This is a genomic window from uncultured Pseudosulfitobacter sp. (assembly GCF_963976325.1).
Taxonomy (GTDB): Bacteria; Pseudomonadota; Alphaproteobacteria; order Rhodobacterales; family Rhodobacteraceae; genus Pseudosulfitobacter.
Window position 1 is genome coordinate 1 of sequence record NZ_CAXBJW010000003.1, and the last position, 225,452, is coordinate 225,452.

222 protein-coding genes, 1 tRNA gene and 1 riboswitch (1 of these 224 running past the window's edge) are annotated in these 225,452 nt (G+C 62.2%); of the genes, 107 read left to right on the forward strand and 116 right to left on the reverse strand.

Annotated elements, in window-relative coordinates; all coding sequences use genetic code 11:
• A partial coding sequence (locus AAC077_RS11045) for an acyl-CoA dehydrogenase domain-containing protein (protein WP_339769509.1) occupies positions 1 to 908 on the forward strand: 908 nt, incomplete at its 5' end.
• A 119-nt stretch (positions 909 to 1,027) separates the two neighbouring features.
• Here AAC077_RS11045 and AAC077_RS11050 read toward each other — a convergent pair.
• Positions 1,028 to 1,810, reverse strand: a complete 783-nt coding sequence (locus AAC077_RS11050; RefSeq protein ID WP_339769511.1) for a DUF4394 domain-containing protein — start codon at positions 1,808 to 1,810, stop codon at positions 1,028 to 1,030.
• A gap of 140 nt (positions 1,811 to 1,950) precedes the next feature.
• On the opposite strand from AAC077_RS11050, the gene AAC077_RS11055 reads away from it, so the two are divergent.
• The 3 genes from AAC077_RS11055 to AAC077_RS11065 all read left to right on the forward strand — a co-directional run bounded on the left by AAC077_RS11055 (position 1,951) and on the right by AAC077_RS11065 (position 4,093).
• A complete protein-coding gene (locus AAC077_RS11055; RefSeq protein WP_339769513.1) occupies positions 1,951 to 2,640 on the forward strand; it encodes a sigma-70 family RNA polymerase sigma factor in 690 nt (229 codons plus the stop codon).
• Complete coding sequence (locus tag AAC077_RS11060; RefSeq protein WP_339769515.1) at positions 2,637 to 3,353, forward strand: anti-sigma factor; 717 nt, start codon at positions 2,637 to 2,639, stop codon at positions 3,351 to 3,353. The genes AAC077_RS11055 and AAC077_RS11060 overlap by 4 nt, the downstream gene beginning before the upstream one ends.
• Before the next feature lie 236 nt (positions 3,354 to 3,589).
• Positions 3,590 to 4,093 carry a CHAP domain-containing protein gene (locus tag AAC077_RS11065; protein ID WP_339769517.1) on the forward strand — a complete coding sequence of 168 codons (504 nt, stop codon included), beginning with the start codon at positions 3,590 to 3,592 and terminating at the stop codon, positions 4,091 to 4,093.
• An 81-nt stretch (positions 4,094 to 4,174) separates the two neighbouring features.
• Here the strand turns inward: AAC077_RS11065 and AAC077_RS11070 are convergent, their stop codons facing one another.
• The 8 genes from AAC077_RS11070 to AAC077_RS11105 form a co-directional block, all read right to left on the reverse strand.
• Entirely contained in the window at positions 4,175 to 5,653 is a 1,479-nt protein-coding gene (locus tag AAC077_RS11070) for an NAD-dependent succinate-semialdehyde dehydrogenase (protein WP_339769519.1), read from the reverse strand.
• A 2-nt stretch (positions 5,654 to 5,655) separates the two neighbouring features.
• On the reverse strand, positions 5,656 to 6,702 hold the full coding sequence (locus AAC077_RS11075; RefSeq protein ID WP_339769521.1) for a tartrate dehydrogenase: 1,047 nt from the start codon (positions 6,700 to 6,702) through the stop codon (positions 5,656 to 5,658).
• A gap of 30 nt (positions 6,703 to 6,732) precedes the next feature.
• Entirely contained in the window at positions 6,733 to 8,196 is a 1,464-nt protein-coding gene (locus AAC077_RS11080) for an aldehyde dehydrogenase family protein (RefSeq protein WP_339769523.1), read from the reverse strand.
• Between the two features lie 115 nt (positions 8,197 to 8,311).
• On the reverse strand, positions 8,312 to 9,685 hold the full coding sequence (locus AAC077_RS11085) for an FAD-dependent oxidoreductase (RefSeq protein WP_339769524.1): 1,374 nt from the start codon (positions 9,683 to 9,685) through the stop codon (positions 8,312 to 8,314).
• Positions 9,682 to 9,996, reverse strand: coding sequence for a (2Fe-2S)-binding protein (locus AAC077_RS11090; protein WP_339769526.1), 315 nt, complete (start codon positions 9,994 to 9,996; stop codon positions 9,682 to 9,684). Before AAC077_RS11090 ends, AAC077_RS11085 begins: the two co-directional genes overlap by 4 nt.
• On the reverse strand, positions 9,993 to 11,978 hold the full coding sequence (locus AAC077_RS11095; protein WP_339769527.1) for a hydantoinase B/oxoprolinase family protein: 1,986 nt from the start codon (positions 11,976 to 11,978) through the stop codon (positions 9,993 to 9,995). The genes AAC077_RS11090 and AAC077_RS11095 overlap by 4 nt, the downstream gene beginning before the upstream one ends.
• Positions 11,971 to 14,037, reverse strand: a complete 2,067-nt coding sequence (locus AAC077_RS11100; protein WP_339769529.1) for a hydantoinase/oxoprolinase family protein — start codon at positions 14,035 to 14,037, stop codon at positions 11,971 to 11,973. The genes AAC077_RS11095 and AAC077_RS11100 overlap by 8 nt, the downstream gene beginning before the upstream one ends.
• 99 nt (positions 14,038 to 14,136) lie before the next feature.
• Complete coding sequence (locus tag AAC077_RS11105; RefSeq protein WP_339769531.1) at positions 14,137 to 15,033, reverse strand: LysR family transcriptional regulator; 897 nt, start codon at positions 15,031 to 15,033, stop codon at positions 14,137 to 14,139.
• Between the two features lie 106 nt (positions 15,034 to 15,139).
• Here AAC077_RS11105 and AAC077_RS11110 point away from each other — a divergent pair, with 106 nt between their 5' ends.
• A complete protein-coding gene (locus tag AAC077_RS11110; RefSeq protein ID WP_339769533.1) occupies positions 15,140 to 16,246 on the forward strand; it encodes an FAD-binding oxidoreductase in 1,107 nt (368 codons plus the stop codon).
• 2 nt (positions 16,247 to 16,248) lie between these two features.
• On the opposite strand, the gene AAC077_RS11115 is transcribed toward AAC077_RS11110, so the two are convergent.
• Positions 16,249 to 17,559: an FAD-binding oxidoreductase gene (locus tag AAC077_RS11115; protein WP_339769535.1), complete on the reverse strand. Its 1,311-nt coding sequence runs from the start codon at positions 17,557 to 17,559 to the stop codon at positions 16,249 to 16,251.
• A gap of 175 nt (positions 17,560 to 17,734) precedes the next feature.
• Here AAC077_RS11115 and AAC077_RS11120 point away from each other — a divergent pair, with 175 nt between their 5' ends.
• Positions 17,735 to 18,229: an Lrp/AsnC family transcriptional regulator gene (locus tag AAC077_RS11120; protein WP_339769537.1), complete on the forward strand. Its 495-nt coding sequence runs from the start codon at positions 17,735 to 17,737 to the stop codon at positions 18,227 to 18,229.
• 5 nt (positions 18,230 to 18,234) lie between these two features.
• On the opposite strand, the gene AAC077_RS11125 is transcribed toward AAC077_RS11120, so the two are convergent.
• The 10 genes from AAC077_RS11125 to AAC077_RS11170 form a co-directional block, all read right to left on the reverse strand.
• Positions 18,235 to 19,911 (reverse strand): ABC transporter ATP-binding protein, encoded by a 1,677-nt coding sequence (locus AAC077_RS11125; protein WP_339769539.1) that lies wholly within the window; start codon positions 19,909 to 19,911, stop codon positions 18,235 to 18,237.
• Complete coding sequence (locus tag AAC077_RS11130) at positions 19,911 to 20,774, reverse strand: ABC transporter permease (RefSeq protein WP_339769541.1); 864 nt, start codon at positions 20,772 to 20,774, stop codon at positions 19,911 to 19,913. The genes AAC077_RS11125 and AAC077_RS11130 overlap by 1 nt, the downstream gene beginning before the upstream one ends.
• 2 nt (positions 20,775 to 20,776) lie before the next feature.
• A complete protein-coding gene (locus AAC077_RS11135) occupies positions 20,777 to 21,733 on the reverse strand; it encodes an ABC transporter permease (RefSeq protein WP_339769543.1) in 957 nt (318 codons plus the stop codon).
• Positions 21,734 to 21,811: 78 nt separating this feature from the next.
• A complete protein-coding gene (locus AAC077_RS11140; protein WP_339769545.1) occupies positions 21,812 to 23,422 on the reverse strand; it encodes an ABC transporter substrate-binding protein in 1,611 nt (536 codons plus the stop codon).
• A 68-nt stretch (positions 23,423 to 23,490) separates the two neighbouring features.
• Entirely contained in the window at positions 23,491 to 24,222 is a 732-nt protein-coding gene (locus AAC077_RS11145) for an HAD-IA family hydrolase (protein ID WP_339769547.1), read from the reverse strand.
• Between the two features lie 192 nt (positions 24,223 to 24,414).
• Positions 24,415 to 25,326, reverse strand: a complete 912-nt coding sequence (locus tag AAC077_RS11150; protein ID WP_339769549.1) for a glyoxylate/hydroxypyruvate reductase A — start codon at positions 25,324 to 25,326, stop codon at positions 24,415 to 24,417.
• A complete protein-coding gene (locus AAC077_RS11155; RefSeq protein ID WP_339769551.1) occupies positions 25,326 to 26,699 on the reverse strand; it encodes an aspartate aminotransferase family protein in 1,374 nt (457 codons plus the stop codon). The genes AAC077_RS11150 and AAC077_RS11155 overlap by 1 nt, the downstream gene beginning before the upstream one ends.
• A gap of 17 nt (positions 26,700 to 26,716) precedes the next feature.
• Positions 26,717 to 27,562 carry a GNAT family N-acetyltransferase gene (locus AAC077_RS11160; RefSeq protein ID WP_339769553.1) on the reverse strand — a complete coding sequence of 282 codons (846 nt, stop codon included), beginning with the start codon at positions 27,560 to 27,562 and terminating at the stop codon, positions 26,717 to 26,719.
• A gap of 136 nt (positions 27,563 to 27,698) precedes the next feature.
• Positions 27,699 to 28,817: an acetylornithine deacetylase gene (argE, locus tag AAC077_RS11165; protein WP_339769555.1), complete on the reverse strand. Its 1,119-nt coding sequence runs from the start codon at positions 28,815 to 28,817 to the stop codon at positions 27,699 to 27,701.
• A 9-nt stretch (positions 28,818 to 28,826) separates the two neighbouring features.
• A complete protein-coding gene (locus AAC077_RS11170) occupies positions 28,827 to 29,195 on the reverse strand; it encodes a cupin domain-containing protein (protein WP_339769556.1) in 369 nt (122 codons plus the stop codon).
• A gap of 220 nt (positions 29,196 to 29,415) precedes the next feature.
• On the opposite strand from AAC077_RS11170, the gene AAC077_RS11175 reads away from it, so the two are divergent.
• Together AAC077_RS11175 and AAC077_RS11180 are read left to right on the forward strand one after the other, a co-directional pair.
• Positions 29,416 to 30,081, forward strand: a complete 666-nt coding sequence (locus tag AAC077_RS11175; protein ID WP_339769558.1) for a haloacid dehalogenase type II — start codon at positions 29,416 to 29,418, stop codon at positions 30,079 to 30,081.
• A gap of 16 nt (positions 30,082 to 30,097) precedes the next feature.
• Positions 30,098 to 31,387, forward strand: coding sequence for an FAD-binding oxidoreductase (locus AAC077_RS11180; RefSeq protein ID WP_339769560.1), 1,290 nt, complete (start codon positions 30,098 to 30,100; stop codon positions 31,385 to 31,387).
• Positions 31,388 to 31,430: 43 nt separating this feature from the next.
• On the opposite strand, the gene AAC077_RS11185 is transcribed toward AAC077_RS11180, so the two are convergent.
• Entirely contained in the window at positions 31,431 to 32,411 is a 981-nt protein-coding gene (locus AAC077_RS11185) for a GNAT family N-acetyltransferase (protein ID WP_339769562.1), read from the reverse strand.
• Positions 32,412 to 32,490: 79 nt separating this feature from the next.
• Positions 32,491 to 33,489: a LysR family transcriptional regulator gene (locus AAC077_RS11190; protein WP_339769564.1), complete on the reverse strand. Its 999-nt coding sequence runs from the start codon at positions 33,487 to 33,489 to the stop codon at positions 32,491 to 32,493.
• Positions 33,490 to 33,581: 92 nt separating this feature from the next.
• On the opposite strand from AAC077_RS11190, the gene AAC077_RS11195 reads away from it, so the two are divergent.
• Complete coding sequence (locus tag AAC077_RS11195; protein WP_339769566.1) at positions 33,582 to 35,546, forward strand: FAD-dependent oxidoreductase; 1,965 nt, start codon at positions 33,582 to 33,584, stop codon at positions 35,544 to 35,546.
• 106 nt (positions 35,547 to 35,652) lie between these two features.
• On the opposite strand, the gene AAC077_RS11200 is transcribed toward AAC077_RS11195, so the two are convergent.
• Positions 35,653 to 36,723 (reverse strand): beta-eliminating lyase-related protein, encoded by a 1,071-nt coding sequence (locus AAC077_RS11200; protein ID WP_339769568.1) that lies wholly within the window; start codon positions 36,721 to 36,723, stop codon positions 35,653 to 35,655.
• A 92-nt stretch (positions 36,724 to 36,815) separates the two neighbouring features.
• On the opposite strand from AAC077_RS11200, the gene AAC077_RS11205 reads away from it, so the two are divergent.
• From AAC077_RS11205 to AAC077_RS11220, 4 genes are read left to right on the forward strand one after another with little or no spacing between them, the layout of a single operon-like run.
• Positions 36,816 to 37,454, forward strand: coding sequence for a PAS domain-containing protein (locus tag AAC077_RS11205; protein WP_339769570.1), 639 nt, complete (start codon positions 36,816 to 36,818; stop codon positions 37,452 to 37,454).
• Positions 37,451 to 38,467: a pyridoxal-phosphate dependent enzyme gene (locus AAC077_RS11210; protein WP_339769572.1), complete on the forward strand. Its 1,017-nt coding sequence runs from the start codon at positions 37,451 to 37,453 to the stop codon at positions 38,465 to 38,467. The genes AAC077_RS11205 and AAC077_RS11210 overlap by 4 nt, the downstream gene beginning before the upstream one ends.
• A 24-nt stretch (positions 38,468 to 38,491) precedes the next feature.
• Positions 38,492 to 39,916, forward strand: a complete 1,425-nt coding sequence (locus AAC077_RS11215; RefSeq protein ID WP_339769574.1) for a gamma-aminobutyraldehyde dehydrogenase — start codon at positions 38,492 to 38,494, stop codon at positions 39,914 to 39,916.
• A 1-nt stretch (position 39,917) separates the two neighbouring features.
• On the forward strand, positions 39,918 to 40,952 hold the full coding sequence (locus AAC077_RS11220) for an alpha/beta hydrolase fold domain-containing protein (protein WP_339769576.1): 1,035 nt from the start codon (positions 39,918 to 39,920) through the stop codon (positions 40,950 to 40,952).
• Here AAC077_RS11220 and AAC077_RS11225 read toward each other — a convergent pair.
• Together AAC077_RS11225 and AAC077_RS11230 are read right to left on the reverse strand one after the other, a co-directional pair.
• Positions 40,941 to 42,074: an amidohydrolase gene (locus AAC077_RS11225; protein ID WP_339769578.1), complete on the reverse strand. Its 1,134-nt coding sequence runs from the start codon at positions 42,072 to 42,074 to the stop codon at positions 40,941 to 40,943. The genes AAC077_RS11220 and AAC077_RS11225 overlap by 12 nt on opposite strands.
• A 64-nt stretch (positions 42,075 to 42,138) precedes the next feature.
• Complete coding sequence (locus tag AAC077_RS11230) at positions 42,139 to 42,432, reverse strand: hypothetical protein (RefSeq protein WP_339769580.1); 294 nt, start codon at positions 42,430 to 42,432, stop codon at positions 42,139 to 42,141.
• A gap of 412 nt (positions 42,433 to 42,844) precedes the next feature.
• Between AAC077_RS11230 and AAC077_RS11235 the strand changes: the two genes are divergently transcribed.
• Positions 42,845 to 44,854, forward strand: a complete 2,010-nt coding sequence (locus AAC077_RS11235) for an ATP-binding protein (protein WP_339769582.1) — start codon at positions 42,845 to 42,847, stop codon at positions 44,852 to 44,854.
• Positions 44,855 to 44,933: 79 nt separating this feature from the next.
• Here the strand turns inward: AAC077_RS11235 and AAC077_RS11240 are convergent, their stop codons facing one another.
• The 3 genes from AAC077_RS11240 to AAC077_RS11250 are packed head-to-tail and all read right to left on the reverse strand — an operon-like array spanning position 44,934 to position 47,476.
• Positions 44,934 to 45,680, reverse strand: a complete 747-nt coding sequence (locus AAC077_RS11240) for a glutathione S-transferase family protein (protein WP_339769584.1) — start codon at positions 45,678 to 45,680, stop codon at positions 44,934 to 44,936.
• Positions 45,677 to 46,483 (reverse strand): enoyl-CoA hydratase-related protein, encoded by an 807-nt coding sequence (locus tag AAC077_RS11245; RefSeq protein ID WP_339769586.1) that lies wholly within the window; start codon positions 46,481 to 46,483, stop codon positions 45,677 to 45,679. The genes AAC077_RS11240 and AAC077_RS11245 overlap by 4 nt, the downstream gene beginning before the upstream one ends.
• Positions 46,484 to 46,492: 9 nt before the next feature.
• Positions 46,493 to 47,476, reverse strand: coding sequence for a quinone oxidoreductase (locus AAC077_RS11250; RefSeq protein ID WP_339769588.1), 984 nt, complete (start codon positions 47,474 to 47,476; stop codon positions 46,493 to 46,495).
• Positions 47,477 to 47,611: 135 nt separating this feature from the next.
• Here AAC077_RS11250 and AAC077_RS11255 point away from each other — a divergent pair, with 135 nt between their 5' ends.
• The 7 genes from AAC077_RS11255 to AAC077_RS11285 all read left to right on the forward strand — a co-directional run bounded on the left by AAC077_RS11255 (position 47,612) and on the right by AAC077_RS11285 (position 55,730).
• Complete coding sequence (locus AAC077_RS11255) at positions 47,612 to 48,280, forward strand: GntR family transcriptional regulator (protein ID WP_339769590.1); 669 nt, start codon at positions 47,612 to 47,614, stop codon at positions 48,278 to 48,280.
• 119 nt (positions 48,281 to 48,399) lie between these two features.
• Entirely contained in the window at positions 48,400 to 49,437 is a 1,038-nt protein-coding gene (locus AAC077_RS11260) for an extracellular solute-binding protein (protein ID WP_339769592.1), read from the forward strand.
• A gap of 2 nt (positions 49,438 to 49,439) precedes the next feature.
• Positions 49,440 to 51,158, forward strand: a complete 1,719-nt coding sequence (locus tag AAC077_RS11265; RefSeq protein WP_339769594.1) for an iron ABC transporter permease — start codon at positions 49,440 to 49,442, stop codon at positions 51,156 to 51,158.
• A 1-nt stretch (position 51,159) separates the two neighbouring features.
• On the forward strand, positions 51,160 to 52,230 hold the full coding sequence (locus AAC077_RS11270; RefSeq protein ID WP_339769596.1) for an ABC transporter ATP-binding protein: 1,071 nt from the start codon (positions 51,160 to 51,162) through the stop codon (positions 52,228 to 52,230).
• Entirely contained in the window at positions 52,230 to 53,408 is a 1,179-nt protein-coding gene (locus tag AAC077_RS11275; RefSeq protein WP_339769598.1) for a CaiB/BaiF CoA-transferase family protein, read from the forward strand. The genes AAC077_RS11270 and AAC077_RS11275 overlap by 1 nt, the downstream gene beginning before the upstream one ends.
• Entirely contained in the window at positions 53,405 to 54,226 is an 822-nt protein-coding gene (locus AAC077_RS11280) for an enoyl-CoA hydratase (protein ID WP_339769600.1), read from the forward strand. The genes AAC077_RS11275 and AAC077_RS11280 overlap by 4 nt, the downstream gene beginning before the upstream one ends.
• Before the next feature lie 4 nt (positions 54,227 to 54,230).
• Positions 54,231 to 55,730, forward strand: a complete 1,500-nt coding sequence (locus AAC077_RS11285) for an AMP-binding protein (RefSeq protein WP_339769602.1) — start codon at positions 54,231 to 54,233, stop codon at positions 55,728 to 55,730.
• Positions 55,731 to 55,884: 154 nt separating this feature from the next.
• On the opposite strand, the gene AAC077_RS11290 is transcribed toward AAC077_RS11285, so the two are convergent.
• Together AAC077_RS11290 and ychF are read right to left on the reverse strand one after the other, a co-directional pair.
• Positions 55,885 to 55,974: transfer RNA gene (locus AAC077_RS11290), tRNA-Ser, on the reverse strand.
• 239 nt (positions 55,975 to 56,213) lie between these two features.
• Positions 56,214 to 57,311 (reverse strand): redox-regulated ATPase YchF, encoded by a 1,098-nt coding sequence (gene ychF / locus AAC077_RS11295; RefSeq protein WP_339769604.1) that lies wholly within the window; start codon positions 57,309 to 57,311, stop codon positions 56,214 to 56,216.
• 200 nt (positions 57,312 to 57,511) lie between these two features.
• Between ychF and trpA the strand changes: the two genes are divergently transcribed.
• The 8 genes from trpA to AAC077_RS11335 all read left to right on the forward strand — a co-directional run bounded on the left by trpA (position 57,512) and on the right by AAC077_RS11335 (position 64,608).
• The gene (gene trpA, locus AAC077_RS11300; RefSeq protein WP_339769606.1) at positions 57,512 to 58,303 is read left to right on the forward strand and encodes a tryptophan synthase subunit alpha; all 792 of its coding nucleotides are present in this window, start codon (positions 57,512 to 57,514) and stop codon (positions 58,301 to 58,303) included.
• Positions 58,304 to 58,389: 86 nt separating this feature from the next.
• Positions 58,390 to 59,562 (forward strand): alpha-hydroxy acid oxidase, encoded by a 1,173-nt coding sequence (locus tag AAC077_RS11305; protein ID WP_339769608.1) that lies wholly within the window; start codon positions 58,390 to 58,392, stop codon positions 59,560 to 59,562.
• A gap of 18 nt (positions 59,563 to 59,580) precedes the next feature.
• Entirely contained in the window at positions 59,581 to 60,201 is a 621-nt protein-coding gene (locus AAC077_RS11310; protein ID WP_339769610.1) for a hypothetical protein, read from the forward strand.
• Positions 60,202 to 60,473: 272 nt separating this feature from the next.
• Entirely contained in the window at positions 60,474 to 61,127 is a 654-nt protein-coding gene (locus AAC077_RS11315) for a 50S ribosomal protein L25/general stress protein Ctc (RefSeq protein WP_339769612.1), read from the forward strand.
• A 148-nt stretch (positions 61,128 to 61,275) separates the two neighbouring features.
• Positions 61,276 to 61,971, forward strand: coding sequence for an aminoacyl-tRNA hydrolase (gene pth, locus AAC077_RS11320; RefSeq protein ID WP_339769614.1), 696 nt, complete (start codon positions 61,276 to 61,278; stop codon positions 61,969 to 61,971).
• Entirely contained in the window at positions 61,968 to 63,008 is a 1,041-nt protein-coding gene (locus AAC077_RS11325) for a DUF2332 family protein (protein ID WP_339769616.1), read from the forward strand. The genes pth and AAC077_RS11325 overlap by 4 nt, the downstream gene beginning before the upstream one ends.
• A 57-nt stretch (positions 63,009 to 63,065) precedes the next feature.
• Entirely contained in the window at positions 63,066 to 64,250 is a 1,185-nt protein-coding gene (locus AAC077_RS11330) for a serine hydrolase (RefSeq protein WP_339769618.1), read from the forward strand.
• Complete coding sequence (locus AAC077_RS11335) at positions 64,240 to 64,608, forward strand: DUF2237 domain-containing protein (RefSeq protein WP_339769619.1); 369 nt, start codon at positions 64,240 to 64,242, stop codon at positions 64,606 to 64,608. The genes AAC077_RS11330 and AAC077_RS11335 overlap by 11 nt, the downstream gene beginning before the upstream one ends.
• A gap of 86 nt (positions 64,609 to 64,694) precedes the next feature.
• Here AAC077_RS11335 and trpB read toward each other — a convergent pair whose 3' ends face one another.
• The 10 genes from trpB to aroA all read right to left on the reverse strand — a co-directional run bounded on the left by trpB (position 64,695) and on the right by aroA (position 74,014).
• A complete protein-coding gene (gene trpB / locus AAC077_RS11340; protein WP_339769621.1) occupies positions 64,695 to 65,927 on the reverse strand; it encodes a tryptophan synthase subunit beta in 1,233 nt (410 codons plus the stop codon).
• A gap of 60 nt (positions 65,928 to 65,987) precedes the next feature.
• Positions 65,988 to 67,016 (reverse strand): hypothetical protein, encoded by a 1,029-nt coding sequence (locus tag AAC077_RS11345; protein WP_339769623.1) that lies wholly within the window; start codon positions 67,014 to 67,016, stop codon positions 65,988 to 65,990.
• Between the two features lie 21 nt (positions 67,017 to 67,037).
• A complete protein-coding gene (locus AAC077_RS11350; RefSeq protein ID WP_339769625.1) occupies positions 67,038 to 67,697 on the reverse strand; it encodes a phosphoribosylanthranilate isomerase in 660 nt (219 codons plus the stop codon).
• Positions 67,698 to 67,706: 9 nt separating this feature from the next.
• The gene (locus AAC077_RS11355) at positions 67,707 to 68,057 is read right to left on the reverse strand and encodes a LapA family protein (RefSeq protein WP_339769627.1); all 351 of its coding nucleotides are present in this window, start codon (positions 68,055 to 68,057) and stop codon (positions 67,707 to 67,709) included.
• Positions 68,058 to 68,342, reverse strand: a complete 285-nt coding sequence (gene ihfB, locus AAC077_RS11360; RefSeq protein WP_028958446.1) for an integration host factor subunit beta — start codon at positions 68,340 to 68,342, stop codon at positions 68,058 to 68,060.
• Between the two features lie 289 nt (positions 68,343 to 68,631).
• Entirely contained in the window at positions 68,632 to 70,314 is a 1,683-nt protein-coding gene (rpsA, locus tag AAC077_RS11365) for a 30S ribosomal protein S1 (RefSeq protein ID WP_339769644.1), read from the reverse strand.
• 216 nt (positions 70,315 to 70,530) lie between these two features.
• Positions 70,531 to 71,529 carry an aldo/keto reductase gene (locus AAC077_RS11370; protein WP_339769646.1) on the reverse strand — a complete coding sequence of 333 codons (999 nt, stop codon included), beginning with the start codon at positions 71,527 to 71,529 and terminating at the stop codon, positions 70,531 to 70,533.
• A gap of 4 nt (positions 71,530 to 71,533) precedes the next feature.
• The gene (locus AAC077_RS11375; protein WP_339769648.1) at positions 71,534 to 72,148 is read right to left on the reverse strand and encodes a (d)CMP kinase; all 615 of its coding nucleotides are present in this window, start codon (positions 72,146 to 72,148) and stop codon (positions 71,534 to 71,536) included.
• Positions 72,145 to 72,621, reverse strand: coding sequence for a hypothetical protein (locus tag AAC077_RS11380; protein WP_339769650.1), 477 nt, complete (start codon positions 72,619 to 72,621; stop codon positions 72,145 to 72,147). The genes AAC077_RS11375 and AAC077_RS11380 overlap by 4 nt, the downstream gene beginning before the upstream one ends.
• Positions 72,622 to 72,661: 40 nt before the next feature.
• Positions 72,662 to 74,014, reverse strand: a complete 1,353-nt coding sequence (gene aroA / locus AAC077_RS11385) for a 3-phosphoshikimate 1-carboxyvinyltransferase (RefSeq protein WP_339769652.1) — start codon at positions 74,012 to 74,014, stop codon at positions 72,662 to 72,664.
• 115 nt (positions 74,015 to 74,129) lie between these two features.
• Here aroA and AAC077_RS11390 point away from each other — a divergent pair, with 115 nt between their 5' ends.
• Positions 74,130 to 75,512, forward strand: coding sequence for an NAD-dependent succinate-semialdehyde dehydrogenase (locus tag AAC077_RS11390; protein WP_339769654.1), 1,383 nt, complete (start codon positions 74,130 to 74,132; stop codon positions 75,510 to 75,512).
• Between the two features lie 45 nt (positions 75,513 to 75,557).
• On the opposite strand, the gene AAC077_RS11395 is transcribed toward AAC077_RS11390, so the two are convergent.
• Complete coding sequence (locus AAC077_RS11395) at positions 75,558 to 76,259, reverse strand: tRNA (guanine(46)-N(7))-methyltransferase TrmB (protein ID WP_339769656.1); 702 nt, start codon at positions 76,257 to 76,259, stop codon at positions 75,558 to 75,560.
• Between the two features lie 101 nt (positions 76,260 to 76,360).
• On the opposite strand from AAC077_RS11395, the gene AAC077_RS11400 reads away from it, so the two are divergent.
• The gene (locus tag AAC077_RS11400) at positions 76,361 to 76,675 is read left to right on the forward strand and encodes a putative quinol monooxygenase (protein ID WP_339769658.1); all 315 of its coding nucleotides are present in this window, start codon (positions 76,361 to 76,363) and stop codon (positions 76,673 to 76,675) included.
• A gap of 121 nt (positions 76,676 to 76,796) precedes the next feature.
• Here AAC077_RS11400 and metK read toward each other — a convergent pair whose 3' ends face one another.
• From metK to miaB, 8 genes are all read right to left on the reverse strand, one after another.
• Complete coding sequence (metK, locus tag AAC077_RS11405) at positions 76,797 to 77,978, reverse strand: methionine adenosyltransferase (RefSeq protein WP_339769660.1); 1,182 nt, start codon at positions 77,976 to 77,978, stop codon at positions 76,797 to 76,799.
• A 4-nt stretch (positions 77,979 to 77,982) separates the two neighbouring features.
• Positions 77,983 to 78,030: riboswitch (SAM-SAH riboswitch) on the reverse strand.
• 9 nt (positions 78,031 to 78,039) lie between these two features.
• Complete coding sequence (lnt, locus tag AAC077_RS11410; RefSeq protein WP_339769662.1) at positions 78,040 to 79,533, reverse strand: apolipoprotein N-acyltransferase; 1,494 nt, start codon at positions 79,531 to 79,533, stop codon at positions 78,040 to 78,042.
• Positions 79,530 to 80,453, reverse strand: coding sequence for a hemolysin family protein (locus tag AAC077_RS11415; protein WP_339769664.1), 924 nt, complete (start codon positions 80,451 to 80,453; stop codon positions 79,530 to 79,532). Before AAC077_RS11415 ends, lnt begins: the two co-directional genes overlap by 4 nt.
• A gap of 16 nt (positions 80,454 to 80,469) precedes the next feature.
• Positions 80,470 to 80,967, reverse strand: coding sequence for an rRNA maturation RNase YbeY (gene ybeY / locus AAC077_RS11420; protein WP_339770286.1), 498 nt, complete (start codon positions 80,965 to 80,967; stop codon positions 80,470 to 80,472).
• A gap of 81 nt (positions 80,968 to 81,048) precedes the next feature.
• On the reverse strand, positions 81,049 to 82,068 hold the full coding sequence (locus AAC077_RS11425; protein WP_339769666.1) for a PhoH family protein: 1,020 nt from the start codon (positions 82,066 to 82,068) through the stop codon (positions 81,049 to 81,051).
• A 173-nt stretch (positions 82,069 to 82,241) separates the two neighbouring features.
• Positions 82,242 to 82,520, reverse strand: a complete 279-nt coding sequence (locus tag AAC077_RS11430) for a hypothetical protein (RefSeq protein ID WP_339770288.1) — start codon at positions 82,518 to 82,520, stop codon at positions 82,242 to 82,244.
• 34 nt (positions 82,521 to 82,554) lie between these two features.
• On the reverse strand, positions 82,555 to 83,091 hold the full coding sequence (locus AAC077_RS11435) for an OmpA family protein (protein ID WP_339770290.1): 537 nt from the start codon (positions 83,089 to 83,091) through the stop codon (positions 82,555 to 82,557).
• A 253-nt stretch (positions 83,092 to 83,344) separates the two neighbouring features.
• On the reverse strand, positions 83,345 to 84,682 hold the full coding sequence (gene miaB / locus AAC077_RS11440) for a tRNA (N6-isopentenyl adenosine(37)-C2)-methylthiotransferase MiaB (RefSeq protein ID WP_339769668.1): 1,338 nt from the start codon (positions 84,680 to 84,682) through the stop codon (positions 83,345 to 83,347).
• Between the two features lie 108 nt (positions 84,683 to 84,790).
• On the opposite strand from miaB, the gene AAC077_RS11445 reads away from it, so the two are divergent.
• Positions 84,791 to 85,657 (forward strand): hypothetical protein, encoded by an 867-nt coding sequence (locus tag AAC077_RS11445; protein WP_339769670.1) that lies wholly within the window; start codon positions 84,791 to 84,793, stop codon positions 85,655 to 85,657.
• On the opposite strand, the gene AAC077_RS11450 is transcribed toward AAC077_RS11445, so the two are convergent.
• Positions 85,654 to 86,448 (reverse strand): phytanoyl-CoA dioxygenase family protein, encoded by a 795-nt coding sequence (locus AAC077_RS11450; protein WP_339769672.1) that lies wholly within the window; start codon positions 86,446 to 86,448, stop codon positions 85,654 to 85,656. The genes AAC077_RS11445 and AAC077_RS11450 overlap by 4 nt on opposite strands.
• Before the next feature lie 41 nt (positions 86,449 to 86,489).
• Positions 86,490 to 86,909: an iron response transcriptional regulator IrrA gene (gene irrA, locus AAC077_RS11455; protein ID WP_339769674.1), complete on the reverse strand. Its 420-nt coding sequence runs from the start codon at positions 86,907 to 86,909 to the stop codon at positions 86,490 to 86,492.
• Positions 86,910 to 87,162: 253 nt separating this feature from the next.
• Between irrA and fabA the strand changes: the two genes are divergently transcribed.
• The 3 genes from fabA to AAC077_RS11470 are packed head-to-tail and all read left to right on the forward strand — an operon-like array spanning position 87,163 to position 89,735.
• Positions 87,163 to 87,672, forward strand: coding sequence for a bifunctional 3-hydroxydecanoyl-ACP dehydratase/trans-2-decenoyl-ACP isomerase (gene fabA / locus AAC077_RS11460; protein WP_339769676.1), 510 nt, complete (start codon positions 87,163 to 87,165; stop codon positions 87,670 to 87,672).
• Between the two features lie 33 nt (positions 87,673 to 87,705).
• A complete protein-coding gene (fabB, locus tag AAC077_RS11465) occupies positions 87,706 to 88,935 on the forward strand; it encodes a beta-ketoacyl-ACP synthase I (RefSeq protein ID WP_339769678.1) in 1,230 nt (409 codons plus the stop codon).
• A gap of 8 nt (positions 88,936 to 88,943) precedes the next feature.
• Complete coding sequence (locus tag AAC077_RS11470) at positions 88,944 to 89,735, forward strand: enoyl-ACP reductase (protein WP_339769680.1); 792 nt, start codon at positions 88,944 to 88,946, stop codon at positions 89,733 to 89,735.
• 78 nt (positions 89,736 to 89,813) lie between these two features.
• Here AAC077_RS11470 and AAC077_RS11475 read toward each other — a convergent pair whose 3' ends face one another.
• Together AAC077_RS11475 and AAC077_RS11480 are read right to left on the reverse strand one after the other, a co-directional pair.
• Positions 89,814 to 90,929, reverse strand: coding sequence for a class I SAM-dependent RNA methyltransferase (locus AAC077_RS11475; protein WP_339769682.1), 1,116 nt, complete (start codon positions 90,927 to 90,929; stop codon positions 89,814 to 89,816).
• A gap of 90 nt (positions 90,930 to 91,019) precedes the next feature.
• The gene (locus AAC077_RS11480) at positions 91,020 to 91,448 is read right to left on the reverse strand and encodes a peptidylprolyl isomerase (protein ID WP_339769684.1); all 429 of its coding nucleotides are present in this window, start codon (positions 91,446 to 91,448) and stop codon (positions 91,020 to 91,022) included.
• Positions 91,449 to 91,643: 195 nt separating this feature from the next.
• Between AAC077_RS11480 and AAC077_RS11485 the strand changes: the two genes are divergently transcribed.
• The 9 genes from AAC077_RS11485 (at position 91,644) to AAC077_RS11525 (ending at position 101,179) form a co-directional block, all read left to right on the forward strand.
• A complete protein-coding gene (locus AAC077_RS11485) occupies positions 91,644 to 92,330 on the forward strand; it encodes a haloacid dehalogenase type II (RefSeq protein WP_339769686.1) in 687 nt (228 codons plus the stop codon).
• Position 92,331: 1 nt separating this feature from the next.
• Positions 92,332 to 93,153, forward strand: a complete 822-nt coding sequence (locus AAC077_RS11490; protein ID WP_339769688.1) for an alpha/beta hydrolase — start codon at positions 92,332 to 92,334, stop codon at positions 93,151 to 93,153.
• Positions 93,150 to 94,121 carry a threonine/serine dehydratase gene (locus tag AAC077_RS11495; RefSeq protein ID WP_339769690.1) on the forward strand — a complete coding sequence of 324 codons (972 nt, stop codon included), beginning with the start codon at positions 93,150 to 93,152 and terminating at the stop codon, positions 94,119 to 94,121. Before AAC077_RS11490 ends, AAC077_RS11495 begins: the two co-directional genes overlap by 4 nt.
• On the forward strand, positions 94,118 to 95,323 hold the full coding sequence (locus AAC077_RS11500; RefSeq protein WP_339769692.1) for an endonuclease/exonuclease/phosphatase family protein: 1,206 nt from the start codon (positions 94,118 to 94,120) through the stop codon (positions 95,321 to 95,323). The genes AAC077_RS11495 and AAC077_RS11500 overlap by 4 nt, the downstream gene beginning before the upstream one ends.
• Positions 95,320 to 96,108: a 3-oxoadipate enol-lactonase gene (gene pcaD, locus AAC077_RS11505; RefSeq protein ID WP_339769694.1), complete on the forward strand. Its 789-nt coding sequence runs from the start codon at positions 95,320 to 95,322 to the stop codon at positions 96,106 to 96,108. Before AAC077_RS11500 ends, pcaD begins: the two co-directional genes overlap by 4 nt.
• Position 96,109: 1 nt before the next feature.
• Positions 96,110 to 97,444, forward strand: coding sequence for a lyase family protein (locus tag AAC077_RS11510; RefSeq protein ID WP_339769696.1), 1,335 nt, complete (start codon positions 96,110 to 96,112; stop codon positions 97,442 to 97,444).
• A gap of 7 nt (positions 97,445 to 97,451) precedes the next feature.
• Positions 97,452 to 98,657 (forward strand): TCR/Tet family MFS transporter, encoded by a 1,206-nt coding sequence (locus tag AAC077_RS11515; protein ID WP_339770292.1) that lies wholly within the window; start codon positions 97,452 to 97,454, stop codon positions 98,655 to 98,657.
• Between the two features lie 112 nt (positions 98,658 to 98,769).
• Entirely contained in the window at positions 98,770 to 99,861 is a 1,092-nt protein-coding gene (locus AAC077_RS11520) for a zinc-binding dehydrogenase (RefSeq protein WP_339769698.1), read from the forward strand.
• An 85-nt stretch (positions 99,862 to 99,946) separates the two neighbouring features.
• Positions 99,947 to 101,179 (forward strand): mandelate racemase/muconate lactonizing enzyme family protein, encoded by a 1,233-nt coding sequence (locus AAC077_RS11525; protein ID WP_339769700.1) that lies wholly within the window; start codon positions 99,947 to 99,949, stop codon positions 101,177 to 101,179.
• On the opposite strand, the gene AAC077_RS11530 is transcribed toward AAC077_RS11525, so the two are convergent.
• The 3 genes from AAC077_RS11530 to AAC077_RS11540 form a co-directional block, all read right to left on the reverse strand.
• The gene (locus AAC077_RS11530; RefSeq protein WP_339769702.1) at positions 101,176 to 101,631 is read right to left on the reverse strand and encodes a CIA30 family protein; all 456 of its coding nucleotides are present in this window, start codon (positions 101,629 to 101,631) and stop codon (positions 101,176 to 101,178) included. The two genes, AAC077_RS11525 and AAC077_RS11530, sit on opposite strands and share 4 nt — an antisense overlap.
• Positions 101,628 to 102,662, reverse strand: a complete 1,035-nt coding sequence (locus tag AAC077_RS11535) for a dipeptidase (RefSeq protein ID WP_339769704.1) — start codon at positions 102,660 to 102,662, stop codon at positions 101,628 to 101,630. The genes AAC077_RS11530 and AAC077_RS11535 overlap by 4 nt, the downstream gene beginning before the upstream one ends.
• Before the next feature lie 188 nt (positions 102,663 to 102,850).
• On the reverse strand, positions 102,851 to 104,074 hold the full coding sequence (locus AAC077_RS11540) for an acyl-CoA dehydrogenase (RefSeq protein ID WP_339769706.1): 1,224 nt from the start codon (positions 104,072 to 104,074) through the stop codon (positions 102,851 to 102,853).
• Positions 104,075 to 104,178: 104 nt separating this feature from the next.
• Between AAC077_RS11540 and AAC077_RS11545 the strand changes: the two genes are divergently transcribed.
• Entirely contained in the window at positions 104,179 to 105,084 is a 906-nt protein-coding gene (locus tag AAC077_RS11545) for a LysR substrate-binding domain-containing protein (RefSeq protein WP_339769709.1), read from the forward strand.
• An 86-nt stretch (positions 105,085 to 105,170) separates the two neighbouring features.
• Positions 105,171 to 105,542 (forward strand): hypothetical protein, encoded by a 372-nt coding sequence (locus AAC077_RS11550; RefSeq protein ID WP_339769711.1) that lies wholly within the window; start codon positions 105,171 to 105,173, stop codon positions 105,540 to 105,542.
• 64 nt (positions 105,543 to 105,606) lie between these two features.
• Here the strand turns inward: AAC077_RS11550 and AAC077_RS11555 are convergent, their stop codons facing one another.
• Positions 105,607 to 106,269 (reverse strand): SOS response-associated peptidase, encoded by a 663-nt coding sequence (locus tag AAC077_RS11555; protein WP_339769712.1) that lies wholly within the window; start codon positions 106,267 to 106,269, stop codon positions 105,607 to 105,609.
• Between the two features lie 99 nt (positions 106,270 to 106,368).
• Between AAC077_RS11555 and AAC077_RS11560 the strand changes: the two genes are divergently transcribed.
• Together AAC077_RS11560 and AAC077_RS11565 are read left to right on the forward strand one after the other, a co-directional pair.
• On the forward strand, positions 106,369 to 108,096 hold the full coding sequence (locus AAC077_RS11560; RefSeq protein WP_339769714.1) for a sulfotransferase: 1,728 nt from the start codon (positions 106,369 to 106,371) through the stop codon (positions 108,094 to 108,096).
• Positions 108,097 to 108,211: 115 nt separating this feature from the next.
• Positions 108,212 to 109,480, forward strand: coding sequence for an MFS transporter (locus tag AAC077_RS11565; RefSeq protein WP_339769716.1), 1,269 nt, complete (start codon positions 108,212 to 108,214; stop codon positions 109,478 to 109,480).
• A 65-nt stretch (positions 109,481 to 109,545) separates the two neighbouring features.
• On the opposite strand, the gene AAC077_RS11570 is transcribed toward AAC077_RS11565, so the two are convergent.
• On the reverse strand, positions 109,546 to 111,105 hold the full coding sequence (locus AAC077_RS11570) for a bifunctional metallophosphatase/5'-nucleotidase (RefSeq protein ID WP_339769718.1): 1,560 nt from the start codon (positions 111,103 to 111,105) through the stop codon (positions 109,546 to 109,548).
• 150 nt (positions 111,106 to 111,255) lie between these two features.
• On the opposite strand from AAC077_RS11570, the gene AAC077_RS11575 reads away from it, so the two are divergent.
• Genes AAC077_RS11575 through AAC077_RS11585 form a run of 3 tightly spaced genes read left to right on the forward strand, consistent with a single transcriptional unit; the run spans position 111,256 to position 113,065 of the window.
• Positions 111,256 to 111,594: a DUF952 domain-containing protein gene (locus AAC077_RS11575; protein WP_339769720.1), complete on the forward strand. Its 339-nt coding sequence runs from the start codon at positions 111,256 to 111,258 to the stop codon at positions 111,592 to 111,594.
• Positions 111,591 to 112,025 (forward strand): DUF1330 domain-containing protein, encoded by a 435-nt coding sequence (locus AAC077_RS11580; protein ID WP_339769722.1) that lies wholly within the window; start codon positions 111,591 to 111,593, stop codon positions 112,023 to 112,025. The genes AAC077_RS11575 and AAC077_RS11580 overlap by 4 nt, the downstream gene beginning before the upstream one ends.
• Positions 112,022 to 113,065, forward strand: a complete 1,044-nt coding sequence (locus AAC077_RS11585) for a quinone-dependent dihydroorotate dehydrogenase (protein WP_339769724.1) — start codon at positions 112,022 to 112,024, stop codon at positions 113,063 to 113,065. Before AAC077_RS11580 ends, AAC077_RS11585 begins: the two co-directional genes overlap by 4 nt.
• A gap of 69 nt (positions 113,066 to 113,134) precedes the next feature.
• Here AAC077_RS11585 and AAC077_RS11590 read toward each other — a convergent pair whose 3' ends face one another.
• Genes AAC077_RS11590 through AAC077_RS11600 form a run of 3 tightly spaced genes read right to left on the reverse strand, consistent with a single transcriptional unit; the run spans position 113,135 to position 115,417 of the window.
• The gene (locus AAC077_RS11590; protein ID WP_339769726.1) at positions 113,135 to 114,481 is read right to left on the reverse strand and encodes an MATE family efflux transporter; all 1,347 of its coding nucleotides are present in this window, start codon (positions 114,479 to 114,481) and stop codon (positions 113,135 to 113,137) included.
• Positions 114,474 to 115,016: a PaaI family thioesterase gene (locus AAC077_RS11595; protein WP_339769728.1), complete on the reverse strand. Its 543-nt coding sequence runs from the start codon at positions 115,014 to 115,016 to the stop codon at positions 114,474 to 114,476. The genes AAC077_RS11590 and AAC077_RS11595 overlap by 8 nt, the downstream gene beginning before the upstream one ends.
• The gene (locus AAC077_RS11600; RefSeq protein WP_339769730.1) at positions 115,013 to 115,417 is read right to left on the reverse strand and encodes a PaaI family thioesterase; all 405 of its coding nucleotides are present in this window, start codon (positions 115,415 to 115,417) and stop codon (positions 115,013 to 115,015) included. Before AAC077_RS11600 ends, AAC077_RS11595 begins: the two co-directional genes overlap by 4 nt.
• A 143-nt stretch (positions 115,418 to 115,560) precedes the next feature.
• On the opposite strand from AAC077_RS11600, the gene AAC077_RS11605 reads away from it, so the two are divergent.
• The 8 genes from AAC077_RS11605 (at position 115,561) to AAC077_RS11640 (ending at position 123,966) form a co-directional block, all read left to right on the forward strand.
• Positions 115,561 to 115,956, forward strand: coding sequence for a MerR family DNA-binding transcriptional regulator (locus tag AAC077_RS11605; RefSeq protein WP_339769732.1), 396 nt, complete (start codon positions 115,561 to 115,563; stop codon positions 115,954 to 115,956).
• 211 nt (positions 115,957 to 116,167) lie between these two features.
• Positions 116,168 to 116,569 (forward strand): MerR family DNA-binding transcriptional regulator, encoded by a 402-nt coding sequence (locus tag AAC077_RS11610; RefSeq protein WP_339769734.1) that lies wholly within the window; start codon positions 116,168 to 116,170, stop codon positions 116,567 to 116,569.
• Between the two features lie 20 nt (positions 116,570 to 116,589).
• Positions 116,590 to 118,371 carry an acyl-CoA dehydrogenase C-terminal domain-containing protein gene (locus tag AAC077_RS11615; RefSeq protein ID WP_339769736.1) on the forward strand — a complete coding sequence of 594 codons (1,782 nt, stop codon included), beginning with the start codon at positions 116,590 to 116,592 and terminating at the stop codon, positions 118,369 to 118,371.
• A 51-nt stretch (positions 118,372 to 118,422) separates the two neighbouring features.
• Positions 118,423 to 118,635 (forward strand): hypothetical protein, encoded by a 213-nt coding sequence (locus AAC077_RS11620; protein WP_037924002.1) that lies wholly within the window; start codon positions 118,423 to 118,425, stop codon positions 118,633 to 118,635.
• A 342-nt stretch (positions 118,636 to 118,977) separates the two neighbouring features.
• Positions 118,978 to 119,610 carry a glutathione S-transferase gene (locus AAC077_RS11625; RefSeq protein WP_339769742.1) on the forward strand — a complete coding sequence of 211 codons (633 nt, stop codon included), beginning with the start codon at positions 118,978 to 118,980 and terminating at the stop codon, positions 119,608 to 119,610.
• 28 nt (positions 119,611 to 119,638) lie between these two features.
• Positions 119,639 to 120,850: an acetyl-CoA C-acetyltransferase gene (locus AAC077_RS11630; protein WP_339769744.1), complete on the forward strand. Its 1,212-nt coding sequence runs from the start codon at positions 119,639 to 119,641 to the stop codon at positions 120,848 to 120,850.
• A gap of 3 nt (positions 120,851 to 120,853) precedes the next feature.
• Complete coding sequence (locus AAC077_RS11635) at positions 120,854 to 121,765, forward strand: hypothetical protein (RefSeq protein WP_339769746.1); 912 nt, start codon at positions 120,854 to 120,856, stop codon at positions 121,763 to 121,765.
• On the forward strand, positions 121,762 to 123,966 hold the full coding sequence (locus AAC077_RS11640) for a 3-hydroxyacyl-CoA dehydrogenase NAD-binding domain-containing protein (protein WP_339769748.1): 2,205 nt from the start codon (positions 121,762 to 121,764) through the stop codon (positions 123,964 to 123,966). Before AAC077_RS11635 ends, AAC077_RS11640 begins: the two co-directional genes overlap by 4 nt.
• A gap of 52 nt (positions 123,967 to 124,018) precedes the next feature.
• On the opposite strand, the gene AAC077_RS11645 is transcribed toward AAC077_RS11640, so the two are convergent.
• Complete coding sequence (locus tag AAC077_RS11645) at positions 124,019 to 125,014, reverse strand: SDR family NAD(P)-dependent oxidoreductase (RefSeq protein ID WP_339769750.1); 996 nt, start codon at positions 125,012 to 125,014, stop codon at positions 124,019 to 124,021.
• Positions 125,015 to 125,109: 95 nt separating this feature from the next.
• Between AAC077_RS11645 and AAC077_RS11650 the strand changes: the two genes are divergently transcribed.
• From AAC077_RS11650 to AAC077_RS11660, 3 genes are all read left to right on the forward strand, one after another.
• Entirely contained in the window at positions 125,110 to 125,715 is a 606-nt protein-coding gene (locus AAC077_RS11650; RefSeq protein WP_339769752.1) for a TetR/AcrR family transcriptional regulator, read from the forward strand.
• A 92-nt stretch (positions 125,716 to 125,807) separates the two neighbouring features.
• Positions 125,808 to 126,113, forward strand: coding sequence for a hypothetical protein (locus AAC077_RS11655; protein WP_339769754.1), 306 nt, complete (start codon positions 125,808 to 125,810; stop codon positions 126,111 to 126,113).
• Positions 126,114 to 126,126: 13 nt separating this feature from the next.
• Positions 126,127 to 126,813 carry a YafY family protein gene (locus AAC077_RS11660; RefSeq protein ID WP_339769756.1) on the forward strand — a complete coding sequence of 229 codons (687 nt, stop codon included), beginning with the start codon at positions 126,127 to 126,129 and terminating at the stop codon, positions 126,811 to 126,813.
• A 5-nt stretch (positions 126,814 to 126,818) separates the two neighbouring features.
• Here the strand turns inward: AAC077_RS11660 and AAC077_RS11665 are convergent, their stop codons facing one another.
• The 4 genes from AAC077_RS11665 to AAC077_RS11680 form a co-directional block, all read right to left on the reverse strand.
• Positions 126,819 to 127,757, reverse strand: coding sequence for a fatty acid desaturase (locus tag AAC077_RS11665; protein WP_339769757.1), 939 nt, complete (start codon positions 127,755 to 127,757; stop codon positions 126,819 to 126,821).
• Positions 127,758 to 127,993: 236 nt separating this feature from the next.
• Positions 127,994 to 129,778: an SLC13 family permease gene (locus AAC077_RS11670; protein WP_339769759.1), complete on the reverse strand. Its 1,785-nt coding sequence runs from the start codon at positions 129,776 to 129,778 to the stop codon at positions 127,994 to 127,996.
• Positions 129,779 to 130,086: 308 nt separating this feature from the next.
• On the reverse strand, positions 130,087 to 130,740 hold the full coding sequence (locus tag AAC077_RS11675; protein WP_339769761.1) for a sulfotransferase family 2 domain-containing protein: 654 nt from the start codon (positions 130,738 to 130,740) through the stop codon (positions 130,087 to 130,089).
• Between the two features lie 83 nt (positions 130,741 to 130,823).
• Positions 130,824 to 131,687, reverse strand: coding sequence for a DMT family transporter (locus tag AAC077_RS11680; protein WP_339769763.1), 864 nt, complete (start codon positions 131,685 to 131,687; stop codon positions 130,824 to 130,826).
• 179 nt (positions 131,688 to 131,866) lie between these two features.
• Between AAC077_RS11680 and AAC077_RS11685 the strand changes: the two genes are divergently transcribed.
• Together AAC077_RS11685 and AAC077_RS11690 are read left to right on the forward strand one after the other, a co-directional pair.
• Positions 131,867 to 133,495, forward strand: coding sequence for an AMP-binding protein (locus AAC077_RS11685; RefSeq protein WP_339769765.1), 1,629 nt, complete (start codon positions 131,867 to 131,869; stop codon positions 133,493 to 133,495).
• A 131-nt stretch (positions 133,496 to 133,626) separates the two neighbouring features.
• On the forward strand, positions 133,627 to 134,643 hold the full coding sequence (locus AAC077_RS11690; protein WP_339769767.1) for a hypothetical protein: 1,017 nt from the start codon (positions 133,627 to 133,629) through the stop codon (positions 134,641 to 134,643).
• A gap of 25 nt (positions 134,644 to 134,668) precedes the next feature.
• Here AAC077_RS11690 and AAC077_RS11695 read toward each other — a convergent pair whose 3' ends face one another.
• The 6 genes from AAC077_RS11695 to AAC077_RS11720 form a co-directional block, all read right to left on the reverse strand.
• Positions 134,669 to 136,036, reverse strand: a complete 1,368-nt coding sequence (locus tag AAC077_RS11695) for an SPOR domain-containing protein (RefSeq protein WP_339769769.1) — start codon at positions 136,034 to 136,036, stop codon at positions 134,669 to 134,671.
• Positions 136,037 to 136,133: 97 nt separating this feature from the next.
• The gene (upp, locus tag AAC077_RS11700; protein WP_339769771.1) at positions 136,134 to 136,766 is read right to left on the reverse strand and encodes a uracil phosphoribosyltransferase; all 633 of its coding nucleotides are present in this window, start codon (positions 136,764 to 136,766) and stop codon (positions 136,134 to 136,136) included.
• Positions 136,767 to 136,832: 66 nt separating this feature from the next.
• A complete protein-coding gene (locus tag AAC077_RS11705; RefSeq protein WP_339769773.1) occupies positions 136,833 to 138,011 on the reverse strand; it encodes a phosphopentomutase in 1,179 nt (392 codons plus the stop codon).
• Positions 138,011 to 139,327 (reverse strand): thymidine phosphorylase, encoded by a 1,317-nt coding sequence (locus AAC077_RS11710; protein ID WP_339769775.1) that lies wholly within the window; start codon positions 139,325 to 139,327, stop codon positions 138,011 to 138,013. Before AAC077_RS11710 ends, AAC077_RS11705 begins: the two co-directional genes overlap by 1 nt.
• Entirely contained in the window at positions 139,324 to 139,710 is a 387-nt protein-coding gene (locus AAC077_RS11715; protein WP_339769777.1) for a cytidine deaminase, read from the reverse strand. Before AAC077_RS11715 ends, AAC077_RS11710 begins: the two co-directional genes overlap by 4 nt.
• Positions 139,710 to 140,801 (reverse strand): cupin domain-containing protein, encoded by a 1,092-nt coding sequence (locus tag AAC077_RS11720; protein ID WP_339769779.1) that lies wholly within the window; start codon positions 140,799 to 140,801, stop codon positions 139,710 to 139,712. Before AAC077_RS11720 ends, AAC077_RS11715 begins: the two co-directional genes overlap by 1 nt.
• A gap of 183 nt (positions 140,802 to 140,984) precedes the next feature.
• Between AAC077_RS11720 and AAC077_RS11725 the strand changes: the two genes are divergently transcribed.
• Positions 140,985 to 143,258, forward strand: a complete 2,274-nt coding sequence (locus AAC077_RS11725) for an NADP-dependent malic enzyme (RefSeq protein ID WP_339769781.1) — start codon at positions 140,985 to 140,987, stop codon at positions 143,256 to 143,258.
• A gap of 482 nt (positions 143,259 to 143,740) precedes the next feature.
• Positions 143,741 to 145,633 carry a propionyl-CoA synthetase gene (locus AAC077_RS11730; RefSeq protein ID WP_339769783.1) on the forward strand — a complete coding sequence of 631 codons (1,893 nt, stop codon included), beginning with the start codon at positions 143,741 to 143,743 and terminating at the stop codon, positions 145,631 to 145,633.
• Between the two features lie 76 nt (positions 145,634 to 145,709).
• Here the strand turns inward: AAC077_RS11730 and AAC077_RS11735 are convergent, their stop codons facing one another.
• The 3 genes from AAC077_RS11735 to AAC077_RS11745 all read right to left on the reverse strand — a co-directional run bounded on the left by AAC077_RS11735 (position 145,710) and on the right by AAC077_RS11745 (position 147,940).
• Positions 145,710 to 145,919 (reverse strand): CsbD family protein, encoded by a 210-nt coding sequence (locus tag AAC077_RS11735; protein ID WP_339769785.1) that lies wholly within the window; start codon positions 145,917 to 145,919, stop codon positions 145,710 to 145,712.
• Positions 145,920 to 146,015: 96 nt separating this feature from the next.
• A complete protein-coding gene (locus tag AAC077_RS11740; protein WP_339769787.1) occupies positions 146,016 to 147,050 on the reverse strand; it encodes an endonuclease/exonuclease/phosphatase family protein in 1,035 nt (344 codons plus the stop codon).
• Positions 147,051 to 147,178: 128 nt separating this feature from the next.
• On the reverse strand, positions 147,179 to 147,940 hold the full coding sequence (locus AAC077_RS11745) for an NAD kinase (protein WP_339769789.1): 762 nt from the start codon (positions 147,938 to 147,940) through the stop codon (positions 147,179 to 147,181).
• Between the two features lie 167 nt (positions 147,941 to 148,107).
• On the opposite strand from AAC077_RS11745, the gene glyA reads away from it, so the two are divergent.
• Positions 148,108 to 149,397 (forward strand): serine hydroxymethyltransferase, encoded by a 1,290-nt coding sequence (glyA, locus tag AAC077_RS11750; protein ID WP_339769791.1) that lies wholly within the window; start codon positions 148,108 to 148,110, stop codon positions 149,395 to 149,397.
• Positions 149,398 to 149,536: 139 nt separating this feature from the next.
• The gene (locus AAC077_RS11755) at positions 149,537 to 150,112 is read left to right on the forward strand and encodes a hypothetical protein (RefSeq protein WP_339769793.1); all 576 of its coding nucleotides are present in this window, start codon (positions 149,537 to 149,539) and stop codon (positions 150,110 to 150,112) included.
• Positions 150,113 to 150,131: 19 nt separating this feature from the next.
• Here the strand turns inward: AAC077_RS11755 and AAC077_RS11760 are convergent, their stop codons facing one another.
• Positions 150,132 to 150,506 carry a hypothetical protein gene (locus AAC077_RS11760; protein WP_339769795.1) on the reverse strand — a complete coding sequence of 125 codons (375 nt, stop codon included), beginning with the start codon at positions 150,504 to 150,506 and terminating at the stop codon, positions 150,132 to 150,134.
• A gap of 47 nt (positions 150,507 to 150,553) precedes the next feature.
• Between AAC077_RS11760 and AAC077_RS11765 the strand changes: the two genes are divergently transcribed.
• Complete coding sequence (locus AAC077_RS11765; protein WP_339769797.1) at positions 150,554 to 151,327, forward strand: alpha/beta fold hydrolase; 774 nt, start codon at positions 150,554 to 150,556, stop codon at positions 151,325 to 151,327.
• A gap of 6 nt (positions 151,328 to 151,333) precedes the next feature.
• On the opposite strand, the gene AAC077_RS11770 is transcribed toward AAC077_RS11765, so the two are convergent.
• Complete coding sequence (locus AAC077_RS11770) at positions 151,334 to 151,981, reverse strand: HAD-IA family hydrolase (protein WP_339769799.1); 648 nt, start codon at positions 151,979 to 151,981, stop codon at positions 151,334 to 151,336.
• A 226-nt stretch (positions 151,982 to 152,207) separates the two neighbouring features.
• Between AAC077_RS11770 and carB the strand changes: the two genes are divergently transcribed.
• From carB to AAC077_RS11800, 6 genes are all read left to right on the forward strand, one after another.
• A complete protein-coding gene (gene carB, locus AAC077_RS11775) occupies positions 152,208 to 155,540 on the forward strand; it encodes a carbamoyl-phosphate synthase large subunit (protein ID WP_339769801.1) in 3,333 nt (1,110 codons plus the stop codon).
• Between the two features lie 302 nt (positions 155,541 to 155,842).
• Positions 155,843 to 156,508: a YjbE family putative metal transport protein gene (locus AAC077_RS11780; RefSeq protein ID WP_339769804.1), complete on the forward strand. Its 666-nt coding sequence runs from the start codon at positions 155,843 to 155,845 to the stop codon at positions 156,506 to 156,508.
• 122 nt (positions 156,509 to 156,630) lie between these two features.
• Complete coding sequence (gene hisD / locus AAC077_RS11785; RefSeq protein WP_339769806.1) at positions 156,631 to 157,938, forward strand: histidinol dehydrogenase; 1,308 nt, start codon at positions 156,631 to 156,633, stop codon at positions 157,936 to 157,938.
• Between the two features lie 18 nt (positions 157,939 to 157,956).
• Complete coding sequence (gene comD / locus AAC077_RS11790; RefSeq protein WP_339769808.1) at positions 157,957 to 158,454, forward strand: sulfopyruvate decarboxylase subunit alpha; 498 nt, start codon at positions 157,957 to 157,959, stop codon at positions 158,452 to 158,454.
• Positions 158,454 to 159,008 carry a sulfopyruvate decarboxylase subunit beta gene (gene comE, locus AAC077_RS11795; RefSeq protein WP_339769810.1) on the forward strand — a complete coding sequence of 185 codons (555 nt, stop codon included), beginning with the start codon at positions 158,454 to 158,456 and terminating at the stop codon, positions 159,006 to 159,008. The genes comD and comE overlap by 1 nt, the downstream gene beginning before the upstream one ends.
• An 85-nt stretch (positions 159,009 to 159,093) precedes the next feature.
• Positions 159,094 to 160,218: a beta-ketoacyl-ACP synthase III gene (locus AAC077_RS11800; protein ID WP_339769812.1), complete on the forward strand. Its 1,125-nt coding sequence runs from the start codon at positions 159,094 to 159,096 to the stop codon at positions 160,216 to 160,218.
• A gap of 78 nt (positions 160,219 to 160,296) precedes the next feature.
• On the opposite strand, the gene arsH is transcribed toward AAC077_RS11800, so the two are convergent.
• Positions 160,297 to 161,004, reverse strand: coding sequence for an arsenical resistance protein ArsH (gene arsH / locus AAC077_RS11805; RefSeq protein ID WP_339769814.1), 708 nt, complete (start codon positions 161,002 to 161,004; stop codon positions 160,297 to 160,299).
• Positions 160,997 to 161,455, reverse strand: coding sequence for a hypothetical protein (locus AAC077_RS11810; protein WP_339769816.1), 459 nt, complete (start codon positions 161,453 to 161,455; stop codon positions 160,997 to 160,999). The genes arsH and AAC077_RS11810 overlap by 8 nt, the downstream gene beginning before the upstream one ends.
• Before the next feature lie 342 nt (positions 161,456 to 161,797).
• Between AAC077_RS11810 and AAC077_RS11815 the strand changes: the two genes are divergently transcribed.
• Positions 161,798 to 162,382: a thymidine kinase gene (locus AAC077_RS11815; RefSeq protein ID WP_339769818.1), complete on the forward strand. Its 585-nt coding sequence runs from the start codon at positions 161,798 to 161,800 to the stop codon at positions 162,380 to 162,382.
• 14 nt (positions 162,383 to 162,396) lie between these two features.
• Positions 162,397 to 162,933, forward strand: coding sequence for a putative glycolipid-binding domain-containing protein (locus tag AAC077_RS11820; protein WP_339769820.1), 537 nt, complete (start codon positions 162,397 to 162,399; stop codon positions 162,931 to 162,933).
• Here AAC077_RS11820 and AAC077_RS11825 read toward each other — a convergent pair.
• The 5 genes from AAC077_RS11825 to AAC077_RS11845 all read right to left on the reverse strand — a co-directional run bounded on the left by AAC077_RS11825 (position 162,930) and on the right by AAC077_RS11845 (position 166,177).
• Entirely contained in the window at positions 162,930 to 163,883 is a 954-nt protein-coding gene (locus AAC077_RS11825) for a D-glycerate dehydrogenase (RefSeq protein WP_339769822.1), read from the reverse strand. The two genes, AAC077_RS11820 and AAC077_RS11825, sit on opposite strands and share 4 nt — an antisense overlap.
• A complete protein-coding gene (locus AAC077_RS11830; RefSeq protein ID WP_339769824.1) occupies positions 163,880 to 164,221 on the reverse strand; it encodes a tRNA-binding protein in 342 nt (113 codons plus the stop codon). The genes AAC077_RS11825 and AAC077_RS11830 overlap by 4 nt, the downstream gene beginning before the upstream one ends.
• On the reverse strand, positions 164,214 to 165,026 hold the full coding sequence (gene proC / locus AAC077_RS11835) for a pyrroline-5-carboxylate reductase (protein ID WP_339769826.1): 813 nt from the start codon (positions 165,024 to 165,026) through the stop codon (positions 164,214 to 164,216). The genes AAC077_RS11830 and proC overlap by 8 nt, the downstream gene beginning before the upstream one ends.
• Positions 165,027 to 165,062: 36 nt before the next feature.
• On the reverse strand, positions 165,063 to 165,563 hold the full coding sequence (locus tag AAC077_RS11840) for a YbjN domain-containing protein (protein WP_339769828.1): 501 nt from the start codon (positions 165,561 to 165,563) through the stop codon (positions 165,063 to 165,065).
• Between the two features lie 374 nt (positions 165,564 to 165,937).
• Positions 165,938 to 166,177, reverse strand: coding sequence for an accessory factor UbiK family protein (locus tag AAC077_RS11845; RefSeq protein WP_339769830.1), 240 nt, complete (start codon positions 166,175 to 166,177; stop codon positions 165,938 to 165,940).
• A 96-nt stretch (positions 166,178 to 166,273) separates the two neighbouring features.
• On the opposite strand from AAC077_RS11845, the gene lgt reads away from it, so the two are divergent.
• The 5 genes from lgt (at position 166,274) to AAC077_RS11870 (ending at position 170,331) form a co-directional block, all read left to right on the forward strand.
• The gene (gene lgt / locus AAC077_RS11850) at positions 166,274 to 167,182 is read left to right on the forward strand and encodes a prolipoprotein diacylglyceryl transferase (protein ID WP_339769832.1); all 909 of its coding nucleotides are present in this window, start codon (positions 166,274 to 166,276) and stop codon (positions 167,180 to 167,182) included.
• Positions 167,179 to 168,237, forward strand: a complete 1,059-nt coding sequence (locus AAC077_RS11855; RefSeq protein ID WP_339769834.1) for an SAM-dependent methyltransferase — start codon at positions 167,179 to 167,181, stop codon at positions 168,235 to 168,237. Before lgt ends, AAC077_RS11855 begins: the two co-directional genes overlap by 4 nt.
• The gene (gene pgeF, locus AAC077_RS11860) at positions 168,234 to 168,989 is read left to right on the forward strand and encodes a peptidoglycan editing factor PgeF (protein WP_339769836.1); all 756 of its coding nucleotides are present in this window, start codon (positions 168,234 to 168,236) and stop codon (positions 168,987 to 168,989) included. Before AAC077_RS11855 ends, pgeF begins: the two co-directional genes overlap by 4 nt.
• A 172-nt stretch (positions 168,990 to 169,161) precedes the next feature.
• Positions 169,162 to 169,302 carry a hypothetical protein gene (locus AAC077_RS11865; RefSeq protein ID WP_339769838.1) on the forward strand — a complete coding sequence of 47 codons (141 nt, stop codon included), beginning with the start codon at positions 169,162 to 169,164 and terminating at the stop codon, positions 169,300 to 169,302.
• Between the two features lie 273 nt (positions 169,303 to 169,575).
• Complete coding sequence (locus AAC077_RS11870; protein WP_339769840.1) at positions 169,576 to 170,331, forward strand: Hint domain-containing protein; 756 nt, start codon at positions 169,576 to 169,578, stop codon at positions 170,329 to 170,331.
• A 34-nt stretch (positions 170,332 to 170,365) separates the two neighbouring features.
• Here AAC077_RS11870 and AAC077_RS11875 read toward each other — a convergent pair whose 3' ends face one another.
• Complete coding sequence (locus tag AAC077_RS11875; protein ID WP_339769842.1) at positions 170,366 to 170,866, reverse strand: Lrp/AsnC family transcriptional regulator; 501 nt, start codon at positions 170,864 to 170,866, stop codon at positions 170,366 to 170,368.
• Positions 170,867 to 171,113: 247 nt separating this feature from the next.
• Between AAC077_RS11875 and trxB the strand changes: the two genes are divergently transcribed.
• Entirely contained in the window at positions 171,114 to 172,121 is a 1,008-nt protein-coding gene (gene trxB, locus AAC077_RS11880) for a thioredoxin-disulfide reductase (protein ID WP_339769844.1), read from the forward strand.
• Here trxB and AAC077_RS11885 read toward each other — a convergent pair.
• Positions 172,091 to 174,001 (reverse strand): GSCFA domain-containing protein, encoded by a 1,911-nt coding sequence (locus tag AAC077_RS11885; protein WP_339769846.1) that lies wholly within the window; start codon positions 173,999 to 174,001, stop codon positions 172,091 to 172,093. The two genes, trxB and AAC077_RS11885, sit on opposite strands and share 31 nt — an antisense overlap.
• A 133-nt stretch (positions 174,002 to 174,134) precedes the next feature.
• Here AAC077_RS11885 and AAC077_RS11890 point away from each other — a divergent pair, with 133 nt between their 5' ends.
• From AAC077_RS11890 to AAC077_RS11905, 4 genes are all read left to right on the forward strand, one after another.
• Positions 174,135 to 175,799, forward strand: a complete 1,665-nt coding sequence (locus AAC077_RS11890) for an adenylate/guanylate cyclase domain-containing protein (RefSeq protein WP_339769848.1) — start codon at positions 174,135 to 174,137, stop codon at positions 175,797 to 175,799.
• Between the two features lie 229 nt (positions 175,800 to 176,028).
• Positions 176,029 to 177,747, forward strand: coding sequence for a bifunctional sulfate adenylyltransferase/adenylylsulfate kinase (locus AAC077_RS11895; RefSeq protein ID WP_339769850.1), 1,719 nt, complete (start codon positions 176,029 to 176,031; stop codon positions 177,745 to 177,747).
• 340 nt (positions 177,748 to 178,087) lie between these two features.
• On the forward strand, positions 178,088 to 178,564 hold the full coding sequence (locus AAC077_RS11900; RefSeq protein ID WP_339769852.1) for a hypothetical protein: 477 nt from the start codon (positions 178,088 to 178,090) through the stop codon (positions 178,562 to 178,564).
• A 7-nt stretch (positions 178,565 to 178,571) separates the two neighbouring features.
• The gene (locus AAC077_RS11905) at positions 178,572 to 179,951 is read left to right on the forward strand and encodes an ATP-binding protein (RefSeq protein WP_339769854.1); all 1,380 of its coding nucleotides are present in this window, start codon (positions 178,572 to 178,574) and stop codon (positions 179,949 to 179,951) included.
• A gap of 2 nt (positions 179,952 to 179,953) precedes the next feature.
• Here the strand turns inward: AAC077_RS11905 and AAC077_RS11910 are convergent, their stop codons facing one another.
• Genes AAC077_RS11910 through AAC077_RS11930 form a run of 5 tightly spaced genes read right to left on the reverse strand, consistent with a single transcriptional unit; the run spans position 179,954 to position 183,153 of the window.
• The gene (locus AAC077_RS11910; RefSeq protein WP_339769856.1) at positions 179,954 to 180,799 is read right to left on the reverse strand and encodes a hypothetical protein; all 846 of its coding nucleotides are present in this window, start codon (positions 180,797 to 180,799) and stop codon (positions 179,954 to 179,956) included.
• Entirely contained in the window at positions 180,792 to 181,667 is an 876-nt protein-coding gene (locus AAC077_RS11915; protein WP_339769858.1) for a PhzF family phenazine biosynthesis protein, read from the reverse strand. Before AAC077_RS11915 ends, AAC077_RS11910 begins: the two co-directional genes overlap by 8 nt.
• Positions 181,664 to 182,542, reverse strand: coding sequence for a hypothetical protein (locus tag AAC077_RS11920; protein ID WP_339769860.1), 879 nt, complete (start codon positions 182,540 to 182,542; stop codon positions 181,664 to 181,666). The genes AAC077_RS11915 and AAC077_RS11920 overlap by 4 nt, the downstream gene beginning before the upstream one ends.
• Positions 182,514 to 182,735 carry a DUF1150 family protein gene (locus AAC077_RS11925; protein ID WP_339769862.1) on the reverse strand — a complete coding sequence of 74 codons (222 nt, stop codon included), beginning with the start codon at positions 182,733 to 182,735 and terminating at the stop codon, positions 182,514 to 182,516. Before AAC077_RS11925 ends, AAC077_RS11920 begins: the two co-directional genes overlap by 29 nt.
• 4 nt (positions 182,736 to 182,739) lie before the next feature.
• Positions 182,740 to 183,153, reverse strand: a complete 414-nt coding sequence (locus tag AAC077_RS11930; protein ID WP_339769864.1) for an Hsp20 family protein — start codon at positions 183,151 to 183,153, stop codon at positions 182,740 to 182,742.
• A 242-nt stretch (positions 183,154 to 183,395) separates the two neighbouring features.
• Here AAC077_RS11930 and AAC077_RS11935 point away from each other — a divergent pair, with 242 nt between their 5' ends.
• The 3 genes from AAC077_RS11935 (at position 183,396) to AAC077_RS11945 (ending at position 185,240) form a co-directional block, all read left to right on the forward strand.
• Positions 183,396 to 183,620, forward strand: a complete 225-nt coding sequence (locus AAC077_RS11935) for a DUF465 domain-containing protein (RefSeq protein ID WP_339769865.1) — start codon at positions 183,396 to 183,398, stop codon at positions 183,618 to 183,620.
• A gap of 65 nt (positions 183,621 to 183,685) precedes the next feature.
• Positions 183,686 to 184,180 carry a 5-(carboxyamino)imidazole ribonucleotide mutase gene (gene purE, locus AAC077_RS11940; RefSeq protein WP_339769867.1) on the forward strand — a complete coding sequence of 165 codons (495 nt, stop codon included), beginning with the start codon at positions 183,686 to 183,688 and terminating at the stop codon, positions 184,178 to 184,180.
• Entirely contained in the window at positions 184,173 to 185,240 is a 1,068-nt protein-coding gene (locus tag AAC077_RS11945) for a 5-(carboxyamino)imidazole ribonucleotide synthase (RefSeq protein ID WP_339769869.1), read from the forward strand. The genes purE and AAC077_RS11945 overlap by 8 nt, the downstream gene beginning before the upstream one ends.
• Positions 185,241 to 185,307: 67 nt before the next feature.
• On the opposite strand, the gene AAC077_RS11950 is transcribed toward AAC077_RS11945, so the two are convergent.
• Both AAC077_RS11950 and AAC077_RS11955 read right to left on the reverse strand, forming a co-directional pair.
• Positions 185,308 to 186,447, reverse strand: a complete 1,140-nt coding sequence (locus AAC077_RS11950) for an alpha-D-ribose 1-methylphosphonate 5-triphosphate diphosphatase (protein WP_339769870.1) — start codon at positions 186,445 to 186,447, stop codon at positions 185,308 to 185,310.
• Entirely contained in the window at positions 186,434 to 187,219 is a 786-nt protein-coding gene (locus AAC077_RS11955) for an alpha/beta fold hydrolase (protein ID WP_339769872.1), read from the reverse strand. Before AAC077_RS11955 ends, AAC077_RS11950 begins: the two co-directional genes overlap by 14 nt.
• An 82-nt stretch (positions 187,220 to 187,301) precedes the next feature.
• On the opposite strand from AAC077_RS11955, the gene AAC077_RS11960 reads away from it, so the two are divergent.
• Entirely contained in the window at positions 187,302 to 187,757 is a 456-nt protein-coding gene (locus AAC077_RS11960; RefSeq protein WP_339769874.1) for an NUDIX domain-containing protein, read from the forward strand.
• Here the strand turns inward: AAC077_RS11960 and AAC077_RS11965 are convergent.
• The 4 genes from AAC077_RS11965 to AAC077_RS11980 form a co-directional block, all read right to left on the reverse strand.
• Complete coding sequence (locus AAC077_RS11965; RefSeq protein ID WP_339769876.1) at positions 187,723 to 188,577, reverse strand: DMT family transporter; 855 nt, start codon at positions 188,575 to 188,577, stop codon at positions 187,723 to 187,725. The two genes, AAC077_RS11960 and AAC077_RS11965, sit on opposite strands and share 35 nt — an antisense overlap.
• A 4-nt stretch (positions 188,578 to 188,581) precedes the next feature.
• Positions 188,582 to 189,073: an N-acetyltransferase gene (locus tag AAC077_RS11970; protein WP_339769878.1), complete on the reverse strand. Its 492-nt coding sequence runs from the start codon at positions 189,071 to 189,073 to the stop codon at positions 188,582 to 188,584.
• Positions 189,074 to 189,162: 89 nt separating this feature from the next.
• On the reverse strand, positions 189,163 to 190,809 hold the full coding sequence (gene groL, locus AAC077_RS11975; RefSeq protein WP_339769880.1) for a chaperonin GroEL: 1,647 nt from the start codon (positions 190,807 to 190,809) through the stop codon (positions 189,163 to 189,165).
• 55 nt (positions 190,810 to 190,864) lie between these two features.
• Entirely contained in the window at positions 190,865 to 191,152 is a 288-nt protein-coding gene (locus tag AAC077_RS11980) for a co-chaperone GroES (protein ID WP_028958561.1), read from the reverse strand.
• Between the two features lie 225 nt (positions 191,153 to 191,377).
• On the opposite strand from AAC077_RS11980, the gene AAC077_RS11985 reads away from it, so the two are divergent.
• Entirely contained in the window at positions 191,378 to 192,361 is a 984-nt protein-coding gene (locus tag AAC077_RS11985) for a TraB/GumN family protein (RefSeq protein ID WP_339769884.1), read from the forward strand.
• Here the strand turns inward: AAC077_RS11985 and AAC077_RS11990 are convergent.
• Positions 192,358 to 193,035 (reverse strand): DUF2161 domain-containing phosphodiesterase, encoded by a 678-nt coding sequence (locus tag AAC077_RS11990; RefSeq protein WP_339769886.1) that lies wholly within the window; start codon positions 193,033 to 193,035, stop codon positions 192,358 to 192,360. The genes AAC077_RS11985 and AAC077_RS11990 overlap by 4 nt on opposite strands.
• A gap of 53 nt (positions 193,036 to 193,088) precedes the next feature.
• Here AAC077_RS11990 and AAC077_RS11995 point away from each other — a divergent pair, with 53 nt between their 5' ends.
• The 7 genes from AAC077_RS11995 (at position 193,089) to AAC077_RS12025 (ending at position 198,669) form a co-directional block, all read left to right on the forward strand.
• Entirely contained in the window at positions 193,089 to 193,442 is a 354-nt protein-coding gene (locus AAC077_RS11995) for an MmcQ/YjbR family DNA-binding protein (RefSeq protein ID WP_339769888.1), read from the forward strand.
• A 187-nt stretch (positions 193,443 to 193,629) separates the two neighbouring features.
• Positions 193,630 to 194,550 (forward strand): manganese-dependent inorganic pyrophosphatase, encoded by a 921-nt coding sequence (locus AAC077_RS12000; RefSeq protein WP_339769890.1) that lies wholly within the window; start codon positions 193,630 to 193,632, stop codon positions 194,548 to 194,550.
• 205 nt (positions 194,551 to 194,755) lie between these two features.
• The gene (locus tag AAC077_RS12005) at positions 194,756 to 195,628 is read left to right on the forward strand and encodes a TIGR01459 family HAD-type hydrolase (protein ID WP_339769892.1); all 873 of its coding nucleotides are present in this window, start codon (positions 194,756 to 194,758) and stop codon (positions 195,626 to 195,628) included.
• 88 nt (positions 195,629 to 195,716) lie between these two features.
• Positions 195,717 to 196,160, forward strand: a complete 444-nt coding sequence (locus AAC077_RS12010) for a MaoC family dehydratase (RefSeq protein WP_028958567.1) — start codon at positions 195,717 to 195,719, stop codon at positions 196,158 to 196,160.
• Positions 196,161 to 196,243: 83 nt separating this feature from the next.
• On the forward strand, positions 196,244 to 197,176 hold the full coding sequence (locus tag AAC077_RS12015) for a bifunctional riboflavin kinase/FAD synthetase (RefSeq protein ID WP_339769895.1): 933 nt from the start codon (positions 196,244 to 196,246) through the stop codon (positions 197,174 to 197,176).
• An 11-nt stretch (positions 197,177 to 197,187) separates the two neighbouring features.
• Complete coding sequence (locus tag AAC077_RS12020; protein ID WP_339770294.1) at positions 197,188 to 197,631, forward strand: YcgN family cysteine cluster protein; 444 nt, start codon at positions 197,188 to 197,190, stop codon at positions 197,629 to 197,631.
• Positions 197,632 to 198,669, forward strand: a complete 1,038-nt coding sequence (locus AAC077_RS12025) for a beta-eliminating lyase-related protein (protein ID WP_339769897.1) — start codon at positions 197,632 to 197,634, stop codon at positions 198,667 to 198,669.
• Here the strand turns inward: AAC077_RS12025 and AAC077_RS12030 are convergent.
• Positions 198,666 to 199,448, reverse strand: a complete 783-nt coding sequence (locus tag AAC077_RS12030; protein ID WP_339769899.1) for an alpha/beta hydrolase — start codon at positions 199,446 to 199,448, stop codon at positions 198,666 to 198,668. The genes AAC077_RS12025 and AAC077_RS12030 overlap by 4 nt on opposite strands.
• A gap of 2 nt (positions 199,449 to 199,450) precedes the next feature.
• A complete protein-coding gene (locus tag AAC077_RS12035; RefSeq protein ID WP_339769900.1) occupies positions 199,451 to 200,050 on the reverse strand; it encodes a 2-hydroxychromene-2-carboxylate isomerase in 600 nt (199 codons plus the stop codon).
• Positions 200,051 to 200,155: 105 nt separating this feature from the next.
• On the opposite strand from AAC077_RS12035, the gene AAC077_RS12040 reads away from it, so the two are divergent.
• On the forward strand, positions 200,156 to 201,175 hold the full coding sequence (locus AAC077_RS12040; protein ID WP_339769902.1) for a ribose-phosphate pyrophosphokinase: 1,020 nt from the start codon (positions 200,156 to 200,158) through the stop codon (positions 201,173 to 201,175).
• A 72-nt stretch (positions 201,176 to 201,247) separates the two neighbouring features.
• On the opposite strand, the gene AAC077_RS12045 is transcribed toward AAC077_RS12040, so the two are convergent.
• The 8 genes from AAC077_RS12045 to AAC077_RS12080 form a co-directional block, all read right to left on the reverse strand.
• Positions 201,248 to 201,577: an H-type lectin domain-containing protein gene (locus AAC077_RS12045; RefSeq protein WP_339769904.1), complete on the reverse strand. Its 330-nt coding sequence runs from the start codon at positions 201,575 to 201,577 to the stop codon at positions 201,248 to 201,250.
• A gap of 160 nt (positions 201,578 to 201,737) precedes the next feature.
• On the reverse strand, positions 201,738 to 202,172 hold the full coding sequence (locus tag AAC077_RS12050; protein ID WP_339769906.1) for a F0F1 ATP synthase subunit epsilon: 435 nt from the start codon (positions 202,170 to 202,172) through the stop codon (positions 201,738 to 201,740).
• 68 nt (positions 202,173 to 202,240) lie between these two features.
• Positions 202,241 to 203,665 carry a F0F1 ATP synthase subunit beta gene (gene atpD, locus AAC077_RS12055; RefSeq protein ID WP_339769908.1) on the reverse strand — a complete coding sequence of 475 codons (1,425 nt, stop codon included), beginning with the start codon at positions 203,663 to 203,665 and terminating at the stop codon, positions 202,241 to 202,243.
• Between the two features lie 21 nt (positions 203,666 to 203,686).
• Positions 203,687 to 204,568, reverse strand: coding sequence for a F0F1 ATP synthase subunit gamma (locus AAC077_RS12060; protein ID WP_339769910.1), 882 nt, complete (start codon positions 204,566 to 204,568; stop codon positions 203,687 to 203,689).
• A 14-nt stretch (positions 204,569 to 204,582) separates the two neighbouring features.
• A complete protein-coding gene (gene atpA / locus AAC077_RS12065) occupies positions 204,583 to 206,121 on the reverse strand; it encodes a F0F1 ATP synthase subunit alpha (protein WP_339769912.1) in 1,539 nt (512 codons plus the stop codon).
• On the reverse strand, positions 206,122 to 206,682 hold the full coding sequence (locus tag AAC077_RS12070) for a F0F1 ATP synthase subunit delta (RefSeq protein ID WP_339769914.1): 561 nt from the start codon (positions 206,680 to 206,682) through the stop codon (positions 206,122 to 206,124). It abuts the gene before it with no gap.
• A gap of 387 nt (positions 206,683 to 207,069) precedes the next feature.
• On the reverse strand, positions 207,070 to 207,900 hold the full coding sequence (locus AAC077_RS12075; RefSeq protein ID WP_339769916.1) for a class II aldolase/adducin family protein: 831 nt from the start codon (positions 207,898 to 207,900) through the stop codon (positions 207,070 to 207,072).
• Positions 207,901 to 208,017: 117 nt separating this feature from the next.
• Positions 208,018 to 208,770 (reverse strand): methyltransferase domain-containing protein, encoded by a 753-nt coding sequence (locus AAC077_RS12080; RefSeq protein WP_339769919.1) that lies wholly within the window; start codon positions 208,768 to 208,770, stop codon positions 208,018 to 208,020.
• A gap of 68 nt (positions 208,771 to 208,838) precedes the next feature.
• On the opposite strand from AAC077_RS12080, the gene gloB reads away from it, so the two are divergent.
• The 3 genes from gloB (at position 208,839) to AAC077_RS12095 (ending at position 213,074) form a co-directional block, all read left to right on the forward strand.
• Positions 208,839 to 209,606, forward strand: coding sequence for a hydroxyacylglutathione hydrolase (gloB, locus tag AAC077_RS12085; RefSeq protein ID WP_339769921.1), 768 nt, complete (start codon positions 208,839 to 208,841; stop codon positions 209,604 to 209,606).
• Positions 209,607 to 209,784: 178 nt separating this feature from the next.
• A complete protein-coding gene (clpA, locus tag AAC077_RS12090) occupies positions 209,785 to 212,106 on the forward strand; it encodes an ATP-dependent Clp protease ATP-binding subunit ClpA (protein WP_339769922.1) in 2,322 nt (773 codons plus the stop codon).
• Entirely contained in the window at positions 212,103 to 213,074 is a 972-nt protein-coding gene (locus AAC077_RS12095) for a M23 family metallopeptidase (RefSeq protein ID WP_339769924.1), read from the forward strand. Before clpA ends, AAC077_RS12095 begins: the two co-directional genes overlap by 4 nt.
• A gap of 62 nt (positions 213,075 to 213,136) precedes the next feature.
• Here the strand turns inward: AAC077_RS12095 and AAC077_RS12100 are convergent, their stop codons facing one another.
• The 6 genes from AAC077_RS12100 to hisC form a co-directional block, all read right to left on the reverse strand.
• Positions 213,137 to 215,200, reverse strand: coding sequence for a peptidoglycan -binding protein (locus tag AAC077_RS12100; RefSeq protein ID WP_339769925.1), 2,064 nt, complete (start codon positions 215,198 to 215,200; stop codon positions 213,137 to 213,139).
• Positions 215,200 to 216,414 carry a biopolymer transporter ExbB gene (locus AAC077_RS12105; protein WP_339769926.1) on the reverse strand — a complete coding sequence of 405 codons (1,215 nt, stop codon included), beginning with the start codon at positions 216,412 to 216,414 and terminating at the stop codon, positions 215,200 to 215,202. The genes AAC077_RS12100 and AAC077_RS12105 overlap by 1 nt, the downstream gene beginning before the upstream one ends.
• Before the next feature lie 72 nt (positions 216,415 to 216,486).
• Positions 216,487 to 217,017, reverse strand: coding sequence for a gamma-glutamylcyclotransferase (locus AAC077_RS12110; protein WP_339769927.1), 531 nt, complete (start codon positions 217,015 to 217,017; stop codon positions 216,487 to 216,489).
• A 147-nt stretch (positions 217,018 to 217,164) separates the two neighbouring features.
• Positions 217,165 to 217,977 carry an extensin family protein gene (locus AAC077_RS12115; RefSeq protein WP_339769929.1) on the reverse strand — a complete coding sequence of 271 codons (813 nt, stop codon included), beginning with the start codon at positions 217,975 to 217,977 and terminating at the stop codon, positions 217,165 to 217,167.
• Positions 217,974 to 218,915, reverse strand: a complete 942-nt coding sequence (locus AAC077_RS12120) for a prephenate/arogenate dehydrogenase family protein (RefSeq protein ID WP_339769930.1) — start codon at positions 218,913 to 218,915, stop codon at positions 217,974 to 217,976. Before AAC077_RS12120 ends, AAC077_RS12115 begins: the two co-directional genes overlap by 4 nt.
• On the reverse strand, positions 218,912 to 220,003 hold the full coding sequence (gene hisC / locus AAC077_RS12125; protein ID WP_339769932.1) for a histidinol-phosphate transaminase: 1,092 nt from the start codon (positions 220,001 to 220,003) through the stop codon (positions 218,912 to 218,914). Before hisC ends, AAC077_RS12120 begins: the two co-directional genes overlap by 4 nt.
• 142 nt (positions 220,004 to 220,145) lie before the next feature.
• On the opposite strand from hisC, the gene AAC077_RS12130 reads away from it, so the two are divergent.
• Both AAC077_RS12130 and AAC077_RS12135 read left to right on the forward strand, forming a co-directional pair.
• Positions 220,146 to 221,378: a putative DNA modification/repair radical SAM protein gene (locus AAC077_RS12130; RefSeq protein WP_339769934.1), complete on the forward strand. Its 1,233-nt coding sequence runs from the start codon at positions 220,146 to 220,148 to the stop codon at positions 221,376 to 221,378.
• A complete protein-coding gene (locus AAC077_RS12135; protein WP_339769936.1) occupies positions 221,378 to 222,811 on the forward strand; it encodes a UdgX family uracil-DNA binding protein in 1,434 nt (477 codons plus the stop codon). Before AAC077_RS12130 ends, AAC077_RS12135 begins: the two co-directional genes overlap by 1 nt.
• Before the next feature lie 66 nt (positions 222,812 to 222,877).
• Here AAC077_RS12135 and rpsD read toward each other — a convergent pair whose 3' ends face one another.
• Positions 222,878 to 223,498 carry a 30S ribosomal protein S4 gene (rpsD, locus tag AAC077_RS12140; protein WP_339769938.1) on the reverse strand — a complete coding sequence of 207 codons (621 nt, stop codon included), beginning with the start codon at positions 223,496 to 223,498 and terminating at the stop codon, positions 222,878 to 222,880.
• A gap of 124 nt (positions 223,499 to 223,622) precedes the next feature.
• Positions 223,623 to 224,243: a DNA-3-methyladenine glycosylase I gene (locus tag AAC077_RS12145; protein ID WP_339769940.1), complete on the reverse strand. Its 621-nt coding sequence runs from the start codon at positions 224,241 to 224,243 to the stop codon at positions 223,623 to 223,625.
• Between the two features lie 102 nt (positions 224,244 to 224,345).
• Between AAC077_RS12145 and AAC077_RS12150 the strand changes: the two genes are divergently transcribed.
• Both AAC077_RS12150 and AAC077_RS12155 read left to right on the forward strand, forming a co-directional pair.
• Positions 224,346 to 225,185 carry an EAL domain-containing protein gene (locus tag AAC077_RS12150; RefSeq protein ID WP_339769942.1) on the forward strand — a complete coding sequence of 280 codons (840 nt, stop codon included), beginning with the start codon at positions 224,346 to 224,348 and terminating at the stop codon, positions 225,183 to 225,185.
• Between the two features lie 147 nt (positions 225,186 to 225,332).
• A protein-coding gene (locus AAC077_RS12155; protein ID WP_339769944.1) for an acetyl-CoA C-acetyltransferase crosses the window boundary here: on the forward strand, positions 225,333 to 225,452 show its 5' portion. Its footprint extends 1,056 nt past the window's final position; 120 of the gene's 1,176 nt are visible here — the first part of the coding sequence; the start codon lies at positions 225,333 to 225,335; the stop codon falls past the right edge of the window.

The window sequence follows — 225,452 nt, forward strand, 5'->3', positions numbered from 1 at the left end:
TCACGGTCGAGGGGGCCAATATCGTCACCCGCAACCTGATCATCTTTGGCCAGGGCGCGATCCGGGCCCATCCACATCTGCTGGATGAAATGCAGGCCTTGCAGGAACCGGACCGCGAGAAATCACTGACCGATTTCGACAAGCACTTTTGGAAGCATGTGGGCCATTCGACGCGCACCTTCTTTCGTGCGTGGTGGTCGGGCTGGACCGGGCGCGGGTCGGTGCCGGACAATGCGGGCGACATTGCGCCGCTTTATGCACGCCTGTCGCGCTGGTCTGCGGCCTTTGCCGTGACGGCGGATATGGCGTTCCTGACGCTGGGCGGAGAGCTGAAACGCAAGGAAATGATCTCGGCGCGCCTGGGCGATGCGCTGTCTGAAATGTTCCTGGTGTCGGCGGCCCTGAAACGCTGGGAAGACGACGGACGGCACGCCGGGGATTTGCCGCTGGTGCAATACGCGGCCGAAGTGTCGTTCAACCGCATCGGACGGGCGCTGGACGAAACCATCGCCAATTTCCCCGCCCGCTGGGTGGGCTGGCTGCTGCGTCCGACACTGTTGCCACGGTCGCGGTCGCGCGGGCCGTCGGACAAGCTGGCCGAAAAATGCGCGATGATCCTGTACAGCCCCTCGGCCACCCGCGACCGGCTGGTGGGGGCGCTGCATCCGGGGGAACCCGACAGTGGGCAGGGGTTGCTGGATACGGCTTACCGCATGGTTGTCGACGCGGAACCGCTGACCAAACGGTTGCGCAAGCTCAAGCAATCGCCGGACGCGGCGCTGAAATCCGGTGCGATGACGCAAGGAGAGTTCGAACAGTTGCAACGCGTGAACACCGCCGTGCAAAGGGTTGTTGCCGTTGACGAATTCAGCCCCGAAGAAATTGCGGCGATGTTCCCCGACGCATAGGGTTTTCCAAACGCCCTTGCCGTTCAAGGCACCGTGACCGGCGCGGCCACACAGGCCGCACCGGTCCGATCATCAGATCACGACATTCAGATCACGACCTTCAGGTCACGATGGTCAAATCACATCGCGGGCAGGATCGTGATGTCGCGGATGTCGCCATCGACCCCTTCGACCATGCCGACGCCGGTGGCCGCACCGGTTTCCAGATCAACCGAATACAGCATGTTGCCGTTCACCAGCCAGGCCATGTTCTCCATCGCTTCGTTGGTTTGCACGTCAAAGGCATAGGTGTCTGCGGGCGCGTCGATGCCCAGCTTGCCGATTGCGCCCAATGTGCCGTCGTTGGGCGACACCTGCTGGATCACGGCGACGATGGTCGCGTCGATGTCGAACATCTTGGTCGCTTCGGGTTTGCCGTAGCTGTTGATATAGGCGGCAGCCACGATGGCGGGCTCTTCCCCGACGTGCATGTCGCCTGCCTGCCAGTCAAGGCTGCCATCGACGGTCACGGCACCGGTGTCGACATCCACACGGTGGTTGGTGGTGCCGGTCATAAAGCGCAGCTTGTCTGCGGCGGGGTTGAAATCGACGATCACCGGTGTGTCACCCAGCGGCAGGGCTGTGTCCATCACCGCCATTTCGGTGGCTTCGCCGCTGGCGGTGTCAATGCTGACGATGCGCATGTCAGGGGTCACGCCAACCAGCGTGCCGTTCGAAGGACGCAGGTCAATGCCCAGCAGGCTGTCAACGCCCGACACGTCCATCCTGCCCGAAACGGCCAGCGTTTCCGTGTCGAACATCACCAGCGTCTTGTCACCGACAAGGCCAACGGCGGGGGCCGCAACGGCAGCGGAAAGGGAAAGTCCAAGGGCGGTTGTTGCATATACGGCAGTACGAAGCATGAGAATTTTCCTTTGTTTTCGGTTCAATGCGGCACGGCGCCTTTCGCCGACCATGTCCCGAAGACACAAGGGCCGTGCATTTGGATGCAGGGATTTTGAAAAAAATTGCATCCGTCAGCGCCTGCGCCGTGTCTATCCTTTTGAAAGGCTCACAAATGGTGCATCAGGGGATCAGAACGATGGTGGACGGCACACCCCAAGCAAAGGCCGCGATCTATCTGACATCGGCAAACGCCTTGGGGCTTTGGGGGGCGCAGCGCATGACCGACGAACATATGCCACACGACAGGGCCGCGCGGCTGCGTCAGGCATTGGCAGATTGTGCAGATGGTCGCCAAAGCGGCATAGCGGCGATCCTTGAGATTGAAGGCCCCCAGTTGCTGGGCGTGGCATACCGTATGCTGCAACGCCACGACCTTGCCGAAGAGGCGCTTCAGGATGCGATGGTGCAGGTCTGGCGCAAGGCGGCCACGCAGGATGCCATTGCTGGATCGGCCCGCGGCTGGATCTATGCCATCCTGCGCAACCGCTGTCTGAATATCTTGCGTGACGGCAAAAGGCTGAGCATCATGGCCCCTGCCGATCTGGCGCTGGTTCAAGAGGCCCGCCAGCAGATCGTTCCGGTGGAAGACTGGGAAATGCTGGCGGGCCCGGGAAAGCTGCGCGATTGCCTTGGTGGGCTGGATGCGTCCAGCCGGATGGTCATCCTGCTGGCCTATGTCGCGGGGTTCAGCCACGGCGAAATCGCGGCGCGCCGGAACCTGCCCCTTGGGACGGCCAAGTCCCTGATCCGCCGAGGGCTGAGTGCCTTGAAGGAGTGTCTGTCATGACCGGTCTTTCTGACGATATCCGCGATCTGGCGTCGGACTATGTTCTGGGGCTGATGCCCGAGGGCGAGATGCGCCTGTTTGAAGAACTGATCGCGCGTGACCCTGAACTTTCCCGTCATGTCAGCAGCCTGCGCGACCAGTTGCTGCCGCTGGACCTGTCTGCCGCCCCCCGCGCCCTGCCCGAGGGGCTGGTTGAACGCACGCTGTCGATGCTGCACGCAGACGATGCCCCCGCAACCACGCCAGCGCCCCCCGCCCCGCCGCGCCCTGCAAACATCGCACGCGCGCCGCGTGGACGCATGGCCGGGGTTATCGCGGCGGCCATGATCGGGATTGCCTTCGGCTTTGGGCTAAGCTGGCTGCAACCCCTTTCCGAACCACAGGTCATTGCCGTGCTTCTGGACGATCAGGGCGTTCCGCAGGCCGTTGTCGAGGACTATGGCAACGACACCGCAACGGTGCGTTTCGTGGCCGACATCGACGTGCCCGCAGACAGATCGTTGCAGGTCTGGACGTTGCCAACGCCCGAAATTGGCGCGACATCGCTTGGCGTGCTTGACCGGACCGCCCCGACGCGGCTGACATTCGACCACCTGCCCGAGCCGATGGCACAACAGCTATACGAGGTCACGCTGGAACCGGTCGGCGGATCGCCCACCGGACGCCCCACCGGGCCGATCATCGGCAAGGGGTTTGCAGCACCGCAACTGTAACAATGCGCGTGGGGTTTGCGGGTATCTGTGGCGCCACAGGGCGTGTCGCAGATGACATTATCTTTCGCCATCAACACATTGAGATATAATAAAAATACCAGACCTGCGGGTTTTCGCCTATGCCATTTGCCAGAATCGCAAGCCGCCGGTAATGACTGTTAAAAAAGATGGGCAGTCACAAAATGTTTCAAATCAATAATGCGCGACGGGTTCCTTGCGCCATTCTGGCCTTGGGTATGCTGGTGTCAGCCTGCGCGAAAGAACCACAAGTCACGCACAGCGGGATTGATCAGGACCGCATGACGCTGGCCCTTCTCGAGGTCGACGCGAAACACAAACGCGGCGCGCGTGTGTGGTGCGTGCCCTTCGCCCGCGATCTGAGCGGTATCGAAATTTACGGCAACGCGAACCTGTGGTGGGACAAGGCCAAGGGGCTTTACCCGCGCAGCCAGGCGCCTGTGCCCGGCTCGGTTCTGGCGTTCAAGTCAACCGGACGGAACCCGATGGGGCACGTGGCGGTCGTCTCGCAGGTTCTCTCAGAGCGCACGATTCAGGTCGATCATGCCAATTGGGAAAAGAACATGGTCACCATGAAAATGCTGGCCGTTGACGTGTCGAAAGCGAACGACTGGACCGCCGTGCGCCTGGAAAGCGTTCCGGGCAGCCTGGGATCGACCTACGCGACGCACGGGTTCATCTACCCCGTAAACACCCAAACCCAGATCGCATCCCGCGATTAACGGCCGGGTCTGCGCCAGTCGGTGAAACCTTCACCGACTGGCGCTGCGATCACCGGAACGGGCGATCAGCAGCCAAAGCCGTCAGGCATCCAGCCCGCCGAAATGGAACGCCTTGGTTTCAAGATATTCCTCGATCCCCTCTTGCGCCCCTTCGCGGCCCAGCCCCGACGATTTCACGCCGCCGAACGGCGCCTCGGCATGGCTGACGACACCTGTGTTCAGCCCGACCAGCCCCACTTCCAACGCCTCGCCAAAGCGGAAGGCGCGGGCCATGTTGGTGGTGAAGAAATAGGCCGCCAGACCAAAGGGCGTGCCGTTGGCAATCTCCAGCGCCTCGGCCTCGGTCTCGAACTTGAAGATCGGGGCGACGGGGCCAAAGGTTTCCTCGTCCGCCAGTTGCATGTCGGTCGTGGCACCGGTCAACACCACCGGATCGGCATATTGCGCGCCCAGATCGCGTGCCTGTGTCGCGCGGCTGGCACCCTTGGACAGCGCATCGTCTACATGGGCGTTGATCTTGGCGATGGCTGCGGTGTTGATCATCGGGCCGATCATCGTGCCCTCTGCCGTGCCCGGGCCAACCGTCAGCGCATCCACGCGCTTTGCCAGGGCCGCCACGAACGCGTCATGAATGCCCGACTGCACCAGAATGCGGTTGGCGCATACGCAGGTTTGCCCGCCATTGCGGAACTTTGACATCATCGCGCCCTCGACCGCCGTATCCAGATCGGCGTCATCGAAAACAATGAACGGCGCGTTGCCGCCCAGTTCCAGCGACATTTTCTTCAGCGTCGGCGCGCATTGTTCTGCCAGCAGCGCCCCCACGCGGGTCGATCCGGTGAACGACAGTTTGCGCACCACCGATGATGCGGTCAGCGTCGCGCCGATCACCTCGGGGCGGCCGGTCAGGATGTTCAGCACACCGGCGGGAATGCCAGCGCGTTCGCCCAGCACAGCCAGCGCCAGCGCCGAATAGGGGGTGAAATCAGACGGCTTGATGACCATCGTGCAGCCAGCGGCCAGACCGGGGGCCACCTTGCGGGTGATCATCGCAATGGGAAAGTTCCACGGCGTGATGATCGCACAGACACCCACGGGTTCTTTCATGGCAAACAGCTTTTTGCCCGCGACCGGCGACGGGATGATGTGCCCGTTGATCCGCCGCCCCTCTTCCGCGAACCAGCGCACGAAGGACGCGCCATACATGACCTCGCCCTTGGCCTCGGCCAGCGGCTTGCCTTGTTCCTCGGTCAGGATCAGCGCCAGATCGTCGGCGTGATCCAGCATCAGCTGATACCACTTCATCAGGATATCCGCGCGCTCGATGTGCGTGCGCGCCCGCCAGCCTTTCATCGCCTCTTCGGCGGCGGCGATGGCGGCTGTGGTTTCCTCGGCGGTGCTGTCTGGCATATGCCCCATCACGTCGCCCGTTGCGGGGTTCGTGACCGGCATATCGGCGCGTGCAAACCACGTGCCGTTGATCAGCGCCGCCTCGCGGAACAGATCGGGGTCGGTCAGGCGGCTGCGCAGATCGGCAGTGATGGGATGGTGCAGGGTCATGGTCAAGCCTCCAGCGCGGCGCAAATGGCCGCTGTTATGTCATCGGTTGTGTTCTGGCCCTGACGCGTGCCAATGCCCTTGGCGGTTGCGGCTTCGATCGCGCCCAGCACAGCGGCGGCGGCGTCCGTTTCGCCCAGATGCTCCAGCATCTGCGCGCCGGACCAGATCGCGGCAATCGGGTTGGCGATGTTCTTGCCCGCAATATCGGGGGCCGACCCGTGCACGGGTTCAAACATCGACGGGCCAGAGCGGTCGGGGCAAATGTTGGCCGAAGCGGCAAAGCCCAGGCCGCCCTGAATGGCTGCGCCCAGATCGGTCAGGATGTCGCCGAACAGGTTCGACGCCACGACGACGTCCAGATCTTGCGGGTTCATCACCATCTTGGCCGCCATCGCGTCGATGTGCATGTGGCTGACGGTCACCTCGGGGTATTCGGCGGCCAGTTCGCGCGTGACCTCGTCCCAGAACACCATCGAATATTTCTGTGCGTTCGATTTGGTCACCGACGTCAGATGCTTGCGCCGCGCCTGTGCCTGTTCAAAGCCGAACCGCAGGATGCGTTCGACGCCCACGCGGGTGAAGACGGATGTTTCGACCGCCACTTCGTTCGCCTTGCCCTGATGCACGCGCCCGCCGGCACCGGAATATTCGCCTTCGGTGTTTTCGCGGATGCACAGGATGTCAAATTCGGACGCCTTCAACGGCCCCTCGACACCCGCCAGCAGACGGTGGGGGCGGATGTTGGCGTATTGGTCAAACGCCTTGCGGATCGGCAGCAGCAGCCCGTGCAGCGACACGGAATCCGGCACCGTGTCGGGCCAGCCGACAGCCCCCAGATAGATCGCATCAAAGCCGCGCAGGGTTTCGATCCCGTCTGCGGGCATCATCGCGCCGGTCTTGACGTAATAGTCGCAGGACCACGGAAAGGTCTGCGGATTCAGCGCAAAGCCAAACCGTTTGGCCGCAACGTCCAGCACGGTCATCGCCGCATCGGTCACGTCAACGCCGATGCCATCGCCGGGGATCAGCGCGAGTTTGTAAGTGGTCATGTCAGTCTCCTTCAACGTGCGTGATCGGGGTTACAGGTCGATCAGCACCGATTTCTTGCGCCGGTTGGCGTGATAGGCTTCGCGGCCCAGGTCGTGGCCCAGCCCGCTGGATTTCCAGCCGGTGGTGGGCAGAATGTGATCGCGCGACCGGCCATAGCGGTTGACCCAGACGGTCCCGGCATCAAGCTTGCGCGTCAGGCGCATGGCACGGCTGAGGTCCCGCGTAAACAGGCCCGCGCACAGTCCATAGGTGGCATGATGCGCCAGCGCCATGGCCTCGTCTTCGGACGCGAAGGTCTGGAACGTCGCCACGGGGCCAAAGATTTCCTCGCGCACGGCGGGGTTGGTGCCCTCCACGCCCGTGATCAGCGTGGGCTGGTAATAGCTGCCTTCGTGATCGAACCGCGCAGCGCCGCATAGCATTTCCGCGCCTTGGGACGCCGATGCCTGCACGATGCTGTCGATCCGGCCCAGTTGCGTGTCGGAAATGATCGGGGAAAATCCCGGCTCGGACGCAAATGTGTTGGCGGGGCGATAGCGCGCGAAACGCTCGGTCAGCTTGGCGGCCAGTGCGTCGGCCACCTCGTGCGCCACGATCATGCGCGACCCGGACACACAGGCCTGGCCCGCGTTGGACATGATCCCGCGGTCCAGGCAATCCGCCGCCAGATCCAGATCGGCGTCGGCAAAGACCACCATCGGGCTTTTGCCGCCCAGCTCCAGCGTCATCGGCTTGATGCCGGTGCGCGCGATGTTCTCCATGATCGCGCCGCCCGCGCGGGTCGATCCGGTGAACGACACCTTGTCGATGCCCGCATGTCCGGTGATCGCGGCCCCCGTGGTCGGACCATCGCCCAGCACCACGTTGAAAATGCCCGCAGGGATGCCCGCGCGGATGGCCAGTTCGGCCATGAACAGGGTGGAATAGGGCGTCATCTCGGACGGTTTCAACACCACGGCATTGCCCGCAGCCAAGGCCGGCCCCAGCTTCCAACCGGCCATCGAGATCGGGAAATTCCACGGCGTGATCGCGCCGATCACACCGTAAGGTTCATCCGCGATATAGCCAAAGTGGCTGTCCGACACCGGCGCCAGCGCGCCGCATTCCTTGTCCGCAAGCTCGGCAAAGAAGCGGATTTGTTCAGCCGTCACCACGATGTCGCCTGTCAGCACATGCGCATAGGGACGCGACGAACAGATCGCTTCAAGTGCTGCCAGCGTTTCGGCTTCGGCCTCCATCAGATCGGCCCAGGCGCACAGGGCGCGGGTGCGGTCGCGCGGTTGCATCCCGCCCCAGTTCGACGTCCCAAGCGCGGTGCGGGCGGCCTGAACCGCGCGGTCCACCACATCCGCATCAGCGCAGGGGATTTCACCGATGATTGCACCGGTGGACGGCGACACGACGTTCAGCGCCGCAGCGCCAGCGACATATTCTCCGCCGATAAAATGCGCATTGGGAAGGGTCAGATCGCTGGGATCATAGGCAAAGGACATCGGGCACCTCGTATTGCAAGAATTACGTACAGGATCGCCGGAAATATGTACAAACAGGTGCTGAAAGTGTGGACTGCCCAGCATCATCCGCCATCAGACCGGCGGCGGCAGCAGATTATGTCGCGCGTGGGTCCGCCCCCTTGTCCAGATAGGCGTTGATCGGCGCCGGACGCACCGGTGGTTGCCCGCGCAGCCGTCCGATCTTGTCCACCGGAACACCGGCTTCGGCGGCCAGAACCTCGGCACCGGCAAGCTGGCAATAGCGCCCCTGACATCGCCCCATCCCGACGCGCGACAGGGATTTTGCACGGTTCGCCTCGGGGCCTGACAGCGGCAAGGTCGCGCGCAGGTCGCCGACGCTGATGCCTTCGCAACGGCACAGGACCGTGTCGGCGGGCAGATCGCGGACCATCTGCGCAGGCCACGGGAACGCCCGCTGCATGGCGCTGGCAAAGCGTTGCATCCGGCGTATTTCCTTCAGCTCGCGGCCCGTATCAGGCGCGGGCAAGCCAAGGTCCTGCAAACAGGCGCTGGCGGCGATTTTGCCGGCCAGTTCTGCGCCGTCTGCCCCCAGTATCCGCATCCCGTCGCCTGCCAGATACACACCCGTGGCGGCGCGGCCCATGGTGTCGGTCTGCGGCAGCCATTGGTGAAACACCGTGTCCCAAGCCATTGAAACACCTGCAAGATCGGCAAGATGCGTTTCGGCCCTGAGGTGCCAGCCAAGCCCCACCATATCGCAGGACGTCGCGTGATCGCGCCCATGTGCATCCTGCCAGTGGACCTGCGTCGGCCCTGTGGTGTCCGTCGCGATCCGCGTCAGCGTGACGCCTGCGTGATAGCTGCGCCCCAGCCCCGCGCGCATCACCGCACCACGCAAAGTGACACGCGGACGCGCCAGCGCCATGCCAATGACGCCTGCTGCCTGTGTGGTCAGCGGCGCGGTGTCCAGAACCGCCACGACCTGCGCACCTGCCTTGCGCAGTTGCGATGCAACCAGCGTCAGCAATGGCCCTGATCCGGCCAGCACCATCCGCCGCCCCAGCGCCACGCCCTGCGATTTCAGCGCGATCTGCGTGGCACCCAGTGAATAGACGCCGGCGCTTTGCCAGCCGGGCACGGGCGCCAGCCGGTCGGTGGCGCCGGTTGCAAGGATCAGCTTGTCATAAGCAAGGGTATCCACACCATCCGGCCCAAGCACCTGCGCGCCCTGCGCGCCAAGGGCCACAACAGAACTGCGCGGGTGATAGCTGAGCTGGCCCGCGTCCAGCATTCTGTCGAAACAACGGTGCAAATCCAAGGCCTTGTCCGCCTCTGACCCGTACAGTGTCTGCGGCGGCCGCGTGAATCCTTCGGGCGGGCGGCGATAGATCTGGCCACCGGCCCGCGCCCCTTCGTCCACGACGACGGGATGCAGGCCCGCTGCCACCAACCGCTGCGCCGCGCGGATGCCTGCGGGGCCTGCGCCGACGATCAGCACCCGGCTCATGGCGTATCTCCGGTTGCGGGCCATGCATCCGTCGCGGCGGACCGCAGACGCATGCCCGCTTGCAACACGGTCGAGCATGCCCGCAGGCGCGCGCCGTCCTCCTGCCAAATCCAGCAGTCCTGACAGGCCCCCATCAGGCAAAAGCCGGACCGTTTTTCGGGGCCGAATTCGGCCTGTCGCAGGGCACCGCGCGACATCAGGATCGCGGTCAGAACCGTGTCGCCTTCCAGCGCCGTCAATGCCGCGCCGTCAAAGGTGAACGACACCTTCGGGCGCGCCGTTTCGGCCAGCCGGACAAGCCGTCCTGTCATTCTGCGGCCTCTTTTCGGGGGGCCGCATGGGGCAACGCGGGGAACCGTTCGCAGACCTCGGCAAAGGCTGCGGTGACACCTTCGGGCCCTTTGCGGCCTTTCATCCGGCGGAAAATCTCGGTCTTGGTGAAGAACCGCCAGTGGATCGGCAGGTCGGCCAGGATTTGCGTCAGCAGGTCATAGGCCGCATCGGTCCACTGTGCCTCGTAACCCTCGCGTTCGGGGCCAAAGTGGAAATGCAGGGTGTGGGGCGTCATGGACGCACGCAGGGCCGTGGTTGCGTCTTCGTCCACCACGCCGTCGGTGATGACCACGCCATATTCGCGGCGCGCGGCCTCGACCGAGACATAGCCACCGACGACATCCCGCGCGACCCGCGCGGTGGGGCGCTGCAACGGATCACCGCGCCCGCCACCACCGGCCGAGCGGATTTCAAGCACGTCGCCCGGTTCCAGAATTGCGGTGTCGACATTGCCCAAAGGCCGCGCCTGTGGCGTGCCGGGGTTGATCATCATGTCGGACAGACCTGCGGCATGGCCGCCCAACGTGCCCCAGGGGCGAAAGAACGACCGGTCGCGGTTGCGCGCCGTGATGCGGGTATCGGGGGAAAAGACCCGGAACGCCATTTCGGTCGCCAGCCCCCCGCGCCAGTACCCTGCCCCGCCGCTGTCCTGGGCCAGTCCGTATTTCACGAACTCCACCGGCACTTCGGTCTCGGTGATCTCGATGGGGGTGTTTTTCAGGTAGGCGGCATCTGCGCCCGACCCGTTCGACCCATCACGGTGCGGCATCCCGCCGCCGCCGCCGACGACAGGATTGACCGCCGCGATCACTGTCTTCTGGGTGCGCTCGTCGCGGGTCATCACGTTGACGATACAGTTGTTGCCAGCGGGGGCTGCGGGCATCCGGTCGGGAATGGCCTGACTGAACGCACCAAAGATCACAGACCGCAGCCGCGCGCAGGTCAGCGACCGCATCCCCACGGCCGCCGGTTCAACCGGGTTCAAAACCGTGCCTTCGGGCGCAATGCAGGTGAAGGGCCGCGTCATGCCCGTGTTCAGCAACATGCGCGGGTTCAGCGTGTAAAGGACATAGTAGACCCCCACCAACAGGATGGTGTGGCGCGGGTTGCCGCCCGATGGCACGTTCAGCGACGACGCCAGTTGCGGGTCCGATCCGGTAAAGTCCAGCACGGCACTGTCGCCGGTGATCCGCAAGGTCAGCTTCAGGCGGCAGGGGTTCGCCTCGTCGCTGTCTTCGTCGGCATAGTCGGCAAAGACGTATTCACCGTCGGGTATTGCCCTGAGAATGTCACGCGCCTGCGCCTCGGACTGATCCATCAGCGCGCTGACACCTTGCAAAAAGCCGGCCTTGCCAAAGCGCGAGATCATCGCCTGCACCTTGCGTTCGCCGGTGCTGAGCGCGCCGGCCAGTGCCTTGATGTCGCCGATGTTCAGCGCGGGCTTGCGCACGTTGGTTTCCATGATCCGAAGGATTTGCGGGTCAAAGACCCCCTCGTTCACCAGCTTCATCGGGGGAAAGCGGATGCCTTCCTGATGAATTTCGGTCAGCGAGCGGGACAGCGATGCAGGCACCGCACCGCCCATGTCGGTGTTGTGGATATGCCCGCCCGCAAAGGCCACGATGTCGTCGCCGTCAAAGATCGGGCGCCACAGGTGCGTGTCCGGTGTGTGGGTGGCGACCTGACCGGAATAGGGATCGTTGGTAAAGGCCACGTCGCCCGGGCGGTAATCATCGACCATGGTGATCGCCGATCCGTGGGACAGGCCGGGATACCAGGTGGCCCCCAGATCCATGGGCACGGCAAAGGTGTCACCGATCTTGTCCATCAGCAGCACGGTAAAGTCCTGCGTTTCCTTGACAAAGGCGGAATGCGCGGTGCGGTGCAGGGTGTGGGCCATGTTTTCGGCAGCGGCGCGCGCGTGGTTGGCCAGCACCTGAAGGGTCATTTTATCAGACATCGGATTGCTCCACGAGGCTAAGGTGAATGTTCAGATGGGCGTCGACGTGGGCACGGGCACCCGGCGGGACGGCAAAGGTCGTGTCCTCTTGGGCCACAATCGCGGGGCCGTCGAACACCGCACCGCCGCCCAGTTGGGCACGGTCATAGATCGGCACATCACGCCAGCCGTTGATCCAGACCGGCACATGACGGTCCGCCGTGGCCTGTTCTTGCGTGGCTTGCGACACCGGGAACGTGGGCTTTGGCGCACCCCCGAGTGCGGAAAGGCGCAGGTTGACCAGTTCGACCTTTCCGTCGGGGTCTTCAAAGTCGTAGATGCGTTTGTGCGTTTGGTGAAAGGCCGCCGCGATCTGGTCGGCCGAGCCCAACCAGTCGGGGGACAGCGCCACCTCGATCTCGAAGCTTTGGCCTGCGTAGCGCATGTCTGCGGACAATCGCAGATCGGCGGTGCCCTCAAAACCCTGAGCGTCCAGCCATGCGCGGCCTTCGTCCGCCAGCGCGGCAAAGTCCTGTTCAAGCTGTGGCAGCGCCGCGTCTGTCAGCGGGGCATAGACCGTGCGGATGAAATCGCCGCGCAGGTCGGCCACCAGCCCCCCCAGCGCCGACACCACACCGGGGCGGCGCGGCGCGATCACGCGGGACATGCCCAGTTCCTGGGCCAGAAACGCGCCCAGCATCGGGCCGCCGCCGCCAAAGGGCATCAGGGCAAAGTCCCGCAGGTCGACGCCCGCGCGCGAGCACAGTTTTTCCACCTCGACGAACATTTCGGACACGGCGATGTCGATGATCGCCTGCGCCGTTTCCTCGATGCTGCGGCCCAGTTGGTCGGCCAGCACACCCACGGCCTGACGCGCCAGATCGACGTTCATGCGCAACTGGCCATAGGCCATTTCCGAATGCCCCAGCCAGCCGCACACCGCCAGCGCATCGGTCACCGTTGCATCGGTGCCGCCACGGCCATAGCAGGCCGGACCGGGGTTCGATCCCGCGGATTCAGGGCCGACGCGCAACACGCCAAGAGCGCCCAGCGTGGCAATCGACCCGCCGCCGATGCCGATCGAGCTGACAGAGACCGACGGGATGTGCAGCGGAAATTCTCCGACCTGTTCATCCGTGCCATATTGCACTTCGCCGTCCACGATCAGCGCAAAGTCCGCCGAGGTGCCGCCAATGTCCAGCGTCAGCACCCGCGCTTCGCCCGCCTGGCGTGCCAGCCACGACGCGCCGATCACACCCGAGGCGGTGCCGGACAGCAGCATTGACACGCAGTCGCGCCGCCCCTGCCCCGCGCTCATCAACCCGCCGTTTGAACGTGTCAGCATCGCCTTGGCCGGAACGCCCTGAGCGTCCAGACGGCTTTCCAGCGCGGTCAGATAGCCCGCAACGCGCGGGTGCACATATCCGTTCAGGATCGCGGTCGAGGTGCGTTCATATTCGCGGATCACCGGCCAGACCTCGGACGAGGTGAAAACGAACATCCCGGGTGTGGCGGCTTCGATCATTGCCTTGACCGCCGCCTCTTGGCCGGTGTCGCGCCAACTGTGCAAAAGCGCCACGATAACGCCATCCGCGCCGGCAGCCTGCGCCTGACGCGCGGCGTCTGCGACCGAGGCGGCGTCAGGCGCCAGTGCTTCGGACCCGTCGGCGCGCATCCGCACCGGCACGCCGAACACCATGTCGCGGCCAATCAGCGGATCGGGCCGGTGGCAGAACAGCGAATACATATCCGGCATCCGCAGCCGCGCCAGTTCGATCACGTCTTCGAAACCTGCATTAGTGATCAGCGCCAGTTTGGCCCCCTTGCGCTGGATGATCGTGTTGATCCCGACCGTGGTGCCATGCACGAAACGCGTGACATATGCCGGGTCCAGCCCCTCGCGTTCGGCCAGCAGGCGCAAACCGTCCAACAGTTCGGCCCCCGGATCGTCGGGCGTTGTCAGCACCTTGAGCGACGCGACACGTCCGGAAACCGTTTCAAGCGCGCAGAAATCCATGAAAGTGCCGCCAATATCGACCCCGATCTTCCAGTCGGGTTTGGGCTGTGTTGCGCCATCCATAATAACGTCCTTTCGTCAGGTGCGATGCGTTCGCGTCCAAACCATCAGAAAGTGCGGCAGGGGTCCAAGACCCATGCAGAGGCAGTCCATAAGTCGAACTTATGGCTGCGGGATCAACCGCTCGGCGCAAAGCTTGCGGATCTCGTCGCGCATCCCTTCTTCGGCGCGCGACAGGGTTTTGCCCGCCAGCGTCAGCAGGGACAAAGGCAGCTTTGGACTGTCTTGCAGCGGACGGGTGGTGACACCCTGAAACTGGTGCCACGGCATCAGCGCATCGACCACCGCAACGCCCAGCCCCGCCTGAACAAAGCCCACCGCCGAAATCGACACTTCGATTTCAAGCTGGGCGGAAAAGTCGTGGCCTTTCGCGCGCGCGGCCTTGTCCAGCTCGTCCCGCGGGCGGGTGGGGCTGCGATAGGAAATGACCGTTTCGGCTTGCAGGTCGGCAAAGGACACGGTGTCTTGTGCGGCCAGCGGATGATCATTGGGCAACAGGCAGCAAAAGGTGGTGACGCCCAGATGTTCGACCACGATGTCGGGGGTCATCTGATCGTCCATTGCCATGGCCAACGCCGCGTCGCCCGCGCGCAACAAGGCGATCAGCGACCCGATGGGGGCGACATGGCTGCGCAGCAGAACATCGGGGTATCCGGCACGGTAGCGGGCCAGAATGTCGGGCAAAAGCGACATCGCGGGCGGCACCGACGCCGCGACCCGCACCAGCCCCGCCTGACCCAACCGCAGATCCTGGGTCTTGCGCCGCAACCCCTCGAGACCTGCAAACAGCCGTTCGGCCTCGGCATGGATTTCCAGCGCCTCGGCGGTGGGTCGCAGTCGGCCCTTTTCGCGGTCGAACAGCTTGAACCCCAGCTCGTCCTCGCAATGCAGCAAGATCTGGCTGAGCGCGGGCTGCGATATGTTCAGCGACTGCGCCGCCCCGGTCACCGTTCCCACCCGCATCACGGCGGTGAACACTTCAAGCTGTCGCGCGCGCATGGCACCCCCATAAGTTCGGCTTATGACCTATATCATATCCGGTCTTTGACGCGGTGCCACCCTGTGCGGTCTGATGTTGGCAACAAATCACGCAAGGGGGCAAGCTGTGGATGTGATCGTTTTGGGCGGGGGATTGATGGGCACAAGTGCCGCGTTTTTCCTGGCCCGTCGCGGCATCGCTGTCACGCTGATTGACCCCAACGCCATTGGTGCCGGGGCCACCACCGCGTCCTTTGGCAACATCCGGCGCACGGGGCGTTTTCTGCCGCAAATGCCGCTGGCCCACCGGTCGCGCGCGCTGTGGGCGCAAACCGAAACACTGCTGGGCCGCGATGTCGAATTTCGCGCCACCGGCCATGTGCGCCTGATCTTTGACGAAGAAAGCCGCGCCGACATGCGCCGTTTTGCCGATGCCGCCGCGCCTTGGGGGCTGACGCTGGAAGAGCTGAACGCCACAGAGTTGCGCCGCCGCTTTCCGGGTTTGGGCGCGGATGCCATCGGCGCGTCGTTCTCGCCGCAGGACGGGTCGGCCAACCCGCGACTTGTTGCGCCCGCCTTTGCCGATGCCGCTGCGCGGTTGGGGGTGAATGTTCTGCCCCACACCAAGGTGCAGGCGATCACGGCAACCGATAGCGGCTTTGCCGTGCAGACCAGCCGAGGCACATTGCAAAGCGCGCTGTTGCTGAACTGTGCCGGCGCTTGGGGCAAGGCGATTGCCGCGCAGTTCGGCGAAGACGTGCCGTTGTCCATGCATGGCCCGCAAATGGGCGTGACCGAACCGCTGCCCCACCGCATCCTGCCGGTTGTCGGCATGTGGTCGCAAGAGATTGGCGCCTATCTGCGTCAGGTCGAACGCGGCAATGTTGTCTTTGGCGGCGGCGTTGCCCGCACGCCGGTGAACCCCGACACGGGCCACGCCACGGCCGATCCCGCCCGCCTGGCGCAGCAGTTGCGCACGGTGGTGCGCCTGGTGCCGTCCTTGCGCGATGTTGCGGTGATCCGACAGTGGTCGGGCTGCGAGGGCTACGTGGCCGATGACCTGCCCGTCATGGGGCCGTCGGGCACCACGCCCGGATTGTTCCACGCGTTTGGGTTTTGCGGCCACGGGTTCCAATTGGGCCCCGGCGTGGGTGACGCCATGGCCGAACTGATCGCGACGGGCAGCTGCGATACGCCGCTGGCCCCCTTTGACATCAAACGGTTCGCGGCATGAGGTCAGAATTTCGAAACCTTGCCCCATTGCGACTGGTCAAACCGGTTCAGCTTGTACTGGGCGGTTTCGGTGATCGGCTGGCGGTTCAGCACCAGATCAGCCACCAGATGCCCCACCCCCGGACCGATGCCAAAGCCGTGGCCCGACAGGCCCGCCGCCAGCGTCAGCCCCGGCACGCCGATGTCGGAATCGATCACCGGCACACCGTCGGGGGTGCTGTCGATATAGCCCGCCCAGCTTTGCTGCATCCCGACATCCTTCAACGCGGGCAACAGCGCGCGGGCGCGGCGCAATGCCTCGTCCACGTGTGCCTTGGACGGGCGCGGATCAAGGATGCGGTTGCGTTCCATCGGGGTCTGCTGGTCCAGCGCCCAGATCGCGCGGGTCTCGAACGCCGCCTTCCACGCCTGCAATCCACCCGGCGACAGGGATTTCCAGCGTTTGGCGAACATCGGCAGGAAATGCTTGGCGCCCAGGATCATCCGCAGTGTCGGATCGAAATGGCTGCGCCCGGACACCGCCACGGTGTAGCCGCCGTCATGACGCCGCGTGACCGACGCCGCCGCCGTGTGCAGCGCATCGGGCAAATCCCTGGGCACCGGGTTCAGCGACAGGATCGAGCTGCGGACAGAGGCCTGGGGGAAGAAAATGCCCGACTGGTGCAGGAAGCTGCCCGCCCAAGCGCCGCCCGACAAAACCACCTGGGATGTCTTGATCGTGCCGCGTTCGGTCACAACCCCCGACACCGCGCCTGCGCTGGTTTCAATCCCGCGCGCGGCGCAATTCTGCACCACCGTGGCACCGTGTTTGATTGCCCCTTGGGCGATCAGCGGTGCGGCGCGCGACGGGTCGGCAATGCCGTCTGTCGGGGACCAAACGCCACCAACCCACGACTGGCCTGTCGCGGCCCCGCGCGCGGTCGCCTGGGCGCTGTCCAACATGCGGGTGTCCACACCTTCGCCTTGTGCAAAGCGGCCCCAGTTGGCCCAGCCGTCCAGTTCGGCCTGATCATTGGACAGATACAGCAAACCACAGCGCCGAAAGCCAAGATCGGCGCCGATGTCTTCGGCCATCTGTTCCCACAGCCCCAGGCTTTTGGTCGACAGCGGCAATTCGCGTGCATCGCGGTTTTGCTGACGGCACCAGCCCCAGTTGCGGCTGGACTGTTCCGCGCCCACGCGCCCCTTTTCCAGCAGCACCACACGCAGACCCGCCCGCGACAGCCAATAGGCGGCGCTGACGCCGACAATGCCTGCGCCGATCACCACGCAATCGGCGTGTTCGGGCAAAGTTTCGTGTGTCTCAATCTGCATCAAAGGCGCGGGCATGAAGTTCTCCGATTTGTTGCCAAAACTTACGCCATCCTGTTCAAACACTTGTGCCGGATGTCACCACACAAACAGCATTTCATGTCGAATGCGGTTGACTATAAGGGGTGGCTGACGTTCACAAGGGGACACAAGGCGTGCAGACTCCGAAGGATAGCAAATGACAACCCGTTATAAGCTGGACCGGATTGACCTGAAGATTCTGGCCGAGCTTCAGCGCAATGGACGTATCACCAATGTCGAGCTGGCCGATCTGGTCAGCCTGTCGCCGTCGCCCTGCCTGATGCGCGTCAAAAAGCTGCAAAAGGCCGGGTACATTGTCGGCTATGCCGCGCGGATCGACGTGGCCAAGCTGGGCGATACGCTCACGGTGTTCACCGAATTCACCCTGAGCAACCACCGCCAGATCGACTTTGCCCGTTTTCAGGAGGCACTGGAAAAGGTGCCGTCCTGTGTGGAATGTCATCTGGTATCAGGTGGTTACGACTATCTGGCAAAATTTGTCACGTCGTCTATCGCCGACTATCAGAACGTGATCGAAGCCTTGATCGACCGAAGCGTCGGGATCGACAAGTATTTCAGCTTCGTCGTGATGAAGACGCCGTTTGTCAAAACGCAACTGCCCCTGACCGACCTGTTCGAAGATCGCATCTGACCGCGTTAGCGGTCAGAGAATTGCGCGATCAGTTCGGGGTCTTGTTCCAGCGAAGACAGCCAGCCGGTATCCAGTTGCGGGATCGACGAGATCAGAAGCCGCGAATAGGGGTGCGTGGCGTGCTGGGACATCTGGCTTGCCGGCAATGCTTCGACGACCACGCCCTTGTGCATCACCAGAACGTCATCGCAGATCGCTTCGACCGTCGACAGGTCGTGGCTGATGAACATGTAGCTTAAGCCCAGTTCGCTTTGCAGTTCTTTCAACAACTCAAGGATCGCTGCCGCGACGACGGTATCCAGCGCCGAGGTGATCTCGTCGCACAGGATTAGTTCGGGTTCGGCGGCCAGCGCACGCGCCAGGTTCACACGCTGCTTTTGCCCGCCCGACAGTTCGCCGGGCAAGCGGTGGCGCATGTTCGCGGGCAGATGGACCATGTCCAGCAGTTCGATCACACGCGCATCACGCGCCTTGCCGCGCAGGCCGTGGTAGAACGTCAGCGGGCGGCCGATGATGTTGGCGATGGAATGGCCGGGGTTCAGCGCGGTGTCGGCCAGTTGAAACACGATCTGGGCGCGGCGCAGGTCCTCTTTGGACCGGCTTGCAAGGTCGGGCTTCAATTCGTGACCATCCATCAGAACGCTGCCTTTGTAGGGCGGCAAGATGCCTGCGACCGCGCGGGCCAGAGTGGATTTTCCCGAACCGGATTCGCCAATGACCCCAAGATTGCGGCCCCGTTCCAGCCGGAAATTCACGTTCTCGAGGATCTTGGCTGCGGGCTCGCCGTTGCGGATGGTGCCATAGCCTGCGTACAGGTTCGACACTTCGAGAATGGGCGTCTTTTTGTCCTCTGCCGACACCTTTTGCGGCGTGCGCCCCGCAGGTTCGAACGCGGCCAGAAGCTCTTTGGTATAGGGGTGCTGCGGATCGTTCAGAATTTGCTCTGACGTGCCGACCTCTTGCACTTTGCCGCCGCGCAACACGACGATACGGTCTGCAATCTGCGCCACGACGGCCAGATCGTGGCTGACGTAAACGCCGGCACAGCCGCCGTCGGCCATCGCGGATTTGAACGCGCGCAGCACTTCGATCTGGGTGGTCACGTCCAGCGCCGTGGTCGGTTCGTCAAAGATCACCAGACGTGGATCGCCGATCAACGCCATCGCCGCCGACAGCCTTTGCAACTGGCCGCCCGACACCTGGTGCGGATAGCGGTCCCCGATGGTGTCCGGGTCGGGCAGCGCCAGTGCGCGGAAAAGCGCGATCGCCTTGGTGCGCGCCTGGGCCTTGGGCATCAGGTTGTGGATCGTCGAGATTTCGATCACCTGATCCATGATCCGTTGCGACGGGTTGAATGCCGCCGCAGCCGACTGCGGCACATAGGACACTTCGGTCCCGCGCATTCCGGCGCGCTGGCGGTTGGTCATCGCGGTCACGTCATTTTCGCCAATGCGGATCGTGCCGCCGTTGATCGAACAGCCGGGGCGCGTGTGCCCCATCAGCGACAGCGCAATCGTGGTCTTGCCCGAGCCGGATTCCCCGATCAGCGCCAGTATCTCACCCGGTGCGATGTCGAAATCGACGCCCTTGATGATCTCGACCTTGCGGTTCGCATCGGTGACCGCGCCGATCTTCAGATCGCGGACGCTGACAAGCGGGGTATCGTTGGTTGTCTGGGGCATCATTCGCTCCTGTCGCGGATACGGGTTGGCAGGTTGTCGATGAACATATTCACCGAGATGGTCAGCGACGCGATGGCAACCGACGGGAACAGCACAGCAGGTGCACCAATGCTAAGCCCTTCGATATTCTCGCGCACCAGTGCGCCCCAGTCGGCATTGGGCGGCTGAACGCCCAGGCCCAGGAACGACAGGCCCGACAGCACCAGCACGATAAAGACAAAGCGCAGGCCAAGGTCGGCCAGAACCGGCCCCAGGATGTTGGGGAAAATTTCGCGCAGGATCAGATAGGGGGTTGCTTCGCCGCGCGCGCGGGCGACCGTGACGAAATCCATCGTGTTGACGTTCACCGCCAGCGCCCGCGCAAAGCGGTAGGACCCGGGCATGTAGATCGCGGTCAGGGTCAGGATCAGGATCGGGATCGACGAGCCGACAGCCGCCACAACAACCAGACCGAACAGCAACGACGGAATGCCGTTGAATGCATCCAGAAGCCGCGACAGGATCATGTCGAACCAACCGCCGGCAACAGCCGCGATCATGCCCAGCAGAACACCGATGGTGCACGCCAGTGTCACAGCGGCCAGCGCAATGCCCACGGTATAGCGTGCGCCCATGATGATGCGCGAAAAAATATCGCGGCCCAGATAATCGGTGCCCATCCAGAATTCGGATGTGACCGGGCCGAAATAGTCCCAATCGACAATCTCGCCGGGTGGATGCGGCGCCAGATAAGGGCCAGCAATGGCGACAACGGCCCAGAACACGATGACAGCCAGACCGACACGGCCCACCCAGTTAAAGACGAACGTGGCGCCTTCGGGGGTGGTGTCGTCGGATGTTGCGGAAGACACAGTATCGGTCATGATCAACGAAGCCTCGGGTTCGACAGAATTGCAATCAGGTCGGCCAGCGTGATCAGCGTCAGGTAGCTGACGCAAAAGATCATGGCGCAGGACTGGATCAGCGGCAGGTCGCGGGTGGACACCGCATCGACCATCAGCTTGGCAACTCCGGGATAGTTAAAAATTGTCTCGACGATGATCACACCGCCCACCAGATAGCTCAGCGACAGGGCCACAGCATTGGCGATCGGTCCCAACGCGTTGGGCAGCGCATGGCGCAGCACCATCCGTGGCAGCGACGCGCCCTTGAGCAGCGCCATTTCGACATAGGGTGTGTTGATCGTTTCGATCACGGCGGCGCGCGTCATGCGGATCATCTGCGCCGAAACCACCATCGACAACGAGATCACCGGCATCGCATAGGCCCGCAGCATGGCCGACCAACTGTCCAGATCGACGCCATAGCTCAGCGCGGGCAACCAGCCCAGCCACACGGCAAAGATCAGCACTGCCAGCGTGGCCACCATGAATTCGGGCACCGACACAACAGAGATTGTCAGCAACGACACCACGCGGTCGAAGATCGAACCGCGCCACATGGCGGCGCAAATTCCCAAGGTCAGCGCAATCGGCACCGACACCAGTGTCACGACACCGGCCAGCCGCAGCGAATTCAGCAGACGCCCGCCGATCAGCTCGGCGACTTCCATGTTGTTGACATAGGACGTGCCCATATCGCCCTGGGCCAGACCCAACAGCCAATGCACGAAACGCGACAGCGCCGGTTCGTTCAGCCCCATTGCCTCGCGCAGACCTGCGACAGCTTCGGGTGTGGCCGCCTGACCCAGCAATATCTCGGCCACATCACCGGGCAACATTGCCGTTGCAAAAAACACTGCAAAAGACACGATGATCAACGTCAGAAACGCGATCCCAAGTCTTTGTGTGACGAGGATGTATGGCAAGAGTGATCGGGTCAAAAGGCACCTCGTATCGGTTGAAAAACGTCTGAAGGGCCGCGCGGTGTCCGCGCGACCCCAGTGTACAGTGCTAAGCGATCAGGCGTCCAGCCAGACATACTCGGCAAAGGCATAGCCCATCATTCCGCCCAGCGGGTTGGCTTCGAGGCCGCCCAGCTTGGTGGTGACGGCATCGACGTTCGAGATATACGTCGGAATGATCGTGCCTGCTTCGTTGGCAACCATTTCCTGCATTTCCCAATACATCGCGGTCCGCTTGTCTTCGTCCAATGCGCCGCGCGCTTCGATCATCATCTTGTCGAATTTCTCGGACTTGTAGTGGCTTTCGTTCCACGGTGCCTCGGATGCGTACAGCAGCGAGAACAGGATGTCCGGTGTCGGACGCGGGTTGATGTTGCCGAAGTGGACGGGCGACTTCAGCCAGTAGTTCGACCAGTAGCCATCGGACGGCACGCGGTCGACCTTCAGGTTCATGCCGATTTCCGACCCGGCTTGCTGGACCACAGTCGCCATGTCGACCGAAGACCCGGCTGCATCAGACGCAACCATCGGAATTTCGACACCCAGAAGGCCCGCTTTTTCAAAGTGGAACTTGGCCTTTTCAGGGTCAAAGTCACGCGGTGCCAGGTTGGGGTTGTGATAGCGGTTGGCCGACGACACGGGTTGGTCGTTGCCGATTTCCGCCAGACCACGCAGAACCGATTTCTGGATCGCTTCACGGTTGATCAGCGATTTCATGCCTTCGACGAAATCCATCTGCTCGCCGGGTGCGACGTCCAGACGGATGTTCAGGTTGGTATAGTTACCAGCGGTCGAGATGCTGGTGCGCACCGCATCATTGCCTTCGAGCATCCGCAACGACCGCGGGTTGACCGCCGCCGCAAGCTGGATGTCGCCGGAAAGCAGGGCATTCACGCGTGCGTTGTTGTCGGGGATCGCAAAGAACTCAAAGCTGTCCAGATAGGCGCCCTGGGACTTGAAATAGTTGTCGTTGCGCACACCGATGGACCGCACGCCGGGTTCAAACACTTCGCTTTTGAATGCGCCGGTGCCGTTGGCTGTGGTGAAATCGGTGGTGCCATCTGCCACGATCATGAAGTGGTGCAGCGACAGGATGGTGGGCAAGTCGGCGTTCGGTTCGGCCAGAACGATCTTGACCGTCAGGTCGTCGATCTTGTTGATCTCGACCATCTGCTTGGCCAGCGAGTTCGCCTTGGAGCCGACGGCTGGGTCAAGGTGACGGTTCATCGAGTACACGACGTCATCCGCGCTGAGGGTTTTGCCGTCGTGGAACTGCACACCGGACTTCAGCTTGATTTCCCAGGTCTGAGCATCGTCAGATTCGATGCTCTCGGCCAGCTCCATCTGCACGTTGCCGTCACCGCCCAGGAAGGTCAGGCGGTTGTAGTAGGCGCAGCAGCGGACATAGTCGGTGGACAGTGTCGCCTTGGCGGGGTCCAGCGTGTCGGCGGTGGACGACGACCAGCCTGCGGCTTTCAGCGTGCCACCAGTGACGGGCGTAGCAGCAACAGCAGACGTCGCATGGGTCAGAAGCGTCCCACCGGCGGCCACGGCCACACCTGACGCCATCAGCATTTTCAGCAGCTCGCGGCGCGATGCACCGCGGCGGATCATGTGTTCGACCGCAGCATCATCGCGGCTGGTCCAGTTTGTGGGTGTTTTGGTCATTTCTAATTTCCCTGGTGTTGTTAAAGTTTTAACCCTAGCGATCTTGTCGTCGCCTCAGGCCGCTGAGATCACGCACTGAATGCATCGTCGGCCGCTTGGGCCAGTTCGATCAACGCGTGAAAATGGTAATCCGGTTCGGTAAACTCTTTGGGCGCGATGGTGCCGCCGTATCCGTCCTGGGCATGGCGTCGCTGAATCCAGGCGTTGGTCATGCCCAGCGCGCGCGAGATTCCGATGTCGTGGTACTGGCTTTGCGCCGTGTGCAGAATGTCGTCCTTGCAGCCGCCATCACGCTCGACATGGGCAAATACCTTTTGGAAATAGGCCCGGTCCGGCTTTTCCGTGCCGGTGTCGTCGGTGGTGAAACCGGCCCAGAACGGATTGCCCAATTTGGCGGCATATTTATCAAACGCCCAGCGCCGTGCATTGGTCATCGCAATCAGCTTGTAGCGCGCCTTGAGCCGCGCCATCGCCTCGACGCTGTCGGGAAACGGAACGGCCTCGCCCACGGCGTCGATCATGTACTGGCGGTATTCCGGGGTGTCGGGCAGGCCAAACGCATTTGCAATACGGCCATAGCAGCGGCCCAGGTCATCGGGGAACAGACCCGCGTCAGGTTCGTAGCGTGCGTCGCGGTACACGGCCAGCGCCGCCTCGCCGTTCAGGTCAATGCCCTCTTTCGCTGCGATGTCGGCAAGACCGCCTTTGATCGCCCCTTCAAAGTCGATCAGCGTACCGACCACGTCAAAGCTGACGTAGGCGAATTCAGTCAGGGGTTTCACATCAAGGGTCGTTGTCATCTCTGAATTCCTGTGTGCAAAGACGCGGATCGCGGTCTTCAGGGGCAGCGTTTCTGAACTGTTGTTCAAGTTTTCCATCCTCAGGTTCGCCTGAAACAGGGTCCTAAAAACGCCGAATATGGGCAGGGGCACGGCAGATTATACTGTATTCGGGAAAACAGCGGTATTTCCCAACGATCTGCCATTTTCCCCTTAATACCCGCGATCCTGATCGACCTGACCGGGCAATTCCGCGTTCTCGCGGCTGGCGCGCACCACGTCCAGCGCATGACGTGCGCCCTCTGCGTGGTCCGTGTTTGCGGCGATATGCGGCGTGATAAAAACGCGCGGATCGCGCCACGCCCAATGGCTGTCCGGCAAGGGTTCGGGGTTGGTCACATCCAGCATTGCCGAGGTCAGACGGCCATCCTCCAAAGCCTGCTTCAGCGCGTCCATATCCAGTTGCGCGCCGCGCCCTGCATGAACCAGACACGCCCCGCGAGGCAGCTTGGCGAACAGATCGGTGTTCAGGATGCCGCGTGTTTCGTCCGTCAACGGCAGCAGGCAGATCAGAATGTCGGACTGCGCCAGAAAGTCATCCAGCCCGTCAGAGGCAAAGACCTTGATCCCGTCGACCGGCCGGCCGGATCGCGACCAGCCAACCACATCGAACTCCATGTCCGACAATGTTCGCGCAGCCAACGCGCCAATCCGGCCCGTCCCCATGATACCGACACGGGTGCCACGTGCGCGCGGGACCGCGTGGCCTTTCCATTGCCCGGCGCGGGCTTGTTGCACATAGGTCGGCATCTCGCGGTGCAACATCAGCGTGGCCATCACCACCCAGTCGCGCACCATCTGGTCGATGCCAGGTGCCAGCGCGCGCACCAAAGTCACGCCGTCGGGCATTTTTGGCATGTGGTCCACGCCCGCCCCTGCGCCGATGACGACCTTGAGGTTGGGATAGCGCCCCAGATCTTTTGGCGGCAGCCAGCACATCAGATGTGTGATTGCCGCCGGATCGGTCACCGCGTCCTCGCCCACGACAAACGGCTCACCGGCCTCTTGAAACATCGGCCCCCAGACGGCGGCCCGTTCGGGCGTGGACAGAAACAGCAGCGCCATCAGCGCATCGCCGCGCGAATTTCAGGATCTTCCAGCGTCAGGTCCAACACGGTGCGGGTGCGTTCGACAATCGCGTCGATCTCGCCGTCGGTGCAGCACAGCGGCGGCGCGTAGCCAAAGATGCCCTGGGCGAACGACCGCACGATCAGGCCCTGATCCCATGCGCGGTCGAACAGCCGCGTGGCGGGCTGGACGGCGGCAGGCAACGCGGTTTTCTTGTCCTTGTCGGTCACCAGCTCTACCGCCGCCAGCATGCCGCGTCCGCGCACGTCGCCCACCAACGGGTGATCGCGCAGGCTCTCCAGCCCCGCCATCAGGCGCGCACCGGCCTTGATGCCGTTGTCGAAAAGGCCGCCCTCGTACAGCGCCAGTACCTCAAGCGCGACAGCCGCCGAAACCGGATGGGCGGAGTAGGTAAAGCCGTGGCCCACGGCCTTGGCCCCTGCCCCGTCGGCGATGGTGTCGTAGACATGATCCGACATGAACACGGCCCCCATCGGCACATAGCCCGAGGTCAGACCCTTGGCGCAGGTCATCAGGTCGGGCACGATGCCCTCGTCGGCGCTGGCAAAGATCGGGCCGGTGCGGCCAAAGCCGGTGATGACTTCATCGGCGATGAACAGAATGCCCAGTTCCTTGCAGACATCGCGCATTGCCTTGATCCAGCCCTTTGGCGGGACCAGAACGCCGCCCGACCCCTGGATCGGTTCGACGTAGAATGCGGCGACCTTGTCTTCGCCAATCGCGGCCACTTTGGCGCGCAATTCGGCAACCGACGCGTCGATGACCGTCTGCGGGTCATCCCCCAGCGGGTTGCGATACAGGTAATGCGACGAAATCTTGTGCTGCCACGCATAAGGCACGCCAAAGCCGTCGTGGAACCCCGGCAGCGCCGTCAGGCCCGCGCCCATCGTGGTGGACCCGTGATAGCCCTGTTCGACCGAGATGAACTGATCGCGCTGGGGCTGGCCCTTGGAATGCCAGTAATAGCGGACAAATCGGAACGTGCTGTCGACCGCGTCCGACCCGCCAAGGGTGAAATAGATGTGGTTCAGATCGCCCGGGCTGCGTTCGGCCAATGCTGCGGCCAGACGGATGGGCGCTTCGGACCCCAGATCGAAATAGCCGGTCGCATAAGGCAGGCGACGCATCTGATCGGCGGCGGCCTCGACCACGCTTTCGTGGCCATAGCCTGCGTTCACGCACCACAGGCCCGCAAAACCGTCGATCAACTGGCGGCCTTCGGCGTCGGTGACGGTGGCCCCTTTGGCAGATTGCAGGACGCGCACGCCACGCGCCTCGTGGCCGCGAAACGACGATACGGGGTGAACAAGGTGCTGGCGGTCCAGCTCGACAAGGGAATTGGTCAGCATGTCAGTCTCCGAAAGGATCAGCCCAGTGCCTGCGACACAAGAGCATAGGTGTTGAAATCAGTGGGCGCGGTGGGCTGGGCACAGCAGCGCATGGCGATACCGCCGCCCGCATGGTCCAGTCCAAGGTTCTGCGCGTGGGTGGCAAGCCCGCTTTCTTCGACAAGGTCGACGCGCAGGAACTGGCCCGCGCAACGGTTGGCCGCCTCGGCCATCAGCGCCCGCGCGGTGGCGGCGTCTTTGGCAACGATGGGGCCAACAACCTTGCCGCGTCCAAAGCTGCGGACCATGGCAAAACCGTCTTGGTGCACCAGAACCTCGCCCCCGGCGGCGATGGTCGCAAGCAGCGCGTCCCGCGACAGGCCAGACGCCGCCGTGTCCATCTGCGCCAGCCGCGCGATGTCATCCGCCGTGCCGGTGGTCACGGGCAGTTCGGGCGGTGTTGCGCGCGCTATGCCCTGATGTTGCAGGATGCGCCCCGTGGCCTGAAAGCCCAGCTTTTCATACAGCGGCAAACCATCCGCCGTCGCCACCAGCCGCAGTTCGCGTGTACCGCCAAGGGCAATGACCTGCTCCATCAGCGCACGCCCCAGACCGCGCCCCCGCATGGCGGCATCGACGATAATCATGTTCATCGTCGCCACTGCGCCAAAGCCGGAACACAGCGCCGTGCCCACAACCTGACCGTCCGCAATCGCCACAACGCCCTCTGACACCGACAGCGTCAGCGCCCAGTCCTCGGCGCGGTGCGGCCATTGCACCGCTTGTGACATGCGCAGCCCGTCGGCCAAATGGTCCTGCGTGAAGGGGGCAAAAGTGATGTTTGTCTGGGGCAACGCCGTGCTGGCGGATTTGGCAATGGTCATAGAAAGGTCCGTTTTGTTCAGGCTTAGCCTAGCGGAAGGCGGCTGGCAGTTTCGTCTTGTTCCATTGGGCAGGCAGCAGTTTCGATCACATCCCTGCGGCACCGCCGCAGGATATGCCGCCCTGCCCCCCCCGTGGTCAGGTCGCGAGGGTCCGGCCCAGAGAGAGGATCATATCGACCGCACCCGAAAGCTCGTCCTGCGTCAGGTATTCCTCGGGGCGGTGGGCGCGGGCGATGTCGCCGGGCCCGCAGATGATCGACGGCACGCCCGCCTGTTGGAACAACCCCGCCTCGGTGCCGAAGCTGACAGCGCCCAGGGGCGCATTGCCCGATATGCCCGCGACAAGGTGGGCCAGCGGGTGATCCGCATCCAGCGCCAGCGCCGGATAGGTCGACATCCATTCACCACGCACGCCTTCGCCCAGCGCGTCCAGAACCGGCGCCAGCAGCGTCTGCGGATCAACGCCAGCAATCGCGCGCGCTTCAATTTCGGCCTGCGCAGCCTCGGGGATGATGTTGATCGCCTGCCCGCCCTTGAGCGTGCCGATTTGCAGGCTGGAGTATGGCGGCGCGAAACGCGGGTCTTGCGGGCCGGTTTCCAGCGCCTTGGCCTGCGTCGTGGCCGCCAACAGCGCGGGCAGCAATCCGTGGATCGCGTTTGCCCCCAGATCGGGACGCGAGCTGTGGCCCGCGCGCCCTTCGGACAGCAACCGCAGCGCCGCCTTGCCCTTGTGCGCCAGCACCGGCACCAGCCCCGTCGGTTCACCCACGATACAGCCCAAGGGGGCCGCGCACAGATCGGGCAGTGCCGCCAGCATGTGCGGCACGCCACGGCATCCGGCCTCTTCATCATAGGACATGGCAATGTGCACCGGCGCGGACAGGTTCATCTTTTGCAGCGCAGGCACCGCGGCCAGTGCCGCCGCGACATAGCCTTTCATGTCACAGCACCCGCGCCCGATCAGCCGACCGTCGGCACGCCGCATCACAAAGGGGTCGGCTTGCCATTCAGGTTCCTGCGCGGGCACGACATCGACATGTCCTGACAGGATATAGCCCGGCACCGAGGCATCACCGATGGTCGCAAACAGATTGTACCGGTCACCTTCCGGCCCCTTGAGCAAGGTAAAGGGGACGTCATGCGCGCGAAGGTAATCCGCGACAAACTCCATCAACGCGCCGTTGGGCGTGCCCACGACAGTGGGAAATCCGACCAGACGGTCAAGCAGATCAGCGGGGGACAGGTCCAGTGTCATTGATCAGGCTCAGGATGCGATAACGTAGATCTTGCGCACGGTTTCGATGGTCTTCCACTTGCCGACAAAGCCTGGCTTCATGACAAAACTGTCACCGGCACCAAAGGGAAATGTGTCGCCCCCGTCCTCGATGATCTCGACGCGGCCTGACAGGATATGACAAAACTCGAACGTGTCCCCCTTGATCGAAATGGTCGTGCCGGGCGTTGCTTCCCACACACCGGTTCTGATCTGGCCCCATTTGGCAGCCTCGGCCAATGCTGTGTCCAGCTGCCAGGTTTGAAACGACGGGGTGCCTTCGATCAGGCGTTCGGGGGCGGCAACATCCTTGCGCGGGGCAAAATCCGGAGTGCTGGGAATCGCGACGATATGGGGCATGAACAGGCTTTCTTGATGGGCGCAACGCGCGTGTTTGACAGTGCTGCCCACAGACTGCCACCCCCCGCGCCACCATCGTAACCAAAGATACGCACCCAGCGGCAGGTCGTGCCGCGCGCCGTGCCACATTCGCTATTTCGTGCTTTGAAAACCCCAAACGCGGCAAGCGCTGTGGCGTATTGCGGGTGACTATGGTGCGAACAGAAGCCCGGAGACCGACATGACCTTTCGCCCCAAATTCATCACCTTTGACTGCCACGGCACCATGATTTTCTTTGACATGGCGGGTGCCGCGCGCGCGCACTATGCCGACACCCTGACACCCGAGCAGATGGACAAATTCATCGCTGACTTCTCGGCCTACCGGCTGGACGAGGTGCTGGGCGCCTGGAAGCCTTACGCCGACATCGTGCACAACGCACTGGAACGCACCTGCAAACGCAACGGAGTTGCCTTTGATCCCGCGGTTGCCGCCGAGATTTACACGCGTGTGCCAACATGGGGCCCGCACGCAGATGTGCCCGCCGGACTGGCCAAGATTGCGGACAAGATCCCGCTGGTGGCGCTGACCAATTCGATGAACGACCAGATCCCGCACAACATCGAAAAGCTGGGCGCGCCCATCGCCCATGTCTACACGGCCGAAAGCGCAGGGGCCTACAAGCCGCAGATGCAGGCGTTCGAATATATGTTCGACATGCTGGGCTGCGGTCCCGAGGATGTGCTGCACGTGTCGTCCAGTTTCCGCTATGACCTGATGACGGCGCATGACATCGGCATCAAGAACAAGGTTTGGGTGAACCGTGGCCACGAGCCGGCCAACCCTTACTATGGGTATACAGAAATCGAGGACGCCTCGGGGCTGGCCGCCGTCGTCGGCCTGTAAGGGACCGGAGCATATCATGAAGTACATGTCATACTGGCACGACAGCGCAGCGCCCTTTGGCGCGGCGCAAACCGGCCCGGTCACTGGCCACGTCGATGTGGCCGTGATCGGCGGCGGCTTCACCGGACTGAATGCCGCGCGCAAACTGGCCCGTGAAGGTGTCAGTGTCGCCCTGCTGGAAGCCGATCACATCGGTGCAGGCGGGTCCGGGCGCAATGGCGGCCACCTGAACAATGGCATGGCGCACGGATATGGCGAGGCCAAGGCACACTTTGGCGCGGACCGCGCGCAAAAGCTTTACAAGGCATACGACCGGTCGATCGACATGATCGAGGATGTGATCGCCGAAGAGAACATCGACTGTAACTTCCGCCGCTCGGGCAAGCTGAAACTGGCGTCAAAACCGTCGCATGTCGCCGGTCTGCGCGCCAGTTTCGAACACCTGAACGCCGAGGTCGACCCTGACACGCGCTGGGTCGACAAGGCGGACCTGCCACAGGAAATCGGCTCTGACGCTTTTCATGGCGCGATGATCTACGAGAAATCCGCGATGATGCACATGGGGCGCTATGTGAACGGGCTGGCAGATGCCGCACACCGCCACGGGGCGCTGATCTGGGAGCATGCGCCGGTCACCGACCGCCAACGCAGCGGCCCGCGTTGGGAGCTGACCACGCCCAAGGGCAAGATCACCGCCGACCGCGTCATTGCAGCGACGGGTGCCTATTCGGGGGCCTATGCGAAAAAACCGCTGACCTATTTCCGGCGACGGATCATTTCGGTGGGGTCTTTCATCATTGCCACCCGCCCGCTGACCCCGGACGAGATCGCCGCCACCCTGCCCGGCAACCGCACCTGTGTGACGTCCCTGAACATCGGCAACTATTTCCGCCTGTCGCCCGACAACCGGCTGATCTTTGGCGGTCGCGCGCGGTTTTCGGCGGTGTCGGACCAGCAATCAGATGCCAAGTCCGGCGCGATCCTGCGCCAGTCCATGGCGCAGATTTTCCCGCATCTGGCCGACGTTCAGATCGACTATTGCTGGGGCGGCCTTGTCGGCATGACCAAGGACCGCTTTCCCCGCGCGGGCGAGGCGGACGGAATGATCTATGGCATGGGCTATTCCGGTCATGGCGCGCAGATGTCGACGCTGATCGGTCAGTCACTGGCTGATATGGCAATGGGGCGGCAAGACACCAATCCGCTGGCCGGTCTGGACTGGCCCAGTATCCCGCTGCACAGCGGCAAACCTTGGTTTCTGCCAATGGTGGGGCTGTGGTTCGGCCTGAAGGACCGGCTGTCCTGAGAAACGACGGGGGCGGCAACCGCCCCTGTCTATCCCGCGGTCCCTACCCCAGGGAATGCGACGCCAGACCGTAGGTTTGCGCATTTTCCGTAGCGCGTCGAAAGCCGCCTATGTGCATTTCGGTCACCGTGTCATAGACACCCATTCCCGCAGCGGACAAGAACGCCTTGAAGTGTTCGCTTTGTTGGGGCGTGTCCAGACGGACAAAGCGGCCCTCGCATTGCTGGATCAGCGGGGCACACAGGCACATTGCCATCTGGTCGTCTTCGGCAACCACCGGCCCGATCACGATCCCCTTGCCGAAGGGGCGCATCATGGCAAACCCACATACCGCGCCATCGCGTTCCACCACGACACCGGTCGAAAGGCTGGCCATGGCATCCATAACCTCGGGCCGTTGCGCGCCATAGGCATGGCTGTCCAAGGCGTGAATTGCCGCGCGGTCCGATGCCTTGAGCGGGCGCAGGGACAAACCCGGCGCAAGTTCGGGCATATGGATGGGCCGCGCCACACCTTGTTGCTGCCAGATGGCACCAACGGTTTCGAACCCTGCCGATTCATACAGGGAAAAGCCTGATTTCGTCGCAGAAAGCCGCAGGTCCAGACCTTCGCAATCTTTCAGAATACGCCGCAACAGCCGACGGCCCGCACCCAATGCTTGCAGGCGCGGCGTTGTCACCATCATACCGCACATCGCAAAATCAGACCCCATCGGGAAATACATCGCCGACCCGATGGGGCGGCCGATTTCATCCAGCGCGATATAACCCTGTCCCAACGACAAGAAAGCATCCAGATCATGCGCACGATGCGGCCAGAAAACCGCCACTGTCAGTTCGTGCATCAACGGGCGATCCGCCAGCGTGATGGGGCGGATCGTTGCCTCGTAGGTGTCCAACATCAACCGCGCTTCGTCGGGGGGCATGGATCGGGACATGAACGCCTGATAGCGCGCGGCACTTGTTGCACCGCCCGAAGACCTTTTTGCCACCTGATCGTTCGTGGTACCGCTTTTGGGTTGCATGTCACGCTTCCTGTTGTCGCCTTTGCGGACACGAGGAACATGCTTCGTGTCACTGCCATTATGACCTGAAGTGTATGGTTTATTCTACTGAATACGGGGCTGGATTGACACAATCTGCCGCACGGTCACGCAGGATTTCAGGGCCTGCGCCCAGACGGGCGACCGCATCCAGATCCTCGGCCATGTGGTCGCACAGCCACGCGGCAATCTCGCGCACGATGGGGCGCATCGGCCCGGGGCGCGTTGACATCAGCCGGACCACGCGCCCCGTTTCGATCCAGCGGCCCTGCCATGCGGGCACCAAACGGCCGCTGCGCAAGCTGCCTGCGACCACGTTCAGCCAGCCCAAGGCGACCCCGGTGCCATCCGTCGCCGCCTGAATGATCGCGGCATAGTCGGAAAACCCGTGCCAGACAGCATCTCCGCGCGCCATGGCTCCGGCACCCAGAACCGGGTCCCAGATCGTGCGCGGATGATCCGACAGATGCAAAAACGTATGACCTGCGCCGCGTTGTGCAGGGTCCACAGGCAGCATCCCGCCATGTGAAGCCAGGTAATCGGGGCTGCACACCGGCACGATCACCTCAGGGGCCAGAACGATGTCGTCGGGGCCGGCCTGGGTGATCAGGGTTGCCAGATCCACCTCGCCCGCCACGGACTTGCGCGTGCCCGCCACCAGATCGAACCGCAGCACCGCCTGGGGAAACTGTTCGGACAAGGCCCCCAGCCGCGACACCAGCCAGTTGGTGACAAAGGCGTTGGACAGCGACAGGACCACCTCGCTTTCGCTTGCACCGCCTTGCGCGCGCAGGGTTTCGACGGCCTCGGTGATCCGGCCCAGCCCCTCGGTGGTGGCGGCAAACAGCAGGCGCCCTGCATCGGTCATACGCGCACCGCCCGCGCCGCGCACGAACAGGGGCTGGCCGATGTCCTGCTCAAGCTGCGCAATGTTGCGGCTGATCGAGGGCTGCGAAATGTTGAAATCCTTGGCCGCGCGGGTAAAGCTGCCGTGCCGCGCAACGGTTTCGAACACCAGAAGCGACTTGGGCGACGTGATCAGGCGGGCCAGTTCGGTCATACGCTGAGCGTATAGGTTTTTCCTGTTTTTTCAAGCTTCATGCGATGCGGTCCAGCGGTCATGCTGATGCGTGCCACATCAGGAATCCCGCCATGACCGCGCCCACCTCCAACGACCCGCTTTTGTCCCCTTTCACGTTGGGCAAGCTGCACCTGCGCAACCGCATCGTCAGCACCAGCCACGCGTCGATGAACGACGATGGCGGTATGCCCGGTGATCGCTATCAGGCTTATCACGCGGAAAAGGCGCGCGGCGGGCTGGCCATGACGATGATCGGCGGCAGCGCCATGGTGTCGCGCGATTCAAGCTGGGGCGGCGGCCAACTGGATTTCAGCAGCGACCGCATCATTCCCTATCTGCAAGCCCTGTCGACGCGCGTGCACGATCAGGGTGCCGCGGTGATGACCCAAATCTCGCATCTGGGCCGTCGCGCCAATGCGTTCCACGGCGACTGGACCCCCGTGATCGCCCCCTCGCCCATCCGCGAAGTGCGCAGCCGCGGCTTTCCGCGCGAGATGGACCGTGACGACATCGACCGGGTGATCGCCGATTACGCCAGTGCCGCCAAACGCGCGCAGGATGGCGGGCTGGACGGTGTGGAAACCCTGTGCGGGGGCCACTTGATCGGTCAGTTCATGTCGCCCCTTGCCAACCGGCGCACCGACGCATTTGGCGGATCGCTGGAAAACCGCGCCCGTTTCGGGCTGATGGTGCACGAAGCAATCCGCGACGCTGTGGGGCCGGACTTTGCCGTTGGTATCCGTCTGGTCATCGACGAAGGTACGCCCGGCGGGCTGACCGCCGACGACGGTATCGCGCTGGCGCAGATGTTCGAGCGCGAAGGGCTGCTGGATTTCTTTGACGCGATCTATGGGCGGATGGACAGCGACCTGATCCTGTCCGAGGACAACATGCCCGGCATGTTCCAGCCCGATGCGCCCTATCTGACGTCGGTCGCGCATTTTCGCAAGGAAGTGACCCTGCCGCTGATCCACGCCGGGGGCATCCGCGACACCGCCACCGCCCGCCATGCGATCCGTGAAGGCATTGTCGATCTGGTCGGCATGACCCGCGCCCACCTGACTGATCCGCATCTGGTGCGTCATCTGATGAACGGGACCGAAGACCACATTCGCCCCTGCGTCGGGTCGTCTTATTGCCTGTATAAAAAGGCGACCTGCATTCACAACGCGGCCACCGGCAACGAGCTGAAGATACCGCACAAAGTCACACCGGCAGAAACGCCGGGCCGCGTTGTCGTGGTGGGCGGTGGAATTGCCGGGCTAGAAGCCGCGCGCGTTGCGGCCCTGCGCGGTCACAGCGTTGTCGTGCTGGAAGCGGCGTCGCAACTGGGCGGCCAGTTGCGTCTGGCCGCACGCGCGCCAGAGCGTGCCAACATGATCGGCATCGTCGACTGGCGTGTCGCTGAATTGACGCGGCTTGGGGTCACGGTGCGCACCAATTGCTATGCTGACATGGACGATGTTCTGGCCGAAAAACCCGACACGGTCTTTGTCGCGACAGGTGGCTTGCCCGATCTGGATCAGGTCGAAGGCGCGGAGTTCTGCCAGAATACGTGGGATTTCCTGTCGGGCGCGGTGCCCCCTGCCGCCGAGGTGCTGATCCACGACGGCACGGGCCGCGCGCCGGCGCCCTCTTGTGCGCTGCTGGCTGCCAAATCAGGCAGCAACGTCACCTTTGCCACCAGCGACGGGGTTGTGGGGCAGGAAATGCCCTATCAGGACGGCACAGGATTCAGGAAACGCTTTGCCGAACAGGGCGTGAAGATCCTTGGCGATCTGGACCTGCTGCGCGTCGAAAAGGAAGGCGCGCGGTTGAAGGCGACGTTCGTACACACATTCAGCGGCCACACCCACAGCGTCGAGACGGATCAGATTATCGTCGAACGCGGCACGCAGGCGCTTAGCGAAATATACCACGACCTGAAGGCGCGGGATGAATTCGCAGGCGCGCTGCACCTGATTGGCGATGCGGTGGCATCACGCGACGTGCACGCCGCGATCCGAAATGCCTATACGATTGCAATGCGGGCCTGATGTTTTCAGGCTCAGGCTCAGGCTCAGGCCTTCAATCCTGTTCAGACAGCCCCGCACCCAAAGACCTGGGGTTTCGGACGCCTTGCGGGCGTCGCCACCCAGCGCCCTAGCTGATTGGCCCAACATCAGCCGACAGCTTTGCGACCGCTTCGATCTGGTCGTCCGTCGTTGCAAAAGAGGTCACAAAACGGGCAAGCATTTCGCATTGCGAATCAATGCTGTCCGGCAGGACCGCATCGTCGTACCACGGCGAAAACTGGATACCCGCAGCGGTCAGTTGGGCGCTGACGTCGCGGGGCAACACGGCAAAAACCTCGTTGGCTTGTGGTGGCAGGGCAACCCGCACGCCCTGGATTGCCGACAGAACCGCCGCCAGACGCTGCGCCTGACCGTTCGCGTGGCGCGCAAGGTTCAGCCAATGCCCGTCGTCCAGCCATGCACCAAACTGTGCGCCCAAAAGACGTCCCTTGGACAACAAGTGGCCGCTGCGTTTCACCCGCGCGGCAAAGCCACGGGCAAGGGGTTTGTCGAAAAAGACAACCGCCTCGGCAGCGACAGCGCCGTTCTTGGTTGCCCCCAGACACAACACGTCAACGCCCGCGCGCACCGACACATCCGCCGGATGGCAGCCCAGATGCGCAACCGCATTGGCAAAGCGGGCACCGTCCATGTGAACACGTAACCCCGCGGTGCGGGCGGCATCACACAACGCCTGCACTTCGGAGACGGAATACACCTGGCCGTTCTCGCTGGCTTGCGCGATCGACAACACCTGAGGGCGGATATTGTGCGGGCTGTCGTCGGGCATGGCCCGGATGTGGGCCGCGACAGAAGCTGCATCAAGCCGCGCGACAAACGGCGCGACAGGCACCAGACGCATACCGCCAGTCAGAAACTCGGGCGCGGTCAGTTCATCGCGCAGAATATGCGCCTGATGATGGCACAGGATCGCCCCCCATGGATCACCAAGGGTCGACAAGGCCAAACAGTTCGCCGCAGTCCCCGACGTGACAAAGAACGCAGAAAGGTCGCAGTCAAACACCTCGCGCAGCTTGGTTTCCGCACGTAGTGTGGATGCATCCGCACCGTACGATCCGCCATTCTGGCTGAACTCTTGCACCAGAGCGTCCAGCACGGCGGCCGATGCGCCGGAACGATTGTCGCTGCCAAAACTCATGACGGTCTTCTGCCTCCCTACAGGTACGTTGCCCTGCAAGTATACTAAATGAACAGAGTTGACAATTTGTATAGCAAGGATAGATTGCGAGCATGCGAAAGATATTCAAAAACTACGTTCCCGTCGCCGACAGCCTTGCGGCCCTGCTTAGCCCGCACGCCGAGGTGGTTCTGCACGATCTGGAAACAGACACGGTGGCTTACATCGTCAATCCGATCTCGGGACGTAAGGTGGGCGACCCGTCAGAAACCGCATTGGACGAGAACATCTCGCTTGATGTGGATGTGATGGGGCCCTACCCCAAAGTCAGCCGCGACTTGCACCGGATGAAGTCGACAACAGCCGTGCTGCGCGACGAAAACGGCGCTGCCACGGGGTTGTTTTGCGTCAACCTTGATGTCTCGCGTTTTGATGCGGCAGCCGAGATGTTGCAATCGCTGATCGGGATACCGGAAAAGGCGGGTCAACCGTCGGTGCTGTTCGAAACCGACTGGCGCGAGCAGATCAACACGCGCATCTACGAATTCTTGCGCGAGCGGCGCACCTCGCTCGAGGCGATGACCCGCGACGAGCGCACCGAAATGATTCAGGTGCTGGATGCCGACGGCGCGTTCAGCATTCGCAACTCGCCCACCTATGTTTCGCAACTGCTTGGGATTTCGCGGGCGACGCTGTACAAGGCGATGCGCCCGGCCCGCGACAAGTCCAATGATCTGGGAAGCGGGCTGTGACACCCCGGCTGGTCTGGTCCGACGCGCAAAACGGTTCGGCGCAGAACGCTGCCCGCATCTTGCGCACCGACCATGACCGCGCTGCCAGCTTGCTGCCTGCGGATGTGTGCAACTCGACCACCATCACTGCTACGATCAACGGTGCGGGGCCGCTGTTGCTGAAGCTGGAAAACCTTCTGCCGACCGGATCGTTCAAAGTGCGTGGTGCCATGACGACAGTACAGGGCATTCCCGGTGTTCTGCCGGCGGTGAAGGCCGAGGTTTTCACCGCCTCGTCCGGCAATCACGGGCTGGCTGTCGCCTATGCCGCAGCGCGCTATGGCTTGGCCGCGACCGTGGTGCTGCCCGAAGACGTGTCGCTGTCCAAATACGAAGTGGTGCGCCAGATTGCGACGCGCACGATTGTCCACGGCGCGGATTGTCTGGGCGCCGAGCGTCATGCCGCAAACCTCGCCGCGCGCGACGGGGCCACCTATGTTTCCCCCTACAACCACCTTGGCGTGTTGCTGGGCCATGCCACGATTGCGGCAGAGATCGTCCGCGATCACCCCCATGTCACGGATGTGTTTGTCTCGGTCGGTGGCGGCGGATTGTTTTCGGCGCTGGCCGTGGTGTTGCAGCATTTGCGGCCTGACATCCGGCTGCACGCCTGTTTTCCGCAGAACTCTGCCCCGCTGTACTGGCGCAAGGTGCCCGCCGCCCTGCGCGCCCATGAGCCGACCCTTGCCAGTGCCGTGGCGGGCGACATTGACCCCGACAGTATCACCATACCCTTGTCACTGGACTGTCTGACCAGTGCTGTCACCTGCTCAGAAAACCAAATCGCCACCGCGATGAAGCACCTGATGGCCGACTGCGGACAGCGGGTCGAAGGGGCTGCCGCGCTGGCCGTCGCAGGATGGCAAAAGCTGTCGCAGACCCAGGACATGCCACGCCCGCTTGCCGTGCTGTGCGGCGGAAACATCACCGAAAGCCGCCATGCGCAAGTGTTGGGACAGATCACCACGCCCTAGCTGCCAACCCTTCAGGAGAGTCGAATGGAAACCGCAAACTTTATTGATGGCAGCTTTGCCGCCGGACGTGGCGACGCGATCAAGCTGATCAATCCGCGCACCGGTGCGGGCATTGCAACCGTGCCATCGGCCAGCACCGACCAGATCGACGCGGCTGTGATGGCGGCACGGCGTGCCTTTCCGGCCTGGTCCGAAACGACGCCATCCGAACGCGCCACCGTGCTGCTGCAAATCGCCGACCGGATCGAAGCGGACGGCGACACGCTGGCAGGGCTTGAGGCGCTGAACTGTGGCAAGCCGTTTCATTGTGTGCTGGGAGATGAAATCCCGGCGGCCGCTGATTGCTTCCGGTTTTTCGCGGGGGCCATCCGGTCGATGACAGGCCCGCTGGCGGGCGAATACCTGGCGGGCCACACATCGTTCGTGCGCCGCGATCCGGTGGGTGTGGTTGCGGCAATTGCCCCGTGGAACTATCCGCTGATGATGCTGGCATGGAAGCTGGCGCCAAGCCTTGCGGCAGGCAACACCGTGGTGCTGAAACCTGCCGAACACACGCCGCTGACCGCGTTGCGCTTTGCCACGCTGGTGGCCGACATCCTGCCCAAGGGCGTGCTGAGTATCGTGACCGGTGACGGCCCCGGCGTGGGGGCTGCGCTGATCGGACACCCGCAGGTCGACATGATTTCGCTGACCGGCGACGTGGGCACCGGCAAGGCCGTGCTGAATGCCGCCGCGACCACGATCAAACGCACGCACCTTGAGCTGGGTGGCAAAGCGCCCGTACTGGTCTTTGACGATGCGGATATGGATGCGGCGGTCGATGCAATCCGCAATTTCGGCTTTTACAACGCGGGTCAGGACTGTACCGCAGCCTGCCGCGTCTATGTGCAAAGCGGGATACATGATGCATTCGCGCAAAAGCTGGCGGATGCGGTCAAAACCCTGCGCTATGATTGCGCCGATGATGCAGACAACGAAATTCCGCCGCTGATCACGGCAAAACAACGCGACCGTGTTGACGGATTTGTCCAGCGTGCCCGTGCGCGTGACGGCGTTGACGTGCTGTGCGGTGGCGCAGTGGCCGATGGTGGTGGCAATTACTATCAGCCGACACTGATCGCCAATGTCACCCAAGACGACGAGATCGTGCGCAAGGAAGTGTTTGGCCCGGTGGTCACCATCGTGCGTTTCGATGACGAGGCACAGGCGATGGACTGGGCGAACGACACCGACTACGGCCTTGCCTCGTCGGTCTGGACCCGCGACGTTTCGCGGGCGATGCGGGTGTCGAAAGGGCTGCGGTTCGGCTGCACTTGGGTGAACACCCACTTTATGCTGGTCAACGAAATGCCCCACGGCGGGCTGAAGGCGTCAGGATACGGGCGGGATATGTCCCTGCACGCGCTCGAAGATTACACCGCGATCCGGCACATCATGATTGCGCACTAAAATGCCCTCGCACACTCCGCGGCTTCCAGCCTGGTCCCATGCCCTGCCCCGCTGGCTGGACCTGGGGCGTGAAGAACAACCGCTGGACATTCCGAACACGCCCGCCGCCAGCCTGCTTGAACTGACGGCTAAGCTGGGCCGTTCAGGCCCGCAGGTCGATCCAACCACATTGCCTGCCGCCGAAGGGCGTGCCTTGGCCGCCCAGCGTGCGCAGGTCTGGAACACGGACCTGCCGCCGATGCAGCGCCGCGAATATGTGGTGCCCCCGGCCCGCACCAACGCGGCCCCTTGCCGTGTGGTGGTGGTAACCCCGGAAAATGCCGCGCCGGGCGCGATCCTGATGATCCCCGGGGGTGGCTTTGCCTTTGGTGCGCCAGAAACGGACGAACACGCCGGGCGCTGTCTGGCACAAGCGGCCCGAATGTCCGTCGTCCTGCCCGACTACCGCAAAGCGCCCGAAGACCCGTTTCCCGCAGGGCTGCATGATGTGGCCAGCGTCTATCTGACCCTCGCCCGACACCCCGAAGTCACCGGCTGCACCGCAGGCCCGGTGCTGGTTGGGGGCGATTCAGCCGGGGCCAACCTTGCCATCGCAACCCTGCTGCTGGAACGGCAGACCGCCGCTGCGGGATTGCTGCTGTACTACGGCATGTTCGCGCCGGGCCAGCAACGCGCCTCGCACCTGCGCTTTGCGGATTTTCCCGGCTTCACGTCTGACAAGCTTGGACGTTACACCGATTGGTATCTGCCCGATCCGGCCCGCCGCACGGACCCTCTGGCCGCGCCGTTGCAGGCCGATGATACAGCTTTATCGGCCCTGCCGCCGGTTCACATCCTGGCCGCTGCGCTTGACCCGCTGCTGTCGGACAGTCTGGCACTGTGGCGAAGGCTGGCGGGGCTGGATCATCGTGTGCGACTGGATGTGGCACCGGGGATGCCGCACGGCTTTTTGCAAATGTCGCAACATCTGAAAGACGCGCGACAGGCCCTGACCTTGTGCGGGCATGTCGCGCAGGATCTTGCATCAGCCCTGTGACACCTGCCACGCCAGTGCGGTCCAATAGGCAATGCCGTACGGGATGGCCTTGTCGTTAAAATCATAGGTCGGCGCGTGCAGCGCATCGCCACCTGCGCCTTTTTCGACACCATTTCCGATCAGCATGAACGAGCTGGGCAAGGCCTGTGTCAGATCCGAGAAATCCTCGGCCCCCGTGGTCATCGGCGCTTCGTTCAGATCGCGCCCCAGAGTGCCGACAGCGGTGCGGGCGATCTCGGTGGCCTCGGCATCGGTGACCAGCGGGCGGGCTTCCCATTCCGCGTCCAGCTTGACGTCACAGCCGTTGACCAGCGCAATCCGTGCCGCCAGATCGTTCAGCGCGGTATCAATCAGATCGCAGCTTTCCTGGGTAAAGCAACGCATCGTCCCGGTCGCCTTGACCCGAGCCGGCATCACGTTCGACGCATTCTCGTTCCCACCCTGCACCGACCCCAGTGTAAGCACGATCGGGTCAAGCGGCGAGAAACCGCGCCGGATCACGGTTTGCAATCCGATTGTGAATTCGGCCAGTGCCAGGGTCAGATCGGCGGCCAGATGCGGTCGGGCCCCGCCGTGCCCGCCCGTTCCGGTGAACACCACGGAGAATATCCCCGAGGCCGCCATCATCGGGCCGGTGCGCGTCGCAAAGGTGCCCACGGGCAACCCCGGCGCATTGTGCAGACCAAAGGCCATGCCGCAGGGAAAGCGCGTCAGCAGCCCGTCGTCGATCATGCGCCGTGCGCCGCAATAGCGTTCTTCTGCGGGTTGAAACACGAAATGGATGTCGCGCGTGACTGACGCATCATCCGCCAAAGCCCGCGCAGCCCCTAGCAGCATGGCGGTGTGCCCGTCGTGACCGCAGGCGTGCATAACCCCGGCATTGCGCGAGGCATGCGCCACCCCCGAAGCTTCCTCGATGGCGAGCGCATCCATATCGGCGCGGAACATGACCGCCGGGCGATTTCCACCGCGCCGCAGGGTGCCCACGACCCCATGGCCACCGATGCCACGGGTCACCTCCAACCCGCTTTCTTCCAGATGACGCGCGACAACATCGGCGGTGCGCGCCTCTTCCAGCGACAGTTCGGGGTGAGCATGAAGATCGCGTCGAACCTCTGTCATAGCTGCACACAAGGCTTCGATATCAGGCAACAATGTCATGTCAGTTCCTTTTGATGACGTTCCGTCAGATAAAGTATACATTTTGTATAGGATTTACAGTTAATAAAACAAGGTGCAGCTTTTGCCTTACGCCCGATTTTGTGGACGGCATAAATTCATCAGCGTCCGAAAAGGGGAATGGATGCTCGACACGTTGACGATGTTTGGTTCCGGCCCCGAAGGTTGAGGACCGGCCATGCTGCGCGCCGCGGCAAACACCATGGCTGCGGCTGGGTCTGCGCTGGTCCTTGCGGTAATCCGCGTACGCCAGATCAAGGCGCTGAATTGGCTGGTTATCGGCGATGTCCAGTTGTTTCACAGCACGCCGCTGCGGGGTGCAATTGTCCATCATCTCCTACGGGCTGGCGCATTTCCCCGAGATCACAGGCAGCTTCGACGTGACGCCACCTGCAATACCGGCGCGGCCTCTCATGGTTGCGTGCACTGCTGCGCCGCAAGCCGCTGTGCGGTGTGGCCAAACCACACCCTTTAGCTAACGCATGCGCCGCTGTATCTGGTCACTCAATTTTCTGCCATGGCAGTATTGGTTCAATATGACGTCGACCGCCCCAATTGTGCCAGTTTTCAATATATAGTTGTGTTAGTAAAAGGTTTAGAGCCGCCAGGATGAGTAACCCGACAGCCATAGCGGGAACGCCCTAGAAAGCTCTAGCGAAGGACAGTGTGTGTTAAACAAGTACAAAAGTTACCTGGCTTCAAAAGCCTATATTTTGCTGACCACGCTTGCCCTTGGCAGCGTTGTGGGCATCGGCTATGCCGTGATTACGCTGGACAAGGACAACCATCTGGCAACCGTGCGCCGTGATCTGGAACAGGATCTTTTCACCGCGACAGACCAGATCCAGTTGCGCTTTTTCGAAGCGGTGTTGGTGGCCAAGCACATTGAAAACCTCCTGGTCGCCTCAACAGAGGTGAACGAAGCACAGATTTCCCGCTTTGTGGCGGATCTGCAATTGCACAATCCGGGTGTCCGGGCGGTGGCGCTTGCCCCCGGATTGGTCGTAACCCACAGCTTTCCGATCACTGGCAATCAGAAAACGATTGGCCTGAAATACTGGCAAGTGCCCGAACAGATGGCCAGTGTGGCAAAAGCCTATCGTCGACAAAGCCCGATCGTCGACGGCCCGGTGCCGCTGGTGCAGGGGGGCGCGGGCTATATCCTGCGCTATCCTGTTTTTCTGCCCAACCCATTGACCAACGCGGAGAGTTTCTGGGGTGTCATTTCGATTGTCATCTCGGCGGACGGACTTCTCAGCGCCCAGCGACAGGATTTTGGCGATACCGAGAAGTACAGCTTCAGCCTGCGTGAAATCCAGGCTTCGCCGCCCCGCCCGAACGGTGTGCAAGACGACGCCGGACCGCTGAACGCGCGACCGGTGACGACAGAGTTCAAAATGCTGGACAGCACTTGGCAGGCGACCGTCCGCCCCACGGATGGATGGCCGTCCTATTCTCCGCAGAGCCCCTATCTGCTGGCTTTCGTGCTTGTTCTGGGCGTTATTCTGGTCGGCGTGCTGTACATCATCCGGAATTTCGCGTCGGAAAAGGAAAACGCGCGTGCGCTTCTGGCCGAGTCCATTGGCTGCCTCAACGAAGGCTTCATCGCTTTTGACGATCACGAGCGGTTGATGTTGGTGAACGAAAAATATCTTGAGTATTACCCCGAGATCGGCCCCCTGATCAAACCCGGTATGACCATCAAGGAGTTGCTCGCGCATTCGGTCAACAACCAGTCGGACGCGACCACAATCGAAGACAAAAACACATGGATTGCAGAGCGGCTTGAGCGGTTCAGGAATCCGGGCGTGTCCTTTCTTGAGGTTGCGGCCGACAACCGCTGGCTGAAGGTAACCGAAGCCAAAACACCGCACGGCTATACGGTGGGCATTTCGACAGACGTGACCGCAGAGCAACGCGCCCTGGAAGCAGCCGAGGCCGCCGACCGCGAAAAGACGGAATTCCTAAACAACGTTTCGCACGAACTGCGCACCCCGTTGACCGTAATTTCAGGGCGCGCATCGTTTCTGCGCAACAGTGATAGATTGCCCCAGTCCAAAAGCCTTGCCGCGGCTTTGGAGGCGATCGTTCCCGCCGATGAGACGACGGTCACGGCAGTGGGCAACTTTCAGCGGTTCGTATCGGATCAGGGTGCGGGCATCGAGAATTCCGCAAAGCACATGCTGCGTCTGGTCGAAGATTTGCTGGATTGGACCCGGGTCGCGCGCGGGCGGCTTGAACTGGACCTGGAACGGATCGAGGTCACCAACCTTGGCAGAACCGTCGTCGAGGACTTGCGCCCTGATGCCGAAGCCAAGGGCCTGACATTAACCTATTCCGAAGACGGACCTGCGGAGGCGATGGCCGACACCATCAGGCTGAAACAGATCCTGTACAACCTGATCTCGAACGCCATCAAATTCACCGACACAGGCAACATTCACCTGTCGATCAAGCAGGTGGGCGACCGGATCGTGTTCAGCGTGGCAGACACCGGTTGCGGGATAGCCAAGGACAATCTGGAACGGGTGTTTCAGCGGTTCCAGCAGGTCGACGGGTCGATGTCACGCCAGAACGGCGGACTGGGTCTGGGGCTGGCCATCGCCGAACAACTGGCGGTGTTGCACGGCGGGGCCCTTTCTGTGGAAAGCGAACTGGGCACTGGCAGCACGTTCCGGCTGACGCTGTCGCGCGCAGATGCGGCCCTTCAGCGGACGGGATAACCTGCACCGCAAGCGGCGCCTGCGTCCGGACAATCGCAATACGCCGACACCCTCAATCGTCTGTTTTGCGGCGAATAGCCTATGCAGACGGATCAGGATCAGCGCTTAGAAACGGATCGAACCTGGCCTTGACGTATGCTGGCCTGGATTGCAGCCGCGCCCACCAGTCCGCCACCTTGGGGCGGTTTTCCGGTAGCAGTTCGTCAGGGGCAATCTCTTCACCGATCCGCCGCACAAATGGGGCCACAGCAATGTCCGCCAGCGAAAAGCCCCCTTGGATAAGCCAGCCATCCACCATCATCCCTTCCATCCGGTCAAGCAGTGCAACCAGATTGTCCCGCGCCTGATCCAGCTCTTCCGCGGTGTAAGGTTTACGAGCGACCCTCAGCCATGCCTCGCGCCGCTCGGCGCTGGGGATTTTGTCCAGCAAGGCCTGAAGTTCGCTCTCCGAGAGTTTCGCAGCCCGATCCTGGATCGTGTATCGCCAGTTGAACCGTATCAGGTTTCCGATAAGCCCATCGACATAGCGCACCCAGTTGCGCATTTGCGCAAGGTCGTACGGATCGGTCGGGCACAACTGCGGTTCGGGAAACACAGCTTCGAGGTATTCACATATTGTCCCGCTTTCGTGCAAAGCGCGGCCATCGTGGATCAGCGCAGGAACGACCCCCATGGGGTTCACCTTCAAAAACGCCGGCTGGTGTTGCTCCTGTCGTGACAGGTCGATTTCATGTGCTTCATACTCAAGCCCCTTTTCTTCGAGAAAAAAGCGGACGCGACGTGAGGCGCTGGATTTCCAGGCGTGATACAGGACCAGTCCCATCATGCACCCGTGAATTCAGGTTTACGCTTTTCACGAAACGCATCACGCCCCTCGCGAAAATCGGAACTTTGCTGGCAAAGCATCGAAAGATCGGCAATGGCCTGCATGTCCCGGTCATCGGGATCGCGGGTGATCTGGGCCACCGTTTGTTTCGTCGCACGAATGGACAGCGGCGCGTTTGCGGCGATCCTGCGCGCCATCGTCATCGCCTGATCCCACAGCGCGTCCGGGTCATAAACATGCTCGACCAATCCCCACGCCAAAGCGGTCTGCGCGTCCACCCTGTCGCCTGTGTACAGCAGATATCGGGTGCGCGCGGGGCCGGCGACCTGAACCAGACGGGACAGCCCGTCAAAACCGTAAGAGATGCCAAGCTTTGCCGCCGGAATGCCAAAGCTCGCATCGGTCCCCGCAAGCCTGAAATCGCAGTTCAGCGCCGTCATCAGCCCGCCACCGATGCAATAGCCGCGAATGACCGCAATGGTGGGCAGTGGATAGTCGGCCAGAACTTTCTGCCGTTCCAGAAAACTGCTGCCTTGTCGTTTATCATCATCAAACCCGCCGATGTCTGCGCCGGAAATAAAGGCTTTGCCGCCCGCGCCTGTAAACACCAGCACCCGCGCCCGGTCCTGTGCGGCCTCAAGCGCTTCGACCATCCCACGGGTCGCATGGACATCCAGCGCGTTCATCTTCTTCGGTATCTGCACCGCAAGAACGGCAATGCCGTCGCGCACCGTCAAACCGATGCGACCGTCCGCATATGTGGTGTCAGGTGTCCAGTCAGGTGGGAAATTCTGGTCAGTCATGATCAATCCTTATGGAATAAGTACGATGGGCGCGGTGACGCTGCGGCTTTCAAGCTGGCGGTGTGCCTCTGCGGCCTGATCAAGCGGAAACTGTGCGCCAAGCGGTGTCTGTATTTTCCCGCCTGACAGCACGTCGAACAGCGCCTGCGACGCCAGTGCCGCCTCGTCCGGGTCTGCAATCCAACTGCGCAGGGTCGGGCGGGTTACGATGATGGATTTCGAATGCAGCCGCTGCAAATCGAATTCACCGACATTGCCAGACGCGGTGCCATAGCTGACGACCATGCCACGGGGCCGGACACAGTCCAGCGACTTTAAGAAAGCCATTTTGCCGACGCCGTCATAGATCACGTCCGCGCCTGTGCCGTCCGTTTCGTCCAGCGTGCGCGCGACGAAATCTTCGGATGCGTAGTTAATGACCGCGTCATAACCGTGCGCGCGCGCGATCTCGGCCTTGGCCTCGCTGCTGACGGTTCCGATCATCCGCGCGCCCAACAGACGGCCCCATTCCCCCAGGATCAGCCCCATGCCCCCCGCGGCCGCATGGACCAACGCTGTTGTCCCCGGCCCGACCTTGTAGAGACGCCGCAAAAGGTATTCGGCGGTCAGGCCACGCAACAGATAGCCGCCTGCGACGTCATCCGTCACCGCGTCGGGCAAACTGAAAAGCCTGTTCGCGGCCATGTTCGTAAACGTGGCATAGCTGTTCGGCCCGATATAGCCGACACGCGCGCCAACAGTGTGGCTTGTTACACCTTTGCCGACGGCATCAATGATGCCCACCGCCATGTGCCCCATCGTGATCGGCAGCGCCTTTGCCGAATGCGGCCCCCCGTGATCGCCTTCGCGCTCGTAGATATCGGCGTAGTTGACGCCGATGCAGGTGTTCTTGATGCGCACCTGTCCGGCTTCGGGTTCAGGCAAATCTATCTCGTCCAGCTTCAGAACCTCGGGTCCGCCGTGGCTGTGTATACGTATGGCCTGTGTCTTCATGAGGCTATTCCCTGTGCAAGATATTGAATCAGACGAAGTTTCCTTGGTAATATAGTCACCATACGTACGCGTAAAGATTTATCTTGAATACGTATGGATCATATAAGTATACATTAATGCCAAGAGGAGAATCTTATGGCACGTGCCAGCGATACCGTCAGAGAACTGATCGAAAAGGAAATCAGCCGCGGGAAACTGCGCCCTGGCGACCTGATCGACGAAAAAATGCTCTCTGAAAGATTTCAGGTGTCCCGCACACCCGCCCGCGAAGCCATCATGCAGCTTGCCGCGACGGGTCTTGTGCAGATGCGTCCACGTCACGGCGCGGTTGTCAGTGAACTGAGCGCAGATGAGGCTGTGGCCATGCTGGAAACGCTGGCCTGCCTGGAATCCGAAGCCGCCGCACTGGCCGCGCAGCGCATCCATCACGACGAGCTGGATGCATTGATCGCGGTTCACGCGGAAAGTGAAGCCGCCGCGTACAGCCACGACAGCAAAAGCTACATTGAATGCAACGGACGGTTTCACGGCCTGATCTACAAAGGTGCACGCAACACCTACATCGCGGACCTGATCCGTCAGACGCGCAGCCGCCTTGCCTATTACCATACATCCAGCCTGTACCAGCGGTCGCGCGTCGAGCGGTCGTGGGTCGAGCATGGCCACGTGGTCACGGCCATCGAAAAGGGCGACCCCGTCGCAGCACAGGCCGCGATGCGCGATCACATTCTATCAGGTGGCAGGGTCTATGCAGACCTTGTTGCGACCATGACCCACAAAAAGGAGAGCGAGAACACCGATTAACATCCGGTCAATCGACAACGATCCTTTGTCCGGAAAGATGATTTCAAGACGTGACACGGTCGTGTCGGCCTTTGGGGCTGACCGTGTCGAACAACAACAACCATTCTGGGAGGAATAAGATGTCGATTAACAGAAGAACCTTCGTGGTCACCGGGCTTGCCGCGTCAGCGCTGGCACCAAGGCTGGCCATGGCACAGGACGCAATTCAGGCCCTGTACGAGGCCGCGAAATCCGAAGGCGAGATCACTTGGTACGTGGTGCCGCTGGCCTCGGAAAGTGCCGAAATTGTCGGCCAGAAATTCACCGAGCTTTTCCCCGGCATCAAGGTCAACGTCGTGCGTTCGACGGCGGGTGTGGCGTTCCAGCGGCTTAATCAGGACATCGATTCAGGCGTTGCCAACTGCGATGTGCTGACCACGTCCAGCATTGCCCACGCGATCGACCTGAAATCGCGCGATCTGCTGATGCAATACACGCCGGTCCGCAAGTCCGAGGTCATTCCCGAGTTTCAGAACCTGGACGCCGACGACATGTTCCATGTCACCACAGCTGGTCCCATGTGCATCGTCTACAACACCGACGAGGTGTCCCAAGCAGATGCCCCGAAGAACTGGCCAGACCTGCTGGACCCCAAGTGGAAAGACAAGGTCGCGATCGGGCACCCCGGATTTTCAGGGTATGTCGGCATCTGGGGCGTGAAGATGCAAGAGCTTTACGGTTACGAGTTCTTTGAAAAGATGCTGGACCAGAACCCCTATATCGGCCGGTCGTCGATTGATGTGGTTACCACGACCGTTTCGGGCGAAACCATCGTTGGTGCGGGCCCCGCAGCGTCGTCGCTGTCGGCCTCGTCCAAGGGCAATCCCGTCGCCAACGTTTACCCGACAGACGGGACGGTGATCATCACGTCGCCAAGCGGTATCCTTGCTAATGCCCCCCACCCCAATGCGGCGAAACTGTTCTCGGAATTCCTGCTGGGCACCGAGTTCAACGAAGTCATCGCAGAACAGTTCGGCACTCCGATCCGCGCAGGCATTGCGCTGCAACCGGGTGTCCCCGCGCTGGACGAGATCAAGGTTATCACGGCAACGCCCGACCAGATCGTAAATGACATTCCCGAGCTGGCTGAAAAATTCCGTGACACGTTCGGAATCTGACAGTGACAGATACCGCAAATGTAAATGGTCTGCGCCCATCGGTGCGCAGACCAAAATTCGACTGGTCACTGGTGGTCTTTGGGCTGCTGACGGCCATTCTTGTCGGGCTGGTTGTCTATCCAATGTCCCGCCTTCTGATCGAAAGCTTCAGCGACCCGAAAACGGGTAGCTTCACAATTTCTAATTTTGTCGATGTTGCACGCCGCAGCCGCTATTTGCTGGCCTATTGGCACACCATCCAACTGGCCGTGGTCACCGTGGTCATATCAGTGGCAATGGCCCTGCCCATGGCGTGGGTCGTGTCCCGCACCGACATTCCGGGCCGGTCGCTATTCTATTTTGGCACATTGGGCGCGTTCATCATGCCGCCGTTTCTGGGCGCGATCGGGTGGATCCTGCTGGCCGGTCCCAACGCGGGCTGGATCAACCAGATATGGACGTCACTGACCGGCATCGAAGACCCGCTGGTGAATATCTTCAGCCTTTGGGGGCTGGCCTTTGTCATCGCGCTGAACGTCTTTCCGCTGATCTTCATCTTTGCCACCTCTGCGCTCGATCTTATCTCGTCCGAGATGGAAGAGGCCGCCGCGATCCATGGCGCAGGACCGATGCGGACCACCTGGATCATCACCCTGCCCCTCGCGCTTCCCGCGATCCTGGGGGCGATCATGCTGGTGTTTCTGGAAACGATTGCGCTTTATGGCACGCCCGCGTTGATTGCCATTCCGGCAAGGTTCAACGTGGCGACCACACAGCTTACCACTTTTTTCGAGTATCCGGCAAAGATCGAGCTGGCGATGGCGTTCTCTGTCCCGCTGGTCCTGATCACCGTGGTGTTGCTGGGCGCGCAACGTCTGCTGTTGCGCGGCGGCCACGTGGCGGTCAGCGGCAAGGGGGGCGCGCGCACCGCAATGCGTGTGGGACGCTGGAAATGGCTGTTCCTTGCGCACGGGCTGGCTGTGACGTTGCTTGCTGTCATCTTGCCCGCAGGCATCCTGCTGTCGACGTCTTTCCAGATCGCTTGGGCCAAGGCCCCGACCCTGTCAAACCTGACGCTGGACAACTACAGGGCCATCCTGTTCGAACAGGCCACGGTGCGCGAAGCGATGTTCAACACCGTTTACTTTGCGCTGGCGTCGGCCACGGCCTGTACCGTCCTTGGCTTTCTGACCGCCTATGTGGTGATCCGCAAGCTGATCCCATATTCCTCCGCGCTGGCCTTTCTGGCGGTTGCCCCTGTGGCGGTGCCGGGTATCGTGCTGGCGATCTGCTTCTATGCAGCCTTCGCTGGCCCGCCGTTCTCGTTTTACGGCTCCAGCCTGATCATCATCCTTGCGTTTATCACACGCTTTTTGCCCATCGCCTTTGTGTCCTGCGCTTCAGGCATCCGCAGCCTGAACCCCGAACTGGAAGAAGCGGTTCGGATTCACGGAGGATCGCGGATGCGCGCCATGGTCGAAGTTGTTGCACCGGTGCTCAAGAAATCGCTGATGGGCGTCTGGATTCTGGTCTTTGTCATCTGCTCGCGCGAACTGTCGACCGCGATGTTCCTGACCAGCCACCAGAACCGGGTCATCTCGATCCTGACGCTCGATATGAGCGAACAGGGTGATTACGAAACACTGGCTGCCATGGGCGTGGTGCTGCTTGTCGTCACCTCGACTGTCGTCGCAATCGGCATGCGTTTGCTTGGACGCGACTTCATGCTGAGAAGGAACTGAAATGACCAAACTGATACTAGACGGACTGGTGAAAGATTACGGCGGGTTCCGCGCAGCCGATAATATTTCGCTGACACTCGCAGACGGAGAGTTCCTGTCCCTGCTGGGGCCTTCGGGCTGCGGCAAGACCACGACGTTGCGCATGATCGCCGGGTTCATCACGCCGACCGAAGGACGCATCGAACTGGATGGCCGCGAAATTTCGTCGCCAAGGGGCGTCGTCGCGCCTGAAAACCGCGATATGTCGATGATCTTTCAAAGCTATGCGATCTGGCCCAACATGACAGTCGCACAGAACGTGGGCTTTGGTCTGCGCATGAAAAAGCTGCCCGCCGACCAGATCAAGAAGCGGGTCAGGGAAATCCTTGGCGTCGTGCAGCTTGACCATCTGGCAGAACGCTATCCTTCCGAACTGTCGGGTGGACAGCAACAGCGCGTGGCGCTGGCCCGTGCGGTGGCTGTGCAACCCAAGGTGATGCTGCTGGACGAACCGCTTTCGAACCTCGATGCGAACCTGCGCGAGGAAATGCGCACCGAAATCAAACGGATGCATGTCGAATTTGGCATCACCACCGTTTACGTCACCCATGACCAATCCGAGGCGATGGCCATTTCGGACCGTGTTGCGGTGATCAAGGCAGGGCGCATCGAACAGGTTGACGAACCCTACCGGCTGTATGCACGGCCCCGCACGCGGTTCGCCGCCGAATTCATCGGGCGCACCAACCTGATCGAAGGTCAGGCCAGCGCGGGTGAAATGCACTTCGAAGGGTTTTCTGTCCCTTCGACCGAGGTAAGGGCGGGCAATGTGCTTGCTTCTGTCCGGCCACAGAACCTGAAACTCAGCCTGCGGGGCAACACCAAACCCGAACCGGCCGAGGGGATGTTGCATCTTGCCGCGCACATTGATGAACGGATTTTCCTGGGGGAACGCTGGGATTACGGCCTGTCGCTTGAAGGCCGCAGCATGAGCCTGCGTGCGGCGGCACCAGCCGAGCAGGTTTTCGACATGAACGCACCTGTCTGGATCTCGGTTCAGGAAAGCCGGATCATTCCGGTGGAGGGTGCATGATGGCCAAACACATAACCGGCCCCCTCGACCGTTTCCGCGTTCTGGACCTGACACGTATCCGGTCCGGCCCCACCTGCGTCAAACAGTTTGCCGACTGGGGCGCGGACGTGATCAAGATCGAACCGCCAGACGACGCCAGCGGCTATGCAGATCGCGAAAGTTCGGACTTTCAGAACCTGCATCGCAACAAACGCAGCCTGACGCTGGACCTCAAAAGCGCCGAGGGGCGCGATATTCTGATGCGTCTTGTGGACCAGTCCGATGTGCTGGTCGAAAATTTCCGCCCCGGCGTGAAAAAGCGGCTGGGGCTGGATTGGGACAGTCTGCATGCCCGCAACCCGAAGCTGGTGTTGGGATCGATCTCCGGCTTTGGCCAGACCGGACCCTATGCGGAGCGGCCCGGCTTTGACCAGGTGGCCCAAGGCATGGGCGGCCTGATGTCTGTCACCGGATTGCCGGGCCAAGGCCCCGTGCGCGTCGGCGTTCCCATCGCCGACCTGACCGCCGGCATGTTTTGCGCCACCGGAATCCTGATGGCGCTGCTTGACCGCGAGCGCACCGGCGTGGGGCAATGGGTTCAGTCCAGCCTGCTTCAGGCACAGGTCGCGATGCTGGATTTTCAGGCCGCGCGCTGGCTGATCGACGGTGTGGTCCCCGAACAGGCGGGCAACAACCACCCCACTGCGGTGCCGATGGGTGTCTATCCCACCTCCGACGGCAGTATGAACATCGCTGTGACCGGAAACAGGATGTGGCAGGATTTTTGCACCGTCATTGACCGGCCCGATCTGGTTGACGATCCCCGCTTTGCCACGGCGCGTCTGCGGCTTGAACACCGTGACGCGCTGAACGCGCTGTTGTTCGACATCACCCGCACCCGCACCAGCGCGGACCTGACCGAAGCCCTGATTGCGACGGGCATTCCGTGCGGCCCGATCAACAGGATTGATGCCGTTTTTGCCGATCCGCAGGTCGCCGCACTTGATATGGTTGTCGAAGTAGAGCACCCCCAGCGTGGCATCCAGAAGGTGCTGGGCCAGCCCATCGTTCTGTCCGGTGCCACACCGGTTATGCATTCCGCCACCCCAGACGCAGGCCAGCACAGCGATGCAATACTGCACGAGCTTGGCCTGTCAGACGCCGAAGTCGCCGCGCTGAAAGAAAGGAAAGTCGTATGACCCTTGTCGACCCCATCGCCGAAGCGGACGGCTACACGCCGCAGGTCATTGCACACGTCAAGGACGGCATCGGCTGGATGGTTTTTTCCAATCCGCGCCGCCGCAATGCCGTGACCTTTAACATGTGGCTTCAGATTCCGGGGATTATCAAACAGTTCGAAAAGGACGACAGCGTGCGGGTCGTCGCCCTGCGTGGCGAGGGCACATCGTCGTTCATCTCTGGTGCCGACATCAGCGAGTTTGCAGAAAAGCGTAACACCCCCGAGCAGGTGGCAACCTATGATGCTGCGGGCAAGGACGCCGGCGCCGCGATTGCGGGACTGCTGAAACCCACGGTCGCCGTGATACGCACATGGTGTGTCGGCGGCGGCCTTGGCACCGCCTTGGGCTGTGATTTGCGCATCGCGGCTGAAGACACCCGTTTTGCCATCCCGGCGGCGAAGCTGGGCCTTGGCTATCGCTATGCCGGGATCAAGACGCTGGTCGACATCGTCGGCCCCGCGAACGCGGCCGAGATTTTCTATTCCGCCAGACAATACACCGCGCAAGAGGCGCAGCGTATGGGGCTGATCAATGACATCCTGCCGGTTGAAGGGTTCGACGATGCGGCGGAAAACTATCTTCGCACCATTGCGCAGAACGCTCCGCTGACAATGAAGGCCGTCAAAATGGCCATTCGCGGCGTGCTGGAACAGACCAACCCAGCGGGCTTGGACGACATCGACGCGGCTGTCTCGGCCTGCTTTCAAAGCGACGATTACGCCGAAGGCCGCGCTGCCTTTGCACAAAAGCGCACACCCGTTTTCAAGGGCCGGTAAAGACATGGCGAACCACCTGTACGACGCTGTCTTTGAACCGCACGCGGCATCCCGCACCGCGTTCCTGCATCTTTCGGATGGCACGACCCTATCCCATCAGGACTTTGCGGGCACCACCGCCCGTCTTGCTGCAACCCTTGCCGCCATGGGCGTGGCGCCGGGGGACCGCGTCGCAGCACAGGTGGAAAAGTCGCCAACCGCGCTTGCCCTTTATGCGGCCTGTCTGCACGCAGGCGCGGTTTTCCTGCCGCTTAACACATCCTATACCGATCAAGAGGTGGCGTTCTTCATTCAGGATTGCGCAGCGTCGGTCCTGTTTTGCGATCCCGCGCGGGCGGCGCAGCTTGAAACCGGGGTTGCAGAAACATCCGGGTGTCTGGTGACGATGGCCGCCGACGGCACAGGAAGCTGGCAAACCCGTCACCCATCTGCGCCGCCAGTCAAGGCAGAGCGCAAAGGTGATGATCTGGCCGCGATCTTGTATACGTCTGGCACGACAGGTCGCCCCAAGGGGGCAATGCTAAGTCATGACAACCTATTGTCAAACGCCGCCGCCCTTGTCGATCTGTGGGGTATGACCGCAGCAGACACCCTGCTGCACGCCCTGCCCGTCTATCACAGCCACGGGCTGTTCGTGGCCTGCAATGTCAGTCTTCTGGCGGGCGCGCGCATGGTCTACCTGCCAAAATTCGACCCCGACCAGGTGATTGCTGCCATGCCCGATTGCACCGTGATGATGGGCGTTCCCACGTTCTACACCCGCCTGCTGGCATCATCTGCGTTCACCTCCCAAGCAAGCCAAAACATGCGCCTGTTCATCTCGGGCAGCGCGCCGTTGCTTGCCCACACACATCAGGCGTTTGAGGACCGCACCGGCCACCGTATTCTGGAAAGATACGGGCTGACCGAAACATCCATGAACACATCTAACCCACTCAACGCGCTGCGGAAACCGGGCACCGTTGGTCTGCCGTTGCCCGATGTGGATCTGCGCATCGACCATGCCGAACCGGGCGCTGCGGGAGAGATCCAGGTCAAGGGTCCGAATGTGTTCAAAGGGTATTGGGGACTGATGGAAAAAACCGCCGACGCTTTCACGACAGACGGCTATTTTCGAACCGGTGACTTGGGTGAAATCGACGCCGACGGTTACGTTACCATCGTTGGACGTTCAAAGGACCTGATTATTTCGGGCGGCCTGAATATCTATCCCAAGGAGATCGAAACGATCATAGACGCCCAGCGCGAGGTCGAGGAAAGCGCGGTGATTGGCCTGCCTGACCCAGATTTCGGCGAGCGTGTGGTCGCGGTTGTCGTTGAAACGGCCAAAGACGCGGTCGACCCGATTGCCCTGAAAAATATTCTGGCCCGATCTCTGGCCAAGTACAAATTACCCAAAGAGATTATTACAATCGACACCTTACCGAGAAACGCCATGGGAAAAGTCATGAAAAAGGACCTTCGTGACCTAATTTCCCGCAAGCATCTTGGAATGGAACATTAATCACCGGCGGAACGCGGCTGACCTGCTGCTTGAGAAGCGATTACAGGGACACCCAAAAGAAGCTCGGCAAAGTGACAGGCGGGCAGTATGCCCACATAAACAATAGAAAAAGGCCGCTTAAAGCGGCCCATTCATAACCAACAAAAAGGTATGGTGGCGGAGACGAAGGGATTCGAACCCTCGAGACCCTTCCGGGCCTACTCCCTTAGCAGGGGAGCGCCTTCGACCACTCGGCCACGTCTCCGCCGCCGTGTTTATGGGCTGGAGAACAGGAAAACAACTGCTTTTTTGCGGCTTGGGCCAGCGCGTTCAAATTGGCACATTTTTCATGTTAAACAACGTTCTAATAGGCCTTCACAGGCATCGGGGACGCACATTGCTGCCAGATGCCTGCGCGAAAATTATCCCACGGTCCTGCGCCATTCATGCAAGTCCGCCGAAAAAGCAAAGTCCGTGCCAGCCCCCTGTCGCGGGGATGACGCGTCAGGTGTTGAACAAAAAGTGCAGCACGTCGCCGTCCTTGACGACATAGCCCTTGCCCTCTGCCCGCATCTTGCCGGCCTCTTTCGCCGCCTGTTCGCCGCCCAGTCCGACAAAGTCGTCAAAGGCGATGGTTTCGGCGCGGATAAAGCCTTTTTCGAAATCGCCATGGATCACGCCGGCCGCTTTGGGCGCGGATGTGCCCTGGCGGATGGTCCAGGCGCGGGCCTCTTTCGGGCCGACGGTGAAATAGGTTTCAAGGTGCAGCAACTCGTAGCCTGCGCGGATCAGCCGGTCGAGGCCCGCTTCGCTTAGCCCCATTTCGTCCAGGAACATCTGCGCCTCTTCCAGCTCAAGCTGGCTGATCTCTTCTTCGATCTGGGCCGAGATGATGACGTGCATGTTGCCTTCGGCGGCGGCCATCTCGCCCACGCGTGCGGACAGGGCATTGCCTTCGGCGGCTTCGGATTCGCCGACGTTGCAGACGTAAAGAACCGGCTTGGTGGTCAGTAGTTGCAGCATTTTCCACGCACGCTGGTCGTCTTCGTCAACGTCCACGACGCGGGCCGGTTTGCCCTCTTCCAGAACGGCGAGGGCTGCGCGCATCAGGCGTTCTTGTTGCACCGCTTCCTTGTCACCGCCGCGCACCTTGCGCACGATGTTTTGCAGGCGTTTTTCGATGCTTTCGATGTCGGCCAGCATCAGTTCGGTTTCGATGGTTTCGGCGTCGGCCACCGGGTCCACACGGCCCTCGACGTGGGTCACGTCGCCGTCTTCGAAACAGCGCAGCACGTGGGCGATGGCGTCAACCTCGCGGATGTTGGCCAGAAACTGGTTTCCCAGCCCCTCGCCCTTGGAGGCCCCTTTGACCAGACCGGCGATGTCGACAAAGGTCATGCGCGTGGGAATGATGGATTTCGACTGTGCAATCTCTGCCAGCTTGTCCAGCCGCACATCGGGCACGGCCACTTCGCCGACGTTCGGCTCGATCGTGCAGAAGGGAAAGTTCGCGGCCTGCGCGGCGGCTGTGCGTGTCAGCGCGTTGAACAGGGTCGATTTGCCCACGTTCGGCAGCCCGACGATACCCATTTTGAAACCCATGTTCGTTCTCCGAAATCCACGACAGGCTGCTTCTAGTGGCGCACAGCCCTGCGTGCAAGGCGGTGAATCGGCGGACATTGCGGATATGCAAGGCCTGAAAGCCGCCACCGCCCCGATTTGCCCCCCTGCGCACCCTGCGGTGGATTGATTTCCCCCGCGAGTTTGGGCATTGCGGTAGCGACATAGAAAAAGGCCACCCCATGACCCGCATCGACGCAAAATTCGCTGACCTCAAAGCCGCCGGAAAAAAGGCATTCGTTTCCTATGTGATGGCGGGCGACCCCGATTTCGACACCTCGCTTGAGATCGTCAAGGGATTGCCGGACGCGGGCGTGGATATTATCGAGCTTGGCCTGCCGTTTACCGATCCCATGGCCGACGGCCCGACGATCCAGTTGGCCGGTCAACGCAGCCTGGAAGGCGGGATGACCCTGCAACGCACGCTGGATCTGGCGCGCGCGTTCCGCGAAACCGATGACACAACGCCGATCGTGCTGATGGGCTATTACAACCCGATCTATTCGCGCGGCGTCGATAAATTTCTGGTGGACGCCAAAGCGGCCGGCATTGACGGGCTGATCGTGGTTGACCTGCCCCCCGAAGAAGACAGCGAGCTGTGCATCCCGGCGCAAGCGGCGGGGTTGAACTTTATTCGTCTGGCGACACCGACCACCGACGACAAACGCCTGCCCCGCGTGCTGCAAAACACGTCGGGCTTTGTCTACTACGTGTCGATCACCGGCATCACCGGCTCGGCAGAGGCCGAAGCGACCGATGTCGGCCCCGAGGTTGCGCGGATCAAATCGCAGACCGATCTGCCGATCATCGTCGGGTTTGGCATCAACACTCCTGAGAAAAGCCGCGCCATCGCGTCGGTGGCCGACGGTGCGGTCGTGGGGTCGGCCATTGTGGCAAAGATCGCCAAGGGCGACAGCGTGGCCGACATTCTGGCGTTTGTGAAGTCGCTGGCCGACGGCGCGCACAGCGCTTGATGTGACGGAACTTTGATGCGGGATTGATCCAAAGCGCGTATATCGGTAAAGAAAACTGACCAATACCGTGCTTTGGAGCCCGCACCATGCCCGTCATCACCGAAATTGCCGATCTCAAACGTATTTACGAGCGGCGCGTGCCGCGCATGTTCTATGACTATTGCGAAAGCGGGTCGTGGACCGAACAGACCTTTCGCGACAACTCGTCCGATTTCGATGACATCCGCCTGCGTCAGCGCGTGGCGGTCGATATGTCGGGGCGCAGCACCAAAAGCCAGATGATCGGACAGGACGTTGCCATGCCTGTGGCCCTTGCCCCCGTCGGCATGACCGGGATGCAGCACGCCGATGGCGAGATCAAAGCCGCCCGTGCGGCCGAAGCCTTTGGCGTGCCGTTCACCCTGTCCACCATGTCCATCAACTCGATTGAAGACGTGGCCGAGGCGACGACGGCACCGTTCTGGTTTCAGCTTTATACCATGCGCGACACCGATTATGTCAGCCGCCTGATCCAGCGCGCCAAGGATGCGAAATGTTCGGCGCTGGTGATCACGCTGGACCTGCAAATTCTGGGCCAGCGGCACAAGGATCTGAAAAACGGCCTGTCCGCCCCACCCAAACTGACGCCCAGGACCATCGCCAATCTGGCGACCAAATGGGCCTGGGGCATAGAGATGCTACAGGCCAAGCGGCGCGAGTTCGGCAATATCGTGGGTCATGTCCAAGGTCTGAGCGACACCTCGCAACTGAGCGCCTGGACGGCAGAACAGTTCGATCCGACGCTGGACTGGAACAAGATTGCCAAGCTCAAGGAAGAATGGGGCGGCAAGGTGATCCTCAAGGGGATTCTGGACGCCGAGGACGCCAAGATGGCGCTGAAGGTGGGGGCCGATGCGATTGTCGTCAGCAACCATGGCGGCCGTCAGTTGGACGGCGCACTGTCGTCGATCCGCGCGCTGCCGTCGATATTGGACGCCGTGGGCGATCAGGTCGAGGTGCATCTGGACAGCGGCATCCGGTCGGGTCAGGACGTGCTAAAGGCGCTGGCGATGGGGGCCAAGGGGACGTTCATCGGCCGTGCCTTTATCTACGGACTGGGCGCGATGGGCCAACAAGGTGTCACCAAGGCGCTTGAGGTCATTCACCGCGAGATGGACATTACAATGGCCCTGTGTGGCGAGACAAATGTTGCAAATCTGGGACGGCACAACCTGCTGATCCCCGAAGACTTTGCAGGCCGTTGGCAAGACGGGCACTGACAGGGTAAGGCTGGGGTCATGTTGGTTTTCTCCGATCAGAACCTGGCCTTTCTTGCGGTCCCCAAGACCGGCACGACCGCCTTCGAGATGGCCTTGCGCCCGCGTGCCGACATCATCCTGTCGAAGCGGCGCAAACATCTGACGGCGGCGCGGTTCCACAACAAGGTGGCGCCGTTTCTGGCCGATACTTTCGGTTTGACGGTGGAAACGATGGCGGTCATGCGCGACCCCGTCGAACAAATCCGCAGCTGGTATCGCTATCGCAGCGGCCCGCGCCAAAAGGGCACCAAGGCCAGCACCAACGGATGCAGCTTTGACGACTTCGTGCTGGCCGTGATCTCGGACAACCCGCCGCCCTTCGCGGGCATCGGCAGCCAGTTCAACTTTGTCACCTCGGGCAAGGGCGAGGTGCTGGTGAACCACTTGTTCGCCTATGAACGCCAGCCGGTGTTCCGCGCCTTTCTGACCCAGGCCTTTGGCGAAGAGATCACGCTGAAGCAGAAAAACGTCTCGCCCCCGGCCGAGGCACCGTTGTCGGCGGCGGTCGAGGCCAAGCTGCGCAAGGTGCGGGCGGATGAATTTGCGCTGTACGAACGGATCAAGGCCGCAGGCGGCCATCTGGTCACGCCCGTCGGCTGATCTGTGCGGCAATTGCCGGGGTCTGCGCGAAGCAGGCAGCCCACACGACGCAAATCACCAAGAACCCGGCCATCGGCTTGCGGCTGATCCGATGGCCCTCGAAAACGCCCATGCGCGATGCGGTGCCGGGGCGCGGACACAGGTACAAGTGTCGACGCCGCGTGCTTGCGCAAAATCCCTCTTTTCACGGCAACCGATCCGGTCTATACGCGCGACTTCACGCGGGGTGGCAGCCTTGGAGGCACCCTGCCCTTATGTATTGGAGAATTACTATGGCTGGAGAGATTCCTGATCTCGAAGCTCTGGAACGGACGGGGACAGGCAAGGGCGCCGCTCGTCAGGCACGTCGTGCCGGCATGGTTCCGGGCATTGTTTTTGGTGGCGACGCAGATCCGCTGCCCATCAACATCCCGTTCAACAAACTGCTGAAAATGCTGAAAGCGGGCCGTTTCAAGTCCACGCTGTTCAACATGAAAGTCGAAGGCCATGACGACGTGCGCGTCATCTGCCGCGACGTGCAGCGTCACGTGGTCAAAGACCTGCCCACACACGTCGATTTCATGCGTCTGCGCCGCACCACGAAGATCAACCTGTTCATCCCGGTTGAAGTGGTTGGCGAAGAAACATCGCCCGGCCTGAAGCACGGCGGCGTTCTGACCATGATCCGTCCCGAAGTCGAACTGGTTGTGACCGCGGGCGATATCCCCGATCACGTCACCATCGACGTGTCGGAAATCGAAATTGGTGAAAGCGTCACCATTTCTTCGGTCAAACTGCCCGAAGGCGCGAAGCCCACGATCGACCGTGACTTTGTCATCGCACAAATCTCGGCTCCGTCGGGTCTGGCATCGCAGTCGGACGACGAAGAAGAAGTGGCCGCAGACGAAGTGCCCGCCACCGAAATGGAAGCTGGCGCAGACGAATAAGTCTAAGCTTTCGCAGTCATTTGAAACGGGGTCCTTCGGGGCCCCGTTTTGCGTTTGCCCCCCCTGCGCCCAAGCCGCCAACAGCCTCTGACTGGACCCGCCGCCGCCCTGCGCATATGCTGCGCCGCAACATCCAAAGGAGCCGCTGATGAAACTGATTGTTGGCCTGGGAAACCCCGGCGCAAAATACGCAGGCCACCGCCACAACATTGGCTTCATGTGTCTGGACCGGATCGCGCAGGATCACAGCTTTGGCCCGTGGAAGTCCAAGTTTCAGGGACAGGTGATCGAAGGCCGCTTTGGCAGCGACCGCGTCGTTCTGTTAAAGCCTGAAACGTTCATGAACAATTCGGGCCAGTCGGTGATTGCCGCCGCGCAGTTCTACAAGCTTGAGCCGCAGGACGTGATCGTATTGCATGACGAAATTGACCTGGCCCCCGGCAAGGTGCGCTTCAAACAGGGCGGCGGACACGCGGGCCACAACGGCTTGCGTTCGATCCATGCGCATCTGGGGGCCGACTATGGCCGCGTGCGGTTGGGCGTTGGCCATCCCGGCCACAAGGACCGCGTGCCGGGTTTTGTGTTGCACGACTTTGCCAAGGCCGATCAAGACTGGCTGGACGATGTGCTGCGCGGCGTGTCGGATGGCGCGCAACATCTGGCACAGGGCGATCCGGCAAAGTTCATGAATGCCGTGGCCCTGCGCGTGTCGCCACCCCGCTCGGGCACCGGCGACAAGGGACCAAAGGCTGAAGCCTTGAAACCCGCGCCCAAAGCCACGGCACAGCCGGACCCCGAAGCGCCCCGTTCGGCACTGCAAAAACTTGTTGATCGTTTCAAATGAGCCTCGCGGACGCCTTCCGCAATCAGGCGCAATCCTGTGCACGGCTAGACTCACCATTTATGCAGCGTCTGCTGACGTTTCTGGCAACAGACTGGCCTACCGACAGTGCACTGGCGCGAAAACTGGCCAGCTTTACCGGGAATATCGGCCCCTCGGGGCACTCCCTGCCGTTGCGTGTCGCGGGCGGATTGCACGCGCTGGTGCTGTCGGGACGCAGTCCGGCGCTTGCCGCCTGCTATCCGCCCCGCGCCGCCAACGATACCGCGCTGCGCGACGCCGTGCTGGCCGCCCTGTCAGAGCACGAGGCCTTCCTGCTGGACTGGGTCGACAGCCCGCCGCAAACCAACGAGGTTCGCCGTTCCGCTGCCCTGATCGCGGGGGCACGGGCGGCTTGCCAGCACTTTGACCTGCCCGTGATGCTCAGCGAGCTAGGCGCATCCGGCGGGCTGAACCTGATGTGGGACCACTTTGCACTGGCCATCGGTGACACCACTTTCGGCCCCGCCGACCCTGCGCTCACGCTTTCGCCCGACTGGACCGGCCCGCTGCCCCCTGCCACAACGCCCAGGATTGCCAGCCGCGCAGGCGTGGACCTGAACCCGTTGAACCCGCGCAAGACGGACGACCTGCTGCGTCTGACCGCATACCTGTGGGCCGACCAACCCGAACGTCTGGCCCGCACCCGCGCCGCCGCCGCCGTGTTCGATGCACAGATCACACGCGGCGACGCCATCGACTGGCTGGACCACCGGCTGACCGCGCAGCCCGAGGGGCAAATGCATCTGATCCAGCACACCGTCGCTTGGCAATATTTCCCCGCCGCCGCACAGGCCCGTGGCACTGCACTGATCGAAGCGGCAGGCGCGAACGCTACCCCGACCCGCCCGCTGGCGTGGCTGTCGATGGAAACCGACGGCGATGTGACCGGCGCTGTGGGCGCGGCCCTGACCCTGCGACTGTGGCCCGGCGATCTGCGCCTGACGCTGGGACGTGCCGATTTTCATGGACGTTGGGTCAACTGGACCGGCCCGACATAGGGTTTGCCCCGCCCCGCTTTGCGTGTTTGACTGGACCCAATTGCCAAGGGGACAACCATGCGCACCTTACTGAAATGGGCACTTCGCATCCTGCTGATGGCTGTGCTGGCCGCCGCTGTCATAGGTTTTTGGAAACGCGAGGAAATCACCCGCCTTCTGGCGGTGAACAGCCTGTTTTCCGAAGACAAGATCGTCGCCAATTTCAGCCATATGAACGACGCCTTTCTGTCGCGCGAAATCCCGCGCGGCGACGGGCCGATCTCGCCCCTGCCCTACGGCGCCGAGATGACCCTGCCCACTGGGGCCGACACTTGGATCAAGGACCGTGCGGTCACCTCGCTGCTGGTGCTGAAAGACGGCCAGATCGTTTACGAAGATTACTACCTTGGCACGACCGAGGATGATCTGCGCATCAGCTGGTCCGTCGCCAAAAGCTTCCTATCCGCCCTGATGGGCATATTGGTCGCCGACGGCACCATCGCCTCGCTGGACGATCCGGTTACCAAATACGCGCCGCGGTTGGCGGGCGGTGCCTATGACGGGGCGACCATCCGCAACGTGCTGCAAATGTCCTCGGGCGTGACCTTCGACGAGGATTATCTGGACTATGACAGCGACATCAACCGCATGGGCCGCGTGCTGGCTTTGGGCGGAGAAATGGACGACTTTGCCGCCAGCCTGACCGAAACCTTCACCGCACCCGGGACGCAGATGCAATACACGTCGATCGACACGCATGTGTTGGGGATGGTGATTCGCGGTGCCACGGGGCGCGACATCCCGTCCCTGCTGTCCGACAAGATCATCGCGCCGCTGGGCGTCGAGGCCGCCCCCTATTATGTGACCGACGGCGTCGGCGTGGCCTTTGTGCTGGGCGGCCTGAACCTGCGCACCCGTGACTATGCCCGCTTTGGCCAGATGATCGAACAGGACGGCATGTGGCAAGGCCAGCAGATCGTGCCCGCCGACTGGATTGGCGCCTCGATCCGGCCCACGGCGAAAACCGCAGCGGGCAAGATCGGCTATGGCTATCAATGGTGGGTGCCCATCGGCGCGACACCGGGCCAAGAGGTCACCGGGCGTGGCGTCTATGGCCAGTATCTGTACATCGACAAGGCTGCCGATGTGGTCATCGTCGTCACCGCCGCCGACCGCAAGTTCCGAGACGCGGGCGTGACCGATGCCACCATCGACATGCTGCGCAAGATCACCCGAGCCACGGAGACAACAGATGGAACCTGACGACCCTGTAAACGTACTCGGCCAGCCGCTGACCCCATGCAGCACCGACCCACTGACCGGTTTTTTCCGCGACGGTCATTGCAACACCTGCACTGCCGATCAGGGCAGCCACACGGTCTGCGCGGTGATGACCGCCGAATTCCTCGCCTATTCCAAATACGTCGGCAACGACCTCAGCACGCCGCGCCCCGAGTTCGGCTTTGACGGCCTGCGCCCCGGTGACCGATGGTGCCTGTGCGCCGCCCGTTTCCTGCAAGCCCACGACGAAGGCTGTGCGCCTGATGTGGCCCTCAGCTCCACCCACCAGCGCGCGCTCGACATCGTGTCGCTGGACGTATTAAAGGCCCACGCCTCCTGAAGCGCGGGCCTTCAACTTCATCTTGCCAGATAAACTCCGGGGGAGGCGCACAGCGCCGGGGGCAGCGCCCCCGACCCGCTGTCAGTTCAGCCGAAATTCCCCATCTCGAACCCCAGCGCCTTGGCCACGGTAAAGATGTCCTTGTCGCCGCGCCCGCACATGTTCATGCAGATGATGTGATCCGCAGGCAGCGTCGGCGCCAGCTTCATCACATGGGCCAGCGCGTGGCTGGGCTCAAGCGCGGGAATGATCCCTTCCAGCGTGCAGCACAACTGAAACGCTTCAAGGGCTTCGACATCAGTGATGCTGACATATTTCGCGCGACCGATTTCGTGCAGCCATGCGTGTTCGGGGCCGATGCCGGGGTAATCCAGACCCGCCGAGATCGAGAACCCTTCCAGGATCTGACCGTCGTCGTCCTGCAACAGATAGGTGCGGTTGCCGTGCAGCACGCCGGGACGGCCGCCGGTCAACGAGGCGCAGTGCTCCATCTTGGCATTCACGCCCTTGCCGCCGGCCTCGACGCCGATGATGTTGACCTCTTTGTCGTCCAGAAACGGAAAGAACAGACCCATGGCATTCGACCCGCCACCGATGGCAGCAATCAGCGTGTCGGGCAAACGGCCCTCGGCGGCATCCATCTGCTCGCGCACTTCCTTGCCGATGATCGCCTGAAAATCGCGCACCATCGCAGGGTATGGATGCGGTCCTGCTACCGTGCCGATGCAATAGAACGTATCGCGCACGTTGGTCACCCAGTCGCGCAGCGCGTCGTTCATCGCGTCCTTCAGCGTGCCACGGCCCGAGGTGACGGGGACAACTTCTGCCCCCAGCAGGCGCATACGGAACACGTTCGGCGCCTGACGCTCAACGTCGTGCGCACCCATGTAGACCACGCATTTCAGACCGAACTTTGCACAGACTGTCGCCGTGGCCACACCGTGCTGACCCGCGCCGGTTTCCGCAATGATCCGCGTCTTGCCCATGCGGCGTGCCAGAATGATCTGGCCCAGCACGTTGTTGATCTTGTGCGCGCCGGTGTGGTTCAGCTCGTCGCGCTTCATGTAAACCTTGGCGCCGCCCAGATGCTCGGTCAGCCGTTCCGCGAAATACAGCGGCGACGGGCGGCCCACGTAATGCGTCCACAGGTCGTTCATCTCGGCCCAGAAGCTGTCGTCGGTCTTGGCCTTCTCGTATTCTTCTTCCAGGCTCAGGATCAGCGGCATCAACGTTTCGGACACGAAACGCCCACCGAAGTCGCCAAAGCGGCCCTGTTCGTCGGGGCCGGTCATGAAGGAATTAAAGAGATCGTTCGCCATCGGGCTGCTCCTGTCTGGTGTAGCCTTGGACCTAGCTTTCAGCGCCCTGCGTGTAAAGGACTAGCCGTTTTTCCGGCCACGGATCATACGCATTATTCGCCCCGGAAAACTGCCATGCTGCCCGCCGCGCAGGCGGATCAGCAACCGGTGCCAGCGGTCGTTTTCCAGCATGTTGGGAATGCGCGCAGAAATGGCTTCGACCAGCACCTCCATCTGCGCGGGGGTAAAGGTCAGATCGGTCTGCCCGTCAGCCCCTGCCCCATCTCGCGGCACCTCTAGCGTATACGCTTCGGACGGTGGCAGCAGCGCGTTCACTTCGGCCACGATGGGCGCCTGCCGCGCCACGAAGGCGTCCAGCGCCTGCGCCGATGCCACCGGCCTGTCAGCGCGAATATCGGGCAACGCGTTGCACAGCGCATCCGACACAAAGCGGCTGCTGCGGCGGCCCCAGTGGTGATTGAACATCCGCTGTAGCTCCAGCTCGGACCGTGTGAGCGACCGGTTGACGCGCCCCCCTGCCGCCGGGGTCAGCGTATCGGCGGGCACACCCAAGGCATCGGTCAAGCTGCGCAGGATGTCGCCTGCGTGATTTGAATAGTTTACGACAGTCAGCCCGACGCCTGCCTTTTCCGCGATCTGTATCATCGCACGCACCTTTGCGGGCGTAGGGTAGCCTGCCAGAAAACTGTCAAAGCTGGCAACGGCCCCACCGCGTTTGACCGTTTGACCATAAACGGAACAAGCGTGGTCGTAGGGGTTGCGCACGTACAGGATCACTCGGGTGTCTGCACCAAGGTCCGCAATTTTTGGCAACAGTTCGGGATCGTTCAGAAAAAAGTGGATCAGGCTTTCGTTGGACAAGAGCACGTCATGCTGGTTGCGCTTCAACGCGGCCTTGGCGGTGGCAACCAACGTACGTCCGTTCACGTTGCCTGCGGAGATCTGTCCCGCGCGCGCCTGCGTGAACGAGGCATGTTCAGGATAGACGATGCCTTGCGCCGCCAACGCATCGGTGCTCAGCGCCAGCGCCGATTGCAGGGCGCTGGAACCGGTTTTGCCATGTCCGATGTGCAAAATTAGCCGTGCCAAATCCTGTCCCCTTTCCGGCGGTCAGGTCCGCGCCACAGCACCCTGCGCCGCACGGCAAAAGGCCGCAATCCTTGTAGCATCCTTGACGCCCGGAGCTGATTCGACACCCGACGACACGTCGACCTGCCGCGCCCCGGTCACCCGGATTGCCTCGGCCACGTTGTCCGGCGTCAAACCACCTGCCAGCATCCACGGCACCGGCCAGCGGCGGCCTGCAATCAAGCGCCAGTCAAACGACAACCCGTTGCCGCCAGGCAGTTCTGCCGTGCGTGGCGGTTTGGCGTCCACGAGGATCTGGTCGGCGACAGTCAGGTAAGTGTCCAGCGTTGCCAGATCAGCCGCATCCGCCACGCCCACGGCCTTCATCACCGGCAAGCCATAGCGTGCCTTGACCTCGGTCACCCGCGCGGGGCTTTCGTGGCCGTGCAATTGCAACATATCCAGCGGCACCTGTGCGGTCAGTGCATCCAGAAAGGCGTTGTCGGCATCAACCGTCAGCGCCACCTTGGCCAACCCCACGGGGGCATCGACAGCCAATGCGGCAGCCGCGTCAAACGACAGGTTGCGCGGTGATTTCGCAAAGAACACGAAACCGCCATAGACAGCCCCCGCCGCCGCAGTGGCAGCGACATCGGCCGCCGTTCCCAGCCCGCAGATCTTTACAGCTATGTCAGGTGACATACGATCCGGTCAGCCCGCTTCATCCAGCAGGGCCAGAACCTCGTCCTTGCCTTCGTGCTTCTCGCCTCTCAGGCGTTTGACTTCACGCTCAAGCTTGCGTACTTCGCGCGCCTTGCGCGACGCCTCGGCCCGCACTGCATGTTCACGCATCCATTCCCAGACAAAGCCGACCAGAAGGCCCACGATGATGCCCATGAAAATGACCAGAAACATCGGCAACTGGATTGAAGGGTTCACCGCGAAATAGCCTGCCACCTCGGACGGCAACACTTTCAGCGTCACCACCTCGCGGTTGGCAAGGGCGACGGCAATCAAAGCAATCGCGAAAACCGCGATACAGGCATAACGTATATAGCGCATTCAGTCGTTTCCGTTCAGGCGATCACGAAGCAGCTTGCCGGTCTTGAAGAATGGCACGTGCTTCTCTTCTACATGAACGGTTTCACCCGTCCTTGGGTTCCGTCCGACGCGCGCATCACGCTGTTTGACGGAAAATGCGCCGAAGCCGCGCAGCTCGACCCGGTCGCCACGCGACATGGCCCCCGTGATTTCTTCGAAAATTGTATTCACAATCCGTTCGACATCTCGCTGATACAGGTGTGGATTTTCGTCTGCGATTTTCTGAATAAGTTCAGACCGGATCATATTTGTCCCCCCGGGGCGTTATTCGCGCTTGTCACAAGAGGTGACTATAGGAACAAAAATCCATTGCGGAAACAGGTAGCGCCACCGGCAGGCAAGAATTTGCAGGGCGAAGGCGCTGTTTCGGGTGAGAAAATCGCGTTTTGTCGCCCTTGCCCATCAACAAGGCACAACAGCGCGCAAAACCACTGCGTTGTGACACACAATGATTCGGCCAAGCAAAAGGCCCCGCATCCAAAGATACGGGGCCCTATGTCAGAGTTTATAGCACTTGCCCGAAGGCAGCGCTGGATCAGTCGTCGTCGCCTTTCAGCGCGGCGCCCAGAATGTCGCCCAGCGATGCGCCCGAGTCAGAGGAACCATACTGTTCGACGGCCTCTTTCTCTTCTGCGATCTCGCGTGCCTTGATCGACACACCCAAGCGGCGCGATTTGTTGTCGACGTTGGTGATGCGCACATCAACCTTGTCGCCAACGCTAAAGCGCTCGGGGCGTTGCTCGGCACGGTCACGCGACAGGTCGGAGCGGCGGATGAAGGATTTCATGCCCTCATATTCCACTTCGATGCCGCCTTCTTCGATCGCGGTCACGTTCACGGTCACGATCGAGCCGCGCTTCACGCCGCCAACCGCTTCTGCGAACTTGTCGCCACCGACGCCTTTGATCGAAAGCGAGATACGCTCTTTCTCAACGTCGACTTCGGAGACAACGGCCTGAACCATGTCGCCCTTGCGGTAGTTCTGAATGGCGTCTTCGCCACGCTCGTCCCACGACAGGTCGGACAGGTGAACCATGCCGTCGATGTCGCCGGGCAGACCCACGAACAGACCGAATTCGGTGATGTTCTTGACTTCGCCTTCGACTTCGGTGCCCTCGGGGTGTGTTTCTGCAAACACTTCCCACGGGTTGCGCATGGTCTGTTTCAGACCCAGCGAAACGCGACGCTTGGCGCCGTCGATTTCCAGAACCATGACCTCAACCTCTTGCGAGGTGGACACGATTTTACCGGGGTGCACGTTTTTCTTGGTCCAGGACATTTCGGACACGTGAACCAGACCTTCAACACCGGGCTCCAGCTCAACAAATGCACCGTAGTCGGTGATGTTGGTCACACGGCCGGTGTGTGCCGATTCCAGCGGGTACTTGGCAGCCACCAGATCCCACGGATCTTCTTGCAGTTGCTTCATGCCCAGCGAAATGCGGTGGGTTTCTTTGTTGATCTTGATGACCTGAACGTTGATCGATTCACCGATCGACAGGATTTCCGACGGGTGGTTGACCCGACGCCATGCCATGTCTGTAACGTGCAGCAGGCCGTCAACGCCGCCCAGGTCAACGAATGCACCGTATTCAGTGATGTTCTTGACCACGCCCTCGACGGTCTGACCTTCGGTCAGGTTGCCGATGACTTCGGCGCGCTGTTCGGCACGCGATTCTTCCAGGATGGCGCGACGCGATACAACGATGTTGCCACGACGACGGTCCATTTTCAGGATCTGGAAGGGTTGCTTCAGACCCATCAGCGGGCCCGCGTCACGCACGGGGCGCACGTCAACCTGAGAGCCGGGCAGGAACGCAACAGCGCCGCCCAGATCAACGGTAAAGCCACCTTTGACTCGGCCAAAGATCGCACCTTCGACGCGGGCGTCGTCGGCGTAAGCTTTTTCCAGACGATCCCATGCTTCTTCACGACGGGCCATTTCGCGGCTGATGACGGCTTCGCCACGCGCGTTTTCGACCTGACGCAGGAACACTTCAACCTCGTCGCCGGGGGCGATTTTGGGCTGTTCACCGGGATCTGCGAATTCTTTGATGTCAACGCGGCCTTCCATCTTGTAGCCGACGTCGATGATGGCTTGGCCCGCTTCAATTGCGATGACTTTGCCTTTTACGACAGACCCTTCTTCGGGTGTGTCCATTTCGAAGCTTTCGTTCAGGAGGGCTTCGAATTCCTCCATAGATGTTGATTGAGCCATGTGGTCTCTGGTTTCCTAATCTACGTTTTGTTTTCGGGCCGTGCGGTTGTCTCCGCCGGTCTTGAGGGTTTCGTTGGTCGGGCGAGCGGCAAAACAAAGAGGGCCGGATAGTTCCGACCCTGCTCATCTCGATGCCTTGCGGTGTGTTCACCTTGCTGACAGGCGCGCGTATAGCGGGCTTGGCCCTTGTGCGCAAGGTCCAAGCGCCATCTTACCCTAGCAATAGCGTTCCGGCCCGTTCCACTGATCCGCATTATAGCGGTCGCCGTGGCACCAGCCGACGGGCAGCACCGCGTCGATGCGGGCCAGGTCGTCGGCGGTCAGGGTCAGTTCGGTGCCGCGCACGAGATCGCGCAAGAACGCGGTGTGGCGGGTGCCGGGGATCGGGATGACGTGGTCACCCTGCGCCAGCAGCCATGCAATCGACAAGGCCGCCGTGGGTTCGCCCATATCGGCGGCCAGCGCCTGAAATCCTTTCAGGGTTTCAAGGTTGGCTTCCAGATTTGGCGCCTGAAACCGCGGGTTGGTCCGCAGGAATGGCAGGTCCGCCGCCTTTTGCGCCGTCGGGGGCGTGTCGGTCAGCAGCCCGCGCCCGACGGGCGAAAAGGCCACCAGCGCGGTGCCCAGCTCGGCGCAGGTCTGCACCAGCCCCAGTTCGGGAAAGCGGGTTTGAAGCGAATATTCCGACTGTACCGCATCGACATGAGCGACTGCCGCCGCACGGCGCAGGGACGACGGCGCGATCTCGGAAAAGCCGATGGCCTTGACCTTGCCCTTCTGGCGCAAAGCATCCAGCGTGCCGGTGACCTCCTCGATCGGGATGTCGGCCTGACGGCGGTGGCAGTAATACAGGTCCACATGATCCACACCCAGCCGCTTCAGGCTCTTGTCCAGTTCGGCCTCGAAATGCGCAGGGCTGTTGTCGAAACAGCGGGTGCCGCTGGCGTCTTTCGAGATGGCCGCCTTGGTGGCAATGTGAAACGCATCGCGCGCGCCGGGGTTGTTCGCCAGATAGCTGCCGATAAAGCTTTCTGATTGGCCCATGCCATAGACGTTCGACGTATCAAGATGCGTCACACCCAGATCGCGTGCCAGATCCAGGATCGCATGGCTGCCCGCTTCGGTCGCCTTGCCATAAAAGTCGGCAAAGGACATCGCACCATAGCCAAGGGCGGAAATGTCGGGGCCATTTGCCCCCAGCTTGCGCATCTTCATCAGATCATCCCTTTGCAGCGTTTACGGCAGCGATGGCAGCAGCCACCGCTTCGTCTATGGTCTTGTCCGAGGTGTCGATCAGCACCGCATCGTCCGCAGGGCGCAAGGGTGCCTCGGCGCGGTCCATGTCACGGGCATCGCGCGCTTTGACATCTGCGGTGACCGCATCCAGATCGGCAGGCTGTCCGCGCTGCACCAGCTCGTCATAGCGCCGCTTGGCGCGTACTTCGGCGCTGGCCGTGATGAACAGCTTGGCCTCGGCCTGCGGGCAGATCACCGTGCCGATGTCGCGCCCGTCCAGCACCGCACCCCCGGCCCTGCGGGCAAAAGCACGCTGAAAATCCAGCAATGCGGCACGCACCTCTGCGATGACAGCCACCTGGCTGGCCGCCTGCGCCACGGCCTGCGTGCGCAGGCTGTCGTTGTCCAGATCCGACGCCACCAGCGCACGCGCGGCCGTCACCGCATCCTCGCCCGCCAGCATCCGCGCACCCACCGCGCGATACAGCAGGCCCGTGTCCAGATGCGCCATGTTGAAATGCGCAGCCACAGCTTTCGAGATCGTACCCTTGCCGGCGGCGGCAGGTCCGTCGATGGCAATTGTGAACGGTTCGGTCATAAACTTCCTTCCGATTGCGCGATACGCCCTTGAACATAGATCACCAGCGCCGCGATCAAGCAGGGTGCAAGGGCTGCGTATTTCACCACGGTGGCAAGGCTGGCCGCCGCGACCGCTTGCGCCGTCAGCGCCTGAGGGCCCGTGCGCAACAGACCTGCAACCCGTGCGTTTTCCAGATAATCGGCCCCCAGATAGACCAGCGCCAGCGCGCCCAGCCCGATCTGCACCACCCCGCGACAGCGCGCCCGAAACACCACCAGCAAGACCGCCGTCAGCAGTGCAGGAAACACCGTGTCCAGCATACGCTGCCGTCCCAAGTACACGTCGATCCCGCCGGTATCGCGCAATGCGGCGATGTACCCTTGGGCATAGTCCAGATCATAGCCGAACACCCGCGCATCGAACACCGACCACTCCGGCGCAGGCGTCAGGCTGCGGGTCGTGGTCCAGACCATCGCTGCGAACAGCAACATCGTGGCCCAAAGCAGCGGACCGAACCAACGGGGCAACGGTTCAGGCATTGCTGCGCGAGATTGCGGCACCCAAACCGCCCATCAGCGGCTCGAAGATCGGGAAAGACGTGGCAATCGGCCCGCCATCATCCACCGACACCGGTTTTTGCGTGGCCATGCCCAGCACCAGGAACGACATCGCAATCCGGTGGTCCAGATGGCTGGCACAGGTCGCCCCGCCGGGCACATTGCCGTGACCCAGCCCCGTGACGGTCCACCAATCCGGCCCATCCTCGACAGTGATGCCGTTGGCCTCAAGCCCGACTTTCATCGCGTCGATCCGGTCGCTTTCCTTGACACGCAGTTCCTTGACGCCGGGCATATGCGTCTTGCCGCTGGCAAAGGCAGCAACGACCGACAGAACCGGATATTCGTCAATCATGCTGGCCGCGCGTTCGGCAGGCACCTCGATGCCTTTCAGATCGGGCGAGAACCGAGCCCGCAGATCGGCCACAGGCTCGCCGCCCTCTTCACGCTCGTTTTCATAGGTCAGGTCCGCCCCCATCTCGCGCAATGTGGTGAACAACCCTGCCCGCGTCGGGTTCAGACCGATGTTGGGCACCAGCACGTCCGACCCCGGCACGATCAGCGCCGCACAGACCGGAAAGGCCGCCGAGGACGGATCGCGCGGCACGTCGATGTGCTGGGCCTTCAGTTCCGGCTGACCGGTCAGGGTGATCACGCGGCCTTCGTCGGTGATCTCGGTGGTGATCTCGGCGCCAAAGCCTGCCAGCATCCGCTCGGTATGGTCGCGGGTCGCTTCGGCCTCGATCACCACTGTCTTGCCGGGGGCATTCAGCCCGGCCAGCAGCACCGCCGATTTTACCTGCGCAGACGGCACCGGCACCACGTAGCGCACCGGCACGGGTTCAGCCGCGCCCACGATGGTCATGGGCAGCCGCCCGCCCGACCGGCCAACGGCCTGCGTGCCGAACAGGGCCAGCGGATCGGTCACCCGCGCCATCGGACGGCCGTTCAGGCTGGCATCGCCCGTAAACGTCGCCGAAATCGGCGAGGTCGCCATACACCCCATGATCAGCCGCACCCCGGTGCCCGAGTTGCCGCAGTCAATCACCTGATCCGGCTCGGCAAAACCGCCGACACCGACACCATACACCGACCAACTGCCGCCGCCGTGGTCCGTCACCTCGGCCCCGAAGGCGCGCATCGCGCGGGCCGTGTCCAGCACGTCCTGCCCTTCCAGCAAGCCGGTGATCGTGGTTTCGCCCACGCACATCGCGCCCAGTATCAACGAGCGGTGCGAGATCGACTTGTCGCCCGGCACCTGCGCCGTTCCGGTCAGCGCACCGCAGGCGCGCGAGGTCATGGGGATGGGTGCACCGTGGCTGGACATGGCAATTCCTTGGTCTCTTGTTCGGACCAACTCTTAGCCGCTCGTTTCCGTCACGTCCATGCACGGAACATGCCTCTGCCCGCTGCGTTGAGCCTGCAACGAGAAGGAGACTTTCATGTCCAACACATTCGACACCACCAACCCTGCCACCGGCGCCAAGATTGCCACCCACACCTATCTGGACGACGCGGAACTGGAATCGCGGATCCAGGCCTGCCACGACGCATTCCGCGACTGGCGCCTGAAATCGCACGAAGACCGCGGCAAGGTGATCAAGGCCATCGGTCAAGGCCTGCGCGACCGCAAGGACGAACTGGCAGCGCTGATGACGCAAGAGATGGGCAAGCTGCTGAGCCAGTCCAAGCAGGAAATCGACCTGTGCGCCGCGATCTGTGACTACACCGCTGAAAACGGCCCCAAGGTTCTGGCCACCGAAGACCGTGACATTCAAAGCGGCAGCCGTGGCCGCGTGGTCCATGCGCCCATCGGCATCGTCTATGGTATCCAGCCATGGAATTTTCCTGCCTATCAGGTGGTGCGCTACTCCATCGCCAACCTGATGGCGGGCAACGGCGTGCTGCTGAAACATGCCTCGAACGTCGCGGGCTCGGGTCAGATGCTGGACGAGATTTACGCCGATGCAGGCCTGCCTGCCGGTCTGTTCTCGGCCCTGATCATCAGCCATGACCAGTCCGACGCTGTGATCGAACACGATTTGGTGCGCGGCGTCACCCTGACCGGCAGCCCCGCCGCAGGCCGCGACATCGCGGTCAAAGCCGGCAAGGTGCTGAAGAAAACCGTGCTCGAACTGGGGTCCAACGATGCCTATATCGTGATGTCGGACGCCGACGTTAAGAAGGCGGCGCAAATCTGCGCCACTGGCCGGACCTATAACAACGGAGAAACATGCGTGGCCGCCAAACGCTTTGTGGTGGCGGACGCGGTCTATGATGATTTCCGCGACGCCTTTGTGAAGGCAATGAAGGCCGTGACCCACGGCGACCCCACCGGCAAGGACGCGCAGATCGGCCCGATGGCCCGCAAGGACCTGCGCGACGATCTGCACGAACAGGTCGAGCAATCCGTGGCCAAAGGTGCCGAAATTCTTTGCGGCGGTGAAATGCCCGACGGCGACGGGTTCTTCTACCCCGCGACCGTTCTGGTCAACGTACAGCCGGGCCAGCCTGCCTATGACGACGAACTGTTCGGCCCCGTGGCCGCGCTGATCCGTGCCAAGGACGACGCGGAAGCCATGCGCATCGCCAACGACAGCAAGTTCGGTCTGGGCGGCGGCATCATCTCGGCCGATGTGAAACGCGCGCAGGAACTGGCCGAGGTCGAGTTCGACACAGGCATGGTCTTTATCAACGGCTTTGGCTTGGCGACACCCAACATGCCCTTCGGCGGCGTGAAGGATTCAGGCTATGGCCGCGAGCACGGCGGCTTTGGCATGTTGGAATTCACCAACGCCAAGGCCGTGCTGATCATGGACGAATAACCACCGCTTGAAACGAACTCGGGGGGCGCTTTGGCCCCCCGATCCCTACTCTTTCCGAAACGTCAGATAATGCGGCACGCGTCCCTCGCGCAGTGCCTTTTTCTCGTAGCGGGTCGAAATCCAGTCATCCCACGCCACGCGCCAGTCGTCCGGCCCCTCGGCCAGCCATTCAAACCCGTGCCCCGGCACCTGCTCCAGCGTTTGCCGTACATAGTCGGGAATATCCGTCGCCACGCGAAAGATCGCACCGGGCTTCAGCACCCGCACCAGCGGAGCCAGATGTTCGGGCGTCACGAACCGCCGCCGGTGATGCCGCGATTTGGGCCAAGGGTCGGGGTACAGCAGGAACGCGCGGTCAATCGACGCCTCGGGCAGCACGTCGAACATGTCGCGCACGTCACCCGGATAGACCGCCAGATTGTCCACCTTGGCCTTGCGGATCTTGCCAAGCAGCATCGCCACGCCGTTGATATAAGGCTCGCAGCCGATGATCCCCACGGCGGGGTTCTGCGCGGCCTGATGCACCATATGCTCGCCCCCGCCAAAGCCGATTTCCAGCCAGATAGGTTTGCCCCCGAACAACCCCTGCAAATCCAGCGGCGTGCGGTCGGGGTTCACGTCCCAATCCACCAGCCCCGGCGACAGCGCGGCAAGGTCTTGGTCAAGATAACCTTCTTGGCTGGCCTTCAGGTGCTTGCCCTTGCGGCGGCCATAAAAGTTGCGGTGGGGGCGTTCGGGTGTGCTCATGGCGGCGGTTTAGCGCCAAGTTTCAAAATGCGCAACGCAACGTATCGCTTCCCAGCGCCCCGCAGGCTGATAGCCTTTGCACTCAGAAAGAGGAGATCCCCATGAGCCATGTCCACGTCGTTGCGGTCATCACCGCCAAACCGGGCCAGCGCACCGAACTGCTGGAAAAATTCAACGCCAACGTCCCCGCAGTCCACGCCGAAGACGGCTGCATCAGCTACCGCGCCGTCACCGACACCCCCGATGTCGGCCCCTTCCAGACCCCCATCGGCGACGACACGTTCATGGTCATCGAAGAATGGGCCAGCCTTGATGCGCTGATGGCCCACGCCGTTGCGCCCCACATGAAAGACTATGGCCGCGCGACCAAGGACATGATCGCCGACCGCAAGATCCACGTTCTCAGCCCCAGCTGAACACAAAAGGGCGGCGCCATCACCGGCACCGCCCTTTTCTTTTGGCCCCAAATATCCCGGGGGAGCGCCGAAGGCGCGGGGGGCAGCCCCCCCCTCATAAAAAACCTTGGGCAGCGCTCCCTTAGACCGCCGCTTTCAACGCCTCGACCAGATCGGTCTTTTCCCAGCTAAACCCGCCATCCGCCTCCGGCGCGCGGCCAAAGTGGCCATAGGCCGCCGTGCGCTGGTAGATCGGTTTGTTCAGGCTCAGGTGCTCGCGAATACCGCGCGGGGTCAGATCCATAACCTTGTCGATGGCCGCTTCGATGGCCGCAGGCTTCACCGCCCCGGTGCCAAAGGTGTCGCAATAGATCGACAACGGCTTGCTGACGCCAATGGCATAGCTCAATTGGATCGTGCACTTTTCAGCCAGACCTGCCGCCACGACGTTCTTGGCCAGATAGCGCGCCGCATAGGCTGCCGAGCGGTCCACCTTGGTCGGGTCTTTGCCCGAAAACGCGCCGCCGCCATGCGGGGCCGCACCGCCGTAGGTGTCCACGATTATCTTGCGCCCGGTCAGGCCCGCGTCGCCGTCGGGTCCGCCGATTACGAACTTGCCCGTGGGGTTCACGTGCCATTCGGTGGCATCGGTCAGCCATCCATCGGGCAGCACTTCGGTGATATACGGCTCGACAATGGCGCGGATGTCGGCGCTGGTCAGATCGGGGTCCAGATGCTGTGTCGACAGCACCAGCGACGACACCCCTACCGGTTTGCCATTCTCGTAGCGCACGGACAACTGGCTTTTGGCGTCGGGGCCAAGCGCCGGCTCGGTGCCGTCTTTGCGCACCTCGGCCAGGCGCTTCAGGATCGCGTGGGCATAAAGGATCGGCGCCGGCATCAGCGCGTCGGTCTCGTTGGTGGCAAAGCCGAACATGATCCCCTGATCGCCTGCGCCCTCTTCCTTGTCCGTGGCCGCATTCACCCCTTGGGCAATATGCGCGGACTGTTCGTGCAGCAGGTTGGTGATCTCGCAGGTTTTCCAGTGGAATTTGTCCTGCTCGTATCCGATGTCACGAATACAATCGCGCGCAATATCTTGGATACGCGCCATATAGTCGTGCAGCTTTTCCTGATCCGACAGGCCGATCTCGCCACCGATGATCACGCGGTTGGTGGTGGCAAAAGTCTCGCAGGCGACCCGTGCTTCGGGTTCTTCGGTCAGCAGCGCATCCAGAACGGCGTCGGAAATGCGGTCGCACACCTTATCAGGGTGACCCTCGGAAACGGATTCCGAGGTAAAGATATAGTTCTGTCGGGACATGAAGTGCTCCATTGAAATCATGTGTCACGCCAGGAAGCCGTTGTGACACGTCCCCAACGGTTTAGGTGCGACGGCGTGGACCGTCAATCGAAATGCGGCGTAACAAAAGGATGCCCCATCCAACGAGCAAAACAATAAGCAATGGTAAATCCCCGCTGCGCGCATAAAGCGTCGGAGCCAAAGCCGCAGGCAACGCCGCGTCCACATGGCCCGACACGCCCAGCGGCAGACTGTTCAGCACCTGACCGCGCGGGCCGATCATGGCGGAAATGCCGGTGTTGGCCGCCCGCGCCAGTGGCAGCCCCTGTTCAATCGCACGCATCCGCGCCTGCGCAAGATGCTGTTGCGGGCCTGCGCGTTGCCCGAACCAAGCGTCATTGGTGATCTGGATCAGGAATGCGGGACGCTCAGGTGCAGCGCCCACATCCTGAGCAAAGACCGCCTCGTAGCAAATCAGCGGCAGCGCCTGCCCCAGATCGCCCAGGTCGATCATATGCGGCCCGGGCCCGCGGCCATAGCCGCCCGCCGCCTCGGCCAGACCACGCAGGCCGACCTTGGACGCCAGATCGGTCAGCGGCATGTATTCGCCAAAGGGCACCAGATGGTATTTGTCATAGGTGTCGGTGACCTGCGCGGTGTCGTCCACCACCACCAGCGAATTGTAATACCAGTCGTCATCCCGCCGCTGGATGCCCAGCACAACGGGCGCGCCGCGCGCCGCGATGGCAATTTCGTCAAAGATGGGTTGGGCGTATTCCAGCAGATAGGGCACAGCGGTCTCCGGCCAGACCACCAGATCAGGCTGCGGGTCCGCCGCCGTGGCATTCAGCAACCGGTTCATGAAAACGGGCAGTTTTTCCGGGTCGAACTTTTCTTCTTGCGGCGCATTGGGCTGTACCAGACGCACCATGTGGCCGGTCATCTGCGGCACGGGCAATGACACGGGCCACAGGACGGCAGCCAGCGCCAACGCCGCCGGCGGCAGAACCAGCAGCGGGCGGTCCAACAACCACACCAGCACGGCGGCCCCCGCGCACAGCACCAGCATCAACCCATAGGGACCGACCCACGCCAGCGCCTGTGCGGCAGGCGTATCCAGCAGCCCCTGCGGCAGCATACCCCATGGGAATCCGGTAAACAGATAGCCCCGCGCCAGTTCGGCCAAAGGCCATAGGACTGCAAGGCCCAACACTCCGGCCCGCAGCCGCCGTGCCAGCGAAAACGCAACACCCCAGAAGGCCGCCAACAAGGTCGCCATACCCGCCAGCGCAAAGGGCGCCATCCAGCCGTATCGGGCCGCATCAACCTGAAAAGGCTCCGTAAGCCACGACAATGTCAGCACGAAGTAGGCAAAGCCGATGACAAAGCCCACCAGCCCTGCCCGACCGGCGCGCGCGGCACCTGTGTAAAACACAAAGCTGACAAACAGCCCGAGCATCATCGGCAAAGGCAGATCAACCGGCGCCTGCCCCAGTGCCATGACAGCACCGCAGCCCAGCGCCAGCAAAACCCACTGCCACATCCTGCGCGCCGCAAGCCATGCGGCGATCATCATGCGTCGTCGTCCTGCCCTGGCAAGCGCACCCGCAACCGCTTGATCCGGCGCGGGTCGGCGTCGATCACTTCGAACTCGGGGCCTTCGGGATGGACCACAACCTCGCCGCGCGCGGGCACGCGACCTGCCAGCATAAAGACCAGCCCGCCCAGCGTGTCGATCTCTTCGGCGTCTACGTCCTCGTGGTCGGTCAGCGACTGTCCGATCTCGGTCTCGAAATCTTCCAACGGGGTTTTGGCCAGCGCCAGATAACCGTCACCTGCCGCGTCGAGGTTAAAGAACTGGCCCTCGTCGACGTCATGTTCGTCTTCGATCTCGCCGATGACCTGTTCGATCAGATCCTCGATGGTCACAAGCCCGTCAACGCCGCCGTATTCATCAATCACCAGCGCCATGTGCCGCCGTTCCGTCTGCATTTTGGTCAGCAGCACGCCGATGGTCATCGACGGCGGCACGAACAGCAGCGGGCGAATCATGTCTTCGAGGATGAAATCCTTGCCCCGGTCCCCGTTGAAACCATAGAGCAGCGCCAGATCCTTGAGGTGGGCAAAGCCCGTTGGCGTGTCCAGCGTGCCCTCGAACACGGGCAGACGGGTCATGCCGCTGTCCTTGAACACCTCGACCAGTTCGTCCAGCGAAATGGTGCTGGGCACCGCCACGATGTCGGCCTTGGGGATGGCCACGTCTTCCACGCGCATACGGCGCAGGTTGATCATGCCGTGCCCGTGCCCGCTGCGGCTGGGAGGGGTGTCGGATGCGGTGCCGGTATCACCGTTGTCGCTGTCAGAGGGGCTGAGCGCCTCGAACACACGAGAGAGAAAACCGCCGGATTTCGGCGTGTCGGTCTGCGGGGGTTCTGTGCCTGTCTCAGACTGCGCGCTTTGCGCCGCCTCAGACGATCCGTCGTCGTTATCGCCCATCGGGTCCTTATCCAGTTCAAGCAGAGGGATCTGCCAATTGCGGCGAGTATGGGTCATCAAGACCCAATTTGCCAAGTATTTCGACTTCTAGTCGTTCCATGACCGTGGCATCGCCGTCACGCACATGGTCATATCCTAACAGATGCAGAATGCCATGCACGATCAGGTGGGTGGCGTGATCCGGCAGGGATTTGCCTGCGGCGGCGGCTTCGGCCGCGCAGGTGTCATAGGCGATGGCGATGTCGCCAAGTTCCAGCGTGCCATCAGGATCGGGTTCTGGGGGCAGCGGAATGTCGCCTTCGACCTGCGCCCCGCGTTCGTCTGACGGCCAGCTTAGCACATTTGTCGGAGCGGGCTTGGCGCGAAAATCGGCGTTCAGCTCTGCGATGCGCGCATCGTCACAGGCCAATAGCGCGATTTCCGCCCCCGGTATGTCCAGATGGGCCAGCGTCGCAACCGCCGCGCGATCCGCGATCGTTTGAAGCCCCGCCTGCTCCCAGCGGGGGTCCTCCATGGCAATGTCGATCACGTGGTTCACGTCGCATTCCGGGGGCCAGCCCCCGGACCCCCGGGATATTTACGGCCAAAAGAAGGATCAGCCGTTTTGTGTGTCTGCCTCGTAGGCTTCGATGATCGCCGCCACAAGGGGGTGGCGCACCACGTCTTTCGACGTGAAGTAGCTAAAGCTGATCTTGGGGATGTTCTTGAGCAACCGTTCGGCGTCTTGCAGGCCAGATGGCTGTCCGCGCGGCAGGTCGATCTGGGTGCGGTCGCCGGTGATGACCATACGCGACCCTTCGCCCAGACGGGTCAGGAACATTTTCATCTGCATCGTGGTGGCGTTCTGCGCCTCGTCCAGCACCACAAAGGCGCGGGCCAGTGTGCGGCCGCGCATAAAGGCCAGCGGCGCGATTTCGATCTGTTTCTCTTCGATCAGCTTGGCCAACTGCTTGCCGGGCAGAAAGTCGTTCAGCGCATCGTACAGCGGCTGCATGTAGGGGTCGACCTTGTCCTTCATGTCGCCGGGCAGATAGCCCAGCTTTTCGCCCGCTTCGACCGCCGGGCGGCTCAGGATGATCTTGTCCACATGGCCACCGATGAACATCGACACGCCGACGGCGACGGCCAGATAGGTCTTGCCGGTGCCGGCAGGACCGATGCCAAAGGCCAGTTCGTTGTCGAACAGCGATTGCACATAGGCCTTTTGCGCCTCGGTGCGGGGTTCGACCGGTTTCTTGCGGGTCTTGATTTCAACCTTGTGCCCGACCGGCATTTCCATCTGGTCGCCCTGCATCGGCCGGCGCATGTCTTCGGTGCCACCGCCCATGCGCAGTTCGCGGTCAATGTCGCCGGTTTCAACCTCGCGGCCCGACTCCAGCCGCAGATAAAGCGCGTTCATCACATCAAGCGCGCGGGCACGGGATTCGGCGGGGCCGAGAATGGCCAGATGATTGCCGCGCCGGACGATCTGCACCTCGAGCGCGGATTCGATGGCGGTAATATTGCGATCATAGGGACCACACAGGTCGATCAGCAATCGGTTGTCGGGGAATTCCACCAGCGTTTCGGTTGGCGGGGCGGTGTCGATCGGGGTAAGTGGGGCGCCTGTGGCCAATGCCTGCTCCTGCATCAGAGATCTGATGTAGCGTCGCAAGTTTGTTCGGGCTGCGCAACTGCGACCGTTCGCTTTTTACGTCAATTTACAAGAATTTCACGCCACCGATGGAAAAAGGGCCAGAGCGGTTTGCGCCCTGGCCCTTTGAATTCGATTGCAGGCGGCGCGTCGCCTCAGTTCGGGTCCAGAACGCTGGAGCCGCGCTTGAAATCACCCACGGTATAGGTGGGGTCAGCCACGCCCGAGCAGACCGGTTTGCCGTATTTATCAAGACGTTGGGACAGATAGCCCTCAAGACCGTCGTCGATGATCCAGTGGTCACACCCATTGGGGTCTACCCAGATGCCGGCCTTGAGCTGGCTGAGGTCCTTGCGGTCAAAGCCACGGTCGACGGTTTTGTCAGGTGAATACCCGGTGCCGCAGGCGGCAAGGCCGAAGGCACACAAGCTCAGCGAAAGTGCAATGCGTTTCACGATAATGGTCCCCTCAACGGATACAGATAATTTCGACACGACGGTTCTTGGCCATTCCGGCCGCAGACCCGTTGGATGCAGCGGGCATACGCTCGCCATAGCCACGCACATCGGCGATACGTGCGCCGGTGGACTGCGCAACCGAAGCCACCGCATTGGCGCGGTTCAGCGACAGACGCATGTTATAGGCGTCGGACGCGCGGCTGTCGGTGTGGCCGGTGATGATATAGCTGGTCGCCCCGGTGCTTTGGAAGAACTGGGCCAGACGCTGTTTGCCCGTGGCCGAAATGCGGTAGCTGTCGGTGGCAAAGAACTGATCGGTTTCCATCACGCCACAGACGTTGCCCCGGCGGCAGACCGGAATGCCCTGACGCGACACGTGAGGTGTCATATAGCCCTCGGCGCCATCATCCATGACCCAGTGTTCGCACCCGTCCGGGTCAACCCAGATGGTTGGAATGTACTGGCCGCGGTCCCGGCCACCTTGCGAACTTGTTTGTGCATCGACGTCCGCCGCCGAAACAACAACTGTCGCAAGCGCGACGGCCATTGCAGCAGCCACACGCGTAAATGCGCTGGCAGCTTTGGAAAGTGTGTTACCCACAGCTCTGTCCCTTATCAATTATTCCCCCGCAAAGCCCCGGTAGTGTAAAATTGGCAGCTCGGGCCTTTGCCACTATTGTTTCAGAGTAAGAAAATTTTAACTCTCTGTGAAGCCGCTTTAACCAGATATTGTGGCTATTTTCGCTACACTTACAGGGTAGAGTGACAATTTGGTCGAAAATTGGACACAGCCGCGCAGATCAGTCCAGCAAGACGCCGCCCAGCGAGTTTGTGCCCGATGAGACGATTCTGACCGCACGCACATCGCCCGGGGCGACATCGGTGGCCTCGACATGCACCGCGTGCAGGTAATCCGACTTGCCCACCATCTGCCCCGCCTGACGGCCCGGCTTTTCAAACAGGACATTCAACGTGCGGCCCACCATGGACTGCTGAATCTCGCGTTGGTGACGGGTGATCAGCGCCTGAATGCGTTGCAGGCGTGCGTCGCCTTCGGCGGGGTCAACCTGTGGACGTTCGGCGGCAGGGGTGCCGGGGCGGGTCGAGTATTTGAACGAATAGGTATAGCCGTATTTGACCTCTTCGATCAGATCCAGCGTCGCCTGAAAATCGGCTTCTGTCTCTTCGGGAAAGCCGACGATGAAGTCGCCGGACATGACGATGTCGGGACGCGCGGCGCGAATCCGTTCGATCAGCCGCAGATAGCTGTCGGCAGTGTGGCTGCGGTTCATCCGTTTCAGGATACGGTCGCTGCCCGATTGCACCGGAAGATGCAGGTAAGGCATCAGCTTGGCGCAGGTGCCGTGTGCCTCGATCAGCTCGTCCGTCATGTCGTTGGGGTGGCTGGTGGTGAACCGGATACGCTCCAGCCCGTCGACTTTGTCCAGATCCCAGATCAGCCTGGCCAACGTGTAATCCGACCCGTCCGGCCCTGCCCCGTGATAGGCGTTGACGTTCTGCCCAAGCAGGGTGATTTCGCGCACGCCACGGTCCACCAACGCGCGCGCCTCGTCCAGAATGCGGGCGGCGGGGCGGCTGACCTCGGCACCACGGGTGTAGGGCACCACGCAAAAGGCGCAGAATTTGTCACAGCCTTCCTGCACCGTCAGAAATGCAGTGGGGCCACGCGCCGCCTTGGGACGCGACTTGAGCTGCTCGAACTTGTCCTCTTCGGGAAAGTCCGTATCCAGCGATTTCTCGCCCCGGCGCGCCTTGGCCTCCATTTCGGGCAGGCGGTGATAGCTTTGCGGGCCGACCACCAGATCGACCAGCGGCTGGCGGCGCATGATCTCGGCGCCTTCGGCCTGTGCCACGCAGCCTGCAACGCCGATCATCAGGTCGGGCTTGTCGTCTTTCAGATCGCGATAGCGGCCCAGCTCGGAATAAATCTTTTCCGCTGCTTTCTCGCGGATGTGGCAGGTGTTCAACAGGATCATGTCCGCATCTGCCGCCGTTGCGGTTTCGACATAGCCTTGTCCGCCCAGCGTCTCGGCCATGCGCTCGCTGTCATAAACGTTCATCTGGCAGCCGTAAGTCTTGATAAACAGCTTCTTGGGTGCGGGTTTTGTCTGTGTCATGACGGGCATCCGGGCATCTGGGGTCAGTGCGGGGTGCTATCAGCAAGGCGCGCATCTTGCAATGAGAGCCAGTTTGTCCGACTTTGCACAAAACAGACAGGCCCCGGAATGATTTACCCCTCGCTCGATGACTTTATGAAGGACGCAGGCACGGTTCTGGCCAAAGGTCCGATTGCCTTGATCATGGTCGAAGACGATGTCGAGGTCGCCACGACCCTGCGCCACCACCAGCAGTTGGGCTTTGCCACGGTGCTGGCGTTCATGCCGCAGGAATTCATGCTGCCGCGTGATCTGGACGACGACATCATCCGGATCACCTATGATGTCACCCATGACGGCGCTGTCCAGCGTGCGGTGAACCGGATCAATGACGCGGCCATCGGGAAATGGCTGTTCTATTGCTACAACGCGGAGTACCTGTTCCACCCCTTTTGCGAGACCCGCAGCATTGGCGAAATGCTGGCCTTTCACACCGAGGAACGGCGCAGCGCGATGCTGACCTATGTGATTGATCTGTATGCGGACGATCTGAACACCTATCCCGACGCGGTGTCACTGGATCACGCCTATCTCGACCGCTCGGGCTATTACGCGCTGGCCCGCAAGGACCCGACCACGGGCAACCCGCGCGAACGGCAACTGGATTTCTTCGGCGGCCTGCGCTGGCGCTATGAAGAGCACGTGCCCGCCGCCCGCCGCAAGATCGACCGCATCGCGATATTCCGCGCAGCCCCCAAACTGCGGCTGCGCGACGACCACACGTTCAGCGATCAGGAATACAACACCTTCGCCTGCCCGTGGCACCACAACATCACGGCCGCGATTGCATCATTCCGCACCGCCAAGGCGCTGAAACGCAATCCCGGCAGCACCTTTGATATCCAGACCTTCAAATGGCACAACTCGGCCCCGTTTGAATGGCATTCACGGCAGTTGCTGGATCTGGGGCTGATGGAACCGGGACAGTGGTTTTAGCCGCGCAGCACCGGAAACCAGTCTTCGCGCAGACGTTGCCCCGGCTGCATGTCATGCCCCGGAAACGGCGGCGACGTGGGACCGGGGCGCGCGACATAGCGGGCGTCCTCCCCCACCAGCCGCAGTGAAAACGCGCGGCGGCGGCTGTCGCTGGTGTTGCCGCGTGCGCCATGCAGGGTGCGATAGTGAAACGCCACCGCATCGCCCGGCTGCATCTGGTATTCGACAACGGTCATGCCTTCGGCGTCAGGATCAGGCACCGGCATATAGGGCGCCGGATCAAAAAACGCATCGCCCTTCGCCCAGCGGGTCGGCAGCACGTCCTTTTCCCACAGGTGCGACCCCGCGACGCAGCGCAGGCTGGCGGTCGTCACCGGATCAAGCGGCGACCAGAAGCTGACGACCTGCTGTCCTTCGACAAAATAATAGGGCCCGTCAGAATGCCATGGCGTCGCCATCGACGTTCCCGGCTCTTTCACCAGCACATGATCGTGGAACAGTTGCACACGCTGCGATCCCATCAGGGCGGCGGCCGCTTCGGCGGCGCGCGATGTGCGAATGACCTGTTCGAACTCGGGAATGCGCTGCCAATTGCAGTAATCATCAAAGAACCGCCCGCGCTCGCCGTCGCGCTTGTTCTCGGACGCATAGGGGCCGGGATCGTCCATGTTGCGCGCAACACCAGCGCGCAGAGTTTCGACATGGTCGGCAAACAGGCCGGGCACCAGTACAACGCCGTCGCGGCGATAGGTGTCGATCTGCTCTTGGGTGATGAAAGGAACTTGGGTCATAGGTGCAGCAATCCGGTACTATTCTGCACCTTGGTGCCGCCTTACGGCTTCTTGCGCAACCGAATCACCACGTCGACCGAGGAAATCTCCGCACCCGCAGGGGCGTTCGGCAGCCGCGAAATCACCAGCTCGTCCGACGGCGCATCGCTTAGCCGTGCCTCGTCTTCCCAGAAGAAATGCGGGTGATCGTGGGTGTTGGTGTCGAAATAGCTTTTCGAGCCGTCAACGGTGACCTCTTGCAACAGCCCGGCGTCGCAAAACGTGCGCAGGGTGTTGTACACAGTGGCCAGCGACACCGCCTCGCCCTCGGTCTTGGCGGCCTCGAACAGGCTTTCTGCGGTGACATGGCGGTGCTGGCCGTCGCCAATCAGCAACGCCGCCAACGTCACGCGCTGCCGCGTCGGGCGCAATCCTGCCCCCGCCAGCCAATCGGTTCCGATGTCATGTTGCGACTGCGCCATGCCTGCCCTCAATTCGATACACTTCCTATATAGAGGGCGCATGGGGTGATTTTCAAACGGAAATCGGCACTGCGTGGCCGCACGGCATCACATCGGTCAAGCTGTCGCACCCCTGCGCGCGCCACGACGGCGGCACAACAGCGTCAGGCGCGACCCAAGGGCATGTCCGCCCCACGACGCGGCGCACTTGGCAAAACGGGCGCGTGGGTGCTAGAGGGGTTTAATTGCAAGAATGCGAAGGGAATTCCGAAATATGTCCGACTATCCCACCAGTTTCGACCGCGACGATCTGCTGAAGTGCGCGCGCGGAGAGCTTTTCGGCCCCGGCAACGCGCAGTTGCCCGAACCGCCGATGCTGATGATGGACCGGATCACAGACATTTCGGGCGACCGCGGCTTGCACGAAAAGGGTCACGTTGTCGCAGAATTCGACATCAAGCCCGACCTGTGGTTCTTTGACTGCCACTTTCCCGGCAACCCGATCATGCCCGGCTGCCTGGGTCTGGACGGGCTGTGGCAGTTGACCGGCTTTAACCTTGGCTGGCGCGGCTGGCAGGGGCGCGGCTATGCCCTGGGCGTGGGCGAGGTCAAGCTGACCGGCATGGTCCGCCCCGACCGCAAAGTGCTGACATATTACGTTGATTTCACCAAAGCGATCCAGACGCGCCGCCTGACCATGGGTGTGGCGAACGGACGGGTGGAAGCAGACGGAGAAACCATCTATCAAGTGACTGACATGAAGGTCGCTCTGTCCGAGAGCTGAACCGGAAGGGTCTAAGGTCTGAAGGAGTTTACCATGCGCCGAGTCGTCGTGACAGGGCTGGGGATTGTGTCGTCCATCGGCAACAATGCAAGCGAAGTGCTGGCCGCCCTCAAGGCTGGCAAATCCGGTATCGTGGCATCCGAAGAGATGACCGAACACGGGTTCCGCAGCCGCATCGCAGGGACGTTGAAAATCGACGTCTCCGAAATGATCGACAAACGCACGTTGCGTTTCATGGGCCCCGGGGCGGCATACGCCCATATCGCCATGGCCGAGGCCATTGCCGACGCGGGTCTGACCGAAGATGACATCGTGAACCCGCGCACCGGTCTTGTGGCCGGTTCGGGCGGTCCGTCCACATCCGCGCTGTTTCAGGCGCACCAGACGGTGCTGTCCACGGGTGCTACAAAACGCATCGGCCCCTTTGCGGTGCCCAAATGCATGTCCTCGACGATCAGCGCCAACCTTGCGACGGCCTACAAGATCAAGGGCATCAACTATTCGATCACATCCGCCTGCTCGACCTCGCTGCACTGTATCGGCAATGCGGCCGAACAGATCATGATGGGCAAACAGGACGTGATGTTCGCGGGTGGCGGCGAGGAACTGGACTGGACCCTGTCCTGCCTGTTCGATGCGATGGGCGCGATGTCGTCCAAGTTCAACGACACGCCCGAGAAAGCCTCGCGCGCGTTCGATGCCAACCGCGACGGCTTTGTCATCTCGGGTGGCGGCGGCATGGTGGTGCTGGAAGATCTGGAACATGCGCTGGCGCGCGGTGCCGAGATTTACGCCGAAGTCACAGGCTTTGCCGCCACCTCCGACGGGCACGACATGGTCGCGCCGTCCGGCGAGGGCGGTGAACGCGCGATGCGTCTGGCGCTGCAAACCCTGCCCGAAGGGCGCAAGGTCGGCTATATCAACGCGCACGGCACCTCGACCCCCGTCGGCGACGTGGGCGAAATCGAAGCTGTGCGCCGCGTCTTTGGCACCGGCACCACGCCGCCTGTGTCCTCGACCAAGTCGATGACAGGCCACGCCCAAGGGGCCGCCGGTGCCCTTGAGGCGATCTTTTGCCTGCTGATGCTGAAACATGACTTCATCACCCCCTCGATCAACGTCGAGACGCTGGACGAAAGACTGGACCCCGCCGAAATTGCCACCAAGCTGGTGGAAAACGCAGGGCTGGACTCCGTCATGACAAACTCGTTCGGGTTTGGCGGCACCAACGGGTCGATGATCCTTTCCAAATATAAAGAGTGATTGCAAAAATGTCGGATGTGCTTGCAGGAAAACGCGGCCTGATTATGGGCGTGGCCAATGATCGGTCCATTGCATGGGGCATTGCCAAGGCGATGCACGCCGCCGGTGCCGAACTGGCCTTTACCTATCAGGGCGAGGCATTCGGCAAGCGTCTTGAGCCGCTGGCGGCCTCGGTCGGGTCGGACTTTATGATCGATGTCGACGTGACCGACGACGCCAGCCTGGACGGCGCGTTCGAACAACTGGGCGCACGCTGGCCGACGATTGATTTCGTGGTCCATGCCATCGCGTTTTCGGACAAATCCGAACTGACGGGGCGGTTTTTGAACACCAGCCGCGCCAACTTCAAGAACTCCATGGACATCTCGGCCTATTCCTTCATCGACGTGGCACGCCGCGCGCATCCGCTGATGGTGGAAAACGGCGGCACCCTGCTGACGCTGACCTATCAGGGCAGCAACCGCGTTGTGCCGAATTATAACGTCATGGGCGTGGCCAAGGCCGCACTGGAAAGCGCCACGCGCTATCTGGCCAACGATCTTGGCCCCGAAGGCATCCGCGTCAACGCCATCTCGCCCGGCCCGATGAAGACGCTGGCCGGCGCGGCCATTGGCGGTGCGCGCAAGACCTACAAGCACACCGACCAGAACGCGCCCATGCGCTCGAACGCAACGCTTGAGGCGGTGGGCGGCACGGCGGTCTATCTGGCATCGGACGCGGGCGCTTGCACCACCGGCGAGATCATCCGCGTCGATGGCGGGTTTCACGTGCTGGGCATGCCGCAGCCGGATTATTTGTAAGCATCGGATTGGGTTCGGGGGCTCTGCCCCCGCGCCTTTGGCGCTCCCCCGGGATATTTTTGGCCAAAAGAACTGCGTCTAGCGCAGGGCATCCGTGCGCCAGAGCCAGATTTTCAGACCACCGTGCGCGACGGGGGCCTCTTGGGGTTTCCATGGCAGGCCGCAGGCTTTGGCAAGGCCCGGCTCGGATGTGACGAGGCCGACGCGCCAGCCCTTGAAGCGGGTTTTCAGGGTTTCCCCCAAAGTGCCGTACAGCGGATACAGCAGGTTCTTGTTGCCGATGCGCGCGCCATACGGCGGGTTGACGATGACCAGACCGGGCGGGCCATCGGGCGGTGTAACCTCGCCCGCGCCGTGCACGTTGAACTGACACAAGGGGGCGACCCCTGCCCGTTCGGCGTTTTGGGTGCTCATACGGATGGCACCCTGATCGCGGTCCGATCCGAAGAAACGCGCGGGGCCGGTGATCGCGGGCATGTCCGTGCGCAGGGTGTCAAAGGCGTCCGCGTCGTAAGAGGCCAGCTTTTGAAACGCGAATTCGCGCGAGCGGCCCGGCTGCAACCCGCTGGCGATTTCTGCGGCTTCGATCAGGAAGGTCCCCGACCCGCACATCGGGTCGACCACGGGTTCAACACCATCGTAACCACACTGGCGCAAGAACATCGCCGCCAGATTTTCACGCATCGGCGCCTTGCCCACCGCCTCTTTGTGACCACGCTTGTGCAGCGCCTCGCCCGAGGTATCCAGACTGATGGTCACGGCATTGTCGTCGATACGCACCTTGATGACGATCTCGGCCTCGGGCGACAGGGTCAGCCCGTGGCTGTCGCGCAGGGCGGTTTCGATCCGTTGGGTGGCCGCACCGGCATGGTAAATCTTGGAGCGTTTGCAGGTGACCTGCACGCGCACCGGCACGTCCGCCCGCAGAATGTCACCCCACGGGAATTTGCGCGCACGTTTGTCCAGTTGCGCAAGGTGAAAGGCCATGAAGTGCCCCACACGCACCAGCACGCGCACCGCACCGCGCAGGCACAGGTTCGCCCGCCAGACATCCGGCCAGCCGCCCTGAATGGTGACCCCGCCAACCGAGGCGACAGGTGCATCAAAACCGGCCTCGGCCACTTCTGTGGCCAGGACATGTTCCAGCCCGGGTGGGCAGACGAGGAATATTTCAAAGGGATCAGGGGTGCTCATGGCCTGCGTCATACGCGTAAATCGCGGGCGCGGCCAGACGCTGTGGCAAAGGGATAGCGGAGGGCTGCATCGCCCTCCGCAGGTGTCGTCTTAGTTGACGGAAACCAGCTCGATGTCGAACGTCAGGTCCTTGCCCGCCAGCGGGTGGTTGGCGTCCAGCGTGACGGTGCTTTCGTCCACTTCCACCACGGTCACAGGCAGCGCCTGACCGTCGGGGGTTTGCATTTGCAACTGTGTGCCGGGGTCCAGCGGAATGTCGGCAGGGATGCCTTCGCGCGGGACCGACTGGCGCATTTCAGGGTTCACCGCGCCATAGGCTTCTTCGGCGGCAACCTTGACTTCTTTCTTCTCGCCAACGGCCATGCCCGGCAGTGCGCTGTCCAGACCGGGAATGATCTGGCCGCTGCCGACCTGAAACTCCAGCGGGTCGCGCCCTTGCGAGCTGTCGAAGGTGCTGCCGTCCAGCAGGGTGCCTGTGTAATGAATGCGAACTGTATCGCCCGATTTGACCTGGGTCATGTGACTCTCCGAATTTTAGGGGGGAATTGACAGAGGCCGCGTGTCTGCGCGGGTGCTCCGGGGTTGGCGTTAATTCAACATAGCGCGGGAAAAGTGTAAACCCCGCCCCCCAAGCGCAACATCGCAGATGATTTTGCGTCTTTTCCATCGGGGTGCTGCGTGACAGTCTGCCTGTGCAGTCACCGGAGAACCCACATGCCCGTCACCACCTGCGTTTTCGATGCCTACGGCACGCTATTCGACGTGGCCGCCGCCGCGCGTCTGGCCGCTGAACAGCCGGAATTTCCCGCCCTTGCAAAGGCTTGGCCGCAACTGGCTGAACATTGGCGGGCCAAGCAACTGAACTATTCATGGCTGCGCGCGGTCATGGGCACGCATACCGATTTCTGGACCGTCACACAGGATGCGCTGGACTGGTCGCTGGCAAAGACAGGACTGGACGGCGATCCGGCCCTGCGCCAGCGGTTGCTGGATCTGTACTGGGAATTGCAGGCCTACGCCGAGGTTCCCGCCATGCTGAAGACCCTGAAAGACGCCGGTTTGAACACGGCGATTCTGTCTAACGGATCACCGGCGATGCTGGACGGGGCGGTGCAGTCGGCGGGCATTGGCGACGTATTGGACGATTGCCTATCCGTGGAATCCGTGGGCATTTTCAAACCTGATCCGCGTGTTTACGATCTGGTGGCGGCGCGGTTCGGCTGCGCCAATACTGCCGTGCTGTTCGTGTCCTCGAACGGCTGGGACGCCGCCGCCGCCGCGCACTACGGGTTTCGCACCGCCTGGGTGAACCGTGCAGGCGATCCGGTGGACCGCCTGCCCGCCACGCCCGATACCATCCTGACCGATCTGACGGGCATCCCCGCCCTTGCCGGAGTTTGACATGGCCACATTCACCACATCCGACGGGCTAAGCCTGCACTACACCGACGCAGGCCAAGGCCTGCCTATCCTGTGTCTGTCCGGGCTGGGACGCACCGGCGCCGATTTCCGCTATGTCGCGCCTTATCTGGACGCCTATCGCGTCATCACCATGGACTATCGCGGGCGCGGCGAATCTGATTTTGACAAGGACTGGCGCAACTACACGCTGGCCGTCGAAAGCCGCGACGCGGTCGAGCTGCTGGACCATCTGGGCATCGACAAGGCTGCGATCCTCGGCACCTCGCGCGGGGGGCTGAATGCGATGATGCTGGGACAGATCGTGCCTGAACGTATCCTTGGCGTGGCCTTCAACGATGTCGGCCCCGAGATTGACCCCAATGGCATCAAGGACATCATGGCCTATCTGGGCGTCAAACCCAGCATCCGCACCCACGCCGAAGCGGCGCTGATCCTGCCCAACCTGCTGGGCGGTTTCATCGGCGTGCCTGCCAGCCGCTGGATGGAAGAGGCCGAAACGCATTTTGTCGACGACGGCGCGGGCGGGCTGAACCTGACCTATGACCCGCATCTGCGCGACGCGGTGGCCAATGACACCGAAAGCCCCGATTTCTGGGCCTTTTTCGACGATCTCGCGGGCAAACCGCTGTGCCTGATCCATGCCGCCGGCAGCGACATTCTGAACGACAAAACGGCGCAGGAAATGCGCGCGCGGCGTCCTGACATGATCTATACCAACCTGCCCGATCGCGGGCATATTCCGTTTCTGGACGAACCTGCGGCGGTGACCGCGTTAAAAGACTGGCTGGACCTTATCCAATGAACATCGACATGATCCGCGCCGCCGCTGGCCGGTTGAACGGCCACGCGCGCCGCACGCCACTGCTGAATTCGCCCTTTATCGACCAGATCGCGGGCCGCCGTGTCTGGATCAAACCCGAATGCCTGCAACACACCGGCAGCTTCAAGTTTCGGGGCGCGTGGTCGGCCCTGTCGGCGCTGGATGCGGACACGCGCGCCAAGGGGGTCATCGCCTTTTCATCCGGCAACCACGCGCAGGGCGTCGCCCTTGCAGCATCGCAACACGGGGTGCCGTCGGTCATCATCATGCCATCGGACGCGCCTGCGCTGAAACTGGCGAACACCCGTGCCTTGGGCGCCGAGGTCGTGACCTATGACCGCGCCACCGAAGACCGCGACGCCATCGGTGACCGGCTGGCGGCGGAACGCGGGTTGACGTTGGTCAAACCCTTTGACGAGCCACAGGTGATCGCAGGTCAGGGCACCGTGGGTCTGGAAATTGCCGAGGACGCGAACGCCCAAGGGATCGAAACAGCCGATGTGCTGGTCTGCTGTGGCGGTGGCGGTCTGACCTCGGGGATCGCGCTGGCGCTTGAGGCTGACGCGCCGGGGTTGCGGGTGCGCCCGGCCGAACCCGAAGGGTTTGACGATGTGAAACGGTCGCTGGAAAGCGGCCGGATTGAGCGGAATGCGCAAACTTCGGGCAATATCTGCGATGCCATCATCACCCCCGCCCCCGGCCACATCACCTTTCCGATCCTGCACCGGCTGTGCGGCCCCGGTCTGGCTGTGTCCGAAGACGAGGCATTGCAGGCCGTTGCCCAGGCGTTCCTGCGCCTGAAACTGGTGGCCGAACCCGGCGGCGCGGTGGCGCTGGCCGCTGCATTGTCGCGCCGCGACGAAATCGCGGGCGACGACGTGATTGTGGTTATTTCTGGCGGCAACGTCGATGCGCCGATGTTCGCCCGTGCCCTGGGCACGCTGGCATGACACGGTTCACAATCGCCAGTTTCAATGTCAAAAACCTGATCGGGCCGGACAAGGAATATTACGAATTCCAACGCTACACCCCCGAGGAATACGCGTGGAAACGCGACTGGATGGCCGAACAGTTACAATCGCTGAATGCGGATGTGATCGGCTTTCAGGAGATATTCGAGGAAGAGGCCCTGCGCGATGTGATCACTGCCGCCGATGCCGAAGGACAGGCAGCCAATGCCGCGTCCATCCCCGGCGCGGACAAGCCCTATCGCAAAAAGGCGATCTTTCGCAAACTGGCCTACACGCCTTATGCGGGGGCTGCATTGGCCTTTGCCCCCAACCTGAATGACGGTCCGGCGGGCGAACGCCGCCCCGGCGTTGCCGTGCTGTCGCGTTTAGGCTTCGAAGGCGCGCCCGAGATCATCCAGGAGCTGTCTGAGCCGATCCGCATCCCGCTGCAAAGCCTGGGCGGTGGCGATGACGCGGGCCACTACACGGTCAAACGGCTTAGCCGCCCGATCCTGAAGGTTCGCATTCCCGTCGGCGGGCAGGTCATCACCCTGTTCAACTGCCACCTGAAATCGAAGCTGGGCGAATTCATCACGCCACCGGGGGCCGAATTCGCTCCGGAACAGGACCTTGTGCACTACGACCCCGTGGGCCGCGCCATGGGATCGCTGCGCGCCGCGCTGCGCCGCATGACCGAAGCGTGGGTTTTGCGCCGCGCCATCGTGGCTGAATTGAAAAAGGGCCGACCCGTGATGGTGCTGGGCGATTTCAACGACGGTGAAAATGCGGTCAGTTCCGAAATCATCTCGGGCGAGGTGCCGTTCAAAAACTATTCATGGATGCTGCGCCACGATGCAAAGGGCCCCAATGACCGGTATTCCCACGAAGAAAACCAGATCATCACCGACCAGGTCCAAGCCATGCGCCTGCATTCGGCGGAAAAGCAGTTCGTCAAGAAATCGCTGCGCGACATGGTCTATACCTCTGCCTTTGGCGGCGTGTTTGAAAGCATTGACCAAATCCTGATGTCGCGGCATTTCCTGCCCGACACACCGGACAGCATTGGCGAAATGCAATACTTCAGCGTATTGAACGACCACCTGACCGATGGCAGCCACGCCGAAGCGCCGTATAACAAACTGGCCTCGGACCACGGACAGATCATGGCACATATGGTGCTGGGACAAGGAGACAGACGATGAAACTGGCAGACCTGGGCGACGTGCGCCTGCATTACCGTATCGACGGCCCCAAAGATGGCGCACCCGTGGTATTCGCCAACTCGCTGGGCACCGATCTGCGGCTGTGGGACCCGATCATGCCGCTGCTGCCTGCGGGTCTGCGCGTTCTGCGCTATGACAAGCGCGGGCACGGGCTGTCGTCCTGCCCGCCGTCGCCCTATTCGATGGGATCGCTGGTTTCGGATGCGGAAAAGCTGATGGACATGCACGGGTTCAAGGACGCGCTGTTCGTGGGCCTGTCAATCGGCGGCATGATTGCCCAGGGGCTGGCTGTGAAACGTCTGGATCTGGTGCGCGCGCTGGTATTGTCGAACACCGGGGCCAAGATCGGCAATGCCGATATGTGGGGCGACCGCATCGCCGCCGTGCTGAAAGACGGGATCGAACCCATGGCCGACGCGGTGATGGAACGCTGGTTCGCCGCCGATTTCCGCGCCACGCCCGAGCTTGAGCTGTGGCGCAACATGCTGGTCCGGCAAGAGGTGCAGGGATACGCTGGCTGCTCGTCCGCCATCTCTGGCACCGATTTCTACACCACCACCGCATCGCTGCGTCTGCCGGCCCTTGGCATTGCCGGGTCCGAGGACGGCTCGACCCCGCCCGATCTGGTGCGCGAAACCATTGACCTCATCCCCGGCAGCCAGTTCCAGATTATCCGCCGCACCGGTCACCTGCCTTGCGTTGAAAAGCCTGAAGACTATGCGCAGATCCTGACCAAGTTCATGCGCGACACGGGGCATATCTGAGATGGCGGCCAGTGTTTTCGCAAGCCCGCTGTACGGGCAGTTGTTTGCCACCGGTGAAACCGGGCGTCTGTTCACCGACAGCGCCGAAGTGCGCGCCATGTTGCTGGTCGAAGGGGCCTTGGCCAAGGTTCAGGGCACCTTGGGCGTCATCCCCGAAATCAGCGGCGCCGCAATCCATCGCGCCAGCCTCGAGGTCGCCATCGACCCCGGCGCATTGGGCGTGGCCACGGGGCAGAACGGTGTGCCGGTGCCCGGCCTGGTGGCCGCCTTCCGCACAGCGATGGAGGCCCCCGAGCACGCACAATACGCCCACTGGGGTGCCACCAGTCAGGACATTGCCGACACCGCGCTGATGCTGCGCCTGCGACAGGCGCTGACACTGGCCGAGGCGGACATTCGCACGTTGTTGGGGGCACTGGCGCAGGCGGCCGAGGATCACGCCGCAACACCAATGCCCGCCCGCACCTATGGTCAGGTCGCCACGCCAACAAGCTGGGGCGCGGTTCTGGCACAATGGGGCACGCCGTTGATCGCCGCGCTGGACGACCTGCCCGCCCTGCGCGATGCCAGCCTGTGGGTGTCGCTGTCGGGCGCGGCCGGCACGTCGTCCGCGCTTGGCCCAAAAGCCGCCGAGACCCGCGCGGACCTGGCCAAGGCGCTGGGGCTGAACGACCCCGGTCACAGTTGGCACACCGACCGCAGCCCGGTGTTGCGCATCGCCGACTGGATGGCGCGGGTGACGGCCACGCTGGCCGCGATGGGCGACACGCTGGTGGGTCTGACCATGTCCGGCATCGGCGAGGTCACACTGTCCGGCGCGGGCGGCTCGTCCACCATGCCGCAAAAGCAAAACCCCGTCGGACCGTCGACCTTGGTGGCGCTGAACATCCAGATGGCGGGCCTGCGCGCGTCGCTGCAAGCGGCCGCAGCACACCAGCATCAGCGCGACGGGGCGGCATGGTTCGCCGAATGGATGGTGCTGCCGCAGGTGGTGCTGACCAATGCCTGCGCCCTGCACCACGCAAAAACGTTGGCCCAGGGGATCAACCCTGTGCCCGCACGGATGCACGCGGCCCTCGAAGACGGCCTGGGCCTGATCCATGCCGAGGCGCTCAGCTTTGCGCTGGCTGACCAGATGCCCCGCCCCGAAGCGCAAGCGGCAACCAAGGCCCTGTGCAAAGAGGTGATGGACACCCAGACGCCCCTGCCCGATCTCGCACTGCGACAGTACCCCGATCTGCCGCAAGGGCTGTTTGATGCCGCAACGCAAATGGGCACCGCCGCAAGCGATGCCCGCACCTTTGCCAGCCGCGCCCGCAGCGCCGCCACCGCGTAGCACCGGCGTGAAGCCCGCCGTCGTCTTTTTGCTGTGCACCGTCCTGCTGGATGCGATGGGCATCGGGTTGATCCTGCCGATCATGCCCGATCTGATCCGCAACGTGCAGGGCGGCACGCTGGCGCAGGCGGCGCTGTGGGGCGGCGTGCTGTCCACGTCCTTTGCGGTGATGCAGTTCCTGTTCGGCCCCGTCATCGGCGGGCTGTCCGACCGCTTTGGCCGCCGTCCCGTGCTGCTTTTGTCGCTGGTGGTGATGTGTCTGGATTACATGTTGATGGCCGTGGCGGGCAGCATCTGGCTGCTGCTGGCGGGCCGGATCATCGGCGGGGTCGCGGCCTCGACCCAGTCCACCGCCAATGCCTGCATGGCCGACCTGTCCGCCCCCGAGGACAAAAGCGCCAACTTCGGCCTGATCGGCGCTGCCTTTGGCATCGGGTTCGTGCTGGGGCCGCTGATCGGCGGGCTGCTGGCCGAATACGGCACCCGCGCACCATTCTGGGCTGCGGCGTTTCTGGCGGGGTTGAACGCGATCTTTGGATGGTTCGTCCTGACCGAAACCGTCACCGACCGCATTCGCCGTGCGTTTTCTTGGCGGCGGGCAAACCCGCTGGGCACGCTGCGCGCTTTGGGAAAACTTCCACAAATCCGCCGTCTTCTTGTGGTTTATTTCATCTACCAGTTCGCTTTTATCGTCTATCCGACGATCTGGGCCTATTTCGGTCATGCGCGGTTCGACTGGTCGCCTGCCTTGATCGGCCTCAGCCTTGGACTGTTCGGCGTCTCAATGGCCGTGGTTCAAGGCGGCCTGATCCGCATCGCCCTGCGCCGGTTTGGCGAAAGCGGGACCATCGTCTACGGTCTGCTGTTCAGCATTGTCAGCTACGTGGCAATCGCGCTGGTCACCTCGGGCACCGTCGCGCTGATCCTGACGCCGATTGCGGCCTTTGGCGGGGTGATCGCCCCCGCGCTGCAAGGGATCATGTCCAGGGCCACCGGCGACGACCAACAAGGCGAATTGCAAGGCGCGATGGTGTCGGTCAATGCGCTGGCGATGATCCTGTCGCCGCTGGTGATGACCTCGGTGTTCTACAGCTTTACCGCCGACAACGCCCCCGTCTATGCGCCCGGCGCGCCCTTTGTGCTGTCGGCGGCTTTGACGGGGCTGGCCCTGCTGATCTATCTGCGCCCCCTGCGCGGTGCGCAGATCACCTGACGTTACTGGCCCGAACTGGCGCAGACAGACCGGTAAAGCGTCGGTTTCCGACATGCGCCGCCCTTCTGCCCCCAGCACCCTGAGCAGACCGCTCTGCCATCAGGACACTCACATGCAAACCATCAAAGCCGCCGTCTGCCATGCCTTCGGCGACCCGCTGCGCATCGAAGACATCCACCTGCGCGCCCCCGAAATGGGCGAGGTCGAAGTGACCGTCGACGCGGTGGCAATCTGTCATTCCGACATCTCCTATGCCGAAGGCGCATGGGGCGGCAGCCTGCCCGCCGTCTACGGCCACGAGGCCGCAGGGCGGATCAGCGCGGTTGGCGCAGGTGTCACCGGCCTGTCCGAAGGCGACAGCGTGGTGGTCACGCTGATCCGCGCGTGCGGGTCGTGCGCACCCTGCGCGGGCGGCAGCCCGGTGTCCTGCGAAACGCCCTATAACGGCGACATGGGGCCGATCACCCTGCCCGATGGCGGCAAGCTGCATCAGGCGATGGCCACCGGGGCCTTTGCCGAAAAGGTGGTGGTGGACCAGCGGCAGGTTGTGCGCATCTCGGACAAAATCGCCAAGGATGTCGCATCGCTGGTGGCTTGCGGCGTCATCACCGGCGTGGGCGCTGTGGTGAATTCCGCCCACCTGCGCGCGGGGCAGGACGTGGTGGTGATCGGCGCAGGCGGCGTCGGACTGAACGCCATACAGGGCGCGCGGATAGCAGGCGCGCGGCGCATCGTGGCGGTGGATATGAGCGCCGAGAAGCTGGCGGTGGCACAGGAATTCGGGGCGACCCATGGCGTGCTGGCCACGCACAAGGCGCCGTGGCTGGCCGCGCGCAAGGCCTTGGGCGGGCGCGGGGCAGACGCAGTGATCGTGACGGTGGGTGCGATCCCCGCCTATGATCAGGCCCCGCACTATCTGGCCACGGGCGGCAAGGTGATCATGGTCGGAATGCCCCATGTCGGCGGCGAGGCCACCTATCAGCCGGTCAATCTGGCCGCCGCAGGTCAGGGCATGATCGGGTCGAAAATGGGCGACGTGGTGATCCAACGCGACATTCCGTGGATGCTGGACCTGTATGAACAGGGGCGTCTGAAACTGGACGAGCTGATTTCGGGGCGCTGGACGCTGGATCAGATCAACGAGGCGATCTCCGACACCAAGACTGGAACTGCGCGGCGCAATGTGATCGTGTTCAACCGATAAACATAGGACGCCAACCGACCGGGGCTGTGCCCCCGATTTTGAGTCCGGCCCCGGAGTTTACTGGCAAGATGAAGGACCAGCCCGCATGAAGCTGCAAGACCTTGATATTATCATCACGGCCCCGCCTGCTCCGGGCTGGGGCGGGCGCTATTGGATATTGGTCAAGGTGACCACCGACACCGGCATCGTCGGCTGGGGTGAGTGTTACGCGGCCTCTGTGGGGCCTGACGCCATGCGGGCGGTGATCGGGGACGTGTTCGCGCGGCACATGCAGGGCGAAAACCCCGAGAACATCGAACTGATGTTCCGCCGCGCTTATTCGGCCGGTTTCACCCAGCGGCCCGACCTGACCGTGATGGGGGCGTTTTCGGGGCTGGAAATCGCCTGTTGGGACATCCTGGGCAAGGATCGCGGGCGGCCTGTGCACGCGCTGATCGGCGGGCGGATGAACGACCGCATTCGCGCCTACACCTATCTCTACCCCCTGCCCCAGCATGACCTGACGGCTTTTTGGACCGCGCCCGAAATGGCCGCCGAAGCCGCCGCCGATTGCGTGGCGCGCGGCTATACGGCGGTCAAATTCGACCCGGCCGGCCCCTATACCCTGCGCGGCGGCCACATGCCCGCGATGCGCGATATCAGCCAGTCAGTCGCCTTTTGCAAAGCGATCCGCGACGCGGTCGGCGACCGCGCCGATCTGCTGTTTGGCACGCACGGGCAGTTCACCACCGCCGGTGCCATCCGGCTGGGCCGTGCGATCGCACCCTACAACCCGCTGTGGTACGAAGAACCCGTGCCACCGGACAATCCTGCGCAGATGGCCGCTGTGGCCAGCGCCGTGGGCATTCCCGTGGCCACCGGCGAGCGGCTGACCACCAAGGCCGAATTCGCACCGATCCTGCGCAGCGGGGCCGCCAGCATCCTGCAACCGGCCCTGGGCCGCGCGGGCGGCATCTGGGAGGTCAAGAAAATCGCGGCGATGGCCGAGGTGTACAATGCGCAACTCGCGCCGCATCTTTACGCAGGGCCAATCGAATGGGCCGCCAACCTGCAACTGGCCGCGTCCATCCCCAACCTGCTGATGTGCGAAACCATCGAAACCCCGTTCCATGATGCGCTGATCAAGGGCAGCATCCGCGTCGAGGACGGCTTTGTCACGCCATCAGACGCGCCCGGTCTGGGGATCGAGGTGGACGAGGATCTGGCCCGTGCACACCCCTACACCGGCACCGGCCTGCATCTGGAAATGCAGGAAGCGCCCTGTGATTACGTGAATGGCAATGCATTCGAGGGCGGCGCGCCCGCGCCAAAGACCTAGTACAACCGCACGCCGCTGACCGCCACATCGACCGCGAATTCACGACCCACGGCGACCACGCCGACACGGCGCAACTCGGACGCATCGAAAATGGCGTCCGTCCGATAGGCTTCGAGCGTATCAAAGGGCACCTTGATCGTGGTCCACGCCGCCGTCGCCACGAATTCGGTGCGGAACGACTGCCACGCACGGGTCAACCGCGTGGTGCGCAGGCGCAGGTCATAGCGTTCGTCGTTGCCGTAAACGTCCAGTTCCAGACCGGTCCATCCGCCAGCATCTTCTGCCAGATCAAACGCCATCTGGATAAATCCGCCGCCATTGTCCGTGCTGACCGTCCCTGTCAGATGCATGGCCGCGCGGTCCGCGACCTGCGCCTGCCCCGCCTGCCCGCGCGACACGCCGCCCATAACACCGTCGGCCACGTACTCCCAATCGGGATGCAGCACCTTCATGCGCTTTTTTCCAGATGCCGCCCCAGAAACCCCAACCAGTTTTCGTGGCAGATCTTGGCGATCAGTTCCGCGCCAAAGCCTGCGTCTTCCATCGCCTTGACCAACACCGGCAAGTCGGCTGCCGACGCGATCCCGTCAGGCATCCGCGCGCCGTCGAAATCGCTGCCCAGTGCCACGTGATCCTCGCCCAGATGCTCGACCATATAATCCAGATGGCGAATGCAGGCATCCAGCCCCACGCGCCACGTTTTCCAGCCCTCGTCGCTGAGAAACGGCGGCGCAAAGTTCAGCCCTGCGATGCCACCGCTTTGGGCGATGACCTGCAATTGCGCGTCGGTCAGGTTGCGCGTGGACGGGCACAGCGCCCATGCGTTCGAATGGGTGGCAACGACGGGCTGGCCCATGTTTGCGATGTCCTCGAACCCTTTCAGGGTGATGTGGCTGGTGTCCAGCATGATCCCCAGCGCGCCGCACCGCGCGGCCAGACGCTTGCCATCGTCGGTCAGGCCCGGGCCTTGATCAGGATCACGGAAGTGGCCAAAGGGCACGCCGTGGCCAAAGATGTTGTTGCGCGACCAGACCGGCCCCAGCGACCGCAGGCCGACACCATGCAGCACATCCAGCGCCAGCAGATCGGCGTCGATGCAATCTGCGCCCTCCAGATGCAGGATACAGGCCAACGCATCGCCCATGAAGGCGCGCGCCAGCTGGTCGGGCTGCGTGACAATCTCGATCTGGCCCGCATTGGCCAGTTGCAAGGCGATCCCCGCCTGCCCCATCGCGGCCTGCAAGGCCCACCCCTGATCCAGCGGATCGTCCAGGGGTTCAAGCTCGATGGCCGTGACCTCGGTGTTGCCCGCATGCGGGGCGCGGCTGGCCGGGCTGTAGATGGCAAAGAACCCGCCGCCCATCCCGCCCGCGCGACAGGCCGCCGCGTTCACGTGGCCTGCATCGGTCGCAAAATGCGCCACGGGGTCGCCTTGGTGCTTCCACAACCGCATCAACGCATCGTTGTGCCCATCAAATATCATCTGTTTCCCCATCAGTCCGCCGTCCAACCTCAGTCAACCATCATCGCCGAGACACAGCTTAGTGGATGATGTGCGTTTCACCAGAGCCTGTGGGCAACTGAAAGCGTCGGCATGGATATTTATAGCCAAAAGAAACGGGGGCACTGTGGCCCCCGCATCTGTTGTTTCAACTTCTAAAGCGTGCAGGCTTAAAAGAATGCCTGAATGCCGGTCTGGGCACGGCCCAGGATCAGGGCGTGCACGTCGTGGGTGCCCTCGTAGGTGTTGACCGTCTCAAGGTTCATCACGTGGCGCATCACCTGGAATTCACCCGAGATGCCGTTGCCGCCGTGCATGTCACGCGCGATGCGGGCAATGTCCAACGCCTTGCCGCAGTTGTTGCGCTTGACGATGGAAATCATCTCGGGCGCGGCTTGGGCGGCATCCATCAGGCGACCCACTTGCAACGAGGCTTGCAGGCCCAGCGCAATCTCGGTCTGCATGTCGGCCAGTTTCTTCTGGAACAACTGCGTGCCGGCCAGCGGTTTGTTGAACTGTTTGCGGTCCAGACCGTACTGGCGTGCGGCGTGCCAGCAGAATTCGGCAGCGCCCAGCGCGCCCCAGCTGATGCCGTAACGGGCACGGTTCAGACAGCCAAAGGGACCTTTCAGACCTTGCACGTTGGGCAGCAGCGCGTCGTCACCGACCTCGACACCGTCCATGACGATTTCACCGGTGATCGAGGCGCGCAAGGACAGCTTGTTTTCGATCTTGGGGGCGCTCAGACCCTTCATGCCTTTTTCCAGGATAAAGCCGCGGATCTTGCCGCCGTGCTCTTCCGACTTGGCCCAGACCACGAACACATCCGCGAACGGCGCGTTGGAAATCCACATTTTCGAGCCGGTCAGCTTGTAGCCTGTGGGTGTTTTCACCGCACGGGTTTTCATGCCCGCGGGGTCGGACCCTGCGTCAGGTTCGGTCAGACCAAAGCAGCCAACCCATTCGCCGCTGGCCAGTTTCGGCAGATATTTCTTGCGCTGCTCTTCCGACCCGTAGGCGTAGATCGGATAGATCACCAGGCTGGATTGCACCGACATCATCGACCGGTAACCGCTGTCGATCCGCTCGACCTCGCGGGCGACCAGACCGTAAGACACGTACGAGCCGCCCAGGCCGCCGTATTCCTCGGGCAGGGTCACGCCCAGCAGGCCCATGTCGCCCATTTCGGCAAAGATCGACTCGTCCGAGGTTTCATTGGCAAAGGCGTCGATGATGCGCGGGGCCAGCTTTTCGCGGGCATAGGCCGCGGCGCTGTCCTGAATCATGCGTTCGTCTTCGGTCAGTTGCTGCGACAGACGGAACGGATCGGCCCAGTCGAAGCTGCCCAGATCGGGGGCGTCTTTGGCTTTCAGGATCGGGGTTTCTGCATTCATGATGGACCTCTTTCTCGAATCTGTTGAATTTCGCCCAGTATTGCAAAGAAACGCAGCAAGTTCTAACAATCTTCCGTCCTGCAACACATGAGGATTAGTCATAGATGATCGCCCCCCGTCGTTTCCTGCCCTCGACCGGAGCGCTGATGGCCTTCGAGGCGGTGGCCCGTCTGGGGTCCGCCACGGCCGCCGCACAAGAGCTGTCGTTGACCCAAAGCGGTGTCAGCCGCCAGTTGCGCAGCCTTGAGACGCAGATCGGCGCGGCGCTGGTTCAGCGCGAGGGGCGCGCGCTGGTGTTAACGCCGGTGGGGCGCGAATATGCGCGCACTGTGCGCGAGATCCTGCACCGGCTGGCGGCGGCATCCGTGGCGGCGCGGACCAACCCGGACGGCGGCACGCTGAACCTTGCGATCCTGCCTGCATTCGGAATGCACTGGCTGGCCCCGCGTTTGCAGGACTTTGCCCGCACCCACCCCGAAGTCACCGTGAACCTGTCCACCCGCCTGGCCCCGTTCGATTTCCGCGCCAGCCGGTTCGATGCCGCCATCCACTTTGGCCGCGAGGACTGGCCCGGGGCCGATCACCTGCCGCTGATGCCCGAAACAGTGGTGCCGGTCTGTGCCCCGGGGCTGCTGCAACAGGCCACAACCGCCCAGATTGCGGCCCAGCCCCTGCTGCATCTGGAAACGCGGCCCAAGGGTTGGGCACGCTGGCTGGCGGCACAGGGATGGACGGGGGCGTTGGGTGCAGGGATGCAGTTCGACCAGTTTTCGACCATGGCACAGGCGGCGATCCACGGCATGGGCGTCGCCTTGCTGCCCACCTTCGTGGCGCAACCCTATCTGGACAGCGGGCAACTGGCGCTGGCCTCTGCGCAGACCTCGCAAAGCATCGGCACCTATTACCTTGTCTGGCCCTCTGACCGCGCCACCCAGGCTGCCTTGCGATCCTTTCGTGCGTGGTTGGGCGAACAGGCCAGCCAAAACATGGAACCAATGCCGCGCGCCTGACCTGCCTGCGCCGCATTTACGCCGTATTTGCCCTCTAGGGCTGCGGACAGTGTTTTCGGGTGGGGCCGGACCAAACAGGAGCATTTATGCTGCATTCTATTCAAAAACTGGCCCTCGCCGCCGCGTTCGGCGCGATCATGGCCCCTGCCGCCTTTGCCGATGGCGCACACGAACATACCGTGATGGTGCTGGGCGAATCCTTCTTTCCCCGCGTCACCTATGCCGAGCCGGGCGACACCGTCCGTTTCGTCAACGCATCCGAGGCCGAACAGTCGATCGTGGCGAAGGACGAAAACTGGACCGTCGGACCGATCGCGGTCGAGGGCGAAGAAACCTTTACCGTGTTTTCAGGCATGAAAAACGATTTCAGCCTGATCCTGGCCGAAGATGCCGACGAAGAAGCCATCGCAAATGCCTCGGGCGCAATCAGCTTCAGCGCACCTCCGCTCGGCAACTGATACCGTACAGTGCAAGACGCTCTGGGGCCTGCTTGTCATATAGACAAGTGGGCCGTTCGGCGTTTCAGTCAAAGGGCTCGATCAACTCGGGACCAGCAGCGCGGTTCGAGTTCACGGCCGTGCCCACGCGGTGCATCTGCAAGGTGTCTTCGGGGGCGGGCTGCATCAGGCGGGCGGCGCCCCTGCCCTCTTCCCCCAGCCACAACGACAGTTGCTGCGGCTCCAGCACCACGGGCATCCGGTGGTGGATCGCGGACATCGCGGTGTTCGCCCCCGTGGTGACAATGGCGCAGGTCCGCAATTGCGTGTCACCCCCGTCCCAGTCCTGCCAGATGGCAGCAAAGGTCAACGGCGCGCCATCGCGGCGGGTGATGTACCATGGCAAGCGGTTGCCATCGGCATCCTTGGTCCATTCATAAAAGCCGGTGGCCAGCACCACACAGCGCCGGTCGCGACAGGCGCTGCGAAAGGCGGATTTATCGGCAATGGTTTCGGCCCGCGCGTTGATCAGCAGCGGTCCGTCATTCGGTTTTTTGTACCAGTGCGGGATAAAACCCCAACGCATCGCCCCCAGCGACCGCTGGCTGCCATCACTGCGGATCACATGCACAGGGTCCGTGGGACAGACGTTATAGTTGGGCACCGGCGGCACATCATTCGCAGGCGCCGCAGCAAACAGTTGCGCCATCGCGTCGGTCGGCAGGGTTACAGCAATGCGTCCACACATGGCATGCAATCTACGCAGGCTTTTGCCGGTGGCCAAGCCTTGTACAGCGAAGAATGCAAGCGTAGGTGAAGACCATCCAAATTTCACCGGTTTGCACCCATGGCCCGTCCCAATCCCGACCTGACACTCAAGACGCAACGTGCCTTCGCAGAGGGTCGTTTTGCTGCCTGCCTCAAGGCGGCGCGGGCTGCGATCAAGGCAAATGGCGCGCAGCCTGTGCTGTTGACACTGGCCGGTCTGTCTTGTGCCAACCTGGGTCAGCATTCCGAAGCGCTGCGGTTCTTCACGCAACTGGTCAAAACGTCACCGAACGACCCTGCCGCGCGACAAAACCGCATACAGGCGCTGCTTAGCACCGGCGACACGAAACGCGCGTTGACCGAGGTCGAGGCCGCGCTGGCGCGGTGGCCTGACATGCCCGCCCTGTTGCGTCTGCGGATCAACGCCTGTCTTGCAGCCGAGGACCTTGCGGCCGCCCGAACAGCCGTGGATGCCGCAATTTCCGTGACCCCGCAGGACGCCGTCCTGCACGGCCTGCGCGCACAGATCGCCCTGGACAACCGCGACAACGCCGCAGCCCTGGACAGCCTGGAAACCGCTGTCACGCTGGCACCGAACAATCCCGATTTGCGCCTGCAATATGCCGAATATCTGCTGGAGCACGCCAACCCCGACCAAGCGGGCGATCAGATTGAGACCGGATTGCAGGCGTTTCCGGATCACATCGGCCTTTGCCTGCTTCAGGCACGGTTGTACGGCGCTATTGGCCAGCCGCAGATGGCCTCCACAGCCTATGCGCGCATTCTGGCCCAAATACCCACGCATCCGATCGCCTTGAACGGTATGGCCTATACCGCGGATGCGCAGGCTGCCGCACTTCTTTTGGAACCGCTGAAATCTGCGGCAGATGCCGAAAAACGCGGCAGCCCGCTGCACGTTCTGCTGACGTTCGCGCTGGCGCGGGCCGAGCGCACGGTGGGGGCCCCCGAAGCCGCCAAGACGCTGGCAAGCGGGAACCGGCTGGCGGCCCGCGCCATGCCATATGACGCAAAGGCTGAGGTTGCCGAGCATCGGGAGATGCTGGACCTGACCGATGCCATGACGCCCGTAACGGCATCATGCCGCGGGCCTGTGCCCGTTTTTGTGGTGGGTCTTATCCGTTCGGGCACGTCGCTTTGCGAACAGGTGATGGCAGCCCATCCGCAGATCACCGGCTTTGGCGAGTTGACCCAGATGGGGAACGCCGTTCGCTCTGCCTTGCGCGACGACACCCAAGCGCATGACCTGGCAGCAACATATCTGAGCGCGCTGCCCGCACTGCCCACCGACGCCACCGCCTTTGTTGACAAGATGCCCGAAAACTTCCGCTTTATCGGCCCGATCCTGCGCGCATTCCCCAATGCGGTCGTGATTGAAATGCAACGCGATCCACGTGATGTGGCCTTGTCCATGTGGGACAGCCTGTTCCCGACCACCGCGCACGCCTATGCCAACGACTTTGCCTGGATGGCCCAGCATATGAACCACTATGCACGGGTCATGGCCGATTGGCGTGCAGCCTTTGGCGACCGTATTCATGCAATGCGCTACAGCGAACTTGTCACCGACCTGAACGGCACAAGCCACCGCCTTGCCGACTTGTGCGGCGTGCCATGGGACAGCGCGATGCTGAACCCGCAGGACGTGAACCGCCCCGTTCTGACCGCAAGCAGTCAGCAAGTGCGCGCGCCGGTGCACACCCGTTCTCTGGGTCGGTGGCAAGGGCATACAGAGCAGCTTGCCCCGTTGCTCGCCGGTCTTGACCGCACGCTGTGGCCCGAACTTTAGCCAAAAGCGCGCATCAATCCGCGGACCTGCGCGGCAAGACGCGTTCATCCATTTGCAACCCATGGCAAAGCTGCGCAGACTGGCACCGAACACCGACCGATTGGATGCCCTCCCCATGATCCGCCACTTTTTGCCCGTCTTTGCCCTGTTGCTCGGCTCATCATTCTTGCTGTTCGCGGGCGGCATCAACGGGCTGATCCTGCCGGTGCGTGGCAGTGCCGAAGGATTTTCCGCGTTTTCGCTGGGCCTGCTCGGCACCGGATGGGCCATCGGCTATATGGCCGGTTGCGTGCTGACGCCGCGATTGGTGGCGAATGTGGGCCATGTGCGCGCGTTCGGCGCGATGGCGGCGATTGCCGCGGTGTCGATGCTGGGGTCGGCGATCATGCTGACGCCCTGGGCGTGGATCGCGCTGCGCGGTGTCTGCGGGTTCTGCTTTGCGGGCGCTGCAATGATCGTCGAAAGCTGGCTGAGCGATCAGGCCGCACCCGACCAGCGTGGGCGCATCTTCGGCGTGTATACAATGGTCAACCTTGGCGCCGTGACCGCAGGGCAGATGACCCTGACACTGGGCGACACTTCGGGCTTCTTGTTTTTTGCCATCGGTGCCATTTTCTACTGCCTGGCGCTGGTGCCTACGGCGCTGTCATCCAGTTCCAACCCGGCACCGCTGGTGGCCGCCCGGCTGGACATGAAAGCCCTGTGGCGCAATTCCCCCGTCGCCGTGTTCGCGGTGTTCTGGGTGGGCGTCAGCAACTCGGCCTTTGGCACGCTGGCGGCGGTCTATGCCGAACGCACGGGGCTGGTGCTGGCGGCCATTGCATTTTTCACCTCGCTGCCGATCCTTGCGGGGGCGCTGGCGCAGATCCCGGTGGGTATCCTCAGCGACCGGATGGACCGGCGCAAGGTGCTGGTGGGCATCGCGCTGGCCGCGCTGGTCGCCGACATCCTGTTTATCACCATCGCACCACAGGGGCGCATCCCCAACCTGATACTGGCCGCGATCCTGGGCGGGTCGATCTTTGCCATGTATCCGGTGATCGTGGCCCACGCCAACGACCACGCGGCCCCCGGCACGTCAATCCAGATCTCGGGCGGACTGTTGCTGCTGTATGGCGCAGGCGGGATTGTCGGACCGCTGATGGCAGGCTGGGCGATGACCAGCTTTGCCGACCGCGCCCTGTTCATGGTCACCGCCGTCGCCCATGTGCTGGTGATCCTCTACACGCTCTGGCGCATCTCGCGCCGGGTGGCGGTAGACGATGCTGACAAGACCGCCTTTCAGGTGGCACCGGGCGGGCGCGGCAGCACGCCGCAAACCGCCGCGCTTGGCGCATCAGAGGCCGAAGTGCAGGCCGAAGCCGACACGGCCACGGCCCCTTGAGCGCATAAAAAAGGCGCGCAGACCCATGCCTGCGCGCCCTGATGTTTACTTAGCCGGAACCGGCGTTACTTGACCGTGATACGCCCGTCGGTGACCGGCGTGAACGGCCCCTTGGCCGCCAAATACTCGGCCGTCACATCCGCCACGTCCGGCCCGAAATCATATGCGTTTTCGGCGTTGATGAACATCTTGTAGCCGTCGCCGCCATTGCGGACATAGTTGTTGGACACAACGCCATAAACCTTTTCGGGATCAATCGGCGCACCGCCGACCATCACGTCCGACACCCGTTCGCCCGCAGGCTTCGACGCATCAAACGCATAGGTCATGCCTGCCACCTGTGCAAAGCGGCCTGCGCCCTCTTCCACCTGGCTGACGCCGTTTTCCAGCGCCTCGACAACGGTGGCACCGGTGACTTGAAAGGTCGACAGCGTGTTCTGGAACGGCAGCACGGTCAGCACTTCGCCCATGGTGACGGGGCCTGCGTCAATCGACGCACGGATGCCGCCGCCGTTCTGGATGGCGATTTCAATCCCCTGATCCTTGACCCGCTCCAACATCGCGTCGGCTATCAACGACCCCATCGAACATTCCATCGCACGGCATGTTTCACGGTCGCCGCCGATTGGCCCGGACGCTTCGGCGACCACACGGTTGCGGATTTCCTCCAGCGGCGCCGCCGCTTCGGCGATGCGTGCAACGGTCGCCTCATCCTCGGCCACGGATGCGTCGATCAGGATCGGATCGCCCTTGGCTTCGGTCACGTTGCCGTCGTCGTCAAAGGTCACGTTCAGCTCGCCCAGATATTTGCCGTAAGCATAGGCCTGAACAATCGCGGTGTTGCCCACCATCGTGGGATAGGGCCCTTCGGCCTTTTCGTCCGTGTTGCTGAGCAATGTGTTTGAATGGCCGCCCACGATCACGTCAACGCCGGTGGTGTTTTCAGCCACCTGTTTGTCGACCACATAACCCGAGTGCGACAGAACGATGATCTTGGTGATACCCTCTTCGGTCAGCTTGTCGACCTCGCCCTGAACGGCGTCGGACGGATCGGTAAAGATCACGTTCTTGCCGGGGCTGGCCAGCTCGTCCGTGTCCTGCGGTGTCAGGCCGATCAGGCCGATTTTTTCGCCACCGCGTTCGATCACCGTGGATTTCGCCAGCTTGTCGGCCAGCAGCGGCTCGCCCGAGACATCGGCGTTGGACATCAGGATGGGAAAGTTGATCGCGTCGATGAAGCTGGCCAGCACTTCGGGGCCGTCGTCGAATTCGTGGTTGCCCACGGTCATCGCGTCATAGCCCAGCATGTTCATCATCTCGGCGGCCAGCTTGCCCTTGTAATAGGTGTAGAACAGCGTGCCCTGAAACTGGTCGCCGCCGTCCACAAGAACCGCGTTGTTCGACCGCGCCTTGGCGTCCTTGATCGCCGTCACCAAACGCGCGGTGCCGCCAAAGCAGTCGCCAGCCGTGTTGTCCTCGGCACCACAGGGGCCGTCATATTTGCTGATCGGCTCAAACCGCGCGTGGAAATCGTTGGTGTGCAGGATGGTCAGCGAATAATCCGCCATCGCTGTGCCAGCGGTCAGCGCAAGCGCCATCGCTGTCTGTGTCAGACGCAAAAACATGTCAGGTGTCCCCCTAAAGGTGTGTTGGCATTGCCAACACTCTGGCGTCGCTCTGATTAAGAGTCAAAACCCCAGTGAGGTTTGCGCGAATTGACGTATCGGCAGCCTTGGCCGCTTGACCAACCATCAGGCACACGGCATCAGTGATTCATGCTGATTTTGAAAATATTCCGTGCCGATGAATGGCAAGACTTGCGCGCCAAGGGCGAAACGCTGGGCGCGCCCATTGATGTAGCTGACGGTTATGTCCATTTCTCGACGCCTGAACAGGCCGCAGAAACGGCGGCCAAGCATTTCGCAGGCGCAGAAAACCTGTGGTTGCTGGGGCTTGAGGCGGATGATCTGGGCGACAAACTGGTGTGGGAGCCATCGCGCGGCGGTGCGTTGTTTCCCCACCTTTACCGCCCGCTGAAACTGGAAGACGTGGCATGGGCGCAGCCGCTGCCGGTGCAGGACGGCGTTCACCAATTCCCCGCAGGTGTTCTATGACCGACAGCCATATCGACCCCGAGCGCGCGCAATTCGATGCCTTCAAGGACCTGCCCCGCGATCATCCGATCGAAATGCTGAACCTTGTGCGGTTCCGCGAACGTGCCGCCTATCCCGACGATCACCCGCTGGCGGGTCAGGGGCTGACGGGGGCGCAAGCCTATGCCAACTACGGGCGCGACTCTGGCCCCGTGATCGCGCGTCTGGGCGGCAGCATCCTGTGGCGCGGCACGTTCCAGACCACGCTGATCGGCCCGTCGGACGAGGTGTGGGACGCCTGTTTCATCGCCCGCTATCCCGACGCAGGTGCCTTTCTGGCGATGGTCACCGACCCCGCCTACAAACAGGCGGTGATCCACCGGCAGGCTGCGGTGCTGACCTCGCGGCTGATCCGCACGTCGCCTGCCGACGCGGGGGCAACCTTCGGATGAAACGCAGCGTCGAGAAACTGGGCCTTGCCGCCCTGCGCCGGATCGACCCGGAGCTGGCCCATGGCCTGGCACTCAAGGCGCTGCACACGCCTTTTGCCGCCCTGCCCGGTCCGGTGACCTCGCCGCGCCTGACCACGCGCATTGCGGGGCTGACGCTGAACAATCCGGTAGGGCTGGCCGCAGGGTTCGACAAGAACGCCACCGCGATCCGCCCGCTGGTGCGTGCGGGCTTCGGCTTTATCGAAGTGGGGGCCGCGACACCCCTGCCACAGCCCGGCAACGCCAAACCCCGCCTGTTTCGCCTGACCGAAGACCGCGCCGCGATCAACCGGTTCGGGTTCAACAACGACGGCGCCGAGGCCATCGTGCGCCGACTGGCCCGCGCCCACCGGACCATCCCCGTGGGGCTGAACCTGGGGGCCAACAAGGACAGCGCCAACCGCGCCGAAGATTTCGCCCGCGTGCTGCAAGCGGCCCGTGGCCACATCGACTTTGCCACCGTCAACGTCTCCTCACCCAACACCGAGAAACTGCGCGACCTGCAAGGGCCGATGGCGCTGGCCGCCTTGCTGGACGGGGTTATGCAAGTGCGCGGCAACGTGCCGGTGTTCCTGAAAATCGCGCCCGATCTGACCGACCAGGATCTGGCCGACATCGCCAAAGTGGCCGAAGACGCCCGCGTCTCTGCCATCATCGCCACCAACACCACACTGGACCGGATCAACCTGCGCAGCCGTCACGGCACCGAAACCGGCGGGTTGTCAGGCGCGCCGCTTTTCGAAAAATCCACCCGCACGCTGGCTAAGCTGCACACACTGACCGACATCCCCCTGATCGGCGTCGGCGGTATCAGCACGGCCCGCGACGCCTATGCCAAGATCCGCGCCGGTGCATCGGCGGTGCAACTCTACACCGGCCTCGTCTACGGCGGCCTCAGCCTGGCCGCGCGCATCGCCCAGGGACTTGACGTGCTGCTGCAACAGGACGGCTTTGGCTCGGTCAGCGAAGCGGTGGGCACAAATACCAAAGACTGGCTCTGACTCCCCGCTTCTTTTGGCCAGAAATATCCCGGGGGACGGCCGCAGGCCGGGGGGCAGCGCCCCCACACCTCACCCTGCCCCACGCTCCAACGCCGGATAGCGCAGCCCAAGTGTCACCCCCCGTGCCACAAAGCTGACCAGCAGCGACAGCCACAGCCCGTGGTTCCCCAACAACGGCACCGCGATCGACGCACAGGCCACGTAGATCGCAAAGCTGACCAGCATCATGTTGCGCATGTCAGCCCCGCGCGTCGCGCCGACGAATACCCCATCCAGAATCCACGCCGCACAGCCCGCCAGCGGTGCCGCAACCATCCACGGCAGATACAGCAGCGCCGTGTCCCGCACCTCCTGATCCTTGGCCATCACCTCGATCAGCCAGGGCCCGCCCATCGCAAAGAACAGCGCCAGCACAACACAGGCCGCCACCCCCCACCCCGAGGTCAGCAGCGCCGACCGCCGCACGCGCGCCGGATCGCGCCGGCCATAGGCCCGCGCGATCAGCGTCTCGGCGGCAAAGGCAAAGCCGTCCATCGCATAGGCGGTCACATACATGAACTGCACCAGCACTTCGTTGGCGGCCAGCGTTATGTCGCCAAACCCCGCCCCCAGAAACACAAACGAAGTAAAGATCGCCATCAACAAGGCCGAGCGGATCAGAATATCGGTGTTGATCAGCGCCATGCGGATCAGCACCGCCCGGTCGAACACCCGCCCCCAGTCACGCCAGTCAGGCCGCGCAAAAGCATCGCGGCACAGATACAATCCGAACCCCGCGCCCAGCGTCTCGGCGATCACGGTGGCCAAGGCCACGCCGCCCACACCCCAGCCCAGCCCCAGCACGAACCACAGATCCAGCAGAATGTTGGTGCCGTTCATCACCAGTTGTATCCAGAACACCCCCGCCGTGCGTTCCATCGCCACCAGCCAACCGGTCAGGGCAAAAACCGCGATGGCACAGGGGGCAGACCAGATACGGATCGACATATAGGACCGCGCCAGCCCCTCGACCTCGTCCGAGGCCGGGGCCAGTGCAAAGGCCCCCCAGAACAGCAGGGGTTGCAGTATGAACAATGCCAGCCCGCCGCCACCCGCAATCAGCAGCGCACGGGTCAGCAGCGCCGACACCTCGGCGCTGTCGCCCGCGCCTTCGGCTTGGCCCACCATACCCACGGTGCCCATGCGCAAAAAGCCGAACACCCAGTAAAGCGTGCTGATGATGATCGCCCCCAGCGCCACGGCACCGATCGGGGCCGCCTCGCCCAACTGCCCCACAACGCCCACGTCCACCGCACCCAAAATCGGCACGGTGGCATTGCTCAGAACGATGGGCAGGGCCACGGCCAGCACACGGCGGTGGGTGATCGGCGCTTGGGGGACGTCCCGAATGGCAGCTTGCGCCGCTGGATCAGCCACGCTTCTGTGGCATCAGGAAATGCCCCGTCGCCTGTGCAAACAGCCGCGAATGATCCTCTTGCCATGCTTCGACATGAACCGAGGCATAGCGCCGCCCCGCGCGGCTGATCCGCGCCCGCGCATAGGCATCGCGCGGCAGCCCCGAGCGCAGGTAGTCCACGGTGAAATCAATGGTCTTGGGCAACCGCGGCACTTCGCCGTTTTCCAGCCGGTCCAGATCCAATTCGCCTTTCTCCAGCTTTTCCCACAGATATTGCCGTGACAGGGTCATCACCGCCGTCACCTCGAGGAACGCAGCCGTCACCCCGCCGTGAATCGCAGGCAGCAACGGATTGCCGATCAGCTTGTCCTGAAACGGCAGGATCGCGGTCAGCTCGTCCCCGCGACGGTCAAAGTCGATGCCCAGAAATGCAACATACGGCACATTGATCGCCAGCGTGTTCAACGACTGGTCCCAGCGTTTGTGCAGGGCGTGCCGTTCCTTGACCGACATGCGCTTGGGTGTGGTCTGGGTCTTGGGCTGTGCATCGGTCATCTGGCACCCTCCACGGTAAAGGTGCCTGTTGCCGTGGCGACAGGATTGTCCGCGTCACCGTCAACGGCAGTGACGCGCACAAAGGCAACCGACCGTGTCATGTGATAGCAAGTCGCGGTCGCGGTGATGGTATCGCCCGGCTTGGCGGTGCGCATATAGTCAATCCGCAGATCAATGGTCGCCGTTCCGCCCGGCGCGTCGGGGTGGCTCATGACAGCCGCGCCGCTGCATGTGTCCATCAGCGCAGACACTGCGCCGCCATGGACAACGCCCGTCGCCGGATTGCCGATCAGCTTTTTATCATAGGGCATGGTGATCACGGCCACACCGTTTTCCAGTTCGATCAACTTCAAACCCAAGTCGCGCGCATGTGGGATCGCCTCGATGAATTGTCGTGCCATCTGGACCTTGTCCATGGATTTCCCTCCGCTACCCTGTGCACTTCATAAGGTCAGCGCGCCCTGCGCGTCAAACCACAACAGTGCAGGTTGCGCTTCCCTTTCCTGCGCCCTAATTTGCAGCGCGACGAGTGAGGATAAGCCAAATGAGTGACGACCGTCTGACTTTCAAAGAGATGTGTGCCGAATTCGACGTGACCCCTCGGACGTTGCGGTATTACGAATATATTGAACTGTTGCAGCCTGATCGTGAAGGCCGTGCGCGGTTTTACGGCGCACGCGAACGCGCCCGGATGAAGCTGATTCTCAAAGGGCGCAAATTCGGCTTTCAGCTTGAGGACATCCGCCAGTGGCTGCTGATCTATGAGCGCGAGGGCACCCGCGCCCAGTGGAACAAGTGGATCGACATGGCTGACGGGCAGATCAAGGAACTGACCGAACAGCGCGCCCATCTGGACGAAGCGCTGAGCGAACTCAAGCAATTGCGCCGTGACATCGGCGAGGAACTGGGCCGTCCCGCAGTGGAATCCAGCCAAGCCTAAGGCCCGCCCGCTTTTCAAGAAAATGTGACGGATTTCTCCGCATAGGGGAAAACTCTGCCAACTCAGGCGGTTGACGCAGCGGCGGCTTGCGTCAACGAAAATGTGACGTGACGTTCAGCTTACGTTAACGTCAACCAATGTTGTAAGAACGCTCAAACGCCCCACCTTCCTTTCAAGATCGGATGTGTAACAATTGATGCGAGACGACGTTATGGACCACAAAACAATGACCATCCGCGAGATGTGCGACACCTTCGAGGTGACGCCGCGGACCCTGCGTTTCTACGAGGCCAAGGAACTGTTGTTCCCGATCCGCGAGGGTCAGAAACGCCTGTTCACCAAACGTGACCGCGCCCGCCTGAAACTGATCCTGCGGGGCAAACGCTTTGGGTTCAGCCTGGAAGAGATCCGCCAGCTTCTTGATATGTACTACATGGGTGACCAGCAGCACACGCAACTGGCCACCACCTACGAGATCGCCAAACAGCGGCTGGACGACATGATCGGTCAACGCGACGAGCTGAACGAAGCCATCGAAGACCTGAAAAGCCAGATCAAATGGGGCGAGAAGATGCTTGCCTCGATGAACAGCGCCCAAAAAGCCGCCCAATAACGCCATCAGAGAGACCGGATATGCCCAGCTACACAGCCCCCACCAAAGACCTGCAATTCGTCCTGCACAATCTGCTGAACGTCACCAAAAGCGACATTCCAGGCTATGACGAGCTTGAGCCTGATTTCACCTCGGCCATTCTGGAAGAAGCGGGCAAGCTGACCTCGTCGGTTCTGGCGCCGCTGAACGCCGTGGGTGACAAGGAAGGCTGCCGTCTGGAAAACGGCGTCGTCTACACGCCCAAAGGGTTCAAGGAAGCCTTTGCGCAGGTCAAGGAAGGCGGCTGGACCGGTCTGGACATGCCCGAACAATACGGCGGCCAGAACATGCCCGCCGTCATGGGCTCCGCCGTGGGCGAGATGTTCTCGGCGGCGAACCAGGCGTTCACGATGTATCAGGGCCTGACCCACGGCGCGGCCTCGGCCATTCTGGCGCACGGCACCGACGCGCAAAAAGACACCTACCTGCCGAACATGGTCGCCTGCGACTGGACCGGCACCATGAACCTGACCGAACCGCATTGTGGTACAGATTTGGGCATGATGCGTACAAAAGCCGAACCGCAAGACGACGGCAGCTACAAGATCACCGGCCAGAAAATCTTTATCTCGTCGGGCGAACACGACATGGCTGACAACATCATCCATCTGGTGCTGGCGAAAATCGTCGGCGGCCCCGAAGGGATCAAAGGCGTATCGCTGTTCATCGTGCCGAAATACATGGTCAAGGACGACGGCAGCCTTGGCGACCGCAACGGCGTTACCGTTGGCAAGATCGAAGAGAAAATGGGCATTCACGGCAACTCGACCTGCGTCATGAACTATGACGGCGCGACAGGTTACCTGCTGGGTGAAGAGCACAAAGGCATGCGCGCCATGTTCACCATGATGAACGAGGCGCGTCTGGGCGTCGGCATGCAGGGCCTGGCACAGGCCGACGTGGCCTATCAGAACGCGCTGGACTACGCCAAGGACCGCCTGCAAGGGCGCGCTGTGACCGGTGCCGAAAACCCCGACGGCCCCGCCGACCCGCTGATCGTGCACCCCGACATCCGCCGCAGCCTGATGGACCAGAAAAGCTTTGTCGAAGGGGCGCGCGCATTCATCCTGTGGGGCGCGTCGCTGATCGACGCGGCACACCGGTCGGGCGACAAGGACGCCGACGGGCTGGTATCGTTGCTGACGCCAGTGATCAAAGGGTTCCTGACCGATCAGGGCTATGACATGACCGTCAAGGCCCAGCAGGTCTACGGCGGCCACGGCTATATCGAGGAATGGGGCATGTCGCAGTTCACCCGCGATGCCCGCATTGCCCAGATTTACGAGGGTGCGAACGGCGTGCAGGCGCTGGATCTGGTCGGCCGCAAGCTGGCGCAGGACGGCGGCAAACACGTCATGGCGTTCTTTGACATGGTCAAGAACTTCATCAAGGAAAACGCAGGGCAGGACGCGGCATTCGATAAGGAATTCCTTGACCCGCTGAAAGCTGCGTCAAAGGACCTGCAAGCTGCGGGCATGTATTTCATGCAGAACGGCATGAAGAACCCCAACCACGCGCTGGCGGGCTCGAACGACTTTATGCATATGTTCGGGCACGTCTGCCTGGGCCTGATGTGGGCCCGCATGGCCAAGGCGTCGATGGACGCACTGGCGGACGGGGCTTCGGATGCGGCTTTCTTTGAAACCAAGCTGGCCACGGGGCGCTATTATATGGCGCGCCAACTGCCCGCGACCGCCCTGCACCTGAAACGCATTGAATCGGGCGCAGACACGGTCATGGCGCTGGACGCGGCCAACTTCTGAAACACCTGCCGGACGCGTCCGCGCGTCCGGCACACATTCGTCGGAGCCAAGATGCCCAAACGCTTTCGCCTCACCCGCCGCTTTAACGTCGCCATGACCGAAGACGGCTTTCGCCGCCTGAAACGGTTTGCAGCCGACGCAGGGCTGGACGAGGGCGAGGCGCTGTCGTTTGTGTTCGAGAACTTCGACAGCATCGCGGACGAGGACAACCTGACCAGCCGCCTGCGGCTGTTCAACAGCGAGCTTGACGCGCGCAAACGCTAAGGCTGATCATCTTGGGGAGGATGCGATGACACAACACCACTTGCACTGCGCAGCCCCCACGGGAGCCTCCGGCGGGAGTTTTTCTGGCAAGATGAAGATGCGGATCACCCCGCTGCCCGATACCCATTCGGGATTGACCCATACAGTCCGGCCAGCGGGGCTTCACCTTGCACGCGGCGCAACTCTCCAGTCTGCCGCGCGGGATCACTTTGCGGCAATCGGGGTTAACAATGCCTGAATCGTTCCCATCTTCATCTTGCAAATTAAACTCCACGGGGGTCCGGGGGTGTGAAACCCCCGGCCTGTCCGCAGACACACGCGCCTTGGGAGGGGCCTGACCACATGACCATGCAATTGCACTGCTTCGGCGAATCCGGCAATTCCTACAAGGCGGCCCTGCCGCTGGAACTGTCCGGTCAGGACTGGACACCGGTCAAAGTCGACTTTTTCGGCGGTGCCACCCGCGCGCCGGAATTTCGCGGTCTGAACCCGATGGGCGAGGCACCGTTGCTGATCGACGGCGACACCCGCATCAGCCAATCCGGCGCGATCCAGCAGTATCTGACCGACAAGACCGGCAAGTTCGGCGGCACCGACGCCGAGAAATACGACGTGTTGCGCTGGGTGCTGTTCGACAATCACAAGCTCAGCTCGATGGCGGGCATGACCCGTTTCCTGATGAACTTCCTGCCCGAAGACAAACGCCCTCAGGCGGTCATCGACTTTAACCTTGGCCGCTTGCAGACGGCTTACAAAACGCTGGATGATCACCTTGCGTCGCGCGACTGGATCGTGGGCGACGGCGTGACCAACGCTGATTTCTCGTGCTGCGGCTATCTGTTTTACCCCGAGCCTTTCGGTTTCGACCGCAAGGCCCACAGCAACATCAACCGCTGGCTGGGCAATATTGAAAGCCTGCCCGGCTGGAAACACCCCTATGACCTGATGCCCGGCAGCCCCGCTGACCGCGCCTGACCGATCCTGAACTTGAAAGGACATCCCGATGACCGAAGCTTATATCTACGACGCCCTGCGCACCCCGCGTGGCAAAGGCCGCAAAGACGGCGCACTGCACGAGGTGACATCGCTGCGCCTGTCCGCGCTGACGCTGAACGCTCTGAAAGAGCGTAACAATCTGGACGGTCACGCCGTCGAGGACGTGATCTGGGGCAACGTCACGCAAGTGATGGAACAGGGCGGCTGCCTTGCGCGCTCTGCCGTTCTGGCATCCGACCTTGACCAGTCGATCCCCGGTCTGGCGATCAACCGCTTTTGCGCCAGCGGCATGGAGGCCGTGAACCTGGCCGCCAACCAGGTCAAAGGCGGGGCCGGCATGGCCTATATCGCCGGCGGCGTCGAAATGATGGGCCGCGTGGCCATGGGCAGCGACGGGGCCGCGATTGCCGCCGATCCGTCCGTGGCACTGGAGACTTATTTCGTCCCCCAAGGCATCAGCGCCGACATCATCGCCACCCAATACGGTCACAGCCGTGACGACGCCGACGCGCTGGCCGTTGCCTCGCAGCAGCGGGCGAAAAAGGCGTGGGACGAAAAACGCTTTGCCAAGTCGGTGATCACGGTGCGCGACCAGAACGGGTTGGCCATTCTGGACTATGACGAATACATGCGCCCGCAGACCGACATGCAGACGCTGGGCGCGCTGAGCCCCGCGTTTCAGGCGATGGGCGAAGTCATGCCCGGCTTTGATGCTGTGGCACTGTTGAAGTACCCGCATCTGGAAAAGATCAACCACATCCACCACGCGGGAAATTCGTCGGGCATCGTCGACGGGTCAGCCGCCGTGCTGATCGGCAACAAGGAATTCGGCGAGAAATACGGCCTGAAGCCGCGTGCGCGCATTCGCGCCACCACCAAGATCGGCACCGATCCCACCATCATGCTGACCGGCCCTGTGCCCGCCACCAAGAAGATCCTGGCCGACAACGGCATGACCATCGGCGACATCGACCTGTTCGAGGTCAACGAGGCCTTTGCGTCGGTCGTGATGCTGTTCATGGAGGCGTTCAACGTCGAGCATGAAAAGGTCAACGTGAACGGCGGCTCGATCGCGATGGGTCACCCGCTGGGTGCAACGGGTGCCATGATCATCGGCACCCTGCTGGACGAGCTTGAGCGTCAGGACAAGGAAGTCGGCCTTGCCACGCTGTGCATCGCGTCGGGCATGGGTGCGGCCACGATCATCGAACGGGTCTGACACATGGCCACGGCGCGCGAGATTTATCAGGACCTGCTGGCACAGTTGACCCAAGCTGTGCTGGACAGGGATGCGGCAGGCTTTGCCGCCCTTGCGCGCCTGCCTTTCGTGATGAAAACGATGGACGGCTGTACCACGCACCGGTCCAGGCAATCCATCATGGAGGGCGTGGCCAGCTATCGCGACATGCTAAGCGATCAGGGCATCAACGGCTATCTGCGCAGTTGCGACACCGCCAAGTTCATCTCGCCGCAGCAGATTTCGGGCTATCACACGACACGGCTGTGCCGGGACGACGTCGATGTGGCGGCCCCCTATCTGACGCGTATGTCGTTGTTTATTGAAGGTGACGTTTGGAAGGTCGGCATATCGGATTCGTCCCTGCACACGGCGGATTGGCCGTTGCTGCGGCAGGAAGAATTCGACGCCCCGGCGGAAAACAGGTCCGAGGCCAAGAACCGTTTGCAGAACTTTCAGACCATCCTTGACCGGATCAGCGCCGCCTTTGTCGGCAATGATGTCCAGGGCTGGCTGAACTGCGTGTCGCTGCCGTTGCACTTGGTCACGCGGCAGGGTGTCGAAAGCTTTGAGACGCCCGACCAGATCATCGCTGATTTCGAAACCTATCAGCGCGATTTCCAGACCCATGGCGTGACCGCGATGATCCGGCAGGCCAAAACCGCCGAAATCATTGGCGGCGACCAGATGACCGGAACCTACCGGATGCACCTGATGCGCGGCACCAACCACGTCGTGCCGCCCTGGGACGCTTCGATGACATTGCGCAAGGAAAACGGCCTTTGGCGCGTCACCACGGTGATGCGCGCCCTGGGTCATTTGAACTGGTCGGCGCTAAGTGCTGCCGACATGGAAAACACACCGGATTACACTCCAGAAAAGGGAGATCAGAAATGACAGATTTCACCATGAAAAAGGACGCCGACGGCGTTGCGATTATCACGTGGGACGTGGCCGACAAGACGATGAACGTCATGTCGATCGAAGGTCTTGACCAGTTGAACGATCTGGTTGACGACGCGCTGGCCGATGATGCGGTCAAGGGCATCGTGATCACCTCGGGCAAAGACACCTTTGCCGGCGGGATGGACCTGAACCTGCTGGCCAAGATGAAGGAAAGTGCGGGCGACGATCCGGCCAAGGGCCTGTTCGAGGGCACGATGCAAATGCATGGTCTGCTGCGCAAGATCGAACGCGCGGGCATGGACGCCAAGACCAACAAGGGCGGCAAGCCCATCGCCGCCGCCCTGCCCGGCACGGCTGCGGGCATCGGGCTGGAGCTGCCTTTGGCTACGCACCGCATCTTTGCCGCCAACAATCCCAAGGCCAAGATTGGCCTGCCCGAGATCATGGTCGGTATCTTCCCCGGGGCCGGTGGCACCACACGTCTGGTCCGCAAGCTGGGCCTGCTGGGCGCGTCGTCGCTGTTGCTTGAGGGCAAGATGCTGTCCCCCGACAAATCCAAGGCCGCCGGTGTGATCGACGAAGTGGTGGATGATCCTGTTGCCGCCGCCCGCGACTGGGTGCTGAACGCCAAGGATGCGGACATTCTGAAACCCTGGGATGCCAAAGGGTATAAAATGCCCGGCGGCGCGCCTTATCACCCTGCGGGCTTTATGAACTTTGTCGGTGCGAACGCGATGGTCAACGGCAAGACCAAGGGCGCCTTCCCCGCGGCCAAGGCGATGCTGTCGGCGGTTTACGAAGGCGCGCTTGTGCCCTTCGACACCGCCCTGAAGATCGAGGCACGCTGGTTCACCAACATCCTGATGAACCCGTCGTCGGGTGCGATGATCCGGTCGCTGTTCCTGAACAAGGAAGCGCTGGAAAAAGGCGCCGTGCGTCCCAAGGACGTGCCGGACCAACGCGTCAAGAGGCTGGGCGTTCTGGGCGCCGGCATGATGGGTGCGGGCATCGCGCTGGTGTCGGCACAGGCGGGCATAGAAGTTGTTCTGATCGACCGCGACCAAGCGGCGGCAGACAAGGGCAAGGCCTATGCCGCCAGCTATATGGACAAGGGCATCGCACGCAAGAAAGCCACCGAAGAGAAGAAAGAGGCGCTGCTGGCGCAGATCACGGCGACCCCCGATCTGGAACAGCTGAAGGGCTGTGATCTGATCATCGAGGCGGTGTTCGAAGACCCCGGCGTCAAGGCCGAGATGACCAAGAAGGTCGAGGCGATCATCCCCGAGGATTGCATCTTTGCCTCGAACACCTCTACCCTGCCGATCTCGGATCTGGCCAAAGCGTCGGTGCGCCCCGAGCAGTTCATCGGCATCCACTTCTTCTCGCCCGTCGAACGCATGGCGCTGGTCGAAATCATCAAGGGGGCCGAAACCGGTGACCGCGCGGTGGCAAAGGCGCTGGATTACGTGCGTCAGATCCGCAAAACGCCCATCGTGGTCAACGACGCGCGGTTCTTCTATGCCAACCGCTGCATCATCCCCTATGGCAACGAAGCGACACGGATGGTCACCGAAGGTGTCGCGCCTGTGCTGATCGACCACGCCGCACAGCAATTGGGTTTCCCCGTGGGTCCGATCCAGTTGGGCGACGAAACCTCGGTCGATCTGGCCGTGCGCATCATGAAGGCGACCAAGGCCGCGATGGGCAATGCCTATCCGGGGTCCGAGGCTGACAACCTGATCGTGTGGATGGAAGACAAGGGCCGCTTGGGCCGCAAGTCCAAGGCCGGCTATTTCGACTATGACGAAAACGGCAAGCGTCTGGGATACTGGAAAGGCATCCACGACAAATATCCGCTGGCCGAAGAACAGCCCGACCTGATCGAAGTGCAGGAACGTCTGATGTTCGCGCAAGTGCTGGAAGCGGTCCGTGCGCTGGAAGAGGGCGTGCTGGAAGACATCCGCGAGGGCGATGTGGGTGCGATCCTGGGCTGGGGCTTTGCGCCGTGGTCGGGTGGCCCATTTAGCTGGCTGGACATTCTGGGCACGCCCTATGCGGCGGAACGCTGTGACCAGTTGCAGGAAAAGTTCGGCGACCGGTTCGAATGCCCTGCCCTGTTGCGCGAAATGGCCGCGAAGAACCAGACCTTCTATGGCCGCTTTGGCCCCAAGACAGAAGCGGCTGCGGCGTAACGCCGGGCCTTACATGAAACGACAAAGGGCACCCTGCGGGGTGCCCTTTTGATCAAGGTTGAAAGAAATCCGTAATCCCGGTTGCTTTCAAACTCGCCTCCCAGATCAGCGCCTCGTTCGCCGGATTGCGCTCGGGCGGCAGCAACACCGCAGGCCCCGTCCGGTGCGGCCCGTTGGGGCCGTAAAAGGCGCCGCTTTCCACATCTGCCTCGCAACAGCACCGCGCGATCCCGCTGGTTCCATCCTCGACCGATTGCGCATGTTTCAGCGCCTGACCCAATATGAACCGGTCCAGCCAGCGGTCCCCGCCCGCCTGCGTCGTCTTACCCTGAAGCCCGGAATCCGCGGGGCCCGGATGACCGCAAAGCGATTTGACCTTGTTGCCGGGCCGCTGTCCCGCGCGGTCGTCCAACGCATAGGTGAACATCAGGTTTGCCAGCTTGGACTGTTGATAACGCGTCCATTTCCCCAGCCCCGGCCAGCCGTCGCCGCCCAGGTTGCCGCCATTCCGCTCCAGATACTTCGTATGCAACGGCCTGCCCGGCTTGCCCCGCGCACCGGACGAATGGTTGACCACCCGCGCCTGGCCCCGCTGTGCGCCTGCTGCTTCCAGCAGCGGCCAGACCTGATGCGTCAGCAGGAAATGCGACAGATGGTTGGCCTGCATTTGCACGTCGAACCCGTCCTCGGTCGCCTGGTCTGCCACCCCCATGATGCCGGCATTGTTGCATAAAACATCGCAGCCCTGATCGCCAAAGTCCCGTCTCAGGGTTTCGCCCGCGGCACGGACGCTGGCGAAACTGGACAGATCACAGGGCACCAACACGGCGTCGCCGCCAGCGTCCAGAACGCCTTGCAAGGCGGCGTCGGCGCGCGGGGATGGGCGGTTCAGCATCACCACCGTGGCGCCAAGACCCGCACAGGTTCGCGCCAGAACCAGCCCCATCCCCGAGGTGCAGCCGGTGATCATCACCACCTTGCCCGCCATCGACGGAAAGCTGCGGACAAGATCGTCGTAGTATCTGGTGGTGTGCGGTGTGTTGGTCATGGGGGCGGTTCCGACTCGCTGTTATGTTTACAGTGTAAATATACCCTGCCACCAACAGCCCGCGACCGTCAATGGATATTTACACTGTAAACAATATGTCCGATACCTACCCCATGACCGATCAAGGCACATATCATCATGGCAACCTGAAAGAGGCGCTGGTTCAAGCGGGGTTGGATATTCTGCACCAGCAAGGGCTGTCAGCCCTGACGCTAAGGGCCTGTGCCGTGCGCGCAGGTGTCAGCCACACCGCGCCCAAGAACCACTTTGGCAACCTGGCAGGATTGATGTCCGCCATTGCGGCACGTGGCTATCAAAAGCTGACAGAGACCATGCAAACCGGCCTGCCACAGGATGCGACACGCGCAGACCGGCGGCAGGCGGCGCTGGGTGGTTATGTCGACTTTGCCGCGCAAAATCCCGGCCTGTTCGAGCTGATGTTTTCGACCCAACGCACCAACGGCGACAGCCCGGAGTTGATGGAACAGGCAAACCGCTGCTTTGACGTGCTGCGCGATGTGTCCGAGGGGCTGGTCTGGGACAAATCTGACGCCCCCGACGCCGCGCTGCGCGCGCAAATCATGCACTGGAGCATGGTGCACGGCTTTGCCCAGTTGACCGCATCCGGCAAGCTGACCAAGGGGGCGATGAAGCACCTGCAAATCTTCGATGTTTTCCCGCAGTTTGACTACAAGGCTTAGCAATCCGACAGGGCCAGCCTCAACTGACAGGTTTTGTCAGTTGTTCTCGCTTATCACGGCAGGACCAAGCATAAAGACACAAGGAGCCTGTCATGACCAAACACATCATCGAAACCGTTACCTTTCGCCTTAAAGACGGTGTAGACCCCGCCGACTTTACCAAATCTGCGACTGCCATGAACGCTTATGTCACGGGGTGCACAGGCTTCATCTCCCGCCGTCTGTCCTGCAACGCTGACGGTCTGTGGATCGAACACATCGAATGGCAGGACATGGACGCGGCCAAAGGTGCAGCAGCCGGCATCGGCGCGCCTGAAGGCAACCGTCCCTTCCTGTCTGCCATCGACGGGCCAAGTGTCACGATGTCCCACACCGAACTGAAAGTATCGGTCAACTGACGCAAAGGACACCATGAGGCGCAGCGACCGGCTTTCGGAAATCATCGAGATCATTCGTGACGGTCGTCTGCACCTTGCGCGCGACATAGCGCAGGCGCTTGGCGTATCGGTCAGAACGGTCTACCGCGATATGGACACGCTTCTCGCTTCCGGCGTTCCGCTGGAAGGGGAACGGGGCGTCGGTTACCTGTTGCGCGAACCGGTGTTCCTGCCGCCGATGACCCTGTCGATGGCCGAGCTTGAGGCATTGCACCTTGGCATGGCCATCGTCGCGCGTGCCGCAGATGAAGAGTTGCAAGACGCGTCCAGAACCCTGTTGGCCAAGGTGGCCGAGACAGCGTCGAACCGCCGCAACACTCCGAAAAGCTGGGGGTTTGGTGTCTATCCGCTGGCGCAGGCGCAGCTAGGTTTCAAACACATGCCCAAGATCCGCGCCGCCATCCGCGCGGGCGAGCGGTTGCGCATCACGTATCACGCGTTGGACGACACCACGACCACACGCACCGTGCGACCGCTGCAAATTGAATATTGGGGTCAGGTTTGGACGCTGAGCACATGGTGCGACCTCAGAGATGCATTTCGCGCATTCCGCATTGATCGGATCAGCGCCTGCGTGCGCACCGGGCAGATGTTCAAGCCCGAGACGGGCAAGACCATTCAGGATTATCTGAACACGATCGGCACCGACCGATCAAACTGACCCGCCTACTGCTTCAACGCCCGGAACTGGGCGAAGGACAGCAATCGTTTGTTCTTTTCGTCCCACAGGTGCAGGCGCGCGTTGCGCAGGCTTTCGCCAATGGTCATGCGGTTGCTGATTGCCAGTTCCACATGATCGCGCAGCACCTCGGGCAGCCGGTAGAACGGGATGCGGCTGTGCACGTGGTGGACGTGGTGAATGCCGATATTGGCGCTCAGCCATTGCAGCCAGCCGGGCAGCACATAGTGCGAACTGCCATGCAGCGCCGCCTCGTGCAGGGTCCAGTCTTCTTCGGCCGCCCAATGGGTCGTCTCGAACTGGTGCTGCACGTAGAACAGCCACACACCCGCAGTTGCGGCCAGCAGGGTCGAAGGCAGGAAGATCAGCAGGATCGGCATCAGCCCGCCGAAATACAGAATCAAACCCAGCGCAATCAGGATCACCGCGTTGGTGCACATCGCGCTGAACCAATACCGCGCCTTGTTCATCAGGCCCAAGGGAATGCGGTTCTGAAGGAAGAAAATATAGCCCGGTCCCAGACCGAACAGCACCAGCGGATGCCGATACACGCGGTAGTGAAAGCGCATCAACGGTCCAAGCGCGCTGTATTCGGCCACCGTCAGCGTGTGAACATCGCCAATACCGCGCCGGCCCAGATTGCCCGAGGCGCTGTGGTGGATGGAATGGGTGCGCCGCCAGACGTCATAGGGCGTCAGCGTCAGCACCCCCAGCACCCGCCCCAGCCAGTCACTGGCGGTGCGATTGTTGAAGAACGCGCCATGCCCGCAATCGTGCTGGATGGCGAACAGGCGCAGGATGAACGCCGCGTTGCACAGCGACAGGCTCAGCGTCAGCCAATAGCTGACCGACATCGCCCACCACGCCAGAACCCATAGGATCAGGAACGGACCGACCGTCACGATCAGCTCGTAAATGCTGCGCATGACGCTGGGTTCGCGGTATTCGGAAAGGATTTTAACCCACTCCCGCGCTGCCCGTGTTTCAGTTCGCTGCGAGGCGGGATCTTGGTATTCTGGCATATGCCTGCTTTTGTCTTGTTGATCGTGTGAATAGAGCATCGCCGCAGATTTGCAAACGAAGCTTGAACCAAACAGGCGGAAAACTGGTACTTAACGGCCTTTTTCCAAGGGCGCGCTGTCGCGCGCGCCCCGAATTACGCTTAAAGTGGAAAGAAAATACTAATCGCAGTGACCGACGTAAGGCCAACGATCAGGTTCATCGGCACCCCGATTTTCAGGAAATCCACAAACTTGTAGTTGCCCGCGCCGTAAACCAGCGTGTTGGTCTGATAGCCGATGGGCGTGGCAAAGCTGGCGCTGGCGGCGAACATCACCGCAACCACAAAGGGGCGCGGGTCCATGCCCAACTGCGAGGCCAGCGGAATGACAATGGGCGTGAACACCACCGCAACCGCGTTGTTCGTCACCGTTTCGGTCAGGATCGAGGCGATGAAATAGACCGCAAACAACGTGGCAAGCGGCGGCAGACCTGACAGATAAGGTTCCAGCACCGACACGATCAGTTCGACGGCCCCCGTCGTTTCCAAGGCGGCGCCGACGATCAACATCGCAAAAATCAGCACCAGGATCGACCCGTCGATCGACGCCCACGCCTCGTCGCCGTCAATGCAGCGCAGCAACAGAATGCCCGCGACCCCGACCAGCGCCAGCAACCCGATGGGCATGACATCCAGCGCCGCCAGCGCGACGATGGCCACCAGTGCCGCGATCGCCACAGGGGCCTGACGCCGCCGAAAGGCGCGCGCGCTGGGTTCGGTGATCGACACCGCATCGCCCGACCGCGCAAGCTCGGCAAAGCCTTCGGCGCTGCCTTCCAGCAACAATTTGTCCGAGGGGCGCAAACGCACGCTGCTCAGGTCCGAGCCGGGGATATGCCCGTGCCGGAACGCGCCCAGAACCCGCACCCCGGCCCTGCGACCCAGCGCCAGATCGGCGATGCGCACGCCGGTGTGCCAGCGCGACGGTGCAAGGATGGCCTCGACAATCTGAACATCCGCGCCCGGCTCAAGCTCGACCGAGCGGCGCAGACCGACGCGCAGGCCCTTGACCTCGGCCAGCGTCAGCAGTTCAGAGGTGGTGGCCTGCACGATCACCACCGCGCCTTTTTGCACGACGTGTTCGTCCAGATCGCTACGACTGATCACACCCGCCTTGCGCACGCCGGTGATCCGCACGCCGGGGCGTTGGAATTCGATCAGCTCGCCCAGCGGCTGATCGACCCCGTGAAACGTAGGCAGCACGGTGATTTCGGACAGGAACACCGTTTCGCTGGTTTCTGCCTCGATCCCCTTTTGGCCGCGTTCCGGCAACAGGAACTTGCCCAGCACCAGCATCACAACGCTGCCGACAATCGCCACGGTGATGCCCACGGGGGCAATTTCAAAGATCGAAAACGGTTCAAGCCCGCCTTCGCGCGCAATGCCGTCCACCAGAATGTTGGTTGATGTGCCGATCAGCGTGCAGGTGCCGCCCAGAATGGCCGCATAAGACAGCGGTATCAGCAACCGCGTTGGCGCAAAGCCCAGGCTGTGCGCCAGCCGGATCACCACTGGGATCAGCACCAGCACCACAGGCGTGTTGTTCATGAAAGCCGAGGCCGCGACCGTCGCCACCAGAAAGATGGCGATGGCCAGTACCGGCCTGCTTTGGGCGCGTCCGATCACCAGATTGGCCATCGCGTCCAGCACGCCTGTGCGCACCAACGCCCCTGAAATGATGAACATCGCCCCGATGGTGATGGGGGCCGAGTTGGAAAAGGCGGCCATAACCTGATCGCCCGGCACCAACCCCAGCACAATGAACAGCGCCGCTGCCACGGTCGCGGTAACTTCGGGGGGGTATTTTTCCAACGCAAAGGCGATGAACAGGCCGATAAGTATGACAATCGCAATCACTGGCGCGTTTGCCGCGATGAAATCGGTCATGGAATGTGCTCTCCTCAAAACACCCCGCAGGCGTCAAGCGCCCCGAACGGCTCTATGTGTGCCACTCTGGGGCGGCTTTCAACTGCGACTGATGGAACGGGCGCAGATTCCGCCGGTCATGTGCTGGATTTAGGCGGGTTCCCGATCACGCCCGTGGTGGCCCGCCACAAAAAAGGGCACCATTTGTGCCCTTTTCAACATTTGCTCGGGTTCAATACGGCGGATGCCGGGCGCGCCAACCAAAACCCAGGTAGCTTTCAGCGGTCCAACAATTCCATCAAGACAATGCACCGCACCGGCGCGGCCTCCTAGGCCGGATCGAAATGATATCCGAATCGCGCGATGTCTTCTGCACAGGCCTGCGACACGGCGTCCCGGCTGGCGGTTGTATAATAGCCCTGATACCCTGCATCGCGCGCCGACCGGTTGGCATGGGGCAGTTCCAGGGCAAAGCCCAAATGCGCCTCAAGCGGGGCGATGTCAGCCGCGATATGTTCCAGCCGAATGAACAGATTGCACCGTTCGTTCCCCGAGACGTCAGTGACATAATGGCCCGCCTGACTGGCGCGCAGGCTGCTGCGGATCTGGGGATGCAGGGCGAAATCTTCGAAACACAGGTTCTGCGCCAGATGTACCGCCGGATGGTCGAATCCCTGCTCGCGCAGCCAGTGATAATAGCTGACCACGCGATCCCAGGGGTTGCGCACCAATGTGAAGACGAACAACCCCGCCAGCATGTCAGGCGTTACAAGCCCGTCCAGATCGGCCAGCGTCGCGTGTTTCCAAAGACGCCCGCGCGTTTGCACGTCTTTCAGTCGGCGGCGGCGCTGGACGGCCTTGGGCGTGTCGCCCAGCATCACGTCATCCTTCATCGCCCGCGCCTCAAGCGCCAGCGCCATCGAGGTGCCGCCGGTCTTGGGCGCGTGAATGAACAGATATTTGCGGCCGGTGGACAGGATCATATGCAGTATCTAGCGGATCAGGGCGGGGTGCATAAGATTTTATGCCTCCGGCGGGGATATTCGATGCCAAAAGAAGGCGGCGATCATTTCGAGCGCACCGCGATGATCAGCCCCGCGATTATGATCAGGATGATGCCTGCGATCATGGACGGGGTTACGATTTGCCCCATCAGCAGCCAGCCGAAGAAGGGGCCGAATATCATGATGGTGTATTCCAGAACGCTGACCTGGCTGGCCTCGCCCCATTGATAGGCGCGGATCAGGAAAAACACGCCGACGACCGAGACCACGGCTTGCAACACGATCAGCGGAAAGACGGACGGGATCGGCCAGACCCAGCCGCGCAGCAGAAAGCCCGCAGCGCCGTCGGGAACTGTGGGCGCAATCACGGCAAGACCGACCAGGACACAGGTGCCGATCAATCCTTGCAGCCCCATGATCCCCGCAAGCATCGACAGGGTGCTTTCCTCGGCGCACAGCATGCGGGTGGCCAGCGAACCAAGTGCGTAAAACAGCCCGCCCGCGATGGGCAGCAGCATGATCGTGCCCGGCAGCCCCTCTTGCACGCCCAGCACGACCAGTATGCCGGTAAAGCCCACCACAACGGCGATCACCCGCCATGGGCCGATCTTCTGGCGCAACACCAGAACCGTCATCAGCAAGACAAATATAGGCGAGGTGAACAGCCCCGCCAGCGATTGCGCGATGGGCATGAAGGCAAGCGAGCCGAAATAGCACATCATGCCGACCGCGATCAGCAGGCTGCGCAGGGCAACCGCCCACCAGCGCAGGGGTCTGAGCGTGCCCAACCCCGCCCACGACAGCCCCGCGACCAGCCCCAGCGCCATCACGGACCGCACCGCCAGAAACTGCCAGACGCTGACTTCGGTGGCGATGCGGGCCACGTAGTTGTCGACAAAACCGATCAGGACCATGGCGATCAGCATCGACCCCGCCGCCATCCAGGGCCGCGTGACCGGCCCGGCCGAAGCACCTGCGGCAGGTAGGGTTCTGGCACTGGATGCCGTTAAGGAGTTATCTTTCTTTTGCAACGCACTGCCCTCTGCCATAGTTGATTTGATACAACGCACAGATGCGGTGGTGGCAGCAAGAGGGAGATGCCGAAATGGGATGGCTGAGCGACGAGACCGGGCTGGACAAATGTGCTGCCAACCATGTGCCATTGACCCCGCTGTCACATCTGCGCCGCGCACGCACGGCCTTTGCCGGGCGCACCGCTGTGGTCTATGGCGATCACCGCGTGACCTATGCCGAATATCACGACCGCTGCACGCGGCTGGCCTCGGCCCTTGCGGCGCTGGGGGTCGCGTCGGGCGATGTGGTGGCCACGCTGATCCCCAACCTGCCCGCGCAGGCCGAGGCGCATTTTGGCGTGCCTGCCTGCGGCGCTGTGCTGAACACCATCAACACGCGTCTGGATGTGGACACGGTTGCCTATATCTTTGACCACGGTGGGGCGCGGGTGGTGCTGGCCGACAGCCAGTTCGTCGAGCTGGCCGAAGCGGCCAAGGCGCAGTCGGGGTCCGATCTGCACATCATCGAGGTGCCCGACGCCGCGCACGGCTGGCCCGCCTCGGGGCGGCATCCGGTCTACGAGGACGTGCTGGCCGGGGCTGACCCCGCTTATGACTGGCAAATGCCACAGGACGAATGGGAAAGCCTTGCGCTGAACTATACCTCGGGCACCACGGGGCGGCCTAAGGGCGTGGTTTGCCACCATCGCGGCGCGTACCTGATGACCATGGGCACGCCGGTCAGTTGGCAGATGACACTGCATCCGGTGTTCATGGCCATCGTGCCGCTGTTTCACTGCAACGGCTGGAACCACACATGGATGATGCCCCTGCTGGGTGGTACGCTGGTGTGCTGCCGCGACATCACGGCGGGTGCGATCTATGACGCCATTGCCGATGAAAAAGTCAGCTATTTCGGCGGCGCGCCTATCGTGCTGAACATGATGGTCAACGCAGGCCCCGACGAGCGGCGCGATTTTGACCATCAGGTACAGGTATTTACCGCAGGCGCGCCCCCTGCCCCCACGACGCTAAGCAAGATGGAAGCCATCGGGTTCAACGTCACGCAGGTCTACGGGCTGACCGAAACCTATGGCCATGTCACCGAATGTCTGTGGCGCCCCCAGGATTGGGACACGCTGGACCAGGACGCCCGCGCCGCCATCAAGGCGCGTCAGGGCATCGCCATGCCGATGATGGAAGACATCACGGTGATGTCCGACGCCATGGAACAAGTGCCCATGAGCGGCGCCGAGCAGGGCGAGATCATGATCCGTGGCAATTCGGTGATGAAAGGATACTTCAAGAACCCGCAAGCCACGCAAGAGGCTTTCGCGGGCGGTTATTTCCATTCGGGCGATCTGGCTGTGCAGCACCCCGACGGCTATATCCAGATTGCCGACCGGGCCAAGGATATCATCATCTCGGGGGGTGAAAACATCTCGTCGGTCGAGGTCGAGGGCGTGCTGATGGCGCACCCTGACGTGAACCTTGCCGCCGTTGTCGCCAAACCGGATGAGAAATGGGGCGAAGTGCCCTGTGCCTTTGTCGAATTGAAACCCGGCACAAGCCCCACCGCCGAGGATTTGATCGCCTTTGCCCGCAGCAAGCTGGCCGGTTTCAAAACCCCGAAACGCGTGGTGTTTGGCGAATTGCCCAAGACTTCGACCGGCAAGATCCAGAAATTCGAATTGCGCAAACAGGCGGCCACCCTGGATTGATCCCGCTTCATCTTGCCCTTTAAACTCCGGGGTCCGGGGCTGGCCCCGGTCCCTCCCCTTTCAGCGCGCTTTGCCCCCGCATTTCAACGTGCTAGGTTGACAGAAATACCAAAAGGCCGTCCGAGCAGACCATGACCGCCCTCAAGAAATACGCCCGTCTCGAAGCGACGGGCCTGTGGCGCCAGACGCCCGAAGATCAACGCCGCGAGGTTGTTGTGTCTATCGGCGATGCGACTCTTGTCATCTCCAACACCAACGACACCGCCCTGACGCACTGGTCACTGGCCGCCATCGAGCGGGCAGGCACCAGCGATGATCCGGCGACCTTTCATCCCGATGGCGACCCCGGCGAGACATTGCAGTTGCAAGCCGACGAGGTGCAGATGATCGAGGCCATCGAAACCCTGCGCCGCGCGGTCACCAAGTCGCGCCCGCGCCCCGGCAGGCTGCGCTGGCTGGGGGCGACGTTGTCGGCGACCGCCGTGGCGGCGCTGCTGATTTTCTGGCTGCCCGGTGCATTGGTGAACCACGCGATGAAGGTGGTGCCTTGGGTCACCCGCACGCAGATCGGCAACGAACTGCTGGAACGGATCGAACGGGTCGCGGGCCCGCCCTGCGAGACATCCGAAACCGTGCGCCCGCTGGCGCAACTGGCAGCGCGCACCGGGGCCACCGGCGGGATCGCGGTGCTGCGCGGTGGCGTGCGCACCAGCCTGGCCCTGCCCGGGGGCAAGGTGCTGTTGAACCGAGCGCTGGTCGAGGATTTCGAAGAACCCGACGTGGTCGCAGGATACATCCTGGCCGAAGAGGTGCGCCGCGCCAACCAGTCCGGTATGCGCGACCTGTTGTCGACAGCCGGCCTGCGCGCCAGCATCACCTTGCTGACCACGGGTGACATGCCCAAGCGCGCATTGGACCGCTATGCTGAAACCGTCGTGGCCGCCGCGCGCCCCAAAGTACCGGAACAGGACCTGCTGGCCGCCTTTGCCGCAGCGCAGGTGCGCAGCACGCCCTATGCCTATGCGCAGGACATTTCCGGCGAAAGCACGCTGGCCCTGATCGAAGGCGATCCGATGGCGGGGCAAACCCCCACGCCGATTATGAAAGATGCCGATTGGCTGCGGCTACAGGCGATCTGCGGCGGCTGAGGTTTCCCCAACCGCCGCGATCCGCTTAGCGCAGTACTGCGCCCGAGAAACCCGCGCCGCGCATTTTCGCAAGCGCGCTTTTTTGTGCGGCGGGTGTGTTGAACGGTCCCACCAGAACCATACGCATTTTCTGGCCACTGCGGTTGAACGTGCCGATCCGTGCCGGCAGTCCCATGCGCATGGCACGCTGTGCGGCCTGCTGGGCGCTGTCGGCCCCGGTGTAGGTGCCCAGATCAACATAGCCTTTGCCGGTGATCCGTTCGCCCTTGGGCTGCGCTTTGGGTGTGGCGCGTGCAGGGGTCACCGCCTGCGCGGGGGCCGAGCGGCTGGAGACGGTGGGCGCGCGATAGGTGGCACCCGGGTTACGCTGGATGCGTTTGACCAGCACGCCCTGCCGCCGTTCCAGCGTCACGGTGCCCAGCTCGCGCTGTTGCGTGGCGATGTCGGTGTAGGGATAAACCAGCGGCATCTTTGCAGTCACGTCCGCCCCGTTGGTCTGGTTGATCAGACGGCGCGGCACTTTCGAGGTCCAGATCAGTTGCATCGCCACATGGCCGTTCAGCGTCTGCTCGGCGCGATTAGGGTTCAGCCGGTCGTCTTTCCACGCGGACCGGTAGCCTTTGGGAACAACCGTATTGTTTGTGTTCAGACGGTCGACGTAGACATGCTTGGGCACCACGCGGGTCTGCCCCGTGACGGTCGCGCCGGACACCATGCCGGTCACAGCGACGGGGCCGTTTTTACCGATGATCGGTTCAGACTGCGGACCGCAGCGCACAGGGCCACGCACACCCGAGTTGATATAGCGCGAACTGATCGGCGATGCGCCCTGACAGGCAGGCTGTCGCGGTGTGACGGAAGCCACGCGCGGCGCGGGTGCTGCCGGTTTCGGCGCAGGTGCCGATTTGTAGACGGTTTTCGGTGCAGGTGCGCTTGGCGCAGGACGGGGTGCTGTCACTACGACCCGTTTGGGTGCAGCGGTTGCAACGGGCGCGCGGCGCACAACCGCTTGCGGTGCCGGTTTGGGTGCGGGAGCTTTGGCAGTCCGACGTGGCGCAGGCGCGGCAGGCGCGGGTGCGGCGTCGATGGTGATCTGCTGCGGCGCGCGCTGCCCCGACGGCGCGCCAGACGCGGTTTGCACGCCGCGTGTCGGCGTCTGTCCGCAAACGATCTTGCGCGACCGGTTGACGCGCGGCACCCATGTCACGTTGCCATCAATGCCTGCGCGAATGAACACGCAGCCTTTGCTGTCAACGTATTGCAGGCCTTTGTAGCTTGCAGACGGAAATTCTGCCGGCGTGATCTCGCCGCGCGACAGACTTTGTGCGCTGGCCATGCCGACAGATGTCGACATCCCGATCACAGCAATGGCAATTGCTTTGGTAACTTTCATCTGCGCCCCCACAGGATTTGGTCGTTACTATATATAGTATCAACCACGATGCCCCAGAACTAGACCCGAGGCAAGCGTCCAGACGGCGCTGACGGGGCTATTTCGTGCCGAACATGCGGTCACCCGCATCGCCCAGCCCCGGAACGATATATCCTTTTTCGTTCAGCTTTTCGTCAATCGCAGCCGTGACAATCGGCACATCGGGGTGTGCGGCCTGCATGGTGGCGATGCCCTCGGGTGCTGCCAGCAGACACAGGAACCGCAGGTTCGTGGCCCCGGCCTGTTTCAACAGGTCAATCGCCGCCACGGACGAATTGCCGGTGGCCAGCATCGGGTCGACCGCAATGACCAGCCGGTCGTCCAGCCCTTCGGGCACTTTGAAGTAATATTGCACCGGTTTCAGCGTTTCCTCGTCGCGGTACAGCCCCACAAATCCGACCCGCGCCGAGGGGATCAGCTCAAGCACGCCGTCCATCAGCCCGTTGCCCGCGCGCAGAATCGAGATCAGCGCCAGCTTCTTGCCGTCCAGCGTCGGCGCATCCATCGGCTGCATCGGCGTGTCTATCCGCTTGGTCGTCATCGGCAGGCCGCGCGTCACCTCGTAGGCCAGCAACTGACTGATTTCGCGCAGCAATTGCCGGAACACGGCCGTCGGCGTGTCGCGGTCGCGCATGATGGTCAGCTTGTGCTGAACCAAGGGGTGATCGACGACGGTGACATGCTCGCTCATGGCGCTCTCCAAAATTGCTTGTCCCTATGTGCCAAGCAGCGCGTCCAGAGACAACCTGTGACGTGCCTAAACACCGACGCCAAGATGGCGCAAAACCAGCGCGGCCACATCGGTAAAGGCGATCTGCCCCAGTTCGCCCGCCCCTTGCCCGGCCACCAGCACCGGCACCCGTTCCCGGGTGTGGTCAGTCCCGACCCAGGTGGGATCGTTGCCATGATCTGCCGTGATGACCAGCATATCACCGTCGCGCAACTGCCCCAGCAGCGGCCCCAGTTCGGCATCAAACCACTCAAGATGCCGCGCATAGCCCGACACATCGCGGCGGTGGCCATACAGGCTGTCAAATTCGACAAAGTTGGCAAATGTCAGCGACCCGTCCGGCGCATCGCGCACCAGATCGCCCAGATGCCCCATCAGGGTGCGATCATCACCTTTGCGCACTTCGTCAATGCCCTGCATCGAGAAGATGTCGCCGATCTTGCCCACGGCATAAACGGCGCGACCTGCGTCCTGCACACGGTTGGTCAGCACCGGCGCAGGCGGCAGAATGGCAAAGTCCTTGCGGTTTCCGGTGCGCTGGAACGCGCCTTGCGTCCCGAGAAAGGGGCGCGCAATCACCCGCCCCACCTTCATCCGATGCAACAGCGGCGCAACATCGGCGCAAAGTTGCAGCAGCCGGTCGAGGCCGAAATGGTCCTCGTGGGCGGCAATCTGGAACACGCTGTCGGCGCTGGTATAGCAGATCGGCAAGCCGGTGCGCAGATGTTCGGCGCCCAGATCGGCAATCACCGTGGTGCCCGAGGCATGGCAATTGCCCAGAATGCCCGCCGTGCCCGCGGCCTTGCACACGGCTGCGACCACATCATCAGGGAACGCAGGTGTTTCATCGGGGAAATAGTGCCACTCCCACGGCACCGGAAGCCCCGCCAGTTCCCAATGCCCCGACGGCGTATCCTTGCCCCGCGACACTTCGGTGGCCGCCCCCCATGTGCCGGTTGGCACAGGACCATCCACCGCCTGCCCGCTGGCCAACGTGACCGCAGCACCCAGCCCCAGCGCCATCATATGCGGCACATGAAGCGGCCCCGTGCGCCCGTCTTCCGCCTGCCCCGCAGCACAAGCAGCGATGATATGGCCCAGCGTGTTGGCCCCCGTATCGGGCACATCGCCGTTAAAGAACGTATCGGCATCCGGCGCGCCGCCAATGCCGACGCTGTCGATCACCACCAGAAACGCGCGGCCCATCACGACACCCGCGCGTGGATCAGGGCGGGGGTCTTCACGGCCTGCGCGCCCAAGGTGAACGCCGCGCGAACCGCCGCTTCGGCGCGGTCGGCCTGATCGGGGCGGGCGGCATGGATCACCGCCAGCGGCTGCCCCTTTGTCACCTTGTCGCCCAGACGCAGCACGCCAGACAGCCCGACCGCCGGATCAACCACGTCGCTTTCCACCGCACGCCCGCCGCCAAGCGCCACGACCACGCGGCCCAATGCCTCGCCGTCGATGGCGCGCAGGGTGCCGGATTTCGCCGCCGCCACTTCGCGGATCACCGTTGCCTCGGGCAAAAACCGCGCGTGGTTCTCGACGAAATGCACGGGCCCGCCCATCGCCGCGATCATCTTGCCAAAGCGTTCGGCGGCGTGGCCGCTGCGGATGGCCTGCACGATTTGTGCAGCCCCTGCGTCGGCATCTGCCGCCAGCCCGGCACCCGCCAGCAACACTCCGCCCAGCGCCGCGCTGATCTGCGACAACGGCGCATCGGCATCGCCTGCCGTCAACACCGCCATCACCTCGGACACTTCCAGCGCATTGCCCAGCGACGGCGCCAGCGGCTGGTTCATATCGGTAATCAACGCCGACGTGCGGCACCCTGCGGCGTTCGCGGTTTGGGTCAGCGCCTCGGCCAGCGCGCGGGCGGCGGTCATGTCCTTCATGAATGCGCCCGAGCCGACCTTGACGTCCAGCACCAGCCCCTCAAGCCCGCCTGCCAGCTTTTTCGACAGGATCGACGCGGTGATCAGGTCCAGGCTTTCCACCGTCGCCGTCACATCGCGGATCGCATACAAACGCTTGTCAGCCGGGGCGATGTTGGCGGTGGCGCTGACGATCGCACAGCCCGCCCCCGAGACCACATCATGAAACTGCGCGGCATCCAGATTGACGTTGACACCCGGGATCGCCTCGAGCTTGTCCAGCGTGCCGCCGGTGTGCCCCAGCCCGCGCCCCGAAATCATCGGCACAAAGGCCCCGCAGGCCGCCAGCGCCGGGGCCAGCACCAGCGACACGCAATCGCCGACGCCGCCTGTGGAATGTTTGTCCAGCACAGGCCCGTCCAGATCCCAGCCCAGCACCTGCCCGCTGTCGCGCATCCCCAATGTCAGCGCCACGCGGCCCGCGTCTGTCAGCCCGTTCAGACAGACAGCCATGGCAAAAGCCCCCGCCTGCGCATCGCTGACAGCGCCGTCAGCCAGCCCTTGGGCAAACCACGCCAAAGCCTCGCGCGGCGGAGTGTCACCGGCACGCAAGGTGGCAATGATGTCGCGGGCGGAAAAATCGCTCATTTCATGTGGTCGGGCGTGAACGCCCCCGGCAGCAGTTCGGCCAGGGTCATCACCTGCTCGACCCCGCCGGTGGTCGCCATTGTCACGCGCACATCGCCCGCGCCGAACTCGGCCAGCTTTTGACGGCAGCCGCCACAGGGCGTCACCGGCATCGGGCTGCCTGCGATCACGAACACTTCGGTCAGCGTGGTCTCGCCCGCGGCCACCATCGCCGCAATGGCGCCCGCCTCGGCACAGGTGCCTTCGGGATAGGCCACATTCTCGACGTTGCAGCCTGCGTAGACGGTACCCGAGGCGCCCGTGATCGCCGCCCCCACCTTGAAGTTGGAATAGGGCGCATAGGCTTTTTCGCGCACGTCTGTGGCGGCTTGTTTCAAAGACATCAACTCTCTCCTGTTTGTGTGCGGAACGCGCCGGGCAAGGACACTTCCAACAGCTCCAGATCATCCGAGGGCGCACTGTAGCGCACCTTCATCCCCGGCGGCACGACAAAGGCATCGCCCGCTTCCAGCGTATAGGGGTCGCGGCCCTCGCCCTGCAATTCCATCGTGCCGTCCATCACAAAGGTGAACAAAATATCGCTGTCATGCGATGCCCAGACCGGCGTGCCTTTGCCGCGTCGCACCACATGCACGCCCGCCACGTTGCCGGTGTGCGCCGCGATGGTGGTGTCGCGCGACTGGAATCCCGCCATGCGGAACGGCTGCCACATCGCCTCGTCTGCTTTGTGATGCACAAACCGCTGACCCTGGAACATCCGGTCGGGGTTCGCCGGGCCGTTGGGCAACGCCATGTCGTGGTCGATGGTGGTCACATGTTCGGCCGGCACGCCGATCTCGATCACCTCGATGTTGTCACTGGCAAACAGCACCCGATGCCGGATTTCCGGCGGCTGGATCACGCAGTTGCCTGCGTACAGCCGGAAGGGTTCGCCCTGATCCTCATAGACCAGATCGACCCACCCCCGATAACAAAAGATCAACTGAAATCCGACCGTATGATAATGCACCATGTCAGGCACCGGCCCGCCGTCGGGAATACGGATGTGGCTGGCAATGATCGACCCGCCCAACCGGTCGGGGATCAGGTCACGATAATGCATTCCGGCACGGCCAATCACCCACGGCGCCTGATCCTTCAGCCGCCGCACGACAAATGAATGCACCGTGTCGGGCATGACCACCGGCTGCTGCAACGCCGCGATGGTCACTTGCGTGCCGCCCGGCGCGGTCAGGTCCAATGCGCCATCGGCAAAACCCGCAGGATCGTCACAGCGGATCAACACCCGCCCCGCAGACGCATCCAGACCCGCGTCCAGTCGCACCGCCAATCCGTGCCCCGAAAACACCGCCACGGCCGGATCGTCCGCCGGATAGATCATATCCATCCGCATCCCCAACCGCTTGGTGAAAAACCCGATGTCGCCGCGCAGGTCCTGCGTTGGCAATATCACCTCTGCCCGTGTGTCGCCCATAAAGACCCTCCGAAGCCCCAAACTGTCCCCACAGCACGGATTTGACAAGACACCCACTTCTTTTGGCCCCAAATATCCCGGAGCGCGAGGCAGAGCCTCGCTTAGACCTGAACAGCAGTGGTTGGCCTGCCTGAAAAAATAGTTTAACGCTAAACTAACCCGATCCAAACCGGAGCCCCGAAGATGTCCGAAACCCCTTCAACCCGTCAGGCCGCCCTTGATTACCACGAATTCCCCAAGCCGGGAAAACTGGAGATTCGCGCCACCAAGCCGCTGGCCAACGGCCGCGATCTCAGCCGCGCCTATTCGCCCGGCGTGGCCGAGGCCTGCCTTGAAATCAAGGACGATCCCGCCACAGCGGCCCGCTATACCGCGCGCGGCAATCTGGTTGCCGTGGTCACCAACGGCACTGCTGTGCTGGGCTTGGGCAACATCGGCGCGCTGGCGTCAAAGCCGGTGATGGAAGGCAAGGCGGTTTTGTTCAAGAAGTTCGCGGGCATCGACTGTTTCGACATCGAATTGAACGAAAGCGATCCCGAAAAGCTGGCCGACATCGTCTGCGCGCTCGAGCCGACCTTTGGCGCGATCAACCTTGAGGACATCAAGGCACCGGATTGCTTTACCGTTGAACGAATTTGCCGCGAGCGGATGAACATCCCGGTCTTTCACGACGACCAGCACGGCACCGCCATCGTCGTGGGGGCGGCGGCGACCAACGCGCTTTATGTGGCGGGCAAGGCGTTCGAAGACATCAAGATCGTCTCGACCGGTGGCGGGGCTGCCGGCATTGCCTGCCTGAACATGCTGCTGAAACTGGGTGTGAAACGCGAAAACGTCTGGCTGTGCGACATTCACGGGCTGGTTTACGAGGGCCGCACCGAGGACATGAACCCCGCCAAGGCAGCCTTTGCCCAAAAATCCGACCTGCGCACGCTGGACGATGTGATTGACGGGGCCGACCTGTTTCTGGGCCTGTCCGGTCCCGGTGTCATGACCCAGGACCATGTCTCGAAAATGGCCAAACGCCCGATCATCTTTGCGCTGGCCAACCCCACGCCGGAAATCCTGCCCGATCTGGCGCGTGCGGTCGCCCCCGACGCGATCATCGCCACGGGCCGCAGCGACTTTCCCAATCAGGTCAACAACGTCCTGTGTTTCCCCTTTATCTTCCGCGGGGCGCTAGACGTGGGCGCGACCGTGATCAACGACGAAATGCAACTGGCCTGCATCGACGGCATCGCGGCCCTTGCCCGCGCCACCACCAGCGCCGAGGCGGCTGCCGCCTATCAGGGCGAACAGATGACGTTTGGCGCCGATTACCTGATTCCCAAACCCTTTGATCCCCGTCTTGTTGGCATCGTGTCCAGCGCCGTGGCCAAGGCCGCGATGGACAGTGGCGTGGCGACACGCCCAATCGAAAACCTTGAGGCGTACAAGACCAAGCTGGACGGTTCCGTCTTCAAATCCGCCTTGCTGATGCGGCCTGTTTTTGATGCGGCCCGCACCGTATCCCGCCGCATCGTCTTTGCCGAGGGCGAGGACGAGCGCGTGCTGCGCGCGGCACAGGCGATGGTCGAGGAAACCACCGAACGCCCGATTCTGATCGGTCGTCCCGAGGTGATCGAGGCCCGCATTGCCCGTGCCGGCATGACCATCAAACTGGGCCAGGATGTAGATCTGGTGAACCCCGAAAACGACCCGCGTTACCGCGACTATTGGGGCACCTATCACGAAATCATGGCTCGCAAGGGTGTCACCCCCGATCTGGCCCGCGCCATCATGCGCACCAACACCACAGCCATCGGTGCCGTCATGGTGCACCGCGGCGAGGCTGACAGCCTGATTTGCGGCACCTTTGGTGAATTCAGATGGCACCTGAACTATATCGAGCAAGTGCTGGGCACCAAGGATCTGCACCCTGTTGGCGCACTGTCGTTGATGATTCTGGAAGATGGTCCGCTGTTCATAACCGACCCGCACGTCCACACCACGCCCACGCCATACGACATCGCCCAGATCGTGATCGGTGCCGCCCGCCACATGCGCCGCTTTGGCATCGACCCGCGCATCGCACTGTGTTCGCAATCGCAGTTCGGCAACCAGGCCGGCGGCACCGGTGTTCCGATGCGCGCGGCGCTTGAAATCCTTGACTCCGAGCCGCGCGATTTCTGTTACGAAGGCGAAATGAACATCGACGCGGCCCTTGATCCCGAACTGCGCGACCGCTTGCTGCCGGGCGGACGGATGAAGGGGGCGGCGAACGCGCTGGTCTTTGCCAATTCCGACGCGGCGTCGGGCGTGCGCAACATTCTGAAAATGAAGGGGGGCGGGCTTGAGGTCGGGCCGATCCTGATGGGCATGGGCAACCGCGCCCACATCGTCAGCCCGTCGATCACCGCGCGCGGATTGCTGAACATGTCGGCCATCGCGGGCACGCCGGTCACGCAATACGGGTGATGTGCGAAAATGCATGACGCCGTCCCGTTTCCGGGGCGGCGTGCGTGCGTCTTGTGCAGATCGTTATTTCTGCGCGGGCTTGGCGCCGGGTTTGGATGGCGCTTTTTTCGGCTGCGGTTTTGGCATTGTGGCCATGGTGCATACTCTCGTTTGCAAGTGGCCCGGCACGGTGTCGGGCCTGCATTGAATATGCGCCTGAAAGAGATTCGAAAAAAGGGGCTGAATTGTGTGCAGGTGCAGCAATTTCCCTTTGTCGGCAGAAGGTTGCCGGATGCCACACGGCATCAGCCAAGGCTGGCCGACCCACCCCGCAAAGCGGCGGGTTTCACGCAAAATTGCAGCCCCCAAAGCGCCCTGTCCGTGTTATGATAGACGCTCGCAAAAACGGACCTGATGCGTTTTACGACCGTCCGCCTTCCAACGGGTTGGACAATCCTACGCAGCGCAGCCTATGACTTGTCCCAAGAGAGGGAGGACACATCATGGGATATCGCGAAGCCTATACGCGCTGGCAAAATGACCCTGAAGGGTATTGGCTTGAGGCGGCGCAAGCTATTGATTGGGACGTTGCACCGACGCAGGCGCTGTTTGACCGGGGCAACCACCTGTACGAATGGTTTGCCGATGCGCGGGTGAACACCTGCTACAACGCCGTGGACCGCCACGTCGTTGCAGGCAACGGCGACCGCACGGCGATCATCTATGACAGCCCGATCACTGGCCGCAAATCCAAGATCAGCTTTGCCGAGTTGCAGCAGCAGGTCGCAGGTTTTGCCGGTGGGCTGGCGGCCCAAGGCATCGCCAAGGGCGACCGCGTCATCATCTACATGCCCATGGTCCCCGAGGCGCTGGTGGCGATGCTGGCCTGCGCGCGTCTGGGCGCGATCCATTCGGTCGTGTTCGGCGGCTTTGCCGCGCATGAACTGGCCGTGCGGATCGACGACTGCGCCCCCAAGGCGATCATCGCGGCGTCCTGCGGATTGGAACCGAACCGCGTGGTGAAATACAAACCCCTGCTGGACGGTGCCATCGAACAGGCCGCCCACAAGCCTGATTTCTGCGTGATCCTGCAACGTGAAGAGGAAGCGGCCCCCCTGACCCCGGGGCGCGATCTGGATTGGGTCGACTTTCAACACGGCACCAGCCCCGCCGACTGTGTGCCCGTAGAGGGCACGCATCCGGCCTATATCCTCTATACCTCGGGCACGACCGGCGCGCCCAAGGGTGTCGTGCGCCCCACGGCGGGGCATCTGGTGGCGCTAAACTGGTCGATGAAAAACATCTATAACGTCGATCCCGGCGATGTGTTCTGGGCGGCATCCGATGTGGGTTGGGTCGTCGGGCATTCGTATATCTGCTACGCCCCGCTGATCCACGGCAACACCACCGTGGTGTTCGAGGGCAAGCCCATCGGCACGCCGGATGCGGGCACCTTCTGGCGGGTGATCTCGGAACACAACGTGCGCAGCTTTTTCACCGCACCCACCGCGTTCCGCGCCATCAAGCGCGAAGACCCCAAGGGCGACTTTCGCAAGGAATACGACCTAAGCTGCCTGCGGGCGTTGTATCTGGCCGGTGAGCGCGCCGATCCGGACACGATCGAATGGGCACAAAACCTGTTGGGTGTGCCGGTCTACGATCACTGGTGGCAAACCGAAACCGGCTGGACCATCGCGGGCAACCCTGCCGGGCTTGAGGCCCTGCCGGTCAAGATCGGCTCGCCCACTGTGGCGATGCCCGGGTATGACGTGCAGATCCTTGACGAAGGTGGCCGACAGATGCCGACCGGGGAACTGGGTGCGATTGCGATCAAACTGCCCTTGCCTCCGGGCACCCTGCCGACCCTGTGGCAGGCCGAAGACCGCTTTCGCAAAAGCTATCTGCACACCTTTCCCGGCTATTACGAAACCGGCGACGCAGGCATGATCGACGAAGACGGTTATCTGTACATCATGGCGCGCACCGATGACGTGATCAACGTGGCAGGCCACCGCCTGTCGACCGGGGCGATGGAGGAAGTGTTGGCAGGCCACGCCGATGTGGCCGAATGCGCGGTGATCGGTGTGGCGGATGCGCTGAAGGGGCAAAATGCCGTTGGGTTTGTCTGCCTGACCAAGGGTGTGAACCGCCCGCATGCTGACATCACCGCCGAATGCGTGCAACGGATGCGCGACCAGATCGGGCCGGTGGCGGCGTTCAAGCAATGTGTGGTGGTGGACCGCTTGCCCAAGACGCGCTCGGGCAAGATCCTGCGCGCGACCATGGTCAAGATCGCAGATGGCGACGCGTTCAAAATGCCTGCCACCATCGACGATCCGGCCATTCTGGACGAAATCAGCGATGCACTGAAAGCCATAGGTTACGCGGGGGGCTGAGCCAGCCCCTGACCCGGAACAGAAAAAGCCCGCAGCGCGAAACGCTGCGGGCTTTTTTCCATCGCTTCAGGCGCGTTTAGATCTTCGCCTTGGCGCTGTCGGCCCATTCGTCGACCTGGCGTTCGGCTTCATCCCGGGCCACGCCGTAGCGTTCCTGAATCTTGCCGACCAGCACTTCGCGGTCGCCTTTGGCCTCTTGAACTTCATCGTCTGTCAGTTCGCCCCACTTGGATTGGACCGAGCCTGTCAGTTGCTTCCAGTTACCTTGGATTGTATCCCAGTTCATGGTGTTACTCCTTTTGTTTGCCTCTGCATACTCAACGCGCAACCCCGTCAGGCGTTCCATGAAAAGCGACTGAAACCAGGAACCGACTGGCGCATTTCAGCCGATCGGCGTGTGCGCAATGTCGGCCAGATAGGCGTTGGAATAATCCACCTCCAGCTCGATCCAGACCGGCAGGTGATCTGACATCTCGTGGGTGCGCCAATCGCCATAGGTGCCCGGCCAGTCGGCATAGGGTTCGCCGGTGTCCGGCGCGCTGCGGATCGTTTTGGCAATTTCCTCGTAGTCGGGCATTTCCGCTTCGGTAAACACGGCCTCGTGCCAACAGATCACGCCATGCGCAAGCATATGCGATTCCGACGGTGGCCCGACAAAGGCAATCTGGTCGTAATGTTTGGTGCCCGTCAGCGAGGTCGGCCCAACATCGGGCACGTGAAAGCCTGCATCGGTCAACGCCGTCATGCCTGCGTCGTCGCGGCTTTCGATGTTCATGTCACCCAGAAAGATATGAACCTCGTCCTCGGCACGGGCGCGTTTGGACAGCTCGCGTGCCACCACGCCGATCTCGTCCTCGCGCAGCGGACGGCCCTGCTCTTGCGTGAAAACAATATGGGCGTTGCAAAGGGTAAAGCGGAACCACCCCGCCTGAAACGCCGCGAAAAATGGCGTGCGCCCCACCTGCTCGTCACCGGGCAAGGCGCCCTTGGGCAGGACCAGTTCACCGATCAGATTGCGAAAGCGCACCCGGTTGCGGTTATAGACAAAGGCCATGCGTTCGTGATTGCCCCGTCCGGCACCAGAGCTGTCGTTGATGAAGTAATCCCAATTCGGGCCCAGCAACTTCATCAGCCGCGCCATCGCCTCGGTCGATTTGACCTCTTGAATGGCGCAGATGTCAAAATGGTCGATGATCTCGGCAATGTAGTGAAAACTTTCGTTCAGGCGTGGGCGACCGCCATCGAAATGGCGGATGTTCCAGCTTCCGATAATCAGCGAATTTGGCTGCCGGCGCGCGGTGATCTGCCCGTTCAGCAATGCCCGCAGACGCAAAAGGCGGTCGGCGATCCAACCGGATTGACCGGGTTTGGTGCGCCCACGGGGGTAGTCGTATTTAAGAGATTGATAGAATGCCATGTGCTTTTCCTGAAAATAACGAGGGTAAATAAGCACAGGATAGCAGATTTTCCCGCTATAAGGGAGCTTTCATACAGCAGGCGACCTTGGCCCACGCCCGGCACTGGTCTTCCGAGGCGAAGCAGCGGTCAGTTGAACTGTTCCGAAATCAGCCGTTCTTCCAACCCATGGCCCGGGTCGAACAGGATGTGGTGTACGATACTGGGTTCGGACCGGATGATAACCGTGCGCACATCCCGCACCGACCGGCTGTCGGCATCGGCCATCACGGGGCGTTTTTCAGGTTCCAGCACGTCAAATTGCACTTCGGCGGTTTTGGGCAACAACGCCCCGCGCCAGCGACGGGGACGAAATGCGGCGACAGCGGTCAGCGCCAGAACATCGGCCCCGATGGGCAGGATCGGCCCGTGGGCGGAATAGTTGTAAGCCGTCGACCCCGCAGGCGTCGCCACAAGCGCACCGTCGCAACTGAGCGATTCCAGCCGCAGGCGGCCGTCGACCGTGATGCGCAGCTTGGCCGCTTGCGGACCAGCACGCAGCAATGACACCTCATTGATGGCCAGCGCGCGGTGCACGGTGCCATCGCCGCAGGTGGCGGTCATGGCCAGCGGGTTCACCTCGGCCTGTTCGGCAGCTTGCAGACGCTCGACCAGATCGCTTTCGGCATATTCGTTCATCAAAAACCCGATGGTGCCCCGGTTCATACCGTAGACCGGCGCGGGCAGATGCTGGGTGGAATGCAGCGTGTGCAGCATGAACCCGTCCCCGCCCAGCGCCACGATCACATCGGCACCGTCCTGTGGCACATCGCCATAGCGTTTCACCAACACCGCATGAGCAGCTTGGGCGACAGGCGCCGCACTGGCAGCAAAGGCTATTTTCAGCGACATCAGGGTTTCCTATCTGCACGAAGCTGCCCGATTTGAAACATATTATTCCTCAAGTCACCAGCACAGCCGCAATCTTTGGACTTTACGTCGTATTACCCGCTTTGCCCGCACGTCGGTTTCCGCTAGGAAACGGCGCAACATATCACGTCACGCATGGAGAATTGCACATGTCCGCCAACACATCCGGCTTTTTCACCCAAAGCCTTGCCGACCGCGACCCGGAACTTTTCGCAGCCGTTACAGATGAACTGGGCCGCCAGCGCGACGAGATCGAGCTGATTGCCTCTGAAAACATCGTGTCGGCCGCCGTGCTGGAAGCCCAGGGCACCGTGCTGACCAACAAATACGCCGAAGGTTATCCGGGCCGTCGCTATTACGGTGGCTGCCAGTATGTGGACGTCGCCGAAAATCTGGCCATCGACCGGGCCAAGCAACTGTTCAACTGCGATTTCGTCAACGTTCAGCCGAACTCGGGCAGCCAGGCGAACCAGGGCGTGTTTCAAGCGCTGCTGACACCCGGTGCCACCATTCTGGGCATGAGCCTGGATGCTGGTGGCCACCTGACCCACGGTGCGGCCCCCAACCAGTCGGGCAAATGGTTCAACGCCGTGCAATACGGTGTGAAACGCGACACGCTGAACATCGACTATGACCAGATGGAAGCGCTGGCGCTTGAGCACAAACCGGCGATGATCATCGCGGGCGGCTCGGCCATTCCACGTCAGATCGACTTTGCCCGTATCCGCGAGATTGCCGACAAGGTCGGCGCTTATGTGCTGGCCGACGTGGCCCACTTTGCCGGTCTGATCGCGGCGGGCGAATACCCTTCGCCCTTCCCGCATGTGCACGTGGCCACCACCACCACGCACAAAACCCTGCGCGGCCCGCGCGGCGGCATGATCATGACCAACGACGAAGCTTTGGCCAAGAAAATCAACAGCGCGATCTTCCCGGGCATTCAGGGTGGCCCGCTGATGCATGTGATCGCAGCCAAGGCCGTCGCCTTTGGCGAGGCACTGGACCCGTCGTTCAAGACCTACCAGCAGCAGGTCATCAAGAACGCCCAAGCCTTGGCCGACCAGTTGATGAAAGGCGGCCTTGATACCGTCACCGGCGGCACCGACACCCACGTGATGCTGGTCGACCTGCGCCCCAAGGGCGTCAAGGGCAACGCCACCGAAAAGGCACTGGGCCGCGCGCACATCACCTGCAACAAGAACGGCGTGCCGTTCGATGACGAAAAGCCGACAATCACCAGCGGCATCCGTCTGGGCAGCCCGGCCGGCACCACGCGCGGCTTTGGCGAGGCCGAGTTCCGCAAGATCGGTGACTGGATCATTCAGGTTGTCGACGGGCTGGCCGCCAACGGTGAAGACGGCAACGCCGAGGTCGAGGCCGCGGTGCGCGCCGAGGTTGCCGAGCTGTGCGCGCGCTTTCCGCTTTACCCCAACCTGTAAGTTTCCGAATTAAATCAACGGCACCCGCTGCGTTTCGCTGCGGGTGCCGGTCATTGTAAGATCAACAGTTTCTCTTTGAAGTTCGCCTGCGTTTGGTCCATTGTCTGGCCAAGCCTTAGACCCGAACGGAGGCTGAAGCATGGTAAAGAAACGCGCCAAGGATGATATCGGCCCGGCGACGAACGGGCTTGCGCTGCCGGATGAAAAGACGCTGCCCTACCCCCTGCGGGTGCAGGCGGTGTATATTCATGTCGGCGATTACGTGGAGCCCGCGACGCATCCGATCTATACGTTGATGGACAGCGCCGGCGCGCAACACACCTACAGCTTTGACCTGCCCGGACAGGTGACCCGCATCTCGGTCCGCCCCGGTCAGATTTTCACCCGGCGTGAGCGCGTGTTCGAATTCTGCTGTGACAGCATCGCACAAGAGTTTGCAGCGCTGGCCCCGCCGTCAAAGGTCAAACCGCTGAGCGCGCCACCCATCCAGCCGCGCGTTGCGACCACACCACGGCCACGCCCGCAGCCGAATGCTGCGCAGATCAGGACCGCCATAGCCAGACCACAGCGGCGCAACCGTGCGTTGGTGGCCGTCGCCGTGCTGATCGGTGCCGTGGCGTTGCTGTCTCAGGTCAGCGCGTCTGACAACGATGAACAAATTGCGGAACAACCGGTGGACAAGGCCCCGAACGCCACTGTCGTCGTTTCGGAATAGGCGGCGCAATTGCGACGGGTCACAAATGGCCCGACCACACCAGCCAGACCACGAACAGCGCCACAACCACGATCAGGTTGAACACGATCACCCCCGCCACACCCAGCAATTTCCCACGCCGCACATCGGCACGGTCAATCGTTTTCAGGTGCGCCAGCACATCCGTCTCGGCGCGGGCCACCGCTGCCAAATCAATGGTCCGCCGCAGCTTGGGATGGCCGTCGATGGCCTGTGCGCGCGCAACAACATCAGCCTGCTTGCGCACCTGTTTGGGAAGCCGCCGCCCCGCCTTGCGCACCGCTGCGGCAAAGGTTCGCGCCCTTACGCCCAGCGCTGTGTCCAATGCGTCGCGCAACCGTTCGGTGCGGGCGTCGAGTGTCATCTGCGTAGCCATGGCGACAGGCCTAGCGCACATGAACGAAACGCGCTAGCCCTAACGCCATGCTGAATTATATCGACCACCCGTCTGACGCCTCTGGCACCCCGCTCTTGATTGCTCATGGCCTGTTTGGCTCGGGGCGCAACTGGGGGGTGATCGCAAAACGCCTGTCCGACCAGCGGCGGGTCATTGCCGTGGACATGCGCAATCACGGGCAAAGTCCGCGCGAAAAATCCAACAGTTACACGGATATGGCAGCCGATCTGGCCAAGGTCATCGGCCATATCGGTGGGCCGATGGATGTGCTGGGCCATTCCATGGGCGGTAAGGCGGCGATGACGCTGGCGCTGACACAGCCCGATCTGGTGCGCCGGCTGGTTGTCGCCGATATTGCACCTGTGTCCTACACACATTCGCAGGCCGAATTCATCACCGCCATGCGCGGTGTGGACCTGAGCGCGGTCACCCGCCGGTCGGATGCGGCCGAGCAACTGGCCGCTTTGGGGGTCGAACCTGCCTTGCAGTCGTTCTTTACCCAGTCGCTGGATGTGGCGGGCAAGCGCTGGCTGCTTAATCTGGATGCGCTCGAGGCAAACATGACCGACATCCTGTCCTTCCCCGACGTCGACGGGCCGTTTGACGGGCCGACGCTGTTCCTGACGGGCGGCAATTCGCATTATGTCACCGCCGAACACCGTCCGCGCATGAAAACGCTGTTCCCGCAATCCCATTTCGCCAAAATCCCGGACACGGGCCACTGGCTGCACGCCGAAAAGCCGCGCGACTTCGAGGCCGCGGTGCGAACGTTTCTGACGATGGATTTTGACGGCGCCTAGGGCGGATCAGGCGGACTGCTCTTCGCTGTGAAACAGATCAAGTGAGGGCGTGCCGTTTCCGATCACATCGCCAAAGGTGCGGTCCTGCATCGCCGAAATTGGGTAGGCAAACGTGTCGATCCCCGCGTCAATGGCCGACGCCGCCCCTTCGGGCGTGTCCTCGATGGCCAGCGCGTCTTCGGCCTCGACATTCAGGGCGCGCAGGGCATCGCGGTAAATTGCGGTTTCAGGCTTTGGCCGTGCCGCCTTGGACCCATCCCCGATATAGTCGAACACCGACGGGTCCAGATCACGGCCCAGCGCGCGCAGGATCAGACCCACCTGGCGCTTGTCCTCGGTGCTGACAAGCGCGATCTTGATCTCGCAACGGCGGGCTTCGGCGATCAGGTCTGCAATGCCACGCCGCAAACGCGCGCCGTCCTCCAATGCCTTGCCGAAAGCATCAATCTTGGAATCGTATAGTGCGGTGGCATCGACCTTTTGATCCAGACTGTCGGCATAATGCTGAATACGGGCGCGGCCACCGATCACACGCGACAGGTCGGCGTAAACCTCGGGGCTCCAGCCCCAATCCAGATCATGGGTGGCAAAGGCCGCGTTAAATGCGCAGCGTTGCAACTCAAACGTGTCGGTCAGAACTCCGATGGATCCCAAAAGCAGCGCAGAATAGCCCAAAACAGATTCCCCCAAGAGTTCGGTTGATAACGCAACAGTGGGCCTGTGGTTCCGGCTGTCAGTCCTGCGCAGGCAAAGATTTTTGTGAATCCGCCTGAATGATGGGCCACAAGCGGGGTGACGGGCCTTGCGCCCGACGCCTTGTTGCCTATAACGCAGGACAATTTGGGCGCAGGGGGTGCCCGAAAACGTAAGGGGTCGCGCCATGCCAAAAAGAACCGATATCAAGTCCATCATGATCATCGGAGCTGGCCCAATCGTGATCGGGCAAGCTTGCGAATTCGACTACTCGGGCGCACAGGCCTGCAAGGCCCTGCGCGAAGAGGGATACCGGATCATTCTGGTCAACTCGAACCCTGCGACAATCATGACCGATCCGGGCATGGCCGATGCGACCTATATCGAGCCGATCACCCCCGAAATGGTCGCCAAGATCATCGAAAAGGAACGCCCCGACGCGCTGCTGCCGACCATGGGCGGACAGACCGGCCTGAACACCTCGCTGGCGCTGGAAGAAATGGGCGTGCTGGCGAAATACAACGTCGAGATGATCGGCGCCAAGCGCGAGGCCATCGAAATGGCCGAAGACCGCAAACTGTTCCGCGAGGCGATGGACCGTCTGGGCATCGAGAACCCCAAAGCCACCATCGTCACCGCCCCCAAAGGGCCGGACGGCAAGAAAGACCTTGCCGCAGGTGTGGCGCTGGCGTTTGAAACACTGGATTACGTCGGCCTGCCCGCCATCATCCGCCCCGCCTTTACCATGGGCGGCACAGGCGGTGGCGTGGCGTACAACCGCGAAGATTACGAACACTACTGCCGCACCGGCATGGATGCGTCGCCCGTGGGTCAGATCCTGGTGGATGAAAGCCTGCTGGGCTGGAAAGAATACGAGATGGAAGTGGTCCGCGACACCGCCGACAACGCCATCATCGTCTGTTCCATCGAAAACATCGACCCGATGGGCGTGCACACCGGCGACAGCATCACCGTGGCCCCGGCCCTGACGCTGACCGACAAAGAATACCAGATCATGCGCAACCATTCGATCGCCGTCCTGCGCGAGATCGGCGTGGAAACCGGCGGGTCAAACGTGCAATGGGCGGTGAACCCCGCCGATGGCCGCATGGTCGTGATCGAAATGAACCCCCGCGTGTCGCGGTCGTCGGCGCTGGCGTCCAAGGCGACGGGTTTCCCGATTGCCAAGATCGCGGCGAAACTGGCCGTGGGCTATACGCTGGACGAGCTGGACAACGACATCACCAAGGTGACACCGGCCAGCTTTGAGCCGACGATTGACTATGTCGTCACCAAGATCCCGCGCTTTGCGTTCGAGAAATTCCCGGGCTCCGAGCCGAACCTGACCACCGCGATGAAATCCGTGGGCGAGGCGATGGCCATTGGCCGCACCATCCACGAATCGATGCAAAAGGCGCTGGCGTCGTTGGAAACCGGTCTGACCGGCTTTGACGAAATCGCCATTCCGGGCGCACCCGACCGTGCCGCCATCACCAAGGCGCTGGCGCAACAGACACCCGACCGCATCCGTGTAATCGCCCAAGCCATGCGCCACGGCATCAGCGATGTGGACATCCACGGCATCACCATGTTCGATCCGTGGTTCCTGGCCCGTATCCGCGAGATCATCGACACCGAGGAAGAGGTCCGCGCCAACGGTCTGCCCGAGGATGAAAAAGGCCTGCGCCACCTCAAGATGATGGGCTTTACCGATGCGCGTCTGGGCACGCTGACCGGCCTGACCGAAGATCAGGTGCGCACCGCACGCCGTGCTGCGGGCGTTGTCGCCGTGTTCAAACGCATCGACACCTGCGCCGCCGAGTTCGAGGCGCAAACCCCTTATATGTATTCAACCTATGAATCGCCCGTCTTTGGCGAGGTCGAATGCGAAGCCCGCCCGTCCGACCGCAAAAAGGTCGTGATCCTGGGCGGCGGTCCCAACCGCATCGGTCAGGGCATCGAGTTTGACTATTGCTGCTGTCACGCTTGCTATGCGCTGACGGCATCGGGCTATGAAACCATCATGGTCAACTGCAACCCCGAAACCGTGTCGACCGACTATGACACCTCGGACCGGCTATATTTTGAACCGCTGACGTTCGAGCATGTCATGGAAATCCTGCGGGTCGAACAGGACAACGGCACGTTGCACGGTGTGATCGTGCAATTCGGCGGCCAGACCCCGCTGAAAATCGCCGCCGCCTTGCACGCCGAAGGCATTCCGATCCTTGGCACCACACCCGACGCCATCGACCTGGCCGAAGACCGCGAGCGGTTCCAGCAACTGGTCAACGGCCTTGGCCTGAAACAGCCGCACAACGGCATCGCCCATTCCGACGCCGAAGCGATGGAAATCGCCAAGGACATCGGTTTCCCGCTGGTGATCCGCCCGTCTTACGTGTTGGGTGGCCGCGCGATGGAAATCGTGCGGGATCAGGCCCAGCTTGAGCGTTATATCAAAGAGGCCGTCGTGGTATCGGGCGACAGCCCCGTATTGCTGGACAGCTACCTGTCCGGCGCGGTTGAACTGGACGTCGACGCAATCTGTGACGGCACCAACGTGCACGTCGCAGGCATCATGCAGCACATCGAAGAGGCGGGCGTACACTCGGGCGACAGCGCCTGTTCGCTGCCCCCCTATTCGCTGTCCGACGAGATCATCGAACAGGTCAAAGTGCAGACCCATGCGCTGGCGCTGGCCCTGCATGTGGTCGGCCTGATGAACATCCAGTTCGCGGTCAAGGACGGCGAAATTTACCTGATCGAGGTCAACCCCCGTGCCTCGCGCACCGTGCCCTTCGTGGCCAAGGCGACCGACAGCGCGATTGCGTCCATCGCCGCACGCGTCATGGCGGGCGAGCCGCTGACAAACTTCCCGATGCGCGCGCCTTATGACGCGTCCGCCAAATATTCGGACGTACTGCCGCTGGGCGATCCGATGACATTGGCCGACCCCAACATGCCGTGGTATTCGGTGAAAGAGGCAGTGCTGCCCTTCGCCCGCTTCCCCGGTGTCGATACGATCCTGGGGCCGGAAATGCGCTCGACCGGCGAGGTCATGGGCTGGGACCGCGATTTCCCCCGTGCCTTCCTCAAGGCGCAGATGGGCGCAGGCAACCCGTTGCCGCGCGAAGGTTGCGTGTTCGTGTCGATCAAGGATGACGACAAGACGGGCGACATGCTGGAAGCGGCAAAAATCCTGCTGGAACTGGGCTTTACCCTTGTGGGCACGAACGGCACGGCCAAATGGCTGACCGAAAATGGCCACACCTGCGGGACCGTCAACAAGGTCTACGAAGGCCGCCCCGACGTCACCGACCTGATGAAAAACGGCGGCGTGCAGATGGTCATGAACTCGACCGAGGGCACGCAGGCGGTCGAAGACAGCAAGTCGATCCGCTCGATCGCGCTTTATGACAAGATCCCCTATTTCACCACCGCAGCGGCGTCCTATGCCGCCGCTCTGGCGATCAAGGCACAGGCCGCCGACGATGTGGGTGTGAAGCCGCTGCAAGGGTAGACAGCGGGCAAGGCATTCGGGCAGGTTGGGGGCCAATGCGTCCAACCTGACGGGGTCTGTCATGCGTCTTTTTGTGGTCTTCTTGCTGATGATCGGCCTTGCCGCCTGTGACCTGCCGTTTGTTCCGCTGATCTAGCAACTGTATCTTCAACTTACTGGAACGGCCCTTGCAAGTGTGGATCTTCGTCCACATTTGTTAGCCAGTGCGGCCAGCATGGCGCCCTGCACCCGAAGCCCGAGGACACCCCCTTGCATCTGCCCCTAATTCCCCCCGCCACTGTGCCGTTCGGGGGCACCATCTGATGATGGACACGTTTCTGGATTTCTCGAAAATTATCATCGCCGACCTGATCCTGTCGGGTGACAATGCACTGGTCATCGGGATGGCCGCAGCCTGTCTGGCCCCTGAACTGCGCAAACGCGCAATCCTGTACGGCATGATGATTGCCGCCATTCTGCGTATCATCTTTGCCGTGGTGGCAACGGAACTTCTGGCCGTCCCGGGGCTGTTGTTTGTCGGATCGCTGTTGCTGTTCTGGGTGTGCTGGCGGCTGTACCAGGAAATCCGCGAACAAACCGATGCGCGCGCCGAAGCGGCGTTGGCCAAGGCAGACGATGCGGGTGCTGGCTACACCGGACCGCCCCGCCGCACGCTGCTGTCGGCGCTGATCTCGATCACGCTGGCGGATGTGTCGATGTCGCTGGACAACGTGCTGGCCGTGGCTGCGATTGCCCAAGGCAACGCCGAAATGCTGATCTTTGGCCTGGGGCTGGCGATCCTGCTGATGGCCTTTGCCGCGACCCTGATCATGAAGCTGCTGACGCGCTTTCCCGTCATCTCGTGGCTGGGTCTTGTCGTGCTGCTGTATGTGGCAGGCGAGATGCTGTTGCGCGGGTTTTTCGACGCTGATCTGGGCGTGGGGCCGATGCTGGGTCTGGTCAACGGCTGGGCCATGGGGGGCCACTGACCCGCCCTGTCATTGGATTTCTGAAAACGGCACAGTGATCTTTGCAAAGCCGACCGTGCAGGGGTGACGACGCGCCCGTCGCTGCATTAGCGTTCCGTCAACATGATGATGGAGCGCGCACTTTGCCCCGCGAATATCTGAAAAAAGCAACCAAATCCGCACGGACCGACGCGGCGGATGTCTCACAAACCGTCTCGGCGATGCTGTCCGACATCGAACAGGGTGGCGAAGACGCGGCCCGCCGCTATGCCACCCAGCTTGACGGCTACGATGGCCCCATAGTGCTAAGCGCCGACGCCATCGCAGAAGCCTGCGCGCGCGTGCCCCAAGGTTTGCGCGACGACATCACCTTTGCCCGCGATAACGTCCGCAGCTTTGCCGAGATGCAAAAGCAGTCCGTGCAAGACACCCACACCGAAGTCGTCCCCGGCCTGATCGCAGGTCAAAAAGCCATCCCCTGCAATGCCGCAGGCTGCTACATCCCCGGCGGGCGCTATTCGCATGTGGCCTCGGCCATCATGACCGTCACCACCGCCAAGGTCGCCGGTGTCCGCCACATCACAGCCTGCTCTCCGCCACGCCCCGATGTTGGCCTGCCGCCTGCAATCATCTTTGCCGCCCATCTGTGCGGGGCCGACAGTATTCTGGCGATGGGTGGCGTTCAGGGGATCGCCGCGATGACATTCGGGCTGTTCGGCCTGCCCCGCGCCGATATTCTGGCAGGCCCCGGCAACCAATACGTCGCCGAAGCCAAGCGCATCCTGTATGGCCGTGTCGGCATCGACATGGTGGCCGGGCCAACCGACAGCCTGATCCTGGCCGACGCCACCGCAGACCCGCACATCGTGGCCACCGATCTGGTCAGCCAGGCCGAGCATGGCTACAACTCGCCCGTCTGGCTGGTCACCGACAACCGCGCGCTGGCGCAGGACGTCGCCCGCCGCGTGCCCGCCCTGATCGCAACCCTGCCTGCCCTGAATCGCGAAAACGCCGAAGCCGCATGGCGCGACTATGCCGAGATCATCCTGTGCGACGACCGCGAGGACATGGCCGCCTGTTCTGATGCCTACGCCCCCGAACACCTGACGGTACAGGCCGCAGACCTGGATTGGTGGCTCGACCGGCTGACCTGCTACGGTTCGCTGTTTCTGGGCGAGGAAACAACCGTGTCCTATGGCGATAAGGCCACGGGCACCAACCACGTCTTGCCGACATCGGGTGCGGCGAAATACACTGGCGGCCTGAGCGTCCACAAATACATGAAGGTCGTCACATGGCAGCGCGCCACCCGGGCAGGTTCAAAATCAGTGGCCGCCGCCACCGCCCGCATCAGCCGCGTCGAAGGCATGGAGGGCCACGCCCGCAGTGCCGATGTGCGTCTGGCCAAGTATTTCCCGGACGAACACTTTGACCTTGCGGCGCAAACCTGACCGAACAGAAAGAACCCCATGACCATATCAGAACAGATCGTCGGCGATTTGGTGGCCAATGACATCAGCTTTGTCACCACTGTGCCGTGCAAACAACTGGGCGGCGTGATCGAAGCGGTCGAAGCCCACCCGGACATCATGCACGTCCCCGCGAACAAGGAAGACGAAGGCATGGGCCTGTGCGCGGGCGCATGGATGGGCGGCAAACGCCCGATGATCATCATGCAGAACACCGCCATCGGCGTCACGATCAACACACTGGTCACGTTGACTCAATTCTACCGGATGCCCCTGCCGATGCTGATCTCGTATCGCGGAGAGCTGAAAGAGCCCGTCGCCTGTCAGGCCGAAATGGCCGTCCACACCAAGGCACTGCTGGCGCAGTTGAACATTCCCACCTACCACTTTCACAAACAGTCGGACGCCGACGAACTGGACGCGATCCTGAAATACACCTTCATGTGCAACAAACCCGTCGCCATCCTGACCGACGCGACCTTCTGGGGAGGCTACTGATGAACCGTTCCGACATCCTGCGCGACATCGCCCCCGTGATCCGCGACCATCTGGTGGTATGCAACATCGGCCTGCCCAGCCAGGAACTGCACATGATCGACGACCAGCCCACCAACTTTTACATGCTGGGCACCATGGGGCTGGCCTCGTCCATCGGGTTGGGGCTGGCACTGGCGCAACCCAAACAGGTCATCGCCATCGACGGCGACGGGTCCGTTCTGACCAACCTTGGCACCCTGCCCACCATCGCCAACAACGTGGCCGACAACTACATCCTGCTGATCATCGACAACGGCAGCTACGGCTCAACCGGCGACCAGCCGACCTATGCGGGCAAGAAAACCTCGCTGACCGCCGTGGCCCGTGCCTGCGGCTGCGACACCGTGGTCGAAGTGGCCGCCAGGGACACCGCACAGGCGCTGACGGACGCGCTGGCGTCCAGACGCATGACCGTGATCGTCGCCAAATGCGACAGCGGCAACATCAAGGTGCCGGTGATCACCAAAGACCCCGTGGTGATCCGCGACCGGTTCATGACCGCCGTCCAGTCCTGAAAATCGGGGCGGTGACCCGCCGCCCCACCTTGACCTTCTGGCGCTAACACGGCTTGATATAGATCGCTGAAAAAAGGGGCAGATCATGTACACACCGGCGATCACAGGCACAGGTGTCTTCACACCCTCCGAGACGATCACGAACGCAGAACTGGTGACGGCCTTCAACGCCTATGCCGATCTGTACAATGCCGAACATGCCGACGGGATCGCCGCAGGCACGGTCGAGGCCAAGGACCACTCGTCCGAAGATTTCATCTTCAAGGCATCGGGCATCGAACAACGTTACGTGATGGTCAAAGATGGCATTCTGGACCCCACCGTGATGTACCCCAAAATGCGTCAGCGCAGCGATGACGAGCCGTCGATCATGGCCGAAATGGCGATCAAGGCCGCGCACATCGCACTGGATAACGCAGGCAAAACCGCCGCCGACGTGGGTGCTGTTATCTGCGCCGCCTCGAATCTTGAGCGCGCCTACCCCGCCGTCGCCATTGAAATTCAGGACCTGCTGGGCATTCAGGGCTTTGCTTTCGACATGAACGTCGCCTGCTCGTCCGCCACTTTTGGCATTCAGGCCGCCGCCGACATGATCCGTTCCGGATCGATCCGCTCGGCGCTGGTGATCAACCCCGAAATTTGTTCGGCCCACATCGAATGGCGCGACCGCGACTGCCACTTTATCTTTGGCGACGTGGCCACCGCCACCCTGCTGGAACGGGAAGAAGACGCAACAGGCACCTATTTCGCGGTCAAATCCACCCGCTGCGCCACCAGCTTTTCCAACAACATCCGCAACAACAACGGCTTTCTGCGCCGCTCGCGCCCCGACGGCATGAAAGACCGCCGCGACATGCAGTTCATGCAGAACGGCCGCAAGGTGTTCAAGGAAGTGGTCCCGATGGTATCGCAACACATCATGGACCATATGGCCGACGAAAATCTGGGCGCCACGGACATCAAACGCCTGTGGCTGCATCAGGCCAACAAAAGCATGAACGATTTTATCGGCAAAAAGGTTCTGGGCCGCACGCCCGAACCGCACGAGCAGCCCAACATCCTGCAAGACTACGCCAATACGTCATCGGCGGGGTCGATCATCACCTTCGCCAAACATTCCGCCGACCTCAAGGATGGCGATCACGGCCTGATCTGCTCTTTCGGCGCGGGCTATTCCGTTGGCAGCGTGCTGGTCGAAAAACACGGCTAAACCGGCTTCTTTTGGCCAAAAATATCCCGGGGGGCCAGGGGGCAGCGCCCCCAATTCGGCTTCACCAAGCCAGACCCGCTATTTCTGCGAGACCCGCTTGTGCACCGCTTCGACCGTCTCCACACGTTCCGAATAGCGGTCCACCAGATAATCGGCCCGCCCGCGCACCAGCCAGGTAAATTTCACCAGCTCTTCCATCACATCAACGATGCGGCGGTAAAACGGCCCCTCGGGCAGACGCCCGTCCTGAAACTCAAGCCACGCCTTGGGAATGGACGACTGGTTGGGAATGGTCACCATCCGCATCCAGCGCCCCAGAATGCGCATCTGGTTGACCGCGTTAAAAGACTGAGACCCGCCCGACACCTGCATCACAGCCAGCGTCTTGCCTTGGGTCGGCCGAATGCCGCCCTGCATCGACAGCGGCAGCCAGTCGATTTGTGTCTTCATCAGCCCGGTCATGGCCCCGTGACGTTCGGGCGACGACCACACCATGCCTTCGGCCCAGACGGCCAGTTCCCGCAGCTCCACGACCTTGGGATGCTCCTCGGACGTATCGTCCACCAGCGGCAGGCCAGCAGGGTCGAACATCCGCGTCTCGCAGCCCAGATGGCGCAGCACACGCGCCGATTCCTCGGCGGCGCGCCGTGAATAGCTGACGTCGCGCAGTGAGCCGTACAGCAGCAGGATGCGTGGCGGGTGGCGCGGATCATTCGCCGCGGCCAGCGCGTCCACATCAATGTCGGGCAATGCGTCTGTCAGAAGCGCGCCAATATCCTCAGGCACTTTCTTCTTCCAGATGCAGTTTCATGTCGATCAGCACGCGCTGCAACAGCGACGTCTCGCGCAGCAGGCGCTTGGCTTCGTTGACGGTGATGATCCCGTCTTCGATCGACTGCTGGTATTCACTCATCAGCATGGCAAAGCGTTGGCTTAGCGCGATCACATCCGCATTGACGCCACCCGTCGAAGGCGCGTTCTGGCGGCGGTCTTCGAACCCCAGGCTGCCACCCTGCAATTCTGCCAGCGCCGTGGTGACGAAAGGAAAGGACGCTTCTTTCTCCAGCAGCACCACCGCATCAATCGGCATGAACCGGTCGGCATGTTCCGGGTTGTCGGAATAATACCGCCCCAAGGTCGCCTTGGATTTGCCTGTCAAAGCGCAGGCAGGCTCGATGCCCACGTCCTTGACCAACGCTTCGGTGTGCTTTTTCAAGTAGCTGCCAATACCTGCCATACATCCCCACTCGGCTCTCACAAGGCTTCCCCGCAAGTCAGGTGGGAAAGCATCCAGTCTTTTCCCATTAAATCAACAGCGTGGAAATGTCATTTCTTTATCGTCCCTAGAGTTTCGGGATTTTTCGAGTGTCCTGTCCACCCCGCGACGGGAATGTGTCAGGCTCGTTGTGCTTTCGCCGCATGGGAATGGCGGGTCGGAGTGTTCGGCAGTCGGCGTAACGGGCCTCTTCTAAACGCCTCTGCGGGCGCTCTTCTCCCGCATCCGCCGCGACAGAAAACCGGCATTCGGCGCGGCACGCAGCCTTGCCTGCCCACGTGCCTTGGCGTACCTCTTGCCCTCATGGCAAAGCTCTATTTTCACTACTCGACCATGAACGCAGGCAAGTCCACGGTGCTGTTGCAGGCCGCGCACAACTACCGCGAGCGGGGGATGCAGTGTTACCTGCTGACCGCGCAATTCGACAACCGCGCAGGCCAGGGCCGCATCGCCAGCCGCATCGGAATCGGGCAGGATGCCGACACCTTCGGCCCGGACGAAGACCTGTTCGCCAAGATCCAGACCCATCTGGCCACCGCCCAGATTGCCTGCATATTCATCGACGAGGCGCAGTTTCTAAGCGATGCGCAGGTCTGGCAACTGGCCCGCGCGGTTGATGATCTGAAGGTTCCGATCATGTGCTACGGGCTGCGGGTCGATTTTCAGGGCAAGCTGTTTCCCGGCTCGGCCACCCTTTTGGCGCTGGCCGACGAAATGCGCGAGGTGCGTACCATCTGCCATTGCGGGAAAAAGGCGTCGATGGTCGTGCGGCAGGATGCACAGGGCAACGTCGTCAAGGATGGCGCACAGGTGCAGATCGGCGGCAATGAAACCTACGTCAGCCTGTGCCGCCGTCACTGGCGCAAGGCAACCGGCGATACCGCATGACCCACCACGCCCCCATGACTGTCTGGTGGGACCGGCTGGACATCAGCGGCACCGACGTCTGCCGCATCACGCAAGAAGGCAACGGTTGGGTGCTGGACGGCACCGCGATCTTTGCAGACCCCGAAACATCCTGTCTGCGCTACCGGATCGATTGCGCGCCCGACTGGTCGACGACGCAGGCGACTGTATCCGGCTGGGTCGGCGGCGGTGACAAACATCTGCGCGTCATCCGCGGCCCAGACGGTTGGACCTGCAACGGCGTGCCGGTGGCCAAGGCAGGCGGCCCGCTGGATATCGATCTGGGCTTTACCCCCGCCAGCAACACCAATGCCATCCGGCGTCTGGACCTGCGCATCGGGGACAGCGCCGAAACCACGGCCTTGTGGCTGGACACTGACGACTGGAACCTGAAACCGCTGCACCAGATTTACACTCGCACGGGACCGAACAGCTATGATTACGCATCGCCGGTTCACAACTATCTTGCAACACTGATTACCAATGATTTCGGCGTTGTCCTGACCTACCCCGACCTCTGGCAAGCACGCTAAACGGCGTTCGGCGCGTCCTGCCCGTCGATCAGCACCGCCCGCAGGTTGCGCAGCGCCATCAGCCCCATATCGGTGCGCACATCCAGCGCCGCCGTGCCCAGATGCGGCAGCAGCACCACATTGTCCAAGGCCACCAGCGCCGCAGGCACCTGCGGTTCGCGCGCATAGACATCCAAGCCCGCACCGCCGATGGTCCCGTTTTGCAGGGCGGCGATCAGGGCATCCTCGTCCACGACGTCACCGCGCGAGATGTTGACCAGATGCGCATGAGGCTGCATCGCGTCCATCACTGCCGCATCAATCAGGTTTCGCGTCTCATTCCCACCGGGCACCGCCAGCACCAGCACATCCACCGCCCCCGCCAGCGCGTGCAGGTCGTCATAGGGCGTCGTGTCAAAGTCCAGATGCTTGGGCGAGCGGGTGAAATAGGCGACCGTCATGCCAAAGCCGAAATGACAGCGCCGCGCAATCGCCTGCCCGATGCGGCCCATGCCAACAATGCCAACCGTCTTGCCCGTCAGGTGCATCCCCAACATCTGCGTCGGGTGCCAGCCTTCCCACTGCCCGGAGCGTACCAGGCGTTCAGCTTCGCCTGCGCGCCGCGCGCTCATCAGCATCAGCGTCATGGCGGTGTCCGCAGTGGCGTCGGTCACCGCGCCCGGCGTGTTGCTGACGATCAGCCCCTTGACCCGCGCCGCCGCCACGTCAATGTGGTTATAGCCCACGCCAAAGTTGGCCAGCATCACCGCGCGTGGCGTGGCTTGCGCAAAAACCTCGGCACTGAACTGGTCACCCAAGGTTGGCAGGATGGCGTCGTAGCCTTCCAGTGCCTGAACCATCTCCGCCTGTGACAGCGGCGCGTTGCTGTCGCGCATGGTGACGTCGAAATGCTTGCGCGCTTCGGCTTCGACTTCGGCAGGCATCGGGCGCGAGATGAAAACCGTTTTCAATGCATCCGCCCCCCGTCCGGCACCGCCTGATCGGGGCGCAGCAACACGATCTCGCCCGCGTCATCGGGCAGGCCCAGCACCAGCACCTCGGACATGAACGGTCCGATCTGGCGCGGCGGAAAATTCACCACCGCAACCACCTGTTTGCCCACCAGCATATCGGGTGTGTAATGCGCGGTGACCTGTGCGCTGGTCTTGCGCTCGCCAATATCTTCGCCAAAGTCGATCCACATCTTGATCGCAGGCTTGCGCGCCTCGGGGAAGGGTTCAGCCCGCAGCACGGTGCCGACGCGAATGTCGACCTTCAGAAAGGTGTCAAAGTCCAGATTATCAGCCATCGGCCAGCTCCTTTGCACGGCGTGTTGCGGCGGCCACTGCGCGGGGCAGCAAGGCCGGAAAGCCGTTTTCTTCGTCCATCAGCACCTCAAGCGCCGCCTGCGTGGTGCCATTGGGCGAGGTTACGTTGATGCGCAATTGGGTGGGGTCTTCGTCCGCATCCTCGGCCAATGCGCCGGCACCGGCCACGGTGGCTTTGGCCAGTTGCATCGCCAGCTCGGGCGACAGCCCCTGGGCCACGCCCCCTGCCGCCAGCGTTTCGATCATGTGGAACACATAGGCAGGGCCCGATCCGCTGACCCCCGTCACCGCGTCGATCTGCGCTTCGTTTTCCAGCCGTACGACCTGACCCACGGCGCTCAACAATTCCTCGGCCACGTCCAGCGCGCCGGCCCCTGCCGCGTTGGCGACAATGGCGGTGATCCCACGACCCACGGCAGCAGGCGTGTTCGGCATCGCCCGCACCACGGGGGTGCCTGCGCCCAATGTCTTTTCAAAATAGGAAATCGGCGTGCCCGCCGCGACGCTTACGAACGTCGTCTCGCCGCCACCCATATGCGCCATGTTGGGCACCGCGTCGCCCATCATCTGCGGCTTGACCGCCACCAGAACGATGGCCGGATGCACGGGCAGGTCGGCGTTGATGTGCACGCCGCTGGATTTCAGCCAGTCCGATGGATGCGGGTCCTGCACCCAGACCGACGTGGCAGGCAGACCGCGTTTCAGCCAGCCTGCCAGCATCGCCGACCCCATCTTGCCACAGCCCAGCAGCACAAGGCCGCGCTGTGCGATCACGTCATTTGTCATGGTTTGCCCTTCCCCGATATGGTTCAGGGCAAAGGTTTACGCGCGGCCATAGGCCTCTGCAATGGCGACATCCAACGCTTCTTTGGGCGTGCGATCGCCCCATGTCAGCAGTTGCAGCGCAGGATAGTAGCGCTCGGCGCTCATCACGGCGGCGTTGATCATGGTGTCGACCTGTTCGGGGCCTGCGATCTGACCGCCGGCCAGAACCAGACCATAGCGGTAGACCATCAGCTTTTGCTCTTCCCAAAAGGTAAAGGCACCGGCCCAGCACTGGTCGTTGATCAGGTTCAGCAGGGCATAAAGATCAGCCAGCTTGTCAGCGGGCGGTTCCATTTCAAAGGTACAGACCAGACGCAGGGTTTCGTCATAACCCGACCACGCCAACGTCAGCGAATAGGTCCGCCACTGACCTTCGACAGCCATTGCGATCTGGTCGTCTGCGATGCGGTCGAAATCCCAGTCGTGATGCGCCGCGATGTTCTCGACAATATCAATCGGGTGAATTTCGTCTTCCAGGTAATGCTCGGAAAGGGCCATGTCGCCACCTCTTTTTCTCGCTCTAGCGACGGGGCCTTGCCGCGCCCCCAAGCGCTAGGTGCCTGCTCTGGGTATCGGGGGATGTTCCCCTAACCTCTACCAAATATGGTGCAGGCGGGGCGGCTCTGTGGCAACCCTTTATTTGGGGATAACTTCAATAAGTTGTGGAAAAGGTTCCAAGGCGCACAAAATGGACGCCTGACGGAAGATCTGAGCGGACTTCGTTAACGACAAAGACCGCCCGCAACCTCTGACAGGTCGGGGGCGGTCTCTTTAACAGTGTACCGCAATCAACCGCTGGCGGGCCGTCTTGCGAATATGGTCAGACCTGCGCAAACGTCGGAACGGCTGTCACGCCTGGCTCCAGCCGCGACTTACTTGCTTTCCAGCGCGTCCAGACGGGCCTTCAGCGTCTCGTTCTCTTCGCGGGCCTTCTGCGCCATCGCGCGCACCGCGTCGAATTCCTCGCGGGTGACAAAGTCGCTGTCCGCCAACCAGCGGTCCATCAGCGACTTCATCGCGGTTTCGGCTTCGTCTTTCGCCCCCTGCGCCACGCCCATGGCGTTGGTCATCAGTTGCGAAATATCATCAAAAATCTTGCCACGCGCCTGCATGTGCATTCTCCTGTAACTGGCTTGTTATCTATATGGGGCGGTATGCCCGCGCCCGCAAGGTTGACTTCCCCCGCGCCGCACATGCATGTCGCACCCATGACCGGTTTGATCCCCTTTCCCGACATCTCGCCCGACATCTTTTCGGTGTCGCTTTTTGGTATGACCATCGCCCTGCGCTGGTACGCACTGGCCTATATCGTGGGCATCCTTGCCGGCTGGCGGCTGGTGGTCAGCGCGGTCAAACGCCCGACGCTGTGGCGCAACGATACGCCGCCGATGACCACCACCCAGATCGAGGATCTGCTGACCTGGATCATCATCGGCGTGATTCTGGGCGGGCGGCTGGGCTATGTCCTGTTTTACCAACCGGCGTATTATCTGGCCAATCCGATGCAGATACTGGCGATCTGGCAAGGCGGCATGTCTTTTCACGGCGGGCTGTTGGGCGTTATCACGGCAGCCTTTGTCTTTACATGGCGGCACGACATCCCGAAAACCTCTGCCGCCGATGCCATCGCGCTGGGTGTCCCGCCGGGGCTGTTGCTGGGGCGCATCGCCAATTTCATCAACGCCGAACTGTGGGGCCGTCCGACCGACCTGCCGTGGGGTGTCGCCTTTCCCGGGGACGCCGCGCAATATTGCCCGGATGTAGCGGGCCTGTGCGCGCGCCATCCCAGCCAGCTATATGAGGCCCTGCTTGAGGGGCTGATTCTGGGCGCTGTCCTGCTGATCCTTGTTTGGAAACGCGGCGCGCTGAAACATCCCGGACGGGTCGCGGGTACGTTCTTTGCAGGTTATGGCCTGTCGCGGTTTCTGGTCGAATTTGTCCGCCAGCCCGACGCGCAGTTCATTTCCCCTGGCAACCCGCTGGGGCTGGCGTGGCACGTGGGCGGCTGGGGGCTGACCATGGGACAGATCCTGTCGCTGCCGATGATCGTGCTGGGCCTGTGGCTGATCCTGCGCGCCCGCCCGCGTGCGGAAACCACCACCACCGCCACCCCATGAGCCTGCTGCGGATATTGACCGACCGGATCGCGGCCTCAGGTCCGATCACTCTGGCCGACTATATGTCCGAGGCTCTGCTGCACCCGACCCACGGATATTACACCACCCGCGATCCGCTGGGCACAGCGGGTGATTTCACCACAGCCCCCGAAATCAGCCAGATGTTCGGCGAGTTGATCGGCCTGTCACTGGCGCAAAGCTGGCTGGATCAGGGCGCGCCTGCGGCGATCACGCTGGCCGAACTGGGGCCGGGGCGCGGGACGCTGATGGCCGACATCCTGCGCGCCACGGCCCGCGTGCCGGGGTTCCACGCGGCCTTGCAGGTCACGCTGATCGAAGCCTCGCCCACCCTGCGCGACATTCAGGCCACAACGTTGCAGGCCCATGCGCCGCAGTGGCTGGACAGTGTTCACGCCCTGCCAGACCGCCCGCTGTATCTGGTTGCCAATGAATTCTTCGACGCCCTGCCCGTGCACCAATACCAACGCGACGGCGACCGCTGGCGCGAGCGGATGGTGGGGGCCGAGGGCACCGGTTTGCACATGGGCCTTGGCCCTGCAACGCCGCAACCCGCGCTGGCGCATCGGCTGGAAGACACCAAGCAAGACGACATCGTCGAGGTCAGCCCCGCCACCGGCCCGATCATCGACACCATCAGCACCCGCATCCGCGACCACGGCGGCGCGGCGCTGATCATCGACTATGGTGACTGGCGGTCGCTGGGCGACACATTGCAGGCGTTGCAAGCCCATCAGGCCACCGACCCGCTGGCCGATCCCGGCACGGCCGACCTGACCACCCATGTGGATTTCGAGGCGCTGACGCAGGCCGCCAACTGCCCTTTCACCCGCGTTACCCCCCAGGGCGTTTTTCTGGAACGTCTGGGCATCACGCAAAGGGCACAGGCACTGGCACAAACCCTGCGCGACGGCCCGCTTCAGGATCACATTGCCGCACATCGCCGGTTGACGCACCCCGCAGAAATGGGAAACCTGTTCAAAGTGCTGGGCCTCTATCCGCAGGGGGCCACGCCGCCACCAGGTCTGGAACCATGACGCTCAAGCCACTGACACATGAAACACTGGACCCGCTGCAACACGGGTTCTTCACCCGCGCGGGCGGGGCATCGTCCGGCGTGTTTGCCGGGCTGAACTGCGGCAGCGGCAGCACCGACCAATCCGAAATCGTGGCGATCAACCGTGGCCGTGTGGCGGCGCAACTGGACGTGCCCGCCGATCATCTGGTCAGCGTGCATCAGGTCCATTCAACCAAGGTTATTCCCGTCACCGCCCCGCTGGCCAACAAACCCAAGGCCGACGCGCTGGTCACCGCCACGCCGGGTCTGGCGCTGTCCGTACTGTCGGCGGATTGCCAGCCGGTGCTGTTTGCCGACCACAAGGCGCAGGTTATCGGCGCCGCCCACGCAGGTTGGCGCGGCACACTGGACGGCGTGCTGGAAGCAACGGTGGACGCCATGGAAGCCCTGGGCGCGTCCGCCGACAACATCCACGTGGTGATCGGCCCGTCAATAAGCCAGCGCGCCTATGAAGTGGGGCCGGAATTCTTCGAGACCCACATGGCCGAAGACGACGCCAGCGCCCGCTATTTTGCCAACGGCACAGGCGACAGGATGATGTACGACCTGCCCGGCTATGGCCTGCACCGACTGCGCAGCCGTGGCGTTGCCTCCGCCGAATGGACGCGGCACTGCACCTATTCCGATCCGGCGCAGTTTTTCTCGTACCGCCGCTCGGTCCACGAACGGGCCGCCGATTATGGCCGCCTGATTGCAGCCATACGGCTGTAACCCATAAAAAACAGGAAACAATTGGGGCAGCGCCGCCTTAATTGTTCCAATTTCGCCGCAATGTTTCTTCAAATTGGCCGAAACCGGTCCCAAGCGTGCCTGAAACCCCTGTCAGAAATGATCTCAACAGCGGCACAGACGCCGCCCAGATGACAGAGCAAAGGGCACCGACATGAAAACCAACACACGCTTCATCAAATCCGTGGTCGCAACTGCCGCTGACGACAAGACAGTGATGCCCTGGGCCCGTGGCCCACGTCGCGCCGCTTTCATCGCCAAGCGCAAGGCCGACCTGGATCGCAAGGCGGCCTGACCCCCGCCTGACAGAATCGAATCTGCACCGCTGACGCCATCGCCCGATTCGGGCAAGAATGCGACAAATGTGGCGACAGATGGCCGCGAGATCATACAATCCGCTCCTTTCGGGGCGGATTGATCCGTTTCAGGGGGCAAATGTTCCCAAAACTTTGACAGTTAAACCAATATTCAGCGATTAGAGGTTCATCAGACACGTGAACCTCAGTTCATCTGTCGTCGTCGGTGGGGGCCGACATCAGATGTGACCGACCAGAACAAGGTTATTCGCATGAACACCACCATGGCCCTTGCCGGGCAACCGCGCCGCTTCCACGCCTATGCCGCCCATAACGCACAGGGCAGCAGCCTGCCGCCGAACCGAACCTATGAATTTGCCGCCCTGCGCGCCGATGGCACCCGTCTTGTGGCCCAAACCAAGGCCCCCGCGCTGCCGCTGATCGAATCGGCCTTTTCCGCCTTTGCCCGTGGCACGGTGTTGGAAGGACGTGATGGCCCCATCGCAATCGAGGATCTGCAACCGGGCGACTGGCTGCGCACCGCCAACGGCGACGCGGCGCAAGCTGTCTGGATCGGTTCGACCAACTTTGTCCCCGCAGACACCGGCAAGCGCACATCGCTGATCCGCATCATGGCCGACAGCTTTGGCCCGTCGCGCCCCGAAAGCTTTCTGACCGTGGGGCCATCTGCCCGTCTGCTGCAAACCCCGCACAATCTGCGCGGCAGCCTTGCCTCGGGGGCGCAAATGCTGACACCTGCGCGCGATTTCGTGGATGGCGTGAATGTCATCGAGGTGACCCCGCCCACGTCGGTGCGCCTGTTCCACATCTGCCTGACACGCCATGCTGCGATCTATGCGGGCGGAATGCCAATGGAAACCTTCCACCCCGGCGCGCAAGCGACCCGCAATGTCAGCCACGCGGTCCGCGATATGTTCCTGGCGATGTTCCCGCGCATTTCCCATGTGACCGATTTCGGTCCGCTCGCGCATCCGCGCGCGCCCGAGCAAGTCGACTCGGCGGCCTGAACCGAACCAACCGGCCCGCGCGGCAGCGCGCGGGTCAGGCGGTCTTGCTCAACCGGTCTTCCAGAACGTCAAAGGGCACGCCTGCTTCGTCCTTGGCCTGACGGATCACCAGCGACGTCTTGACGCTGGCCACGTTCGGTGTGGTCAGCAACTCGCCCGTCAGAAAGCTTTGAAAACCCGACAGATCGGGCGACACGCATTTCAAGATAAAATCAACTTCGCCGTTCAGCATGTGACACTCGCGCACCAGCGGCCACGCACGGCAGCGGTCTTCAAATGCGCTCAGGTCGCTTTCGGCCTGACTGGCCAGACCGACCATGGCAAAGACCTGCACTTCAAACCCCAGTACATGCGCGTCCACATCGGCGTGAAAGCCGCGAATGTACCCCGATTCTTCCAGCGTCCGCACCCGGCGCAAACAGGGCGGCGCAGAAATGCCCACCCGCTTGGCCAACTCGACGTTGGTCATGCGCCCGTCTGCCTGAAGTTCTGCGAGAATCTTGCGATCAATTGGATCAAGCCGCGTATTCGCCATTTTGCCCCCGGAATTTGCGGTTGTTATAACACTGGCCGCGTTGTGCGCAATATTGTTTCGCCCTGACGCAAGAATCTTGCGGCCATGACGACAAAAAACGCCTGTTAGCGCTGCATATCGGACATGCAATTGCGGGGTTCAATCACAAAGCGCGGGCGACTATATCCAAAGGGCTGCATAAACCAGTCATAACACCGCGACCGCGACCAAACGGGGCGCCACGTCAGACCAACCCAAGGGGATCATCATGGGCGAGACACGCAAAACCAAGGTTCTGATCATCGGATCGGGCCCCTCGGGCTACACCGCAGGCATCTACGCCAGCCGCGCCATGCTAGAGCCGATTCTGGTGCAAGGCATCGAACCCGGTGGCCAGTTGACCACCACGACCGAAGTTGAAAACTGGCCCGGCGACACCGAAGTTCAAGGTCCCGACTTGATGGTGCGCATGGAAGCCCACGCCAAGGCGATGGGCTGCGAGGTTATCGGCGACATCATCACATCGGTCGATTTCTCGAAACGTCCCTTTGTCGCACAATCCGACAGCGGCACCGTCTATGTGGCCGATGCGATCATTCTGGCCACCGGCGCGCGCGCCAAATGGCTTGGCATAGAATCGGAAGAGAAATTCAAAGGCTTCGGCGTATCGGCCTGCGCCACCTGCGACGGGTTCTTTTATCGCGGGCAGGAAATCGTTGTGATCGGCGGCGGCAACACCGCCGTGGAAGAGGCGCTGTTCCTGACCAACTTTGCCTCCAAGGTCACGCTGATCCACCGCCGCGACGAATTGCGCGCCGAGATGATCCTGCAAGACCGGCTGAAAAAGAACCCCAAAATCGAAACCCTGTGGTTCCACCAGCTTGAAGAAGTCTATGGCACCGACAGCCCGCTGGGCGTCGAGGGCGTGAAGGTCAAGAACGTGAACACCGGCGAAATCACCGACATCCCCGCCAAGGGCGTCTTTGTCGCCATCGGCCACGCACCGTCGAACGAATTGGTCAAGGACGTGTTGGAAACCCACATGGGCGGCTATGTGGTGACCAAACCCGACAGCACCGAAACATCGATTCCGGGCGTGTTTGCGGCGGGCGATCTGACCGACCACAAATACCGCCAGGCCGTGACCTCGGCGGGCATGGGCTGCATGGCAGCACTCGAAGCGGAACGCTGGCTGGCTGAAAATGCGGATACGGACTTGGAAAAAGACACGTCCCTGCCGCTGGGCTACGGCGCCGAGGTCAAAGAGGGCGCGTAAGCCGCAGGCTTAGCCCGCTCGCCAAACATCTGCTCCAACGCCCCACGGTAAAAGGCGGCGTTGGCGTGGATGTCCATTGTGGACGGGTGCGCGGCGTATTCGTTGCGGATAAAACCACTGTCGGTGCGCAGGGCCGGATCGTGCTGGATCAGCCGCAGCCGGTCGTCCTGTTTGGGCATCATCGACAATGTCGCCCGCAGCGCCGCCGCCTGATGAAAGCGATAGCTTCCACTGTCGACAAAGGCATCGCCCAGCCGCACCCGTGCTGCATGTTCCGGCAGATCGGGCGAGGCGACCCAGATCGCACGTTTGAAAATCGGGTCCATCAGCATTTGCAGCGCCCAGGCGATGCGCGGCTGCAAGGCGCCGCGGTAGAAATCCTCAAGAGCTGCATCATCGCGGCCCACCACGGGCAGTTGCGGTGTCACCTTCTTGCCATCGCGCAGGCCCGGCTGGCCGGTGGTCAGATCACCATGCGCGCGCAGCACCTGATCACCGATGAAATTCCGCCCCACCAGACACAGGGTCACCCGTCCGCGATGCATCGACAGGTCGATGTCCTGCATCCGGTTGCGGTATTCGGGCCGGAACACGATTTTCTCATACCCGCTGCGCCGCCGCAGACGTGGCCAGCGTCCGCCGCTCTGTATCGCCGTGGTCCAGTTGATCGGCACGAACCAATGCGCCGCCGGGTCCAGATCGGGGGCGGCCGCCTGCACCGCTTCCTTGAAGCTGGCCAGATGGCTGTTGCCCGCAAACAGGATCGGATCCTGGGGCGTTGCCCCGATGTTCAGCCGTGGCGCGCCCAACACCGGCTGCGTCTGCGGTTTGACTTTGGGTGCAAAGGCATCCAGCAGCGCCTCTTCACAGCCGTCATCGACCAGCGCCTTGTCAGCGGCGGTGGTTTCCAGAAAACCGCTGCCCCCTGCCCCATGGTGATGGAAAAACACGCCCATCACGGCCCGCACGCCGTCTTCGGTGACGGTGCGCAGGTTGGCGTCATAGAACCGTGACCGGGCGGCGGGGTTGGTGATGATCTCGTAGGACGGGAAATAATCGACAAATTCGTGCCGCGCGGCGCAGTCGCCTGCCACGGCCCGCAGGACGGACTTGGAATAGATCGTCGCGGGCAACACATGCCCGTCGGTTGCCGTGGCGGTCAGCGGCACGGGCGACACCGTCAGCAACACCCGAAACGCGCGCCCGCCGCGAATATCGCGGATCATTTCAAGGCTGTCTTCCAGCGCGGCCATCGTGTCGGCATAGCCAAAGTTGCGAAAGGCATATGTATCGGGGTCGAACGTGCCACCCACCGCGCCGGGTGCAATGGGATAAACGGTGCCGTGCTGGCGATGCTCCCACGCCTCGGTCAGCCCTAGGGTGAACACGAACAGGTCCAGTCCCTCGATCATCTCGCGCACCGCTGTCAGATGCTGCGCGCGCGCCTCAAGCGCTTGGGCTGCCGTGTCAAAACCCTGCGCCGGAATGCGCGGGCGCAGGGCGTCAATCACACGGTCGTCGCGTTTCCAGATGATGCCCTTGGGCGGCTTGCCCCGCTGCACCTCTTGCAACAGTTGCGCCAATTGCGGGGCGGTATAGATGTTGCCGTACCGCGCCGAAAACTGGCCATAGCCGCCCTGTTCCGCCTGCTGCGGCGTTAGCCCCTCGGGCGCGGGTTCGGCATCAATCACGTCAAAGCCGTTTTGCGTCAGAAACCGCGCCAGATGCCGTGCAAAGCAACTGCCCGCCGTGGCCACGCGCATGTCGGGCTGAACCTGCCATTTGGGCGTGTGAATATCGCTCATCGCAACCGGATCACGGGTCTCGACGCCGGTTTTCCAAAAGCCACGCGGCGCAGTCTTGTCATAGGGATTGGTCATCCGGGCTCCACCTGTGGCTGTCATCGGCTTTTTCGCACAGGCCCTGTCACCTGTCGAGCGGGGTCACCCCGCATCGGCCCGTTGACGCCGGTCCTGCCCGCAGGCCATTGTGCGCACAATCAAGGAGCAGTGCATGTCCGATCTGTGGCGCGGCAACTGGGCAACCCGTGCCCGCATCATCAGTGGTCTTGCGCTGATGCTCTATGCGTTGCTGCATTTCCTGAACATCGGGCTGGGCCTGTTTTCGCCCGTCTGGCTGGACAAGGGACAGGACCTGCGCCAGCTTGTGACCCGCAATGCGGTGGGCGAAGTGCTGCTTTACACCGCGCTGATCCTGCACGCGGGCCTTGCGCTGTGGCGCCTGATTGAACGGCGCAGCCTGCGCATGGCGCGCGCCGAGGCGGTGCAATATGCGTTCGGGTTTGCCATTCCGCTGCTGCTGCTGACCCACATCACCTATACCCGCGTCGCCCACGAGGTGTACGGCGTCCACGACGAAATGGGCTATCTGATGTATCTGATCTGGGGCACGCGATCGGCGCTGACCCAAACCGTGCTGCTGTTGATCGTCTGGACCCACGGCTGCATCGGCCTGCACCTGTGGCTGCGCGGGCGCGGCTGGTGGCGGCGCAATACGCATCTGCTGACCGGACTGGCGGTGTTGGTGCCCGCCTTTGCGCTGGCCGGTTTCGTGACGGAAAGCCGCCGGTTGCAACTGGTCGCCCGGGACGAGGACACGCGGCTGGACATGCTGGATGATTATAACTTTCCCGGCCCCACGCAGTTTGACGGGCTGATCCAGATCGACGCGACGCTGTATTGGGGGTTTGTCGTGGTGCTGGCCACGGCGCTGGCGATCCATTTCGCGCTGCGGCTGAACGCGCGGCGTTCCAGCGTGCGCATCACCTATACCGGCGGGCCGACAATCACCGCAGCGCGCGGTCAGACCCTGCTGGAAATGTCGCGCACTGCCGGCGTGCCGCATACCGCGCTGTGTGGGGGCAAGGGGCGGTGCACCACCTGCCGCGTGATGATCGAAGACGGCGCCGACGACCTGCCACCCCCATCAGAGGCCGAGGCGCGCAGCCTGCGGGCCGTGGGGGCAGCCCCCGGCACGCGGCTGGCCTGTCAGATCCGGCCCAGTCAACCGATGACGGTTCACCGTGTCTTTGCCAGCGGCACGCAGACGGCGCGCGGATCGGCCACCCAAGGGCAGGAACGCCCCCTTGCCATCCTGTTTCTGGATATGCGCGGCTTTACCGCCCGCACGGCGGGGCAACTGCCCTACGATGTGGTGTTCCTGCTGAACCGCTTCTTCGACGCGGTGGTGCCTGCGGTCACCGCATCGGGCGGCAAGATCGACAAATATCTAGGCGACGGCTTTCTGGCGCTGTTTGAAACCCCCGACACCGCGTCGTCAGCACAGGCGGGGCTGGCGGCGGCGGCCGGGATCGGGCGCGCGCTGAATGCGTTTAATGCGGGACTGGAAGCCGAAGGCGCACCACCCGTGGGCATCGGAATCGGGCTGCATCTGGGCAACGTGGTGCTGGGCGAAATCGGTGCCGCCGGCCACGCGCCCCGCACGCTGATCGGTGACGCCGTCAACGCCGCCAGCCGCCTGGAAGCGCAGACCAAACCGATGAAAGTCGAACTGCTGATCAGCGCCGCGGTTCTGGACGCCGCCGGACTGGACCGCCCCGACGGCCTGGTGCCGCTGGAACTGCGCGGCGTCGACGGTGTCATTGACGCCCTGCCCGTCCCAAAGGCCGCCGATGCGCCCCAAAAGCCACAGTCGTGACCCCTGCGCCATGACATCAGCACAATCCCGTCATGCACCATTCTGCGAAACGGGTCGAAATCGGGCAAAATGGCCCAAAAATGCCGTTTCAGGGGGGAATTTATGCCGAAATTTGCGCATATGAGATATCGCAGACGCTCTACATCTGGACGCCCCGCGCCCAGCCCGCTATTGCGCCTCAAGTGTTGCCCGCAGGGCTGCTTCCACCCGTTGAACGAAAGAAATCTTCATGCCGATGCAGAATAATCTCGCCCCGATTCCAGAACTCTATGTTTCCTACGATTCCGCTCAAAAACTTAAACTCGAAGCAGCCGAACTGGTCAGCCACGATCTGACCCCGCGCCAGATCTGCGATCTGGAATTGCTGATGAACGGCGGGTTCAACCCGCTCAAGGGCTTTTTGTCCGAAGAAGATTATAACGGCGTCGTGGACAACATGCGCCTAGCCGACGGCAGCCTGTGGCCCATGCCGATCACGCTGGACGTGGGCGAGAAATTTGCCGAAGCGCTGGAAATCGGGCAGGACATCGCCCTGCGCGACCAAGAAGGCGTGATTCTGGCAACCATGACCGTCACCGACCGTTGGGAGCCGAACAAGGCGAAAGAGGCCGAGAAGGTCTTTGGCGCCGACGACGACAAACACCCCGCCGTGAACTACCTGCACAACCAAGCGGGCAAGATCTATCTGGGTGGTCCGGTCACCGGCATCCAGCAACCCGTGCACTATGATTTCCGCGCCCGCCGCGACACGCCCAACGAATTGCGCAGCTATTTCCGCAAAATGGGCTGGCGCAAGGTTGTTGCGTTCCAAACCCGCAACCCGCTGCACCGCGCCCACCAGGAACTGACGTTCCGCGCCGCACGCGAGGCACAGGCCAACCTGCTGATCCACCCTGTTGTCGGCCTGACCAAACCGGGCGACGTCGACCACTTTACCCGCGTGCGCTGCTACGAGGCGGTTCTGGACAAATATCCGGCGGCCACCACGTCGATGTCGCTGCTGAACCTTGCCATGCGTATGGCAGGCCCGCGCGAGGCTGTGTGGCACGGTCTGATCCGCAAGAACCACGGCTGCACGCACTTTATCGTCGGTCGCGATCACGCAGGCCCCGGCTCGAACTCCAAAGGCGAAGATTTCTACGGCCCCTATGATGCGCAGGACCTGTTCCGCGAGCATCAGGAAGAAATGGGCATCGAAATGGTCGATTTCAAACACATGGTCTGGGTGCAGGAACGCGCCCAATACGAAGCCATGGATGAAATCGAAGACAAGGATGATGTGACCATCCTGAACATCTCGGGCACCGAACTGCGCCGCCGCCTGCAAGAAGGTCTGGAAATCCCCGAATGGTTCTCTTTCCCCGAAGTGGTCAAGGAACTGCGCCGCACCAAGCCGCCGCGTTCGAAACAGGGCTTTACCGTCTTTTTCACCGGCTTCTCGGGTTCGGGTAAATCCACCATCGCCAACGCGCTGATGGTCAAGCTGATGGAAATGGGCGGCCGCCCGGTGACGCTGCTGGACGGCGACCTGGTGCGCAAGAACCTCAGCTCGGAACTGGGGTTCTCGAAAGAGCACCGCGACCTGAACATCCGTCGCATCGGCTATGTCGCATCGGAAATCACCAAGAACGGCGGCATCGCCATCTGCGCGCCCATCGCGCCCTATGCCACAACACGTCGCGCCGTGCGTGAAGACATCGAAGCCTTTGGCGCCTTTGTCGAAGTGCACGTCGCGACCACCATCGAGGAATGCGAGCGCCGGGACCGCAAGGGCCTGTACAAACTGGCACGCGAAGGAAAGATCAAGGAATTCACCGGCATTTCCGACCCTTACGACGTGCCCGAGAACCCCGAAATCCGCCTGCAAACAGAGAACGTCGAGGTGGACAACTGCGCCCATCAGGTTCTGTTGAAACTGGAAAGCATGGGCCTGATCGCCGCCGAATAAGGCGCGATTGCTCTGACAGATCACAAGGCCCCGCTGTTCCCCGCGGGGCCTTTTTTGTGCGTCGTTCCAACCGTGCATATCCGCAAACGCGACAGCCGGAAAACCACACGCCTGGCATGTGTCTTTGTCACCTTGGCCGCCGGCAAGCCTTGAAAGAAACAGCTTTTGCGTTTGTCGGGAACTTTCTGCTTAACCGGGGGTTGTAGATGTAGATAAATCCGTTGGTGTTTTATTCGTAACAAGTAATTTTTTTAGCCGTGTCTTCATCAGGCGACTTTCGTTCACACCGCGCCAACCTGCGCGCCTCCGATGCTCCACCGGATTAGCTAAGGAGCTTTATATGAGAAATCTTTTTCTGACCGCCGTTTTCGCGCTCGGGATTCCTGTGGCGGCCATTGCCCAAGACATCTTTTCGGTGATTGGGCCAGATGGCACGGTTGTCAAAACCTATTCCTTGGAACAGCTCGACGCGCTGGACCAGACAACCTATGTGACGAAGAATCCCTTCATTGATGGCACATCCGAATTTTCCGGCCCCTTGGCGCGTGTTGTCTTGGCCGATGCCGGTCAGGACATGCCATCGGACGCGCAAATCAGGGTAATGGCGATCAACGACTACAAGATCGACATGCCGCTTGGCGACATTCTGGACTTTGACGTGATGTTGGCGACCCGTCGTGACGGTGAAACCATGTCGCTGCGAGAAAAAGGACCGATCTGGATCATGTATCCGATCTCGGACCACGCGGAACTGGAAGACGAGGCCATCAACAGCCGACTGGTCTGGCAAACTAAAAGCATGCAGATTGTAGAGTGATCTGAATATGCTGCGTAAACTTAGGCTTCTTGTCCTTGGGTCCCTGTTTGTGCTGCTCGCCTTGATTGTGCTCAGCCTGACCTCGGTGCGCGAACGCGTTTCGGGGCTGGAGGGCGGGAATCCAACTGGGCCGATCTGGTTTGTGACCGGGATCGAATACGATCTGCTGCAACTTGAACTGGCGCTGAACGATTACACGCTTGGGCGCAGCGGTCCCGAAGATGTAAACCGTCGCTTCGACATCCTGTGGAGCAGGTTGGTCGTGATCCAGAAAGGCGAAACCGCAGACAAACTGGACCAATATCAGGTCGACAGGGCTGTCCTTGGGCGGCTGTTTACAGTGCTTCAAGCCAACGACAGTCTTATCGTCAACCTGCCGCAACAGATTGTGCCGAACTCGGATGTGCGCAGGTTTCTTGACGAAATCACCAGCTACAATTCCGACCTGCGCAACCTGTCGCTTGATGTGCTACAGGCCTCGTCGCGGTTGTCGAAAACCCGGCGCGAAGACCTTTCCGCGATAAGCACGCAGAATTCAATCCTAACGGGATTGGTTGTGGCGGCATTCGTGGTGCTGGGCGCCTTGCAAATTCTTGAGACCGCACAAACCAAAAGAGCGCTGAAAGAAAAAGAGCGGCTGTTGCAGGATGCAACGGCTGCAAATGTCGCCAAATCACAGTTCATTTCCGTGATGAACCACGAACTGCGCACGCCGTTGACCTCGATTCGCGGGGCGGTGACCCTGCTGAACGCCGGCGCGGCGGGTACATTTCCCGAAAAGGCCAAAAAGCTTTTGGATATGGTGCAAAAGAATTCAGAACAGCTTTCGCTGCTGATCGAAGATATCCTCGAGATCGAAAACCTGACGGCCGGGCGCATTGATCTGCGCACCGAAGTCGTGGACTTGGCAGCCTTGATCGCGGGCGAAATGTCCAATTTCCAAGCCTACGCCAAAGCTTCGGACATTACGGTGACGCTGACCAGCCAAGACGGCATAGCGCCGGTCAAGGTCGACACCAAACGTATGCGCCAGGTGCTATCGAACCTCGTTCATAACGCGGTCAAGTTCTCCAAACCGGGCAGCACGGTGGGCGTCGACCTGACGCAGACCGACGGCGGCGTGGTCATCGCCGTGTCTGACACGGGCATCGGAATTCCAGATGATACTTTGCCAAAAATCTTCGACTCGTTCTATCAGGTCGACTCGTCGGATTCGCGCAACAAGGGCGGCACGGGTCTGGGTCTGAGCATTGTCAAAAACCTTATCCAGGCAATGAACGGAACGGTGTCTGTCACATCACACCTTGGGCGCGGCACCACATTTTATGTGGTGCTGCCTGCGGCCTCTGGCGTGGCTCTGACATCCGACGTCCAGGCGGCCGAATAGCGCTATTCGGCGTCGCGCAGCATCTGCGCAGCGGCCACTTCGTAATCTGCCCACCGCGTCGCCTGCGATTTGGCCCGCAGCAACGCAGGTCGCATGGCGTCGTACAGATCCGCGTCCGCCTTCGCGATGGCGGCCAGTATCTCGTCCTGCGTGGTGCACACAATCATGCCATCGGGATCGAAATAGTCCGCGACATCCGGCGCGCCCCAATAGATCGGCACTGTTTCGCACAGCAACGCATCGACCAGCTTTTCGCTGAAATATCCTTGCGCGCGGATATTCTCGATCACCACCGAAAAGCGGAACGGTGCCAGACCTTCGTGCTTGTGTTCAAACGGCGCATAGCCGCGGCCCATCAGCGTCACACCGTCGGTCGCCTCGGCCACCGCATGACGCAGCTTGTGCCCCTCCAGATCGCGCCGGTTCGACGCGATCAACGACACGTCCTCGGTCTTGGACAGGTCCAGCGTGTCCCAGTCCGGCACCCACGTACGCGCCGCCGCCAGAAACCGCGCGTTGGGTGCCGCGTGCAACAGGGTGGCGTCATGTGTGAAAATCCGGTGATAGCGCCGGTGCGTCCAGCGCAACAGCCGCAGGTGGCGGGCATGAATGGCGCGCGGTTCAACCACCATGACGCTGACTTGGGCAGACACGCCAAAGGGACGCAGGTGCATCGACGTCTTGGGATAGACCAGCAGATGGTCATCCGGCCCAAGATCAGCCACCGTGCCACTGCTGAACGCGGCAGGGCGTCCCACCGGCCAGTGCAGCATGTTCAACGGCAGATCGGCCACCCGTTTGCCAATGCCGTTGCCATAGGGCAAAACTGCGATTGCGGCTTCAGCCATGCGGCAGGTTCGCTGTGCCCGACATCAGGACAAAGCCGTCGCCCGCCACCTCGACCCCGGTGATCGCATCACGCGGCCCCAGCACGCGCACTTGCGCCTGTCCGGGGCGGCCCAGCCCGTGCCCTTGTTCGGCGGTGAACTCTGGCGCATCAATCAGGCCCTGCGCCCATAGATAGGATGCCATCGCCCCGGTAGCCGAGCCTGTGAACGGGTCCTCGGGCGGGCTGGGCGGGGCCAGCAGCAATCGCGCGGCGGTGTCACCTGCGTCAGTAAACCCTTCCAGCGCACACCAGAACGGTTCCATCATATCCGTACCGCTGCCCATCTCGACCGACAGATCGGCCAGCGCCTTGGGGTTGAAAGACAGCCGCTCTAGCGTGGCGCGGTCCTTCAGAACCGTGATGACAAAGGGCAGGCCCGTGCTGACCAGTTGCGGCGGGCTGATAATGTCATCTGCCGTCACACCGCCCACCGCCGCCACCAGCGCCGTATCAACCTGCGCGCCGAACTGCGGCGCGATCTGTGTCATCGTGACCCGGCTGCCCTGCACCGTCACCGGCACCAACCCCGCGCCGGTTTCCAGCACAAGCGGCCCGTCCCCGATCAGCCCGCGCGCGCGCATCGCGGCCACCGTGGCAATTGTCGGATGACCCGCAAAGGGTATCTCGCGGCTGGCCAGAAAATAGCGCACCCGCACATCTGCCACATCCGAGGGGCCGGTGAATGTGCATTCGACCAAAGATGTCTCGCGCACATAAGCCATGCAAATATCATCGCTCAGCTCTGCGCCCTGATGCACCACGGCACAGCCGTTGCCTCCGAACGCGCGGTCGCAGAACGCATCCACCCAGTCAAAATCAAACGTCATGGCACCCCCACATAGGCCTTGGCCGCCCCGAAATCACGGCGCACCGCCTCGAACTCGGCTTCGAATCCGACCATAGTTGTCCCGAACGCCGCAAGAAAGGCCGCATCCTGATCCTTTGTCTCGCCAAGTTGGGCAAAATAGTCCAGCAGCGCCTGCGGCCCGTATCGCCCCGCCAACAGGAACGCCGCAAACCGCGCGACGCCGTAGGCCTGCCCGTCGCCCAGCGCGCCGGTGGCCCGCATCTGGTCCAGCGTCAGACGCGACCGCCGGGCCGAGGATTGCAGGTTGAACAGGGCCACCCCGTCCACCGCAACCCCGCCGGTGCGAAAGTGGTCTTCGAACACCTCTGCCGTGCCTTCAACCAGCCACGCAGGCCCCATCAGCCAGTCGTCGCCCAGACGTCGCGCGGGACGGTCCCGCGCCAGATCATATTGCAATTGATGGACATATTCATGCGCCAGAACCGCCCCGGCTGACACGCGCAAGACCTGACTGGCATCCTCCCCCGCGACGGGCGCAGGCCAGCACAACGCGATAAACGTGCGGTTGGCGGCACCGCCCACGCGGGTTTCAGGGCAAATCCGCCCGCCGTCCAGCGCCCTGCGACGCACGCGCCATCCGCCTGCCCTTTGCGCGGCCTGAACCTGCGCCAACAAGGTCGCAGCGTCGCCCGCCCCCACCAGCGCAAACCGCGAGGTCACCTCAACACCAAATGTTGTCAGAAAATACCGACGCACCTGCGTCTCTATCTGGCGCAACACCGCGCGCTCTTGCGCCGTGGTTGCGTGAACCGGCACATCGGCCCACAGGCTGCCGGCCCACAGGGCCAGCAGCAACGTTACGTATTCAGTGCACCGCTTGGGGTGCCAGATCATTCTGCCGCGCCAGCACAAAGGCCATCTTGCGATCAGCGACAAGCGCAATCTGCGTGCCCTGTGCATCGTGCACGGCGTAAAGATGCTCAAGCCCTTCGGCCTGCTCCTGCACCTCTTCTGGCAGGTCGCTTACATCAATCGTTTTGACGTAGACGATGTTGCTTTTGGGGTCTGTTTCAAATGGCGTTTCCATGTGGTTACCCTTTCCGAATGCGGATGGTCTGGACGACTGTTTCGGGTTTCGCCCGCGTCAGATCGACATGCAGCAGACCGTTTTCGATGATCGCCTCTCCTACCTCAACGCTGTCAGCCAGCACAAAGGTCCGTTGGAATTGTCGCGCGGCGATGCCACGGTGCAAAAACACCCGGCCCTCGTCGTCGTCGGATTGTCGCCCGCGGATCACCAACGTGCGATCCTCGACCGTGATTTGCAGGTCTTCCTCGGCAAAACCGGCCACCGCCAGCGTGATGCGATAGGAAAAATCGGAAGTTTGTTCGATATTGAAAGGCGGGTAGCCTTCGTTGCCGGATTTCGCCGTGCGTTCCAGCAGGCGCTCCAGTTGCTCAAACCCCAGCATATGCGGATGCGAGCCTAGCGTCATTTTCGTCATTGCGACACGTCCTTATCAGATCAAGCGACAGTCAGATGCGGCCCCGTTTGGCAACCGCCTGTTCAGAATATGGGAAGATTCCCGCCCCCAGACAAGAGGCCGGACAACTCCAAGGCCCCCGCATTGTCAAAAAAGCGACAATTCAAGCCACCCAATCGCGGCATTTGCAACGCCAAGACACTATGCGCAGCGGGCGTCATCGCCTATGTATACAACTCCTCAAGATCCGGGAATCACAGTCCATGAATGCGCCCTCTGACCTTTCGATGAAGAACGACGACGTGCTGCGCGTCGAACTGGAAGTGTTCCGGCGCGAACATCGTGATCTGGACGAGGCGATTTCCGCCATGACGCAGCGCGCCACATCCGACCCGCTGACCCTGCAACGGCTGAAAAAGCGCAAATTGCGCCTGAAAGACCTGATTTCCACAATCGAAGACCGTCTGACCCCCGACATCATCGCCTGAGCCTTGCTCCGCCGCGTCATGTCCGTATAACTCCCCGACAAAACAGCAATACACGAGGGCGCAGGATGACAGACCAATCCCCCAAAGTCGGCATTATCATGGGCAGCCAGTCCGACTGGCCCACCATGCGCGAAGCCGCGCAAATGCTGGAGGATCTGGGCGTGGCGTTTGAAACCCGCATCGTGTCCGCCCATCGCACCCCCGACCGGCTGTGGGACTATGGCAAGACGGCTGTGGATCGCGGTTTGCAGGTGATCATCGCGGGCGCAGGGGGTGCTGCGCATTTGCCCGGTATGATGGCCTCGAAAACCCGCGTGCCGGTGATCGGCGTGCCGGTGCTGACCAAGGCACTGTCGGGTGTCGATTCGCTTTATTCCATCCTGCAAATGCCGCGCGGCTTTCCCGTGGCCACCATGGCCATCGGTGCCGCAGGGGCTGCCAACGCGGGCCTGATGGCGGCGGGTATCCTTGCCTTGAACGACCCTGCCCTGGCACAGCGTCTGGACCAATGGCGCGCCGACCTGTCTGCCTCGATCCCGGAAGAGCCCAGCGATGATTAACCCACTTCCTACCGGCGCCACCATCGGCATTCTCGGCGGTGGCCAGTTGGGCCGTATGTTGTCGGTTGCCGCCGCCCGTCTGGGCTTTAAAACCCACATTTATGAACCCGGCGCCAACCCGCCCGCCGCCGATGTGGCCCACGCCTGCACCACGGCGGCCTATGACGACACCGCCGCCCTGACCGCCTTTGCGCAGTCGGTCGATGTTATCACCTATGAATTCGAAAACATCCCGACCGAAGCACTCGACATCCTCGAGGCGATCAAACCGATCCATCCCAACCGCGAGGCATTGCGGATCAGTCAGGACCGCCTGACCGAAAAGGATTTCCTGAAAGGTCTGGGCCTGAACACAGCGCCCTACGCCGACATCCCCGACGCCGCGGCACTGGACGCCGCCCTTGGCACCATCGGCACGCCGTCGATCCTGAAAACCCGGCGTTTCGGCTATGACGGCAAGGGACAGGCCCGCCTGAAATCCGACGCCGACGCGGCCCAGGCCATCGCCGACATGGCCGGTGCCCCCGCCCTGCTGGAAGGGTTCGTTGACTTCACCATCGAGGTGTCCGTCATCGCCGCCCGCAGCGCTTCGGGCGATGTCGCCTGCTACGACCCCGGCGAAAACGTGCATCGCGACGGCATCCTGCACACCACCACCGTCCCGGCGGCGCTGCCCGCCAGCGCGCGCACCGATGCTGTGCTGCTGGCTGCACGTATCCTGAACGCGCTGGATTACGTGGGCGTTATGGGGGTCGAGCTGTTCGTCACGCCCACCGGCCTGATCGTCAACGAAATCGCCCCGCGCGTGCACAATTCAGGCCACTGGACCCAGAACGGCTGTGCCGTGGACCAGTTCGAACAGCACATCCGCGCCGTCGCCGGCTGGCCCCTGGGCGACGGCCAGCGCCACAGCGACGTGGTGATGGAAAACCTGATCGGCCACGACATGGACCGCGTCCCCGAACTGGCCGCCGCCGCCGACACCGCACTGCATCTTTATGGCAAGGCCGACACCAAACCGGGCCGCAAAATGGGCCACGTCAACCGCATCACGCGCTGACTGCTTTCTTTTGGCTTAAAAAATCCCCCCCGGAGGGCCGCTGTCATCCCGGCGCCCCCGTTCGGGATCACGCCACCAACCGCGCCGCAAGATCACCCGACAGACAGCTGACGCGCCCGCCGCTGACCGTCATCGCCACGCGGTCAGCGCCGTCCAGCACCACCAGATCGGCCCGCTTGCCTGCCTGCAACACACCCCGATCGTCCAGCCCCAGCGCCCGCGCCGGCCCCGCCGACACCAGCGACCAGGCCGTAGCAAAATCCATCACCCCCGACCGCGCCAGCATCAAAGCCGCGCGGCGCGGGCTGGGATAGTGGTAATCCGACGCCACCGCATCAGCCATGCCCATCGACACCACGTCCAGCGCCGACACATTGCCCTTGTGCGATCCGCCCCGCACCAGATTGGGCGCGCCCAGAATAACCACATCCCCCGCCGCATGCGCCGCCTCGGCGGCCTCCAGCGTTTCGGGGAATTCCGACACCTTCACCCCGCGTGCCCGCCATGCGGCGCGGGCCGCGGCGGTCTGGTCGTCGTGGCTGCCCATTTGCACGCCCATGTCCGACAGTTCAGCGCACAGCGCATCCAAAGCGGCAGGCACCTCGGCGCGCCGCGCGTGCAGGTCCAGCAGCATCTGGAAATGAACCTCGGGATTGCGCTGCGCCTTCAGCGCCTGCCCCACCAGACGCGGCGGCTTGCGCCCCTCGGCCAGACGCGCGTGCGGCAGGTGATCGTTGAACACCACATAGGACACGCCCCAATTGGCAATCCGTGCAGGCAGGCCTGCGTAGTCGTCCAGCAGATGCGTCTCGAACCGCAGCTGCGGGCGCAGGTCGGTGACCAGCCCGCCCGCCGTGTCGCGGATCGCCGTGAACACCTGATCGGCGAATTCCATCCCGCGCAGGCCGCCTTCCCAGCTTACGAATTGCGCCAGAACGCCGGTGGTGATGCCATTGGCGGCCAGCTCTGCCTCGGCGGCGATCAGCCCTTCGGCCATCTGCTTCATCGCGCCGCGACGCGGCGCCAGATGCCGCTCGAACCCGTCGCCGTGCACATCGACGATACCGGGCAGCACGCGAAACCCGCTCAGGTCGACAGACCGGCCAACGGGCGCATCCGCAATCAGCCCCTCGGCCAAGCTTAGCCCGTCGCGGTGAAAGCCTTGCGGGCCCAAAACCTCGGCCCCCGTAATATCAATTGTCAGCATTGCGCTTTGATCCCCAGAACCCGCCGCGCGCCACGCAATCGCCGCTGGGGCAATCCAACTGTTCCAGCACCGCATCCAGCCACGAGATACTGTCCTCGAACGTGCCGGTGCGCAGGAAATGCACGGTCTGCGAGATCACGCGCGGGTTGTTCATGATAAATGTGTGGGTGACCGGCAACACGACATGCGCCGTCATGCCCTGAACGCGGGTCGATGCCACGCTGACCTTGCCATCATCCGGCCCCGGCAACAGGGTCGAGAAATAGGCGTTCAGCGACTGGTCCCCCGCGATCACCCCCAGCGGAAAGTCCACAGGCGGCAGGCTGCGCGGCAGGCTGTCGGGGCCGGTGCCCATCTGCGCCCCCGCCGGTCCGTTCATCCACTCGAACGCCGCCAGGTCGCCCAGCTTGTCCACGACTTCGCTGCCCTGGTTGGGTGGGGCCAGCATGACCACCCGGCCCAGGTTCGGCAGATCGTGATCACGCAGCCATTCGCGCACCAGTATCCCGCCCATCGAATGGGTGACAAAGTCGACGGTCTGGTCGCCACATTCCTCCAGCGCGGCAGGCATCACACCTTCGGACAACGACCCGACGCGCGCCTGCGTCGACGGATAGCCCGGGCGCACAACCTGAAACCCGTCCGCCTCCAGCGCCGCTTCCATCAGGGCAAACGACGTCTCGGTGCGTGCCAGCCCGTGCAACAAGATCACGCAATCCGCCCGCGCGGGCGCGGACAGCAGCAACAGCAACAGCAAGGGCAGGATCGACATGCAAACTCTCATGCAGTGTGAGATAGTGCCAATGCGCGCGTTATGGAATGGCCCATAGCCGTTTGTTCACGGAAACCTGCTTATGTCCAATCCGCGCCCACCCCGCATCGCCGCCCGCGCGGTGATCGTCCATGACGGGCGGTTGTTGCTGGTCAACGCCTTTGCCGGCAACCGCAGCCCGCTGATGTGCGCCCCCGGCGGCGGGGTCGAGGCGCATAGCAGCCTGCCCGCCAATCTGGCCCGCGAGGTGCACGAGGAAACCGGCCTGCGCGTGACCGTGGGCGCGCCTTGTCTGGTCAACGAATTCCACGACCGCAACCGCGACTTTCATCAGGTCGAGGTGTTCTTTCGCTGCACGCTGGACGGCAGCGCCGACACCCCCGACAGTTGGAAAGACCCCGAAGCGGTGGTGACCAAACGCCGCTGGGTGACGCAGGCGGAACTGGCGCAGGTGCCGCACAAACCCTCAAGCCTCGGGACCGTGGCCTTTGGGCGGGACGGGATCAGCTATGATCCGCTGGAACCCTTGGTGTGGTGACCGCCCAGCCGATACCGCCCAGCACCATCACGGCGGCAATCCCCAGCACCACGCTGACGGGTTCGCCCAGAAACAAGACGCCCGCGACAATCGCAATCACAGGCACGCTCAGCTGCACCACCGCCGCCGTGGCCTGCGCCAGCCGCGGCAGCACCGCATACCACAGCGCATAGCCCAGCCCCGAGGTCACAGCCCCCGACACCACCGCCAGACCGATACCAAAGGCGCCCGCGTGCATCTCCGGTCCGATCAGGAACAGCGCCAGCACCGGCAGGCACAGCAAGAAATTCGCCGCCGTCGCAGGCAGCGGATCAGGTTCGGTGCGGCCGGAAATCGTGTAGGCCGCCCAGCCCAGCCCGGCCATCACCATCATCACCGCCCCCACCGGATCGGTGTGATTGCCCGGCCCGGACCCCGGCCACAGCACCAGCAACAATCCGGCAAAGGCCACGCCCGCACCCGCCATCTGCCGCAGCGACGGGGCCGCGCCACGCAACGCGGCCCAGCCAAACATCGTGATCTGCACCACACCAAACAGGATCAGCGCGCCCACGCCTGCATCCAGCACCACGTAAGACAGCGAAAACCCCGCCATATAAGCGGCCAGCGAAACCGCCCCCACCACCCGCGCGCGCCGGAACAACGGCAGCGGCGTGCCCCGCACACTCAGCACCATGCACAGGGTCACAATTCCGGCCACCACCCGGATCAACGCAAAGCTGGCAGGATCAATGCTGCCGCTGCCAACGGCGGCACGGTTCAACACGGAATTGGCGGCAAAGGCCACCATCGTCAGCGCGGTCAAAAGGAAAAGCTTCATAAACTCAGCCCGACGTTGCAAAGGCTTTGGGATACTGCAACGCAGACACCGGCACATCCGTCCCCGGCCCCGCGATCATCGTATGCGCCAGCGGATAGGGCGATGTCAGTCCCTGCGCCCGCGCCTGCGAGAATCCGGCACGTTCATAAAATGCCACCTGCCCCAGCACCACAACATAGGTCTGGCTCAGCCGCGCCCATTCGCTCAACATGCCCATCATCCGCCGCCCGAGCCCGCGGCCTTGACGGTCGGGCGACACGGCAACCGGCGCCAGACACAGCCAGCCCTTGGGCGCGACCATATGGGACAGCGCGTAATAGCCCGCGATCCGCCCGTCCCAGGTGGCCACGCTTTCCCCTGCCATCGCGCCGGTCTTGCGCAGCGCGCGCACCAATTCAGCCTCGGCCGCCCCATCAAAGGCGCTGCGCAACAGCGCCTCCACCTCATCCTCTTCGCCCCGCCGCAATTCGCGGGAAAAATCCGGTCCGATCAGCATAGCATGCCCTCCGTCTGGCACATGAAAAAAGGGGCCGCCCGCAGGCAGCCCCTTCTTATAGATGAAAGCGTTCGGTGAGGAACGGCAGATTACATCATGCCGCCCATGCCGCCCATGCCACCCATATCGGGCATGCCGCCGCCGCCGTTGTCTTTCGACGGCTTGTCGGCAACCATGGCTTCGGTGGTGATCAGCAGTGCTGCAACCGATGCCGCGTCTTGCAGTGCAGTGCGCACCACTTTGGCAGGGTCGATCACGCCGAACTTGAACATGTCGCCATATTCTTCGGTCTGCGCGTTGAAACCGAATGTCAGGTCGCTGCTTTCACGGATCTTGCCCGCAACAACTGCGCCATCAACGCCCGCGTTCTCAGCGATCTGACGCAGCGGTGCTTCGACAGCCTTGCGCACGATGCTGATACCAACGTCCTGGTCGTTGTTGTCGCCTTTGAACCCTTCCAGCACTTTGCCGGCTTGGACCAAAGCAACACCACCACCCACAACGATACCTTCCTGAACAGCGGCGCGTGTCGCGTTCAGAGCATCGTCAACGCGGTCTTTGCGTTCTTTGACTTCGATTTCCGACATGCCGCCCACGCGGATCACGGCAACACCGCCTGCCAGTTTGGCAACGCGTTCTTGCAGCTTTTCACGGTCGTAGTCGGATGTGGTTTCTTCGATCTGGTTACGGATCTGGGCAACGCGTGCTTCGATCTCGGCCTTTTCGCCAGCGCCATCAACGATTGTTGTTTCGTCTTTGGTGATGGTTACTTTCTTGGCGGAACCCAGCATGTCCATTGTAACGGACTCAAGCTTCATGCCCAGATCTTCGGAGATCACTTGACCGCCTGTCAGAACTGCAAGGTCTTGCAGCATCGCTTTGCGGCGATCGCCGAAACCGGGTGCTTTGACCGCAGCAATTTTCAGGCCGCCGCGCAGTTTGTTGACAACCAGTGTCGCCAGCGCTTCGCCTTCAACGTCTTCCGAGATGATCAGCAGCGGTTTTTGCGACTGGATCACTTGCTCCAGCAGCGGAACCATCGGCTGAAGGCTCGACAGTTTTTTCTCGTGCAGCAGGATGATCACGTCTTCCAGCTCGACAGTCATCTTGTCGGCGTTGGTGACGAAATAGGGGCTCAGGTAGCCACGGTCGAACTGCATACCTTCGACAACAACGGTTTCTGTTTCCAGACCCTTGTTTTCTTCGACGGTGATCACACCCTCGTTGCCGACTTTTTGCATCGCGTCAGCAATCTGACGACCGATTTCTTTTTCGCCGTTGGCCGAGATGGTGCCGACCTGGGCAACTTCGTCGCTGTCGGTCACGTCACGTGCCGCGGCGCGGATCGCTTCAACGACTTTGGCGGTTGCCATGTCGATGCCGCGCTTCAGGTCCATCGGGTTCATGCCGGCGGCAACCGATTTCATGCCTTCTTTAACGATGGCTTGGGCCAAAACAGTCGCGGTTGTTGTACCGTCGCCTGCTTCGTCGTTGGTCCGGGAAGCAACTTCCTTGACCATTTGTGCGCCCATGTTTTCGAACTTGTCTTCCAGTTCGATTTCCTTGGCAACCGATACACCGTCCTTGGTGATGCGCGGTGCGCCAAAGGATTTGTCCAGAACAACGTTACGGCCTTTGGGGCCCAGTGTAACCTTGACGGCGTCAGCAAGGATGTTGACACCTTTCAGGATCTTGTTGCGCGCTTCGCTGTCAAATTTGACGTCCTTAGCAGCCATGTATTTTCTCCTTTGAGAATGTGTGGGTCAATGAAGGTCAGAGCAAGCGGGGCGCTTACTCGATGATCCCCATGATGTCCGATTCTTTCATCATCAGCAGTTCTTCGCCTGCGACGGTGACTTCGGTGCCCGACCATTTGCCGAACAGAATTTTGTCGCCTGGCTTGACGGCCATTTCGATCAGCTCGCCGTTGTCTTTGCGGGCGCCCGCGCCAACCGAAACAACTTCGCCTTCCGAGGGCTTTTCTTTCGCGCTATCGGGAATAATCAACCCGCCAGCAGTTTTCTCTTCGCTTTCCGTGCGGCGAACCAGCACGCGGTCATGAAGCGGTTTCAATGCCATCTTTGCAGCTCCTTAAGGCTCAAAGTTACTCCCTTGCAGGGCACCTTGGTACCCCGTGTTAGCACTCAGCTCCTCCGAGTGATAACGACGCATAGCTAGGCATGTGCGGCTGGGCTGTCAACCTTGGAGTTTGCAATTTTTGCGCAGCTTTTCCGGGGTCGCCCCTTTGCCTTTGCCGCACGGGCGCATAGCGTGGCCTGACACTGACCGAAAGGCCCCTGACCGATGCTGCGCACCCTTGTTTTCATGCTCGCCCTGCTGCTGCCACAGATGGCATCTGCCACCTGCAACGGCACCGATCTGCGCGCCCGTCTGACGGCGGATCAGACCACCGAGCTGGACGCGCTGATGCGCGACATGCCCTACCCAGATGGGAACCATTGGGTCGCACACAAGGGGGACCAGACGATTCATCTGATCGGCACGATCCATGTGGCCGATCCCCGCCTGCCAGCGGTGGCCGACGCGCTGGCAGGCGTGATCGCATCCGCCGACACGCTGCTGGTCGAAGCAACCGAAGCTGAAGAGGCCCAACTGAAGAACGCCATGGCCACCCGCCCCGAGCTGATCTCGCTCACATCAGGCCCCACGCTGATCGACATGATGCCACCCGAGGATTGGGACAAGCTGGCCCAAGCAGCGTCCGAACGGGGCATTCCCCCGTTCATGGCTGCAAAATTTCAACCGTGGTATCTGTCGCTGGTGCTGGGAATGCCGCCCTGCGTGCTGACGTCCATGCAAGACGGCGGCGAAGGCCTGGACAAGGCGCTGTTGCACATCGCACAGGATAACGACGTGCCCGCCACGGCGCTGGAACCCTTCGACACACTTTTTGTCCTGATGGGACAGGACTCGCTGGAAAAGCAGGTCGCATTGTTGCGCCTTGGCGTGATGTCCGTACAGCAGTCCGAGGACATGACCGCCACGCTGATCGAGCAGTACTTTGACGAAGATCACGGCGCGATCCTGCCGCTGAACCGCGTGGTGGCCCGCAGTTGGGTGAACCTGCCCGATGCCGAATTCGACGCGCTTTTTGACGATATGCTGGACAAGCTGATCACCCAGCGCAACGCCAACTGGCTGCCCCGGATCACCGCCGCTTCTGGCGTCACCGTCGTCGCCGTCGGCGCGGGCCATCTGGGTGGCACGCACGGCCTGCTGAACCTGCTTGCGAACAATGGTTACACCCTGCGTCGCCAGCCGTTCTAGCGGCCAAGCGCAGCGCCCGCCGCCATCACGGCCTCGGCCCCCTTGGGCGTCAGGCCATAGATGCCCTTGTCCACCTTCTCGAACCAGCCATAATGATCGTCGCGCATCATCGTGGTGGCGCGTGCCACCCCCGTCTCGCGCGCCACATCCGCGCCCTTGCAGGCGCCTGCCTCGTATAAATACAACGCCAGCTTCACCGCATCCTGCCGATAGGCCGTGACCAACCCCACCCGCGTCTGCCCGCCATCGTTCGGATCGCCCTGCCGTCGCGCAAACTCGCGCAGCAACTGGCCCTGACGCTTCTTCGACTTGCGCGGCGCATAAGGCCCCGGATCGCAATGCACCTCGACCAGCCCGTCGCTGATCCGCACCGTCAGCAACCCCAGCCCCAGCCGCCGCGCCAGCGTGACCATCTCTTTCAACGCACGCTGAAACCGCTTCCCCTGTCCGCGCGCGACGGCCATGTAAACGTCATCCGACACCGCCATCCGCGCCACGCACTGATGCACCAGCGTCAGCGAAAACCCCAGCTTCAACTCGACCACCACCGGCGGCTCGCCGCCGCGCACCGCAACCACATCCGCCGCCCCCACCTCGGCCTTTACCACATAGCCCTGCGCCTCAAGAAACGCTTTGACAGGCAAATACAGATCGGTTTCGCGGGCGGTGCTCATGGCGGTCAATTAACACCATTTCCCACCGCGCCCCAAGCCGCTATCGTCCGCACATGACCCGTGATCAGTTCAACGCCCACTGCGCCGCCAAACCCGCCACCACCCACGTGGTGCAATGGGGCAATGCCGACGTCTGGAAGGTCGGCGGCAAGCTTTTTGCCCTCTGCGGCTGGGCCGACGACGCACCCGCCTTCACCTTCAAGGTGACCAACCTTGCCTTTGAAATCCTCAGCGACATGCCCGGCCTGCGCCCCGCCCCCTACCTGGCCTCGCGCGGCATGAAATGGATACAGCACCATGCCGCACCCGGCCTGAACGACGCCGAACTGGCGCAACACATTGACGCCTCTTACGATATGATCGTGGCCAAACTGCCCCGCAAGGCCCGCGCCGAACTGGGCCTGTAACCCCCGCCCCTTCTCTGGTTCAGAAAATCCTGGGGAGCGTGAGGGGCAAAGCCCCTCATCAAAACAAACAGCGTCCGCGCCAGCGGCCCTTATTCCCATATCCCAAACAGCCAAAATACCGCAGGTGACAAGCCGCATCCGCCCGCCTATAAGGCCCGCAAAACCGCACACAAACTCAGGATGTCCCATGACAACGCTCGTATTTGGCCACAAATCCCCCGACACCGACAGCACCGGCAGCCCGATCATCTGGGCGTGGTATCTGAAAACCGTTCACGGCGTGGACGCCAAACCGGTCCTGCTGGGCGAACCCAACACCGAAGCGGCGTTCATGCTGAAACGCTGGAACCTCGACAAGCCCGAGATCGTCAGCACAGTCGCCGACGGCACACCCGTGGTCATCGTCGACACCAACAACCCCGCCGAGCTGCCCGACAACATCAACAATTGCGACATCAAGGCGATCATCGACCACCACAAGCTGGTGGGCGGTCTGGAAACAGCCGGCCCGATCCACATCGTGATGGAGCCGCTGGCCTGCACCGCGACCATCATGTTCAAATCCATCGGCAAGCACATGGCGCAAATGCCCGACGACATCAAAGGCGCGATGCTGTCGTGCATCCTGTCCGACACGCTGGAATTCCGCAGCCCCACCACCACGCAAGAGGACAAGGCGATTGCCTACGATCTGGCCGAACAGCTTGGCATCGACATTCCGTCCTACGCGTCGGAAATGTTCGAAGCCAAATCCGACGTGTCGTCCTTTTCCGACGCGGAACTGCTGCGCATGGACAGCAAGGAATACACCGTCGATGGCAAGGATTTCCGCGTCAGCGTTCTGGAAACCACAGCGCCCAAGATCGTGCTGGACCGCAAGGACAGCCTGATGGCGTCGATGACAGACGTGGCCGCCGAAGACGGCGCCGATCAGGTGCTGCTGTTCGTGGTCGACATCCTGAACGAAGAGGCGACGCTGCTGGTGCCCAACGATCTGGTAAAAACCGTGGCCGAGAAAAGCTTTGGCGTGACCGTGACCGGCGACACCGTGGTCCTGCCCGGCGTGATGAGCCGCAAAAAGCAGATCATCCCCAACCTCAAGGTCTAAGCCACATCCGCGACTTTTGTATCGCGCGACATATATAAGGGGCAGCGCCCCGGATCAGGCGGGCGCTTTGCCCGCCTTTTTCTTTGCCCGTCTTTTTCTTTGCCCGTCTTTCCTAAGACAGACCGGCCCACACCATCCCTGCCCTTGCACCCCGCCTGCGTTTCATACTCTAAGCATGACAACACACCGACCAAAGGACCGCACCATGACCCAGATCATCACCGCCCTTTCCGACGTCTCGGACCGCTACGACGCGCTGTTCGTCGACCTGTGGGGCTGCGTCCACAACGGCGTCACTGCCTTCCCCGACGCGGTGGCCGCCCTGCAAGCCTATCGCAAAACCGGTGGCACCGTGGTTCTGGTCACCAATGCTCCGCGTCCGCGCGCCAGCGTGACAACCCAAATCGCCAAGATGGGCGTGCCAGACGACGCATGGGACACCATTGCCACATCCGGCGATAGCGCCCGCACGGCAATGTACCGCGGCGCTGTTGGGCAAAAGGTGTTCTTCATCGGTGAAAGCCGCGACACCAATTTTTTCGATCCCATCGGCGTGGTTGATGAGCCGGTCGACATCCAGATCGTACCGCTGGAAGAGGCCGAAGGCATCGTCTGCACCGGCCCCTTCGATCCGATGGCAGACATCGACGACCTGCGCCCGCAGCTGCTGTACGCCAAGCAAAAGGGCATGAAACTGCTGTGCGCCAACCCCGACATCGTCGTGGATCGGGGCGATGTGCGCGAATGGTGCGCGGGTGCCGTGGCCAAGCTCTATACAGAAATGGGCGGCGAAAGCCTCTATACCGGCAAGCCGCATCCGCCAATTTACGATCTGGCCCGCCTGCGTCTGGGCGAAATCAACCGCAAGACCGACAGCGGCTCGATTCTGGCGATCGGTGACGGCGTGCTGACCGACATTCAGGGCGCACAGGGCGAGGATATTGATTCCCTGTTCATCTCGGGCGGTCTGGCGGCAGAAGAAACAAAAACCGAAACCCAACCCGATGCCGACGCGCTGCAAACCTATCTGGACCGCGAAATGGTCAACCCCACTTACACAATCGGCTTTTTGCGCTGACAAATTTCCCCTTGGCTTTTCTGCGCGTGCAAAGTAATAAAGTTGCGAACAGCGACGTCATTGCGTCAGAAAATAACCGGAGACGGGAATGTTGGACAACCTGCCACGCGGCACGATCTGCATCGAAGACATCGAAATGGGCATGACCCGTCACCTGCGCAAAGTGGTGACGGACGAGGACATCGAAATGTTCGCCCAGGTCAGCACCGACCGCAATCCGGTCCATCTGGACGACGACTATGCCCGTGACACCATCTTCGAGGGGCGCATCGCCCACGGAATGCTGACCGCCGGCCTGATCTCGGCCGTGATCGGCGAACAACTGCCCGGCCACGGCACCGTCTACATGGGCCAAAGCCTGAAATTCCTGGCCCCCGTACGCCCCGGCGACATGGTCTATGCCGAGGTCAAGGTGATCGACATCGACATCGCCAAACGCCGCGTGAAACTGGATTGCCATTGCAGCGTCGACGGTAAAAAAGTGCTGATCGGCGAGGCATCGGTCCTGGCCCCGTCGCGCAAATTCGACTGACAGCCCGCCGCCCTGCGCCATTTGCGACGCGAAAGGGCGGGACGTGTCTTGCCTCTGCCCATGGGCGCGGCTAGGCATTGGCCATGCGGATCATACGAGATTACCAATTTGTCGAGGCAGCGGATCGCGGAGCCTCTGTTGCCATCGGAAACTTTGACGGTGTGCATCTGGGCCACCGTTCCGTCATCGACCTGGCGCGCACCGCCGTCCCCGATGCCCCCTTGGGCGTGCTGACGTTCGAGCCGCACCCGCGCGAATTCTTCGCCCCCGACGCCCCGCCTTTTCGCCTGATGGGCGCCGAGGCACGGGCGTCCCAGCTTGCCAAGCTGGGGGTAGAGCGTTTGTACCAGATGAACTTCAACGCGCAGCTTGCCGGGCTGACGCCCGAGGCCTTTGCCCGGTCGGTCATTGCCGAGGGTCTGGGCCTGCGCCATGTGGTGGTTGGGGCCGACTTCTGCTTTGGCAAAGGACGCGCAGGCACGGCGAAAGACCTGCAAGCCTTTGGGGCCGAAATGGGCTTTGGCGTGACCATCGCGCCGCTGCTGGAAACCACCGACGCCACCGTATCTTCCACCGCCATCCGCGAGGCACTGACCGACGCCCGCCCCCGCGACGCCGCCGCAATGCTGGGCCACTGGCACCGGATCGAAGGGCCCGTGATCGGCGGCGAACAGCGTGGCCGCGAATTGGGCTATCCCACGGCGAACATGTCCATCGACGGCCTGCACCCGCCCGCCTTCGGCGTCTACGCCGTGCTGGTCGACGTGCTGGAAGGGCCACACAAGGGCCGCTACCAAGGGGCCGCATCGCTGGGCGTGCGACCCATGTTCGGCGAAAACCGCGCCAACCTTGAAACCTTCATCTTCGACTTTTCCGGCGATCTTTACGGCACCCACATTTCGGTCGCGCTGGTGGACCATCTGCGCGGCGAAGAAAAATTCGACAGCCTCGATGCGCTGATCACCCAGATGGACGCCGACTGCACCCGCGCCCGCACCATATTGGACGCCCTATGAGCGGCGCGAAAATGGGGCATAAGTTCTGGGAACGCAAATCGCTGGACCAGATGACCGCCCCCGAATGGGAAGCCCTGTGCGACGGCTGCGGCAAATGCTGCCTGAACAAGCTGGAAGACGAAGACACCGGCGACGTGGCCCTGACCCGCATCGCCTGCCGTCTGCTGGACGACGCCACCTGCCGCTGCGCGCATTACGAAAACCGCCACCAGTTCGTGCCCGACTGTATCGTGCTGAAACCCTCGAACCTTGACACCCACGCCTACTGGATGCCGCAAACCTGCGCCTATCGCCTGTTGTGGGAAGGCAAACCGCTGCCCGAGTGGCATCCATTACTGACAGGAACGTCACAATCTGTACATGATGCGGGCGTGAGCGTACAAAACAGGACGCTCAGCGAATTTGATATTCCCGAAGAAGACTGGGAAGACCACATCATCGAGGAACCCACATAGATGTTTTTTGCCTCTGACAACGCCGGCCCCGTTCATCCGCAGGTCATGAACCGCATGATGCAGGACAACACGGGCCACGCCATGCCCTATGGCAACGATCCGGTGATGGACGAGGTGCGACAAGCCATCCGCCGCACGTTCGAGGCGCCCGAGGCCGAAGTGTTCCTTGTTGCCACAGGCACCGCCGCCAACTCGCTGGCGCTGGCGTGCTACACCGCCCCTTATGCCACCATCTTTTGCAGCAACGTCGCCCACATCCACGAAGACGAATGCAACGCCCCCGAATTCTATGCAGGCGGCGCCAAGCTGACGCTGGTACCTGGCGGCGACAAGATGACCCCCAAGGCGCTGCACGCGACCATCGCAAGCGAAGAGACGCGCGGTGTGCACGGGCCACAGCGCGGCCCCGTCAGCATCACTCAAGTGACCGAACGTGGCGAGGTCTATACGCTGGACGAGTTGCGCGCCCTGACCGCCGTGGCCCGCGAATTCGACCTGCCCGTCCATCTGGACGGCGCGCGTTTTGCCAATGCCATCAACACGCTGGACTGCACCCCTGCCGAAATGACGTGGAAATCGGGCGTCGACATCCTCAGCTTTGGCGGCACCAAGAACGGCTGCATGGGCGTCGAGGCGGTGGTGCTGTTCGACCCCGACAAGGCCTGGGAATTCGAGCTGCGCCGCAAACGCGGGGCGCATCTGTTTTCCAAGCACCGTTACCTGTCGTCACAGATGGCCGCCTATCTGGACGGCGACCTGTGGATGGAAACCGCCGCAGCCGCCAATGCCAACGCCCAGCGTCTGGCCGCAGGGCTGCGCGACAAGGGCGCCGAGTTTCTGCACCAGCCCGACGCCAACATGATCTTTGCCGCCTTCCCCCGCGCCGCCCACAAGCGGCTGCACGCGGCGGGCGCGAAATATTACATCTGGGAGGGCACGCTGGACGGCGAAGACCCCGACGAGATGGTCGCGGCCCGGCTGGTCTGCGACTGGTCGATCTCAGATTCGCAGATCGACCAGTTCCTAAGCCACCTTTAGACCGCGTCCAGAAACCGGCGCACTTCGGCGGCCACCATATCGGGGTGGGTGATCGGGGCCATGTGTCCCGCGCCCTTCAGCACAACGCGCTGCGCATGTGGAATACGGCGCAAGATGGCGCTGTTGGCCGCAGCAATGGTGCCATCGGACTGGTCCCCTTCCATCAGCATCACCGGGCATTTGATCACGTCCAGCGCGCCGGGCTTCAACAACCCGATGCTGTCACGCTGCACGGCGGGCGCTGATCCGGCGACAAAGTCGATGCGGTCGGCCATATACTGCCGCGTCTGCTCGGGAATTTCATCCCACGGCACCCCGTTGCCCCAGCCCCGGTTGAACGACCGCGCCGCCTGCATATTGTCGCCCGCCTGCATCGCTGCATCGAAATCCAGATTGCGCAGGCGGTATTCCTCGACCTTGGCCGGATCATCCGCCGCGACAAAGGCAAAGGCCACCGGCTCGATCAATGTCAGGCTGCGCACCCGTTCGGGGGCCTCGGCGGCCAGCCGCAGGGCCACAATCGCGCCAAAGCTGTGGCCGATCACGTCCATAGGCTCGGACAGCATGTCATGGCCCCACGCGGTCACCAGATCATGCAGATCGCCGGTGCCATCCCAATCAGGCGACTTGCCGTGGCTGGGCATGTCATAGGCGTGGATCGTCAGCCCGTCGCCCATCGCGTCGGCCATCCCACGCCACGCGCCGGAATGCGCCAGCGTGCAGTGGATCGCAAGGACCTGTCGAGGCCCCTTGCCATAGCGTCTTGAATGATACTGCATCCTTAAAGCTTGCCGGCCAGATGCATATCCAGATCGTCCAGACGGTCCTGCCCCCAGAACCGGTTGTCACCTTCGCAAATGTAGAACGGTGCGCCGAACACGCCGCGATTGGCGGCCTCTTCCAGATTGGCGGCATAGGTTTCGGCCCCCTGCAACAGACCGCTGTCTGCCAGCGAAGGCGAAAAACCGGCCTCTTCCAGACAGGCACGCACAACGTCATCCTGCGCGATGTCCTTTTCATCCGCCCAGACGGATCGCAGGAATGCAAACACCAGCTTGCCCACATCACCGCCACCCGCGTGGATCGCCGCAATAATCGCATAGGACGCAGGTGCGCCGTTTGTGGGCCAATACGCCGGTTTCAGGTTGAACGGCATATCCAGCTTCTTGGCCCACCGCACCAGTTCCTGCGCGCGGTATTCCTGGCGGCTGGGGTGGCGGTCCTTGGGTGGCGTGCCCCCGGTGCGGCCGAACAGGGCCACCACATCTGTGGGCTTATAGTTGATCGTTGCGCCGTGTTTGGCCGCAATCTGTTCCAGCCGCGTGCCCGCCAGGTAGGTATATGGCGACAGCACGGAAAAAAAATAGTCGATCTGGTGCATGTTCTTCTCCGATAGGGGGGTGTCCCGCTTTGCCGGACCGTAAGGCCATGCTAAGCGGTGTCAACGTCACGATTCTGTCACAAGCGCCTTGGGGGGCCACAAGACATGCCACACGTTCAGGAACCCAAGCTGATCGCCGGAAACGCCAACCAGCCGCTTGCACAGGCCATCGCACGCAGGATGTCGATGCACCGGGGCAAGAAAATGGGGTTGGTCGATGCCCGCGTCGAACGGTTCAACGATGGCGAGATTTTCGTCGAAGTCTACGAAAACGTCCGCGGCGAGGATATGTATATCATCCAGCCCACATCGAACCCTGCCAACGACAACCTGATGGAACTGCTGATCATGTGCGACGCGCTGCGCCGGTCCTCGGCCGCCCGCATCACCGCTGTGATCCCCTATTTCGGCTACGCGCGGCAGGATCGCCGCACCAAGGCCCGCACGCCGATCAGCGCCAAGCTGGTGGCCAACATGCTGGTCAGCGCCGGTGTCGAACGGGTTCTGACCATGGACCTGCACGCGGCCCAGATTCAGGGCTTTTTCGACATCCCCGTCGACAACCTGTATGCCTCGCCCATCTTTGCCTTGGACATCGCCAACCAGTTCCGCGACCGCATGGGCGACCTGATGATCGTCTCGCCCGATGTGGGCGGCGTGGCCCGCGCACGCGAGCTGGCCAAACGCCTGAACGCCCCGCTGTCCATCGTCGACAAGCGCCGCGAGAAACCCGGCGAGATAGCCGAGATGACCGTGATCGGTGACGTGAAAGACAAGGTTGCATTGATCGTCGACGACATGTGCGACACCGCCGGCACCCTGTGCAAAGCCGCCGAAGTGCTGATGGAAAACGGTGCCAAGGAAGTGCACAGCTATATCAGCCACGGCGTGATGAGCGGCCCCGCGGTCGAGCGTGTGACAAATTCGGTGATGAAATCGCTGGTGATCACCGACACGATCGCGCCGACCAAGGCGATCCTTGATGCGCCGAACATCCGTGTCGTGCCCACCGCCCCGATCTTTGCCCAGGCCATTCTGAACATCTGGAACGGCACCTCGGTCAGTTCGCTGTTTGAACAGGACACGCTGGGCCCGATCTATGACGGCATGTACGCAGCCGAGTAATCACAGGCTTCATCTTGCCAGAAAACTCCGGGGACGCGCCGTAGGCGCGGGGGCAGAGCCCCTCCCCCTGTCTCAGTACAGATCCCAGTCCTCGGGGTCTGCCACCTCTCCGATGGCCGTCCAGCTGACCCGCACCCGTGCCACGCGGGTGTCGCCCCATGTGCGAAACACCAGGTCAAAGCCGTCTTCGGTGATCGTTTCGGTCGAGATGTCGGCGCGGATGACGGTCGTGGCGTCCATATCCCACAAACTGATCGCCGCCTGAATGGCAGGCGGCGTACGGTACCGTTCGCTGAAAGAAATACGCCGCCGCCGCTCGCGCTGGCCGCGACCGGTCCACATCTCGCCGCCGTCCTCGAAATCCGAGAACAGCACAGGGTCGCCCTGTTCGATACCGATCATGTAATTGCGTAGTTTTTTCAATGGTTTTGGCCTTGTTCGCACGATACGCGCCCGTATTGCGCCTGCATCACCTCAGAGATGCAGAATGCACAACAATATGGCCAGAATGCAAGAAGGCCCCGAAATTTTCGGGGCCTTTTCAGTGATTTGGCGTTAACGATTACAGGCTGGGCTGTTTGGTGCTCAGACCGATTTCGCTGCCCATGGCGACCATGTCGCCCAGCAGCTTGGCCGCGTCGTCGACGGGGCCCGGTTCGTTTTGCCAGTTTTCTTTGGCCGTTTTGTACATATTCTCGGCTTCTGTGTACATCTCGTCGAGATGTTCCTGAGTCATGTCGCCACGCGCCAGTGCGCGTTCGGCCAGAACGGTCACGCCTTCGGCGTTGATCTCGGCAAAGCCGCCGGTGACAACGTATTCGGCTGTCTTGCCGTCGGCTTCGACCCGCAACAGGCCAGGACGCAGCGTGGTGATGGTCGGCGCGTGGCCTGCCATCACGGTCAGATCCCCATCGGCGCCGGGGATCGAAACCGAGGTCGCGGCGTGCGAGGCAAGGCTGCGCGCGGGCGAAACCAGATCGAATTGCATATCTGCCACTTGTGTTCCCCTTGGATCAGGCACGTCACCCGGACGGCAAAGCGCCATCCGGGATCGGTGATTGGGATTTAGGCCGCGTCAGCCGCCATTTTTTCGGCTTTGGCGATCACTTCGTTGATGCCGCCAACCATGTAGAAGGCACCTTCGGGCAGGTGATCGTATTCACCGGCCACAACCGCCTTGAACGACGAGATGGTGTCTTCCAACGGAACCTGCACACCGTCCGAGCCGGTGAACACTTTCGCCACGTCGAAAGGCTGCGACAGGAAGCGTTCGATCTTACGCGCACGGGCAACGGCCAGTTTGTCTTCTTCCGACAGTTCGTCCATGCCCAGAATCGCGATGATGTCTTGCAGCGACTTGTAGCGTTGCAGAACCTGCTGCACGTCGGTCGCGACTTTGTAGTGTTCGTCACCGATGATCAGCGGATCCAGCAGACGCGAGGTCGAGCCCAGCGGGTCCACGGCGGGATAGATGCCTTTTTCCGAAATCGAGCGGTCCAGAACGGTTGTCGCGTCGAGGTGGGCAAAGGATGTCGCAGGCGCGGGGTCGGTCAAGTCGTCCGCGGGAACGTACACGGCCTGAACCGATGTGATCGAACCGTTTTTGGTCGACGAGATGCGTTCCTGCATGGCGCCCATGTCGGTTGCCAGTGTCGGCTGATAGCCCACAGCCGAAGGAATACGGCCCAGCAAAGCCGACACTTCCGAACCCGCCTGGGTAAAGCGGAAGATGTTGTCGACAAAGAACAGAACGTCAGACCCTGTGTCGTCACGGAACTGTTCCGCCAGCGACAGGCCGGTCAGAGCGATCCGCATACGCGCACCGGGAGGTTCGTTCATCTGGCCGTAGACCAGCGCAATTTTCGAGTCGGGCAGGTTGTCGGGAACGATAACGCCGGATTCGATCATTTCGTAGTAAAGGTCGTTGCCTTCACGGGTCCGCTCGCCAACACCGGCGAACACGGACACGCCCGAGTGCACTTTTGCGATGTTGTTGATCAGTTCCATGATCAGAACGGTTTTGCCAACGCCGGCACCGCCGAACAGACCAATTTTACCACCCTTGGTGTAGGGGGCCAGCAGGTCGATAACCTTGATGCCTGTGGTCAGGATCTCGGTCGCTGTCGACTGTTGGTCGAACGCGGGCGCTTCGCCGTGGATCGAACGTGTTTCTGTCGCGTCAACGGGGCCTTTTTCGTCAACGGGGTCGCCGGTGACGTTCAGGATGCGGCCCAATGTGCCGGGACCGACGGGCACCTGAATGGGCGCACCGGTGTCGGTCACGGGCGCGCCGCGCACCAGACCTTCGGTGGCGTCCATCGCAATGGTACGCACGGTGTTTTCGCCAAGGTGCTGGGCCACTTCCAGAACCAGCGGGCGGCCGTTGTTTTCTGTTGTCAGAGCGTTCAGGATCTCTGGCAGGTTGTCGTCAAAGTGGACGTCGACGACGGCCCCGATGACCTGGGTGATTTTTCCGACTGCATTTGCCATGTCGTATTACTCCGGTTTGTCTTAGAGCGCCTCGGCGCCCGAAATGATTTCAATCAGCTCGTTGGTGATCACGGCCTGACGCGAACGGTTGTACTGAATGGTCAGCTTTTCGATCATGTCGCCTGCGTTGCGGGTGGCGTTGTCCATGGCGGACATCCGTGCGCCCTGTTCGGACGCCCCGTTTTCCAGCAGAGCCGAGAAGATCGCAGTTGCAATCGCACGCGGCAGCAAGTCGGCCAGAACGGCCTCTTCGCTGGGCTCGTAATCATAGACGGTCGAACCATCGACATCGGCAGCCGCATCAGCGGGCACCTCGAACGGAATGATCTGTTGGGCTGTGGGCGTCTGGCTCACAACGTTCACGAACTTCGAATAGAAGATCGTGGCAACATCAAATTCACCTTCGTCAAAACGGCCAAGGATGTCCTTGGCGATGCCTTGGGCGTCGGGGTAGCTGACACGCTTGACCTCGGTCAGGTCCACGTGACCGACAAAGCGCGATCCAAGATCGCGTTTCATGGAGTCACGGCCTTTTTTGCCAACGGTCAGGATTTTGACGGTCTTGCCCGCCGCTTCCAGTTCCGCCGCCTTGGCCTTGGCCTTTTTCGAGATGTTCGCGTTGAAACCACCGCACAGGCCACGTTCTGCGGTCATGACGACCAACAGGTGTGTCTGGTCGTTGCCTGTACCGCTGAGCAGTTGGGGCGCAGAATCAGACCCACCCACAGACGAAGCCAGCCCTGCCATCACGGAATTGAACCGCTCTGTGTAGGGCCGCGACTGTTCGGCAGCTTCTTGGGCGCGGCGAAGTTTCGCCGCGGCCACCATTTGCATGGCTTTTGTGATCTTCCGAGTGTTCTTCACACTCTGGATCCGGTTTTTAAGGTCCTTGAGATTTGGCATTGCCTTATCTCTCCTTAAGCGAAGTCAGTTGCGAAGGTGTCCAGAGCTGCACGCAGCTTGTCTGCGGCATCGCCCTTGATCTTGGGATCTTCGTTTGTGATCCAATCCAGAACATCCTGATGCTTGGAACGCATGTGCGCCAGCATGCCCGCTTCCCAGCGGCCCACGTCCTTGATCGCGACCTTGTCCAGGTAGCCGTTGGTGCCTGCAAAGATGACGCAGACGATTTCGGCGTTGGTCAGGGGCGAATACTGCGGCTGTTTCATCAGCTCGGTCAGACGCGCACCACGGTTCAGCAACGCCTGGGTCGAGGCATCAAGGTCGGAACCGAACTGGGCGAAAGCCGCCATTTCACGGTATTGCGCCAGCGACAGTTTCACCGGGCCTGCAACGCTGGACATCGCGCTGGTTTGCGCCGACGAGCCAACCCGCGACACCGACAGACCGGTGTTCACAGCAGGACGGATACCTTGGTAGAACAGTTCGGTTTCCAGGAAGATCTGGCCGTCGGTGATCGAAATCACGTTGGTCGGAATAAACGCGGAAACGTCGCCACCTTGGGTTTCGATGATCGGCAGAGCTGTCAGCGAGCCCGAGCCGTTGTCTTCGTTCAGCTTGGCCGAACGTTCCAGCAGGCGCGAGTGCAGATAGAAAACGTCGCCGGGGTACGCTTCGCGGCCGGGCGGGCGGCGCAGCAGCAGCGACATCTGGCGGTAGGAGACCGCTTGTTTGGAAAGGTCATCATAGATGATCAGCGCGTGGCGGCCGTTGTCGCGGTAGAATTCCGCCATGGCTGTCGCGGTGTAGGGTGCCAGGTACTGCATCGGCGCGGGGTCCGACGCGGTGGCGGCAACCACTGTGGTGTATTCGATGGCGCCGCTCTCTTCGAGCTTTTTCACCAGCTGGGCAACGGTCGAACGCTTTTGACCGATGGCAACATAGATGCAGTACAGCTTCTTGCTTTCATCGTCGCCGGCGGCGTCGTTGTAGGATTTCTGGTTCAGGATCGCGTCCAGAGCCACGGCGGTTTTGCCGGTCTGACGGTCACCAATGATCAGCTCGCGCTGGCCACGGCCGATCGGGATCATCGCGTCGACCGATTTCAGGCCGGTTGCCATCGGTTCGTGAACCGATTTACGCGGGATGATGCCCGGTGCCTTGACGTCCGCCACGCGACGCTCGGTGGCGTTCAGCGGGCCCTTGCCGTCCAGCGGGTTGCCCAGACCGTCCAGAACGCGGCCCAGCAGTTCGTCACCAACGGGAACGTCCACGATCGAGTTGGTGCGTTTGACAACGTCACCTTCCTTGATGTCGCGGTCGGAGCCGAAGATCACGACGCCGACGTTGTCGCTTTCCAGGTTCAAGGCCATGCCTTGAATGCCGCCGGGGAATTCGACCATCTCGCCGGCCTGAACATTGTCCAGACCATAGACACGGGCGATACCGTCACCGACGCTCAGAACGCGGCCGACTTCGGCGACTTCTGCTTCTTGACCAAAATTCTTGATCTGGTCTTTCAGGATCGCAGAAATTTCTGCTGCTTGGATACCCATTTATCCGACCTCTTTCATTACGTTCTGGAGGGAATTGAGCTTGGAGCGGATCGACGTGTCGATCATCTTCGAGCCCACTTTGACGACAAGACCGCCGATGAGGCTTTCATCAACGGTCGCATGAATAGTCACGGTTTTGCCCATCGACGCGGTCAGCGTCTTGGCCAGTTTGTCAGACTGCGTCTTGGTCAGCGCCTTGGCCGAAGTGACGTCGGCTGTTACTTCGCCTTTGTCTTCGGCGATCAGGTCACGCAGGGTTTGAACCAGTTGCGGCAGCACGAACAGGCGACGCTTTTGCGCCATCAGTGCCAGCGTGTTGGACATCACGCCCGACAGTTTCATCTTTTTCGCCAGTGCCGTCACAGCCGCGCCTTGCTGGTCGCGGGTGTAGATCGGTGAATGGATCATGGCGTTAAAGTCGCCCGACTCTGCCATTGCGTCTTGCAAGGCGGCAATATCGGTCTCAATGGCTTTTACGTCATTGGCCTCTTTGGCCAAGTCGTAGACGGCACTCGCATATCGTTTGGCGATGCCTGTGGAGATCGAAGCTGGTTCGGACACGTCCACCCTTCCAATGTCTGGCCCCGATCTTCGACACTTGGGTGCCGATAGAACGAGGGTGTTGGCGCGGGCTGATGGGCATCAATCCGCTGAAATCAGGGGGGATGTATCAGACCCCCGCGCACCCCGCAACTGTCGTCAGCACCCTGCGGAAAAGGGTGTTATTATTTAATTTCAGCACCTTACCTCAAGTGCGACGCTTTGGACCGTCGAATTTGTTAAAAAACTCTTCCGATCAGCGCCCGTGAATGAGCGATTCCTGCGCAATCACCACAATTTTACCATGCCACGCGGCAGAGTGCAGCCCGCGCTTCATCTTGCCCGAAAACTCCGGGGGACGGCCGCAGGCCGGGGGGCTGGCCCCCGCGCCGGTCCGGGCCGCAAAGGCTAGTGGTCAAAGCCCGGATTGGTCCGCTTCAGCTTGCGCATCAGCCCGGGCCAGATCAGGTTATCGCCATAGCCCGGCGTAAACGCACCCTTGGCTTGCGCCTGCACGGTGTCGGCCATGGCCTGATCTTCCTCGTGCAGGTTGTCGGTGCCCGCCGCCTGCGCAAAGATCTGCGTCTTGCAGGCGTTTTCCAGGAAATACATCCGCAGGAAAGCAATCGCACAGTTCGGCCCCACGGTCAGCGTGCCGTGATTGCGCAGCATCAACAGCGACTTGTCGCCCAGATCGTTGACGATACGTTCCCGCTCGTCCAGCTCCAGCGCGATGCCCTCATAGTCGTGATAGGCCAGATCGTTGTTCACGATCATCGAGAACTGCGTATAGCGCCGCAGCCCGCCGTTCTGCACCGACACGGCCACACCGTAGGGCGTGTGCACATGGATCACACAGCCCGCATCATGGCGCGCCGCGTGAATGGCCGAATGGATGGTGAAACCCGCCGGATTGATGTTGTAAGGCGTATCCTGACAGATGTTGCCCTCAAGGTCGATCTTGACCAGCGACGACGCCGTCATTTCATCGAACATCACGCCGTATGGGTTGATCAGGAACCGCTCGGCCCCGTCCTCGTCCGGCAGGCGCGCCGAGATGTGGGTGAACACCAGGTCGGTCCAGCCGTGCATCGCGCACAGACGATACGTGGCGGCCAGTTGGCAGCGCAGCGCCCATTCTTCTTCCGAGACTTTGCCCTTCAGCGAAGGCATCTCCATCGGATCGGGCATGTCCTTGATGTCCATGGCGGTCGGCATGGCGGTGGCGGCGTCTTTCATCTGTCTCTCCTCCCAGAGTCGTGCGTGCTGGCGCGCAGTCTAAACACTTCGTCGGCCGTTGGGAAATGACGCCGCGTTCATTTTTGATCTGTCAGCGTAAACCAGCGTCGCTTGCCCCTAGGACGGCTCGCGCGTGCGCCCCACGACAGGCTCGGTCAGCCCTTCCAGAACGCTGACCCGTTTGCGCACGCGGCTTGTGGTTCCCTTGGGCGGATAGACCAGCTTGGACGCCTCGACCATGAACGCGCCGCCTGCGATCATGCCGGGCATCGCACGGCCCACGCCCTCGAACATGCCTGCGGATTTCATCCACAGCCGTCGGCCCGATGGGAACTGGTACAGCGCGCCCACATGGCGTTCAGGCAGAAACTGGTGTTTGCGCAACTGCGTTTCCAACTGCGAGGCCGAATAGGGCCGACCGTAACCAAACGGCGTGCGGTCGCGCCGCGACCACAGGCCCGCGCGGTTGGGCACGATAAACAGCGCCTTGCCCCCCGGCCCCAGCACCCGCCAGCATTCTTCCAGCAAATCCTGTGGCCGGTCCGAGGTTTCCAGCCCGTGCATCACCACCAGCTTGTCCACGTGGCCGGTTTCAATCGGCCACATGGTTTCCTCGATCAGTGCCGACACGTTTTGCTGCCCCGCAGGCCAGGGCATGACCCCCTGCGGTCCGGGCATCAGTGCCATCACCCGCCGCGCGTCTTGCAGATAGGGACGCAACAGCGGCACGGCAAAGCCATAGCCCGCAACGGTCTGGCCCTTGGCCTCGGGCCACAGTTGCAGCATTCGACCGCGCAGCGATTTCTGCGCCGCACGCCCCAGCGCACTGCGATAATAGAAATTGCGCAAGTCCTGTACGTCGAGGTGCATTGCAGCCCTTCATCGGATCGGCCAAGCTGGCCCTTACGCCGATCCTATCAACCGTGAAGGAAATGACCATGCCTCTTGAACTCGTCACAGTGCCCTGCCTTGAAGACAACTATGCCTTTTTGGTCCATGACGCGGACAGCGGCGAAACCGCGGTGATCGACGTGCCCGAAGCGCAACCGATCAAGGACGCACTGGCCGCGCGCGGCTGGACGCTAAGCCATGTGTTGCTGACCCATCACCATTGGGACCATGTGGACGGGTTGCCCGACCTGCTGGCGGATCATCCGGCCAAGGTGATTGGCGCATCCGCCGATGCCCACCGCCTGCCGCCGCTGGATCTGGCGGTCGCCGAAGGCGACAGTTTCACCGTGGGCGGCGATTCTATCGAGGTTCTGGATGTCAGCGGCCACACCGTCGGGCATATCGCGTTTCACGCGCCCGGATCGAAACTGGTGTTCACCGCCGACAGTCTGATGGCGTTGGGCTGTGGCCGTCTGTTTGAAGGCACGCCCGCCCAGATGCTGGACAGCATGACCAAGCTGGCCGCCCTGCCCGGCGACACCACGGTCTGTTCCGGTCACGAATACACCACAACCAATGCAAAATTCGCCGCCACTGTTGATCCTGAAAACGCCGCACTTATATCCCGTACACAGGACATCGCGGACAAACGCGCCGCCGGGATGCCCACTGTCCCCTCCAAGCTACAGCTTGAACTGGACACGAACCCTTTTCTGCGCGCCTCTGACCCTGCCATCGCCCGCACCCTGGACATGACAGGCGCAACGCCACTGGACGTCTTTACCGAAATCCGCGCCCGTCGCGACCGGTTCTGACGTCCCCCACACGCAACAATCGACAGCATTTCTTTCAGGTTTGCCACTTTTGTGACTGGATTATGAAAGAAAACCCTTGAAGCCAGCCGTCGATCAACCAAACTCTAACAGTATGAGGCCATGGTTGGCAGCGGGCACCCAAACGCCCTCACCGACCCAGATCAGAAGGAGCACGAGCGTGCCTTCATTCTCGACGACATTGGAAAAAGCAATCCATTCCGCGCTGGCGCTGGCAAACGAGCGTCGCCACGAATTCGCAACGCTGGAGCATTTGCTGCTGGCGCTGGTGGATGAACCCGACGCCAAACGCGTCATGCAGGCGTGCAGCGTCGATGTGGACGAACTGCGCACCACGCTGAACGAATTTGTCGACGAGGATCTGTCGAACCTTGTGACAGACATCGACGGCAGCGAAGCGGTGCCCACAGCGGCGTTCCAGCGCGTTATTCAGCGCGCTGCGATCCATGTGCAATCATCGGGCCGCACCGAAGTGACCGGTGCCAACGTGCTGGTCGCCATCTTTGCCGAACGCGAAAGCAATGCGGCTTATTTCCTGCAAGAACAGGACATGACCCGCTATGACGCGGTCAACTTTATCGCCCACGGCGTCGCCAAGGACCCCGCGTTTGGCGATCCGCGCCCTGTCTCGGGCGCGCCCGAGCACGAGGAAGAGCCACAAGGCGTGACCGAAGGCGAGAAAAAGGATTCGGCGCTTGAGAAATATTGCGTCGATCTGAACGCCAAATCGCGCGAGGGCGACATTGACCCGCTGATCGGCCGCGACAGCGAAGTGGAACGGTGCATTCAGGTTCTGTGCCGCCGGCGCAAGAACAACCCGCTGCTGGTGGGTGACCCCGGCGTCGGCAAAACCGCCATCGCCGAAGGTCTGGCACGCAAGATCGTATCGGGCGAAACCCCCGAGGTTCTGGCCAACACCACGATTTATTCGCTCGACATGGGCGCATTGCTGGCGGGCACCCGCTATCGCGGTGATTTCGAGGAACGGCTGAAAGCGGTCGTGACCGAGCTGGAAGCGCACAAGGACGCGGTTCTGTTCATCGACGAGATTCACACCGTGATCGGCGCCGGTGCCACATCGGGCGGCGCGATGGACGCGTCAAACCTGCTGAAGCCCGCGCTTCAGGGGGGCAAACTGCGCACCATGGGGTCGACCACCTACAAGGAATTCCGCCAGCATTTCGAAAAGGACCGCGCCCTGTCGCGCCGGTTCCAGAAAATCGACGTCAGTGAACCGTCGGTCGAAGATGCGGTGAAGATCCTGCGGGGATTGAAGCCCTATTTCGAGGATCACCATTCGGTGAAATACACCTCGGATGCGATCAAGACCTCGGTGGAACTGGCCAGCCGGTACATCAACGACCGCAAACTGCCCGACAGCGCCATCGACGTCATCGACGAAGCCGGTGCCGCGCAGCATCTGGTTGTCGCCAACAAGCGGCGCAAAACCATCGGCACCAAGGAGATCGAGGCCGTCGTGGCCAAGATCGCCCGCATCCCGCCGAAAAACGTGTCGAAAGACGACGCTGCCGTGCTGAAAGACCTGGAAGGGTCGCTGAAACGGGTGGTTTTCGGTCAGGACAACGCCATCGAAGCCCTCGCCTCGGCGATCAAACTGTCGCGGGCGGGTCTGCGCGAGCCGGAGAAACCCATCGGCAACTACCTGTTCGCGGGGCCAACCGGCGTGGGCAAAACCGAAGTGGCAAAACAACTGGCCGATACGCTGGGTGTGGAACTGCTGCGCTTCGACATGTCGGAATACATGGAGAAACACGCGGTCAGCCGTCTGATCGGCGCGCCTCCGGGCTATGTCGGGTTTGATCAGGGTGGTCTGCTGACCGACGGGATCGACCAGCACCCGCATTGCGTTCTGCTGCTGGACGAGATGGAAAAGGCGCACCCGGATGTCTACAACATCCTGTTGCAGGTCATGGACCATGGCCGCCTGACCGACCACAACGGTCGCACGGTGGACTTCCGCAACGTGGTGCTGATCATGACATCGAACGCCGGTGCGGCGGAGCAGGCGAAAGAGGCGATCGGCTTTGGCCGCGACCGTCGCGAGGGCGAGGACACAGCCGCCATCGAACGCACGTTCACGCCGGAATTCCGCAACCGTCTGGACGCGGTGATCAGCTTTGCACCGCTGCCCAAGGCCGTGATCCTGCAAGTGGTCGAAAAGTTCGTGCTGCAACTTGAAGCACAACTGATGGACCGTGGCGTGACCATCGAACTGACCCGCCCCGCCGCCGAATGGCTGGCCGACAAAGGGTACGACAGCAAGATGGGCGCGCGCCCGCTGGGCCGTGTGATCCAGGAGCACATCAAAAAGCCGCTGGCCGAGGAATTGCTGTTCGGCAAGCTGGCCAAGGGTGGTGTGGTCAAGGTCGGCATGAAAAACGGCGTGCTGGACCTGAAGGTTGAAGGGCCGGACAAGCCGCGCATTTCGGGCAACAAGCCGCCCCTGCTGACGGCGGAATGATCCGGGCGGTTTGCACCGCCTTTACACTGACGCTCGCCGCAGGGATGCCTGCGGCGGGCGATCCTGTTTTGACGCCCCCGATTGACTGCGATCTGGGACGCGACTGTTTCATCCAGCAATACGTCGATCACGACCCCGGCAAAGGCGCATCCGACTACCTGTGCGCCCCGCTCAGCTATGACGCGCACAAGGGCACCGATTTCGGCCTGCGCACCCTGCAACAGATGCAGGCGGGCGTAAACGTGCTGGCCAGCGCCGACGGCACCGTCAAGGGCGTGCGCGACGGCGTGGTCGATCGCGCCTACTCTGCCGCCAATGCCGAACAGGTCGCGGGCCGCGAATGCGGCAACGGCGTGGTGATCGACCACGGCGACGGCTGGGAAACCCAATATTGCCACATGAAAAAGGACAGCGTCGCCGTGCGTTCAGGTGACAAGGTCCAGCGTGGCGCTGTGCTGGGTCAGGTCGGCATCAGCGGCCGCGCCCAGTTTCCCCATGTTCACCTGAGCGTGCGCCACAACGGCGAAACCATCGACCCCTTCGACCCCGATGGCCAAATCACCTGCGGCACGCCCGATACCAGAACCCTGTGGCAATCCCCGCCCCCGTACAGGGCAGGCGGCATTCTTGACGTGGGCTTTTCCGACAGCGTCCCCGCCTATGATGATGTCAAATCAGGCCGCGCCGCCAAGGCAGCCCTGCCCGCCGACGCGCCTGCACTTGTGGTCTACGGCTATGCCTTTGGCGGGCAGACGGGCGACAAGATACACATTGATCTGACCGGACCGGATGGCAAGGTTCTGGATCAAACCGTCACCCTGGACAAAGCGCAGGCGCAATTCTTCCGCGCCATCGGCAAACGCCTGAAAGGGGCCGCGTGGACTGCGGGCACCTATTCCGGCAGCGTCACACTGATCCGCAAAGGCCGCCAGATCGACACCCGCCAAGCCGAGATTACGCTGCGCTGACGCATCCTTCATCTTGCCAGAAAAACTCCGGGGAAGGCGCGAAAGCGACTGGGGCAGAGCCCCTATTTCTCGGTAAATTTCAACTCGATCCGGCGGTTCTGGGCGCGCGCCTCGTCGGTGTTGGCGGTGTTCACCGGCTGATACTGCCCGAACCCGTTGGCCGACAGCCGGTCCGGCGGGATGCCCAGGAAGTTCACCATATATTTGACCACCGAAAGCGCGCGCGCCTGGCTTAGCTCCCAGTTGTCGGCAAACGCGCCCAGACCGGACAGCGGCACGTTGTCGGTATGCCCGTCCACCCGGATCACCCAATTGATTTCGGGGGGAATGTCGCTGACCACACTGCGCAGGATCGCCGCGATCTTGGAAATCTCGCGCTGCCCGTCCGCTGACAGATCGGCAGCACCGGGGGGGAACAGCACCTCGGACGAGAACACGAACCGGTCGCCTTCGATCCGCACGCCTTCCTGATTGCCCAACACGTCGCGCAACCGGCCAAAGAATTCCGAGCGGTATTTTTCCAGATCCTGCGCCGCCGCCTCCAGCCGTTTGCGTTCCTGTTCTTCCAGCACACGACGGCGGCGTTCTTCGGCGGCAACCCGCGCCAGCGCCGTGTTCAGATCCTGCCCCAGCGACAACAGCTCGACCTGTGCGGCCTCGTCGCGCGTCTTGGCGTCGTCCAGCAATGCTTGCAACTGCCCCAACTGCGACCGCAAGGCCGCAACCTGCTGGTTCAGCACTTCGGTCTGTCGCTGGGCGGCGGCGGATTTTTCCTGTTCCTCGGCCAGCTTGTCGCGCGCGGTCTGCAACAGCGCGGCGCGGCGTTCTTTATCGGTCATTGTCTCGTCAATGGCGTTTTCGGCTTCCAGCTTTGCCGCCAGCGCCGCCGCCAGCTTCGCCCGCACCTCTGCCGCGTCGGCGTTCAGCGTCTTGGCATCGGCTTCTGCCGCCAGCTTTGCCGCAAGTGCGGCCTCTAGCTGGGTGCGCAAGTCGGCGTTGGTCGCTTGCGCATCTTCGGCCCGTGCAGTCTGCGCGGTCACATCCGCCAGCGCCGCCGCCAACCGCGCGCGCAAATCCTGTGTTTCGGCGCTGCCTGCCTCGATGGTGGCCTGCGCCACGTCCAATTGCCCCTGAAGCGCGGAAATCTGCCCTTCCAACGCGTCCTTTTGCGCCGTCAGCGCCTTTTGCTGGCTGGCCAGTTCCTGCACGGTGCTGTCGGTGCCCTCGGCCTGCCCTTTCAGGGTTTCGACCTGCAACAAGGCCGCCACCAGTTGCGTGTCCAGATCCGCCTCGGCGGCGCGGGCTGCGGCCAACATGGTCAGCGTTTCTTCCGCTTTCTTGCGCTGCGCCTCCAGCGCCAGCGTCATCGAGGTCAGCTCGGCATCCGCCTCTTTCAGCCGCTCGCGCAACAACTTGGCCGCTTCCGCCTCGGCCAGCTTGGCCGCCTCTTCCTCGCTCAGCGCCGACTGCGCCTGATCCAGTTCGGAGTTCAACCCCGCCAACTGCGCATCGGCCTCGGCGTTTCTGGCACGCAAATCCGCCACCAGCGCATCCAGTGCCTCGCGCCGCGACGCAGCCAGCCGCGCGGCTTCGGCACCTGCATCAATCTCGTCGCGCGCCTGTGCCAGCGCCAGGTTAAGCGCCTCTTGCTCGGACAACAGGCGCGTCTGTTCGGCCTGCAAATCCGCCACCGCCGCCTGCGCCTGATCGCGGTCCGCCAACAGCGCCGAAACCTGCGCTTCAAAGCTGGTGATTTTTGTCTGCGCGGCGGCCAGTTCGCTGGCCTGCGCATCGCGCTGTTCGGTCAGTGACGCAATCAACGCCGCCTGTTGCGACACCTGGTCTTGTGCATCATCCAGCGTGGCCGACATGGCCGACAGCCGCGCATCCAGCCGGTTGCCGCGTTGCTCTTCAAGCCCCAGGGCCTGCGCCAGTGCCGCAACCTCGCCCGCCAGCGCGTCCAGTTCGCTTTCCTGTCCCGAAATGGTTTCGCGCAACACATATTGCACCACCATAAAAATGGTCAGCACGAACATCAGCACCAGCAGCAGGCCGGTCATCGCATCGACAAAGCCGGGCCAGATCGACGCCTGAAACCGTGATCCGGTGCGCCGCGACAGGGCCATCAGCCGTCACCCTTGACGTTTCCTGCCCCACCTTGGGACCCGCGTCCGCGATTGCCCCGATTGCCCCCGCGCGGCTGGGCCAGCGCCTGCGTCAGGCCGGCCAGATCGCTGCGCAGTTCGGCCATGCTTTCCTGTCGCCCTGCGGAAATCTCTTCGAGAATACGCAGCATTTGCACGTCAATCGACCGCAACCGCATCCGGCTTTCGGCGTCAATCCCGTCGCCGCCGCCCTGCGCCTCGAAATGTGCGATCAGCCGTTCCTGCCCCGCCGCCACTCGTTCCAGCGCCGAATTCTCGGGATCGCCATGCTGCATCTGCCGCGTCATGTCGTGGATCGCATCAACCAGCGTCCCCAACTTTTCATCGACCATGGTGCGCGAAATGTCCGACTGTGTGAACATCTGTTGCAGGGTTTCCATCTGCTCGGCCAGATGATCAATCACCCCCGCCATCACCGGCGCATCGCCCGTCCCCTCGTCACCCGACGCGAAGCTGACCCGCGTGATCGAGCTGAGCCATTCCTCAAGCTCGCGGTAAAACCGGTTCTGCCCATGGCCCGCAAACAGTTCGAGCAGTCCCACAATCAGCGACCCGGCCAGCCCCAGCAAGGACGAGCCAAAGGCCACCCCCATACCGCTAAGCTGCGAATCCAGCCCGTCCATCAGACGACCGAACACATCCACGCCCGCGTCGCCTTCTTGCGGGGCAAGGCTGCGAATGGTGTCGACCAGCGCAGGAACGGTGGTCGCCAGACCGTAGAAAGTGCCCAGAAGGCCAAGGAAAATCAGAAGGTTGACGATATACCGCGTGATCTCGCGGGCTTCGTCCACCCGCGTGGCCACTGAATCCAGAATAGACCGCGTGGACGAGGACGACACCTGCATCCGCGCCCCGCGCGTGCGCAACAACGACGCCAATGGGGCCAGCAACTGCGGGGGCGTTTCATCGCCCTGTTGGGTATCGGCGGCAAACCCTTCGATCCAGCGGACCGAACCGACCAGTTGAACGACCTGCCAAAAACAGGCCACGACACCGATCAGAAAGACGAAAAAGATGAACCCGTTCAGATAGGGGTTGGCCTGAAACACCGGCAGCACACTGGGCGCCGCGACAAAAACCATCGCCGCACTGAGGGCAATCACCATCAGCATCAGCGCGATCTGCCGCACCGGTTGGGAAAACTGTGGCCGCGCTTCGCGGTCCATTTGCGACATGCGCCCGGGTCCTTGCCCTAGTTTACTGCTCTGCAGCAACGATAACGAAGAAATCCGCTCATGGCCAAGGGATTATGCACAGATTGAACGCACACGCGCCGCCAACCAGTCCAGATCAGCATCTTGCAGCCCGATCTGGTTCAAATGATCGGCAGTGTTGAACAAATATTCGGTGTTGGGGCCACGCCCGCCCACCGCTTTGGCGATGATTTGCGCCTGTTCTTCCAACGGCAGACCGCCACAATACTGGTCGTGCGCGGCGTCGATGATATAGGCCACGGCATCGACCACGCGCCCGTCCACCAATTGCAGCGGCACGGTCGCCTCGTAATAGGCCGACGAAATCAACTCGCGTGCGCGCAGATATTCCAGCGTCGCCTGCTCGGCCCCCGCCTCGACCTGCATCGCGATCCCCTCGCAGGACGCGGGCGGCACCGCGTCCAGCGCCAGCACCAACCCCGGTTCTTCTTCCGTGCCGCGATGATGGATCGAGCGCATGCAAAACGACCGCTGATACCCTTTCAGCCGCGCCACCACCCGGTCCGCCACCGGAAATCCGGGGTTCCAAAGCAAGCTGCCATAGCCAAAAACCCACATCGTCATGCCGTGCCATCCCTTCGCTAAATACCGCAGGCGGGTAAATCCGATTCTGCCTGCCAATGAAAGCCGTGCCTGAAAACCGCCGCTTCTTTTGGCCACAAATATCCTGGGGACGCCGCGCCAGCGGCGGGGGCAAAGCCCCGAAACCCGTCAGCGGCAATACGATCCGCTGCGATAGCGCGCCGTGTCCAAATGCAAATGGTCGCGATGGTAGCCGTCCGATCCCGGACCCAGAACGGTGCCAAAGGTGCCACAGGCCCCCGCGTGCATCTTGCGCAAGGCCTTGCTGTGGCGCGAAGAATTCCAACCCTCCAGCACGCTCACGATTTCGCCGCTTTGCAACTGAAATCCTGAAATATCAATCGCGCGCCCCTTGCCATGTTCGGACACTTTCGCGCCGGGCTGGTTGTTGCGGGTACGGCAGGTGTAATGTGCCGCGACGCGGTAACCGGTCAGACCGCCTAAGTGCGCCAAAGCCGGTTTCGCGCTGCGGTCTGTCCATTTTTTCAAGGCCTTGGCGGTGGCGCAATCCATCACCGCCTCTTGGCTCAGCGCTACGCCGGACACAGACCGCAGCTTGATCGCCTCGTCGATGCCACAGGCCCCGATGCGTCCGGGCACGGGCCCCAGATAGGTGCCTTGCAGGTCGACATCCCCGCAAACCGCCCCTTTGGCGCGTTTGGCCTTCTTGGCCATCGCCTTTTGCTCAAGCGACTTGGGGCGCACCGAAGGGCGCAGTGTCATCACAGGACCCGATAATATTGCGGCCGACGCCAGATGCACCACGGTTTGATCCGGTTGCAACAAGACCACGCCAGACGCGGTCGGCGCAGGTTTTTCAGCCAATACAGCCGCAACACGTGCCATCGGGCGCAGCGATTTTTTCGGCGCTTGCGCGGCCGCAGTCGTGATCAGGCACAGCGCCAGACAGTGGGCCAACACAACGGTCAGCCCCGCCTTCATGTCTTTTCGGTCCGCGCCGTACGGCCAAAGTCGGGTGCATCGGTGTCCTGGCCCGCCTCGATAATGCCGCGCCGGATCGCGCGGGTGCGGGTGAAATAATCGAACAAATGGTCGCCGTCGCCGGTGCGGATAGCGCGTTGCAGCGCGAACAGCTCTTCGGTGAAGCGGCCCAGAATTTCCAGCGTTGCGTCCTTGTTGGTCAGGAACACGTCGCGCCACATGGTTGGATCAGAAGCCGCAATACGGGTGAAATCACGGAAACCGGCGGCAGAGTATTTGATGACCTCACCATCGGTCACGCGGCCCAGATCGTCGGCCACGCCCACCATCGTGTAGGCGATCAGGTGTGGCGTGTGCGATGTGACGGCCAGCACCAGATCGTGGTGGTCGGCGTCCATTTCCTCGACGTTCGACCCGATGCCTTCCCACAGCGTGCGCAGGCGCGCGGTGGCGTCTGGGTCTGTGCCATCGACCGGAACCAGCAGGCACCAACGGTTGTCGAACAACGTCGCAAAGCCCGATTCCGGTCCCGAATGTTCGGTCCCGGCCAGCGGGTGCGCGGGGATGAAATGCACGCCTTCGGGCAAATGGGGACCGACGCTTTCGATCACGTTGCGTTTGACCGAGCCTACGTCGGTCACGGTGGCGCCCGGCGCCAGATGCGGTGCGATCTCGGCGGCAACGGCGGCCATCGCCCCCACAGGCACCGCCAGCACCACCAGATCGGCGCCCTTGACCGCTTCGGCGGCAGTGTCGCACACGCGGTCGGTCAGCCCGATGCGGCGCGCGGTGTCGCGGGTGGCCTGACTGCGCGCATAGCCGGTCACCTCGCCCGCCAACCCGCCGCGCTGGATCGCCCAATACATCGACGAGGCGATCAGCCCCAGGCCGATCAGCGCAATGCGGTTGTAAACTGGGGCAGAAGCAACATCTGTCATGCGCTTTTGCCTTCCTTGAACTGGCGCACGGCGTGCACCACGCGGCGGCACGCACTTTCGTCACCCACGGTGATGCGCAGGGCGGCGGGCAGTTTGTAACCGGCCACGCGGCGCACGATCAGCCCTTGGCTTTGCAACCATGCATCGCAGGCATTGGCCTCGTCCGCGCTGCCGAAACGGGCCAGCACGAAATTGGCGTGGCTGACGTCCGACGGCACGCCCAAGGCGGCCAGCCCTTCGGCCAGGATGGTGCGGCAGCGGGCGTTTTCGCTGCGGCAGTGATCGGCATAGGCCACGTCGCGCACGGCTGCTTCGGCTGTGTCCAGCGCCGCCTGGCTGACGTTGAACGGGCCGCGAATGCGGTTCAGCACGTCGATCACGTGGGCAGGGCCATAGCCCCAGCCGATGCGCAGACCGCCCAGACCGTAAAGCTTGGAGAATGTGCGCGTCATCACCACGTTTTCACGGCTGTCCACCAGCGACGCGCCGCCATCATACCCTTCGACATAATCGGCATAGGCCCCATCCAGAACCAGCAAGGCCTGTTTTGGCAGACCATCTGCCAGCCGCGCAATTTCGGCGTCTGCGATCATCGTGCCCGTCGGGTTGTTGGGGTTGGCGATGAACACCAGCCGCGTCTTTTTGGTGCAGGCCGCCAGCAGGGCGTCCACATCCGTGACCCGGTCCGCTTCCAGCACTTCGACCGGCGTGGCCCCTGCCGCCTTGGCGCTGATGGCATACATGCCAAAGCCGTGGACCGTGTGCACAACCTCGGTGCCCGGCCCCGCGTAGGCGTTGCACAGAAAGGCAATGATCTCGTCCGACCCGGCACCGCAAATGATCCGCTCGGCGTCGACACCGTGCACCTGCGCCAACGCCGTGCGCAGCGCCGCGTGGTCGGTCGACGGATAGCGGTGCAGTTGATGCGACGCGCGGCGGAACGCCTCCATGGCCTTGTCGGACGGCCCCAGCGGGTTTTCGTTCGACGACAGTTTCACTGCGTTTTCGATGCCTGCCACATGGCTGGTGCCGCCGACGTATGGGTCGATCGACATGATGCCGGGCTGCGGCGCAATGGCTTGGGTCATGGGTTGGCTCCTTCGCAGGTTGTTTTAGCGGGGCAAACGCGGCTGCGCCATGCCCTTTTGTCGCTGCGGAATTTTGCCAACGCCAGTGTGTCTTATCCTCCTTCCTATTGCACCGCCCACGATGAGAACATAAAGTGAACGAATGGTTAAATCATTGTCAGAAAAACTCGCGATTCTCTCGGATGCGGCCCGTTATGATGCCTCTTGTGCCTCGTCAGGCGGCACAAAGCGCAGCAGCCGCGACGGCAAGGGGCTTGGCTCGAACGAAGGATCGGGGATTTGTCATGCCTACACGCCCGACGGGCGCTGTATCAGTCTGCTCAAGATCCTGATGACCAATTTCTGTATTTACGACTGTGCCTATTGCGTCAATCGCGTGTCCTCGAACACCCCGCGCGCCCGGTTTACCCCCGAAGAGGTCGTGTCGCTGACCATCGAATTTTATCGGCGCAATTACATCGAGGGGCTGTTTCTGTCCTCGGGCATCATCCAGTCGCCGGACAAGACGATGGAGGACATGGTCCAGATCGCCCGGCTGCTGCGCACGCGCGAGAATTTTCGCGGATATATCCACCTGAAAACCATTCCCGATGCATCGCCCGAGCTGATCGCGGCCGCAGGCCTTTATGCCGACCGCCTGTCGATCAACGTCGAACTGCCGACCGAGGCTGCGGTGGCCGCCTATGCGCCCGAAAAGAACCCCGCGACCATCCGCGCCGCCATGCAGGACGTCAAAGCCGGGCGCGCCGCGTCCAAAGACCGCTCGCACACCGGGAAACGCCCGCCAAAGTTTGCGCCCGCAGGCCAATCCACGCAAGTTATCGTTGGCGCGGACGGGTCGAACGACGCCACCATTCTGGGGCAAGCCAACAGCCTGTACGGCAATTACGGGCTGAAACGGGTGTATTATTCCGCCTTTTCGCCGATCCCCGACAGCAGTGCAAAACTGCCGCTGGTGCAGCCGCCGCTGGTGCGTGAACACCGTCTGTATCAGGCCGACTGGCTGCTGCGGTTCTACGGATTTTCGGTGGACGAGATCACCGGCGTGACGCAGGCCGGCAATCTGGATCTGGACATGGACCCAAAGCTGGCCTGGGCCATCGCGCATCGCGGGCTGTTTCCGCTGGACGTGCAGCGGGCATCGCGCGAATTGCTGTTGCGGGTGCCGGGGTTCGGGGTGCGCACGGTCAACCGCATTCTGGGCACGCGACGGCACCGCGATCTGCGTTATGCCGATCTGCAACGCATGGGTGCACTGCTGAAAAAGGCGCGGCCGTTCATCACCCTGCGCGACTGGTCGCCGGGGCAGTTGACCGACAGCACCGACCTGCGCGCGCGGTTTGCGCCGCCGCCTGAACAGCTTAGCCTGTTCTGATGCGCACCGTCGCCCTGCCCCGCATCGGCACCGCGCAGGCGTGGCGCGACGCGGCGCGCGGGCTGCTGGCCGAAGGGGTGCGGCCCGAGGATGTCTTGTGGTCCTTCGACGACCCCGCGCAGGTGGACCTGTTCGCCGCCCAGCCGCGCCGTATGACCACGCCCGCGCGGGTGACGGTGTCGAAATCCTTTATTGATATGGCCAATCGCGTGGTCTGGCACAGCGACACCGACCGGTTTGCGCGCCTGTATGCGTTCTTGTGGCGGCTGCGGGATGCACCGTCACTGATGCACGACCGTGGCGACGCGCAACTGGCCCATTTGCGCGGGCTGGAAAAGAACGTGAACCGCTGCGCGCACAAGATGAAAGCGTTCGTGCGCTTCCGCGATCTGGTGGCCGACGGGCCGCGTCGTCGTTTCGCCGCGTGGTTCGAACCCACGCATCACACGGTCGAACCCACCGCCCCCTTCTTTGCCAACCGTTTCGGCGACATGGACTGGATGATCGTCACCCCCGACGTCACCGCGCGGTTCGAGGCGGGCCGCCTTAGCTTTGCGCCCGGCCAGGCGCGTCCTGATCTGCCCGAAGACGCGACCGAAGAGCTGTGGGGCACCTATTTCTGCAATATCTTCAACCCCGCACGGGTCAAGGTGCAGGCGATGACCTCGGAAATGCCGCGCAAATACTGGAAGAACATGCCCGAGACGCGCCACATCCCGCACCTGTTAGCCCATGCCGAGGCCCGCGCCAAACAGATGCAGGCCGCCGCCCCCACCCTGCCCCCGCTGCGCGCCGAACGGATCAGCGCGGGGCTGGCCGATATGCGCGCCGTGGCGACCCGCGACAGTCTGGACACGGTGAACGCACAAATCCGCGCCTGCACCCGCTGTGCGCTGTGCGGCCCTGCCACGCAGGCCGTCACAGGCGAAGGCCTGCGCGATGCGGCGCTGATGGTCGTGGGCGAACAACCCGGCGATGTCGAGGACCAGACCGGCCGCCCCTTTGTCGGGCCTGCGGGGCAGATGTTCGACCAGATCGCGGCGCAGGCAGGGCTGGACCGGCAGGCGGCCTATGTCACCAACGCGGTCAAACATTTCAAATTTCAGCAACGCGGCAAACGGCGGATGCACCAGACACCCAACCAAGGCGAGGTGCAGCATTGCAAATGGTGGCTGGAGGCCGAGGTGGCCCTGGTGAAACCCAAGCTGATATTGGCGATGGGCGGCACCGCCCTGCTGGCGCTGACGGGGCGCAAAGACGGCATTCTGAAGCGGCGCGGACAGATCGAGGACACCGCATATGGGCCGGTTCTGGTGACATTGCACCCGTCCTATCTGCTGCGGGTGCCGGATGCATCGCTGCGCGCAGCGCAAACCGCGCATTTCCGCGCCGATCTGGAACGGGCCGCGCAAATGGTTCGAGAAACAGCCTAACCCAAAATGCAAAAAGGCCGCGCACGATGCGCGGCCTTTTGTAAATCGTAGAACAGATCGAAGCGATCAGTTCTTGGCGTAGAATTCGACCACGAGGTTCGGTTCCATCATCACCGGGTACGGCACATCGCCGAACGCAGGTGTGCGCACGAATGTCGCTGTCAGTTTCGAGTGGTCAACGTCCATATAGTCGGGCACGTCACGCTCGGACAGTTGGGTCGCTTCCAGAATGGCGGCCATCTGCTTGGAACGGTCACGCACTTCGATCACGTCGCCTTCTTTGACGCGGTAGGACGGAATGTTCACTTTTTTGCCGTTCACACGGACGTGGCCGTGGTTCACGAACTGACGGGCCGCGAACACTGTCGCCACGAATTTCGCGCGGTAGACAACGGCGTCCAGGCGACGCTCGAGCAGGCCGATCAGGTTTTCACCGGTGTCGCCTTTGACACGCTCCGCTTCGGCATAGATGCGGCGGAATTGTTTTTCGGTCAGATCGCCGTAGTAGCCTTTCAGCTTCTGCTTGGCGCGCAGTTGCAGACCGAAGTCCGACAGTTTGCCCTTGCGGCGCTGGCCGTGCTGGCCGGGGCCATATTCACGACGGTTGACCGGCGATTTGGCGCGGCCCCAGATGTTTTCGCCCATGCGGCGGTCAATTTTGTACTTGGCAGACGTGCGTTTGGTCACGGCTGGTCTCCTTTATATAGGTTCATAAAGGGCGTTGTCCTCTGGTCTATGACCCGACAGGCTTCCCCTTGCGAGGTCCACCAACACCAATGAAGGGGCGCTTATACGCCCGCGCGGGTCAGTGTCAACGGCCTTTCCACCCGTCTGCACGGGCCATTTGTGCCACATCGTCGTGCCGGTGGCAGGTGGTCAGGTGATCGTTGACCAGACCGCAGGCCTCCATCCACGCATAGACGATGGTGGGGCCGCAGAACTTGAACCCGTCCTTCTTCATCTGCTTGGAGATTCGCGCGCTTAGGTCGGTGCTGGGCGGCACCTGATCCTGCGTGGTGTATTTCGGCTGCAACGGCGCGAAATCAACGGTGCGCCACATATAAGTGTCAAAGCCGATCCGATCCTCGATGGCGCACCACGCGCGGGCATTGCTGATGGTCGCGTTGATCTTGCCCCGATGCCGGATGATACCCGCATCCTGCACCAGCCTGTCCACCTCGTCCTCGCCCCAGGTGGCAATCTCGCGGGGATTGAACCCGCGAAAGGCAGCGCGGAAATTGTCGCGCTTTTTCAGAATGGTAAGCCACGACAAACCGGCCTGAAACCCGTCCAGGATCAGCTTTTCCCACAGCGCGCGACTGTCGTATTCGGGCACGCCCCATTCGGTGTCGTGATAGGTGCGATAGATCGGTTCGGACCCGGCCCAATTGCACCGTGAAACCCCGTCATCACCAGCCGTTTCACCACACATCCGACGTCTCCCGAAAATAAGACTAAAATAGGAACATTAACCCATTTTTAGGGAAAATGGCGACAAAGTGGAAGCTGATCCTGAACCGTTTAGAGGTGCCACGTGAACCTGAACAGACAGCGCATTGCCGACGTACCGCCCGGTGCTGAAAATCCGCTGAACTTCGCGGTGATGCAACGGGATGGGTCAATTCTGGATATGGTGGCCGAGGCGATCCGCCACAAGCAGACGTTGCTGGCCTTTCAGCCGGTGGTGCTGTCGCGCGATCGTTCCCGTGTGGGTTTTTACGAGGGGCTGATCCGCATCACCGACGAAACCGGCCGCGTGATTCCCGCCCGTGACTTTGTGCATGTGATCGAAACCACTGAACTGGGCCGCGAGATTGACGTGCTGGCGCTGCAAATGGGGCTGCGCGCGCTGCACGACACGCCACACCTGCGGCTGTCGATCAATATGTCTGCCCGCTCGATCGGCTTTGCAAAGTGGACGCGTACCTTGCAACACTGGCTGAAAAGCGACCCCACCATTGCCGAGCGGTTGATACTGGAAATTACCGAAGGGTCGGCCATGACCGTGCCCGAACTGGTCATCGACTTTATGGACCGCTGGCAGGTGCGCGGCATCTGTTTCGCTCTGGACGACTTTGGCTCCGGGCAGACGGCGCTGCGCTATTTCAAGGATTTCTTCTTTGATATTCTCAAGATAGACGGCCAGTTCGTGTCCGGCATCGCCCGCGACCCTGACAATCAGGCGCTGGTGCGGTCCATGGTGTCGATTGCACAGCATTTCGACATGATGACAGTCGCGGAATTCGTCGAAACCAAAGCGGACGCGGATGTGTTGGCCAGCCTTGGCGTGGATTGTTTGCAAGGCTACCTGCACGGGGCGCCCACCACCCGACCCGCTTGGAAATCGCCATCTGATGTGCGTGCCGCAGGTTGATGCGCATCTGACGACGGATCGCATGGCGTATACGTTGTGACAACGGAACGAATGGTTTATCCAAACACATAAGTCGAAGGGCGGGCGGCCGGCATGTTGCCTGAACCGCCAGTGTGTCCTTCGTCAAACAACAAGAGGATGCATTCCATGACCAACGTCGTCATCGCCTCTGCCGCACGTACCGCTGTCGGCAGCTTTACCGGCTCTTTCGCTGGCACCCCCGCGCACGAATTGGGCGCCACTGTCCTTGAGGCGATTGTCGCACGC

Bases quoted from the DNA above. Each gene is read 5' to 3' on its own strand.
- AAC077_RS11355 (WP_339769627.1), bottom strand. From the start codon at position 68,057: ATGCGCTATATACGTTATGCCTGTATCGCGGTTTTCGCGATTGCTTTG.
- AAC077_RS11310 (WP_339769610.1), top strand. From the start codon at position 59,581: ATGTTGGTTTTCTCCGATCAGAACCTGGCCTTTCTTGCGGTCCCCAAG.
- AAC077_RS12030 (WP_339769899.1), bottom strand. From the start codon at position 199,448: ATGCAGTATCATTCAAGACGCTATGGCAAGGGGCCTCGACAGGTCCTT.
- AAC077_RS11105 (WP_339769531.1), bottom strand. From the start codon at position 15,033: ATGCGCGCGCGACAGCTTGAAGTGTTCACCGCCGTGATGCGGGTGGGA.
- AAC077_RS11845 (WP_339769830.1), bottom strand. From the start codon at position 166,177: ATGCAGGCGCGTGGCAAGATTTTTGATGATATTTCGCAACTGATGACC.
- AAC077_RS11330 (WP_339769618.1), top strand. From the start codon at position 63,066: ATGCGCACCTTACTGAAATGGGCACTTCGCATCCTGCTGATGGCTGTG.
- AAC077_RS11240 (WP_339769584.1), bottom strand. From the start codon at position 45,680: ATGATGGGACTGGTCCTGTATCACGCCTGGAAATCCAGCGCCTCACGT.
- AAC077_RS11215 (WP_339769574.1), top strand. From the start codon at position 38,492: ATGGAAACCGCAAACTTTATTGATGGCAGCTTTGCCGCCGGACGTGGC.
- AAC077_RS11160 (WP_339769553.1), bottom strand. From the start codon at position 27,562: ATGACCATTGCCAAATCCGCCAGCACGGCGTTGCCCCAGACAAACATC.
- AAC077_RS11170 (WP_339769556.1), bottom strand. From the start codon at position 29,195: ATGCCCCATATCGTCGCGATTCCCAGCACTCCGGATTTTGCCCCGCGC.
- AAC077_RS11080 (WP_339769523.1), bottom strand. From the start codon at position 8,196: ATGTCCTTTGCCTATGATCCCAGCGATCTGACCCTTCCCAATGCGCAT.
- AAC077_RS11670 (WP_339769759.1), bottom strand. From the start codon at position 129,778: ATGACCGATTTCATCGCGGCAAACGCGCCAGTGATTGCGATTGTCATA.
- hisC (WP_339769932.1), bottom strand. From the start codon at position 220,003: ATGACCCAAGCCATTGCGCCGCAGCCCGGCATCATGTCGATCGACCCA.
- AAC077_RS11095 (WP_339769527.1), bottom strand. From the start codon at position 11,978: ATGTCTGATAAAATGACCCTTCAGGTGCTGGCCAACCACGCGCGCGCC.
- AAC077_RS11185 (WP_339769562.1), bottom strand. From the start codon at position 32,411: ATGCAACCCAAAAGCGGTACCACGAACGATCAGGTGGCAAAAAGGTCT.
- AAC077_RS11890 (WP_339769848.1), top strand. From the start codon at position 174,135: ATGTCCGATCTGTGGCGCGGCAACTGGGCAACCCGTGCCCGCATCATC.
- AAC077_RS11755 (WP_339769793.1), top strand. From the start codon at position 149,537: ATGGTAAAGAAACGCGCCAAGGATGATATCGGCCCGGCGACGAACGGG.
- AAC077_RS11555 (WP_339769712.1), bottom strand. From the start codon at position 106,269: ATGTGTGGACGCATTGCTGTAACCCTGCCGACCGACGCGATGGCGCAA.
- AAC077_RS11140 (WP_339769545.1), bottom strand. From the start codon at position 23,422: ATGACCAAAACACCCACAAACTGGACCAGCCGCGATGATGCTGCGGTC.
- AAC077_RS11685 (WP_339769765.1), top strand. From the start codon at position 131,867: ATGGGATGGCTGAGCGACGAGACCGGGCTGGACAAATGTGCTGCCAAC.
- pcaD (WP_339769694.1), top strand. From the start codon at position 95,320: ATGAAACTGGCAGACCTGGGCGACGTGCGCCTGCATTACCGTATCGAC.
- trpA (WP_339769606.1), top strand. From the start codon at position 57,512: ATGACCCGCATCGACGCAAAATTCGCTGACCTCAAAGCCGCCGGAAAA.
- AAC077_RS11130 (WP_339769541.1), bottom strand. From the start codon at position 20,774: ATGACCGATACTGTGTCTTCCGCAACATCCGACGACACCACCCCCGAA.
- AAC077_RS11370 (WP_339769646.1), bottom strand. From the start codon at position 71,529: ATGAAGATGCGCAAGCTGGGGGCAAATGGCCCCGACATTTCCGCCCTT.
- AAC077_RS11495 (WP_339769690.1), top strand. From the start codon at position 93,150: ATGAACATCGACATGATCCGCGCCGCCGCTGGCCGGTTGAACGGCCAC.
- AAC077_RS11545 (WP_339769709.1), top strand. From the start codon at position 104,179: ATGATCGCCCCCCGTCGTTTCCTGCCCTCGACCGGAGCGCTGATGGCC.
- AAC077_RS12020 (WP_339770294.1), top strand. From the start codon at position 197,188: ATGGGGCATAAGTTCTGGGAACGCAAATCGCTGGACCAGATGACCGCC.
- AAC077_RS11525 (WP_339769700.1), top strand. From the start codon at position 99,947: ATGAAGCTGCAAGACCTTGATATTATCATCACGGCCCCGCCTGCTCCG.
- AAC077_RS11645 (WP_339769750.1), bottom strand. From the start codon at position 125,014: ATGACCAACACACCGCACACCACCAGATACTACGACGATCTTGTCCGC.
- AAC077_RS11980 (WP_028958561.1), bottom strand. From the start codon at position 191,152: ATGGCATTGAAACCGCTTCATGACCGCGTGCTGGTTCGCCGCACGGAA.
- gloB (WP_339769921.1), top strand. From the start codon at position 208,839: ATGCCTCTTGAACTCGTCACAGTGCCCTGCCTTGAAGACAACTATGCC.
- AAC077_RS11595 (WP_339769728.1), bottom strand. From the start codon at position 115,016: ATGACCGATGCACAGCCCAAGACCCAGACCACACCCAAGCGCATGTCG.
- AAC077_RS12035 (WP_339769900.1), bottom strand. From the start codon at position 200,050: ATGCACCAGATCGACTATTTTTTTTCCGTGCTGTCGCCATATACCTAC.
- AAC077_RS11510 (WP_339769696.1), top strand. From the start codon at position 96,110: ATGGCGGCCAGTGTTTTCGCAAGCCCGCTGTACGGGCAGTTGTTTGCC.
- AAC077_RS12060 (WP_339769910.1), bottom strand. From the start codon at position 204,568: ATGCCAAATCTCAAGGACCTTAAAAACCGGATCCAGAGTGTGAAGAAC.
- AAC077_RS12095 (WP_339769924.1), top strand. From the start codon at position 212,103: ATGATCCGGGCGGTTTGCACCGCCTTTACACTGACGCTCGCCGCAGGG.
- AAC077_RS11275 (WP_339769598.1), top strand. From the start codon at position 52,230: ATGGCCAAACACATAACCGGCCCCCTCGACCGTTTCCGCGTTCTGGAC.
- AAC077_RS11195 (WP_339769566.1), top strand. From the start codon at position 33,582: ATGACCGCGCCCACCTCCAACGACCCGCTTTTGTCCCCTTTCACGTTG.
- atpD (WP_339769908.1), bottom strand. From the start codon at position 203,665: ATGGCAAATGCAGTCGGAAAAATCACCCAGGTCATCGGGGCCGTCGTC.
- AAC077_RS11245 (WP_339769586.1), bottom strand. From the start codon at position 46,483: ATGACTGACCAGAATTTCCCACCTGACTGGACACCTGACACCACATAT.
- AAC077_RS12130 (WP_339769934.1), top strand. From the start codon at position 220,146: ATGGTTAAATCATTGTCAGAAAAACTCGCGATTCTCTCGGATGCGGCC.
- AAC077_RS11280 (WP_339769600.1), top strand. From the start codon at position 53,405: ATGACCCTTGTCGACCCCATCGCCGAAGCGGACGGCTACACGCCGCAG.
- AAC077_RS12015 (WP_339769895.1), top strand. From the start codon at position 196,244: ATGCGGATCATACGAGATTACCAATTTGTCGAGGCAGCGGATCGCGGA.
- AAC077_RS11550 (WP_339769711.1), top strand. From the start codon at position 105,171: ATGCTGCATTCTATTCAAAAACTGGCCCTCGCCGCCGCGTTCGGCGCG.
- AAC077_RS11945 (WP_339769869.1), top strand. From the start codon at position 184,173: ATGATTAACCCACTTCCTACCGGCGCCACCATCGGCATTCTCGGCGGT.
- AAC077_RS11615 (WP_339769736.1), top strand. From the start codon at position 116,590: ATGCCCAGCTACACAGCCCCCACCAAAGACCTGCAATTCGTCCTGCAC.
- AAC077_RS12120 (WP_339769930.1), bottom strand. From the start codon at position 218,915: ATGACAGATGTTGCTTCTGCCCCAGTTTACAACCGCATTGCGCTGATC.
- ychF (WP_339769604.1), bottom strand. From the start codon at position 57,311: ATGGGTTTCAAAATGGGTATCGTCGGGCTGCCGAACGTGGGCAAATCG.
- ihfB (WP_028958446.1), bottom strand. From the start codon at position 68,342: ATGATCCGGTCTGAACTTATTCAGAAAATCGCAGACGAAAATCCACAC.
- AAC077_RS11270 (WP_339769596.1), top strand. From the start codon at position 51,160: ATGACCAAACTGATACTAGACGGACTGGTGAAAGATTACGGCGGGTTC.
- AAC077_RS11600 (WP_339769730.1), bottom strand. From the start codon at position 115,417: ATGGCACGACAATTCATCGAGGCGATCCCACATGCGCGCGACTTGGGT.
- AAC077_RS11065 (WP_339769517.1), top strand. From the start codon at position 3,590: ATGCTGGTGTCAGCCTGCGCGAAAGAACCACAAGTCACGCACAGCGGG.
- AAC077_RS11520 (WP_339769698.1), top strand. From the start codon at position 98,770: ATGCAAACCATCAAAGCCGCCGTCTGCCATGCCTTCGGCGACCCGCTG.
- AAC077_RS11115 (WP_339769535.1), bottom strand. From the start codon at position 17,559: ATGCAGATTGAGACACACGAAACTTTGCCCGAACACGCCGATTGCGTG.
- AAC077_RS11905 (WP_339769854.1), top strand. From the start codon at position 178,572: ATGCTGCGTAAACTTAGGCTTCTTGTCCTTGGGTCCCTGTTTGTGCTG.
- AAC077_RS11695 (WP_339769769.1), bottom strand. From the start codon at position 136,036: ATGAAAGTTACCAAAGCAATTGCCATTGCTGTGATCGGGATGTCGACA.
- AAC077_RS11640 (WP_339769748.1), top strand. From the start codon at position 121,762: ATGACAGATTTCACCATGAAAAAGGACGCCGACGGCGTTGCGATTATC.
- fabB (WP_339769678.1), top strand. From the start codon at position 87,706: ATGCGCCGAGTCGTCGTGACAGGGCTGGGGATTGTGTCGTCCATCGGC.
- AAC077_RS11820 (WP_339769820.1), top strand. From the start codon at position 162,397: ATGACTGTCTGGTGGGACCGGCTGGACATCAGCGGCACCGACGTCTGC.
- AAC077_RS11715 (WP_339769777.1), bottom strand. From the start codon at position 139,710: ATGTCTTTGAAACAAGCCGCCACAGACGTGCGCGAAAAAGCCTATGCG.
- AAC077_RS11480 (WP_339769684.1), bottom strand. From the start codon at position 91,448: ATGACCCAGGTCAAATCGGGCGATACAGTTCGCATTCATTACACAGGC.
- AAC077_RS11680 (WP_339769763.1), bottom strand. From the start codon at position 131,687: ATGCTGATCGCCATGGTCCTGATCGGTTTTGTCGACAACTACGTGGCC.
- AAC077_RS11145 (WP_339769547.1), bottom strand. From the start codon at position 24,222: ATGACAACGACCCTTGATGTGAAACCCCTGACTGAATTCGCCTACGTC.
- argE (WP_339769555.1), bottom strand. From the start codon at position 28,817: ATGACACTGGACCTGTCCCCCGCTGATCTGCTTGACCGTCTGGTCGGA.
- upp (WP_339769771.1), bottom strand. From the start codon at position 136,766: ATGAGCGAGCATGTCACCGTCGTCGATCACCCCTTGGTTCAGCACAAG.
- AAC077_RS11620 (WP_037924002.1), top strand. From the start codon at position 118,423: ATGCCCAAACGCTTTCGCCTCACCCGCCGCTTTAACGTCGCCATGACC.
- AAC077_RS11125 (WP_339769539.1), bottom strand. From the start codon at position 19,911: ATGCCCCAGACAACCAACGATACCCCGCTTGTCAGCGTCCGCGATCTG.
- AAC077_RS11900 (WP_339769852.1), top strand. From the start codon at position 178,088: ATGAGAAATCTTTTTCTGACCGCCGTTTTCGCGCTCGGGATTCCTGTG.
- AAC077_RS11725 (WP_339769781.1), top strand. From the start codon at position 140,985: ATGTCCGAAACCCCTTCAACCCGTCAGGCCGCCCTTGATTACCACGAA.
- AAC077_RS11690 (WP_339769767.1), top strand. From the start codon at position 133,627: ATGACCGCCCTCAAGAAATACGCCCGTCTCGAAGCGACGGGCCTGTGG.
- AAC077_RS11920 (WP_339769860.1), bottom strand. From the start codon at position 182,542: ATGATCTGGCACCCCAAGCGGTGCACTGAATACGTAACGTTGCTGCTG.
- AAC077_RS11815 (WP_339769818.1), top strand. From the start codon at position 161,798: ATGGCAAAGCTCTATTTTCACTACTCGACCATGAACGCAGGCAAGTCC.
- AAC077_RS11950 (WP_339769870.1), bottom strand. From the start codon at position 186,447: ATGCTGACAATTGATATTACGGGGGCCGAGGTTTTGGGCCCGCAAGGC.
- AAC077_RS11760 (WP_339769795.1), bottom strand. From the start codon at position 150,506: ATGGCTACGCAGATGACACTCGACGCCCGCACCGAACGGTTGCGCGAC.
- glyA (WP_339769791.1), top strand. From the start codon at position 148,108: ATGTCCGCCAACACATCCGGCTTTTTCACCCAAAGCCTTGCCGACCGC.
- AAC077_RS11885 (WP_339769846.1), bottom strand. From the start codon at position 174,001: ATGACCAATCCCTATGACAAGACTGCGCCGCGTGGCTTTTGGAAAACC.
- AAC077_RS12005 (WP_339769892.1), top strand. From the start codon at position 194,756: ATGACCCAGATCATCACCGCCCTTTCCGACGTCTCGGACCGCTACGAC.
- AAC077_RS11930 (WP_339769864.1), bottom strand. From the start codon at position 183,153: ATGACGAAAATGACGCTAGGCTCGCATCCGCATATGCTGGGGTTTGAG.
- irrA (WP_339769674.1), bottom strand. From the start codon at position 86,909: ATGGCGCAGTCGCAACATGACATCGGAACCGATTGGCTGGCGGGGGCA.
- proC (WP_339769826.1), bottom strand. From the start codon at position 165,026: ATGACAAATGACGTGATCGCACAGCGCGGCCTTGTGCTGCTGGGCTGT.
- AAC077_RS11660 (WP_339769756.1), top strand. From the start codon at position 126,127: ATGAGGCGCAGCGACCGGCTTTCGGAAATCATCGAGATCATTCGTGAC.
- AAC077_RS11375 (WP_339769648.1), bottom strand. From the start codon at position 72,148: ATGACCGAACCGTTCACAATTGCCATCGACGGACCTGCCGCCGCCGGC.
- AAC077_RS12040 (WP_339769902.1), top strand. From the start codon at position 200,156: ATGCCACACGTTCAGGAACCCAAGCTGATCGCCGGAAACGCCAACCAG.
- AAC077_RS12000 (WP_339769890.1), top strand. From the start codon at position 193,630: ATGACAACGCTCGTATTTGGCCACAAATCCCCCGACACCGACAGCACC.
- AAC077_RS11395 (WP_339769656.1), bottom strand. From the start codon at position 76,259: ATGAGCACACCCGAACGCCCCCACCGCAACTTTTATGGCCGCCGCAAG.
- AAC077_RS11485 (WP_339769686.1), top strand. From the start codon at position 91,644: ATGCCCGTCACCACCTGCGTTTTCGATGCCTACGGCACGCTATTCGAC.
- AAC077_RS11855 (WP_339769834.1), top strand. From the start codon at position 167,179: ATGAGCCTGCTGCGGATATTGACCGACCGGATCGCGGCCTCAGGTCCG.
- AAC077_RS11450 (WP_339769672.1), bottom strand. From the start codon at position 86,448: ATGACCCAAGTTCCTTTCATCACCCAAGAGCAGATCGACACCTATCGC.
- AAC077_RS11740 (WP_339769787.1), bottom strand. From the start codon at position 147,050: ATGGCATTCTATCAATCTCTTAAATACGACTACCCCCGTGGGCGCACC.
- AAC077_RS11535 (WP_339769704.1), bottom strand. From the start codon at position 102,662: ATGATATTTGATGGGCACAACGATGCGTTGATGCGGTTGTGGAAGCAC.
- AAC077_RS11120 (WP_339769537.1), top strand. From the start codon at position 17,735: ATGACAACCCGTTATAAGCTGGACCGGATTGACCTGAAGATTCTGGCC.
- AAC077_RS11305 (WP_339769608.1), top strand. From the start codon at position 58,390: ATGCCCGTCATCACCGAAATTGCCGATCTCAAACGTATTTACGAGCGG.
- AAC077_RS11150 (WP_339769549.1), bottom strand. From the start codon at position 25,326: ATGGCGCTGCTGTTTCTGTCCACGCCCGAACGGGCCGCCGTCTGGGGG.
- AAC077_RS11565 (WP_339769716.1), top strand. From the start codon at position 108,212: ATGATCCGCCACTTTTTGCCCGTCTTTGCCCTGTTGCTCGGCTCATCA.
- AAC077_RS11490 (WP_339769688.1), top strand. From the start codon at position 92,332: ATGGCCACATTCACCACATCCGACGGGCTAAGCCTGCACTACACCGAC.
- AAC077_RS11985 (WP_339769884.1), top strand. From the start codon at position 191,378: ATGCTGCGCACCCTTGTTTTCATGCTCGCCCTGCTGCTGCCACAGATG.
- AAC077_RS11605 (WP_339769732.1), top strand. From the start codon at position 115,561: ATGAGTGACGACCGTCTGACTTTCAAAGAGATGTGTGCCGAATTCGAC.
- fabA (WP_339769676.1), top strand. From the start codon at position 87,163: ATGTCCGACTATCCCACCAGTTTCGACCGCGACGATCTGCTGAAGTGC.
- AAC077_RS11220 (WP_339769576.1), top strand. From the start codon at position 39,918: ATGCCCTCGCACACTCCGCGGCTTCCAGCCTGGTCCCATGCCCTGCCC.
- AAC077_RS11260 (WP_339769592.1), top strand. From the start codon at position 48,400: ATGTCGATTAACAGAAGAACCTTCGTGGTCACCGGGCTTGCCGCGTCA.
- AAC077_RS11350 (WP_339769625.1), bottom strand. From the start codon at position 67,697: ATGTCACCTGACATAGCTGTAAAGATCTGCGGGCTGGGAACGGCGGCC.
- AAC077_RS11335 (WP_339769619.1), top strand. From the start codon at position 64,240: ATGGAACCTGACGACCCTGTAAACGTACTCGGCCAGCCGCTGACCCCA.
- AAC077_RS11315 (WP_339769612.1), top strand. From the start codon at position 60,474: ATGGCTGGAGAGATTCCTGATCTCGAAGCTCTGGAACGGACGGGGACA.
- AAC077_RS11200 (WP_339769568.1), bottom strand. From the start codon at position 36,723: ATGAGTTTTGGCAGCGACAATCGTTCCGGCGCATCGGCCGCCGTGCTG.
- AAC077_RS11205 (WP_339769570.1), top strand. From the start codon at position 36,816: ATGCGAAAGATATTCAAAAACTACGTTCCCGTCGCCGACAGCCTTGCG.
- AAC077_RS11435 (WP_339770290.1), bottom strand. From the start codon at position 83,091: ATGGCCGTCGCGCTTGCGACAGTTGTTGTTTCGGCGGCGGACGTCGAT.
- ybeY (WP_339770286.1), bottom strand. From the start codon at position 80,967: ATGGAGGACCCCCGCTGGGAGCAGGCGGGGCTTCAAACGATCGCGGAT.
- AAC077_RS12115 (WP_339769929.1), bottom strand. From the start codon at position 217,977: ATGAAGGCGGGGCTGACCGTTGTGTTGGCCCACTGTCTGGCGCTGTGC.
- groL (WP_339769880.1), bottom strand. From the start codon at position 190,809: ATGGCTGCTAAGGACGTCAAATTTGACAGCGAAGCGCGCAACAAGATC.
- rpsA (WP_339769644.1), bottom strand. From the start codon at position 70,314: ATGGCTCAATCAACATCTATGGAGGAATTCGAAGCCCTCCTGAACGAA.
- AAC077_RS11085 (WP_339769524.1), bottom strand. From the start codon at position 9,685: ATGAGCCGGGTGCTGATCGTCGGCGCAGGCCCCGCAGGCATCCGCGCG.
- AAC077_RS11875 (WP_339769842.1), bottom strand. From the start codon at position 170,866: ATGGCGAATACGCGGCTTGATCCAATTGATCGCAAGATTCTCGCAGAA.
- AAC077_RS12135 (WP_339769936.1), top strand. From the start codon at position 221,378: ATGCGCACCGTCGCCCTGCCCCGCATCGGCACCGCGCAGGCGTGGCGC.
- AAC077_RS12010 (WP_028958567.1), top strand. From the start codon at position 195,717: ATGTTGGACAACCTGCCACGCGGCACGATCTGCATCGAAGACATCGAA.
- lnt (WP_339769662.1), bottom strand. From the start codon at position 79,533: ATGATGATCGCCGCATGGCTTGCGGCGCGCAGGATGTGGCAGTGGGTT.
- aroA (WP_339769652.1), bottom strand. From the start codon at position 74,014: ATGTCCAGCCACGGTGCACCCATCCCCATGACCTCGCGCGCCTGCGGT.
- AAC077_RS12105 (WP_339769926.1), bottom strand. From the start codon at position 216,414: ATGTCGCAAATGGACCGCGAAGCGCGGCCACAGTTTTCCCAACCGGTG.
- AAC077_RS11470 (WP_339769680.1), top strand. From the start codon at position 88,944: ATGTCGGATGTGCTTGCAGGAAAACGCGGCCTGATTATGGGCGTGGCC.
- AAC077_RS11960 (WP_339769874.1), top strand. From the start codon at position 187,302: ATGTCCAATCCGCGCCCACCCCGCATCGCCGCCCGCGCGGTGATCGTC.
- AAC077_RS11390 (WP_339769654.1), top strand. From the start codon at position 74,130: ATGTCCAACACATTCGACACCACCAACCCTGCCACCGGCGCCAAGATT.
- AAC077_RS11830 (WP_339769824.1), bottom strand. From the start codon at position 164,221: ATGGCTGATAATCTGGACTTTGACACCTTTCTGAAGGTCGACATTCGC.
- AAC077_RS11865 (WP_339769838.1), top strand. From the start codon at position 169,162: ATGAAAACCAACACACGCTTCATCAAATCCGTGGTCGCAACTGCCGCT.
- AAC077_RS12145 (WP_339769940.1), bottom strand. From the start codon at position 224,243: ATGTGTGGTGAAACGGCTGGTGATGACGGGGTTTCACGGTGCAATTGG.
- AAC077_RS11665 (WP_339769757.1), bottom strand. From the start codon at position 127,757: ATGCGCAGCATTTACGAGCTGATCGTGACGGTCGGTCCGTTCCTGATC.
- AAC077_RS11780 (WP_339769804.1), top strand. From the start codon at position 155,843: ATGATGGACACGTTTCTGGATTTCTCGAAAATTATCATCGCCGACCTG.
- pgeF (WP_339769836.1), top strand. From the start codon at position 168,234: ATGACGCTCAAGCCACTGACACATGAAACACTGGACCCGCTGCAACAC.
- AAC077_RS12075 (WP_339769916.1), bottom strand. From the start codon at position 207,900: ATGAAAGACGCCGCCACCGCCATGCCGACCGCCATGGACATCAAGGAC.
- AAC077_RS11895 (WP_339769850.1), top strand. From the start codon at position 176,029: ATGCCGATGCAGAATAATCTCGCCCCGATTCCAGAACTCTATGTTTCC.
- AAC077_RS11400 (WP_339769658.1), top strand. From the start codon at position 76,361: ATGAGCCATGTCCACGTCGTTGCGGTCATCACCGCCAAACCGGGCCAG.
- AAC077_RS11970 (WP_339769878.1), bottom strand. From the start codon at position 189,073: ATGCTGATCGGACCGGATTTTTCCCGCGAATTGCGGCGGGGCGAAGAG.
- AAC077_RS11610 (WP_339769734.1), top strand. From the start codon at position 116,168: ATGGACCACAAAACAATGACCATCCGCGAGATGTGCGACACCTTCGAG.
- carB (WP_339769801.1), top strand. From the start codon at position 152,208: ATGCCAAAAAGAACCGATATCAAGTCCATCATGATCATCGGAGCTGGC.
- pth (WP_339769614.1), top strand. From the start codon at position 61,276: ATGAAACTGATTGTTGGCCTGGGAAACCCCGGCGCAAAATACGCAGGC.
- AAC077_RS11730 (WP_339769783.1), top strand. From the start codon at position 143,741: ATGGGATATCGCGAAGCCTATACGCGCTGGCAAAATGACCCTGAAGGG.
- AAC077_RS11575 (WP_339769720.1), top strand. From the start codon at position 111,256: ATGCTGATTTTGAAAATATTCCGTGCCGATGAATGGCAAGACTTGCGC.
- AAC077_RS11190 (WP_339769564.1), bottom strand. From the start codon at position 33,489: ATGACCGAACTGGCCCGCCTGATCACGTCGCCCAAGTCGCTTCTGGTG.
- atpA (WP_339769912.1), bottom strand. From the start codon at position 206,121: ATGGGTATCCAAGCAGCAGAAATTTCTGCGATCCTGAAAGACCAGATC.
- comE (WP_339769810.1), top strand. From the start codon at position 158,454: ATGAACCGTTCCGACATCCTGCGCGACATCGCCCCCGTGATCCGCGAC.
- AAC077_RS11445 (WP_339769670.1), top strand. From the start codon at position 84,791: ATGATTTACCCCTCGCTCGATGACTTTATGAAGGACGCAGGCACGGTT.
- AAC077_RS11840 (WP_339769828.1), bottom strand. From the start codon at position 165,563: ATGGCCCTTTCCGAGCATTACCTGGAAGACGAAATTCACCCGATTGAT.
- AAC077_RS11925 (WP_339769862.1), bottom strand. From the start codon at position 182,735: ATGGAAACGCCATTTGAAACAGACCCCAAAAGCAACATCGTCTACGTC.
- AAC077_RS11765 (WP_339769797.1), top strand. From the start codon at position 150,554: ATGCTGAATTATATCGACCACCCGTCTGACGCCTCTGGCACCCCGCTC.
- AAC077_RS11735 (WP_339769785.1), bottom strand. From the start codon at position 145,919: ATGAACTGGGATACAATCCAAGGTAACTGGAAGCAACTGACAGGCTCG.
- AAC077_RS12045 (WP_339769904.1), bottom strand. From the start codon at position 201,577: ATGATCGGTATCGAACAGGGCGACCCTGTGCTGTTCTCGGATTTCGAG.
- AAC077_RS11500 (WP_339769692.1), top strand. From the start codon at position 94,118: ATGACACGGTTCACAATCGCCAGTTTCAATGTCAAAAACCTGATCGGG.
- AAC077_RS11870 (WP_339769840.1), top strand. From the start codon at position 169,576: ATGAACACCACCATGGCCCTTGCCGGGCAACCGCGCCGCTTCCACGCC.
- purE (WP_339769867.1), top strand. From the start codon at position 183,686: ATGACAGACCAATCCCCCAAAGTCGGCATTATCATGGGCAGCCAGTCC.
- AAC077_RS11250 (WP_339769588.1), bottom strand. From the start codon at position 47,476: ATGAAGACACAGGCCATACGTATACACAGCCACGGCGGACCCGAGGTT.
- AAC077_RS11530 (WP_339769702.1), bottom strand. From the start codon at position 101,631: ATGAAGGTGCTGCATCCCGATTGGGAGTACGTGGCCGACGGTGTTATG.
- AAC077_RS11070 (WP_339769519.1), bottom strand. From the start codon at position 5,653: ATGACCCTGCACCATCCCATCACTGCCGATCTGCGCAGCCGCCTGACC.
- trpB (WP_339769621.1), bottom strand. From the start codon at position 65,927: ATGGCGAACGATCTCTTTAATTCCTTCATGACCGGCCCCGACGAACAG.
- AAC077_RS11625 (WP_339769742.1), top strand. From the start codon at position 118,978: ATGACCATGCAATTGCACTGCTTCGGCGAATCCGGCAATTCCTACAAG.
- AAC077_RS11050 (WP_339769511.1), bottom strand. From the start codon at position 1,810: ATGCTTCGTACTGCCGTATATGCAACAACCGCCCTTGGACTTTCCCTT.
- AAC077_RS11675 (WP_339769761.1), bottom strand. From the start codon at position 130,740: ATGATCCTGTCCACCGGCCGCAAATATCTGTTCATTCACGCGCCCAAG.
- AAC077_RS11285 (WP_339769602.1), top strand. From the start codon at position 54,231: ATGGCGAACCACCTGTACGACGCTGTCTTTGAACCGCACGCGGCATCC.
- AAC077_RS11225 (WP_339769578.1), bottom strand. From the start codon at position 42,074: ATGACAGAGGTTCGACGCGATCTTCATGCTCACCCCGAACTGTCGCTG.
- AAC077_RS11155 (WP_339769551.1), bottom strand. From the start codon at position 26,699: ATGCTGACCAATTCCCTTGTCGAGCTGGACCGCCAGCACCTTGTTCAC.
- AAC077_RS11935 (WP_339769865.1), top strand. From the start codon at position 183,396: ATGAATGCGCCCTCTGACCTTTCGATGAAGAACGACGACGTGCTGCGC.
- metK (WP_339769660.1), bottom strand. From the start codon at position 77,978: ATGTCCCGACAGAACTATATCTTTACCTCGGAATCCGTTTCCGAGGGT.
- AAC077_RS12080 (WP_339769919.1), bottom strand. From the start codon at position 208,770: ATGCACCTCGACGTACAGGACTTGCGCAATTTCTATTATCGCAGTGCG.
- AAC077_RS11635 (WP_339769746.1), top strand. From the start codon at position 120,854: ATGGCCACGGCGCGCGAGATTTATCAGGACCTGCTGGCACAGTTGACC.
- AAC077_RS11090 (WP_339769526.1), bottom strand. From the start codon at position 9,996: ATGACAGGACGGCTTGTCCGGCTGGCCGAAACGGCGCGCCCGAAGGTG.
- lgt (WP_339769832.1), top strand. From the start codon at position 166,274: ATGACCGGTTTGATCCCCTTTCCCGACATCTCGCCCGACATCTTTTCG.
- AAC077_RS11990 (WP_339769886.1), bottom strand. From the start codon at position 193,035: ATGAGCACCGCCCGCGAAACCGATCTGTATTTGCCTGTCAAAGCGTTT.
- AAC077_RS11745 (WP_339769789.1), bottom strand. From the start codon at position 147,940: ATGTCGCTGAAAATAGCCTTTGCTGCCAGTGCGGCGCCTGTCGCCCAA.
- AAC077_RS11060 (WP_339769515.1), top strand. From the start codon at position 2,637: ATGACCGGTCTTTCTGACGATATCCGCGATCTGGCGTCGGACTATGTT.
- AAC077_RS11910 (WP_339769856.1), bottom strand. From the start codon at position 180,799: ATGGCTGAAGCCGCAATCGCAGTTTTGCCCTATGGCAACGGCATTGGC.
- AAC077_RS11560 (WP_339769714.1), top strand. From the start codon at position 106,369: ATGGCCCGTCCCAATCCCGACCTGACACTCAAGACGCAACGTGCCTTC.
- AAC077_RS11630 (WP_339769744.1), top strand. From the start codon at position 119,639: ATGACCGAAGCTTATATCTACGACGCCCTGCGCACCCCGCGTGGCAAA.
- trxB (WP_339769844.1), top strand. From the start codon at position 171,114: ATGGGCGAGACACGCAAAACCAAGGTTCTGATCATCGGATCGGGCCCC.
- AAC077_RS11580 (WP_339769722.1), top strand. From the start codon at position 111,591: ATGACCGACAGCCATATCGACCCCGAGCGCGCGCAATTCGATGCCTTC.
- AAC077_RS11180 (WP_339769560.1), top strand. From the start codon at position 30,098: ATGAAGTACATGTCATACTGGCACGACAGCGCAGCGCCCTTTGGCGCG.
- AAC077_RS12110 (WP_339769927.1), bottom strand. From the start codon at position 217,017: ATGACGATGTGGGTTTTTGGCTATGGCAGCTTGCTTTGGAACCCCGGA.
- AAC077_RS11175 (WP_339769558.1), top strand. From the start codon at position 29,416: ATGACCTTTCGCCCCAAATTCATCACCTTTGACTGCCACGGCACCATG.
- AAC077_RS11585 (WP_339769724.1), top strand. From the start codon at position 112,022: ATGAAACGCAGCGTCGAGAAACTGGGCCTTGCCGCCCTGCGCCGGATC.
- AAC077_RS11100 (WP_339769529.1), bottom strand. From the start codon at position 14,037: ATGGATGGCGCAACACAGCCCAAACCCGACTGGAAGATCGGGGTCGAT.
- AAC077_RS11325 (WP_339769616.1), top strand. From the start codon at position 61,968: ATGAGCCTCGCGGACGCCTTCCGCAATCAGGCGCAATCCTGTGCACGG.
- AAC077_RS11810 (WP_339769816.1), bottom strand. From the start codon at position 161,455: ATGGCAGGTATTGGCAGCTACTTGAAAAAGCACACCGAAGCGTTGGTC.
- AAC077_RS11650 (WP_339769752.1), top strand. From the start codon at position 125,110: ATGTCCGATACCTACCCCATGACCGATCAAGGCACATATCATCATGGC.
- AAC077_RS11995 (WP_339769888.1), top strand. From the start codon at position 193,089: ATGACCCGTGATCAGTTCAACGCCCACTGCGCCGCCAAACCCGCCACC.
- AAC077_RS11705 (WP_339769773.1), bottom strand. From the start codon at position 138,011: ATGGGCCGCGCGTTTCTGGTGGTGATCGACAGCGTCGGCATTGGCGGC.
- AAC077_RS11655 (WP_339769754.1), top strand. From the start codon at position 125,808: ATGACCAAACACATCATCGAAACCGTTACCTTTCGCCTTAAAGACGGT.
- AAC077_RS11255 (WP_339769590.1), top strand. From the start codon at position 47,612: ATGGCACGTGCCAGCGATACCGTCAGAGAACTGATCGAAAAGGAAATC.
- AAC077_RS11955 (WP_339769872.1), bottom strand. From the start codon at position 187,219: ATGTCGATCCTGCCCTTGCTGTTGCTGTTGCTGCTGTCCGCGCCCGCG.
- AAC077_RS11800 (WP_339769812.1), top strand. From the start codon at position 159,094: ATGTACACACCGGCGATCACAGGCACAGGTGTCTTCACACCCTCCGAG.
- AAC077_RS12100 (WP_339769925.1), bottom strand. From the start codon at position 215,200: ATGGCCCTGTCGCGGCGCACCGGATCACGGTTTCAGGCGTCGATCTGG.
- AAC077_RS11380 (WP_339769650.1), bottom strand. From the start codon at position 72,621: ATGTTGCTGTTCGCAGCGATGGTCTGGACCACGACCCGCAGCCTGACG.
- miaB (WP_339769668.1), bottom strand. From the start codon at position 84,682: ATGACACAGACAAAACCCGCACCCAAGAAGCTGTTTATCAAGACTTAC.
- comD (WP_339769808.1), top strand. From the start codon at position 157,957: ATGACCATATCAGAACAGATCGTCGGCGATTTGGTGGCCAATGACATC.
- AAC077_RS11965 (WP_339769876.1), bottom strand. From the start codon at position 188,577: ATGAAGCTTTTCCTTTTGACCGCGCTGACGATGGTGGCCTTTGCCGCC.
- AAC077_RS12025 (WP_339769897.1), top strand. From the start codon at position 197,632: ATGTTTTTTGCCTCTGACAACGCCGGCCCCGTTCATCCGCAGGTCATG.
- AAC077_RS11710 (WP_339769775.1), bottom strand. From the start codon at position 139,327: ATGAGCGATTTTTCCGCCCGCGACATCATTGCCACCTTGCGTGCCGGT.
- AAC077_RS11720 (WP_339769779.1), bottom strand. From the start codon at position 140,801: ATGGGCGACACACGGGCAGAGGTGATATTGCCAACGCAGGACCTGCGC.
- AAC077_RS11075 (WP_339769521.1), bottom strand. From the start codon at position 6,702: ATGACCACTTACAAACTCGCGCTGATCCCCGGCGATGGCATCGGCGTT.
- AAC077_RS11540 (WP_339769706.1), bottom strand. From the start codon at position 104,074: ATGAATGCAGAAACCCCGATCCTGAAAGCCAAAGACGCCCCCGATCTG.
- AAC077_RS11415 (WP_339769664.1), bottom strand. From the start codon at position 80,453: ATGGGCGATAACGACGACGGATCGTCTGAGGCGGCGCAAAGCGCGCAG.
- AAC077_RS11475 (WP_339769682.1), bottom strand. From the start codon at position 90,929: ATGAGCACCCCTGATCCCTTTGAAATATTCCTCGTCTGCCCACCCGGG.
- AAC077_RS11570 (WP_339769718.1), bottom strand. From the start codon at position 111,105: ATGTTTTTGCGTCTGACACAGACAGCGATGGCGCTTGCGCTGACCGCT.
- AAC077_RS11915 (WP_339769858.1), bottom strand. From the start codon at position 181,667: ATGACGTTTGATTTTGACTGGGTGGATGCGTTCTGCGACCGCGCGTTC.